Origin of the sequence: Peribacillus sp. AS_2, assembly GCF_026891895.1 — a bacterium.
Lineage (GTDB): Bacteria > Bacillota > Bacilli > Bacillales > DSM-1321 > Peribacillus > Peribacillus frigoritolerans.
The window spans coordinates 1-230,686 of the sequence record NZ_JAPTGA010000008.1 but is presented as its reverse complement, the minus strand read 5'-3'; the positions used below and the strand labels follow the sequence as shown (position 1 = coordinate 230,686).

Sequence of the window (230,686 nt, the reverse complement as noted above, 5' to 3'; positions counted from 1 at the left end):
GGAACACTTAAACCGACAACGTTAAAGAATGAGCCTAAAATCAAGCCCAATACGAAGAGATAGATATGGATAGCCATCATTTATGCAACGTGCATGAGGATTCGATTGCATTTCTTTGAAATCCTGATATAAAAGTCCCTTCCGCTATGTAATTAACCATTGGGTTCTTCATGCTCATCCCTCCCGTCATTTTATTAAGCAGATCCTACTATTCAACATTCATATGGAATGCAATATATAATCATATTTTAACAAATAAACTGGGTGATTTGTTATCAATCACTCTATTGGAGTTTTTTCTTTTCAAGAGGCTCTTTAACAAGAGAAAAGGACCTTTGAATACATATCTTTCACCAAATCATAAATGAAAGTGAAGTCAATGACAGCCTCAATTTTACGAAAATAATAAAGACTTTTGGCAAAGGGGTTTTATATAAAAGTTAAAACAAAGTTGATTGGAACGGAAGGTACGAGACTCCTGCGGGAAAAGCGAGTCCAGAGGAGACCCCGCAGGCGCAAGGCGCCGAGGAGGCTCCCGGACCGCCCGCGGAAAGCGAGTGCCTGGAGTGGAAATCAACGTTTAAATTGCACCCCTCCCTAAAAAACTGTAGGCAAACCCGCTTTGCTTTGGTTTCCATGATAAAGTGCCTCATTGCGGTAATGCACATCCTTTAGGCATCTTCTCTGATGAGGAACTCCCTCACAAGTGAAAGGAAATGAAGGGACCCTGTAATGACAAGAATCTCTTTATCCCCCGTTTTCCTTCTGCCTTCAGTTATTGCCGCCTGCCAATCCTTATTTATACTTTTATTTGGATGATTGCATTTTTCATAAAGCGTTTTCGCATCCGTCGCCCGTTCATGGTCGAATTCGGTAATGATGATTTCCATTGCCCCCGTTTCCAGTCCATGAAGCATCTCGGAATAGTTTTTATCTTTAAATGAGCTGAATACGAATCGGTACTTATAGTCGGGGTAATGCACTTTTAGCGTTTCCTTCAGTACGTCGATGCCAGCAGGATTATGTGCACCATCAATGATCACCAACGGCTCATCCGATATTTTTTCAAAGCGCCCATCCCATTTTGCTGCCCCTATTCCTTTAAGGATGCTTTTTTCATCGATATTTTCCATCCCTACTGTGACAGCAGCAATGGCCAGTGCCGCATTCTCCATTTGATGACGGCCCAGCATCCGCATTTCCACATTTTCGATTGACCTATCGGCAAGCGCAAATGAGAAACTTTGTCCACGTTCACTTCGCTTCATATCGCTAACACGAAAGTCTTTGCCCAATTGGTAATAAGGTACGCCTAAAGCTGACGCTTTTTCTTCAATTACTTTTGCTGGTTCCCCGGCTGTGACTCCGCTGATGACCGGCGCCCCGCTTTTTATGATACCTGCCTTCTCAAAAGCAATTTCCCCAAGTGTGTTACCCAGGATGTTCGTATGTTCCAAAGAGATCGAGGTAATGATCGAAAGAAACGGCTGGATGACATTCGTTGTGTCAAGCCTACCTCCCAAACCGGTTTCCATCAAAACCAAATCGACTTCCTTTTTGCTAAAATAAGAGAATGCCATTGCAGTCAAAATTTCGAACTGGGTGGGACCATTCCCCTTGCTGTCCATCTCATGGATGATCGGCCAAAGCTTCCGGAAGACATCGATGAATTCCTGATCACTGATTTCATCCTCATTCACCTTCAGCTGTTCATTCATCCGGATTAAATAAGGAGAAGTGAAGGAAGCGGCCCGAATCCCTTGGGCAAGCAGAATTTCTTTAATATATTGCAGTGTCGATCCTTTCCCGTTGGATCCCGCAATGTGAATATACTTTAGCTCCTTGTGCGGGTCGCCTAATTTAGTTAACAATGTTTCCATCCGTGACAGGCCAAAATTCATGCCCAATCGAACTTGGCGCCGTTCAAAAAATTGATTGATTTCTTTCATGGTTGTAACCATTATCGTGGAGCCTCCTCTTTCTTTATACCGCTCTTATGCGTTAAGATTATTTTATCAATATATGTACGATTAACCTAGATGAAAGGTAGTGTTTTACCATGAAAACTTCAGATTTCCACTGCTGGATTGTCGTCAACGGCTATTTACAGCATGATAAGTTTTCCAGTTTAGCTTTGTTCATTAAAGAGGCGGCTGAAAGGAAAGATATCACGGCAACCCTTATCCGCAATTCAGATCTCATGCCCATAATCGAAAAAGGAGTGCCGCTGCTTAAAGGAAACTTTGATAAGCTGCCGGATTTTGTTCTGTTCATGGATAAAGACATTCATTTGGCGCGCCATTTGGAATTGCTCGGCATCCCCGTATATAACAGCAGTGCAGCAATCGATATATGCGACAGCAAAGCAAAAACACATCAAGCCTTAACAGGGCATGGCATACCGATGCCGAAAACCATATTTCCCCCTTTTACGTACGAAGGGATTGAAAGGGTCAATATGGATGCTTTCATCCAAATCGGCAATGAACTCGGTTATCCTCTTATCGTTAAGGAAGCATACGGTTCTTTTGGGGAACAAGTATATTTAATCCAATCAGAGGATGAGTTACTGAAGACAGTCCGTGATCTTGGCCACAAACCATTTATCATCCAGGAATTCATCGAGCACAGTAAAGGTCGGGATATTCGCGTGAATGTCGTGGGCAATCAAGTCATAGCAGCGATGCAACGTCATTCCGAGCAGGACTTCCGAGCTAATATGACTGCCGGGGGGCAGGCTACACCATATATCCCCACCAGTGAAGAAGCACAACTTGCCATTCGATGTGCGCAAATTCTGGGTGCCGACTTCGCTGGCGTCGATTTGCTGTTTGGTGAAGAAGGTCCGCTTCTGTGCGAAGTGAATTCGAATTCGCATTTATTGAACATTTATGAATGTACTGGCATCAACATCGCCGATAGCATGTTCGATTATATCTTGAAAGAATTAGGAAAAGGAAGTGCATCTGATGAAAAAACAAGCAGGCTGGTTGATTTATAACCGTGAGGATGCCTTGAAAAATAAAGGATACATAGATTGGATGCTTGACGAAGCCAGTAAACTTGAACTTGATTTACACTTTCACTTTCGGGAAGACCTTAGTATCGGACATCGCTTCAACAATTTGTATGTGGAACATGAGATGCAGCCAATTTCATTGCCGGACTTTGCCATCGTCCGGACCATCGATCCTTTTTTCACTAAGCAACTTGAGCAATTGGGGATTGCTTGCTTTAACTCCTCCTTCGTATCGGAAATCGCGAATGACAAAGCAAAGACGCATCAATATTTGTCCTCGCTGGGGATTCCAATGGCCGATACCGTATATTGTAACGGAAGGCCGAGTGCCGATGACATGGAGCTCCCTTTCATTGCTAAAGAAACAAGCGGCCGCGGCGGGAAACAAGTATTTCTAATCGAGCATGCCGATGATCTTGCCCAGCTGAATGATGGGAATTGGATAGTTCAAAAACCTGGCTTATTCGGTAGGGATATCCGCGTTTTTGTGGTTGGTAATAAAGTGAAGGCTGCTGTACTCAGGGAATCCGCTTCCAGTTTCAAGGCAAATTATACGCTGGGCGGATCGGCTTCGCTATATGAGCTGACTGCATCTGAATTAGCCCTTGTTGAAAGAGTAATGGGTTCATTTGATTTCGGCCTGGTCGGTATCGATTTCATATTTGCCGAAGATGGCAGCCTCATGCTGAACGAAATTGAGGATGTCGTCGGGAGCCGGACATTAAGTGCACTAAGTGATATGAATATCGTATGGGAGTACCTTACATTCATAAAAGAAAGCATATCCTCTTCTTAAATAGCATCTAAACAGAAAAAGGATGAACCGGCTTCAAGCTGGTTCATCCTTTTGTTTTACAGTTGTTTCAGTTCGCTGATCCTGTGGATTACAGAGTCGCGTTTTTCGCTATAGTCTTTTTCCTTGGCACGTTCTTCTTCGATGACGCTTGCCGGCGCCTTTTTAACGAAGCCCTCGTTGCCTAATTTTTTCTGTACACGCTCAACTTCTTTATTAAGTTTGTCGAGTTCTTTTTCAAGACGTTTCACTTCTTCGTCAATATTGATCAGTCCTGTAAGCGGAAGGATTAGTTCTACGCCAGTTACGACAGCTGTCATGGCTTGAGCAGGCTCTTCGACTTCGATTCCGATCGTCAATTGTTCAGGATTACAGAAACGCTCGATATAGCTGCTGTTTTTCTGTAATGTCACTAAGATGGCCTCATCTTTCGCTTTTAAAATCAAATTGATTTTTTTGCTTAACGGTGTGTTCACCTCAGCACGGATATTACGGACGGAGCGGATGATTTCAACAAGCAGCTTCATTTCCTCGGCTGCAGCTGTATCAGTCAACTCTTCATTCACTTCCGGCCAAGCGGCAACAGTGATGGACTCACCTTGATGCGGTAGGTTCTGCCAGATTTCTTCGGTAATGAATGGCATGAACGGGTGTAACAATCTCATTGTGTTATCCAGTACATACGCCAAGATCGAGCGCGTCGTTTTCTTAGCCGCTTCGTCTTCTCCATATAGCGGAAGCTTCGCCATTTCAATATACCAGTCACAGAAGTCATCCCAAATGAAGTTGTATAGCACACGGCCCACTTCACCAAACTCATAACGGTCCGCAAGTCTGGTTACGTTGGAAATCGTTTCATTCAAACGCGTCAAGATCCATTTATCGGCTACAGACTTCTCACCGCTTAAATCGATTTCTTCATACGTCATGCCATTCATATTCATCAAAGCAAAACGTGATGCGTTCCAAATCTTATTGGAGAAATTCCAAACTGCTTCGACTTTTTCCGTACTATAACGAAGGTCCTGGCCTGGCGAGCTGCCCGTAGATAAGAAGTAACGCAGGGAATCGGCACCGTATTGATCGATGACATCCATCGGATCGACACCATTGCCTAGCGATTTACTCATCTTGCGCCCCTGTTCGTCACGAACCAGTCCGTGGATCAGCACATCTTCAAATGGTCGTTCACCTGTGAACTCAAGAGCTTGGAAAATCATCCGCGATACCCAGAAGAAAATGATATCATAGCCTGTTACAAGTGCCCCGGTTGGATAGTAACGTTGGAAATCGACACTGTCCTTGTCAGGCCAGCCCATAGTCGAGAATGGCCATAATGCCGAGCTGAACCATGTATCAAGGACATCTGTATCTTGTTCCCAGTTTTCAGCGTCCGCCGGCTCCTCATGACCTACATACACTTCACCTGTTTCTTTATGGTACCAGGCGGGAATGCGGTGACCCCACCAAAGCTGACGGGAAATGCACCAGTCGCGGATATTTTCCATCCAATGCAGGTACGTTTTCTCGAAACGGTCCGGTACAAAATGAACTTTTTCCTCATCGGTTCCTTTTTGAAGCTCAACGGATGCATCAGCCAGCGGCTGCATCTTAACGAACCATTGCGTCGAAAGATATGGTTCAACAACAGCACCGCTTCTCTCTGAATGGCCTACTGAGTGAAGGTGATCTTCGATTTTGAAGAGTACTCCTTCTTCCTGAAGGTCCTTGACGATTTGCTTACGGCATTCAAAACGGTCCATGCCTTCATATTTACCGGCCTTTTCATTCATCGAGCCATCTTCATGCATGACAAGGATGCGCTCCAAGTCGTGACGGTTCCCGATTTCGAAGTCATTCGGATCATGAGCAGGAGTAATTTTGACCGCGCCTGAACCGAATTCCATATCGACATAATCATCACCGACAATCGGGATTTCCCTGCCTGTAATTGGCAAGCGGACCTTTTTGCCGATCAAGTGTTTATAACGGTCATCTTCAGGGTGTACAGCAACAGCAGTATCGCCAAGCATCGTTTCTGGACGGGTGGTGGCAATTTCAATTTCACCCGATCCGTCAACCAATGGATATTTCATATGGTAAAATGCGCCCTGCACATCTTTGTAAATGACCTCGATATCGGATAACGCCGTTTTCGTTGATGGATCCCAGTTGATGATGTATTCGCCGCGATAAATCAAGCCCTTGTTATAAAGCGAAACGAACACTTCGCGCACTGCTTTTGAAAGACCTTCATCCAGGGTGAAGCGTTCACGGGTATAATCAAGTCCAAGACCTAGCTTTGACCATTGTTCACGGATATGGCTCGCATATTCCTCTTTCCATTTCCATGTCTCTTCCACGAATTTTTCACGCCCAAGGTCATAACGGCTCACGCCATCCGCACGAAGTTTCTGTTCTACTTTCGCTTGAGTGGCAATACCGGCATGGTCCATGCCTGGTAACCATAAAACATCATAGCCTTGCATCCTTTTCATGCGTGTCAATATATCTTGAAGTGTCGTATCCCAAGCGTGGCCAAGATGCAGCTTACCTGTAACGTTAGGCGGCGGGATGACAATCGTGTATGGTTCTTTTTTATCGTCACCCGTCGTTTCGAAAAACTTTCCATCAAGCCACCATTTGTAGCGGCCTTTCTCTATCGTCTGCGGATCATATTTAGTCGGCATTGAAATTTGGTTCTCTTCCATATAATTTCCTCCTTTTGGGCATAAAAAAAACTTCCATCATCTCAAAAGGACGAAGGAAGTTGTTCGCGGTGCCACCTTTTTTCCGAAAAAGAAAAGAATCCCTTTCGGCTCTCAAATCGGATAACGGCTCTTCACCGGCCTTCGCTACTAAGAAGTTCACGAAGACTGCTCGCGGACGACTTCGGATGCTGCTGCCTGGAAACCTCGCACCAATTTGGTTTCCTCTCTGAAAAGTGCATTTCATCTTACTATTTCCGGTCTTTGCATTGATTTATATTCATATGTAAAAACATTGAATGCATATAGTATATAGTACAAAAAACATGGGGCTCCAGTCAATCATCTTTTCGCTTACTTTCTCAGGAATCATCCCATTTGATGCATTCATGTTCATTTTCTTTATTTTATCCTCCAGAAACAGTGAATGTGACGGCTGTTTCACCTTTTTCACTGCCCACCCATAGAATATAAGAAGTCCTAAAAAGGAAGGTAATAATATGAAGCGAAGATATACTCCCTATACTTTACCGCCTTGGGTGAAAAAATTCCGCGGTGTCTGCCAGCAGTTCATCGTCCCCTTTATCGTATTCCAAGGATTACGTACACTGATTTTCCCGACTTTTTTCGATATGCTCCTGCTTATCGCGTTTATTTTCCTGGCCATGTCTTTGTATTTCGAATGGATTTAATTATTCCCTTACAGCAAAAAAATATACATGACTGGAGATGATCCAATCATGTATATTTAGCTTGGGGGTGATTGTTCTTCTTTGGCAGCCTCGGCAGCCGCCTTTTTCTTCTGTTCGATTTCTTCGATTCTCATCACCATATATTCAATATTTTTCAATAGCCAAAATTGCCGCTGAAGTTGCGTGACATTATCAAGCTCTGAACGATGGCCCCTGCCATCGGAATAACCCTTCACTAATTCCAAAGCTGATCCAGGGAATGCCAGATAACTTTGCATGAGCAATAATTCTTCTTCTTTTAACGGAAAATAACGAAAATAGTTATATAGCCAGTCAACACAGTCATCGCATTGGACAGGATAGGTCCTGGCCGCTTTAACGAGAAATGGCAGTAAATCGAAATGCGGCGGAGCCGTATTCGAATTCTCAAAATTGATGAAGTAGCCATATCCCCGCTCATCATAAACGAAATGCTTCAAAGAAACCTTTCCGTGCGTTACCACGGTTCGAACCTTTTCACTATCCTTCGTTTTTTCATACCAGGTTTCAAACTTCTTGATCGAGTACTTCAGCGCCTGTGAAATATCAGTGTAGAAAGAACAAACCGTCAGTTCGAAAGGAGACATATACCACTTCTTTTCACAGCTGACAATATACTCTTCTATAAATTCCTTTTCGTTATTCCAGGCATCAAGCGTCCGCTCATAATGTGCTTCCCGTTCCTCAATATCCACTTGTATTTCCTTAACGGAAAGTGTATGCATCCGAGCAAGCTCCCTGAACAATTGCTTATGCTTTTCATCGCGCTCCCCGTCCCTTTCATCATTGAGCCAGGGCATCAGGTAATACAAACGTCCATTATGAAGAACGGCGTAACGCTGATCCATTGTTTGATAAATGGGAACGATTCGATTATAGCCGCGATGGTACAGTTTTTGAACATTTTTGATAAAATCAATGCCGTTATGCGGTGACATGGATTTCAAGGCAAAAGTACCGCGATCACTGTATACTTTTTTTACACGCCCGAAGTCCTCAATATATTGTACATACATGGCATATTCCTTCAATACGGTCTCCGTGTCCCGATCCCGATTGGCAGGCTGCTGATTCTCGTTTTCCCTCACGAGACTCACTCACTTTCTCTAAAAAAACTAAAAAATCCGCTTCCTCTAGCATTTAAAAAACAGGAGCAGAGCATATGCCCTGCTCTCTGTCCCGGTCAATTCTTATACGCAACCGCCTTCGGTATATAAATGACTTGCCCTTCATGAACGTTCTGATTCGACTCCAATTCATTGCTGAAAAGGATCGATTGAACCGTAACATCATATCGTTGAGCCAAGTCATCAAGCGTTTCCCCTTGCTGAACAATGCAAACCTTCATCCTTACCAGTTCTTCTTCTTGTTTCCGTCCGAATAAATCCATGATGGAAAGCTGCTTTTCATCATGATCGGCCGTTTCTTTTTCATCACGTTCCGCTGCTTGTTTCCTGCCTTTGAAACTCTTAACCTCCTTAGCCGGAGGCGCAGGTCTTTCCCTCTTTTTGAATAGATCGCTTATGGACGAATTGGATTCCTCTTCCTGCTCCACCTTCACATTCTCATTAAGGATAGGACCCGCTGTAACGGCATCGTCTTCCTGCCGGATGACATCCTCGGTTTCTACATTTAAAACTGGGCTACTTTCATGATTGGTTGCTTGACTTGGCTCTTCTTCTACTTCTTCTATAAATGTCACTCTAGGAATCTCCAAGGAATCCTGCCTGCTTGGTTCTTCCTCCAATTTTGCCTCTCCCATGGAAGGTACCTTTTCCGGGGAGTCAGGCGGATCACCAATTACTTCTTCCTCTACAGCTTGAGCTTCTTCCTGTCTATGCACTTCCGTTTCCCATTCCTCCTCTTCAGGATATGGTGAAACAGGAATTTCAAAAACGGGAGCATTATGCTGATCGCTTAAATAAATCGGTTCCTCTTCTTCTTCTTCATTTGCTTCAGAAACCCGTTTTGACTCTGCAGAAAAAGGCGCGTATAACTCTTCTTCCTCCTCATCACGGAAAACGGGCTGAAAATCCGGGATTGGCGGCACTGCGGCTGCATAAGGAATATATGACTCATTTTCCCCATCCGTTTCTTCCTGATCCTCCGTTTCCCCAACTTCCTGCTCAGTATCAAACCGTTCTTCCACATATGAATCATTATAGATTCCGGTTATCAAAAGGTCCGCCTGCAATTTCAAGCAGTTATGCTCTGGCATGGCATAATCAAAGCTTTGAATCGAGACATCAACCTCATCCAAAGAGGCAATCCGATTATTCGGAATCGTTATATCAACCGGAAAACGGTGTGTGAACTCATTAAGTCCATTGGGATGCCTCTCGACCTTTTGAACCGCTTTTGGCAAAAAGGTCTGCGAAAACTCCTCTTCTTCACCATTTTGCGAGTCTTTGTATTCACCGCTTAAATCCAACGAGCCTCGTATAAAAACATATTGATCACTTTCTTGAATCGACACATTTGGATCAAGGGAAATAGAGTATAGCTCAGCCACTTCCTGTCCCTTCTGGAACCAAACGGATTCCTCTAAAGAAAATCGTAAATACGATTCATTTTCTTGCGACAAGACAACTCCTCCTTTCAGCTTCATGAAACGGTACCTATACCAATATCAATCTATGAAGGGAGGAAGCTGTTTATTCCTTAATTCATTTGCAGCTCTCCTTAGATATTCCCTGAATTAAAAGAAAGAGGTTCAATTTTCAGGCTAAATCAAGCGGGAATAACAATCAGCTTGAAAAACCCGCTCGGCATACCGCCATATTAATTCCCAACAGCCTATTAATTCTGCTTTCTACCAATTATTTAGACCATCTCCAATTAATTCGGCCGTGACGTTTAATTCGGTTCTTACAAATACGGATTGAATTCAAAAAAACTGGCTGCATTTCTCCAAAAGTTTTTGGAAAAATGGCAGCCAGTTCAAATTTATCATTATCGAATATCGCGGTAGCTCCTGAAGCTTTGAATCATTTTTTTAATTTGGCAAAAGCCTGTTCTGCGGCAGAAATGGTTTTTTCGATATCTTCATCACTATGTGCAGTGGAAAGGAATAACCCTTCAAACTGTGACGGCGGCAAGTAGATGCCTTGATTCGCCATTTCCCTATAGTAGGAAGCAAAGAACTCTAAATCGGATGTTTTTGCTGTATCATAGTTTACGACATCTTCATTAGTAAAGAAAAGTCCAATCATGGAGCCGGCACGGTTGAATGTATGGGGAACACCGTACTTATCCGCTGCCGCTCCAATTCCTTTTTCGAGCATATCCCCTTTTCGGGTGAACTCAACATAAGATTCTGGAGTCAATTGGCTCAGCGTTTCAAGGCCGGCCGTCATGGCAAGAGGATTACCGGACAATGTTCCCGCTTGATAGATTGTCCCACTCGGGGCTATTTGTTCCATGAATTCGCGCTTGCCTCCGAATGCTCCGACAGGCAAGCCGCCGCCAATTACTTTCCCAAGGCAAGTCAGGTCAGGTGCGATGCCAAAATAGCCTTGTGCACAATTATAGCCGACACGGAACCCTGTCATGACTTCGTCAAAGATCAATAAAGCCCCGTATTGGGTCGTCACTTCACGTAAGCCTTCGAGGAAACCAGGTTGTGGCGGGACCACACCCATATTCCCTGCAACAGGTTCTACAATGATACAGGCGATGTCTTCGCCAAATTGTTCAAACGCATATTTGGTTGCAGCAAGATCATTATATGCTACGGTAATCGTATTTTTTGCAATGCCTTCCGGTACACCTGGGCTATCCGGTAAACCTAATGTTGCAACGCCGGAACCCGCTTTGATCAGCAATGAATCGCCATGGCCATGATAGGAACCTTCGAATTTCAGGATTTTATCACGGCCTGTAATGCCTCGTGCCAGCCTTAGCGCACTCATCGTCGCTTCGGTTCCTGATGATACCATCCGGATCATTTCAATCGAAGGCACCCGTTCCATGACCAGCTTGGCCAGTTCATTCTCAACCAATGTAGAGGTTCCAAAGCTTGTACCTGACTCCGCTACTTTTTTCAATGATTCCACGACACGGTCATTCGTGTGACCCAGGATGAGCGGTCCCCATGAAAGAACATAGTCGATATATTCATTTCCATCGATATCATACATTTTCGAGCCTTTTCCACGCTCCATGAAAATGGGATCCATGTCCACAGATTTGAAGGCACGTACCGGGCTGTTCACGCCGCCTGGCATCAAATTTTTTGCTTCGGCAAAAGCTTTTTTCGATTTTTCATATGACCGCATGATTCAATCCCCTTTTTCCATTACAGGTTATATTTTTTTATCATTGATTATCTTCGTTAATCCAGCGTGCTACCTCTTTTGAAAAATACGTGATGATCAAGTCGGAACCTGCGCGTTTCAAGCCTGTCAGCATTTCCATCACTATCGCTTTTTCATCAATCCAGCCGTTTTGGGCAGCAGCTTTGACCATTGAATATTCACCGCTGACATTATAGGAAACGATCGGAAGATTAAAGTTATTCTTAACGTCCCTGATGATGTCCATGTAGGAAAGGGCCGGTTTCACGATTAGGAAGTCCGCACCTTCAGCAACATCGCTTTCAGCTTCACGAAACGCTTCAAGGCGATTGGCGGGATCCATTTGGTAAGTTTTCCTGTCGCCAAATTGCGGCGCACCATTCGCGGCATCACGGAATGGGCCGTAAAAAGCCGAAGCATATTTCACCGCATAGGACATGATCGGAATATCTTCATAACCCGCTTCATCCAGACCTGCACGGATGGCCGCAACGAAACCGTCCATCATATTGGAAGGCGCAATGATGTCCGCGCCGGCCTCAGCCTGGCTGATTGCCGTTTTGGCAAGAAGGTCAAGAGAAGCGTCATTAAGGATTTTTTCCCCTTCAACGACCCCGCAATGGCCATGGCTTGTATACTCGCAAAGGCAGGTATCCGCTATGACAATAACTTCAGGATATTGTTTTTTAATAAAGCGGGTTGCTTCTTGCACAAGTCCGTTGTGATGAAATGCCCCTGTTCCCTGTTCGTCTTTATCATGATCAAAAGGGACACCGAATAAAATGACTGATTTAATGCCCAGACTCACGACTTCATCCATTTCGGCACCCAGATTATCCATGGATAGCTGATAGATACCTGGCATGGAGTTGATTTCATTTTTCACATTTTTCCCGTCGATGACGAAGATCGGATAAATCAAATCCTCTTTATGCAATTGTGTTTCACGGACTAAAGCCCTCATGCCAGCACTTGCACGTAAGCGGCGGTGGCGATTGAATGGAATGTTTTTCATTTGAAAGTTCCTCCCTGTTTATTTCTTTTCAAGATAAAGCGTATTAACTCCGCAACCATGGCATCCGTCGTATAAACATCTGGACAGACATCGACGGATAGCCCATGTTTTTCAGCCGTTTTAGCGGCAATCGGCCCGATTGCTGCGATGATGATCCGGTCTATGTATGTATCCAATTCATGGCTTTTCATGATCTGTAAAAAATGATTGACCGTCGATGAACTCGTAAAGGTCATGATGTCGATTTCATGGTTCTTTATAAGCTGCACCAGTTTTTTTTCACTGCTTCGAGGAAGCACTGTATGATAAATTATCACTTCATCACAGATTGCTCCAGCTTCATTGATCGCCTCCGCTATAACCGCCCTTGCGAGATTTCCTTTTGCCAGCAACACTCGGGCACCCGGATCTAGCAGGGTATTGAACTCCGCCACGAACCCTTCGGCAACAAACTGAGCTGGAACGAAATCCGCCTTATAACCATGCCGTTTCAGGGCCGCTTCTGTTTTGGAGCCGATTACGGCTATTTTCGGAAGCTTCAAAGGCTGGTTTCCAAGAAGCCTAAAGAAGAAATCCACCCCATTTTGACTGGTCAGAATGATCCAGTCATATGTATGCAACTCTTCAAACCGCTGATGCACATCTTCCATATGATCTGGAAGGGTGAACTCAAGCAATGGAACAAGAAGCGGCGTTCCGCCATTTTTTTCGATCGACTCTTTTAAACCATCTGCCTGTCCTTTCCCTCTGGTGATCAATACCTGATAATCCTTAAGAGGTTGAACTGGGTTCATTACTGATCAAGCTCTTCTTTTACGCGATCGATCAATTCTTTACCGCCCATTTCGCTAATCTGTTTGGCAGCAGCATGCCCAACCGCCTCTGGATCAGCACCTTCAACCATTTCTTTATATATCACCTTTCCATCCGGGGCAGCGACCAAAGCCGTCAAGGAAACGGATCCATTATCTTTTGCCACCGCAAATCCGGCAATCGGCACCTGGCATCCGCCTTCCATTTTATCCAAAAAGGCACGTTCCGCTTCAACCGTCCTTTTCGTTTTTTCACAGGTCAATTTCGCAAGTTCCGCCAGCAGTTCTTTGTCGTCTTCACGGCATTCAATGGAAAGAGCTCCTTGTCCAACTGCCGGAATGCAAATATCTTCATCTAAAAACTCCGTTACGATGTCCTGCTCCCAACCCATTCTTGATAGTCCGGCTGCCGCTAAAATGATAGCATCATAATCTTCCGTTTTCAGCTTATTCAGACGGGTATCGATATTTCCGCGAATCCATTTAATTTCAAGGTCCGGCCTTCTAGCCAAAATTTGCGCGCCACGCCGCAAGCTGCTTGTACCTATGATGGAACCGGGCTTCAGTTCGGAAAGGGTTTCATGGTTCTTTGATATCAAAGCATCCCGATGATCCTCCCTCGGTGGTATGCAGCCGATCGTCAAACCTTGAGGCAGCACTGCCGGCATATCCTTCATACTATGTACGGCCATATCAATTTCTTTATCCAGCATCGCTTGTTCGATTTCTTTAACGAATAAGCCCTTTCCGCCAACCTTGGAAAGTGTTACATCAAGGATTTGGTCACCCTTTGTGACAATTTCCTTCACCTCGAACTCGTATGGGACCCCAAGTCCTTTAAGTTGATCGATCACCCAGTTCGTTTGGGTGATCGCTAATTTACTACGTCTTGAACCGACAATTATTTTTCTCATAGTTTCCTCCTATGTATTCCAAAAGTGGAATGTTGAAAGGCTTCCGAAAAGGAAAAAGTTAATTAACACAATCATGAAAGATCCAATATTCAGAAAGGCTAGCGTCCTTCCATACATTTGTTTCCGAATTTTCAAGTATAAAAACACACTGTAAGCAATAAGCAAAATAAATGAGCCGATGATCTTCATGTCCAGCCAGGATACCCCAGGGACTTTTATATAAGCCCATTGAATCCCGAGGATGAGGGAGACCACCAATAATGGAACACCTATAACTGCGAGGACATAGGACATATGCTCGAGCTTTGTTAAATCGCCGAGTCGAAGCAGGCGTTTTCCCCACTTCTTCCGTTTCAATAAATCATATTGAATTAAGTATAAAACTGAAAAAACGAAAGAAAGCGTGAATGCCCCATATGATAGGATCGCAAAAGTGATATGTATGAGCAATAGCTCTGAAACCAGGCGCTGTGCAAGCACTTGAGATTCTATCTGAACAGGTGCAAAGGTATGGATGGCCATAACCATGAAACCTAATACATTCGTAAAAAAGACCGTAAAATCGACTCTTAGCAATCGGTTAATGATCAATGATAGCGATATGAGGACCCATGCATAAAAATATAAGCCTTCAAAAATCGTCAATACCGGGAACCTTCCCGTTTTCAACACATACAGAAACAAAAAAATTGTTTGCAGCACCCAAACAATAGAAAGCAACCAGAAGGCGACCCTGTTCGCCTTCTGGTTATTATTAAGGAAATCAATAAAGTATAAAAGCATACTGATGGCATACAGTAAAACAGTGGCTTCATGCAATCTTGTCATTAGTAATTCCATATCTACCTCATTACTGGACAGGAACTGGATTCAATAGGGATGACTTGGAGCTGTTCCGTTCTTTTTCATCCCCAACCAGCTGGTCTTCAATCAATTCCTCTAAATGGAAGATTTTCACGAAATTATTTAATTGCTCTTTTGCATTCGGCTCATCTGCCAGCTCTTTTGCATAAAGTATCGGATCTTTCAGCATTTGGTTGATGATGCTTTTCGTATGCTTGTTCAGGACTTTTTTGTCACGTTCGCTCAAATGCGGAAGCTTTCTTTCGATGCTTTCCATCGTTTCCCTTTGTATCGATAGGGATTTTTCCCGTAAAGAAGAAATGACGGGAACCACACCAAGTAAATTAATCCACTGGTTGAAGTCCACGATTTCTGATTCGATCATCATTTCTATTTTCTCGGCAGCTTTTTTACGTTCTTCGATATTGGCTTGCACGATCCCTTCCAGATCGTCAATGTCATACAAGAAGACATTTTCCAGCTCGGCCAATGTTGGATCGAGGTCACGCGGCACTGCGATATCGACCATGAAAATAGGACGGCCCTTACGAAGCTTATTGACGAATGACATCATTTCTTTTGTTACAAGAAGATCTTTTGCACCAGTGGAAGTAATCAGGATATCGGTATCCACTAAAGCGCATTGAAGCTCTTGCAGCTGTTTGGCCGTACCATTGAATCTCTCAGCCAGGTCGACCGCTTTCTGAAAGGTGCGGTTAATGACCGTAATGTTGTCGGCGCCATTGCTATGCAGATTTTGAATGGCCAGCTCACCCATCTTACCGGCCCCAAGAATCAAGACATTCTTGCCATTCAGGCCTCCAAAGATTTTTTTTGCAAGCTCGACTGCCGCATAGCTGACGGAAACGGCATTGGTATTGATTTCGGTTTCCGAATGAGCTTTTTTAGCTAATGTAAGGGCTTGCTTGAAGAGATGGTTAAAAACGGTACCGATCGTATCTTCCTTCTGCCCTAACAAATAGCTTGAACGTACTTGTCCCAAAATCTGAGTTTCTCCCAGTATCATGGAATTCAAACCGCAGGTAACTGAAAATAAATGCTCGACAGCCCCATCGCCTTCATAAATGAACAGATATTTAGAAAATTCTTCTTTATCGATGTTAAACCATTCCGAAAGAAATTCCTTGATATAATACCTGCTTGTATGGAGCTGGTCCCCGACCGCATAGATTTCCGTCCTGTTACATGTTGAAATAATAATATTTTCCAAGATGCTTTTTTTATTTTTAAGAGCTTTCATTGCCTCGGCAAGTTCGGCTTCGTTAAACGATAGTTTTTCCCGAATTTCTACAGGGGCAGTTTTGTAATTTATACCAACCGCTAGAATATGCATCCTTTTGTTTTGCACCCCCAAAATTTTTCATGTAAATTAATTATACCATGTACTAAAATGGATTCACGCAAATAATATGAACAGTTTATGAAAACATATGCTACCATGAAAAGACAGCCAAAACGCCTCAATGCTACAAAAGGTGTCTAAGCGGGATTTGTAAAGTTACATACATATTTCGACATTGTGTACAAAAGTACCATATCAAAAATGGCAAAAAACTTCAAGTAATCGAATTGCATAGGAGGATAAAATGAAAACGCAACGTATTTTCCCAGGAATCGTTTTAATCGGTTTCGGGCTCTATTTTTTTCTTGAACATTCCCAAATCGAAATCTTTCCGGGCTTTTTCAGCTGGCCCACTTTATTATGTATTGTCGGTGCCGCCTTCCTGATTCAGGCATATAGCGGTAATGAATATGAGTCCATCCTGCCAGGCGTCATCTTACTTGGGTTCGGTGCCCACTTCCACATCGCCGAGAACCTGGAGATTTGGCCGGATGATATAGGTATCTTTATTTTAATCATCTCACTGGGATTTATTCTCCGGGCACGTAAAACAAATTCTGGAATGTTTCACGGGATGGTCATATTCATCGTCTCGATCACATTCTTATTCTACGATAAAATCACAACGTCTTTCGGGATTGTTGAAACAACCACCGCGAACATCGAAAGGTTTTGGCCCTTTGCCTTGATGGCGATCGGCATTTATTTTTTGGTTCGAAAAAAGTGAAGATTTTCGATTACATAATGAAAAAGGGTATTCCAGATGCGGAATACCCTTTTCTTTTACATATATTTCTTAAGGACGCCCCATGCTTGTTCCTTACCTTCGCCTGTTTCACCAGAGAATAGAAGCAATTCATCTTCTTTTTCCATATTTAGCGTTTGGCGCGTGATTTTCAAGTGTTTCTGCCATTTGCCTTTTGGAATTTTATCCGCTTTGGTGGCAATGACGATCCGGGGCAGGTCATAATGCTTCAGGAATTCATACATTGCGATATCATCCTTTGTCGGCGGATGACGCAAATCGACGATCAGAAGCGCAGCGCGGAGCTGGTCACGGGAAGTGAAGTACGTTTCGATCATCTTCCCCCAAGCATCACGCTCCGTCTTGGATACTTTTGCATAACCATAACCCGGTACATCCACAAAATGGAGTGCTTCATTTATGATATAAAAATTCAAGGTCTGCGTCTTACCCGGTTTAGAGGATGTGCGCGCCAAGTTTTTTCGATTGATCATTTTGTTGATGAAACTGGACTTCCCAACGTTGGAACGGCCTGCCAAGGCAAATTCCGGTATTGGAGTATTGGGATATTGTTCAGGCTTCACAGCACTGATGACAATATCTGAACTTGTTACTTTCATTCGTTCACACCTACCAATGCATGCTCAAGGACTTCATCGACGTGTGAAACTGGAACAAATGTTAATGCTTTACGGACACTTTCCGGGATATCATCAATATCCTTTTCGTTATTTTGCGGGATGATGATTTTCGTAAGTCCTGCGCGATGGGCCGCTAAAGATTTTTCTTTAAGCCCGCCGATCGGAAGAACCCGTCCGCGTAATGTAATTTCGCCTGTCATGCCTACCTCTTTTCTGATCGGCCTATTTGTAAGGGCCGATATTAACGCTGTTGCAATCGTGATGCCTGCAGAAGGGCCATCTTTTGGAACCGCACCTTCGGGGACATGAATATGAATATCATATTTTTCATGGAAGTTCGCATCAATCTGAAGTTTCTCGGTTTTTGATCGGACATAACTGAAAGCAGCCTGGGCTGACTCTTTCATTACATCGCCAAGCTTCCCTGTCAGGATCAGCTTCCCTTTACCTGGTGATAAGGAAACCTCGATTTGCAGCGTATCTCCACCTACCGACGTGTATGCTAAACCATTAGCTACACCAACTTGGTTCTCGACCTCCGCCTGTCCATAATGGAACATGGTTTTCCCTAAAAACTCCTCGACATTCTTTTCAGCAATGACGACCCGCTTTTTATCTCCGGACACGATGATTTTTGCAGTCTTCCGACAGATGCCTGCAAGCTGTCGTTCCAGACTCCGAACACCGGCTTCCCGAGTATAGTAACGGATGATTTTTGTAAGTGCTTCCTCACGGACTTGCAATTGTGTCTTCAATAAACCATGGTTTTCAAGCTGTCTAGGCAGCAAGTGATCCTTGGCTATATGAAGTTTCTCTATCTCAGTATAACCTGCAATCGAAATGATTTCCATACGATCACGAAGCGGACCAGGAATCGATCCCAAATTATTTGCCGTTGCGACGAACATGACTTTGGAAAGATCGTAGGTTTCTTCAATATAATGATCACTGAAATTATGATTTTGCTCTGGATCGAGCACCTCAAGCATCGCTGCAGATGGATCTCCCCTAAAGTCATTGGACATTTTATCCACTTCGTCCAGTAAAAAGACCGGATTTATCGTTCCAGCTTTTTTCATGCCTTGAATGATCCGTCCCGGCATTGCCCCTACATATGTGCGGCGATGTCCGCGGATTTCTGATTCATCGCGCACCCCACCTAAAGATATACGGACGAAATTCCTATTCAGGGATGAAGCGATCGATTTAGCCAAGCTCGTTTTCCCGACTCCTGGCGGTCCCACCAAGCAAAGGATCGGTCCCTTCAATGATTTGGTCAATTGCTGTACGGCCAAATACTCAAGCACCCGCTCCTTCACCTTTTCCAAACCATGGTGGTCCTGGTTCAGGATTTTTTCGGCTTTATGAATATTCAAGTCATCTTTGGTCGCTTTGGTCCAAGGAAGAGAGATCAGCCATTCGATATAATTGCGGATCACAGAGCTTTCGGCTGAGCTCGAAGGAACTTTTTCATAACGGTCCAATTCCTTTAATGCCGTTTCTTTGATATGCTCAGGCATATCCGCTTCTTCTATCTTTTCGTTCAGGACTTCAATTTCCCCTGTTTTTCCTTCTTTATCGCCCAATTCCTTTTGGATCGCTTTCATTTGCTCTCGTAAATAATATTCCTTTTGAGTCCGTTCCATCGAACGTTTAACACGCTGGCCGATCTTTTTCTCGAGAAAAAGAACTTCTTTTTCGTTATTGATGATCTCGATTACACGGCTAAGACGCTCTTTCATATCAATGGTCTCAAGCACTTCTTGCTTCTCCTTCAATTTCAAAGGCAAATGGGAAGCGATTATATCCGCTAATCGCCCAGGCTCTTCAATATCCGAAGTGGACGAAAACGTTTCACCGGTTATTTTCTTGGACATTTTTATGTATTGTTCAAAATAATCCAGTAGTGTGCGCATTAATGCTTGATGTTCAGCATCCTTTTCATCACTGTCTTCATATATTTTAATCTTGGCACCATAATGTGTCTCATAATCGTAAAATTCCATGACTTCTGCGCGGTTCAACCCTTCCACCAACACCCGGATTGTACCATTCGGAAGCTTCAACATCTGTTTTACCTTTGTTAAAGTTCCCATTGTAAATAAATCTTCTTCACCTGGTTCGTCCAACGAAACATCTTGTTGTGTCGTCAAAAATATAAGATGGTCTTCCACCATTGCTTTCTCAAGGGCTTGTACCGATTTATCTCGGCCTACATCTAAATGAAGTACCATCGTTGGATATACAAGCAGTCCTCTAAGCGGCAGGAGGGGGACGATGATTTCTTTATCAGTCATTTCCTGACACCTCCATCTAATTAGTATCGTCGTTGTAAACTATTTACCCATGTTCTCAACCTTTTAACAATTCTATCCTATTTATATAGAAGTGTCTATTCGTTTACCTTAACACGTTTCGACTGCTATTATTATCTCCAATATTAGATAAAAAAGCACGCCTGAATGCGTGTTTATTTTTTACGGCAGGGTGGCCGGGAACGCCAATTTTGTCCTTAAAATGCCCCGGTTCTATTTTTAGCCGGGGCATATCCTTTATACACTTTCTTTTTTTGATAGGTCCAAGGTTGTGAGGATTTGTTCCGACATCAATTCTTTCTTCAGTGCCTGATCCAGCACTTCTTTCACATTCGAAACAGGAATGATCTCTATATCCTTGATTTCAGATAGAAGCGGCTGCATGTTTTCGGCTGGGATGATTACCTTTTTTGCCCCGGCAAGTTTAGCCGCCTTGATTTTCGGAATGACACCGCCGATCGGTTTAACGCCGGCATGAATGCTTATTTCCCCAGTCATCGCCACAGTGTGGTCAACAGGGATTTTATATATGGCCGAGTATATGCCTGTGGCCATTGCAATTCCTGCAGAAGGGCCATCCACTGGACTTCCGCCCGGAAAGTTCACATGGATATCGAATTGATTGGCAGGCACTCCCATCGAACGTAATACCGTAATGACATTTTCGATCGAACCTTTCGCCATGCTCTTGCGTCGAACCGATTTGCCACTCCCGCCGCCGATACTTTCTTCCTCAACGATACCGGTAATGTTTATCGAACCTTTTTCATCAGTGGCAGCCATTACCGTAACTTCTATTTCCAGCAATGCCCCGCTGTTTGGGCCATAGACTGCAAGACCGTTGACAAGGCCTATTTTGGATTTCGATTCTATTTTCCTGTCCATTCTTTGAGTCAGCTGGCTGCTATGGGCCATCCAATCTATATCTTCTTCCCTGATGAAAGTCCTGTTTTCATTAATTGAGATTCCTGCAAGAGTCTGAATCATGTTGACAGCTTCCCTGCCATTTCGGGCATAATCCGAAATCGATTCCAAGCCTTTATCACTGATGGTGATCCCCACTTTATCTGAGGCATTCTTGGCCACGGCGATTATTTCTTCCCGGTCCAGTTCACGGAAAAACACTTCTATGCATCTTGAACGTATCGCAGGCGCGATTTCATTTGGCGTTCTTGTTGTGGCACCAATCAATCGAAAGTCAGCCGGCAGTCCATTTTTAAAAATATCATGGATGTGAGTGGGAATATTTTGATTTTCCTCTTGATAATAGGCACTTTCCAGAAAAACCTTACGATCTTCCAATACCTTTAAAAGTTTATTCATCTGTATCGGATGAAGCTCCCCAATTTCATCTATGAACAGTACGCCTCCATGTGCATTGCTGACTGCACCCTGCTTTGGCTGCGGAATTCCTGCCTGTCCCATTGCCCCGGCTCCTTGGTAGATTGGATCGTGCACAGAACCGATGAGCGGATCGGCAATCCCTCGTTCATCGAACCTGGCTGTGGTGGCGTCCAATTCAACAAAAACGGCAGAATTCTTAAAAGGGGACTTGCCATTTTTCTTCGCCTCTTCCAAAACAAGTCTGGCAGCTGCCGTTTTCCCTACCCCCGGAGGACCGTAAATTATCACATGCTGGGGATTCGGCCCACATAAAGCAGCTTTTAAAGATTTAATCCCATCTGCTTGACCGATGATTTCATTAAATGTGCTTGGTCTAACCTTTTCTGCCAATGGTTCTGTTAACGAAATCGATCTCATCTTCCGTAATTGGTCCATCTCCTTACGTGAATCACGGTCAATGGAAACTTTTTGTGTCCGCTGGCCTTTCAATAAGTTCAAAAAATACAATCCAATAATAATCCCAAAAAACAGCTGGATAAACAACGCCAATCCTGTCCAATTCATCTTATTCCCTCCTGCACTCTCCTAGTTTGTCATTTCTGTTAGTATCTCCTTTGGAAGGGCGAAATTATCCAAGAAATTCGTGTTGAAAAATTGGCGTTTTTATCCTAAATACAACAATTTAGAAAAAAGGGAAAAGAAAAAGACTGCCAGCATTAACTGGCAGTCTCAGACTGTAAACAACTCGAAATTATCTGGTTTTACCCTACTGTTTTGAGGTTTTAACGTTGATTTCCACTGCAGGCACTCGCTTTTTGCGGGCGGTCTGCGCCTGCGGGGTCTCCCTCGGATGCGTATTCCCGCAGGAGTCCCGCACCTTCCGTTACAATCAACTTTGGTTTAAAAACAAGGCTGTTTTCGCATACTTTGTTGCTATTTACGAAGTAGTGCAGTGTGGTTGATTTCCCCTCCAGGTGCTCGCTTTCCTTGGTGCGGGCGGTGAGCCTCCTCGGCGTAAACGCCTGTGGAGTCTCACCTGTCCCGCAGCTCCCGCAGGAGTCTCGCACTTCCGCTCCGCTCCAATCAAACCTAAAATAGTTTCGTTTTAAAAACAACAATCTTTACGAAAAGAGCCAAAAACAAAAAGACTGCCAGCATTAACTGGCAGTCTTTCTTTTCCTTATAAATCAAGCAGATGTTTTCTTTTCTTGTCCTTTTATGGTTGTACCGTCTTTAAGGACGAGCTTTGGAGATTCATTTTTCGAAATCGTGCTGCCTGTAATTACACATTTTGCAACATCATCACGTGAAGGCAGATCGAACATCACTTCAAGGATGATGCCTTCGATGATGGAGCGCAGACCACGTGCACCAGTTTTGCGTTCAATTGCCTTTTTAGCAATTTCACTTAGCGCTTCTTGTTCGAATTCCAATTCAACATCGTCAAGCTCAAGTAATTTTTGATATTGTTTAACAAGGGCATTTTTCGGCTGTGTAAGGATCTCAATCAAAGCCGCTTCATCCAATTGCTCAAGAGTCGCAATTACCGGAAGACGTCCGATGAATTCCGGAATTAATCCGAAACGAAGCAAGTCTTCAGGAAGAACTTTGGAAAGCAATTCTTTTTCTGCAACATCATCCTTTTTCACGTCAGAGCCAAAACCAATGACTTTTTGCCCAAGACGGCGTTTGATGATCGGTTCGATGCCGTCAAAGGCACCGCCGCAGATGAACAAAATATTGGTCGTATCGATTTGGATGAATTCCTGATGTGGATGTTTACGTCCACCTTGAGGCGGAACGCTTGCAACCGTTCCTTCAAGAATTTTCAATAAAGCTTGTTGCACACCTTCACCAGACACGTCACGTGTAATGGAAGGATTTTCCGATTTACGGGCAACTTTATCGATTTCATCAATATAAATGATGCCTTTTTCAGCTTTTTCCACATCATAATCAGCTGCTTGGATTAATTTGAGAAGGATGTTTTCAACATCTTCCCCAACATATCCAGCTTCCGTCAAGGAAGTGGCATCAGCAATGGCAAAAGGAACATTGAGTAAACGTGCCAATGTTTGCGCAAGAAGGGTTTTCCCGCTTCCCGTCGGTCCGATTAGGGCGATGTTACTTTTAGAAAGCTCAACATCGTCGACTTTGCTATTGGAATTGATACGTTTATAATGGTTATAAACAGCTACAGCCAAAGATTTCTTTGCCTGTTCTTGTCCAATCACATATTCGTCAAGAATTTCGCGGATTTCCATAGGTTTAGGAACATCTCTGAATTCTACTTCTTCATCAGTTCCCAGCTCTTCCTCGACGATCTCCGTACAAAGTTCTATACACTCGTCACAAATATAGACACCTGGACCAGCAACCAGTTTACGGACTTGTTCTTGTGTTTTACCGCAAAAAGAACATTTTAACTGTCCTTTTTCATCATTAAATTTAAACATGTACGTTCACCCCTTTAAATACTCTTCCAACTCTATTACATAGCGGTACCTAATCGTAAAGAAAAAAACTAGGCACACATCTGCTTAAACATTCCAAAATCCCTAGTATGTTTTGCATTTTATCATGTTCTTGGAAGTTTAGTAACAAAAATGCTCACGGTCCGAGTTGTTAAATAAGTACAATAATCAATCAATATGTATTTGCCCTTTACCAGCATGCCCAAAACTTCGGATTTTTAAAAGCAGGATTTGCTGTATAAATATGTATATGCGGTATTAGAACTAATCTACACCGAAATCCAAAAAAAATCAATCAGGAATTAACCGATATTTAAAATTTACACTAATTCTCAATATGTATAAAACAAGGCACGATTACTCGCGCCTTGTTTTTTTAAAGGAAATATTTAAATCTACTTATTTATAAAAATTATTTAGCGTCAACTGTTTTGCTGTTTTCTACCAAGAAGTCAATTGCTTTCTTAATTTTAAGATCGCCTTTGATTCCATCTAAGTTTCCAAGAGCTTGTTTGATCGCGTCAACTTCCATATTGTACATAGTAGCCATTTGTGCAAGTTCAGCTTCTACATCTTCGTCAGTCGCTTCAAGTTTTTCAACTTCTGCGATTGCTTCAAGAGTAAGGCTCGTACGAACTTGTCCTTCAGCTTCTTCTTTCATTTGCGCTTTTAAAGCTTCTTCGTCTTGACCTGAGAATTGGTAGTAAAGTTCTAAATTAAGACCTTGAGATTGGATGCGTTGAGAGAACTCATTCATCATGCGGTCAACTTCGTTTGAAATCATTGCTTCAGGAACGTCGATTTCTGCACCTTCAACAGCTTTACCAATTACAGTGTTTTGGATGAAGTTTTCTTCTTCATGTTTTTTGTCATGCTCTAATTTATGTTTTGTTTTTTCTTTAAGTTCAACCAAAGTTTCCACTTCGTCGTCGACATCTTTCGCGAACTCATCATCCAACTCAGGAAGTTGTTTTGTTTTGATTTCGTGAATTTTCACTTTGAATACTGCTGGTTTACCTGCAAGTTCAGCAGCATGGTATTCTTCAGGGAATGTAACTTCGATATCTTTTTCAGCGCCAGTTTCAAGACCGACAAGTTGCTCTTCGAATCCTGGAATGAAAGAGTTTGAACCGATTTCCAATGAATGGTTTTCTGAAGCTCCGCCTTCGAATGCTTCACCGTCAACGAATCCTTCAAAGTCAAGAACAACCGTATCGCCTTCAGCGACTTGTCCTTCTTCTTTAACGACAAGTTCAGCTTGACGCTCTTGTAAAGTTTTCAATTCGTTTTCAACATCTTCGTCAGTTACTTCAGTATTGAATTTTTCAACTTCAACACCTTTGTAATCTCCCAATTTAACTTCAGGCTTAACTGTTACAGTTGCAGTGAAGATCAGGTTTTCGCCTTTTTCCATTTTCTCGATGTCGATTTCTGGACGATCTACAGGCTGAATTCCAGCTTCTTCGACAGCATTTGCGTAAGCATCTGGAAGAATGATATCAAGCGCATCTTGGTAAAGTGATTCTACGCCGAATTTTTTTTCGAACATTTGACGTGGCATTTTACCTTTACGGAAGCCAGGTACATTTACTTGTTTCACTACTTTTTTGAAAGCTGCGTCTAAACCTTCGTTTACTTTTGCAGCGTCAACTTCAATTGTTAGTACGCCTTGATTACCTTCTTGTTTTTCCCATTTTACAGACATGTGTTTCCCTCCAAAAATCTATATACTTCAATAATAAGCATTGGATGATTATGCTTTGCAAGTGTTAACAAGTCATCCTTCAAATATACCCCCAAAATAATGGGGAAATCGTCAAAATTAGACGAATTATACATTACAACCACTACATTATACCACAGGATTAATCTGTTACAACAGCAATAGCTTAAATAATAGGATAAGAAATTTCTTCAATTTCTTTTATATAGGAAAGAATATCCGCAACGCTTTCCTCATCTGCCTTGTAAAGATCCGCTAAGGCCCTCACGGAAACTTCCCCGGTCATGTACTCTTCCGCCAAGGCATGGTAGGCAGCTGCCCATGCAGGCAAGCTTTCAGGTCCTGGTTCAAAAGGAAACAATAAAAAAGAATGACGTTCAATCAAACTATGGACCATTTCATATAAGCTCGGATTATCCTGACTGATTTCCTCTTCGGCCAGTCCGGTCACCATCTTATAGAAGTCCGTCTCCTTCAAACTTTTCAATTCCCTTGGGATGACCGACTTCGATTGATTGAATTTCCTCACCGTCATTTCCTCGTTATACTCCTGGTCGATAAGGATGTTAAGGAGCATCGTTTTGAAGAAAGGATGTCCCTCATCTTTTTGTAGAAATTCTTCGATTTGAGGGATAAATGGTCGAATATTGATATTCGTGAGTTTTGAAATGACCATAAGCATTTCATTATCCGTTTTCCCTTCAAAAAGTTCATCCTCCTGCATTTCCTCTGAAAGCTGTTGATTTTGCCTTTCTTTCTCTTCTTTTTTATCCTCAAGGGCCCTTTTACTGAACTGAAGCATCTTTTCGAAATGTTCCTCTTTATCAAAGGGAATTTGGTTTTCTTCAAATAGCAGTTCGATCGTCGTGACCATTTCCTGATGCTCGCCTAATTGCAGCAGTACCATCAAATAAATATTGATCAGTTGAAAATAGTCGCCGATGCCTTTATTCAGCATCTCTATACACAACTCTTTTGCCTCCTGATAATACTCAAGTTCAACTAGTGAAACCACCAGGCCCATGCAAACTTCATCATTTTCGGGCTCATACTCCCTAGCTTGGCTGAAAAGCTGTGCAGCCGCTTTAAAGTTCCTGTTACCAAGCTCATCCAGTCCTTTTACAATCAGCCTCTCACCGAGATTTGGAAAGGCGATAATCTTTGTTTCTCCGGCCTTCTTTTGGTTGTTCTCATCATCCATCCTATTTTCCGCCTCACCGTTCGCTTTTTGAGAAACAGTTTAGCATGTAATAGCTGGAAACACAAAAATTTATATGGGCGGATACCTTCTTTCCCGATAAAAAAAATCCCGTATCCTTTTCAATAAGAAAGGATAACGGGAAATGACTTTTTTCTATTAAATACTCGATACAGCCTTTTTTTGAGATTCATAGGCAGAAATCTCTTTATCATATTGAAGCGTTATCGAAATTTCATCCCAGCCTTTGACGAGCATTTCTTTCCAATATGGATGAATTTCAAAGCTCGTTTCAAACCCTTGACCATCTTTCAATGTCTGATTGGGAAGGTCGATAGTCAGCTCATAATCAGGTGCTGACACTCTCTCCATTAAATAGTTTACTTCAGTCTGGGTCAAAGCGATGGGGACCATGCCATTTTTCATGCAATTACTTTTAAAGATATCAGCATAAGACGGAGCGATGATGATATCGAACCCGTAGTCTTTCAAAGACCAAGGGGCATGCTCACGGGACGAACCGCAGCCAAAATTTTCACCTGCTATTAAAATGGACGTGTTTTGATTATGGGGCTGATTCAATTCAAAATCAGGACGTTTCTTCCCGGTTTCATCAAAACGCCAGTTATAGAATAAAAATTCGCCAAATCCGCTTCGCTCAATCCTTTTTAAAAATTGCTTTGGAATGATTTGGTCCGTATCCACGTTTTTACGGTCAAGTGCCGCCGCTCTTCCTTTATATATAGTAATGGGTTCCATTTTCTGCACCTCCGGTTAATTCGTATTCTTATTGGACTTGTTCAGTTCTTTTCAAATTCCTAATATCGACAAATTTCCCATGAATGGCAGCCGCGGCAGCCATAGCTGGACTAACCAGGTGTGTTCTTGCCCCAGCTCCTTGCCTGCCTTCGAAGTTCCGATTGCTTGTGGAGGCACAATGCTCGCCGGCCGGAACCACGTCAGGGTTCATGCTCAGGCACATGCTGCAGCCCGATTCGCGCCATTCGAAGCCAGCAGATTTGAAAATTTCATCCAACCCTTCATCTTCCGCTTGCCTTTTGACGCTTTGTGAACCGGGAACGACCATCGCCCGAACCCCTTTTTGAACAGTTTGGCCATCGATCATTCCTGCGGCTTGCCGTAAGTCCTCAATGCGTGAATTGGTACACGATCCTATGAATACATGTTGTACGGGAATTTCCGTGATCGGCATCCCTTCCTCAAGGCCCATATACTCAATGGCTCGATTCAGTTCCTTAGGATCCATGATATCCTCTGCGAGGGTAGGTACTTTTCCGTCCACGCCACTAGCCATTCCAGGATTTGTCCCCCAGCTGACCATTGGTGAAATCAGGCTGCCATCAAGAATGATTTCTTGGTCATAAACAGCATCCTCGTCACTGGAAAGTGACTTCCAGTCCTGAACACATTGCTCGAACTCTTCTCCTTTCGGCAAATATTTACGGCCTTTCAAATAAGAGAACGTTGTTTCATCAGGAGCTACCAGTCCTGCTCTTGCCCCGCCTTCAATCGACATATTGCAGACCGTCATTCTTTCTTCCATTGACATATCCCGGAAAACTTCCCCGCAATACTCAATGATATGTCCCGTACCGAAATCGACGCCGAATTTGGAAATTACATATAAAATGACATCTTTCGCCATCACGCCATGACCAAGCTTGCCATTGACCTCAAGCTTCAATGTTTTGGGTTTTGTTTGCCATAGGGTTTGTGTGGCCAAAACATGCTCGACCTCACTCGTACCGATTCCAAATGCAATCGAGCCAAACGCACCATGCGTGGAAGTATGACTGTCTCCGCAGACAATCGTCATCCCTGGCTGTGTAAGCCCTAATTCAGGCCCGATAACGTGAACGATACCTTGATCCGGACTGTCTAAATCAGCAAGGCGGATACCGAACTCCTTACAGTTTTGCTCAAGCGCCTCTAGTTGTTTCCTTGCAATATCATCCTCGATGAAATAGCGATTAACGGTTGGCACATTATGATCCATTGTCGCGAAAGTACGATCGGGTCTCCTGACTTTCCGTCCTTTTAATCTCAATCCTTCAAATGCTTGCGGAGAGGTCACTTCATGAATATATTGTAGGTCTATATAAATTAAATCCGGTTTATTCTCCTCTTCATTTACAATATGGCGATCCCATATTTTCTCTATTATCGACTTACCCATCACTATCCCACCTCGATCAATCTTGTATTTTTTTTAAAAAACACGGCCTAATGTTAGGCCGTGAAAGAAGTTTATGCGTAAGCTCCCATGATGTTGGAAATGGCTTCCTGGTCTAAAAGGTTTGCTTTTATTTCTGCAATCATCTCAGAGGTAGACGTAATTGTCGGTTGGCCATTTGCGATATCACCTGTTCTCAAGCCATATTCAAGGACCGTTTCCACCGCCTGTTCAACTGCTTTCGCCTCATCTTCCAAACCAAAGGATAGACGCAGCATGGAAGCCGCCGATAAAATCGTCCCAATCGGATTAGCCAGGTTTTTGCCTGCGATATCCGGGGCAGAGCCATGAATCGGTTCATATAGATTAGGACCATTAGTTGATATGGAGGCGGAAGGAAGCATTCCAAGCGAGCCAGTCAATACCGACGCTTCATCGCTTAAAATATCGCCGAACATATTCTCCGTCACGATAATATCAAATTGTTTCGGGTTTTTGATCAATTGCATGGCTGCATTATCAACAAGCATATGTTCAAGGATTACATCCGGATAGTCCTTGGCAATTTCTTCAGCCGTCTCACGCCACATCCTGCTGGATTCAAGAACATTCGCTTTATCCACGGAAGTTACTTTTTTCTTGCGCTCCGATGCTAATGAAAAAGCAAGTTCGATGATGCGCTTCATTTCGCTTTTCTGATAGAAAAGTGTATCGACGACCGCTTCTTTCCCTTCTTTTTCAACGCGCTCACTTGGCTTTCCGAAATAAAGGCCGCCAGTTAGTTCCCTGACAATCACGAAATCCACATCTTCAATGAATTCCTTCTTAAGAGGAGAAGATTCCGACAAGCTGGAATAATAGCTGATTGGACGGATGTTAGCATAAAGATTCAAATCTTTTCGGATTTTCAACAAACCTCGTTCCGGTCTTAGGTGCGCAGGCTGGTCATCCCACTTAGGTCCTCCAACGGCCCCTAATAATACCGCATCGCTGTTTTTACAAATCTCCACTGTTTCATCCGGCAGGGGTGAACCTGTGCTATCGATGGCCCCTCCGCCAATCTCACCATATTGAAATTCAAAATCGTGTCCATATCTTTGGGCAACGGCTTCGAGGATTTCTACAGCGCCTCTTGTTACTTCTTTCCCGATGCCATCTCCTTGAAGCACCGCAATATTCCTTTTCATCGAAATCTCCCCTTCCTATTGTAATACTGCTTTTTCTTCCAGTTCCTTCATGATGATCACACGGTTAACAGCGTTCAAATACGCTTTGGCGGATGCTTCCAAGACGTCCTGATCAAGACCCCTGCCGCTTGTTTCCACACCGTTATAATCAATTTTCACAAAAACCTGTGCGAGGGCATCCATTCCGCCCCCCACCGATTGAATTCGATAGTCCAGCAAGTTGATCTCTTTGCCCAAACATCTTTCAAGCGTGTTATATAGGGCTTCTACACTTCCTGCACCTGTAGCCGCTTCCTGAATCTCTTCATTATCGCCTTTTTTCAGTGTGACCGTTGCAGTCGCCGTCTGATGGGTGCCATGTGATATCTGCAAGGAAATCATGTCATAGAAACTGATATCCGTCGCTTTCTCTTCAAGCACCAGCGCAACGATATCTTCATCCGTCATGGTCTTTTTATTATCAGCCAATTCCTTGAACTGGACGAATAATGAGTTCATTTCCTCATCCGTCACCGTAAAATTCAACTCTTGTAATCTTTCTTTGAAAGCATGGCGTCCTGAATGCTTTCCTAAAACGAGTGAATTGGACGAAACCCCGACGAGTTCAGGTGATATGATTTCATATGTCGTTTTTTCTTTTAACACGCCATCCTGGTGAATGCCTGATTCATGTGCGTAAGCATTGGCACCAATAATGGCTTTATTAGCAGGAACTTGCATTCCCGTAAGGCGGCTGACCAAATCACTGGTCCTTTTAATTTCATTCAATACAAGACCCGTTTCCGCATGATAGAAATCTTTACGGATGTAAAGTGCCATGGCCACTTCTTCAAGTGCCACGTTTCCGGCACGTTCACCAATTCCGTTGATTGTGCCTTCGACTTGCGTAGCCCCGCCTTCGATGGCCGCCAATGAATTGGCCGTCGCCATTCCAAGATCGTCATGACAGTGTGCAGATAAACTAACTTTTTCAATAGAAGGAACATGTTCACGAAGGTATCTGAAAATGTTGCCATATTCGATTGGAGCTGCATACCCTACTGTATCCGGGATGTTAATGACCTTGGCACCAGCCTGAATGACCGCTTCAACGATTTCAGCCAAATAGTCAAGTTCCGTGCGGCTTGCATCTTCTGCAGACCATTGTACGATCGGAAAACGCGCTGCTCCGTACTTAACCATTTCAACCGACCTTTCAATCACTTGCTGCTTAGACATTTTCAACTTATATTCACGATGAATGGGCGAAGTGGCGATGAACGTATGCAATCTTGGTTCTGCGCCGCCCCTTAATGAATCCCAAGCTGCATCGATATCTCCTTTTACAGCACGCGCCAGCCCTGTGACAGAGCTGTTTTTGATTTTGCGCGCGATTTCCTGTACGGAGTTGAAATCCCCTTTGGATGCTGCCGGAAAACCGGCTTCGATTATATCAACACCCAATCTTTCAAGCTGATAAGCAATTTCAAGTTTTTCGGTAAAATTTAAATTTACACCGGCGGATTGCTCCCCATCACGAAGTGTGGTTTCAAATATATTAATTTTTCGCAACGGCTACCACTTCTTTCTCTTTTTGTTGAGGTTTTACGAATGGCATCATTTTTCTTAATTCACGGCCAACCACTTCGATTTGATGTTGGTTTTCACGATTATTGATCGCATTGAAGACTGGACGATTCGCTTGGTTTTCCAAGATCCATCCTTTAGCGAACTCACCGTCTTGGATGTCTTTCAAGATCGCTTTCATTGCCTCTTTCGTAGTTTCCGTCACAACGCGTGGTCCAGAAACGAAATCTCCCCATTGAGCTGTGTCAGAGATGGAATAGCGCATGTTTTCCATACCGCCTTCATACATAAGGTCGATGATTAACTTAAGTTCATGCAAACACTCGAAATATGCTACTTCCGGTTGATATCCAGCTTCTGTCAAGGTTTCGAATCCAGCTTTCACAAGGGCAGTCAATCCGCCGCAAAGTACAGCTTGCTCTCCAAATAGATCCGTTTCCGTTTCTTCCTGGAAAGTGGTTTCCAAACCGCCAGCTCTTAAAGAACCGATTCCCCGAGCGTACGCAAGTGCCAATTCTCTTGCTTCACCCGTAACATTTTGATAGATGGCGAACAATGCCGGCACCCCTGCCCCTTGTTCATATGTACGGCGAACAAGATGTCCAGGACCTTTTGGAGCGACTAATAAAACATCTACGTCTGCCGGAGGAACGATTTGATTGAAATGTACGTTGAATCCGTGTGCGAACATTAACGCTTGACCTGCACGCAATACCGGTTTGATTTCTTCTTGGTATACTTTCGGCTGAGTTTCATCCGGTAATAGGTTCATGATCACGTCTGCCTGTTCAGCTGCTTCCTTCACTGTGTAAACATTAAAGCCGTCTTCCACCGCTTTATCAAAGGATTTACCTTTCCTGATTCCGATGATTACATCTACACCGCTGTCACGTAGGTTTTGAGCGTGTGCGTGTCCTTGTGAACCATATCCGATTACCGCTACCTTTTTATTGTTGAAGAAATTCTCGTTTGCTTCTGCGTTATAATATACTTTTGCCATAATAATTACATCTCCCTTTTCATCATTGTTTTTGTTTTTGTTTTTGTTTTTGTTTTTGTTTTTGTTTTATACGATTGTCGCACTCTTAGCGTGTGCAATTTGCATTCCACGCGGGATGGCGGCAGTCCCTGTCCTTGCCAATTCCTTGATGCCATATGGCTTGATCAGTTCAATGAAAGCTTCGATTTTATCCGATTCCCCTGTAATTTGGACGGTCACGCTATCTTTACTGACATCAATAACTGAAGCTCGGAAGGGTTCGATGACTGAATAAATCTCGGCTCGGGTTTGTGTAGTCACCAATATTTTAATGAGTGCAAGTTCCCTCGCCACAATCGATTGATTCGTAATATCATATACTTTCAAAACATCGATCTGCTTATTCAGCTGCTTGGTGATCTGTTCAATGACAGTTTCGTCATCGACATCGACCACAAAGGTCATCCTTGAAATGCCATCCTGTTCGGAAGGTCCGACAGTCATGCCTTCAATGTTATAATTTCTTTTCGTGAACAGGTTCGTAATCCGATTAAGGACGCCTGGCCGGTTGTTCACGGTGAGGCTAAGAATTCCCTTCATTGATTAAACTCCTTCCATTTCATCTAGCCCTTTTCCTTGTGCTACCATCGGAAAGACATTTTCGTTTTGTTTGACCCGGAAATCAATCAACACTGGACCATCAGTCTTTAACGCTACATCCAGGCAGTTGCTTGCTTCTTCCTCCGTCGTCACCTTATATCCCGGAATTCCATAGGCATCGGCCAATTTCACGAAATCCGGATGCGATTGAAAAATACTGTGTGAAAAACGGTTATCATGAAAGAGTTCCTGCCACTGTCTTACCATCCCTAGTGCACCGTTATTGACGATGATGATTTTGATTGGCAGATTCATTTCGGCAATGACCGAGAGTTCCTGCAGGCACATCTGGAATCCACCATCCCCCGATATGGAAAGCACCGTCGCTTTCGGATTCGCCAGCTGCGCTCCGAGAGCCGAAGGTAAGCCAAAGCCCATCGTCCCCAATCCACCGGAAGTGACCCATGAATTCGGTTTGTTAAATGGATAGTACTGTGCTGCCCACATTTGATGCTGTCCAACATCGGTCGTAACAATGGCCTCCCCATTCGTTTTTTCATGAAGCATCTGGATGACCCGCTGAGGTTTCAATACGCCTTCTTCATGGGTATAGCGCAATGGGAACTCTTCATTCCATGCAGTAAGCTGTGTTGTCCATTCATCAATTTCCGATTTCTTGCCATTTTGCGCAATCAATTCCGATAGTGCTTCTTTAGCACTTCCGACAACTGGAATTTTTGTCGGAACATTTTTACCGATTTCGGCTGGATCAATATCGATATGGGCAACCGTTGCGTGCTGTGCGAATTTCGCTAGATTCCCAGTCAATCGATCATCGAACCTTGCACCGATATTGATTAATAGATCACATTTCGCTAACGCCATGTTTGCTGCATAGCAGCCATGCATACCACCCATTCCGATAAAGAGTGGATGTTCCGCCGGAAAGCCCCCAAGACCCAATAAAGTGTGGACGACTGGGATGCCTTGCTGCTCGACATATTCCTTTAATAGATGGGAGGCCTTTGCATGCAGGACACCTGCCCCTGCAAGAATGACCGGTCTTTTCGCCCCGCTTACGGCTTCAACAAGCTTTCTGATCTGTAAGTAATTCGGCTTGGTCGTCGGCTGATAGCCAGGGAGATTCATTTCTGGCTCCTCATCCGTCGATACACCTTCCAAAATGGCCATGTCCTTAGGTATATCGATCAATACTGGACCGGGCCGGCCGCTGGAAGCGATATAAAACGCTTCTTTTATGATGCGCGGAAGGTCTTCCGGCTTCCTTACCTGATAGTTATGTTTTGTGATCGGGGTAGTAATCCCCAGTACATCCGCTTCCTGGAAAGCATCCGAGCCGATTACACTGGTAGCTACCTGACCTGAAATTACAACTAGCGGTAAAGAGTCGATCATTGCATCTGCCAAACCAGTGACGATGTTCGTTGCCCCTGGACCGGATGTGACGATGACCACCCCCGGCTTGCCGGTAATCCTGGCGTATCCTTCCGCTGCATGAATCGCACCTTGTTCGTGCCTTGTCAAAATATGAAAAAGTTCTGAACTGTAAAGTTTGTCATAAATCGGCAATACAGAACCTCCTGGATAACCAAAGATGACATCAACATTTTCCTTTTTCAATGCTTCCAGCAGAAATTCGGCACCACTATAATGTGTCTTTCCACTTTTCCGATCAGCAACAACTGACTTTTGTGTCATTTCGTAAAAAACCTCCTTCGCTTTCCTAATTAATTTTTTCTCAAAATTCAGAATTTTCAGCTTTTTAAGCATACAAAAAAGCCTTTTCACCCCAAATGTACTTGCACTCGGCAAGATAAAGGGGTGAAAAGGCTTGATGAGCCACTCCACGGTACCACCCTTTTTCGCATGAAACTCCATGCGCACTTTGAATAGACTACACTATTCTCTGTTTTGGTAACGGGTACTGGTACGCACCCGTTCAGCTCTACTAGTCAGACGTTCAAGCTGAAACTCCAAGGTGAGTTCATCTTTCGGGACAATACCGGCTCTCAGCTACCCGGCTCTCTGTGACTGCCTTTTTAAAAGACTACTTATCCTCTTCAATGCTTTTCGCATTATTCATATTTTTCGAAACGCTTATGTTTGATGTCTTGTATTTGTGATTATCTTACGTGTATTTCAGGTAGTAGTCAACAGGTTTTTTGAAATTTTTTGATAATTCTAAATTGAAAGATTTGTTGTATCCGCTTACATACCTATCATGGCCACATTTTATAAAAAAAGTTTTTTCAATTTTTAATTTTTAAAAACACCGGATATCCCCATTAAATGATTCATGTCACGCATCATCCACATGATGGCAGTCACAAGTATCGGCTCCCTAAAAAAAGAATCATCCATTTTTCCTTTCAGCCTCATTTTCACTGATTGCGGACGCCACTCTTGATATAAGATAAGGCCGCCATCCCTTTTGAAGATCTCTCGTTGATAAACCGCCTGACATTCCAAGGTGAGGAAAATCACGGAACAATTCAAAATCCCCTACCCAAACAAATCCAAGGGATTTTGCTATGGCTGCCACCCTTGTCCGCTTCTCGCCCTCTGTCCACAGTGCCCGCTTGCCGTCACCACTAAGGATGACAAAATCGACTGCAAGGCCATAGTTATGCAAGGATTGCCCCCCTCTGGCATAAGTCACGATTGGCTTGGATTTATTCGTTCTGCCTCGTTCATACAGTTCATGTTGTTCCCGGAAACTTCGATAACCAGCCGTTATTTGAACAAATATCCCCGCTTTCACCACTTCGAGTATCGTCTCGTTCACGACCGGGTTCATACCGCTTCCCATGTTTTCCTTTGCGTGATTCAATAGGGTTTGTAATTTGATGGCCATCCTAGCACCTCCCCTATATTAAATGCAAACATAACTGCATGAGGAAAGGCTTTACCATTATTTTATTGGGAGTGTAAAGATTATCTGAAAAATGAAAAAAAGGCTGAACATAGGAGATATTAATCATCCCCTAAGTCAGCCCTCCGGTTCATTTAGCCAATACATCCTCGTATTCTGCATTTTTTTCAAATTGTTTTTGAACGAACGAACATACCGGAACAATTTTCAGGTTTTCCTCCCTTGCGAATCCTATGATCTTTTCAACAAGGGCATTTCCTACCTTTTGCCCGCGAAGCTTGTCAGAAACAACGGTATGATCGACCGTGATCTCATCATCACCTGATTTAAAGAATGTAATTTCCGCTAGTTTCTCACCAGATTCTTCGACAAAAAAAGAACTTTCACCTTTTTTGATATCCACCATCACGATGACCTCCTTTTCATTCCTCTTTATCATATCTCACAAAAATGAAATTAAACAAATATTTAAAACGTGATTGAAATTGAATAAAGCAAGTACTTTCAAGGATTATAAAGTTAGGAATTACCCATGTGAAGTTTATTCACAAACCGATGATGGTTTAACTATTTCAATTTGTCTACAGAAGGGGTTCAAAAACGTATCTTTCATCAAATGATGCTCACGAAACCGACGGACCTAAAGTACCCAATACCTTTAACTCCTATAGTATCATTTCTATCTGATTTTCATAACGATGTTGATTGTTGAGGAAGGTGCGAGACTCCGCAGGCTCACCTAGGCCGCCCGTCTAAAGCGAGTGCCTGGATCGGAAATCCACGCCCAAATTGTAACCGCCATAACATTAAAACAAACTCGTTTTCTTCGAATTAGTCTAAGTCTGAATGATTCTTTCATAACCTGAAATACAGTGTTTTTAACGCTTTCGTTTTTTGGTGGCATTAAATTGATGGAAGAAATCTTCCCGTAATGATGTAAGAATAAGTATATAATAGCAGAAACTGAAAAAACTGCCCTATTCAGGTTAGGACAGTTTTAAATGAAAACAAAATATAAAATGATCATCGATAACAATATGACCATAAAAACAGCGATTAGAATTACGTGCGCACTTGAAGACTGGAACGTCCCTTCATTGATTTGCCGTTTCTTCTGAAGATAACCGATTGTCGCCAGAACGGTAATCACAAGTCCCAATGCACACGCAAACATCCCCAGCACGATACTGATCAAGTCAATCCGGGCATCCCGATGCACACCAATCGTAAAATGCAGGCTTGTCGCAAGAAAGCCAACTCCCACTATTGCAATCACCGTTCTTATCCATGCCAAGAAGGTGCGTTCATTAGCCAGATGCTGCTGGGCATATTTCAATTGGTTTTTCTCCATGTCATCACCTTAATCGAGCGTTATTATCAAATGGTAAAATCAGTCATCTTTTCAGGAGCGAAAAGGCCCTGAACATTGACCCGGCAAACATTAGCCCTGCACCGCCGAGCAATAAATATATACATAGAGTTTTATCAATAACATTCAAAGGATAAAGCAAGGCCCCCAGCGCCATGATTGCCCCTATTCCCGTTATGGTCCATCCTATTTTTTTCATTCGCAACTCCTAAGATTAATTATTTATTTAGTGAAGGTCCTCCACGGGTTTCCCCCTTTTTTATAGACAGGTCCCTCATTACTAGCTTAAACCATTTAAAAACTTACAACAAGTGAGATCCACCGATTATTTTTCCCACAAAAAAAAGAGCCACAAATGACCCCCTGTTTTGAACACGCCCAAATTCAGCCGTTCTTTTTATCCTTTTCCATATATTCTTTTATTTTTCTTTCTTCCCACTCAGACCCGAAGTTTCCTTGTGCAAGAATGGTAATTCCATGTATCAGAACACCAATCCCCCACCCACCGAGGGGATAAAGGAACCACCAATAACCGGGATCCGTCAAAAGGTTAATCGCAATCAACATGACGTTCACCAATACATACACCATTATATGAATGTAGAATGCCTTAAGGTTTTCAACCCGTTTTTTCGCCCGTAGATATCCATCTCCATTTTCCATCTCAGCACCCCCTAATCATAAACACTTAAATATATTACCATCCGCTTCCATAATACCTTATTTTTCATAAAGAAATAAGAATGAAATGCATCAAAGAGGTAAATCGGGAGCCGAGAATCAAGGAGAATCCCTAAAGGCCACTTATAAGTCAGCGGGTTTCATTCTATTGTATCCCCGTTCTTCGTAAGGCTCTATTTTTTCCATCCACTTTTCTTCAAGTTTTTTCAATTCCCGTTTAGCATCAAAAAAACCTGTTTCTTTTGGCTTCAAGACCTCCAGTACCTCAAAAGAAAAAGCATCTTTCCCATACTGTTTCCACTCACTTTGCAGCACTTTATTGGTGTTTGTCCCGACTTCCAATTCAAATTGTTTCCCCTTCAACGTCTTTAAATTCCTGGTGCTTCCGATAAAGACTTTATTATTTACCGTATTTCTGATTTGGTATACCCCTGCTTCAACCTTCGTTTCTTTATATAATTGCTTCAATTCTTTTTTACGATCCATCTTTCTTGCCCCCAGTCATCATTTCTTCAGCCAATATTGGCTCCCATCAGGCTTTCTATCCAAGAATCCATATTCTATTAAGTATCTTCTCAAAAGAACATGATCATGATAAATCGCACCCAATATTTGATTGATTTCCTTTTCTTCGTATTTCCGCTCATTTTCAAAACGGTTCATAATTTCTTGGAGAATGATCAGCCTTTGTTTTTCCTTTGGCGGAAAAGACTTTAATGCATCCTGACTGCCTTTAGGGAAGTATTTTTTCAGTACAGTCACCTTTTCATCCTCAGTAACGTTATAACGATCATCGACCATCCTTGCTTTTTGATGAAGCGGGATAAATGCCGGCGCGTGTTCATCTTTATCTTTCAAAAGTTCCATCAGGGCTAAAAACAACTTAGCCTGACGCTCTTTCTCTTTCAACACAAAGCGATGGTTCCGAATCGTGGAAGGACTGCCAATTCCCATTTCCTCCTGAACCTCAGCATCATTTTTCCCTTGGTAAAAAAGGCGAAGGAGACGGTTTTGATGGTCGGTGAGACCTGTAAGTTTTTTATCGAGATCAATCAAGTATTCAAAAACCGAGCTGTGCGCATGTTCAATATGAATGCGCATATACCTCTTCGCTTCATAAAGAACTCCATCTTTCGGGTATACGATCCCCTTTTCAACTGCATTTCCACACAGCAAACAAACATATTGATTCTCACCTTCGATGTATCCTTGTTTAAGCTCATCCTGAGATGCGCTCCAAAACATTTCCGCGTCCTTCATTAAACAAACACTTCCCTATAAAGTTTATAATATAATAAACATAATATTGACTTGTTTGTATTATGTCAATGTTTTTTCTGGTTTTTTATAACTCCAGCAAATTATGGCCTTCTTAGTCAGAGGGGCTTCATAACATAAAGCTGATAAGGGATTCACCTTCCATTTTACGGTTCCCATGGCACTATGCCGATATAGTATCATGAGTAATAAGCGGAATTTCCCCAATAATATGCTTTATAAACGTGAATAATCTTTAGAGGAGGATATCTTATCGAAAGAGGAAAACGAGGCGATTCCATCGATCCATAACACCGATTTACACATGGCATTACAAAAAAATGTATCCGAACAATTCAAGGTCACACGATTGAATCACTTATTCAAAAACAATCGATGCAGCTGAGTGAAGCTGATGAAAAAAGTTCACCCGTCGAAGAATTGAATACGGCAATAATCAAAAACCGTGAAAATCTCCAAACCTTAAATAGAATTTGATATCAAAAAAAAGACATCCAAGTATGGATGCCTCAGCTGCTGACAAAATTCGATGTAAGTCGATTTTACCTACAGTTCTTTTAGCTTGTACAAATTGAACGTTGCCCCAGGCACTGCTATTCCCGCAGGAGTCTCGCACACCCAACACAGTCAACTATGTTTAAAAATTCAGATAGAAATCTTTTTGCCTACAGTTTTTTATTGGAGAAAGTTGGAGTTGATTTCGGAAATTCGCTCCCTTTCCGCCGATTGTCTGCCAAGTCGCATTAAAGCAAGCACTTTTGGTGTCTCGGCTGCCAGTTATTCGGCAGTAGCGCTGTGCAAATTTCTTAAATCCAGTGAGGATTACAGTTAAGAACATAAAGACCTGAGCAAACCACACAATATTCGACCGTTCATGGATTTTTTTAACCCTCACCTCACTGTTCGGTCTCCGATTCCCATTTTGTCGGCGAAGGATGTTTTATGAAATTCCTAATAAAAATCCTTCGCAGAGCTCATTAAGTATTAGCTAGGCACAAATTTAAGTATTCCTTCCAGATAAACACCTTTTTCTTTTCGTTTACATTCCCTCAACTTGATTCTTCCTTCTTTTTCCAACTCTTTGGCTAATTGGACCACTTCTGTTCCATCTTCGGTTATTTCGACTGAGAAGAAATTGCCCCGAGTGGAAGTTTGAATGAACTTGAATAATCTATCTTTATTCATTTAAACATCTCCTTATTTATTACAAGTTCGACATAAATGGTCATCCACCTGCGATAAATATAAATAAAAAATTTCATGGTTAAAAGGATGCAAATCAAAATGACCCTCGTTAGCTTAAACACCGAAAAAAGTAAAAAAGCCAAAACCTTTAGAAGGTTTTGGCTTTTTAAGTTAGTGTCCCAGGAGAGATTCGAACTCCCGACCGACGCCTTAGAAGGGCGTTGCTCTATCCAGCTGAGCTACTGAGACGTTTATGATATAAGTTGCGGTAAAACTTATGTATTACCTTAACTGTTCCCTTAGGACACTTCTTATTATAGTAGGATATCAAAAGGAAGTCAACGGTTTTTCAAAAAAAGTTTTTTTCTTTTTTTAAGAACCAGGAAGCGGGGAAAAACGCTTCCTGTTCATTATACATGAAGTCATTCCATTTGATAAGCATTTCTTAGATCCTCAACGATTTTTCCTTCAAGGTCATAATAGATGATTTCAAGTTGGTCATTTCCAATCTCCAAAATGGCATAGGTTTTCTCTTTTCGTCCCCGCGGCTGCCGTATGCTTCCCGGGTTGATGAAGAGCTTGCCGTCAATCCACTCTGAACCTGGAGCATGGGAGTGACCAAAGCAAATAATATCCGCCCCTGTCTCCTCACTTTTATAAGATAGGTTCATCAAGGTCATATTTATGTTATAGAGGTGTCCATGCGTAACGAAGAAACGCTTGCCTGAGATATTCTCCACAATATCATCCGGATATGCCGAATCATAGTCGCAATTCCCGCCAACAGCCAAAAACTCCGCCATGTGAGGATCATTTCTTTCCAACTCTGAATCACCGCAATGGATCATGGCGGCGACCTCTTGTTTATGACGCTCGGCAATCATGCTGATTTCATGAGTTAAGCCATGACTGTCACTCATTATTAGCACTTTCATCGTCACATTCCTTCTTCCCTTTTTAGAAATAGATCAAGTTTTTCATCTAGAGCCCTCAATGCGTTGGCACGGTGGCTGATTTGGTTTTTTTCCTCTTTTGTCAATTCAGCGTTTGTTTTGCCCTGTTCCTCTACAAAAAAGATGGGATCATAACCAAATCCATTCGTTCCTGAGGGCTGTTCCGTGATCAAGCCTTCCATCGTTCCCGATACCGTAATCGTTTCCTGGTTGGGTGACGCTAGTGCCAAGGCGCAATAAAATCTCGCCGTCCTAGCCTCTTTTGGCACGCCTTCCAGTTCGCGGAGGACTTTTTCCGTGTTTGCTTCATCACTCTTGGCCTCTCCAGCATAGCGGGCAGAATAAACGCCTGGACGGCCCTCCAATGCATCTACAATCAATCCGGAGTCATCAGCAATGACAAAGTGGCCTAGCTGATGGGCAATGGCCTCTGCCTTCAGGATCGCATTTTCTTCAAAGGTCGTGCCTGTTTCCTCCACATCCGGGGCATCCGGTACATCGAGAAGTGTTTTGACTTCATAACCTTTAGCAGAAAATAAGCTTTCGAACTCCTTGGCTTTCCCTTTATTTTTCGTTGCAATGATTACTGTCTTCATTTTCATTTCACCCTTTTTCATTTTATCGGCACCGGAGCTCTTTTGGGGCTGAGAAAGAATTTGCTGTCATTCGTCATATGTAAAAGCCGCTTCTTCTCCAGTGCCAACGGACGGATTCAACTCTGCCTATCATGATCAACAACAGCCGCTGAATTTTCCAGATAAGTTAAGTCTAACACAACTCCCTCACCTGCAATAACCTGAAACTTATAAACTAACGTTTGTAATTTTCACTATGTTCAATATGGATATTAACTTTTATATCATTTATTGAAGTCTTATCAAAGGAATTAATAATTTTATTATCCCACTTATTGACATGGTATCTGTATGCCTTTTCACTTATGTTAAAAAGGTCTGTATTGATTTTCTCCCCCGTCTCCAATGTCTTCAAAATATCTTGCTTAATTTTTATTTCTACCTTTTTTTCGATTTTTTCCAGATCCAAGTTGTCTATATTCTGTTTCAATATCCCATTTGCTTTAACTTCTAAATCATATAAGGGTTTCTTTTGTTGTTCCAATACTTTGATGTTTGTTTTGGGGTCCATGATTTCAACACTTACCTTTTGTTTATTCAGGGAAAAAAACATGACTGTCGCCTTATTTTCAACCCACTTCATACCAATCAAATCTTGTTTACTTACGAACCCTTTATACTGTTGTTTTGATAAAACATAGCCGCCATTCAACGTTGGTATCTTTTTTTCTTTCCCTCTGTCTGTGTAATGATGCTCATTTATTACCATTGAGGGAATTAAAATGGAACCAACCGGTTGATAAAATTTCGACACCAGTTCACTGAATTTTAACGGGGAAATGAAATAGTTTTCATTAATAACGGTCTCTGGCCTTTGAATGATCGTGAATAAGTTAGGAAGATTAAAGAAACTATCACCGTTAAACACCTTTTTAATATCCTCGTTTGTAACAAACAGCCATGAATTGTATCGCAATAAGGGCTCTTTCCCTACATATTCAATGAAATCCTTCATTTTCTTATTGATTACATCCTCACTTAAAATGAAGGAGTTAACATGCCCGATATAAAGTGGCAATGCTGCATTTTGTTCCAATTCAGTAAATGCTTCTTCGATACTTTCCCCTTTACCTTTCCCAATGACAACACCAGTTTTTTCTTGTAATGCTGTGGCCCCCTCTTGTTTTGCTATATCCGCAAAATTCAATGCTTGAAAGTATAAGATGAATTCACCCTCTTTATAATCGATCCCTAGAGCGGATCCATATGTTTGAGCTTGAATTTCCTTCATTCCCCAGCAGCCTGTCGTCAATAAAAGTTGACAGCCAATTACCATGACTGCAATTAGCTTTCTCATTTGTCCGACTCCTTTTGCGATTCATTATCACTGGATTGTAGAGCTTGATTCCGCTGCCTTAACATCCCATATGGAAGCTTGAATAAGACTTTTAACATGTCCGATTTATTTGGTTTGGAAAATGGATTCACAAAAGGCTGTCCGAAACTTTCCAAGGAAACCACAACAATCAAGATAAGAAATATTCCCATGAAGAATCCAAACAAGCCTAGAAATGCTGAACATGCAAATATGAATAACCTTATAAGAACGATATTCCCAGCGATATTCTGATTGATTAAGGTATAGCTTGAGAGAACTGTAACAGCAATTACTACGAGCATGGAGGGTGAAGTCAGCCCTGCCCGAATCGCTGCATCACCTATAATCAATCCACCCAATACAGAAACCGTCGGACCAACAGCTTTTGGCAGGCGAAGACCGGCTTCTTTAAATAGTTCAAACATTATGATCATTACGAATGCCTCCAAAGAAGCAGGTATGGGTAATCCCTGTCTCGTGATTGAAATCGTCGCAAGAAGCGAAAAGGGAATTTGATCGAATTGATAGGTAACCAACGCTATAAAAAATCCCGGTAACGTAACCGTTACAAATAATGAGACTACACGTATGATGCGCATAAAACTAATGTAAAAAAAGCTTGCATGTGCGTCATCCGCAGCATAAAGTAACTGATTAATACTCGTTGGTCCGATCAAGCTTGTGGGATTCCCGTCTACCAGGATGGCAAAGCGCCCTTGATTCAAGGATTCAACAACATAGTCCGGTCGACCGATATACTCCATTAAGGGGAAAATGGAAAATTGAGTATCATATAAGAGTTCTTCAACTTGGTAACTGCTGACTATGATATCAGCCTTTAATGAATCCAATCGTTTTTTAACATCCAAAAGAATTGAGGGATTGATAATGTCATCAATATATAGCAGCAATATTTTAGTTTTACTTCTTTTCCCGATTGTATATTCTATACATTTAAGTGATGCCGTTTTTAACCTCTGGCGAATTAAAGACATGTTATCCGCTATATTCTCAACGAATCCATCCCTAGGTCCCCGAATGGAAGATTCTATATTGGATTCTTCCGGACTGCGCTTAGGGGAATTGGCTAATGGGGTATGGTAAATTTCGTTGGAAGATTCATTAATAATGATCAGGTCTCCTGAAAAAAGAATGCTTTCTACTCCGTCTTTTAAATCAGAGCCCTTTTTAAGCGTACTGATCTCCATGATATTGCTTAATTGATCAATTGTTAATTCGCCATTTTCTTGAACCGCTTTAGATATTGTAGGCAGAATCACTTCATTGATGAATGGCATATCCACTAAGTTTGGCGCATATAAAAATCCCAACAAATAACGACCTTCATTATCAAAAGTTTTTGTCCTTAAAACAACATCGGAAGAATGTTCGAACCATTTTCGGATTTGGTCAATGCAAGAAGGAGTACCATTCAAATTTCCCTTCTTCATAATGTTTCACCTTTTCCTTTTCCTTTTCCCTTTTTAAAAATAATAAATAACAGTATAATTGCAGCACTAAAAAGAAACAGACTGCTTATCGGAAAGAAATATTTGTATAAAAGATTAAAAAATGAAGTAGCATCCCAATGGATTAGCGTTCCAATAACAATTAACAAATATAGTGTAAACAGTATCCACTTCTGATGTTTTGAATTCGAGATTAACTTATAGCCTATAAATAAACATAAACTAATTCGGATCATGGCACCTGAAAGCCATTGGAAAATGGAAAGGAAATCAAGTCGAGTAATATAATAGCCAAATCTTAGCAACTTCCACTGTTCGTATGCCGGATTCCTCATTTTCACCGCTTCCACAGAACCAAATTCCGCCATCGCTCCCATGAGGGGGCCTAACGTCAGCATGATGAGGATAATACCAACCAGTAAAAGCCACTTGGCTTTTAGCTTGTTTTTCAAGTAAGGAGTTAAAAATAAAAAAACGATAATTTCTAAATATCCTGCACTCGTATACAGCATTCCATTTAGTGTATGGCGATACCCGCTTTCAAATATCGGGAACAATAATTCGTAATTCTTATTACTCGTGTTCCCCAGCCCCACAAATATCCCCAAAATAGTGACGACCGGAAGAAATAGGAGAGCCAAAGTACTTATGGTGCGTATTCCTTTATAACTTGCAAAAATACAAATAAAAGTGAATAGGCTGACGACTACGATGTTTGGAATGTCATGAGTATAATTAGCTTTTGCCCAAATCAATGTAAATTTGACGGTTATGAAGGCGTTAATTATAAAGTACAAGGCAAATGCTATCGTGAAAATATATGTAACAAAAGGTGTAGACCATTTTTTCAGAAAAGAGATTATATCTTCTTTATCTAGTTTTTTATAAATATAAAAAATAAATAGTGTCCAAACGATACATGGAACAACACTTATTATGACACTTATCCATCCGTCGCGTTGAGATGCGGATAAGATATTGGGGAGGAGCAGGACATGCACCATGAATCCTGTATTCATGATGATTAAAACATAGATGTGTAAAGCCTGAATGATCTTTTGATCCATAATATCCCCCCATCCATTACATGATTAAAAGTAATTTCCCCTTTTTAAAATTTATTTATGTAAAAACTTTCCCACAACACGGGAAATTGCCTTGGGGCGATATTAGCTTTCACTCTTTAACAGCGTGGTCATTCAATGGCGGAGGCAAAAAAAATAAGAGGCAGCTATATGCTGCCTCACAGACTGTACAAATTTGGACGTTGATTGGAACGTAGGCACTCGCTTTCCGCGGGCGGTCCGGGAGCCTCCTCGGCGCAATTGCGCCTGTGGGGTCTCCCTTAGACTCGCTATTCCCGCAGGAGTCTCGCACACCCGCTCCAATCAACTATGTTTTAAATTTTAGATGGAAACTCCTTTTGCCTACAGTCTTTTTTGTTTTAAAATAGAACTATTAAAACTTGAGGTGATGAGGATGCTTTCGAAACATATTCTATTCAGCGAGATCAACTTGAAATGATTACTTTAGATCAACTGGTGCCGGCGAATCATTTGGTTCGTAAAATGGAAATTTCAAAAGGGGTTCGGAATTTTTTAATTCCGAACCCCTTTTGTCTACAAACTGAGAGGCAGCTGTAAGCTGCCTCATTGTTTTATTTCTACATATATTTAAAAACTGCCTGTGTTGACTTTCTCTGGACGGACGACTGGTTCGGATAATTTCTTACCTTCTTCATTAAGAACATCTGCGCTGCCCTGCACTTGCACTTCAACGCTTTCAATTCCTTTCTGTTCCGTCAAGGAAAGGACCAAGGCATCAAGGACCTCTTGTGATACCTTTTTTTCTTTAAAGCTTCCAAGGATATTTTCGTTAAAATTCAGGCTGACCTTACCTTCTGCCACTTTTGGCTCGTCAAGTAAAGCTACATCACTCATGAACCCTGTTTGCAGGCTAGAGCCCGAAGGACTCTTCGTTAATTCCTGAATGACTGCTGTTACATTATCAGTCACCGTTTCGCTGATCCTGCGCGTCACGGGAACATAATAAGTGTACTCCTCATCACCGCCTACATAATAAACGGTGAGTGCTTTGGTATTGGAAATGTCGACTACATCACTCGTATCGATATTGATTCCTGAAGACCTTGAGATATTTTCATCTATCGGTGTGCCATTGACCGGCATTTCGGAAATATCTTCCCCATTGATTCTCATTTGGATTTTATCGACCGAGTCGAATTGTGTCAGGGTCCATGTGATGGCTTGAAGGATTTTAAGTTCATCCTCTTTCTGATAGTTTTTGAATTCCGGCGAAAAGTCCGCCACAGCCACCCCGTCTTTAATGTTCACGCTTATTTGGGTATCGGCAGGAATGACGGCCCTGAACCCATTTGGAAGTTTATCCGTGACTGGTCCGTTATTGACAAGGTAATCAAGGGCTTGTTTAGCGACAGCTTCCGATTTAGGAAGTTCCAATGTCTGTGGAACCACATACCCGCTTTTATCAATTAAATATAACTCCGTCTTCACCGTTTTCGATTCTACCGCGCCTTCTTCCCCCTCAGTCGCTGGCTTTTCCTCACCATTCGTTTCTGTTTCTTTTAATGAAGATTCATCCTCGACTAATGAAACATCCTTCGGGGGATCAATTTCCTTTTTCTCTTCACCGCCAAATAATCCGCAGCCTGAAAGCCAAAAAGAAGATGCCAGAATGGTCACAGCCATTGTTACTTTTGATTTATTGGACATAAAATCACTCCTAGGACAGTTTGTACTCCTATTTATACGAGCCCTAGGGGAAAATAGACCAATTATTTTCCCTCCGATAATGGAGCTGGGCAATTTGCCCGTATTGATGCATCTTTTTTAGCTTCATTAGGATTTGGGAGACTTCCTTGGAACAATCGACTCCTATCCCCAAGTATAATCTGAATGCTGGATAGGATCCTTTCATGCACCTGCAGGGAAAGCGAGTCCCTCACGTTCCAATCAACGGCCACATGTACAAACCATAAAAAAACTGCAGACAAACTCCATTTTCATTAAGTTTGTCTGCAGTCTGAAACTTCCAAATGGAAGTCTTATAAGTGATCGATTTTAATTGTTTCGATGGTATTGGCATGAATACCGAGCCAGCTCGACGCGATGGAACCAAACATATCTCTTGAACCGGTTGTATAAAAGCGATGAACTGGACGGAGCTTGCTTTTATTGATTAATTTATAGTAATCCAAAATGACACTTGCCTCCCGGGCCGTCTCTTCTCCGGAGGAAATGACTTGTACTTTATCCCCCATATAGGAAGATATTACAGGCCCCAGCAGTGGATAATGGGTACAGCCAAGGATCAGTGTATCGATTTTCGTTTTCTTCAACGGGTTCAAGGTTTGTGCCACGACCCGATTGACGATCCCCCCTTGAAACTCCCCGCTTTCTACGATTGGGACAAATTTCGGGCATGCTAAACTATCTACTTTCACATCGGAATTGATGGAAGCAAGTGCATCGTCATAAGCTTTGCTTTTTACCGTGCCTTCCGTACCGATAACTCCAATATGCAAGGAATCAGAAACTTTCAATGCCGCCCTTGCCCCTGGGTGTATGACACCCAACACAGGAATCGGAAGTATAGCCCTGATTTCATCCAATACAGCTGCAGTCGCTGTATTGCAAGCGATGATCAGCATTTTTATATCCTTCTTCATCAAAAATCTCGTCATTTGCCATGTGAAGGTTTGGACATCTTTTTTTGTCCTCGGCCCATATGGGCATCTTGCTGTATCACCTAAGTAAATTATATTTTCATTTGGAAGCTGACGCATGACTTCTTTAGCTACTGTCAAGCCGCCTACTCCTGAATCAATGATACCTATCGGTTGTTTCAAAAAACTCGCCTCATTTTTCTTTCATTTCTTGATGTAGTTTTACTAGAATCCCTTTGAGGGACATGATGTCAGATTCGTTAAAATTGACTAACACGCCACTCAAGTACTGCCTCCGTTTATTAATCACTTCTTCGATTATCCGTTCGCCTTCTTCAAGAAGGTGAATTCGAACCACACGCCGATCCTTTTCATCCCTGACACGCTGGACAAGCTGATGTTTCTCCATGCGGTCAATCAGGTCCGTCGTTGTACTGAAAGCGAGAAACATCTTCGTGGACAATTCGCCAATCGTCATGTCCCCTGATTCAAAAAGCCATTGCAAAGCCACGAATTGAGGAATGGTAATTTTATAATCATGGAGAATTTCTCTTCCCCTTTGCTTAAGCCATGACGATACATAGCGCAATTCCTTCTCGATATCGGCTACATATGCCGCCTGCTTCTCTTCATCCATAAACACAGCTCCCCACTTCATGAAACTTATCATACTACCATTTTGGATGAAAGTGAAATGATTTTCAAGATTGATTGACTGGAATCATAATGAAACCCCGCCATAAAAATAAGCAGCATCCAAAGAAGTCAAAACAACCAAATTGTTTTGCCCTTCCTTATATGCTGCCAATGAACGGGAGAGAAATTATTTATAAGGCTTACGTAGAGTTAACACATTAAAGCTTAAGTTCTCCCATACGAAGGAGTTCTATGACTGCCTGCGAACGTCCTTTAACTCCAAGCTTCTGCATCGCATTCGAAATATGGTTTCGAACTGTTTTTTCGCTAATAAACAATTCACCTGCGATTTCTTTTGTTGTTTTGTCTTGTACTAGTAACTCAAATACTTCTTTTTCTCTTTTGGTGAGTAATGGCTTATGAGTGAATTCGTTCTCCTTCAAGTAATGTTACCCTCCTTGCCTTCACCAGCATAAAACCCGGAGTGGGTGTCTATTTAGTCAAGATATAGTATGTCGGCTGGGGCAATGGAGTGACTCTTTTACTTGTCTAAATGGAAATATTTTTAGGAATGTTCCAGCACAGTATACAGCATCGAACGCTTCATGTCTTCCGTCCAAGGTACCGGCTTCCCGGTGGCCTTGGACACTTGTACAATCGTCCCCCTGCCCGTTAAACAAATTGAACCATCTTGTTTAGTCCCCATATAGTGTAGGTCCACTGAAGAATTTCCGATATGGTCAGCTTTCACATGGATTGTCAATTGATCATTGAAAAACATCTGCTTAAGGTAATCACACTGTAAATTGGCAACAACCGGCATCTCACCGCATTCAGCCGAGGTCCAATCCTTCATGAACCCCATACTGTTGAAATACTCAATCCGAGCTTCCTCAAAATAAGTAAAAGGAATCGTGTTATTCAAGTGCCCAAACATATCAGTTTCCGAAAAGCGGATCTTAATCTCATGTTTAAAAGAAAAATCATTGATCCACTCCGTTATATTATCGATATATGATATTTTGCCCAACTTGTGCACACCCTTTCTGAATTGAATGACTATTCACTCATTTTATAAGAAAACAACGATAATGAAAAGGATTTTCTATTGAAAGCAGGGTAAATTATCAAGCTCACTTCACAAATCCTTCACAGTTGGCCTGGTGCCGGATTTACACTTCAACCCCAGTTATCAATCGTTTATGATTCTCTCGATTCCCAACCAAGCCTGTGTATGTAAAAAAATGAAAAAAAGAACCCATATCATAAGATACAGGTTCTTTCATGTTCATGATTAAACTTCATCACTGCCGAAGAAGTTACGGAATTGTTGGATCGTAGTATCACGGTTCAACGCAGCAATCGAAGTCGTTAATGGAATGCCTTTAGGGCAAGACTGCACGCAGTTTTGTGAGTTACCGCAGTTTGCAAGTCCTCCATCACCCATGATCGTATTTAAACGTTCAGCTTTGTTCATTGCACCAGTTGGATGTGCATTGAATAAACGAACTTGTGATAATGGTTGTGGCCCAATGAAGTCTGAATTGCTGTTTACGTTCGGACAAGCTTCCAAACATACACCGCAAGTCATACATTTAGATAACTCGTAAGCCCATTGACGTTTCTTTTCTGGCATACGCGGTCCTGGTCCAAGGTTGTACGTTCCATCGATTGGAATCCATGCTTTTACCTTTTTCAATGAGTCGAACATACGGCTGCGATCGACTTGCAGGTCACGAACAACAGGGAATGTACGCATTGGTGCTAGACGAACCGGCTGCTCCAATTGATCGATAAGAGCTGTACATGATTGTCTTGGTTTACCATTGATAACCATTGAACAAGCACCACATACCTCTTCAAGACAGTTCATGTCCCATGCGATTGCTGTAGTGTGCTTGCCTTGTACCGTTACTGGATTACGACGAATTTCCATTAGGGCGGAAATTACGTTCATATTCGGACGGTACGCTAATTCGAATTCCTCATCATAAGGAGCTGAATCCGGTGTATCTTGACGAGTGATTATAAAACGGACTGTTTTAGTCTCAGATTTAGTTTCAACCATTTTTTTGCTCCCCCTCTTTAGTGTTTCGTAGTGTAGTCACGTTTACGCGGTGCGATCAGTGATACATCAATATCTTCATAATGGAATTCAGGTGCTTGATCCAAGCCTTTGAATGTTGCCATAGTAGTTTTCATGAATTCCTCATCATTACGTTCTGGGAAATCAGGTTTGTAATGCGCTCCGCGGCTTTCATCACGGTTTAACGCACCAATTGTGATTACACGGGCCAATTGCATCATGTTTTGCAGCTGTCTAGTGAATGCAGCTCCTTGGTTACTCCATTTTGCCGTGTCATTGATGTTAATTTTCTTGTAACGTTCCATCAGCTCAAGAATCTTGTTATCCGTTTCTTTCAGCTTGTCATTGTAACGAACTACAGTAACATGCTGAGTCATCCACTCACCAAGTTCTTTGTGAAGGATGTACGCATTTTCGTTACCATCAAGAGACATGACTTCATTCCATTTCTCTTGTTCTTGTTTTTCGTACCCTTCATACAATGAAGAAGGAATGGATTCTGAAGTTTTAGCAAGGCCTTCAATATATTTAACGGCATTCGGTCCAGCGACTGAACCACCATAGATTGCAGAAAGAAGTGAGTTGGCACCAAGACGGTTACCGCCATGTTGTGAATAATCGCACTCACCTGCAGCGAATAAACCTTTGATGTTAGTCATTTGGTCATAATCAACCCAAAGTCCGCCCATGGAATAGTGAACGGCAGGGAAAATTTTCATTGGAACTTTACGAGGATCTTCACCCATGAATTTCTCGTAGATTTCAATGATTCCGCCAAGTTTAATATCAAGTAATTTAGGATCTTTATGTGATAGATCCAGGTAAACCATGTTTTCACCATTAATGCCAAGCTTCATGTTCATACATACGTCGAAGATTTCACGAGTCGCGATATCACGAGGTACCAGATTACCATAAGCAGGGTATTTTTCTTCAAGGAAATACCAAGGTTTCCCGTCTTTATATGTCCAGATACGGCCACCTTCACCACGAGCGGATTCACTCATTAGACGAAGTTTGTCATCGCCAGGGATTGCTGTCGGGTGAATTTGAATGAACTCACCATTAGCATAATTAACACCTTGCTGATAAACGATGGAAGCTGCTGAACCTGTATTGATCATTGAGTTCGTTGATTTACCGAAAATGATTCCAGGGCCGCCGCTCGCCATGATGACTGCGTCTCCAGGGAATGATTTGATTTCCATTGAAGTCAGGTTTTGTGCTACGATACCGCGTGCTGTTTGCTCATCATCGATAACAGCTCCAAGGAATTCCCAGCCTTCATATTTCGTTACAAGGCCTTCAACTTCATAACGGCGAACCTGCTCGTCCAATGCGTAAAGTAATTGCTGACCAGTTGTTGCACCGGCGAATGCTGTACGGCTATGTTGAGTGCCACCGAAACGACGGAAATCAAGAAGACCTTCCGGAGTACGGTTGAACATAACACCCATACGGTCAAACATATGAATGATTGATGGTGCTGCTTCGCACATCGCTTTAACCGGCGGTTGGTTAGCCAAGAAATCTCCGCCATAAACTGTATCGTCGAAGTGGATATATGGAGAATCCCCTTCACCTTTTGTATTTACTGCCCCGTTGATTCCGCCTTGGGCACAAACTGAGTGAGAGCGTTTAACAGGCACTAAAGAAAATAAATCAACCTGTTGTCCCAGCTCTGCTGCTTTGATCGTAGCCATTAATCCAGCTAGACCTCCACCAACGATAACTATTTTACCTTTACCCAATTCTGTCACTCCCTTATTTCCATTAGCCAAGCTATGTTTTTCCTAATTCTTATAAATGAACTCTATCTTCTTATACGAATGCGAAAATTGCGCTGATTCCGATATAAGAAAGAAGAACGAAAACGATCAATGTAAAGTAAGTCATGATTCTTTGCGATCTTGGTGAAACTGTAAGACCCCAGCTCACAGCAAATGACCATAATCCATTAGCAAAGTGGAAGATTGCCGAGATAATACCAACAATATAGAACACAATCATGAATGGACTAGAGAAAATCTCTGCCATCATGTCAAAGTTAACTTCAGCACCCATAGCTGCTTGGATTCTCGTTGCCCATATATGCCAAACAAGGAAAATCAACGTTATGATTCCAGTTAGGCGTTGTAGCATGAACATCCAGTTACGGAAGAAACTAAATCTGCCTAAATTGTTTTTTGCTGTAAAGGCAATATAGATTCCGTACACAGCATGGAAAATGAGCGGTAGATAGATGACGACCCATTCCACCAAAATCTTCACGGGCGTAAACTCAATTAAATGAACTGCCCCATTAAAAGTCTCTTCTCCTTTTGTTGCCATAAAGTTTACAGATAAATGAAAAATTAGGAATAGACCAATTGGAATTACTCCTAGAAGTGAATGAAGCCTGCGATTCCCAAACTCACGATTTTTTGCCACTAAGTGCCCCCCCTTAATTTGTGAAAAATCATGCAAAGATAAACTGGTGGCTACCTTTTATCTCCGCGTGAAAATACAGTATAGAGTCAAAAAACTCCTCTATACTTCCTTTACAATTATGTGACATGTCCATTTTACTCCTGACTTCTATGTGCGTCAAGAAAACGGATACAAGAAATCTCTTTTTCAGAATAGATTTTATTGGATTATATTGGGTATTTTTTGTTTGTCAAGATGATATTTTGAATAAATTTGTAATTTAACTATTAATATCTCGGTATAATTTATCATTTTTTTCCAATTGCTATTTAAATAAATAAAAAACAGTATAATTTGCAAAAGAAATACGTTTATAATAGATTTACAGAAAGAGGCGATAAACTATGAAAAAAAATATTGCTGCTGCGATAGAAGAAGAGATTCAAACGGAAGAAATTCAAACTGAAGAATTCAAAGTTCCAGCTTTCGGGTACGAATTAATCAGAGAAGTTCTATTGAACGATATTCTCGGAAAAGACTCTAATCAAATCCTCTATTGGGCAGGTAAACAATTAGCAAGAAAATTCCCATTGAAGGGCGATCAGGAAGTGATTGAATTTTTCCAAAGCGCTGGATGGGGTAATCTGGAAATCTTGAAGTATACGAAACACCAAATGGAATTATCCCTCACGGGTGAAATAATCAGCCGCCGCCTGGATTTACACCCTGATTGTCACTTCCAGCTTGAAGCCGGTTTCCTTGCCGAGCAGTTTTCACTGCAAAAAAAATTCCTCAGCGAATCAACGGAAGAAATCAAACGCCGCGCAAAAAAAGTGATATTCACCATCCAATGGGATCCCAGAGATCCAATCTAATGAGCCCTGAAAACAGACTTACCCTTTTTACCGGAAGTCTGTTTTTTATTGGACTCCTGACACTTAGGCTAGCACATTTGCATGCTGACCAAGTTTAAATGCTTCATGAAGGGATTCAACTGCCTTCACCATTTCCTTTTCATTGACGACGGTCGAAACTTTAATTTCCGATGTGCTGACCATTTTCACCTGGATGCCTGTATTGGCCATCACTTCAAACATTTCGGCAGCCACTCCCGGATTGGATACCATACCAGAACCGACGATGGACACTTTGGCCAATCCGCTCTCCGTTTCGACCCGGTCGAATCCCAATTGATCTTTATTATTTTCCAGCACGATCAAGGCCGCTTCCGTATCTTCACTTTTTGTGGAAAAAGATAGATTCGTCGTATCCTCGGCAGTCATGCTTTGAATGATGATGTCCACATTGATCCGGTTTTTCGCAAGCGTCGTGAAGATCGTGGATAATGCACCAAGTGATTGGGGCAAACCATATATTGTGACCCTCGTAATACTGTCTTCAAAAGCAATGCCGCGTACAATTAAGTTTTCTTCCATAGTTGCTTCCTCCTCTATGATCGTACCTGATTCTCTCTCCATGCTTGAACGGACTTCAAGCGGAATTTGATAATTCTTTGCATATTCGACAGCCCTTGGGTGAAGGACGCCCGCCCCCAGGTTGGCAAGTTCCAGCATTTCATCGTAAGAAATGGATTGGAGTTTTCGCGCGCCTTTTATGTAGCGTGGGTCCGTTGTGAAAACACCCGTTACATCTGTATAAATATCGCATCTATCCGCATTAAGCGCTGCTGCGATGGCAACTGCCGTCGTATCGGAACCGCCTCGCCCTAAGGTAGTGATTTCCCCATTTGCATCGTTACCCTGGAAACCGGCTACGACCACTATTTTCTTCTCCTGAAGCTGGGCTTGGATCCTCGTGGCATCGATGTTTAAAATCCGGGCATTCCCATGAACGGATTCCGTTTGCATGCCAGCCTGCCAGCCGGTATATGAAATGGCTTCATGTCCTTCTTCAATCAATGCCATCGTTAACAGGGAAATCGTTACCTGTTCCCCAGTCGTCAATAGCATATCCATTTCCCTCTTGCTTGGGGATCCGGAAATATCACGCGCCATGGAAACCAATTGGTCCGTTGTTTTCCCCATAGCTGAAACAACGACGACAACCTCATTTCCTTTCTCCGCTTCCTCGATTACCCGATTGGCAACATTTTTGATTTTTTCTACGCTACCGACGGATGTTCCGCCGAATTTTTGAACGATTAATGCCATCCTCATGCACCCTCTCTACTTTTTAGGCAATAAAAAAAGCAATGAGAAATATCTCATTGCTGTGGTCACATATCTTAATACTGTAATCACAGTGAGATAGCTCTCCAGGGTATAAACCCTGACAATCCGCCATTTCTTAAATGTCGGACCAGGAGGACAAGGTATGAGTCTTGTCTTCCTTCGGCGGCGTCCCCTTTCAAAACCTTTCATGGAAGCTCATACTTCTCCAGGTTTTTACTCTTGAATTCCGCACCTCTATCAGCACTTTTAAGTTGTCTAGTTAAAAATTCCTTTTAATCATAGCATAGAGATTTATCGGTAGCAAGATTATTCTTGTAATTTTCTAACGATTCCCTCGGCTACCCCTTTTGGCATACCAGCTTCAATGATTTCCTCGGCCGTCGCCTCTTTGATTTTCTTCAATGATCCAAAATGCCTTAATAATTGCTTCCTTCGCTTTTCCCCGACTCCTGGAATATCATCAAGCTGGGAGTGAACCGCATTTTTCCCGCGTAGCTGGCGATGAAACGTAATCGCGAACCGATGCACTTCATCCTGAATTCTTTGCAATAGGTAAAATTCCTGGCTCCTTGAATCAAGAGGTACAAGTTCAAGCGGATTTCCGATCATCAATTGCGAGGTCCTATGCTTTTCATCCTTAATGAGGCCTGAAAGTGGAATATCCAAGCCTAATTCATTTTCCAGAATATCCCGTACCGCTTCGACATGTCCCTTTCCGCCATCAATGATGATCAAGTCCGGAAGCGGCAGCCCTTCTTTCAATACTCGTGAATACCTTCTTCTGACCACTTCACGCATCGATTCATAATCATCAGGTCCCTGGACCGTCTTGATCTTATATTTTCGGTACTCTCTTTTTTCCGGCTTCCCATCAATGAACACGACTAAAGCGGAAACGGGGTCACTTCCCTGGATATTGGAGTTATCGAAAGCTTCAATTCGATGCGGGGTGTAGATACCCAGTTGTTTCCCGAGGTTTTCCACCGCATTGATCGTTCTTTCTTCATCCCTCTCAATCAAAGAGAATTTTTCCTGAAGGGCGATGGAGGCATTTTTATTCGCCAATTTAAGCATGTCTTTTTTCGCTCCCCGTTTCGGGTGAATCGTTTTGACACCAAGCAGCCCTTCGGCCATTTCGGCATCCACAGATTCAGGCAGCAAGATTTCCTTTGGTTTAAAGTGGTTCGTAATCTCGTAAAACTGACCGAGGAATGTAAGAAGTTCCTGTTCGGGTTCATCGTAGACCGGAAAAAGCGAAACATCCCTTTCTATCAATTTACCCTGCCGGACAAAAAATACCTGAACGCACATCCAGCCTTTATCATAGGCAAAGCCAAAAACATCCCTGTCGATGAAATCGGTCGTCATCATTTTCTGCTTCTCCATCGTAATATCGATGTGGGCAATCTTGTCACGGAACTCCTTGGCCCTCTCGAAATCGAGTTCTTCCGATGCCTCCAGCATTTTTTCAGTCAGTTCTTTTTTTATTTCAGTATGCCCGCCGTTCAAGAACCGGTTGATATCATCGACCATTTTTTTATATTCCTGTTCCTCTACATCATATACACATGGGGCCAGGCACTGACCAAGGTGATAGTAGAGACAAACGCGATCCGGTAACGTATTGCATTTTCTTAGGGGATAGATGCGGTCGAGCAATTTTTTCGTTTCGTTAGCTGCAAATGCATTCGGATAAGGACCGAAATATTTCCCTTTGTCTTTTTTGACTTTTCGCGTAATGATTAGACGCGGGTGGCGTTCCGCAGTCAGCTTGATGAAAGGATACGTCTTATCATCCTTTAGCATGACATTATATTTTGGGTCATGTTTTTTGATTAAGTTCAACTCTAAAATAAGAGCCTCGATATTGGAAGAGGTGACAATGTATTCGAAATCCTCAATCTCGTTCACGAGTCGAAATGTTTTACCGTCGTGAGATCCCGTAAAATAAGAGCGGACACGATTTTTCAACACTTTCGCTTTGCCTACATATATGATCGTTCCCTGACGATCTTTCATTAAATAACAACCAGGTTGATCGGGAAGAAGGGCAAGTTTATTCTTTATTTGTTGATTCATGCATTCAGCCTCCTGTTCTCCCTTTTTTACAATCATTATATATCAAGATAGCGAAAAAAGCTTCAAGTCCGCAGACTTGAAGCTTTTATTAGCTATCTTACTATTACGCGTGTTTTGCAATAAGTTCAGCAAGTGCTTCTTTAGGTTGGAAACCAACAACCTTATCGACCACTTCACCGTCTTTAAGGACGATTAATGTCGGGATGCTCATCACACCGAATTTTCCAGCTGTTTCTTGGTTTTCATCTACATCCACTTTTACGATTTTTGCTGTATCGCCAATTTCAGTATCAAGCTCTTGAAGAACAGGAGCGATCATTTTACAAGGTCCACACCATGGAGCCCAAAAGTCTACAAGAACGACACCTTCGCTAGTATCTGTTGTGAAAGTTTGGTCAGTTGCATTTACAATAGCCATATATATTTCCTCCTCAAATTTACTCAAATAACTAAAAACAGTATACCACTGTTGCTCAAATCGATGCTAATATTTTGCTTCAGTGGTAGGATGTCCAAAAAAAGAGTAACTATGCAGGCCAAAAACCCTCCCCATTAGCGCAAACAAAGGGGCAAGACATGTATCGGCTTATGCCGAATGTCTTGCCCCTCATCTGTATTATTTCTATTACGCGTTAACTTTAAGTTTTTTGAATTCTTCCGTAAGTAATGGAACGACTTCGAAAAGATCTCCGACAATTCCATAATCAGCCACATTGAATATGTTAGCTTCCGGGTCTTTATTGATGGCAACGATAACCTTGGAATTGGACATTCCCGCTAAATGCTGGATCGCACCGGAAATTCCGCAGGCGATATAAAGATCAGGTGTTACGACTTTACCCGTTTGCCCGATTTGTAATGAGTAATCGCAATAGTCTGCATCACATGCTCCCCGGGAAGCTCCTACCGCTCCGCCAAGAACCTGTGCCAGTTCCTTTAATGGTTCAAAACCATCTTCACTTTTCACGCCACGGCCACCCGCGATGATTACTTTCGCTTCTGAAAGGTCCACCCCTTCACTGGCTTTTCTAACAACATCCTTAATGATTGTCCGTAAGTCCTTAATATCCACACTTAATGTAGAAACATCACCAGAGCGGGACTCATCTTTCGCTAATGGTTCGATATTGTTCGGACGGATTGTCGCGAAAATCACGCCAGCTGTAACAATTTTCTTTTCAAATGCTTTACCAGAATATATCGGGCGGGTGAAAACGATATTTCCGCCTTCTTCTTCAATGGATGTAACGTCGGAAATCAATCCTGATTCAAGTTTTCCAGCCAATTTAGGTGCAAGGTCTTTTCCTAAGGCTGTATGCCCAAAGAAAATTCCTTCCGGCTTTTCCTGCTCGATGACGGCAAGCAAGCTTTGCGCATATCCATCTGAAGTATATTGTTTCAATTGATCATTTTCGACTGCAATAACCCGGTCTGCACCATACTGGATCATTTCATTACCGAAATTCTGAACACTGTCACCAACTAAAACACCAACGATTTCCCCGCCATCCGCTGCAAGCTTAGCCGCACCGATAGCTTCAAATGATACATTTCTTAGTGAACCATCACGAACTTCGCCCAATACAAGAAACTTTCTAGCCATTTATAAAAACCTCCTGTGCTCTATTTTTCTTTTTGTCGTGTGTTGTTGTTTTGAGATGTACCGTATCGATTAAATCACTTTTGCTTCACTGCGTAATAACTGAACAAGCTCGGTAACTTGAGCACTGATTTCCCCGTCCAAAACTTTTCCAGCTTCTTTTTTAGCAGGAAGGTAAATTTCAATCGTTTTTGTTTTGGCCTCAACATCGTCCTCTTCCAAATCCAGGTCATCCAATTCCAATTCTTCAAGCGGTTTTTTCTTTGCCTTCATGATTCCTGGCAATGAAGGATAACGTGGCTCATTTAGCCCTTGTTGCGCTGTCACCAATAATGGAAGAGAGGCTTCGATCGTTTCAGAGTCCCCTTCGACATCACGGATAACGCTTACATTTCCATTTTCTATGTCCAATTTAGTAATGGTTGTAATATAAGGAATTCCCAAAATTTCGGCAACGCGTGGTCCCACTTGACCAGAGCCGCCATCGATTGCAACGTTCCCTGCAATGATTAGATCCGCATTTTTATCTTTTAAGTATTCGCCAATAATTTTGGCAGTCGTGAATTGGTCACCATTTTCTATGTCGTCTTCTATATTTATCAATACAGCTTTGTCAGCACCCATTGCCAACGCTGTGCGTAATTGCTTTTCAGCCTCTTCTGTTCCGACAGAAATAACCGTTACTTCGCCGCCTTGTGCATCACGCACCTGGATTGCTTCTTCAACTGCATACTCATCGTATGGATTAATGATGAATTCTGCCCCATCCTCATTGATTTTCCCGTTGGATAGTGTAATTTTTTCTTCTGTATCAAATGTTCTTTTCAGCAGTACATAAATGTTCACGATAATACCTCCCGAATAATTTGAGTTTTGAAGATTATGAATTTTATTGATATATAGTAATGTTCTACAGATTTCACCATAATCCTGCATGATATATAAAAATAGTTATTTAAACCGAAACATCATTTCCCTTTGAATACAGCTTCCCTTTTTTCAATGAAAGCGGCGATTCCTTCTTGTGCATCGGCAGTATCGAAAGCCTGACCAAAGAGGGCAGCTTCCCTTTCCACACCTGTATGGTAAGAATCATGCTTGGAATAATTCAATAACTCAATGGCCGCCTTTAATGCCAGTGGGCTCTTCTTGGCAATTTTATTGGCTAGATCCTTAGCTTTTGGAATCAGTTCTTCATCCGTGAAGGCATGATTCGCCAATCCGCATTGCACAGCTTCGGTGCCTGAAATCGGTTCGCTTGTAAACAGCATTTCAGCTGCCTTTGCCATGCCTACGTAACGAGGAAGACGTTGGGTCCCAGCAAATCCGGGGATTAAGCCCAACTGCAGCTCAGGCAAACCAAGTTTAGCCCTTTCGGTGACCAAACGGATGTGGCAGGCCATAGCCAGCTCCAATCCTCCGCCAAGCGCCGCACCATGGATGGCTGCAATGACCGGTTTGGGAAAAGATTCGATTTTCTCAAATACAGATTGACCATTCTTGGTCAGCTTCTCGAAAGCTTTCCCGTTTTTCACTTCCGTAAACTCTTTAATGTCCGCTCCTGCAGAGAAGAATCTTCCTTCACCATGAAGAAGGACAACCCGTACGGCTTCGTCTTTCCCAATTTGATCGAATGCCTGTGAAAGCTCTCCGATGATAGCCGAAGAAAGTGCATTTGCTGGTGCATGATCAATCGTTATAAAAGCCACATGATTTTCGACAGAAAGCTTAAGATATTCCATATCAATCCCTCCAGGCATGATAGTCAAACTTTTTTGATAATTCTCTATGTATCACTTCCAGTTAAAGCTGGAAGTTGAATTAACCGATTCTTTCGAGGATGGCTAGCCATCCTCTATTTAAATCGTTAACTTTTCAGGCCACAGCCGCCAATCAGCAGGCGGTGAACGTCTGGTGCAAGGTCAGGAAGCGAATACTTTTGCTCATTCATGACCCAAGTCGTCACAGTTTCATCAATCGTTCCAAAAATCATCTGCCTGGCAAGTAAATTATTTAAATCAGGCAGGAATTCGCCGTTCTCTTTTCCTTCTATAATGATCTGATCGATTAAATTTAAATACCCTCTTAACACATCATTGATCCTATGGCGCAATTCTTTATTCGACTGTCTTAATTCCAACTGAGTGACAATTGCTAAATTCACGTCTTCTGAAAGGTTTTGAAAATGTTTTTGGATGAGCACATGCAGTTTTTCCGAAGCAGTGGTCTTTCCTTTTATCTCTTCCTCGATCTGTTCCACAAAATACCCCATCTTTTCATGGAATAATGATATTAAGATATCTTCTTTATTTTTAAAATAAAGATAAATGGTGCCATCCGCTACGCCTGCCTGTTTGGCAATTTTGGATACTTGGGCTTGATAGTAACCGTTTTGGGCAATGACAATAACGGCCGCATCAATAATTTGATTATACTTTGGTCTGTTGCTTTTCACTGGATGTCCCCTTTCAGAAAAATGAATGAACCATCATTCATATTTCTATCATAAAATGATGACCCTTTACTGTCAAGCAAAACCTTATATAAGGCTCCTGACATTTCACTTCTGTTCATTGTACAGCCACCATCCATAGCTTGTCCAGCTGTTCTGCAAAACGGAGCCCTCTTCCGCTGCTCCGTTAAAAGGGGGTGCTTGTTTAAGCTTCTTTTCTTTCCTCGGATATTTTTTTCTTTTCTTCCTCGATAAGGACTCTTCTCAGGATCTTCCCTATCGTCGTTTTAGGAAGTTCATCCCTGAATTCATAGCTTCGCGGCACCTTATACGAAGCCAGGTTCTTTCTGGCAAATTCATTCAATTCCTCTTCAGTGACCCTGGCATTTTTTTTCAGGACGACATAGGCCTTGACGGTCTCTCCTCGATAAGGGTCAGGGATGCCTGCCACGACTACTTCCTGTATGGCCTCATGCTCGTATAGCACCTCTTCCACCTCACGTGGATATATATTGAAACCACCTGCAATGATTGTATCCTTTTTCCTCTCGACGACATAAAAGAACCCCTGCTCATCCATATAACCCAGATCGCCAGTAAGCAGCCAGCCATTTTTAAAGGTTTTTTCCGTTTCATCCGGACGGTTCCAATAACCTTTCATTACCTGTGGTCCTTTTATGGCAATCTCGCCTATTTCATTCGGAGGAAGCTCTTCATTGGATTCCAGGGACAGAATCGCCGAGTCAGTGTCCGGCCACGGCAGTCCAACGCTTCCTTTTACACGCGGCTGATCCCAAATGAAATTAGCATGTGTCACAGGTGAGGTTTCTGAAAGTCCATAGCCTTCAACTAGCTTCCCGCCGGTAATTTTCTCAAACTGCTCTTGAACCTCTAAGGGCAAAGATGCAGAACCGCTAATACAGGCATTGATGGAAGAAAGATCATATTTAGCGATATCCGGATGGTTCAAGAGGCCGATATACATCGTTGGCGCTCCTGGAAACATGGTCGGTTTCTGTTTTTGGATGGTTTTAAGCGTCGCTTCGACATCAAACTTCGGCATGATGATCATGGTGTTCCCTTCCATGACGGAAAGAACCAAGACCGTAGTCATACCGTACACATGGAAGAAAGGCAGAATCGCAAGGATCCTTTCCTCACCGCGCTTATTTTTGTAAAGCCATGCATTGCACATTTTCGTATTTGCCAGCAAGTTCTTATGAGTAAGCATGACCCCTTTGGGAAAGCCAGTTGTCCCACCTGTATATTGCAAAAGGGCAAGATCATTATTGACATCGATCGGCACAGTGTCGACTTCTTCAGTGATCTTTCGTTTCATGATTTCGGAAAATAAATGATGATTCCCTTCATGCTCCACATTGATGACAATGCCGTATTGCTTTTTTTGAATAAAAGGATAGATAAGATTTTTCGGGAAAGGTAAATATTCCTTGATAGCGGTTACAATTATATGTTCAATATCCGTTCTTGATGCCACTGCAGAAACACGGGGAAATAAAATATCCATCACTAAAATCATTTTCGCTCCGGAATCTTTCATTTGATATTCTAATTCACGTTCAGTATAGGTTGGGTTCGTTTGAACCACGACTCCTCCGGCCATCAATATCCCAAAAAAGCTTATGACACCCTGAGGGCAGTTAGGTAGCATGACGGCAACGCGTTCGCCTTTTTGAAGTCCGATACTTTTTAAATAGTCTGCAAACTTTAAAGCAGATTCATGCACTTCCCGGAAAGTTAATTCTTTTCCCTGGAAATGAATCGATACTTTATCAGGGAATTCCTCGGCTGATTCCTTTAAAAAAGAATAAAGAGGTTTATCTTCGTACGACAAAACAGCGGGTATCTGTTCCGGATAAATAGCTTGCCACGGCTTATTGCTCATTTGCCCCCTCCTTCTGAATATTCTCAATACTCTTAATCATTATAATACAATCGGGATTTTCTTACAATTGCCGAATTTCAGAGTATAAAGACCTTACGATGAAAGGCTGGATAGTATATATGTCCTATTCCAACTACAGGGAATGTTGGAATGGGACATATAAAAAGGGAAACAAAAAAAGGAGTGGCTATACTCCTTTCAGAATGTAGACAACCCTTTTACCCTCATTTTTTTCTTTTAAAAAAGTTCCAGTGATTGGAACGGAAGGTACAAGACTCCTGCGGGAAAAGCGTGCCTAGGGGAGACCACGCAGGCGCAAGCCGAGGAGGCTCCCCGACCGCCCGCGGAAAGCGAGTGCCTGGAGTGGAAATCAACGTTCCCATTTTACAAACGCAATTTGTAGACAAAAGGGTTCTATCTAAATAAAACAAAGTTGATTGGAACGTAAGGTACGAGACTCCTGCAGAAAAGCGTGGCATGGGAGACCCGGAAGGCGTGCCGAGGAGGCTCCCCGACCGCCCGCGGAAAGCGAGTGCCTGGAGTGGAAATCAACGTTCCCATTTTACAAACCCAGAAAAAAACTGCCGGCAAACAATTACTAGTTTTAAACAAAAGGGTTCTATCTAAATAAAACAAAGTTGATTGGAACGTAAGGTACGAGACTCCTGCGGGAAAAGCGTGTCTAGGGGAGACCCCGCAGGTGCAAGCCGAGGAGGCTCCCCGACCGCCCGCGGAAAGCGAGTGCCTGGAGTGGAAATCAACGATCAAATTTCACAACCCCTCAAGAAAAAAAAATAAAGGATATTCAAATTTTCTTTAAGATCACAGATCGGGGAGAACATTCCGATCCTCTTTTGTCGTCTACTGTAAAGAGGCATTCTACTTCTTGGTTTTAATTCTATACCAATACTTATATTTTTCTTCAAACCCCAATTTTCCGTATAAGCTTAAAGCAGGTGCGTTCGTTTCTATCACCTGAAGATAAGCATTTTTTGCTCCATTTTCTTTACCCCAATGCAATAGATTACGAACGAGTATTGCACCATTGCCTTGGTTTCGAAAGTTTTCATGGGTAATGATATTGTACAGGCCTATGTATTCGTCTTCCAAAACACCCAGTCCACTTGCTGTAACGGTTCCACCTTCATCAGTCAACAACATAAAGCATGTTTTTGGAATGATATTCCCTAACATCTTTTTCAGGATGGTTTGATCATGATCATCAATATTACTAAGCTGGCAGAAATCGTGAAACCATTCATCATGTAAATGATCATACTTTATGACATTGGTTTCATTCGGTGACTCTGTATCTGCCAAATTCAATACCTGGACACTTGTTGTTCCTTCAAGGGCATACCCAGACTCTTCCAGCACACGATCCAAGTTGATAGGGTTTGCCTGCGGAGTCACTTTGTACACGGCCTTATCATTCCTTGCAAAATATAATTGTTCACAATTCGAAATTTTCTTTTTCACATTTTCATTCGATGGATAGATGGGGTTGATGGAATTCGCCCTTTTCGTATATCCATCCGCAAATCGGATAACCCATCCATCATAGATTTGCGTTTGCATGGCGGGTAAAGCATTCAGCGATAATTCTTCAATCTTCTGTATCCATTTGGACTGATCCATATTCCTCCTCCTCTTCAAAAGTCTATTTGACCATAATTATTATACATGGCCCCCCATTTTTTTTAATAGAACCAAATAAAAGAAGCGGCACACTGGCCGCTTCAGTTGAACAATGTCATATAAATGATTCCAAACAGAAAAAAGATTCCGCAACAAACAATTAAGACTTTTGCAAGTTTCTCCACAGCTTACTCCCTCTCATGAAGGGCATTAAGAAATTCCGGCGCCGATGACAAAAGATAATGCGATTGATATGATCATCGATAGGAATCCAACTGCCCGATTATCTTTTTGTATTTCTTCATCTATTTTAAATCCAGGAGTCATAAATTCAAAAATGAAATAACCGATCAGCAGCAGGACAAAACCGTAGACGCCCCAGCCAATCATGGTAAGAAGCGAATTCTGATGGAGAATGGACTGTTGGAATACATAGGCGATCCCAAAAATTTTACCACCTGTTGCCAACGCGACAGAAAGGTTTCCCTGTTTGATCTCCTCCCAGTTCTTGTACTTTGTGACAAGTTCAAAAATGGCTAAAAAAACAATCATGCACAGAATAACGACACTGTAACGAGCAGCTATATATACATATTCATTTTCCCACATATTCTCCATGGTCCAACTCCCGAATGGTAACTAGCCACCCGGCTTGGCTGAATTGCCGGAATGACCGCTTTCCTTTATTTAAATTCCACCACCGTAACACCCGTTCCGCCTTCACCGGCTTCGCCGAAGCGAATCCTTTTGACAGAGCGGTGATTTTTCAAGTATTCCTGGACCCCGGACCGAAGAGCACCCGTCCCTTTACCATGAATGATGGAGACACTCGAATAACCGGCCAAAAGAGCATCATCAACGTATTTTTCCACTCTTGATATGGCATTTTCAAAGCGTTCTCCACGAAGGTCAAGTTCGACGCTAACGTGATAATCGCGGCCTTTGATCGTGGTAAGCGGCTTTGTTTCTTTTACTTTTGTGCTCTTGATGAATTCCAGGTCAGACTCCTTCACTTTCATTTTCATGATGCCGATCTGAACCTGCCATTCATTATTTGAGACCTTCTCAATCAAGTGACCTTTTTGACCAAAGCTTACGACCTTTACTTCATCTCCAGGTTTCAAGCTTTTATCCAGCGGCCTCGCAGCTTTATTTGTTGTTTTTTTCACTTTAGGCGCTGCTTCTTCAAGCCGTTTTTTTGCATCGATCAGTTCATGCTCTTTAACATCGGCATGCTTTTCAAGTCGCAGTTTACGTAGGTCGGCAATGATCGCTTCCGCTTCCCTTTGTGCATTTTCAACGATTGCCGCTGCCTCTTTTGCTGCCTTTTCAACCATCGCATCCCGTTCTTGATGGTACTCATCAATTTGCTTTTGAAGGTCTTTATGAAGAATTTCCGCCTGTTTCAGGTGATTCTTGGCTTCCAATTCCTCTTCTTCAGCCTTCTTGCGGCTGTCTTCAAGGGACGCTATCATATTTTCAACTTTATTCGTATCCTCACCGATATGGCCGCGGGCGTTGCTGATCACGTTTTCTTCCAAACCAAGGCGCTTGGAAATTTCAAACGCATTACTCCGCCCTGGTACACCAATTAAAAGTTTATAGGTGGGGCTCAAGGTTTCCACATTAAATTCGACGCTTGCATTTATGACGCCTTCCCGATCATATCCATACGCTTTTAATTCCGGGTAATGTGTCGTTGCAATCACACGTGCTCCGCGCTTATACACTTCATCCAAAATGGAAATGGCCAAAGCTGCACCTTCCTGTGGGTCAGTTCCCGCTCCAAGCTCATCGAATAAAACAAGACTGTCATAATCGACATGCTTAAGGATATCGACAATATTGACCATATGCGAAGAAAATGTACTTAAGCTTTGTTCAATCGACTGTTCATCGCCTATATCGGCATAAACAGAGGAAAACACAGCCGTTTCGGAACCATCAAGCGCAGGAATCTGCAGACCGGACTGGGCCATTAACGTACAGAGGCCAATCGTTTTCAGGGTAACCGTCTTACCACCTGTATTCGGACCGGTGATGACAATTGTCGTAAATTCATCACCAAGAAAAATATCATTGGCCACGACGACATCATTCGGAATGAGCGGGTGTTTCGCTTTGAATAATTTCACGCGCCCCTCATTATTCAGAATCGGCTTGGATCCTTTTATCGCTTTTGCATATTTTGCCTTGGCGACAAGGAAATCGATTTGTGCCAGCACTTTGACATTATGAAGCAATTCAGGGGTGAACGCACCGACTTTTTCCGATAGTTCGACCAATATCCGTTCTATTTCCTGAGTTTCCTTCACTCGGGTTTCCTGCAGGACATTATTCAGCTGAACGATTGCTTGCGGTTCAATGAACAACGTCTGCCCTGATGATGATTGATCATGAATGATCCCGCCATACACACTGCGGTATTCCTGTTTTACCGGGATTACGAATCGGTCATTCCGGATGGTTATGATGGCATCGGATAACATGGTTGATGCATTGGAAGAACGGATCATACTTTCCAGTTTTTCCCTTACGCGACTTTCATTCGTCCGAATTTGGTTTCTTAGGGTACGAAGCTTGTCGCTGGCAGAATCCATCACTTCGCCATGTTCGCTTACTGCATACGTAATTTCCTGCTGCAAATCAATCAATGGATGTAGGGAATCGATATATTCGGCTAAAAGCGGAACATCGATCTCCTGCTCTGCCAGTTCTTCGAAGAAACGGCTTAAGATCCTGCCGGCACGAATCGTACTCGCAAGTTCCATCAGTTCCATCGGTGAGAGCATACCGCCAATCTGTGCCCTTTTTGCATGCGGACGGATATCGAAAATCCCGCCCAATGGCAAGTTACCTTTCAACCTTACGATTTTGGCAGCCTCATCTGTTTCCTCCTGCCATCTCGACACTTCTTCAAAATCCGTGGAAGGCATCAATTGCTCCGCCTTTTCTTTTCCTATGGATGAGGATGCGTGTGAGATTAATTGTTCTTTTATTTTATGAAATTCCAATGTCTTTAAAGCTTTATTATGCATGGAGTTAAAGCTCCTCCTTATTTATGGGCAAATAGTTAATCATTTCTCTTTAAAAACGCCAATAAGCCATCCGTATCCCTTGCATTAAGAACCGTGGATTCTTTAATCCAGCCCTTTTTGGCTGATGAGACCCCCACAGGCATATGTTCAAGCATGTCGATGCTGTGGGCATCCGTATTGATCACGATCGGAACGCCTGCTTCCTGAGCCTTGCGCAGATGCGGAGGTGCCAAATCCAATCGATTCGGATTCGCATTCAATTCCAAGGCCGTATTCGTTTCACGGGCCAGTTCGATCAGCATTTCTATATCCACATCATATCCGGTGCGTCTGCCGATGATCCTTCCCGTTGGATGTGCAATGATATCTACATGCGGATTATTCAGAGCCGTTTTTAAGCGCTCCATGATCGTTTCCCGAGGCTGTGAAAAGCTTGAGTGAATCGATGCAATGACCAAATCCATCTCTGCAAGCAGCTCATCGTCATAATCAAGTGTCCCATCAGGAAGTATATCCATCTCTATCCCGGAAAGAACGGTAAAGTCAGTGTATTTTTCATTAAGTTCATGGATGATCCGTTTTTGTTCACGTAAACGTTCAGCGGTCAAGCCGTTCGCCACTTTCAGATATTGCGAATGATCGGTGATGGCCATATATCGATACCCTTTTGCACGGCATGCTTCAATCATTTCTTCAATCGTATGAGCACCATCACTCCATGTGGTATGCATATGCAGATCACCTTTAATGGCCTCTAAAGATATGAGAGGTTCATTAGCATCATAATGCTCCACTTCCGTTCCGTCTTCACGCAGTTCTGGGGGAATGAAAGGAAGGCCAAAATGATTATAAAATTGTTCTTCCGTTTCAAACGTCAATACATCACCGGTTTCAGTCACTTCCACCCCGTATTCGCTGATTTTCTCTCCGCGATCTTTAGCAAGCTGGCGCATCCGCACATTGTGATCCTTCGAACCTGTAAAATGATGAAGTGTCGTGATGAATTCCTTATCCTTAACGATTCGGAAATCGACAGAAATGTCATATTCATAATCAAGCACGACCGATACTTTTGTATCACCGGCCGCAATCACCTGTTTTATCCCTTTTATTGCAAGCAGTTGATTCTTCACCTCTTCGGGATGATCTGTCGAAATGATGAAATCGAGGTCCTTGATTGTTTCCCTCATACGCCGGATGCTGCCCGCCCTGGAAGAACGGATAATGTAATCCATGTTAGCAAGGGCCATTTCAATATCAGCCGCAATCGGTCTCATGAAGGCTAGGGGCAGCCGATCTGGCCTTGAACCCGCCTCGGCAATTGCAGACAGGATCTTCTCTTCCGTTTTTTTGCCGAAACCGGCAAGCGCCGCGACCCTGCCTTCCTCACAGGCGATTTTAAGATCATTCACATCTTTGACATGCAGCTCTTTATGAAGCTTGGCAATTTTCTTACCGCCCAAACCTTGAAGCTGCAGAAGCGGAATCAATCCTTTTGGCACCTGCTCCTGAAGCTCTTCAAGTACAGTCGATTTCCCTTCATTTATATACTCTTCGATGACGGATGCCGTTCCTTTCCCGATTCCATTCAAAGCGGTAAAATCTTCGATCTCCGTCAGGCTCCGGTCATCCGTTTCCAAGGCGCCCGCTGCCTTTCGGAAAGCTGAAACCTTAAACGGGTTCTCTCCTTTTAGTTCCATATATATTGCAATTTTTTCTAATAGTTTAATGATATCTTTTTTATTAATTGTCATTTAATTCACCGCCGAAAAAATTAGTAGGGTGTCCCATGTTCACTTTCTTAAAGATACCTTTCTTGGAGGTAAAGTACAAGCAGTCAGGTTCTTAACCTTCGAATCAAATAGAATGAAGTTACATGCCGCTACATAAAAAGGGGCCTCCCCCGTGTTCAAAGTATAGGAATCCAGGACTTTGAACACGGGAGGCAGGCCCTCTTATACTGACATTAAGATTGTTTTACATCATGAAACCAAAGTTCCTTCACTTGCTCGGAAAGGAACGGCGTATGTTTCACGATCGATTCTGCCAGAAATGAGCCAGTTAATGGTTTCTGGATGGAATCCATTGGCAGCATGGCAGCTATATATAATATAATAAACATGATAAGATAGACTTCGAGAAAACCCAATATCCCTCCGCCCCAGCGATTCAGTTGCTTTAATATCGGTAGATGGGTAATGAAATTGAGCATGGATCCTATCATTTGCCAAAGAATCTTGGCAGCAAAGAAAATGATTGCAAAGGCAATTGCATTGTAATACGCCGTATCAAGCCCGACTGTATTGAAAAACATATTAAGGGTCGAGGAATCACCCATCGTTGGGAACGGAATCCATAATTTCAAATTGGGAGCAAGATCTCCGTAAAATACATAGGCGACGATGAAGGCTACAATGAACCCAGTCATATGAACGGTTTGTAAAATGAAGCCACGCTTTAAACCGATTAATAAACCGATTAAAAGAATGGCCAGAATTGCTAAATCAAGCATGTACTCAGTCCTTCTCTCTCTTTAATTCCAGTTGAAGCTGGTCTAGTTCATCTTTTAATTTAATATATTCATGGATGGTATTCACGGCCGTTAGCACCGCTAGCTTGCTTGTATCCAAGTGTGGATTTTTCATCCTGATCTCTCTCATTTTTTCGTCAACCATCGAAGCGACCAGGCGCATATGACTTGCGCTTTCTGTGCCGACGATTGTATATGGCTGTCCGTATATATCAACTGTTGTTTTATTTCGTTTATCGTCTGACAAAATGATGCCCCCAATCTAAACAATCCTAATTCTATCATATCATGAAGTTTTTCGTCATGAAAGAGAGTACATCGTCATTTCTCGCATTAAAATTTCAATAATTTGTCATACGATATCGAATTTAGGAAGAAGATTACCTAATAAACAAAATGAAGTTAGGAGCTAACCCATTATGTCCCATGTTGTTTTACTTATCAGTCCTGAACAAATAAAGGCGATGAAGTCCCATTATTCTTCATCCTTGGCCGCCAAGCAGCCGCCAGGGAGCATTTTTTCCGCCAAACCGCCGCTATGTACGGTGACGGCCTATAAATCCGGGAAGGTCCTTTTTCAAGGTAAGAATGCCGAAATAGAAGCGGTAAAATGGCAAAAGGGTACCACTGCTGCGGCTCCAAAGAAAAAAACGGCTTCCTCTGCATCGGTCAACGTCCATCGATATTCGCCGCCAGCAAATATCGGAACCATGTCAGTGATTGGTTCAGACGAGGTCGGAACAGGAGACTATTTCGGCCCGATGACCGTCGTAGCCGTATATGCCAAGAAGGAGCAACTCGCTCTATTAAAGGAGCTAGGTGTCCAGGATTCCAAAAATCTGAAAGACCCACAGATCATCGACATTGCCAAACAGATTAAGGATGTAGTGCCCTTCAGCCTGCTCACATGCGACAACCCGAAATATAATGCGCTGCAGGCAAAGGGAATGTCACAAGGAAAAATGAAGGCACTCCTCCATAACCAAGCAATCAAGAACCTCATGCAAAAAATCCAGCCAGAACAAGCGGAAGCCGTCCTTATTGATCAATTCGCTCAACCAGAGGTATTTTTCAATTACCTAAAAGGCCAAGAACTATTCCAAGCTAATGCTACCTATCTATGCACAAAAGCGGAAGGCATTCACCTTGGAGTGGCAGCCGCATCCATCCTGGCCCGATATGCATTCGTCAAACGCTTTGACTTGCTGAGTGAAAAAGCGGGATTCAAAATCCCTAAAGGTGCCGGATTTGCAGTAGATGAAGCGGCCGCAAGATTGATTCACGAAAAAGGAATCGATTCATTACACGAATTCACGAAAACCCATTTTGCCAACACAGAAAAAGCGAAGCGACTCTATCAACAGAAATATCATAAATAGAAGAAAGCGGCTGATCTTCCTGAACAGCCGCCTTTTTCTCGTGAAATTGCGCGGTTTACTCATGAGTTTGCTCCATTTACTCGTGAGTTTGCTCCATTTACTCGTGAATTCACGCCATTTACTCGTGAGTTTGCTCCATTTACTCGTGAATTCACTATTTACTTGTGAATTTGCTCCATTTACTCGTGAGTTTGCTCCATTTACTCGTGAGTTTACGCCATTTACTCGTGAATTCGCTCCATTTACTCGTGAAAATGCGCGGTTTACTCGTGAGTTCACCATTTACTCGTGAATTTGCGCCATTTACTGGTGAGTTTGCTCCATTTACTCGTAAAATAAAAAGGACAGCTCCCCATGATTCAGGGAGCTGTCTTTTTGGTTTTATCCTCTTAGCTCTGCGCCGGCTTTTTCTTTAACGGCTTCAAGCACTTTATCATGTGCTTTTGTAATGTCCTCGTCCGTCAGGGTACGTTCCGGGTCGTAGTATTTCAGTGAGTAGGCAATGGATTTCTTGCCTTCCTCCATTCTTTCACCTTCGTATAAGTCGAAGATGCTTACTTCTTTCAGCAGTTTGCCGCCGGCTTCTTCAATAATATCCTGAATGTCCCCGGCTTTCGTGGCTTGATCCACAACGAGCGCGATATCGCGTGTGGTTGATGGATAGCGCGGAATCGTTTGGTACGCTATCGGCGCGACTTCTGCTTCGGCCAATGCTTTTAAGGAAAGTTCGAAAATGTATGTTTCTTTAATATCCAAGTCTTTTTGGACAGTTGGGTGCACTTGGCCGATAAAGCCAATTACTTCACCATTCAATAGTACTTCCGCTGTCCGTCCTGGGTGCATATCGTTGATTTCCGCTTGGCGGTAACTGATTTGATCAGCTAATCCAAGTGTGTCGAATAATGCTTCGATCACGCCTTTGGCTACAAAGAAATCCACTGGTTTCTTTTCACCCTGCCATAGATGTGACTCCCATAGACCGGTGATTGCTCCAGCAACATGTTCTTTTTCTTCAGGCAGTTCTTGTTCGTCACGCTTAAAGAATACCGAACCGATTTCATACAGTGCCAGTGAATCAATTTGGCGGGCATTGTTATATTTCACGACTTCCAGCAATTGAGGCACGATACTTAAACGCAGCTGGCTTCTTTCTTCACTTATTGGCATTGCCAATCGAATGGATTCTCTTGCTTCCAATGCGAATTGGGACGCTTTTTCCTGGCTTGTCAGTGAATAGGTCACTGCTTGATAAAGGCCTGCGCCTTCAAGTGTACGGCGTGCCTTCCGCCGTTTAATTTGATAGTCTGTCAATTGTCCTGGATTAGCAGAACCGATCGGCAGTGTTACGGGGATGTTATCATATCCATATAAACGTGCAGCCTCTTCGACTAAATCGGCTTCAATCGTAATATCACCACGGCGCGTCGGGACAGTGATCGTGAATGTTTCATTGTCAAGTTCCACGCCGAATTGCAGACGTTTGAAGATTGACTCCACAACTGATACGGTCATGCTTGTTCCAAGGAGTGTGTTGATTTTTTCAAGCGTAATGCTAATGACCGCAGGTTCCATTGACAATTCGTCAACTTCTGCTGCTCCTTGTAAGACTGTTCCGCCTGCATATTGTGCAATCAATTGTGCAGCACGTTCCCCTGCTTCACGAACACGTGCCGGGTCGACGCCTTTTTCAAAGCGGGCACTAGCTTCACTGCGTAATCCATGGTCCTTTGAAGCTTTGCGAACTACTGTACCAGCAAAATATGCACTTTCAATAATGATGTTCGTCGTATCATTTTTGACTTCGGAATCCGCTCCGCCCATCACACCAGCAATCGCAACAGGCTCACTGCCATTCGTGATCACTAAATGGTCAGGTGTCAAAGTGCGTTCCGCTTCATCCAATGTTACGATTTTTTCAGCATCCTTCGCTCTGCGGATGACGATTTCCTTTGAACCAAAGCGGTCATAATCAAAGGCATGGAGCGGTTGGCCGTATTCAAGTAAAATGTAGTTCGTGATATCCACCACATTATTATGAGGTCGGATACCTGCAGACATCAACCTAGTCTGCATCCAAAGCGGTGAGGGTCCGATCTTAACATCCTTGATGATTTTAGCCATGTATATCGGGTTATCTTCTTTCGCTTCCACTTTGACACTGATATAATCAGTTGCTTTTTCAGCTGCCTCTTCTTTCTCGACTACCGGCCATTTCACTTCCCGGCCTAGAATGGCTCCCACTTCGTATGCAACACCAAGCATGCTTAGCGCGTCGGAGCGGTTTGGTGTCAGCCCAAGTTCCAGCACTTCATCACTTAAACCAAGTTCCTCCAATGCATCTTTCCCTACTTCCACATCATTAGGGAAGACGAAGATTCCTGTAGCATAATCCTTGGAAACAAGCTTGGATTCGAAGCCCAATTCTTGAAGCGAGCAAATCATTCCGTGCGATTCTTCTCCGCGAAGTTTCGCTTTCTTGATTTTGAAATTACCTGGAAGGACTGCGCCAACAGTAGCGACTGCGACTTTTTGGCCTTTATCGACATTCGGTGCCCCACAGATGATCTGAACGGGATTTTCGGCCCCGATATCAACTTGGCATTTATTCAATTTATCCGCATTTGGATGTTGTTCACGTTCTAAGACATGCCCGATGACGACCCCTTTTAGCCCTTCACTTTTCTTTTCCACCCCTTCAACCTCAATGCCGCTTTTCGTGATTTTGTCAGCAAGCTCCGTCGCATTGATGCCTGAAAGGTCAACATAATCTTGTAACCATTTATATGACACAAACATGGTAGGTCCTCCTTTTTAAAATAAAAATTTATGCTTCGTGATGGTTGAATTGTTTTAAGAATCGAACATCATTCGTATAGAAATGACGGATATCGTCCACACCGTACTTCAACATGGCAATCCGTTCCACGCCCATTCCAAATGCGAATCCAGAGTATTTCTTGGAATCGAAGCCAGCCATCTCAAGGACGTTCGGATGAACGATCCCAGCGCCAAGCACTTCGATCCAGCCTGTTTTTTTACATACGCTGCAGCCTTTACCGCTGCAGATTTTACAAGAAATATCCACTTCGACGGAAGGCTCAGTAAATGGGAAGAAACTTGGACGAAGACGGATTTCACGGTCTTGCCCGAATACTTTTTTCGCAAATACGTCTAGCGTTCCTTTCAGGTCGCTCATGCTGATGTTCTCATCGATGACCAAGCCTTCAATTTGCTGGAATTGATGGGAGTGTGTCGCATCATCGTTATCCCGGCGATATACTTTTCCTGGGCAAATGATTTTAACAGGGCCTTGACCTTTATGTTTTTCCATCGTTCTGGCTTGAACAGGTGAAGTGTGCGTCCGCATCAGGATTTCATCCGTGATGTAGAAGGAGTCCTGCATATCACGTGCCGGATGGCTTTTTGGCAAGTTAAGTGCCTCGAAGTTGTAGTAGTCGCTCTCGACTTCAGGACCTTCCGCAACCGTATAACCCATCCCGATGAATAAGTCTTCGATTTCTTCCACGATTCGTGTTAATGGGTGAAGATTCCCCTTGTTTACCGGACGTCCTGGAAGTGTGACGTCAATCGTTTCAGTTGCTAGCTTTGCATTGACTGCCGCGGTTTCAAGCGCTTTTTGTTTCTCCTCGATCTTTGTTGCGATCGCTTCACGTACTTCATTGGCTAGTGCCCCGATTTTCGGGCGCTCTTCGGCAGATAATTTACCCATGCCGCGCAATACCTCCGTGATTGGCCCTTTTTTCCCTAAATAAGCAACACGGACTTCATTCAGTTCTTTTAATTCGGAAGCGGCGGCAACTTTTTGCAACGCTTCTTCCTGCAGTTCTAGTAAACGTTCCTGCATCATGTCTTCCTCCTTTATTTTCCTATTGTAAAAATGAACACAAAAAAACCCCGATCCCTAAAGGGACGAGGTTTATGTATCGCGGTACCACCCTTATTAGTGCATAAACAAAAAAACTTCTGCACTCACTTCATTAAAAATAACGGCTCTTCACCGGAGCATTTTTCGGACATTCTGTCTTCCCAATGCCAACTCGAAAGGTGAATTCACTTAAACAGTGCCATAAAAATGCTTTCAGTCAAGGCATTTTCTCCCTGGATATGGTTAACTTTAAGCTACTACTCTTTGTCATCGTTGTTTTCATTATAAAATTCTGTTTTATTATATTATAATTCTTCGGCCGTTTCAAATCGATTTTCGTAAATGGTACATTAAAATCCCGGCAGCGATCCCCACATTCAAAGATTCACTTTTTCCGTAGATGGGAATATAGAGGTTTTTAGTCGTTTTCTCCAGTAATTCCTTCGATACCCCTTGACCTTCATTACCGACCAGCAGGGCAAATCGGGAAGACTTTTCCACTTCTTCAAATGGCGATGCCCCTTCTAATGCCGTGCCATAAACCGGTATGCCGCTTTGCTTAAGCTCATCGATGATTTCGGATAGGTTCCCTTTAATGACAGGCATATGGAAGAGGCTCCCTTGCGTCGAACGGACCACTTTGGGATTATACAAGTCAGCACACCCTTCCCCAAGGATGACCGCATCGATTCCCGCTGCATCCGCTGTCCTGATCATCGTTCCAATATTCCCAGGATCTTGGACGGCATCGATCAACAATAATTTCTCCGGATTGATGGACGCCATGCTCGTTGATTTCTGTTCACAAACCGCAGCAATTCCCTGCGGTGCTTCGGTATCGCAAATCGCCTTCATAATATCATTTTTCACATAAATGAGTTCTGTGCCTTCCACCTTAAAATGGGCAGGCATTTCAGTTTCTTCATTGATGATCACTTCCAAGACGATTTCCTCTTTTAAGGCTTCTTCAACTAGGTGAAAACCCTCGACTAAATATTTACCTGTTTTATCTCGTTCTTTTTTCGTCAAAAGTTTTTTCCATTGCTTAACTTGCGGGTTTTTTACGGATTCGATATATTTCAAGGGTAAACGCTCCTTTAACTTCACACTGATTTTCCTATTATAACGCAATTCACATACATATTGCATGCGAGTTTGTGAAATGCTATTAATGTCAGTCATTATGTGTTAGAGGAGGAATAATTATGAATTTAAACTTACGTAATGCGATCATCCAAAATGTATCTGGAAATACGCAAGAGCAGCTGGAAGACACGATTGTCGATGCCATACAAAATGGCGAGGAAAAAATGCTTCCTGGATTGGGAGTATTATTCGAGGTCATCTGGCAAAATTCATCCGAGCAGGAAAAACAGGAAATGATCACTGCCCTCGAAGCAGGATTAAAAAAATAACAGCCTTCAAAGGCTGTTATTTTTTTAATCTCGCCTCGCCAGCCTTCAGTTCTTCGATGGAGACTTCTTCATCAAGCAGCAAGATGAATTTCTTTGCTTTCACTTCTTCAAGCATCGCTTTTGTCTCAGCAAAAGAGTAGCCGTATTTCGTGAAAAAGCTGCGTAAATCTCCAGATCCTTCATCTGTGAAGTAATGGAAGATTTTCAAAAAAAGAGTGTCCTCCTTATCCTGATTGGCGATGATCAGTATATCCGTATGTTCATTTCCAAGCTGCACATAATTTTTTATATCAGCTGCCACTGTCATTTGGGTGCCAGATATGCCTTTTGCTTTTAAGTCTGAAATTGCAGCAAGTAGTTCCGGATTAGAGTCAAAAACACCATATACGTTTTTTTCCATGTTTCTCCCCCTCCTTATTACTCTACTTAAAATAAAATTCCTTTGTCATTATACCTTGCAGCTTTATCAATAAACAAGCAAATAGTCTATGGAGACGAACAAGGGAACCCTCTGCCTAAAGTTTTTTTTAAAATAACAGCCTGTAGCAAACTCTAAGAAAATCGAGGTTGCTTGCGGTCCTATTAAAAAGGCTGTTTTCACATACTTTGTTGCTATTTACCAGGTAGTGAGTTGTGGTTGATTTCCCCTCCAGATGCTCGCTTTCCGCGGGAGTCTCGCACTTCCGCTCCAATCAACCTTAAAAGTTTCGTTTTAAAAACACCAATCTTTACGAAAAGAGCCATTAAAAAAAGTTCCACTCCCTTTCCGTCGACTGTCTCACAAGCCAAAGCAAACGGCTGCGTGTCTCGGCTAGACAGTGATTTCGGCAGGAGTGTCGCAAATTTCTTCAATCGAAGAAAACAAACAAAAACAGCCTTATGCAGGCTGCTCTTGTTGCGGTATTACAGATTGTCGGTATTGATTCGATTTTTGATGTATTCATCTTGTAAGCCTTCCTCTTGCTGTCCGCTGGCTGTCGGTCCCGCGGTCCGATCCAATGATCCTTGAGCGCCCAGGTTTTTGTCAGCATCGTCTGCAAACGGGTCGCTTGCCAGTGTTCCTTCATGAATCCCTGGTTTTTGCTTCTTGAATTTTTCTGTGGAATTCCCCCAGATTTCCCTTTCTTGAGCTCGCTTCATATCCAGCTCTTCATTTTCATAGATATTGGCGGAATTTCCGTGAAGCTCTTCGCTTCTTCCTGGCTGTGCTTCCATTTCCCTTGTTTGAAAGGCATTCGCGGTTGTTTCCGGAAAAAGGTTCGGGTCCGGATTGTTCACCACCCCTGTTTTAAGCGGATTCTCTGCAGGTGCGTCCGTATCCTCGATGCGATTGGAAGTTATGTTCCCACGTGCTGTTACGGTTTCCGATTCATCTAAAAGAATGAGGAATTTTCCAGCCTCCACTTCATTTATATAAGCGGTTGCTTCTCTATCGGCAAGCCCTAGCTCACCTAGACGGTTCCTTATATCTTCGGAACCCTCGTTCAGGAAAAAGTGTTTCATCTTATCAATGAAGGATTCCTCGTTAGAGTTAGTAACGACTTCGACATCCGGATCATACTTTTCATTAACGAAATCCAAATCTTCTTTCTTATCAGCCATTACCGTTATTTCCCCTTCATGAACCCCCTTTTCCTTGAGGGATTGTATAGCCTGGATCATTTCTCTTTCCGTATTAAAAACACCATATAACGTTTTTCCCATGCATATTCCTCCTCCTTTTTCCGATATTTCTTCTTATGTGTATTTATACCCTGATGGGTGCCAATTAAACAAAAAGGTTTGCCTTCCCTAAGCTCGGACCTTTAATCGGTCTAAAAACCAAAAGGAAACCTGCAGTTTTAAAACTGCAGGCCATTTCCTTCACTCTTAGAAGCGGTCAGTTCTACGTTCAGTTGCCTTTTTCTCATTCACGATCGATTCATCTGTACTATCAAGCTGGATATCTTCCTTTTTAAGAGTATCCTGAACTTGTTCCGTTTCTTGTACAGCATGTTTCTTGATGACAATTTCATCGGTGACAACCGGTTTTTTCGAAACTTCCAGTTTTTCTTCAACAACCGGGATTCGTAATGTTTCCCCATCTTCAATGGTTCCGGTTTCCCGATCCGCTTCACGTCCTGAAACCGATCTATGCTCAACTGTCACTTCTTCGTGTTCAACAGGGACATTGATCGTTTTATGCTGTTCATTGACTTCTTTATTAATGACGACTTCTCCTGTCTGAACTCTTTCTTTGTCAATGTTCAGCTGTTCTTCCCGAAGTGTAAGTGTCCTTTCATCTTCTGGCAATTCACGGCCTTGTCCGTTGACTCCATAAACATCTTCTTTATTTAATGCATCAGTTTTTTCCGTGCCATTATATAATGGGTTGGTGGAGTTAGTATCAAGCCTTGTACCGGCAGTGTCCATTGTTCCAGTCGTGAATTTATCTCTTGCCGTTCCAAGATGGCCTTCACCTTCTTCAACCAGAACCAGGACTTTTCCATTTTCTACATCAAAGACATGTTCAGCCGCATCGCTATTCGAAAGGCCTGCATTCGCCAATCTTGTTGAAAGGTCTGCCGTATCTTCCGGCATGAAGAAACGTGCCACCTTGTCCATAAACGATTCGTCGTTAGGAACATTCGTCATTGTGTGAACATCCGTTTCCCGTTGATGGTTCGTGAAATCCAATGTTTCTTCCTTATCTGCGACGACCGTAATATCGTCCCCTTCAAAACCCTTTGCCTTAAGTGCATTAATTGCTTGGATCACTTCTGCATTTGATTCATATACTCCATATACTGTTTTATTCATTTTACATTCCTCCTTAGGTTTTGTTGTTTCGTTTAGTGGATGCTATATATAAACAATACCCGCCATGTTCCTAAGTAAACGAGGAATCCATATTTCATTTTTGTTATATCATTTACAATTCGTTCTCAGCACAGAACGCATTTTTAATTGAAATCCATGCTTTACAAGGGTTTCCCCCTTTATAAAAATGTAATGTTTAACCAAATCATGCCATTTCGTTTTTTCAAATAATGCTTGTGATCTTTTTTCTTCTATTATAACGCCACAGCATTTATTAGCAGGTCCGCAATATGCACCGCTTTTGTGCATTCCCCCAAGTTTTCCCGCTCGATCCCCAATTGCATTTGCAACAGGCAGCCAGGGTTTGCCGTGACAACAATATCGGCCTGTGTCGATTTCGTGTGCTCCATTTTAGAGTCAAGAATGTTCATGGACATCTCTGATTCAACAATATTATATATCCCAGCTGAGCCGCAGCAGCGATCGGCATCCTTCATTTCCCTGAAATCGATTCCTTCTATTGATTGAAGGAGAATTCGCGGAGCCGAGGAGGTGTTCATCACATTCCGTAAGTGACAGGAATCCTGGAAAGTTACGGATTGTGCTGGCAGTTTCAGGCGAACTTTTTCCTGAAAACGCAAATCAACAAGGATCTGGCTGATATCTTTCAACTTATTTTTAAATGAGATTGCACGGTCATGCCATTCCTGTTCATCTTGGAGCAGATGATCATAATCTATGAGAAAAGCGCCGCAGCCACCGGCATTCGTAATGATATAATCAACTTCCTCCGTTTCAAAGGCTTCAATATTACGCTTGGCCAGTTGCTTTGCACCTGCTTTTTCACCACTGTGACCATGCAGCGCACCGCAACAGGCCTGGGATTTCGGTATCACGATTTCACATCCGGCCAGCTGAAGAAGCTTTAGTGTGGCCTTGTTCGTTTCCAAAAACATCGTATCCATCAAGCAGCCGGAAAAGAAAGCCACCTTTTTGAGCGGCGTTCCGATTGCAGGCAGCTCGGTTGGCCTATTTTTCATTTCTGCTTTTTTCGGGACTTTCGGCAGCACTTTTTCCATGGCTGCCAAATTATCCGGAAGCATGTTGAGGACTCCCGTTTTACGGGCCATGTATTGCAGGCCTGATTTCTGATAGAAGCCAAGCAAACTTGTCATGGTCTGCATTCGCTCCTGGTGCGGGAATAGTCCACTAAAAACGGCCTTGCGGATCGTTTTTACAGGGAAGCTGTGTTTTTTATTCTGATGGATGATATCCCTTGCTTCTTCAAGAAGGTGTCCGTATTTCACACCTGAAGGGCACACAGGTTCACAAGCCCTGCAGCCGAGGCAAAGACTCAACGAACGTTCTACATCCCTATCTGGCTCAATCACGCCATCCGCCACCGCTTTCATAAGTGCAATCCGGCCCCTTGGTGAGTGGGATTCCTTCAGCCCCGATTCTATGTATGTCGGGCAATGGGGTAAGCAAAAACCGCAGCGCATACAATTCAACAATTCATCTTCATTCATTTTTTCCGCGAATTGAATGGCAATGGTTTCCCTTTCCTTAACTGTCGTCATGAAGAAACCACCACCCTTTTCCTGGTTTCCTTGGCAAATACTTTGCCGGGATTCATGATGTTATTGGGATCGAAAGCCTGTTTAATCGCCCTCATGGCATCAATCCCTTCTTTCTTCAGCTTCCATTCAAGATACGGGGCCTTCATCGCTCCTACACCATGTTCACCGGTAATCGTCCCGCCAAGATCGATAGCCGCGGCAAAAATGTCGGCAAAAGCGAGCTCCACCCTCTCCATTTCCTCATGATTACGAGCGTCGGTAATGCATGTCGGATGGAGGTTCCCATCCCCAGCATGACCGAACGTGCAAATGTCCACGTTATGCTTGTCAGCGATCTCATTAATCGCTCTAACCATTTTGGCAATTTCCGAGCGAGGAACGGTGGCATCTTCCAAAATGGTCGTCGGCTTGAGGCGTGCCAATGCGGAAAGTGCTGTCCGTCTTGCCGTTTTCAAGGCGACAGCGTCAGATTCCGTTTCGGCAATTTCCACGGAAACCGCCTTTTCCTCTAGACAGATATCGGCCATCCTTTTCATATCACGTTCTACCACTTCAGGCGGTCCATCCTGTTCAATCAGCAGGACGGCTTCCACATTGGTAGGCAAACCGATTTTCGCGAAGTCCTCAACAACGATCAACGTCGGCCGATCCAGAAATTCCAATGTCACAGGAATGATCTTATTTGAAATGATCTTGGCCACTGACTGGGCTGCAGCATCCAAATCTTGATATAAGGCAAGCATCGTCTTAGTCGTTTCCGGCATTGGAATCAGCTTTAAGGTCGCTTCCGTAACGATGCCCAAGGTCCCTTCCGATCCGACAAAAAGTTTCGTTAAATCATATCCGGCTACATCTTTGGCAAGCTTGCCCCCTGTTCGAATGATGTCCCCATTCGGAAGGACGACTTCAAGCCCGATGACATAATCACGGGTGACTCCATACTTTAAGCCTCGCAGTCCACCAGAATTCTCATTAATGTTACCGCCAATCGTGGAGATTTTCATCGAACTTGGATCCGGCGGATAAAACAATCCCTTCTCTTCAACTGCTGAAATCAAGTCCAAAGTGATGAGCCCAGGCTGTACGGTCGCCGTTAAGTTCTCCTCATCTATTTCAAGTAATGAATTCATTCGATTGAATAAAAGGACAAGCCCTCCCTCTGTCGGGCATGTGCCTCCGCTTAAATTCGTCCCAGACCCGCGCGGAACGATCGGAACATTGTATTCGTTGCAAACTTTGACGATGGCTGCGACTTCAGCTGTGCTGCCCGGTTTGATGACAGCATCCGGCAACGCTTGAAATCCAGGCGTTGCATCATATGAATAGACTAGACATTCCACTTTCGAGTCATCGTAATTCTCCTGACCGACGATGGCAAGAAGTAGCTGCTTAACCTGCTTTGTTAACATGTACATCCTCCTCATATAAACATAGGAAATTCTAGATTATTTATATGATGTAAGTATAAGAAAAAAAACACTCGGCCTTCTATGTATGAACATATAAAGTTTTGAGCTTTTCATAGAATTAATTTGTATGTTTATCCAATACACTTAAAGCTAGATACATCATGACTAAATCGGCTGGCTTCCTAGGGTTCAGCCGGGTCAAATCCTCAATGCGCTTGAGCCTGTAATGGAGGGTATTGATATGGATATGCAGGGCTCTAGCCGTCTCTTTTAAAGATAGATCACATGCAAAATACATGGAAAGGGTTTTAAGCAGCTCCTCATTAGGTAGCAACTCCTGAATCGTCCGGGATAAATATTCCTGTCTAGTTTCAGCGGTAACTTCATCAAGCAGGACCTCAAGTTTCAAGTCCTCGTCAAATATGATACCTGATGAAGAAGACGCGATTTTCAAGGAACGTTCCGCTTTAAAAAACGCTGGCCTGAAAGCGGATCCTGATGCACGCGAACTAACTCCTGCACACACTTTATAACCCGAACTCTCTTCCAGCTTTTTTTGCAGTTTACTTAGTTTCATATATTGCTGGTTTTTTGAACCGATGAAATCGGCCATTGAAAGAATGACGAATCGGTTCCTCCCCCAACGTACTGCGATGTCATTGGGATGCTGCTGTCTTATGAATATCTGAAGCGTTCTCCATACATGAGGTTCAATGATTTCCTCAGTCTTGAATTCACCAAGGGTGATGATCCGGTCCGCATGAACATCGACCCCAAGTAACTTGGCCTTCTGAAGGAAGTGCTCATTGAACGTCTGCAGCTGATGCCATTCAAATACAAAGAATTCCATCAGACGTGATTGGGATTCTGCTTGTTCAATATGATAGCTTTCCTGAATGAACATCTCCGTCATCTTTTTTAATAGTTCCGCATAAGGGGAAACATGTTTGGGGTCACCTGTAATTCCAATGACACAAACTGCTTCCTGATTAAAGAAAATAGGCAGGTTTATCCCTGCCTTCACTCCTTTCCAACTTCGTTCATCCTGTTTATTGATGATCAATTTCTCACGATTGTTGAAAGCGTGGATGGCTCCTTCATGAAAAGATCCAATACGGCTGCCATCGGTGCTGGCGATAATCATGCCAGCATGGTCAATAATGATGATCTCCTCATCAATCAGTTTTCGAACCTCATGCACCAATTTTCCTGCAACAGCTGCCAATTGCATGATATGTCCTCCTTTTGTGAATGGACTTGAAAATATTTCGAGGCTCCCCGATGAAAAGGGAGCCTCATTCTACTTATGGAATCATCCAGGAAAGGACGCCATTTTGCAAGAAGGTAATCACACAAACAAGCAGCAATAAAAATAAGCTATGTTTAAGCGTGAATCTCAATAATTCCGATTCCCTGCCCGCCAATCCCACGGCAGCACAAGCTATCGCTATCGATTGGGGGGAAATCATCTTTCCGGTGACCCCTCCAGAAGAGTTCGCCGCCAGAGCCAGAACCGGTTCCATCCCCACTTTAAGCGCAGTCACTTTCTGCAGACTGCCAAATAAGAGGTTGGCTGATGTATCCGATCCGGTAATGAACACACCTAGCCAGCCGAGAACAGGTGCGAAGAACGGAAATAAATCACCCGATTTTGCCAGGGTCATCCCTAATGTTGTCGACATGCCTGAAGCATTCGTCACATAAGCAAAAGCAACCACGGTAGAAATCATCAAGATTGGTTTGGCCAACTCTTTCATCGCTTCAACAAAGGTGCCATAAAAGTCTTTTGAAGACATGTGTGCGATGAACTTCGTTACGATGGCAGCCAGTAAAATGGCCGTCCCGGCTGCTCCGAGCAGTTCTATTTTATAAAAAGCCGCAATCGGCAATCCATTACTTCCGATTATCTCATTATGCAGACCTGGAACTTCGATTTGGAAGGTTAATAGTTTCCCGATTTCATTGATTCCGCCAAGCAGCACATTGTTGCCTTTATAATGTCCGGATAGTGCCGGCTTTATTGGGTTCATCCCCCATATTGTGATGAAAAGCGTTAACAGAAGGAATGGTGACCAAGCATGGAATATCTGCCATTTCGTGTATTTTGTTTCCGCTTCGGCTGTATATAATGGCTCGACAGCAGCTGCCGTTTCCTCTGATGCAAAGCGAAAGATCGTCTTAGGTTTCCAGAATTTAAGGAAAATCGCCAATGCAAACAGTGACACTAACGCGGATAGGATGTCGGGTAATTCGGGCCCAAGAAAATTCGAACTTAAGTATTGTGTGATGGCAAAGGAAATTCCGGAAACCAAAATTGCCGGCAAAACCTCAAGCGACCTTTTCCACCCAGTCATGATTAAAATGAGATAAAGCGGAATGAAAGCAGAAAGGAATGGCAATTGGCGGCCGACCATTTTGGAAATCTCCATGGCCGCTATGCCAGTAGGGCCTTCCATGGCGATGATCGGTATTCCGACCGCCCCGAACGCTACCGGAGCGGTATTCGCGATCAAACAAATCCCGGCTGCATATAGCGGATTAAAGCCGAGGCCGACTAAAAGTGCGGCTGAAATGGCGACCGGTGCTCCAAATCCCGCAGCACCTTCTAAAAAGGCCCCGAAAGAAAATGCCACCAATAATGCCTGGAGGCGCCGGTCTTCCGTAAGCGAAAGCACAGAAGAACGAATGATATTGAATTGCCCGCTTTTAACAGTCATCTTGTACAAAAATACGGAAGTGATGATTATCCATCCGATTGGGAGCAGCCCATATACGCCTCCTTGTGAAGCGGACATCACTGCTTTTCCTGCAGGCATCCCATATATCAATACAGCCACTGCAAGAGCTACAAGCAACGTCGTTATACCTGCCATGTAACCTTTCATGCGTTTGATGGTAAGCGCCCAGAAAAAGTAAAGAATTGGAATGATTGCAGCAAGAGATGATAAAACTAAATTATCGGTGATCGGCGTAAAGTTTTGTGTCCATGTCATTCATTTCGACTCCTTTTACTATTGATTTTTTTAAAAAATTCAGAAATCAAACGCTAATTGAAACCCCTTACATATTCAAATATTCAAGGTCATCAGATGACTTGATGAGTACTCATATAAATTAAATGATTGAAAATATAAAAGCAAGATTTTTTTTATTTTTTGTTGATTTTTTAACTCTTCTGGAAGTGTCAAAGATCATTTGTGTTATATAATATTAACTAGAGAAACTCATAGAAAATAGAGGTGCTACTACTTGGTATATAAAAAAATAAAGCCGAAAAAAATTTATGAAGAAGTCAGCGATGAACTTTATGAAATGATTCGGTCAGGCAGCCTGAAACCAGGTGAACAATTGGATTCCATTCAGCAGCTTGCGGAAAATTTCCAAGTCGGGCGCCCGGCCATCCGCGAAGCATTAAGTGCATTGAGTTCAATGGGTCTTATTGAAATAAAACAAGGTGAAGGAACATTCGTCAAAACCTTCGACCCCGCCATCATGAACCACCCCTTGTCTGCCGCCCTTTTGATGGATCAAGACAATATCAAGCATTTACTGGAAGTCCGGAAAATCCTTGAGTCCGGTACGGCGGAAGTGGCAGCGAAGAAGAGAACGGAAGAAAACCTTATCGAACTTAAGGACATGCTTTTTAATATGGAAAAGGTCTCGGATGATGAAGAACTTAGTGATAAAGCGGATATCTCCTTCCATGTTGCCGTGGCAAATGCATCACAAAATGAGCTGCTGATTACATTGATGAATCATGTTTCAGAATTAATGACGGAAAAGATGCGTGATATCCGTCGGGCTGCGCTTTATTCCGAAGAGATGACACTCAAGCAGCTTTACCAGCAGCATGTCAGGATATATGATGCAATCGTGGCACAGGATGAGGACGGAGCCCGCAGTGCCATGCTGTTTCATCTTCAAAGCGTCGAGGAATCGCTGGACCGGGTCATCGAAAAAAATCAGCAAAAGAATCATTGACATTCCTTTAAATTTCAAAAATACCCTATACAAAAAAGGATTAAATTGATATATTATTTTGAAAACGATTACTTCATTTAAAAAATCTTGGAAATTGGTATTTTCTCTTAGCCATTTCCTTTTTCCATTTTCTAGTCATCAGATGACCTGTTAACCTATTTTGAAAAAGGAGGAGTTCAGATTGAAAGTTACTCTCTTTGCAACATGTTTAGTGGATTTGTTTCAATCCAATGTCGGCAAAGCGACAGTGGAGCTACTCGAGAGATTAGGCTGTGAGATCGATTTCCCGGAGTCCCAGATATGCTGCGGACAGCCGGCATATAATAGCGGGTATACGAAGGAATCGAAGGAAGCCATGAAAAAGATGATTAAAACGTTCGCGGATGCTGAATACGTCGTAACCCCTTCCGGTTCCTGTGCAGCGATGTTCAAGGAATATCCGGTACTTTTCAAAGGTGATGCCGTATGGGAAAAGAAAGCGGCATCATTAGCGGCTAAAACATATGAATTGTCCCAATTCATCGTGGATGTCTTAAAAGTTACCGACGTCGGGGCTACCCTCAAGGGAAAGGCCACTTATCATACTTCATGCCATATGACACGGCTGCTTAAGGTGAAGGAAGCACCTGCCATTTTATTAAGCCATGTCAGGGGGCTGGAAATGACACCACTTCCGGATGCCCAAAACTGCTGCGGGTTCGGGGGGACCTTTTCGGTTAAGATGGGTGACATTTCCGGACAAATGGTCGAGGAGAAGGTATGCAATATTGAAGAAACCGGTGCCGACTTTTTAATCGGCGGGGATGCAGGATGTTTGATGAATATCGGCGGACGGATCCAAAGGAAGGGGCAACCGGTGAAGGTCCTTCACATTGCGGAAGTCCTGAATAGCATTTAAAGAAAGCGAGGAGGGAAAAACTTATGGCTATGAAAACCAGCTTTGCCAAATTTAAAGACCGGGTGGATGAAGGAATACATAATGACTTTATGCGATTGGCCGTATCCAGTGCCCAAGAACGATTACACGGACGGCGGCTGACTGCCGTTGATGAATTAGGAAGCTGGGAGGATTGGCGTTCTCTTGGGGAAGAAATTCGGCAGCATGTGCTCAGTAACCTTGATTTCTATTTGCACCAGCTTGCCGAAAACGTTTCGAAAAGGGGCGGTCATGTCTTCTTCGCTGAAACCGCTGAACAAGCAAGCGGCTACATTAAGGATGTCATTGTAAAAAATAATGCCAAAAAGGTCGTTAAATCCAAATCGATGGTCACGGAAGAGATCAATTTGAATGCAACTCTTGAGGCGGTTGGCCTCGATGTCGTTGAAACGGACCTTGGAGAATACATTTTACAAGTGGATGATCATGATCCCCCTTCCCATATCGTCGCACCTGCGCTCCATAAAAATAAAGAACAGATCAGGGATGTTTTTAAAGAAAAGCTTGCCTATACGCAAACCGAAAAACCGGAAGAGCTTACCGCCCATGTACGAGGCATTCTGCGGAAAGATTTCTTAAGCGCCGATGTGGGCATTACCGGCTGTAATTTTGCGATTGCGGAAACGGGCTCGATCGGATTGGTGACGAATGAAGGAAATGCCGATTTGGTCACTGCCCTCCCAAAAACGCAAATCACCGTGATGGGAATGGAACGGCTTGTGCCTACATTCGATGAATTCGAAGTCCTTGTCAGTTTATTGACAAGAAGCGCTGTCGGCCAAAGATTGACCAGTTACATCACCGCACTTACCGGTCCGCGTGATGAAGGTGATGTAGACGGACCCGAGGAGTTTCACCTTGTGATCGTGGATAATGGACGCTCCTCCATCTTAGGAACTGAGTTTCAATCCGTTCTTCAATGTATTCGCTGTGCTGCCTGTATAAATGTCTGCCCGGTCTATCGCCAGGTTGGCGGTCATTCATATGGTTCAATTTACCCCGGACCAATCGGCGCTGTGCTTTCACCCTTACTCGGAGGATATGATGATTTCAAGGAACTGCCGTATGCCTCCACTCTTTGTGCAGCCTGTACAGATGCCTGTCCGGTAAAGATCCCTCTCCACGATTTACTGAGGAAACATCGTGAAGTCATCGTTGAAAAGGAAAAAATGGCGCCGTTTTCAGAAAAGATGGCCATGAAGGCCTTTGGGATTGGTGCGGCATCGCCTATGCTTTATAAATTCGGCTCCAAAATGGCCCCATCAGCGATGTCACCTTTTAAAACGGGGGATATCATCTCGAAAGGCCCGGGACCGCTCAAAACTTGGACAGAAAGCCGCGAGTTCCCTGCTCCAGGGAAAGAGAGCTTTCGGGACTGGTTCAAAAATCGGGAAAAAGGAGGGAAACCATCATGAATGGAACCATCCATAATGAAGGGACATTTTTAAACAATATAGCCAAAAACCTGGGAAGGGCTCCTATTACGGAAGGCATCTCCGTTCCGGAATGGAAGCATGCCCCCCAAAAAGAAGTTTTGAAACATGCGACACAAAATGATCTTGTCGCGGAATTGAAGGAGCAATGTAAACGGGTGCATACTCAATTTCACCTTACCGACTCCAAGCAAGTGGTGAATAGCTTAACAAAGGTGATCGAGGGACTTGGAAACGGACCTGTGATCATCCCTAAGGACGATCGATTTACCGAGTATGGGTTAGAGGGCATCTTAAAGGAAAATGATGTCCATATATGGGATCACCAAGCCGGGAATGAGAATATCGAAAAAGCAGAATGTGCTAACATCGGAATCACATTCAGTGAGATGACACTAGCAGAATCAGCGACCGTCGTCTTGTTCAGCGACAAGGATCACGGCCGTTCCATCAGCTTCCTTCCTTCCTGCCATGTTTCCATCATTCCGAAAAGCACCATCGTTCCGCGAATGACCCAGGCTGCTGCGGCCATCCGTTCAAAAGTTACCCGGGGCGAAGTCGTTCCTTCCTGCATCAATTTCATAACAGGGCCGAGCAATTCGGCTGATATTGAAATGGACCTTGTCGTCGGCGTCCATGGACCCATCAAAGCCGTCTATATAATTGTCGAAGACAAGTAAAAATAAGAAAAAGAAAATGGAGAGGACCTATATTAGGCCTCTCCATTTTTAACTTACTATATTACTCGTAAATGATCCGATCAACCGCTTCGCGATCGAGGCGTTTAATCACTTCGACAATGAGCTTGACTGCATTCTCATAATCATCCCTGTGAAGCATTGCTGCGTGTGAATGAATGTAGCGTGTGGCAATTGTGATCGCCAGGGCGGGAACACCATTTGCCGTTAAATGGATGGAGCCGGCATCCGTCCCGCCGCCAGGAATCGATTCATATTGATAAGGAATATTCATTTCATCAGCCGTGTCGGTGACGAAATCTCGTAATCCCTTATGTGCCACCATCGATGAATCATAGATGACGATTTGCGGGCCTTCCCCCATCTTGCTCATCGCTTCTTTTTCGGAAACCCCCGGTGTATCACCAGCAATGCCGACATCGACGGCAAAACCGATATCCGGCTGAATTTTGAATGTGGATGTTTTGGAGCCACGCAGGCCGACCTCTTCTTGCACTGCGCCAATTCCATAAACTACGTTAGGATGGTCGCTGTCTTTCAGCTGTTTAAGCACATCAATGGCGATTGCACAGCCAATTCGATTGTCCCAGGCTTTGGCGAGCAGCATCTTTTCATTATTCATAACCGTGAATTCAAAATATGGCACAACCATATCCCCCGGCTTGACGCCCCATTCCTTAACCTCTTCTTTGCTGGATGCACCAATATCAATGAACATATCTTTAATATCAATCGGCTTCTTCCGCGCTTCCGCTGACAGGATATGTGGCGGCTTGGAACCGATAATGCCCGTTATATCACCTTTACCCGTAACGATCGTCACACGCTGGGCCAGCATTACCTGTGACCACCAGCCTCCTACCGGCTGAAAACGCAAAAATCCCTTATCATCAATTTGGGTGATCATGAAACCGACTTCGTCCATATGCCCGGTAACGACGATTTTCGGTCCGTTTTCATCTCCCGTTTTCTTGGCGATCAAACTTCCCAGCCCATCTGTCGATATTTCATCCGCAAATGGTGTTATGTATTCGGTCATCACTTTTCTTACTTCACTTTCATTTCCTGCAATGCCTTTAGCATCCGTTAAGTCAGCAAGCATCTTTAACGTTTCATCCAATTGAGCCATTCCCTTACCTCCTTATAACTTACATTACAAGAATAATTATACAGACAAACGATTTCATAAACAATCAGTAGCCTTGCTTTTGCCTTTCGTAATTGACTTCATTTTTGCTTACATATGCTTTTTCCACATCCGCTGCCGAAAATCCGAGCAACTCCCCTAAATGTAAATACGCAGTAAAAACCTTTTGGTAAGATGAATCTGTCAACTGTGTGCGAAATTCACTGATGTAGCCGTAAATGGCAGTAAATTGAACCGTCAAATCCTCCTGATGCATCTTTAGGGCAGATGGAACTTCCGGTACAAAACCCCGTTCGATCCCGAGTGACAAAATGAAATGAATGCCATCTACATATTCAGCCAAAATCGTTTCTTTATCAGAGGGTCCTTTAAGACTCCAGAATTTAAAACATCTTGTTTCATTGGCAAGCTCTCCAAGCTCCACTAAAAGAGCAAGTATCTTCCGTTCCACCAAGTCTTCCGCACCCAAATCATGCTTGGATTGTATATGCTCATCCAAAGCCGCCTGCATTTCCATTAATTTACTTATGTTCATTTTCATCACTTCTTTCCTTCGTCTTCCCCTAAATTATATCAAATAAATGAAACTTATTAAAAACCCATACGTAAATGAAAGGGAATCACTCTGTTTAAGGAGGTATCTCCATGGTATTGATCATGCGGTTCATTCTTTTGGCTCTCATCATTTTCTTAATCTATACAGTCATTAAATACCTATTTAATCCGAAAAGAAAATTAGAGCTGGCACATGAACAGAAAAAATTCTTTCTGCTCGACGATACAGCCAATATACGAAAGAATTTTTTATTGACGTACAACGGGGTGATGTTTGAAGGGGAAAAGTATTTAGGGACGACGGAACGCTCCTTCGAGGTCATCTCCATCTTCATTTGGCCTAAAAAAGTGGCAGGACTGAAAGGCTTGAAGCGAAATGATTTCTTGAAAATTGAGGCAGCCATAAAAAAACAATACCCGGATGCCGTTATTGATTGGAAGAGCCCGGTCAAGGAGTTCTTACAAAATTGAAAAAATCACGCATAATGAAGAGCCTTGAGGAAAATGGACTCAAGGCTCTATATTAATCATCTGAACGAAAAAATTCCTTCCAGGGGACGACCGTCTGCTTCTCTCTCAATAAATAGATCAATAAGGTTAAGGATAATAAAATGATGACGATCAGCGTGGGACTGAAATCTGCAATATAGTGGCCAAAAACAGTGTATACGAATGCTACAGGAAGATTGGTCATGAAGGATAGGTAAAAATAATTTTTCAGCCCTTTATTGGATTCCAATAAACAAAGCGACAATAAATAAAAGTGTATGAATGGTATTAGCCTGAGTACTGCAATTTGCCGGCTGTTCAGTTTTCGGTTACCAAACAGCTTATTCTTAAGCCGCAGCAGCCTATCCTTTGTTTTCGGAAATTTGCCTATCACGAAATAAAAGGCCATGCTGGAAAGCGTCAAACCGATTACCGAATAGATGGTTCCAAAAGCTGCCCCGAATAATACTCCTCCAGACATGCAAACCACAATGACGGGAATGAATAAAAATTGCCTTAATAAATGAAAAGTGATAAAAATCAACGGTGCAAACACGCTTCCAGATTGAACGTAGCTCATCACAAGTGTCAGTTTATCATTCATGCTCTCCCTCCAGCTACTCTTTGCTGCTTCTACAAGCATATACACTATACGGGCTACTTATTACAATTGAATGAATACCTTAATCAATAAGCCTATCTGCAGAATCATCAATATAGGCAGACCCCACTTAAAAGCGGCATGCTTCGTCTTATGGCGGAATTGCTTCATCCCCAAAAAGGACCCAGTCCCTCCTCCTATGACAGCCCAAAACCAAAGTGTCTTTTCGCTGATCCGGTACTCCCCATTACGCGCTTTCCTTTTGTCGATTCCCATTAAGGCAAAACCGATGATGTTCGTGATGATCATATAAGCAGCAATGAACCATACTCCTTGCATTCCCTTTCCCTCCTTTAAATATGTAAAAAGCCACCCTCTTGAAAAGAGAGTGGCGGTATCAGTCAGACTTATTTGTCTAATTGTTGTTTAGCAGCAGTTGCTAATTGAGCAAAAGCTTGTTCGTCAGCAACAGCAAGATCAGCAAGCATTTTGCGGTTCACTTCGATACCAGCAAGCTTTAGGCCATGCATTAAACGGCTGTAAGAAAGACCGTTGATGCGTGCTGCAGCGTTGATACGAGTGATCCAAAGTTTGCGGAAATCACGTTTCTTTTGACGACGGTCACGGAAAGCATAGTTTCCTGACTTCATTACTTGTTGGTTAGCTACTTTGAAAAGAATATGTTTCGCGCCATAGTAACCTTTAGCTAATTTTATTACCTTTTTACGACGTTTGCGAGTAACAGTACCGCCTTTTACACGTGGCATGTTATTTCCCTCCTATTTAACTCGATAAATCGAACTTATTTAATGTTGTCTAGCATATGACGAATACGTTTGAAGTCACCTTTGCTTACAAGGCTAGCTTTGCGAAGCTTACGCTTTTGCTTAGTAGATTTGTTAGCAAATAAATGGCTTGTGTAAGCGTTAGAACGCTTAAGTTTGCCGGATCCAGTCTTTTTGAAACGTTTAGCAGATCCGCGGTGAGTTTTCATTTTAGGCATAAGGTATTCCTCCTCATTACAAATTACTTTACAATTACTTTTCGTTTTTCGGTGCTAAGATAATGAACATGCTGCGCCCGTCCATTTTTGGGTGTTGCTCGATTGTAGCCACTTCTTTACATGCTTCAGAAAAACGAACGAGTACACGTTGACCAATTTCCTTATGCGTAATGGCACGTCCTTTGAATCGGATAGAAGCTTTTACTTTATCGCCTTTTTCAAGGAATTTAATACCGTTGCGAAGCTTCGTATTGAAATCATGCTCTTCAATCGTCGGGCTCAAACGAACCTCTTTCAGACTGATGACTTTTTGATTTTTACGTGCTTCCTTGTCTTTCTTTTGCTGCTCGAAGCGGTGTTTTCCGTAGTCCATGATCCGGGCTACCGGAGGCTTTGCATTTGCAGCAACTAAAACTAGATCAAGATTTACACGAGCGGCAATTTCCAATGCTTCGAATTTCGTTTTAATTCCAAGTTGTTCTCCGTTTTGGTCAATAAGACGAACTTCACGGGCTCGGATGCCCTCGTTTACCATCGCGTCTTTACTAATAGTTAGCCACCTCCAAAGATATTGGCGAATACGAATATTTGAATAAATTCGGTCACGCTCACAACTCGCTTACAGGATATAATCATAATAAAAAAGTGTGGATGCATGCTGCACCCACACTTGATAGACTCATTCAGAAAGATCCAAATAATCAAATCATGACCTGTTAACTGCATTGTTTGCGTCAACCAGGTGAGAAGCGGGTGCTTCTTCTTTTCATCAAACACGTATTCAATTCACTTTAGAAATATATCATAAACACTGATGACTTGTCAAATGCTAAATTTTATTCGTTTTTCACAACAAAATTAATATTATCAGACATTCAGTTATTTGACAATACGTTTTTTAAAGTAATTTGGACAAAAAATATTCATCATGATACTTTCCATCAAAAAACAGTGATTCCCGCTTTATTCCTTCCTTTTCGAACCCCATCTTATGATACAAGGAAAGCGCAGGGGCGTTGTTTGCAATCACGGACAATTCCAGGCGCCGTATTTCGTTAGTCCGTGCATGCTCCTCCATTTTCTGAAATAGCTTCGTACCGATACCTTTTCCTCTAACCTGTTCATGGATGCCGATGACGATTTTGGCGGAATGCCTCGTTCGGCCCATTTGATTGCCCAATAAGATTAGGTAACCAGTCAACTCATTTCCGCTAGCGGAAACGAGGACAATGGAAGGGGGATTTTTTTCGATTTGCTCCAATTGCTTTTCCATTTGTTTCGCCGTAGCTTTTCTTTCCCCAGGGTTAAACAGCATATACCCGGAATCTTCTACATGCTTGAACAGAGCAGCCAAGTTACCCGCGTCTTTCCTTGAAGCCCTTCTAATCTCCATTTATCCCCATTCCCCCTTTAGTTACAGTCCATACTGGCCGAAGCCATCACATGTTAAGAGTCTTCTTTCGCCTTTTTCTTTTTCTCAATGGTGTCCCAAGAAAATAGGACTATCCAAAAAAGCAGGACCGGGACGATGGCATATTGTCGATAATCATCCAATAACAATAAGATGATGATGACAAGGAATGTCGGTCCGAATAGATAAGTAAATTTCTTTTTCATGCTGCCCCTCCTTTTCATTGCTGTACATATTTTCACATGATGGTTTCATTTTATCATGCCATGATTAAAAAGAGGGACACAACTATATGTGCCCCTCTTTTTGCTATTAACGGCTCACTTCCGCCTTAATCGCTGAAACGAAATCTTCAAATGCGATCGTTTCGGATTTTTGTTCACCGTATTTACGTACATTCACGCTGCCTTCTTTGGCTTCATTGTCTCCAACGACCAGCATATACGGGATTTTTTGCATTTGCGCTTCACGAATTTTGTAACCGATTTTCTCGTCACGTGTATCCAGGTCGACACGAATGCCTTGCGCTTTAAGTTTTTCCTGTACTTCTTTCGCATAATCCAAGTGCACTTCAGGTGAAACCGGGATCACCTGTGCTTGGATAGGTGCAAGCCAAGTAGGGAATGCCCCCTTGTATTCTTCAATCAAGTAAGCGACAAAACGTTCCATTGTGGAAACGACGCCGCGGTGGATAACAACCGGACGGTGCTGCTTGCCGTCCTCACCGACGTAATTAAGGTCAAAACGTTCAGGAAGCAAGAAATCAAGCTGAACAGTGGAAAGCGTTTCATCTTTCCCTAAGGCAGTACGCACCTGAACATCAAGCTTAGGACCGTAGAATGCCGCTTCACCTTCCGCTTCAAAGTAATCAAGACCAAGCTCATCCATGGCGCCTTTTAACATGCTTTGCGCTTTTTCCCACATGTCATCATCATCGAAGTATTTTTCTGTATCCTGAGGATCGCGATAAGACAGACGGAATGAATAATCCTTGATATCGAAGTCTTTATAAACTTCCAGAACAAGGTTCACAACACGCTTGAACTCTTCTTTGATTTGGTCGGGGCGAACGAAAATGTGCGCATCATTCAATGTCATCCCACGTACACGCTGAAGGCCTGAAAGGGCACCTGACATTTCATAGCGGTGCATCAAGCCTAGCTCGGCAATCCGGATTGGCAGTTCGCGATAGCTGTGGATGCTGTTTTTATAGACCATCATGTGATGCGGACAGTTCATCGGACGCAGGACAAGCTGTTCGTTTTCCATCTCCATGACCGGGAACATGCCGTCCTGGTAATGATCCCAGTGTCCGGATGTTTTATAAAGGTCCACGCTTCCCATTACAGGTGTGTAGACATGGTCATAGCCTAAACGTTCTTCCTTATCCACGATATATCTTTCGATTGTACGGCGAATTGTCGCGCCTTTTGGCAACCACATCGGCAGCCCTTGCCCCACTTTCTGTGAGCTCATGAACAAGTTCAATTCTTTGCCGATTTTACGATGGTCACGTTCCTTGGCTTCTTCAAGGAGACGCAGGTGTTCGGCCAAATCTTCTTTTTTATAGAAAGCCGTACCGTAAATGCGTTGAAGCATTTTGTTTTTGCTATCGCCTCTCCAGTATGCTCCAGCGATGCTCAATAGCTTGAATTCTTTGATTTTCCCAGTTGATGGAACATGAATTCCACGACAAAGGTCAAAGAATTCCCCTTGCTCATACAGTGTTACCTGCTGATCGGCAGGAATCGCATCGATCAATTCCAATTTATATTCGTCGCCGATTTCTTTAAAACGGGAAATCGCTTCATCACGACTCACTTCGATGCGGGAGATTGCCAAGTTTTCGTTGACGATTTTTTTCATTTCTTTTTCAATCAATGGAAGGTCTTCGGGAGTCAATGATTCCTCTAGATCCATATCATAATAAAAGCCGCCTTCAATGACTGGCCCTACGCCGAATTTAGCATTTTTGAACAAACGTTTGATCGCTTGTGCCATCAAGTGCGCTGTACTGTGACGCAATACTTCAAGAGCATCCGCTGCGTCCTGTGTGACGATTTCGATTGTACCATCTTGTTCAATCGGACGTTTTAAATCATATAATTCACCATTGAATTTTCCGGCAATGGATTTTTTCCTTAAACCAGGACTGATGGATGCAGCGATGTCTTCAGTTGTTGTGCCTTTAGCAAACTCCTTGACCGCTCCGTCAGGAAAAGATATTTTCAGTAGTTCTGACATTCAGTTTCACTCCTTCTTATTTGTTCGAACAAATTACAGGTTTTTGATTCCATTACAACACAAAAAAAGCCCGCCCCTGTATAAAACAGGGACGAGCTTAGTAATAAATATCATTAACCCGCGGTTCCACCCTCGTTCCAGCTTGCTTTTCACGGCAAAATGGCACTTGTAACTTGGTAACGGCAGCTTCCCGTCAGCTCATATTCGCAGAATGCCTGCTTTCCGAGCCGAAGTTTAAAGGTGGTAAGTGTTCCATGCGAATAGGAAGCTTACAGCCTGTTGGCTTCCCTCTCTGATAATCGGCGACTAGAATACCCTTGTCCTCATCATAACTTTTAGTTTTTTAATAGTATGTAGGAAATTATAATTTGTTATACGTTGAAAATCAAGGTTAATTTTCTTTTTTCCACGAAAGTTCATTCAACTGCATAGAAAATGATGAAAGTGGCAAGATAGTCGCCCGTTCTTCGAAAATCCTTGAAATGGTCTGGATGAGCCCCTCTTCCTTGTCATCGGTATAGATGCACAAGTTTTCAGGAGCAATCGATAAAAGCGGGGCAAGTATCACCGTATCGAGAAAAAGTGAGCTTTTGGCAAGAAGCCTCCTGTCAATCATACTATTGATTTTTGGACGGTCGAGTTTGCTGAATTTCTGATCATAGAAGTGAAAACCGTCCCGGTTGACAAGGTGAAGCTTTCTTAATTTCGTCTCCTGCCCTTGAAGGCAATCACGGAGCGTAGCAATGAAATTTTGATAGTCCTGTTCCAGCTTATATTCATCAATCGCCTTGACGACATACTTTTCCAAAGTGTGCTGAAACGATTTTAAACGGAAGGTCGTAAAAGAATCGAATGAAAAAGATACCTTTCCAGCCAAGATGCTTTGAAGTCCTTCCTCAATCAATCGTTTCTCCGTACTGAATGCTCCATCTTGATTCCTGGCTCTTTCCGCCTCGATGATGGATGATGCAATTTCAATGATGGCTTCAATTTCTTCCCGTTCCCTATAAAAAAATTTACCGACTATAATTTGCTCCAGAACAGGAAGCGTCTTTTCTTCCAATAAAAAAGAATGGAATGCATCACGAAGCAGAATTAGCCATTCATCACCTGAAGATTCCGTTATATCCACGTGCATGCCTTGTTGCGGAATAAATCGAATATATGCTTGAAATTCTGCCCCCAGTGGATGGACAGAAACGAAATTCAGTAATTTCATTGCCTCTGAATCGTTTTGAAACAAAATTTGCACTACGACATCCCCCCTTCCCCCTTGCTTCTTTTTTCATGTATATGGGGATGGGGACGTGTTTAGAAGTAGGATGGGCCTTGTAAGAAGAAAAAAGTGACCTCCATTAAGAGACCACTTTTCTTCATCTTCTCCGATTCACGCCATCAAGCTTGACCGGCTCAGCTAAATATTGAATTCTTTCCAGTACCCGGGCCGCCTTCACTTCTTCTTTCTCACCGCGCTGTGAAAAGGTCAGGTGGTTCTCCAGGCCATTCATATCAAAATTCGAAGTGAAAAATGTCGGCAGGTTTTCCAGCATCCTAAATTGCAAAATCGGACCAAAAACCTCATCGCGTCCCCAGCTCGTCATGGATTCCGCTCCAATATCATCAAGCATGAGGATAGGTGCCGTTTTCACCATTTCAATTTTTTCATTGACCGTATTATCACCTATCGATCCCTTAAGTTCCCTCAAATAGTCAGGTACATAGACTATAAGGGAGGAAATTTGCCTTTTTGCAAGTTCATTGGCGATAGCACCTAATAAGTACGTTTTCCCAACACCGAATTTCCCATATATATACAAGCCTTTTTGCCTTTTACCCGGCTCATATTCCATAATGAACGACATCGCTTTACTTAGGACAGACAAGCGTTTGTTTTCATTATCCGTTTGGGTAAAATCTTCAATGCTGGCCTTTAAAATATCCTTCGGTACATACAGGCTGCGGATCAGCTTTTCTCGTTTCCGCTTTTCATCCTCTGCCAATTTCCTCGGGCAGACTTCATAATGCAGGTTCAGGGCTTTTCCTTGCACCACCAATTTAGGATAATACCCTTGCATCATATTGATGCAGCCATCCAAGCTCGGACATTTATCACACTTATTGCTCTGTGAAGTGAACTCATAAAGCTTCCCCAAGTTTTTATCAATCATTTCCTTCGTGACCGTCGAGCTGTTGGCATTCATGAATAACCGCACTTGTTCGTTTTCAAAAATCTCCTGTTTCAGCTTTTCATAACGCTGTTGAAATTGATTTGTATTGGCCAATTTATTAAGGGACCTATTAATCTTTTCCATCGTTCATTTCACCTCCCGCTTTCCACAGCTTCCATTTCTCCAGAAGTTCGCGTTTTTGGGCATCCAATTCAGGCTGATCCTCATTCTGCTCCTGCTGTGCTTCTTCTTTTTTCCCAAGCCACTCAGGAACCACTTCTTCCCGTATCGCCTTTTTCCGGCTGCCCTTCGCAGCATTCCTGCTTCCTTGAGCCCAGTCCTGATATTTCCTATGTTCATTTTTGGCCAGTTCCATCGCCTCGACGACTGTTGAGACCTTTAGCCGTGCCCAATGGCCTGCCAGCTTTTCCACATAACCTTTCGTGAACTTCATATCCGTTTTGAGCATGACATATTCAATCAAGACATTGACGACACCCGGATTCAGCTTTTGGTTGATCATCACGCCCTCAACCACTTTCAAATCACCGCTTGACGGCTCTGCACCGCCAGACAATTGCATCAGCCGCTCCCTCGGGGAAATCGTCTCCAAATGACGGATTAACTCTTGTTCCTTTGTTTTCGGTTCTTCTTTTTGTGTCCGTTCACGAATTGGCTGCACCCGATTGACAAGGGAAGGCATATCGGCCTGCCGTTCGATCTGGTACCAGTCCCTTGCCGCCTTTCTAAGCAATTCCTCATCAATCTCATCATCCAATGAAACGGCATCCATTACTAGTTTTTGCATTTCCAGCGGATCAATGCCATATAAAAAAGCGAGTTTGGCAATCGTACTTTTTATTTTAGGAGTAAAAGCCTTTTTCGGCACGATCGAGGATTTCATCCCGGCAAATAAAAGGTCAAAATCGAATAAGTCATCAAACCCCGACGGCTCAACGCCTTCCGCCCGATCGATGTATTGCTGTTCAGGCACCGGTTTCCATTCGTTTTTCGCTTCATCCGTTACATATAAAGAGTCCAAATGGTCTGATGAGAATACTTCCGCAAAAGATTTAGTCACACCTTCATATTGATCGGTTAAGATATGGTCATCACAAAAGAACCTCTTTAACCGGTTGAATTGAGCTTTACCGATTTTTTTGTATAAGTAGATATTCAGCATTCCATCCGTGAAAAACTGCTGGGGTGAAAGCGGCGGGTTTAACTCATAAATGAATTCCTTCGTTTCATTTTTCGATTTCTTATATACATTCAACAGGCCGATTCCTTCAAGTAAAAGGCGTGCTTCGTAAATATCACCTAACTTAAGGCCGATGGTATTCATTAATTGATAATGCGAGGAGGTTTCCGACCATAGCCTGTTTTCCTCCAACTCACTCCATAACGTCATATATAGGCTAATGCAGATAGGTCCAATAAGAGGTTGATATAGTCGGGTAAGTATTTTCCGATCATAATCATGAAGCAGCCCCGCAGATGAGACCAAATATGAATCAGCTGGGAGCAATTCTTGCCAATGCATTGACATCTCCATTCAAACCTTTCAAAAGATGTAGTGAAAAAAGAGCCAAAGTGAATCTTCAGCTCTGCTTTCTTTCTTTATTTATTAAATCTTTCAGTTCATCAATAAAGACATTGATATCTTTAAATTGTCGATAGACGGATGCGAACCTTACATAGGCAACCTCATCGACTTCTGCCAGCTTGTCCATTACCATTTCGCCGACACTGTCGCTTTTCACTTCCGATATGCCCTGGTTGCGTAGTTCTTTTTCTACATAACTGGTAATTTGCTCTAGTTCTTTCAAGGGAACCGGACGTTTTTCGCAAGCCCTGATTAAGCCACGCAGGATTTTATCACGACTGAACTCTTCACGTGTCCCGCCCTTTTTCACTACAATAAGCGGTGTTTCCTCCACCTTTTCAAATGTCGTGAATCGAAAACCACATGCCTCACATTCACGGCGTCGTCGAATCGATTTACTTTCATCGACTGGCCTGGAATCGAGCACTCTTGTTCCGTTATATTGACATGATGGGCATTTCATCATTATCAGCTCCGTATTTTATGTAGGACTCCCCTATCTAAATGTTCCCCAAGGAATTACTTCTCTATCTTAATCTTATATTAAAAGGAACGGACAGTACAAGTAAAAAGTGTAACTTCCGGCAGCAGGCACTTTTTGTTCTGCCGTTGAAGCACCGTTGCCAAGGGCATTGTGCTTCAAGGCAATCCTCTCCAATAAAGTGAATCAGACTGCCGATTCATTGCATTAAAAAAGAGATGCACCCATGGCATCTCTGTGTATACATTTTTTTATAGGGCACTTATATTGGCTTTTTTCATTTGTACAGGACCTAATCCACGTGGTAATTCTATGTTTTCACGTGTTTGCGCATTCAAAGCTTCTGCAATATAATCTGCCGCAATATTCGGATCCAAGTTACCGCATGTATAGACATCAATGCTCGCATAGCCGTGTTCTGGAAAACTGTGAATCGTTAAGTGTGATTCAGAAATGATGACAACCCCGCTGACTCCTTGTGGAGCAAATTTGTGAAAGGCAACTTCTCGTACCTCTGCACCTGATTTCAAAGCAGCGTCAACAAAAATCTTTTCAATTAAATCGATATTGTTCAGTTTTTCAAAGTCACAACCCCAAAGTTCAGAAATGACATGTCTACCCATTGTTTCCATAGTGTAAGCTGTTTCCATATTAAGCTTCCCCCTTACCATGATTTAAAAATAAGTTCTGATAACTACCACGGGGGAAAGTTAGTCCAAAGAGGTCCTAACCCTTTAAGTAGCCATCATGCAAACCGTTTTGAAGAAGTTCACGATTCATAGTATATATGGTTTGAATTTTTTTTGCAACTCCAAATTGAATTTTTGGAAAGATAAACTTTATATGTAATGGGGATATAGCGAAGGTTCCAATGTGGAGCAAATTCCGTCTTTTGTTTATTCAGTGCCATAAAGCAGCCGGGAATTCATGGATCACTGCATGAAAAATAGCCCGCTAAAAAATTTTAGCAGGCTCGGGTTTTTCATTTTATTTTACTGATAATTCGACTTCGGACATTTTTTTCAACTCGGAGCCAACCAATTTTACAAGGTCCACTACACGGTTGGAGTAACCCCACTCATTATCATACCAAGCAAGGACCTTCACTTTCCTGTCACCGATCATCATCGTAGTCAATCCATCGATGATTGCAGAGTGTGGATTCGTTTTGAAATCACTGGAAACTAAAGGTTCCATCGTGAATTCCATGATTCCTTTGAGTTCATTTTCTGAAGCATCGATGAAGGCTTGGTTCACTTCTTCAATCGTGACATCACGGTTCAAATCCACAACAAGATCGACTAAAGATACGTTTGGTGTCGGTACGCGTATCGCCATTCCATGAAGTTTGCCTTTTAATTGCGGCAACACTAGTGAGATGGCTTTTGCAGCTCCTGTAGTCGTAGGAATCATGCTTTCCGCAGCGGCACGGGCACGTCTTAAGTCTTTGTGCGGGTTATCGATATTATTTTGATCATTTGTATAAGAATGTATCGTTGTCATTAAACCGTTGTTTATGCCGAATTTTTCATCAAGCACTTTTGCAACAGGTCCAAGGCAGTTCGTTGTACAAGATGCATTGGATATGACGAAATGCTTGTCAATTTCCAGCACCTCCTGATTCACTCCCATTACAATGGTAACGTCTTCATTTTTACCCGGGGCTGATAATATTACTCTTTTTGCTCCTGCGTCTAAATGAAGAGCCGCTTTAGAACGATCATTGAATTTGCCAGTGGCTTCAATTACAATATCTATGTTCATCTCTTTCCAAGGCAATAGCTTTGGATCGCGGTTATTTATTAGTTTTACTTGGCGGCCATTCACTACTAGTGAATCATCTTCAGCTATAATGATACCGTCGAATTTACCATGTATCGTATCATATTTTAGTAAGTGTGCTAAAGTTTCAGCTGGATAGCTTGCATTTATTGCAACAATGTCCAAACTCTCGTCTAATATGGCTTTTCGGAAAACCATTCTTCCAATTCTCCCAAATCCGTTAATCGCTATTCTTGAATTCATTGTTCGGACCCTCCAGAAATATTAGTGTTATACTTATTACCTTTCACATGTAATTAGTATAACATAATTCAGAGGAAATGTGCTAATAAAAATGCGGATTGTTTTATTTTTTCAACATAAAAAGAAGAAACCGGGCGGTTTCTTCTTTTTATCATGATTATATGACATACCATTCGCTAAGTATGGCCTTAACTTGCCGCTTCGTTTCATTAATGTCACCATTATTATCGATGACAGCATCCGCTAAGGCCTTTTTATCGGCCAAGGGCATTTGCGAATTGATCCTGGCAAGTGCCTCCGCCTCCGAAAGACCATTCCTATTCATTAATCGCTTCAATTGTACTTGCTCATCCACATAGATCAAAAGCGTCTTATCCACCATGAATGTCAGCTTGCTTTCGAATAGGAGCGGAATATCCATGAACACCGTTTCTTCTCCTGATGATAGTGCCGCTTCCGTTTTCAGCCGCATCCAATTCCTGACGGCAGGATGCACGATGCCATTCAACAGCAATCTCTTTTCTTGATCATTAAATATGATCGACCCAAGCTTTACGCGATCTATATTCCCATCCGTCAATAAGATATCTTCTCCAAATGCTTTCACAACTTGGTGATAGGCTTCTTCACCTGGCTCAACGACAGCACGGGAAGCCAGATCTGCATCGACAATCGTGAATCCGAGTTCCTGTAAATAGAGGCTGACGGTGCTTTTCCCACTGGCAATGCCTCCGGTGATTCCGATGATTTGTCCCATAAGCTCCCCCCTTTTAACCTTATCATAACTTGAATAAACCGATGATGATCAATAATACACCTGGGAGAAAGGTCAAATGCTGAACAACTTTATTATTTGAAAGCAATTTTCCGCTTTGAATTCCGCTCCAAATGAAAATCGAACTCATAACAGCGATGCACCCTGCGAGGATGATCGGTGAAATCCCGATCATAGCCGCTCCAACTCCTGCCCCGAACGCATCCAGCGAAAGTGCAAACCCCAGAACAAGCGCTTCAACACCTGTTATCGTACCTGATTTATCAAAATCGGCATTCAATGGTTTTTGTAAAATATTAATGACTACCCCAAGTGATTTAATTTCAAAATTAAAGATGATCTTTTCATGATATCTATCATCTTTCAAATCCTTTTCAGGCTTAAAATACTGGTATACCATCCAGGCACCAAGAAAAATGAGGATGATGCCGCCTGTTTTTTCAGCCGCCCCGATAGATATGAGCTGACTGATGAATTGTCCGATGACCATCGCTATACCTAAACTCAATGCAGAACAAAATGAGATGACCGCTATTGACCTTAAGGGGATTTTCATCTTCCGCATACCGAATGTCAAACCGACGCCAAATCCGTCAATACTAACTGCAAAAGCGAGAAAAATAATTTGTAGCCACATCGGAATATTACTCCTTCCCTACTCGTTGCTACCCTAGTATATGGAAGGAGCCCATCCGATGTGTTTGAATAAACATGACCTATTTTAGCGGCTGGCATGACGGGCAAATATGTGTGCCGCGTCCTGCAACAACCAGTTTTTCAAGTGGCGTGCCGCATGTTTTGCAGTTCTCGCCTTTTCTTCCATAAACATTCAGTTCCAACTGAAACATGCCGATTTGCCCTTGGGAATTAATGTATGAACGAATCGTGCTTCCGCCTTTTTCCACAGCTTCACCTAACGTCGCAATGATTTCAGCATGCAACGTTTCGATTTCCTGCAACGAGAGTGAAGATGCCACTCTCTCCGGATGGATACCGGAACGGAATAACGACTCGTCCACATATATATTCCCAATCCCGACGACAACGGTTTGATCAAGGAGAACGGGCTTGATTTTCCTGTTGGTTCTTGCCAACTTCGCACGAAGACCTTCGACAGTAAAATCTTCGGATAACGGTTCAGGCCCTAAGTGCAGCAGGGGCAACTGTTCAAATTCTTCCCCTTTGGCAAATAGATGCATCGTTCCGAATTTCCGGACATCCCTGTACCGAAGTTCACTGCCATCAGTGAAAGTGAAGATCACATGGGTATGCTTATCATACGGCTCTTCTTTTGGATGAACGCCGTATTTCCCTTCCATTCTTAAATGCGAAACCAGCGAATAATCATCCAAGGTGAAAATGAGGAACTTGCCCCGACGGCCTATTGCAGAAATCGTCTGCCCCCTTAAGGCATCCTGAAACTGTTCGACAGGCTCAGGCGCTTTAATGATCTTTGGCCAGAAAACGGACACTTCCTTGATCTCTTTTCCGAGTACGAGCTGCTCTAACGTTCTTCTGACTGTTTCCACTTCTGGAAGTTCTGGCATTGCAATCACCTATCTTTTATTATTTGGCATCAAACCATGTTGGCCCGAAAGCATAATCCACTTTAAGGGGCACGTTCAATTCAATGGCATTTTCCATTTCCTCCGGAACGATCACTTTAAGGATTTCGAGTTCCTCAGGAGGGGTTTCAAAAATCAATTCATCATGAACCTGTAGAAGCATTCTCGTTTTGAGCCCCTCCTTTTTCAGGCGTTTATTCATGTTGATCATGGCAAGCTTGATGATATCAGCGGCACTGCCTTGAATCGGCGTGTTCATCGCTGTCCGTTCGGCAAAACTCCTGATGTTGAAATTCCTGCTTGTTATCTCAGGTATATATCGCCTTCTTTGCATCAGAGTCGTGCTATATCCTTTTTGACGGGCCTCATGTATGCTTTCTTCCATATATTCCTGAACACCTGGAAAGCTTCGTAAATACTTCTCGATGAACTCTCCAGCTTCTTTTCTCGTGATTCCAAGACTTTGCGATAGTCCGTAATCACTTATACCATAAACGATTCCGAAGTTGACCGCTTTGGCATGGCGCCTCATGTTCGAGGTGACTTGATCTGCCGATACATGGAATACGTCCATGGCTGTCCTTGTATGGATGTCCATCCCGGCCTGGAATGCTTCCACCAATCCGCTGTCATTGGCGATATGCGCCAGGACACGTAATTCGATCTGGGAGTAGTCGGCAGCAAAAATGATCCAATCCTTTTCGGAAGGAATGAAGGCCTGCCTGATTTTCCTTCCTTCTTCCAGTCTGATCGGGATATTCTGGAGATTGGGATCTGTAGAACTTAACCGGCCGGTCTGGGTCAATGCTTGGTTGAACCGGGTGTGAACCTTGTCCGTTTTGCCATTGACCACTTTAAGCAATCCTTCAATGTAAGTAGATTGCAGCTTACCAAGCTGGCGATACAACAGTATTTCCTTAACGATATCATGCTTGCTCTCCAGTTTTTCCAATACATCGGCTGAAGTCGAATAACCTGTTTTGGTTTTCTTCATGACCGGAAGCTCCAACTTTTCAAACAGGATGGCCCCAAGCTGTTTAGGTGAATTGATATTGAATGCCTCTCCAGCCAATTCGAAAATTCGCGCTTCGATATTTCTTAAGCGAATGGCTAATTCCTGTCCCATGTTTTTCAGTCGGCCTATGTCCACCTTGATTCCCTGCCATTCCATATTTGCCAGGATGATCGACAAGGGCAGCTCCAGTTCCGTAAATAGGTGATACTGCTCGAACTCTTGCAGCTTATCTATCATCGGTTCTTTCAGTGAAAAGATCGCCTTCGATTTTCTGGCGATATGCTCCCTCAATTCCGCTTCCTCAGGTATTTTGCGTTTTGCACCTTTTCCATAAAAAACGTCATCTGTTTCAAGCCGGATAGTACCTTGGGTTTTCGTGATTTCTGCGACTTCGTCCACTGACTCTGCCGGATCAAGGATGTAGGATGCCAAAAACACATCAAAATCGATGCCTTTTATTTCGACTCCCCGATGACGCAGTGCCACGACCGTACGCTTCGCATCGAAAACCGTTTTCTTTTTTGTTTCATCCTCTGCCCAGGATTTAAATGCATCGGAACTCAGAGCATCCTCTCCATTGAAGTAAAAATGACCTTGTTCATTACTGATGGCGATCCCTATTATGTCGGCTCGATGATAATTATCTTCTAAAATTTCAACATACAAGGCACTTTCATCTGCAAACATTCCTTCTGTCATTTCAGCAGTGTGTACCTCTATCTTCTCCTGTTCAATCGGTGCGCTTTCCGTTACATCCAATTTATCGAGTAAAGTCGAAAAACCAAGCTCCTTATAGAATGAGATGACCCGATCCTGATCCATGCCCGTGTACTCGGTCTCGTTAACGGAAACTTCAAGCGGCGCTTCCCTCGTTATCGTAGCCAGCTCTTTGCTTAATAAGGCCAGGTCTTTATGTTCTTCAATTTTCTCTTTCAATTTTTGTCCGCTTACCTCATCAATCGACTGCAGAAGGTTTTCAACCGTTTCAAATTGATGCAATAATTTAAGGGCAGTCTTTTCACCAACACCCGGAATACCGGGGATATTGTCGGAGGCATCTCCCATCAGCCCTTTTAAATCAATGATTTGCAAAGGGGATAGACCGTATTTTTCATGTATATGCTTTGGAGTGTATTCCTCAATTTCAGTAATCCCCTTTTTCGTGATGGAAACTGTCGTACTAGGGGAGGATAATTGCGTTAAGTCCTTATCACCGGAAATGACCTTCACTTCAAAACCATCTTTTTCCGCTTGTAAAGACAGCGTACCGATAATATCATCGGCTTCGTAGTTCTCCAGTTCATACCTTTTTATTTGAAAACAATCAAGCAGCTCCCGAATGAAAGGGAATTGCTCGGATAATTCTGGCGGCGTTTTTTGGCGCCCCCCCTTATATTCTTTAAATGATGCATGCCTGAATGTCGTTTTACCCGCATCGAATGCCACAAGTATGTGCGTTGGCTTTTCTTCTTCAAGAATGCGGTTGAGCATCATGGTGAATCCGTACACGGAATTCGTATGGACCCCCTTATCATTATTCAAGAGCGGAAGCGCAAAAAACGCACGGTATGCAATGCTGTTTCCATCTATGAGCACTAGCTTTTTATCCAAATCCGTCTTCCTCCAGTCATACAGGTTTATGTAGTTATAGCTCCTATATAAAAACGCAAAAAGCCGTTCATTTTCCTTCTCTATTCTACCATGAGTAGAAGCGGAAAGAAAAATGACGGCATCAAGGTTATTTTGTATTTCCCATCAACAAGCTGGCATAAGGGGAATCAGAAGGCAGAACGATGACCGTTTGATCTCCAATCGTTTTCTTGTAGGATTCAAGAGTCCGGTATAGTTTATAGAATTCGGGGTCTTTGGAAAACGATTTATTATAGATTTTCGCTGCTTCCCCTTCCCCTTCTGCCCTGATCACTTCTGCATCAGCCTCCGCAGTAGAAAGCAGTTCCTTCACTTTCCGATCGGTATCCGCAATGATACGGTTTTTCTTCGCATCACCTTTGGACAGGTATTCTTGCGCTTTCGATTCCCGCTCGGAAATCATCCTCTTGAAGACGGATGCTTCGTTTTCGGAAGGCAGGTCAGTCCGCTTGATCCGGACATCCGTCAAGCTGATTCCATAACTGTCCTTTTGCAGCAAATCGTTGACTTTTTCGGTTATGCGGTCGTTTAAACTTCCCCTGGATGACTTCTCATCGTTGATGATTTCATCATAATTCAGCTGGCCCAGCTCTGAACGAACTGCCGAATAGATGAACTCTTCCATTTTCGTTTCGGCATTCTCAAGTGTCCTTGCATTTGTAATCAATTTCTTCGGATCTTCTATTCTCCAAACTGCATAGTTATCGATCAGCATCCTTTTTTTATCTTTCGTATTGATTTCCGCTTCGGAAACATCGGAAGTCATCTGATACTTCGGTAAGGTCATGATACTCTGAATGAATGGCACCTTCGCCTTCAATCCCGGAGTCTTATCGATCCTTACCACCTCACCGAATTGGCGGACGACCTTGTATTCGCCCTCTTTGACGATATAGACATTGGTGAAGATGATTAGCAGCAGCGCGATGAAAATAATCAGGAAAATGCCGATTCTCACATAGCCCCTCCAATGAAAATCCCCTTTTTTCAACTCAGAGAAATCTATTATTTTTCCACTCATTGTTTAGTGCCCCCTTCCCCTGTCGCTTTTTCTTCCGATGCATTCCCTTTTTTCGTTTCTTCACCAGGTATGGCGGCTTCATCAGTGGCAGGAGTTTTTTTCGTTTCCTCCTTTTCAAGCGAGCGAAGCGGCAAGTACTTCATTGTGTTTCCATCATCATTCATAATATAAATCTCAGCATTCGGCAATACTTCCTCAAGGGTCTCAATAATTAGACGGTCCTTCGTAATCCCCTTATTGCCTTTATACTCACTGAGTAATTTTTCAAAGACCGCTACATCCCCGCGGGCAGCTTCCGTACGGGCAGCTTTATCCCCATTGGCCTGTGAAATGATGGCATCTTTTTCCCCTTCCGCTTCATTCATCCGCTTATTTTCATATTTATCCGCTTCGTTAATTTTCGTATTCGCCGTTTCACGGGCATCCGTTACATTGGTAAATGCTTTCCGCACTTCTTCATTCGGTAACTCCACGTCCTGGAGTTTAACCGCAGATATGGAAATCCCAACATCATACTTCTCCATTAGCTGTGACAATAAATCGCGTACATCCGCTTCGATTTGCGCTTTACCAGATGTAAGGGCATCATCGATTTTCGTGCTGCCGATTATGCTCCGTAATGCAGCTGAAGTCGTATCGTATAATATTTTTTCTGGATCTTCTGCATTGTATAGATAGTTTGGAGGGTCGGTGATTTTCCACTGAACGACTAGGTCGGCCAGCACAATATTTTCATCACCCGTAATCATTTTGGTCTCACTCGGGTAATCCTTCACCTCTCCATCCTCTTCCTTATATCCAAATTTAAGACTGAATGTTTCTTTGGATAATTTCTCGACCGATTGAATCGGCCAAGGCAGTTTAAAGTGAAGTCCTGGTTCCGTTATCGTCTCCTCCACTTTACCAAACGTCATTATGACAGCTTGATCGGATTCATCAACCGTGTACCAGGTCGATATCGCCACTACACCCAAAATTAAAATAAGAAAGACAAGTCCTGTAATTGTATATATCCTTTTTAAGCTAACGATATGTATCACCCCTTCTTTGCAGTTATATCTTATTTACGCAAGAAAGGGCCTAAAGTTTCATAAAAATCAAATATTTTCCCAGAAAAATAGGATAGAGGAATGGTTCCAGGTGATTATAGCCAAAATTAAAAGACAGAGACCATGTCTCTGCCTACAGTTTATTAAGGGGTTTAGTACGAGTTGAATGTTGATCAACTTAGACGCTATTCCTACAGGAGTTTTCTACCTGTTCCAATCATCTTGTTTTAAAATTTTGGTTGAACTTCTAAATAATCAAACAGAGACTATGTCTCTGTCAATGTTTAACTCCTTGGATGAGGGGTTGTACAACCATTGTACCCCTGCATTATGAAGTCCGTTTTAAGGAATTGTAAAGGACATGTAAATAAAATGCCCGCTACATTTCCCCTTTTAAGCTTTTATTTAAAGTGACTGTAAAAGTCGTCCCTGTTCCAGGTGTGCTTTCCACGTTGATTTTACCTTTATGGACTTCTATTATATGCTTGACGATTGCCAGTCCAATGCCCGTTCCTCCTGAATCGCGGCTCCTCGCCTTATCGATCCGGTAGAACCGTTCAAAGATCCTTGGCAGTTCTTTTTCTTCGATGCCGATCCCGTTGTCTTGAACTGTAATATCGACGGTCTGTTCATTTTCAATGATGTCAACGGTGACCCTGCCGCCATTTGGTGTATAGGTCAATGCGTTCGTAATCAAATTGATGAAAACCTGTTTGATCCTGTCAGATTCCCCTTCAATGAAAACTGGTTCCGGGGATGTTTTAATTTCAAGGGATACTTCTTTTTCCCTCAGCTTGCCTATAAGCATCTCTTGTATTTCGCCAAGCACTTTCGTAATATCCACGACCCCTGCGTTTAAAACGAATTCCTGCTGCTCCATTTTGGATAAATTCAGCAGCTCCTGAATGAGTTCTTGCAGCCGGTCACTTTCTTTCAAGATAATCGATAAAAAGTGCTTTAAGGTCTTTTCATCTTTTAAGGCTCCATCTAACAATGTTTCAGAGAAGCCTTTAATTGAAGTGATCGGAGTCCTCAATTCATGGGACACATTGGCCACGAAATCCTTCCGCATCTGCTCGAGCCTTTTCAATTCGGTGATATCATGGAAAATGAGGAGGATCCCCTTCCATTCGTCATGATTCCCGATTATTGGAGCGCCGTAAATCTCAAAATGCTTTCGTTCTATTGCAAGCGGTATCTTCACCTGCCGTTTTATCGTTTTTTCCGTTCGAAAGATTTCTTCGATGATGGCTATCACTTCCTGGTCTTTAATGACCGAATAATATTCCTGAAACAAAAACGTGGCGGCGTTCACACGGAAGCTTTTCTTGAATTCCCGGTTGATCAAGGTCGTATACCCTTTACTGTCTATCAGCAAGACCCCGCTACCGATATTCTCAACAAGAGTTTCCAAACGATCCTGATTCATTTCCCTCGCTATCTCTGTTTCCTGAAGATTCCTCGCCAATATGTTCAAGGAAGTTGTCAGCATTCCCGTTTCATCGGAATGCCTCCCGAATGTCCGGGTTCCGTAATTCCCTTTTGCCAGTTCAATGGCTGCCATCGTCGCCTCTTCGATCGGACGGGTATAATATGAAGTGATTTTACTCGCAAGCATCAGGATGATGATCAAGGCAACCCCTAAACAAATGATCAATATTTGCCACATTTGTTTATTCACTTGATGGATGGCCTCTATTTCATTGCTATGGACGACAAAGCCTTCGATCTCGCCGTCCTTTTCAACCGTCTTCCAATAATAATGGAGGTCCGATTCGCCTTCGACCACTTCATACCCTTCCCCATTCTTAAGCCCTTTTTCCAAAGTTATTTTGCGAAGGACATTGGCATGGCTTTTAAGTATTTCATTGGATGATGTCGAATCGTATAATATTTCCCCACTCGCGGAAAGAATGGTTAAATTAGAATCTAAAAGGGGTGTCAGTTTTGCCGTCTTCCCTTTTTCCAAAAAGGACTCGATCCCGCCATGCTCCTTAATATATGTAGAAATGAAAAATGTTTCGTTCTGTATACGCTCATTGAACGTTTTAATATAATAACTTTTGAACAAGTGCCCTAATAAAAAGCCCACGGCCATCAGGACGACCATCACCAATGTGATGAGGGTATATAAGAGCTTTTTACGATAGGTCGTCATTCTTTTTTAGGCTCCTCAAGCTTATACCCCAAGCCCCTTATCGTTTTAATATAGAGTGGTTTTTTTGTATCTTTCTCTATTTTTTCACGAAGATGGCTTATATGGACATCGACGATCCGTGAATCTCCCGCGAAATCATAATTCCATACCGCACTGAGAAGTTGATCCCTGGTCAGCACTCTTCCTTTATTCTTCGCCAAATATAAAAGTAATTCAAATTCCTTTGGAGTCAATTCTAATTGCTGTTCATCAAAGAATGCTTCGTATCGTTCCGGGAACACTTTCAATTCCCCCAATTTCAGGAGACCCTCTTCTTGATCCTGATTTGACTCACTTCCGTTCGATTGCAACTGGGATCTTCTTAAAATGGCTTTAATCCGGGCCACTACCTCCCTGGGACTAAATGGCTTGGTCAAGTAATCATCCGCCCCCAGTTCCAGTCCCAGCACCTTGTCAAATTCATCGTCCTTAGCTGTCAGCATCAAGATCGGTATATTGATTTTTTGCTGGCGAAGCTGCTTACATACTTCAAGCCCGTCCATTTTAGGCAGCATCAAATCCAATACCACTAAATCGGGTCGTATATCCACGGCAGCCTCCAGCCCTTGTTCTCCATCCAAAGCTGTGATCACCGTATAACCTGATTGTTCTAAATTGTACTGAAGTAAGGTAACTATTGATTGCTCATCATCCACTACGAGAATTTTCTTTGACATTAGATCCTCCTGAATTATGTATTACCCAAAAGACCAATTTATTGGTCTACTCATCCAATTCCATTATAAAGAATATTATATGAAATTTACACATAAAAAAAACGGAAATAAAGTTATTCCTATCTTCAGCAGGCAGATTATCCGTTCCAGGGTTCTTTTGAACGGATTAAAAAACTGCCCGGAGTCGGAATAAGGCGCCTTGGCCTTTTCTTCCAATATCCGGGCAGTCCGATTATGATCTTTTATTGAAGGACTTGCATGACTGCTTTAACTGATTCAACAGATTTTGAAAGTGCCGCTTTTTCGCCTTCAGTCAAATCAAGTTCGATGATTTGTTCAATACCGTTTGCACCAAGCACAGTCGGCACTCCAAGGTAGATACCTTCAAATCCGTATTCACCTTCGAGATAAGCGATTGACGGAAGAACGCGACGTTGATCTTTAAGGATCGCTTCAGCCATTTCCACCAGGGATGCAGCCGGTGCATAATAGGCGCTTCCGTTTCCTAGAAGGTTTACGATTTCCCCGCCGCCTGTGCGGGTACGAGCCACTATTGCTTCTAAACGATCTTGAGGGATCAATTTTTCCAAAGGAATTCCGCCTGCATAAGAGTAACGCACTAGAGGAACCATATCGTCTCCGTGTCCGCCAAGTACGAATCCAGTTACATCTTTAACGGATAAGTTTAATTCTTGAGCCACGAAAGTGCGGAAACGAGCTGTATCAAGAACACCTGATTGTCCGATAACGCGTTCTTTAGGGAAACCGGATTCTTTGTATACAGTATAAGTCATTGCATCTACAGGGTTAGTCAAAACGATGATTGTTGAATTAGGGGAATATTTAACGACTTCTTTAGTTACTGATTTCATAACTTTTTGGTTAGTTTGAACTAAGTCGTCACGGCTCATGCCGGGCTTACGGGCAATACCGGCAGTGATGATCACCACGTCGGAATCAGCTGTTTCTGCATAGTCGGATGTACCGATGATGTTAGCATCGAAACCTAGAACAGGTCCTGCTTCCGCCATATCAAGGGCTTTACCTTTTGTAGGGTTTTCAGCTTGCGGAATATCAACTAAAACGATATCACCAAGCTCTTTTTGAGCTGCCAGGAATGCTGCTGTAGCGCCAGTGAATCCAGCACCTACAACTGTGATTTTTTTACGTTTAGACATGTTATTTCCTCCTTAAAATATATAAATACTTTTGGAATACTTTTAACATCCTCTGAAAATATATATAAGCCTCCTGGAAAAGCAGCCCGTTCAGGCACTTTTCCAGAAAGCATATAATGAATTATTTAAGGTTTTTGATAAGCTCGTCAGCGAACTCAGAACATTTAACTTCCGTTGCACCATCCATTAGGCGGGCAAAGTCGTATGTAACAACTTTAGAAGCGATTGTTTGTTCCACTGATTTAGTGATGCTGTTTGCAGCTTCGTTCCAACCAAGGTGCTCAAGTAAAAGAACGCCTGAAAGAAGAACTGAAGATGGGTTAACTTTATCAAGACCAGCATATTTAGGAGCCGTTCCGTGAGTTGCTTCGAAGATGGCATGTCCAGTTTCGTAGTTGATGTTTGCTCCTGGAGCGATACCGATTCCGCCAACTTGTGCAGCTAATGCATCAGAAATGTAATCTCCGTTCAAGTTCATTGTTGCAACAACATCAAACTCTTTAGGACGAGTCAGGATTTGTTGTAAGAAGATATCGGCAATGGAATCTTTAACGATGATTTTGCCTTCAGCTTCAGCAGCAGATTGTGCTTTGTTAGCAGCTTCAGTGCCTTCAGCATCTTTAATTTTGTCATATTGGTTCCATGTGAACACTTTATCGGCGAATTCTTGTTCAGCAACTTCATAACCCCAAGTTTTGAATGCACCTTCTGTGAATTTCATGATGTTACCTTTATGAACAAGCGTTAATGATTTACGGCCTTCTTTGATCGCATAGTTAAGTGCAGCGCGAACAAGACGTTTTGTACCTTCTTCGGAAATCGGTTTAATTCCGATACCTGAAGTTTCAGGGAAACGAATTTTTTGAACACCGAATTCATTTTGAAGGAATTCGATTAATTTCTTAGCTTCGTCAGAACCTTTTGCATATTCGATACCAGCATAGATGTCTTCAGTGTTTTCACGGAAGATGACCATGTCAGTGTCTTCTGGACGTTTAACTGGTGAAGGTACACCATCAAAGTAACGTACTGGACGAAGACATACGAATAAGTCCAATACTTGACGCAATGCAACGTTCAATGAGCGGATACCGCCACCGATTGGAGTTGTAAGAGGTCCTTTAATAGCGATTAGATATTCGTTAATGACATCAAGAGTTTCTTGTGGAAGCCATTCGCCCGTTTGGTCAAATGCTTTTTGTCCAGCTAAAACTTCTTTCCATTCGATTTTCTTTTCGCCATTGTAAGCTTTTTCAACTGCTGCGTCTAAAACGCGGGATGCTGCAGCCCAGATATCAGGACCGATTCCGTCTCCCTCAATATAAGGAACGATTGGGTTGTTTGGTACGTTAAGAACACCGTTAGTAACTGTGATTTTTTGGCTTTGTGTCATGTCTCTTACCTCCGATTCAAATTCAAAGGTTAGATGGCCTGCCATTAAATAAAGCAGAACCACTAACCTTTTTTACTCACATCTATTAATTTACTACAAATTCGATGAAATAAAAAATGATTTTCGAAAAAACTTTTAATTAGCGGTTTTCAATCGGTACATATTTTTGCATACCTGGTCCAACATACTCTGCACGCGGACGGATAAGGCGGTTGTTTGAATATTGCTCAAGGATATGAGCGATCCAGCCTGAAGCACGGCTTACAGCAAAGATTGGTGTGAATAGGTCATGCTCGATGCCTAAACTGTGGTATACGGAAGCAGAATAGAAATCCACGTTCGGCGGAAGATTCTTTTGACCGGTTACGATTTCATGAATTTTGATGGACATATCATAATATTGCGGTTGTCCAGTAAGTTCAGTCAGTTTTTGTGACATTTCTTTAAGGTGTTTAGCACGAGGATCACCTTTACGGTATACACGGTGGCCAAAGCCCATGATTTTTTCTTTATTGGCTAATTTTTCGTTGATATATGGCTCAACGTTATCAACTGAACCAATTTCCGTTAGCATTTTCATGACTTGTTCGTTAGCCCCGCCGTGAAGTGGGCCTTTTAAAGCGCCGATGGCAGCAGTTACACCAGAATAGATATCAGCTAATGTAGCCACACAAACGCGTGCAGTGAATGTAGAAGCGTTTAATTCATGGTCAGCATGAAGAACCAATGCTTTGTTGAATGCTTCTTCTTCGATTGCCGTTGGTTCATTACCGCTTAACATATATAAGAAGTTAGCAGCAAAGCTTAAATCTGTACGTGGAGCAACAGCTTCTTTCCCTTGACGGACGCGAGCGAAAGTTGTTACCAATGTAGGGATTTTTGCTTGGATGCGGATTGCTTTACGATAGTTAGCTTCGTCACTCATTACATCTGCTTCTTCATCATAAAGACCAAGAAGGGATACTGCGGTGCGAAGAGCTCCCATTGGATGTACTTTATCAATTGGGTATGTTTTGAAGTGATTAACCACTTCAGCTGGAATTTCAGCATTTTCAGCAAGTTGTTTAGTTAATTCTTCTAGTTGGCTTTTGTTCGGAAGAGCTCCGTGCCATAAAAGATAGATTACTTCCTCGAATGTTGCGTTCGAAGCCAAATCATCGATGTCATAACCTACATACGTTAATGTGTCATCGATAATGGAGCTTACTGATGAAGTTGTTGCTACCACACCTTCAAGACCTTTTGTTGCTGTCATACTAAATCTCTCCTTTTCCTAGATATTCCCCTATGCCCTTGCTATTAGCGTATAAATGTAGCGCTTCCAAGAAATTAGCTATTGTAAACAACCATCTATTTTTTAGCAGAAGACATACATCTTGTATTGGAAGCGTTCACAGAATATGACCCCAACAATAGTAAAATGTACGATAATCTTTAATAAGAAATTCTAAAAATAATGCTTGTAGCTATTCCTAGTGAGCGCTTGCTCAATAACTACATCTTTTTTTAAGATTCCTCAAAAATATCAATGATATTCTGAATCCCAATTTTAATAAATCAGAGCAGTTACATGATTATTATAAACAATAAACACTTTTTTGGGAATGAAAAGCACTTAAAATGTGAAAAAATTATTATTTTATTAGAAAAATTAGCTCCATATTCTCTTGCTTTATTCATGCGTTTAAAATCGTTTTTTTCAAAAAAAATGTCCCAAAGCAGAATAAACGAAACATTAAATAGAAAATTTGCATTTCCAGTACTGACGGGCTTTTCTCCCCTTAGCCTCTCGCTTCATTTAAAAAAATTGAAGATCTGCATGCATAAATAAGCAATTCCTGCCCCGATTAACGGGCCGACAGCCACACCTTTGAATAAGGCGACCGCAAGAATCGTCCCAAATACAAGAGCGGTGGTAATGTGCGGATCATGCGACAGCAGTGTAATCCCATTTTTTGCTATGAGTGCAACGGCTATTCCGGATGCAAGTGCAATCCAGGCATAAGGGGATTTTATCGCGTCTCCTAGTTCCTTGAAACCAATCGCCCCGTTTGCTATGGGAATGAGAACGGAGATCGTGATGATCGTGACACCCAGGTTGATTCCTTTCGCTTCCAGGTATGGAAACACTTTAGCGTCAAGGCCAATCAGTTTCATGCTTAAAAGAAAACCCGCAGCCATGATCAGTGAGGTATTTTTCCCAAACCAACCGATTGCAGCAAGCAGAATTAAAAATACGACAGGACCGTTGATCATTATCCCTTCACCTTCTTCCTTCTGTTTTTTGTTATTTTAACATAACAAACTCCCTTGTTCATGGGAGAAAAATGATTTAAGGAACGATGCACCTGGAGAAAAAATTCAAAACGAAAGATGAAAGAATCTTTCCTTTCTTTTCCATCATCGTTACAATTATAATACAAACTTAATGGTTGAAGGAGGATATGACTTGAATCCGGTATATATGTATCGTTTCATTCGTTCTTTACTGGTCGTCGGAGGGATAATATTAGGTGGAATTGCCTTGTTTTATTTATCTAAATATACATATCCATTCATCATTGCCATGATCATCGCTTTCTTGATGAATCCCCTGGTCATTTTTTTCGAAAGGAAAGGGCGGCTGCCACGGGGGTTGGCTGTATTCGTTTCCCTTTTACTCATTTTCCTTTTATTTGCGGGTCTTATCACCTTACTGGTCACCGAGATCATTTCAGGGACCAATTACCTTGCCGGAGTCATCCCGAAACACATTGAAACCATCGTGGATTATATAGAAACATACATCGCTACCACCGTCATCCCTTTATATAATCAAATAGCTGCCATGTTCAATAATTTGGATACCGAACAGCAAGACACAATCCTCAAGAATATCCAAAATATCGGTGAATCCATCACGACGGGAGTAAGCGGCTTCATTCAAGCCTTCTTGAAGAACATCCCCACAATCATCGGATGGTTTCCAACTACAGCAACGGCACTCCTTTTTACTTTGCTTGGCACATTCTTCATCAGCAAAGATTGGGATACCTTCGGCCGCATGACCGGAAAAGTGTTGCCTGATAAGATTTTTGCGGGAGCAAAGCGGTTATTCAGGGATTTAAAACGGGCTTTATTCGGGTTCATCCGGGCACAATTCACTCTTGTTTCATTGACGACTGTCACGATTTTAATCGGATTTCTCATTTTAGGGGTGAATTATTCAATTACCATTGCCCTGATATGCGGACTGGTCGATATCATTCCCTATTTGGGGACAGGTACGATTTTCATTCCTTGGATCATCTTTGAATTCATTGCCGGGAATACAAGTCTCGCAATCGGTTTGTCCGTCCTTTACATAATCGTCGTTGTCCAGCGTCAGCTAATAGAGCCAAAAGTACTTTCATCCAGTATTGGTTTGGATCCGCTTGCCACTCTCATCGCCTTGTTCATCGGATTCAAATTGATCGGTTTCCTAGGTTTGATTGCAGGACCTGTCGTACTTGTCATATTCAATACACTTCAGCGTGCCCATGTCTTCAAGGCCATATGGACCTTCATCATCGGGGATACAAAGAAAACCACTTAAGGGAATCCAGACATCTATTAGCATTCACTCTTTTCCACTTAAAAATCCGCCTCGGGTACAAGGCGGATTTTTGGTTTTAAACTAGAATTATTTCGACGTCTCGAATTGTTCTGTTTCAGTAGAACCTGCAAGTGCTGTTGTGGATGATGTTCCACCAGAAACGACTTGTGCCACTTCATCAAAGTAACCCGTTCCCACTTCACGCTGATGACGTGTTGCTGTATAGCCATCCGGCTCACTAGCGAATTCCGCTTGTTGAAGCTCAGAGTATGCAGCCATGCCGCGTTCTTTATAACCAAGAGCAAGGTTGAACATGCTATGATTCAATGAATGGAAGCCTGCAAGTGTAACGAATTGGAATTTATAACCCAATTTACCCAATTCCACTTGATAATTGGCAATCTCTTCATCACTTAATTTCGCTTTCCAGTTAAATGATGGGGAACAATTGTAAGCAAGCAATTTTCCCGGGAACTCTGCATGGATGGCCTCTGCAAAGCGGCGAGCATCCGCTAGATTAGGTTCAGAAGTCTCACACCAGATAAGGTCGGCATATGGCGCATAAGCAAGGCCTCTTGCAATTGCTTGGTCAAGACCTGCATTCGTGCGGTAGAATCCTTCTGGAGTCCTTTCACCAGTGATGAATGGTGCATCGACCGGATCAATATCATCCGTGATCAAATCTGCAGCATCAGCATCCGTACGGGCAATCAAGATGGTCGGTGTACCCATTACATCTGCTGCCAATCGGGCGGAAACTAAATTACGTACTGCCGTTTGAGTAGGAAGAAGGACTTTACCGCCTAGGTGACCGCATTTTTTCTCGGAAGAAAGCTGGTCTTCGAAGTGAACGCCAGCCGCTCCAGCTTCGATCATGCCTTTCATTAATTCAAAGACGTTAAGGGAACCGCCAAAACCTGCTTCAGCATCCGCCACGATTGGAGCGAACCAATCGATATCATTTTTCCCTTCAGCAAAGCTGATTTGGTCTGCACGCTGAAGTGTCTGATTAATGCGTTTAACGACTTGCGGCACGGAGTTGGCTGGATATAAACTTTGGTCAGGGTACATTTGCCCTGCGATGTTAGCATCTGCCGCCACTTGCCAGCCGCTTAAGTAGATTGCTTTTAAACCAGCTTTCACCTGCTGCATGGCTTGGTTACCGGTCAATGCTCCTAATGCATTGATGAAATCCTCTGTTTTTAATAGATTCCATAGTTTTTCGGAACCGCGGCGTGCCAATGTTTGTTCAATATCGATGGAACCTCTTAGTTTAATGACTTCCTCGGCCGTATAAGGACGTTTAATACCAGTCCACCGTGAGTCATTTTCCCAGCTTTGTTGTAATTTTTGCGCTCTCTCATTCATCATCATTATTTCCTCCTATTTCATAATATATATTTTGAATATTAAGATAATTTTTCGTATGCCGCGTTAGTTAAGAAATCTGCAAAGTCATCCGCTTCAATCAATTGTTCAAATAGTTTAGTAGACTCTTCAAACTTTCCTGATTTGAAAGTTTCTTCCCCTACTTCCGATTTAATGACCGCCAATTCTTCTTCTTTGATTTGATGGAATAATTCCTCGGTTATTTTCCTGCCATCTTCGAGAATGCCTTTTGGATGACGGATCCATTGCCAGACTTGAGCCCTTGAAATTTCAGCGGTTGCAGCATCTTCCATTAAGTTATTGATAGGTGCCGCGCCTCTGCCGCTTAACCATGAGGCGATATATTGGATGCCTACATTAATATTCGTCCTTAAGCCTGCCTCTGTGATCGTTCCTTCCGGTACAGCCAGCAACTCCTGTGCTGTTACATGGACATCTTCCCGTTTCCGGAAAATTTGATTCGGTTTTGGGACGAGCAGGTCAAAAACCTCTTTTGCCGTGCTTACCATACCTGGGTGGGCAACCCATGTTCCATCATGACCGTCTCTTGCTTCGCGTTCTTTATCTGCCTTAACTTTCGAAAAAGCCTCATCGTTCTTAACCGGGTCATTTTTAACGGGAATTTGTGCCGCCATCCCGCCAATTGCAGGAGCATTACGGCTGTGACACGTTTTGATCGCCAGTAAGGAATACGCCCTCATGTTCGGGACAGTCATCGTGACCTGCTGCCGATCCGGGAAAATGACATCATCCGAGTTACGGAATTTTTTCAGGAAACTAAAGATATAATCCCAGCGGCCACAGTTCAGGCCTGCCGAATGTTCTTTCAGCTCGTACAGAATTTCGTCCATTTCGAATGCAGCAAGAATTGTTTCTATCAAGACCGTTGCCTTGATGGTTCCTTGCGGGATTCTCAAATCGTTCTGTGCATATACGAATATTTCATTCCATAATCTTGCTTCGAGATGGCTTTCCATTTTCGGTAAGTAAAAGTATGGACCGCTTTGTTTTTCGACCAATGCTTTTGCGTTGTGGTAAAAGTACAGTCCAAAGTCAAAAATGCTGGCTGATATAGGCTGTCCATCCAAAAGGACATGTTTTTCCTCCAAATGCCAGCCGCGTGGCCTTACCTTTAGCACAGCTGTTCTTTCATTTAATTCATACACTTTGCCATTTGGATTTTTAAATGAAATGGTTCCTCGGATTGCATCGCGCAGATTCAATTGGCCATCGATGCAATTCTCCCAAGTGGGTGAATTGGCATCTTCAAAGTCCGCCATGAATACATTGGCACCTGAGTTCATGGCATTTATGATCATTTTACGATCAACAGGTCCAGTGATTTCAACCCTGCGATCCTGCAAATCATTCGGGAGGGGCGCAATCGTCCAATCACTTTCACGAATATGCTTCGTTTCTTCAAGGAAATCAGGAAGCATGCCTTGATTCAGTTCTTCCTGAACGCTTTTCCGCCGTTCTAGAAGTTCTGCCCTTCTTCCACTGAAATGCCGTTCCATTCTTTCGATGAATTGAAGAGCTTCCGCTGTAAGTATTTGTTCATATCCTGGCTTAATGTTGCCTGTAATCTGTAAGCCTTTTGCTTCCGTAATCATGTTGCCTCTCCACACCCTTTCCAACTCTTTTTATGTTATAATACAGATGTTTTATTTCCTGTTTGTATTATATAACACGTTGTATAAATTTGTCACCAGTTTTTTCTAAAAAATCTAAAAAAAGATTTTTTAGCATGGAAAATCCTTATTTACCAATGTTTCCAAGAGTTAAACATTTAACAATCCTGTTATGATACACATTTCATTCTCGTGGATATCATCATTCAATGGTGAAACAGGGAGCCATTTGTAAAGCAAAAAAGCACCCCATAAAAAACCGGGATGTTGTTGCGGACCTTTTTCAAAGACCAAAAAGGCTGCCTAAAAGCTTACGCCTTTAGACAGCCTTATATTATTTATGCCGAATGATGGTAACTTTCCCTTTATTCATCCTGTTCATGATAAACCGGATAACAATCGGTTTGAGGAGATTCCGGGTTGGCGGAAACACAAGGATCAATCCCATGATATCCGAGATGAGCCCAGGGGACAGCAACAGTGCAGCTCCGATAAAGATACAGATTCCATCAATGATTTCATTTCCTGGCATCATTCCGTAACGAATCTGTTCCTGTGCCTTTTTCCACGTCTCCATCCCTTGCCGTTTAGCCAAATAAGCTCCGATCAAACCTGTGGCTACAATCAGGAACAGCGTTGGCCAAAAACCAATCAGATTACCTGACAGCAAAAGGACAATAATTTCAACGACCGGCATCGCAATGATAAACATTAAAAAATATTTCATCTTCATTCCTCCTGCACAGCCCATTTCTGGTGCGGTACATCCATCTTACCTCATTGGCAAGGAATCAGCCAAAATTTCGTTTTACAGAACGTTTGCATGTCCATCATAAATGACTCCACGACCTGCATCGACCGTTATTCTTTGACCATCCGTGAAAACCTTGGTCGCGTCCTCCGCCCCAACGATTACCGGTATGCCCAATGTGACTCCCACAACAGCTGCATGGCTTGTCAAACCGCCTTCTTCCGTAATCAATGCCGCACACTTTTCAATTGCCGGCATCATATCGCGGTCAGAACCGATCGTAACCAATACAGAGCCTTCCTTCACTTTTTCCAAAGCTTCCTTGGCATTCTTAGCGATAACCACTTCACCTTTAGCTGATTTCCTGCCGATTCCTTGAGCCTTCAAAAGAACCTCTCCTAACACATGAATTTTCATCAAGTTAGTCGTACCTGTTTCACCTACAGGCACACCGGCTGTAATGACGACTAAATCCCCATGGGAAACTAAGCCGGAATGCAGGCTTTCATCTATTGCTGTTTGAAGCATTTCATCGGTAGTCGTTGCTTTTGGACCAATCTGCGGATAGACTCCCCAAACCAATGCAAGCCCTCTTGTAACATGATCATTGGATGTAACCGCAATGATCGGTGCTTTAGGGCGGTATTTGGAAATCATCCTTGCCGTATGACCGCTTTCTGTAGGGGTGATGATTGCCCCTGCATTAAGATTAAGCGCGGTGTGGGCAACGGATTGACCAATGGCATCCGTGACATTATGACGGTTCACTTTGCTTCTGACTGATAATATATCCCGATAATCAAGGGCAGTTTCAGCACGCGAAGCAATGTTATGCATCGTTTGCACCGCTTCGACAGGATAGGTTCCAGCAGCTGTTTCGCCAGAAAGCATGATTGCATCCGTTCCATCAAATATGGCATTGGCCACGTCACTTGCTTCTGCACGGGTCGGCCTTGGATTACGCTGCATCGAATCGAGCATTTGTGTAGCCGTTATGACTGGTTTCCCGGCATTATTACATTTTTTGATCATTTGTTTTTGGACTAATGGCACTTCTTCTGCAGGAATTTCCACTCCCAAGTCTCCACGTGCCACCATCAAGCCATCTGAAACTTCCAAGATCTCATCAAGACGGTCCACGCCCTCTTGATTTTCGATTTTAGGGATGATTTGAATATGTTCCGCACCATTTTGCTGCAATAATTCACTTACTTCAAGCACGTCGGAAGCCCTGCGTACAAATGAGGCAGCAATGAAGTCGATACCCTGTTCGATCCCAAAAAGGATATCCTGTTCGTCTTTCTCCGTTATGCCAGGCAGGTTAACCGAAACTCCTGGAACATTGACGCCTTTTTTGTTCTTAAGTGTACCGCTATTCAAGATTTTCGTATGGATTTCTTTTCTGACCTCATCAATCTTCAACACTTCAAGCCCGATCAATCCATCATCCAAAAGGATTTTAGATCCTGGGTGGACATCATGCAGAAGCCCTTCATAGGTAATGGAGAATTTTTCAGGTGTTCCCAGGACTTCATTCATGGAAATAATGACTTCATTGCCGGCTACAAGCTCCATAGAATCATTTTCCATATTATTTGTCCGTATTTCAGGTCCTTTTGTGTCCAACAGGATGGCAACCTGTTTACCCGTTTTTTCGCTCGCTTCTCTTATATTGCGGATTCTAGCTGCGTGTTCTTCATGATTTCCATGAGAAAAGTTAAGCCGTGCTACATTCATTCCCGCCTCTATTAATTGAACCAGCTTTTCTATACTTTCACTTGCGGGGCCAATCGTACAAACAATCTTGGTTTTACGCATATTGTCATCCTCCTTTAAGGAAAACTACTCGCCGCCTGTCCACTTCTTGAAGACAGGGGGCGCAGTGTTTTATGTCTTCTTTTAAATACCCATTACTAATAAGCGATTCCTATCGGTCAATAAAAATGATTAAATGGATAGCTCAGCGGATAATTCATACATTTTCTTGTCAATTGTATGCGGTTTAGCAAGAGCTTCGATGATATCATAATCAACAAGTTGATTTTGTTCGATTCCGACTGCCCTGCCCCCTTTTCCTTCTAGAAGCAATTCAACGGCTCTTGCCCCAAGACGGCTTGCCAATACCCGGTCATTTGCAGAGGGAGATCCCCCGCGCTGAACATGGCCCAGGACCGTTACACGAGTTTCAATTCCTGCTTTCGCCTCAATACTCCTGGAGATATCAACGGCACTTCCAACACCTTCGGCTACAATGATGATACTGTGCTTTTTCCCTCGGTCATGTCCGCGGTTCAGCTTTCCAATTAAATCATCTATTTCATATTCATATTCAGGACAAAGAATCGTTTCAGCTCCGCCAGCCAATCCAGCCCAAAGCGCAATATCGCCGGCATCTCTTCCCATCACTTCAACCACATAAGTCCTCTCATGAGAAGTGGCCGTATCCCGAATTTTATCGATAGCATCGATGACTGTATTCAGGGCCGTATCGAAACCAATCGTAAAGTCCGTGCCCGGTATGTCATTATCAATCGTTCCAGGAACCCCGATACAAGGGAAACCCCTTTCCGTTAAAGCTCTCGCCCCGCGGTAAGAACCATCGCCACCAATTATGACAATGCCCTCGATACCATGTTTATTCAATTGTTCAATCGCTTTAAGCTGGCCTTCCTCCGTCTTAAATTCCGGACAGCGAGCCGTATGTAACATCGTGCCGCCTCTATGAATGATATCCCCGACCGACCCAAGTTCAAGCTTTTTTATATTGCCATTTATCAGACCCTGATAGCCATGATAAATACCGAAGACCTCCATTTCATGAAAAATTGCTTTCCGGACAACTGCTCGGACTGCCGCATTCATTCCTGGAGAATCTCCTCCACTTGTCAATACACCTATTCTTTTCATAAATGTCACCTCTCTACAGCACTAATCAATTTTAAGCTTCGCTATATCATTGTACCCTTTTTCAAGCTTCAATAAGCAGTAACTGTTTCACTTATGCATACTTGATGTTATAAGCCTAACCGATTCTCTTCAGAAATTGAAGTAAAATGGTGTGAAACTTTACATTCTACACACAAACCATATTCTTTACTCGTTTCGGTAATGAATACATATGCACGAATGAAAGGATGAAAAAACGTGTTGCCCCAGGCAGCACGTTTTTCCTTTTCCAAAATGTGTTTATGAATGCTGTTCCACTTCCTTAGGTTCGCCCTCAGGTTGTTGTTTTGCAAATTCATATTCACCGATTTTCTTGAATTTCATATAACGCTGGTTGATTAGATCATCACTATTCAATGGCAACAGTTCATTGAATGAACGTTTCAGGATTTCCTTGATGGCTTCTGCCTGCAAATTCGAATCCCGATGGGCGCCGCCCCTCACTTCAGGAATGATCTCATCGATGACTCCTAAGCGGTTTAAGTCGGGAGCCGTGATTTTCATCGTTTCCGCAGCCCTCTTAGCCTGAGAGGCATCCTTCCACAGCAAGGCTGCAGCCCCTTCAGGGGAAATCACGGAATATGTTGAGTTTTCAAGCATGAAAATTCGGTCTCCGACGCCAAGCGCCAATGCACCGCCGCTTCCGCCTTCACCAATGACAATACTGATGACCGGCACCTTCAGCCCTGCCATTTCGAAAAGGTTTTTCGCAATGGCTTCACTTTGCCCGCGCTCTTCAGCAGCTTTACCAGGGAAAGCTCCCTTCGTATCAATGAAACAAATAATCGGCCTGTTGAATTTTTCAGCCTGTTTCATCAGACGCAAAGCTTTTCGATAGCCTTCAGGATGGGGCATGCCGAAGTTACGACGGATGTTTTCCTTCGTATCCTTCCCGCGTTGATGACCGATGACAGTCACGGCAAGTCCATTGAATTCTGCGATTCCAGAAACAATCGCTTCATCATCCCCATAATAACGATCTCCATGAAACTCGATGAAGTCATTGAATAACAGCGGAATGTAATCAAGCGTCGTCGGACGGGCTGGATGCCGGGCAATCTGAACACGATCCCACGGTTTAAGATGGTTGTAGATATCCACTTCCAGCTTCTCTAAACGCTTTTCCAATGTTTCGATTTCTGCTGTAAGGTCTACATCAGCATCCTTCGAGATTGCCTTTAGCTCTTTAATTTTATTTCTCAGGTCCGTAATGGGACGCTCGAACTCTAATTCGTAAATCATAACCACTCACCGCCCGGGGCATGGATTTTAAGGATCGTCGTCAAGGTTTCCTTCATTTCCGTACGTTTGACGACCGCATCCAATTGACCGTGCTTCAACAAGAATTCAGCCGTTTGGAAATCTTCAGGAAGCTCTTCACGAATCGTCTGCTCAATGATTCTTCGTCCCGCAAAACCAATAAGTGCTCCAGGTTCGGCTAGATTAATATCGCCAAGTGACGCGAAACTTGCCGAAACCCCGCCTGTGGTAGGATGGGTCATCATTGATATGATCAGTCCGCCTTCATTGCTGAATATCTTGAGTGCTGCACTTGTCTTTGCCATCTGCATCAAGCTCAAAACACCCTCCTGCATCCGGGCGCCGCCTGATGCCGTAAATATGATGAACGGAATCTTCAATTCACCAGCACGTTCAATGGCACGGGTAATTTTTTCGCCAACAACGGATCCCATGCTTCCCATCCGGAAATTCGAATCCATGATGGCAGTTGAAACTTGGTAGCCATTGATGCTTCCGACTCCTGTGACAACCGCCTCATTAATCTTGGCTTTCTTTCTATCTTTTTCCAGCTTTTCTAAGTAATCCGGAAAATCAAGCGGGTTAACGGAAATCATTTCTTTATCAAATTCATTAAAAGTGCCTGCGTCGAATAAAAATTCGATGCGCTCATGGGAAGACATCGGATGATGGTACCCGCAATGCAGACAGACTTTCTTGTTTTTCACCAATTCTTTTGTATACATGATTTTTTTACAGCCGGTGCACTTTGTCATGATTCCTTCTGGTACATCTTGTTTCTCCCGATCTAAAGGAACCGTTGCATATTTCTTCTTAGACTTCGCAAATAGCTCTTTAAGCAAGCTTAATCCTCCCTTTACCACCAATTATCTATTTTATGATACTTGGTACAAACTATATCAGAAATAAAATTAGTATCGTGTAAAAAGGTGTCATTCGCCCTTCGACATATTTCTAATTCTAATAAGATACGTTTCGATGGCTTTTTCTTCATCACGTTCGAGCAAATATGTAAGAAGTGCCAGATAGTCTTCTTTTTTCACATTACCCTGTACCATCTCTGATGTTCTAGCATAGCTGTTGACAATGCGCCAAATTCTTTCCAGCAATCGATTGCGATTCAAAATGGCAATTCTTAAAAAGAAATCATCATCATGAAACATATCCGCTTTGACCCAGGCCATTAATCTTTTGATGTCCTCAGCCGTAGCGAAAAAGGCGACGATCCGCAAACAGTCTATTTCAATCAGCCTTTTCGTCTCAGACAAATCTTCTTGTACTTTTTTATCTTGCAAAAAAAAGGTTCCCAGAAGCTCGACTAGCTTATGCTCCTGGAAATCCCTGATAAACGTCCCTTCACCACGCCTTGTTTCTATTAAGCCTAATAGCTCTAAGGCACGCAATGCTTCACGGACAGAGGAACGCCCAACATTAAAACGATCCGATAACTCCCGTTCTGATGGGATTTTATCTCCCGGCAGGAGGCTGTCCGCTTCAATCATGCTACGTAGGCTCTCAACGACATCGAGATATATTTTGGATGAAGAAGTACGACCTGCCAAATTAATTATTCCTCACTTTTTCCAATGATCGCTAATTTCTTTGTTTTTTCTTTAATTTCCTCTGGATCTACATTGATTCTAGCTACTCCGGTTTCCATCGCTGCCTTGGCAACAGCAGCCGCAACGGCAGGTGCCACCCTCGCATCAAATGGAGCAGGGATCACGTAGTCTTCGTTCAACTCATGCTCCTGTATTAATCCAGCAATGGCTTTTACTGCAGCAACCTTCATTTTTTCATTGATATGAGTCGCACGTACATCCAATGCCCCACGGAAAATCCCTGGGAAAGCAAGGACGTTATTGACCTGATTCGGGAAATCCGAACGGCCAGTTCCAACAACCTTGGCACCCGCTGCTTTTGCATCTTCCGGCATGATTTCCGGATCTGGATTAGCCATCGCGAAAATGATTGCATCCCGATTCATCGAAGAAACCATTTCTTTTGTCAATGCACCTGCGGCAGAAACTCCTATAAATACATCAGCGTTTTCGATGACAGATTCCAAAGGTCCTGAAACCTTATTTCGATTGGTCACTTTCGCCACTTGTTCTTTTGTATCATTCATACCTGTCGAACGGCCCTCATAAATGGCACCCTTCGTATCACACATGATGATGTCGCGAACTCCATAGCTATAAAGCAATTTAATGATGGCAATGCCCGCAGCGCCTGCGCCATTCGCTACCACTTTAATTTCTGACATTGATTTATTCACCAGTCGTAACGCGTTCACAAGACCGGCAACAGTAACAATGGCTGTTCCGTGCTGATCATCATGGAAAACAGGAATATTCATTTCTTTTTTGAGTCGTTCTTCAATTTCAAAACAATTTGGTGCGGCTATGTCTTCTAAGTTCACTCCACCGAAAGTCGGTTCGAGTAATTTAACGGTCTCTACAATTTTGTCCACATCCGTCGTTTTTAAACAAATCGGGAAAGCGTCCACTCCGGCGAAACTTTTAAATAAAACGGCTTTTCCTTCCATGACCGGCATAGCAGCTTCCGGACCGATGTTTCCAAGTCCCAAAACAGCCGTTCCATCAGAAATGACGGCAACCGTATTCCCCTTCATTGTATAGTCATAAACGGTTTCCGGCTTATCGTAAATATCTTTACACGGTTCTGCGACACCAGGAGAATAAGCCAGGCTTAAATCTACTGCGTTCCTAACCGGCACTTTCGAAACTGTTTCTAATTTTCCTTGATTCAAGCGGTGCATATGTAATGCTTCTTCTCTTAATGTCATAGTTTCACTCCTAAAACAAATTGGGTAACCCATTATCTTATATGCTGAAATTATGCTGAAATCTAGTGGTCAGACCACAGCGGCCTGTTTTCAATATAACATAACTATTAAAGTTGTAAAACAGTTATTCTTTCTTGTAAACCACATTCCCTTTTCCCACCAAGTCAAATAATGCCTGCATCAGTCTATCTGTAGGATTGACCCAATCCCAATAAGATAGCTGTACATAGCGGTTTTCCCTCTCGTAAAAAAGCATGACCTTGGTTTCACCGCTATGCTGCATTAAAATTTTTTTTATTTTTTGCAGTGTATCCTTCGTTTGCTTGCCAGCCTCAATTTTCAGGAATATCGTTCCGTTTTTTTCCTCTTTCATCTGCTTCACTTTATCAAGCGGGTATACGTTCCGGATCAGCAGCTGTGTTTTTCCATCCCGCTCTTCCAATGTCCCTTGCAGCATAACGAGTTGTCCATGATTCAAGTCGGCAGAGTGGTTTTTATAAACATTTGGAAAAACGACCGCTTCAATATCCCCCTCTTCATCACTGACGCTCAAGAAAGCCATCACATCGCCCTTTTTTGTCCTTATGGTTTTAACCGACGTAATGTAAGCGCCAAGTAAGACTTTCGATTCCTTTTTATTAATAGCTTCATCTATAGTCAAACAGCCGAAGTGCTGAAAAAGTTCTCTGTAGCTTGTCACAGGATGATTCGATAGATAAAGCCCCAATGCGCTTTTTTCAAACGAGAGTTTGTCCTCGATTGGGATAGGATCGACCCGGTGGTATTTCGGTTTGAGTGAAAACTCGCCATCCGAAAACATATCGAATAGGTCATCATCCGGATTAACCAATTCCGTATGATTGATCGCTACGTCCAAGCTCGCCAACAATGTTGCCCGGTCTTCACCGAATTCATCAAATGCACCTGAATGGACAAGCGCCTCCAACACTTTTCTATTTACGATTTTCCCCGAAACTCGCAAACAGAAATCGAATAAATCTGCGAACTTCTTCTGACGCCTTGCAGCGAAGATATCTTTTAGGACCGTCCCGCCTATCCCTTTTATGGCTCCAAGGCTATAACGGATCCCTTCCTTTTCCGGTAAAAACGGGTAACCGCTCCGGTTAATCGAGGGAGGCAGAACCGCTATCCCTTTCTTTTTTGCTTCTCGGATATATTGCGAAATCTTTTCATCATTCCCGACAACCGATGTCAAAAGTGCTGCCATGAAATATTCCGGATAGTGGGTTTTCAAGTAACCCAGCTGATAAGCGATGAAGCTATACGCCACCGCATGACTTCGGTTGAATCCATAGTTAGCGAAGCGGACAATCAAGGAATAAATCTCATCTGCCGTTTTTTCGGAGTATCCTTGTTTCAATGCGCCGCTCACGAAATGCTGCCGCTCTTGATCCAGAACTTCCTTCTTCTTCTTCGAAACGGCACGTCGGAGCAGGTCAGCCTCCCCTAATGAAAACCCGGCTAAACGGGAGGCGATTTGCATGATTTGTTCTTGATATACGATGACCCCATATGTAGGCTCGAGGATATCCTTCAAATCCTCGTGAAGGTAATCAATCGAAGCAAGTCCATGTTTTCGCTCGATGAACAGCGGTATATTTTCCATCGGACCTGGACGATATAGGGCATTGACCGCAACGATATCCTCGAATCGGTTCGGTTTCAGCTTGATCAAAACCTTTCGGATGCCATCCGATTCAAATTGGAACACCCCGGTTGTTTCGCCTCTGCCTAAAGTGGCCAGCGTCTCGGGATCATCCATCGGAATATGGGACAAGTCGAGCTTTTTCCCCGTTCCTTTTTTAATGTTATTTAAAATATTATCGATGAGCGTTAAATTGCGGAGTCCAAGAAAATCCATTTTAAGAAGTCCCAGTTCTTCGAGAAGGTCCATTGGATATTGAGTCAGGTGGATGCCGTCATGCCCTCCCTGAATCGGGATATGCCCGGTCAGTGCCTGGTCACTGATGACGACGCCGGCGGCATGTGTCGAAGCATGGCGAGGCAGCCCTTCAAGCAATAACGCGGTTTGAAATAGTTTTTGATTCAGGTCACTCTCATTAACGAATTCCCTAAGTCTTTTCGATTCCTTGAAAGCCTCGGGAAGCGTGATGCCCAGACGGCCTGGAATCATTTTCGATACCGCTTCCTGTTCCTTTGAATTCAGGCCGAAAACACGTCCTGTATCCCTTAACGCAGCCTTGGCAGCCAATGTCCCGAATGTAATGATTTGTGCTACATGAAGTTCCCCGTATTTCTTCGCGACATAGGCAATCACTTCTTCACGGCGGTTATCCGGAAAGTCAATGTCGATATCCGGCATCGAGACACGTTCCGGATTCAGGAAACGCTCGAACAGCAAGGAATGTTCGATTGGATCGACATCCGTGATCGACAGCACATAAGCGACCATCGATCCTGCAGCCGACCCCCTTCCTGGACCAGTCAGGATTTGGTGGTCCTTAGCGAATTTCATGAAGTCCCAAACGATTAAAAAGTAATCGCTGAATTTCATCTTGGTGATGATATCCAATTCATATCTTAGTCGCTCTTCATATTGAATGGATGGCTCCGGCACTCTTTTCTTCAGCCCTTGGAAGCAGATGGCTTCGAGCATTTCTTCGGCTGTGGCTCCATCTTCAGTAGGGTACTTAGGAAGAAGTGAACGATGAAATGGAATTTCCAGATTGCATTGCGCGGCAATATGCAGTGTATTTTCGAGTGCATCCGGTCTGTCATGGAATAGTTCTGCCATCTGAGACCGGCTTTTCAAATAAAATTGATCGGATTCAAGAACCGTATGCGTCTCATCCGCCAGCTTGTCGCCATTTCCGATTGCCAATAAGACTTCATGAGCGAGTGCATCGCTTTCGTTCAAATAATAAACTGGATTTGTCGCGACAATCTTTATCTCTAAATCTCTCGCCAACTGACTTATGGCTTCGTTACTTTTTTCCTCATCCGCAATCGACAGTCTCTGTATGGATACATAAAAGTTATCATGACCAAAAATTTGCAGAAATCGCCCTGCTGCCTGTTTGGCTTCTTCAGGGTTTTCTTCTCTCAATAGCGTTTCTATTTGCCCCTCTGCACCTGGTGTGACTGCAATCAAGCCCCCGGAATAGGCTTTAAGCCAATTCATTGGAATGCCTGACGGGGATTTCGTTTTTATGGCACTGCTTATTTTAAGCAGGTTTTGATATCCTTGCAGACTCTTTGCCAATAAAAGAAGTCCATGTGGCGCTTCCCGTTCATCAAGGACATCCGCAAGTATGCCGATGATCGGCTTTATGCCCTGCTTTTTGCATTCTTTATAAAAATAGACCGAACCGTACATAACATTTCGATCGGTTAAGGCAAGACTTGTACAGCCATCCGCTTTCGCTTTGGCCACAAGTTCAGTGATCTTCACCGTACTTGTCAGCAGGCTGTATCCGCTCTGAATATGGAGATGAGTATACACGTTTTTTTCTCCCACCTTTGTAAGGCATGTTTCTTTTCATTATAGTGTTTATTTCAAAAAAAGAAAATATGTTCTCATTACCAATGCAATTTAACCTCCTGATTTCCGGCGACTATCATAATACCTCTGAACATCCCATATAAATGGAATAGAAGAATATCAAGCAAAAAAGGATGATGATATATGAATGAAGCCTTTGTTCCAGCCTTCCTCAACAGCTTTTTCATATCGCTTGGCGTATTGCTTGGCGGCTCGATAATCGGGGGCCTCGCCGCGTTTTTTACTGGACAAGCCCCGATGACGACTGTATTCCGGCTGTCGGACAGCCTTCGTATTTGGGCGATTGTCGCTGCGATCGGGGGAACTTTTGATATGGTCTATAATTTTGAACGCGGTATTTTCCACGGGGAAACGAAGGATATAGTCAAGCAGGTCCTATTGATACTCTCTGCACTTGGAGGGGCACAGACAGGAGCACTGATCATCAACTGGTTCACGCAGGAGCATATTTCACCATGAGGATTCCTCCCTATCACCGGACTCCCACCTGGCAGCGTTTTTTTGCCGGGGCCGCACTTGGCGGATTGATCAGCTGGGTGATTTTCTTTTATATGCATGGCGTCCAGCAGGAGAAGCAGATCCGGTCCCTTCACGAACAAAGAGAAGAAATCAAGGATTTAAACGGGAAAATTGCAATTTGGGAGCAGGATTATAAAAAATTGAACGAGAAAAACGAGGAAATCCTGACGATTCAGGAAGTGGAAGTAACGATCACGAATGAAAAATACAGTCTGGATCAGTTGAGTATTGCAGAAGCGGAGGATGTGATTGAGGATGACCTATCCTCTCTTCTCGCCAAAGATGTCGCCAGTGTCTATGACGGAAAAGTGCTGTTGAAAAAGTCGATAGAAAATAAGATCATGACCATCAATAAAAAGCGCTATCGACTTGAAGTCGTTGAAATCATGTTTTATACGAAAATGAATATAGAAATCAAACTAAAAAGGACTACTTCTTAAGGATGGGTGAATATCCACCGAATTTAAAAGACCAAATCATTTGTGATTTGGTCTTTTAATTTGGCTGTTTTCACATACTTTGTTGCTATTTACCAGGTAGTGAGTTGTGGTTGATTTCCCCTCCAGATGCTCGCTTTCCGCGGGGCGGGCGGTGAGCCTCCTCGGCGTATACGCCTGTGGGGTCTCACCTGTCCCGCTGCTCCCGCAGGAGTCTCGCACTTCCGCTCCAATCAACCTTAAATAGTTTGGTTTAAAAACAACAATCTTTACGAAAAGAGCCTTTAAATTTTATCATTCCGCTTTATTCAGCTCTTCCATGTCGGCAAGGATATTATCCACTTCATCCCAAGAATAGATCGAAGCCCCTGCTGCAAACGGGTGGCCTCCGCCGTTATATTTACGGGCAATCGTATTGATGACCGGTCCTTTAGAACGGAAACGAACCCTGATTTCTTGATCCTCTTCAATGAAAAAGACCCATGACTTAACATTTTTAATCGAACCTAGCGAGGAAACGAGCTGCGATGCCTCAGATGTGGAAGCATTGAATTTTTCAAGTATATCTTTCGTGATGATCATTTTCCCCGTTCCATATGGAAGGATTTCAAAATGCTGCAGCACATATCCATTCAACCGGACTATGCTTTCCTCGACGTCATACATCTCCTGATATAACTGCGGGCGGGAGAACGAATAGTGAATCAATTCACTGGCATAGGCAAATGTCTTTTCAGTAGTGCTTTGGAATAGGAAACGACCTGTATCCCCAACAATGCCTGCATATAGAAGGCGTGCCGCTTCATCACTCATCTTCAAGCCCTGCTCTTTACCGAACTGGTAAAAATCGTAAATCATTTCACTTGTGGAACTTGCCGATGTATCGACCCAGCGCATATCCCCATATGGATCTTCATTAGGATGATGATCGATTTTAATCAGTTTATCCCCCGTCGTGTAACGTGCATCACAAATCCGGTCCGTATTTGCGGTATCACAAACGATGACCAAGGCACCTTGATATGTTTCATCCGAAATCACATCGAGCCTTCTTAAATAATTCAATGACGGTTCCTCTTTCCCGACCGTATAAATTCGCTTTTCGGGGAAAGATGCTTTCAGGATTTCCGCCAATCCCCCCTGTGAACCATAAGCGTCCGGATCTGGACGGACATGACGATGGAGAATGATAGTATCATAACGCTTTATATCTGCTAATATTTCAGCTTTCATATTGATCCCCCCTTAACATATGTATTATCGAGCCTTATAAAGATGATATATTTCATTTAATCAAAAAATTGCGGAAATAGGAAGTCTCATCTTGTTTACTGTGGCATTCTCTTTCATTTCCCGCTACAATAAAAAGGTACATATGTTAAATTGGGGGAATTTCAAACGATGCCTATTCTTGTCACCTTGATCGTTCTTTCACTAGGGGTCTATCTGTTTTATAAAATCAAATCGGTCCGAACCAGAATGCCGATGGAGAAAAAGTGGATTTCAGGGAAGTCTTCCATTGCCCTCGGTGCGTTTGTCGCACTATTCGGAATCAATCAGCTTTTTCTATTCCACACGACCATCACTTATATCATTGCCGCCGTTTTCATCTTCGTTGGCTTATTCAGTATTTGGGGCGGCTATAAAATGTATAAATTTTATTTGCCGCATGCAATCGAAGAAGCTGCAAATCAAAAAGGATAATCGAATTTCGATTATCCTTTTTATTTTTCATGATCGGTCCAGCAATTGACAAGTCAACATCGCCTTGCCGACAAGTTTGCCTTGGTTAAACACCTCGACATCGACTTTTCCGAATTTACGTCCTACATCAAGGACACGCGGATGGATTTCAAGCGTACTGTCGATCTGGACTGGCTTGATGAAGTAGATCGTCATGTTTTCCACGACCAAGTCACCGCGCTTATAGCTTCTAAGTGCTCGATTTGCCGAGTCGGTGACCAATGTCGTGAATACACCGCTTGAAATGGTACCAAGGTAATTGGTCATCTGCGGGGTGACTCCATAGTTATACACTTCCTCGCCCTTGCCGCGATTCGAAGTCATCACAAGCTGGCTGGTAATCGTATCGTCGATCGTTTCGCCGACCTGAGGCTGCCTTTGACTCATTTGCAATGCCTTCAGCACATCCTGCCTGCTCACGATACCCTTTAGGATATGACTGTCATTCACGACCGGGATTAACTCGATCCCTTCCCAAACCATCATATGTGCAGAAGATGCCACACTCATTTTATCGCCTACGGTCATCGGGTTTTTCGTCATCACCTTATCGATGAGAGTCATCTCTTCCTGTCCGATGATATCTTTTGATGTGACCATTCCTTGAACCTTCATATTGTCATCGACAACAGGGAAACGGCTATGCCCCGATTCCTGATTCAGTTCATGCCAGGTCTGAACCCGGTCACCCACGGTCAAAAAGGTCGTTTCCTGTACGGGTGTCAAAATATCCTCCACCAGCAAGATTTCCTTTTTGATCAATTGGTCATAAATCGCCCGATTGATCATCGTTGCGACGGTAAATGTATCGTAACTCGTTGAGATGACTGGCATCTCCAATTCATCGGCTAACCTTTTAACGGGCTCTTCGGTATCGAATCCCCCGGTGATCAGCACCGCTGCACCCGCTTTTAACGCGTGCTCATGGGCCTGTGTACGGTTCCCGACGATCAGCAGGTTTCCTGCCCCTGTATATCTCATCATGGCATCCAGCTTCATCGCCCCGATGACGAATTTATTTAATGTCTTATGAAGTCCCGTTTTCCCTCCAAGAACTTGTCCGTCAACAATATTGACTACCTCTGCAAAAGTGAGCTTTTCAATATTCTCTTTTTTCTTTTTCTCAATGCGGATCGTGCCTACCCGCTCAATCGAGCTCACGTAGCCCTGGTTCTCCGCCTCTTTAATTGCCCGGTATGCCGTACCTTCACTAACATTCAATGCTTTCGCAATTTGACGGACGGAAATCTTCTCGCCGACAGGGAGCCCATCGATATGTTTCAATATTTGTTCATGCTTTGTAGCCAAGCGCTTCACCCTTTTCACGGTATTCCTATTACCCATTATAAGGTCAAAGAGCCCAGTTTATCAAACAACTACTAGTATTGGCGCAACCTTTTGTATTCCGGCTGGCGCTTTACCTTTTGTTTCTTAGGAGAATATAGTATGCCCGTCAAGTTTCCAGCTACCGCCAACAATGCAAACAACAGCCAGGAGCCGGCAAACAGACCCTCCAGACCGCCACTTTCCAACGACAAGCGCGGCACAGCATAATACAGCATCACACCGCATAAAAGCAAACACAGTAATAACCTCTGTTTCATCCAATCCCCCCTTTTTTTCATCTATTCATTTTATGCCTGCGAAAGGAAAAAAGACTTGGCTGCTGAGCGAGAGTTTACTTTCAGATAGATTCACTTTGTATGGATTCTTTTTTCATAAAAGAGGAGTGAATTTACTCGATATACATAAGGAGGAGTTTTGTTAAACATATCCTTTCAATAATAGTTGCTTTGAGCGCCCTAACTATAGATGGATGTTCCGAAGCAGGTACTAAAGTGGCAGTCAATGTCGAGGAAAATGATTCTAAACAGACAGATAATAAAGAAGTGTCAGAAATAAAAATGAAGTTTAGAAAAGAAACTCACTGTACGAGGTAGTTTGCAAGGAAAACAGGAAGCAGTAGTATTGGTAAAACACCAATCATCACTTGGTCCACAGCGGTGCAGACAAACGCACCAACAACCACGACTTTCCCATGCATTAGATTTTGGAAACTGGACGCTATCTCGATATGAGATATACGGAAGTGTATATGTAAAATAATGAACTTGACTTATTTTCCTAAAGTTCTCCTTTTCTAATAAAAACAAAATTTCTTTAGTAAAGGCGAATATAAATTGTTAAGTCTTAATGGAGAAAGAAACAGTCAACTTACAAACCTTCCAAAACTGAGGGCAATTGGGTTTCTCTCTTAGTATTAATGCAGAGTTGATTGGAGCGGGTGTGCGAGACTCCTGCGGGAATGCGAGTCCAGGGAGACCCCGCAGGAGTCTCCCGGACCGCCCGCGGAAAGCGAGTGCCTGCAGTAGAAAAAAACGGTCAAATTTTACAAACCTAAAAAAACTGTCGACACACTCCATTATCATCGAGCTTATCTATAGTCTGACGGAAGCACCTGCAGGCTCCCGCTCCTTTTAAAAGTCTATTTCATCCCCGGCTTCCATGATCAGTCCATTTTCCTCTTCAAGCAGGTCGAGGAATTTTTCAGGATCCTGTTTGATGACAGGGAAAGTATTGTAATGAATCGGCACGACTTGTTTGGCTTGAAGGAATTTCGCTGCAAGTGCTGCATCTTCCGGGCCCATGGTGTAATTGTCGCCGATAGGCAAGAATGCCAAGTCAATCGGATGTCGTTCCCCGATCAGTTTCATATCGGAAAATACAGCTGTATCCCCTGCATGATAGATCGTTTTCCCTTCTATCGTAAGCAATATTCCAGCAGGCATTCCTAAATAAATGATTTGCCCCTCTCCATTATTGAATCCCGTTCCATGGAAAGCTGGCGTCAGTTTCACTTTTCCAAAGTCGAACTCGAAAGCTCCGCCGATGCTCATCCCGTGGGTCCTGACCCCTTGATCACCCAGGTAATCGGCAATCTCAGCAATGCCGATGACAAGCGCATCATGCCTTTTGGCCAATTCAACCGTATCACCGACGTGGTCATTATGGCCATGTGTTAAGATGATCACATCCGGTTTCACATCTTCCACCTTCAAATCGGTCAATTCGTTTCCAGTAATGAATGGATCGATTAAAATCGTTTTACCATTCGTTTCGACTTTTACAACTGCATGTCCATGAAAAGATACTTTCATTTTTGATGCTCCCTTCCCATACCAACAATTTTTTAATGTAGCTTTCTTAGGCCTTTCCCATTTACTATACTTTTAAATATTGCTAAGGTAATTATATCTTATTAATGGAGGTACCGTCATGAATGAACGTTTGAAAGAACTACAAACTTGGCTACAGGCGAATGAGGCTGAAGCCGCTTTACTTACATCTACAGAGAGCATCTTCTATTTGAGCGGGTTTTTTAGTGATCCTCATGAAAGACTGCTGGCACTTGCCATTTTTGCAAATGCCGAACCTTTCCTTGTCTGCCCGCAGATGGAAGTTCCGGATGCTAAACAAGCTGGATGGAATGGAGATATCATCGGTTACACCGACATTGAAAACCCTTGGGAAAAAGTTAAACAGGCAGTCAAGGATCGCGGTTTAACCATTCATACAATGGCCATTGAAAAAGAGCATATGAATGTGGAACGTTATGAAAAGGTCCAACAACACTTCGGAGCACCGAAGCTTGTTTCCGCAGAAGAAAAACTTCAAAAGATGCGAATGATCAAATCGGAAGATGAAATGGTCAAAATCCGTGAAGCATGCCGCCTTGCCGACTTTGCGATTGAAGTGGGTGTCAGCGAAATTCATGAAGGTAAAACGGAAATGGAAATCCTTGCAGCGATTGAATACGAATTGAAAAAGGCCGGAGTGAGCCAAATGTCTTTCTCCACCATGGTCCTGACTGGTAAAAATGGCGCTTCCCCGCATGGCACACCTGGGAATACGAAGGTTCAGCGCGGCGACCTTGTCCTCTTTGACCTTGGCGTCGTTCATGAAGGGTACTGCTCTGACATTACTAGAACGGTTGCTTACGGAGATATCAATGATAAACAGGCAGAAATATATGAAACTGTACGTAGAGCACAAGAAGCTGCCGTTGCAGCCAGTAAACCTGGTGTATCCTGTTCCGAGATAGACTTGACGGCCAGAAACATCATCAGGGATAAAGGATACGGTGAATTTTTTCCGCACAGGCTCGGCCACGGACTTGGGATCAGTGTCCATGAGTATCCATCCTTGACTGAAACGAATTCACTCAAACTTCAATCCGGAATGGTTTATACCATCGAACCTGGCATATATGTTCCAAATGTTGCAGGTGTCAGGATTGAAGATGATCTATTGATCACCGATGCCGGCTGTGAGATTTTGACCAAATTCCCGAAGAGCCTGCAAATCATAAAGTGATAATGCATGAACCATTTAATATAACGACCCCCGCCTTCATTTATGACGGGGGTATTTATTCAACATATCAACTAATCGGTCCGCAGTTCATACTTCATTGCTTTATCACTGCCGTCAAACCAAATGACCAGCCATTCACTATCTATTCTTATGATTCCCCTCTCGTCACCGAGATAATAAACAACATTATCTTCCTCTTTAAAATATTCCGTTTCTGTTGGAGACCCTAAAAGCGTGAACACTTCATCTTTTGTCATGCCTATCAATTCATGTTCATTGATTAAGTCATCTACCAGGTAGACTCTCCCTTCAACATCATTTAACCATCTTTCAGTGGTGAACCTTGATTCAGATTCATTTACCCCTAACATAACCACACAAAAAATCAGAAGGGCAAAGCCAAGGCTTGATATGACTATAAATCTAATTTTGGGTTTCCTTTTATTATGCTTATTGGTATATTTCCATGAAATCCTTTGAAAAAATAGTAATAGAATAAATGGAAGCAACAGTGCTGATATACTCATTAAACTGATCGTAGCATGTACAAAATTGATGTAAGAAATAAAAATGTAATAGATCAAAGCATACAAAAGCACGTATAAATATAATGCATAGTTTACTATTTTTGAAACACTCAAAGAAAAAAACTCCCCTCTCACATTAGAGGTTACCATAAATAAACAAATAAGGTAAAAAGAATAGATATTCGTCATGCAATGATTCATCACATCATAATAAGGTTGGAATCATATAATTTACAGATTATTGGCATAAACATTCGCTAATTTGTTACAATTGAAATCAGATCCATAAGGTAAATCATTGTATAATAGGAATGAAATAGAAGGAGGAGATTCACTTGAATAGTATAGATTATAAAAATATTCTTGTAGCAGTGGACGGCTCGGAAGAAGCAGAGTGGGCCTTAAAAAAGGCCATCTACTTAGCAAAACTCAGTGACGCTACCCTTGTGCTCACACACATCGTGGATACAAGGAATTTCCCTACTGTCGAAGCTTATGATATGACTATCCGTGATCACTCTGAAACCTTTGCCAATGAGCTATTGGACAAGTATAAAACGGAAGCCATTGCCTCCGGGATTACAAAGGTCCAAACAGAAGTTGCCTATGGTTCTCCTAAAGTTCAAATTCCAAGGGATTTAGCGAAAAAGCATTCGATCGATTTAATTGTCTGCGGTGCAACAGGCCTTAATGCAGTCGAACGTTTCCTTATCGGCAGCGTGTCGGAAGGCATCGTTCGCCATTCAAACTGTGATGTAATGGTCGTGCGTACGAATCAATAAGAGAAAATGATAAAAAGCTCGTTCGCCAAATTGGTGAACGAGCTTTTTCCTGTTATTCACTTACCAGTTTTTCCGCTTTTTCAATCGCCAGCAGGACTTGGGCAAAACCTGTACCACCCGCACTGTTACGGCGTTTAACTGCCTCATAAGGATTTAATGCATCATAAATATCCTGATCAAACAACTCGGAAGCTTCCTGGAATTGTTCAATGGTCAGGTCGACTAAATAGCAGCCATTCTGGACACAGAACAATACGAGCTTCCCGACCACTTCGTGCGCCTCACGGAAAGGCATTCCCTTTGAAGCCAGGTAATCAGCTAATTCCGTCGCATTCGAGAAGTCATTTTTTGTTGCTTTTTCCATTACGTCCGTTTTCACTTTCATCGTTGAAATCATGCCGGCAAATATTTTAAGTGAACCAACAATGGTCTTAACCGTATCAAAAACGCCTTCTTTATCTTCTTGCATATCTTTGTTATAAGCAAGCGGCAGTCCTTTCAAAACAGTCAATAACCCCGTTAGGTTCCCATAAACCCGTCCTGTTTTACCACGGATCAATTCCGCCATATCAGGGTTTTTCTTTTGCGGCATGATGCTGCTTCCAGTGGAAAACGCATCATCCAATTCAATGAATTGGAATTCCTGGCTTGACCAGAGAATGATTTCTTCGCTGAAACGGGATAAATGCATCATCATTGTCGCGCTGTTGCTCATGAATTCAATGGCAAAATCACGATCACTTACCGCATCAAGGCTGTTTTCGTATATTCCCTCAAACCCCAATAGCTCCGCACTGAGGGCACGGTCAATCGGAAAAGTCGTCCCAGCTAATGCCCCAGCACCCAATGGAGAAATGTTGATTCTTTTGAAACTCTCGGTGAAGCGCTGCTTGTCACGCTCAAGCATCCAAAAATAGGCCATTAAATGGTGGGCAAACGAAATGGGCTGTGCACGCTGTAAATGTGTATAACCTGGAATAAGTGTTTCCACATTTTTCTTGGATTGTCCCAAAATCGCTATTTGCAAATCATTGATGAGTTCCAGAATCACTTTCGTTTGGTTCCGCATATACAGATGAAGGTCGGTTGCAACTTGGTCATTACGGCTTCTTCCTGTATGAAGCTTTCCGCCAACTGGACCGATTTCGCTTATTAGCATACTTTCCAGGTTGAGGTGGATATCTTCCATCTCAACCTTAAAAGTCAATTCACCCTTCTCAGCTTTTCCCTGTAAACTTTTCAGACCCGCAATGATCTGATCCGCATCTTCTTCAGGTAAAATGCTGCATTGCTTTAACATGGTTACATGAGCTAAACTGCCTTGAATATCTTCAAGGACAAGTTCCTGGTCAAAGGAAATGGAAGCTCCGAACTCATCTACCCATTCTTCGGCAGATTTCGTAAATCTTCCTCCCCAAAGCTTGCTGCTCACACGGTCACCTTCTTGCTATTGACCATGCTGTTCACTTTCGTTGGAAGTCCCCATAGCTTAATGAATCCAACTGCTGCATCATGATCGAATTCGTCCGCTTTTGTATAGGTAGCCAATTTTTCGTCATATAGGGAGTACTCGGATTTTCTTCCTTCAACAATCGCATGACCTTTGAATAGTTTCACACGTACCGTACCCGTTACATTCACTTGTGTTTCTTTCAGGAATGCAGCCAAAGCTTTTTGAAGCGGAGAGAACCAAAGTCCCTCATAAATCAATTCAGTCATTTTCTTCTCGATCACCGGTTTGAAGTGAGCCAGTTCTTTAACAAGCGTGATATCTTCAAGTTCTTTGTGTGCAGCTATCAATGTCATCGCACCAGGAGCTTCATAGACTTCACGTGATTTGATCCCTACTAATCTATTTTCAACGTGATCGATACGTCCGACTCCGTGTTTGCCGGCAATTTGATTCAACTCGACGATCAGGTCAGCCAATTTATAGTTTTTATCATTCAATGTAACCGGCACACCTTGTTCAAAACCAATTTCAATGATATCTGCAGTATCTGGCGTACATTCAAGGCTTGTAGTCAAATCATAGGCCTCTTCCGGCGGAGCTGCCCAAGGATCTTCCAGGATTCCGCATTCGTTACTTCTTCCCCAAAGGTTTTGGTCAATCGAGAACGGGCTCGCCATGCCAATCGGAACGGGAATGCCATTTTTCGCTGCATATTCAATCTCCTCTTCACGAGACCATTTCCAGTCACGAACAGGTGCAAGAACTTGCAAATTAGGGTTCAATGCTGAGATTGATACTTCGAAACGCACTTGGTCATTTCCTTTTCCCGTACAACCGTGCGCAACGGCAACCGCGTTTTCCGCTTCAGCCACTTCCACTAATTTCTTCGCGATCAGCGGACGTGATAAAGCTGATACCAATGGATATTTCCCTTCATACAAAGTATGTGCCTGAAGAGCCGTCAATGCGAATTCATCAGCGAATTCGTCCTTCGCATCAATGACATATGAACTTACCGCACCAACAGTGATCGCTTTTTCCTTAATGAAGTCCAAATCTTTTCCTTCTCCGACATCCAAGCAGCATGCCACAACTTCGTACCCTTGATCTTGTAACCATTTAATTGCAACGGAAGTATCCAAACCTCCGGAATATGCTAAAACAACTTTTTGATTTTCCATTTCCATCGTCCTTTCGTGTGAATAAAAATTCATCGTTTGTTATTTTTATTCATTCTATGATTAGTACTTTATCATCTTTATTAATGAAATACAAGGGGTATTTTAAAGATTTCGCTAAATAATCCCCTATTATTTTCAGGGAATTTACACATTGGATGCTTCCGCGAGAATATAGTAAACTAGGAGTATGATAAATCGAAAAGCGGAGGGCATATGAGAGAACTATTTATCTATGATGAAAGGCTCGGCATCTCCATTCCTGATTTGAATTTGGAGTGGGATGAATATACAAAAGGCGAGCAGCAGCAAATACTCGTACATTGGGAGAATATCAGGGGAAGCATTCCGGACCGCATCAAGGAACTGGAATCCACGATAAACCGAAAGCAGTTTCGGCTCTCCGATGAGAGTAATTTCGCCAAATCATGCCAGCTCAATTCCGAAATTGCGGAACTTGCTTCCATCATCAATGATTTATGGCTTTGGTATCGTGCCAATCAAGCCGTGACGGAAAAGATGCATAATTAAGGCCTATTCCATGCAAAAAAAGCCACAGTTTAAAACTGTGGCTTTTTTTGCATCCCTCTTATAAATCCTTGCGAAGTTCACCGACGACATGTCCCAATTCCGGAAGTATCAATTTATTCATTGCAAGCCGAACCGCCCCTGATGAACCTGGGGTGGAAAAAACCGCTTTGTTGTTCACGACTCCGGCAATTGCCCTGGATAGAATGGCAGCCGCCCCGATATCCTCTTGATAGCTGAGCATACGGAAAATCTCGCCAAAACCGGGTATTTCCTTGGTCATCAATTCTTTGACCGCCTCGATCGTTACATCCCTTTTGGCGATGCCAGTGCCCCCATTTGTTAATATGACATCAACCATGCCGCTTTGACTGCCAGAAGTGACCGCATCCTGAATCGCCTTCCGCTCATCCTTAACGATTACATATTCCGTCACTTCATGACCACTCGATTTCAATAATTCCTTCATCAGTGCCCCGCTTTTATCCGTTTCTTCATCGCGCGTATCGCTGACGGTTATCACCATGCAGCGAACTGCCTCCGTGACGGCCTTTTTATGATTCTTGACACTCATTCTCCATCAGCCTTCTTTTCCAGTAAATAACGATATTGATAGAACTTCTGGGCAAATTCACTGACATTCCGGGTCATTTGATAATTGGATCCAGCCCCGATGGCCATGCTGATGAACGGTATGCCCCGAACCAGTTTTTTGCGGAAAACGGCAATGGATAATGCTTTCAACAGCTGCTTGAGCGGCTGTTCCATCCAGGTAGGGTTTGTCAATTCTTCGATTCCTAAATAAAAATAGTCATCTTCTGCTGTCTGTACCTCACGGATCAATTCTTCCCAGGCTATTCCTTGGAGCCTCTTTGGCATCGCTCCTGCATTGAATACCTTAAGGGCCAGCATCATTTCAAACGGTGTATTCACCTCGACACCATAAGACATCGCAATCAGCTGTACGATCCTGACATTGATGACGGTCATGGCCGGAATATCGCTCCCCAGCAAAAGCAGGCCTCCCGATCCGCTCATCCCGCCTTGTGCAAAAGAATATAAGCGATGCTTAGCGATATGCTGATTGGCTATGTAATTCAACTGGTCGATCGATAAGTGATTCAAATCACTCAACGTTTCGATTTCTTCATTAAACACGCGCGCAGATGCTAAAATCCGCTCTCTTGCATCTATTTGAACTTGTGAGCTCTGAACCATGGCATGCAAATGAAAAAGCCAAGTATCAAGCTTTTCAAAAAACTGTTGTTGGACGTTTTCCGGTAGCAGGGCAAACCCCTGCTCCAACCATTTATCATACAATGCAGCAAGATCCGTTGGCTCATATTGATAGAGTTTTTCCTGCCATTCACTAATTTCATTCCAAACTTTCATTTCCCGGTTCGTGAATTCCATGCATCATGCCTCCTATGTACAGAATTGGTGGATTCTCCCTTAAGTATACCATAGAAAGAAGCATTTCTCAGAATGGATGAGGGCGATCCGGCGCTCAAGGATATGGATTGCCAATACATTATATCAACAAGAAGTCGAATTCCGCTGATGAAAATTGATAAACTTCATTCACTGGAAAGACCTCCTTACCTAAGAGATAAGGAGATCATTATAAAAAACAGGAAGTCATGCTTTCCAGGTTTCTTTCAAAGCTATTTTCACGGTATCCCTGACAATCATGATTTCTTCATTGGTTGGGATGACCATGACTTTGACAGGTGAATAAGGTGTATTGATGAACGCTTCCTTGCCCTTGGTGCGATTGAGATCCTTATCCCAATATACCCCCATGAATTCAAGTCCCTCCAAGATACGCCCTCTAATTGTTTGACTGTTTTCACCGATGCCCGCTGTAAAAATGATGCCGTCCACACCTCCCATTTTAGCTGAATAGGAGCCAATGTACTTGTGAATCCGATCTGCAAATACTTTAAGTGCGAGTTCAGCCCGCTCATTTCCTTTATCCGCTTCAACTTGAATATCGCGGAGGTCGCTGGAAAATCCGGAAAGGGCTAGCATGCCGCTTTCCTTATTCAGGACATCCAGCACTTCATCTGCAGTTTTTCCCGTCTTCTCCATGATATAAGGAATCAGTGCAGGGTCGATGTTCCCTGACCGCGTTCCCATGGTAACACCGGCCAAGGGAGTAAACCCCATTGATGTATCAATCGATTTGCCTCCCTTTATGGCCGTAATGCTTGCACCATTCCCTAAATGGCAGGATATCAATCGAAGCTGTTCAATTGGGCGGCCAATCATTTCGGCGGCACGCTGCGATACATATTTATGTGAAGTACCATGAAACCCATACTTCCTAATTCCGTACTTTTCATAATATTCAAGAGGTAAGCTGTACAAATAGGAACCTGCTGCCATCGTTTGATGGAAGGCCGTATCGAATACCGCAACCGCTGGCACATCATCAAGTATTCGCCTGAAGGCTTGGATTCCGGTGATATTGGCTGGATTATGAAGGGGCGCCAACTCGGAAAGCTTTTCGATTTCCTCTATTACATCCTCCGTGATCAAGACCGAGTCACTGAATACCTCGCCGCCATGCACCACCCGATGCCCTACGCCATCTATCTCTTCAAAGGAGTCAATGATGCGATGGTCAATGAGCTTTTTCAATAAAAGCCCTACAGCCACTTCATGATTGGGTATATCCACCGTTTCAGAAACATTTTCGCCTTCGACGCTTAAAGTGAATGCGGAATTTTTCAAGCCGATTCTTTCTACAATACCTTTTGTAATTACTTTTTCACTAGGCATCTCAAAAAGCTGAAACTTCAATGAAGAGCTGCCCGCATTAATAGCCATGACTTTTGACATCGCTCCTGCTCCTTTACTCTAAGTTAGTTCTTCCATGTTCATCTCAATGAAACGTGCTGTGTATAGTACAATCTTATCATGGCATGCGATTACAACCAAATGATAACGAAGAATTGCAATAATCATTCCTTCAAAAAAAAATGAAAGCCAATGCCTGCGGCATCAGCTTTCATTGATTATTTTTCCTCTTTAAACCAATCATCCATCTGTTGCATGACAGACCTTGTCGCTTCGAAATCCGACAACTTCGGAAGCTGTACAAGCAATGCCTTCTTCGGAGCTTCGATCCCCTCTTTTTTCTTTTGAAGGATCAGGATGCTTTTGGCAGCCGCTTCATTCTTGAACATGGAAAGCGGCAGTTGCACCATCCCTTGGATATGTGTATGCTTCTTCAGGAAATCATTGAGTTTCGGAGCTTCCTCCGAGACGAACAGGTTATTCGGGACAATGAAGAATAGGTGTCCGCCATCCTTCGCGTGTTTAACACCTTGTTCAATAAACAAATGATGTGCATACGAATGTCCCTTGTCGGCCTTCAATTCATATTCAGCTGCACGCACATCATTCGGGTAATAACCAATCGGCAAATCACTGACAACAACATCTGAAGGATCGATGAAAAGTGGCTCCAAGCTGTCCTGATTGAAAAATTCCAGTGGATGTTCTTGCAGGTTGGCACCAGCATAAGCAAGCCTGATCAAGGTTTCATCAATCTCGACACCATATGAAGCGATGTTCTTATCAGTAAGCTGATTCATGATCGCAAATAGTAAGTTCCCCGTCCCAATGGCTGGATCGAGCATGACTATCTCTTTTTGGTCCTTGGTGAATTTACCGACTAAATAGCTGACGAACATGCCGACTGCATCAGGAGTCATATGATGATTCGGCTGAACACTCTGCTGCATGCCTTTTAAAATAGCAAGCTGATATGCTTTACGGATTGCTTCCTTCTCATATTTCTCTGGTGAAAAATCCGCATAATGCTTCGCTAACCTTTTCTTCGATACTTCACTGATTTCATCCTGCAGGACTTTCCCTTGGAAGAAATTCTCGCCCGTTTCGCCCAAGGCGTCCAGATACGTACATGATAGTTCACTTTGCAATATTTGAGCTGTTTCATCAAATTCATAAAATAATTGTTCAACTGGGGTAGACTTCACTTATTAATTCCTCCTGTTTGCTTCTGTCCCTATTTTAAAGGTAAGAAGAAAGAGATACAAGCCGTACGTCCTGCTCATCATTCTTCGTTTGTTTAACTTACCGTTTTCCGTTTGATAAGGAATCTCTCGCCCACTCCCTTTTCAAAATTTTAACGATGAGTAAGTAAAAGGTAATTTAATTTGATTTTCACTTCAGGCACTCGCTTTCCGCGGGCGGTCGGGAAGCCTCCTCGGCTTGCGCCTGCGGAGTCTACCCTAGACACGCTTTTCCCGCAGGAGTCTCGTTCCTTACGTTCCAATCAACTTTGTTTTGAAATTTAGATAGAAATCTTTTGTCTAACAAAGTGGCTTGGACTGGTCACCATGAAATGTTATTCGGGGACTTGATTTCCGTTCCAGGCACTTCACTTTCCGCGGGCGGTCCGGGGAGCCTCCTCGGCTTGCGCCTGCGGGATCTACCCTAGACACGTTTTTCCCGCAGGAGTCTCGTACCTTACGTTCCAAGCAAATTTGTTTTGAAATTAGATAGAAAACCTTTTGTCTAAAAAAGTGGCTTGGATTGTCACAACCCGAACCATGAAATGTTATTGGGGGACTTGATTTCCGCTCCAGGCACTCGCTTTCCGCGGGCGGTCTGCCCTCGGCTTGCGCCTGCGGGGTTCCCCTGGACACGCTTTTCCCAGCAGGAGTCTCGTACCTTACGTTCCAAGCAAATTTGTTTTGAAATTTAGATAGAAATCTTTTGTCTAAAAAAGTGGCTTGGATTGTCACAACCCGAACCATGAAATGTTATTGGGGGACTTCATTTCCGTTCCAGGCACTCGCTTTCCGCGGGCGGTCTGCCCTCGGCTTGCGCCTGCGGCGTCTACCCTAGACACGCTTTTCCCAGCAGAAGTCTCGTACCTTACGTTCCAAGCAAATTTGTTTTGAAATTCAGATAGAAATCTTTTGTCTAAAACGGGTTGTTTTGTTGCCCTGTAATTTTTTATTACTTGGATAGGCTCAATGAAGGCCCAAACAGAATACCATGCATGAGGTGGTGATTATATATGGATAATCAATATCAAAACTATCATGGGCAGGTTAATCCGGTAAATCAGCAACATGATATTCAGTCAGCAGATGAATTTAACAGGCAACAACAGGGGTTTCAACAAGGTTTTCGTCAAGGATTTCGTCAGGGGTATCGACAAGGATATCGAGAAGGATTTCGAGCAGGGCAACAAGCGGGGTTTTTCCCAGGACCAAGACAAATGCCATCGTGGCCTAATGAAATTGACATAAGAGTTGGAACACCTAATGGTCAGGAATGGTCTGGCAAGGTTGTTTTACCACAAAATGGTCCGACATTCGAGCCTTAACTGAATCCAGATATAATAAATGATACCCTTCAAATGAAATGTATCGATCGACACAACTTTCCAATGAACATTAAATCCTAAAAAGGACCTGTCCACTTCAACGTCATGGTTTTTATCACCAAGAAAATCAATATTATAACAAAAAACCGGGCACATTGTGCCCGGTTTCTTAAATTCGCATCTTATTTTGCCGCTTTCGCCGCTTCGATTGCACCTTCGTAATTTGGATGGTTCGTACCTTCACTCACATATTCTACATATGTGATTTCATCAGAGCTGTTCACAACGAATACAGAGCGAGCCAATAGACGAAGTTCTTGCATGACGACACCATATGCTTCACCGAATGAAAGGTCACGGTGATCGGAAAGAACTTGAACATTGTCCAAGCCGCTGGCAGCACACCAGCGTTTTTGCGCGAAAGGAAGGTCGTTACTGATCGTCAGTACTTTCACATTATCCAATTTTGCCGCTTCTTCGTTGAATTTACGTGTCTGTGCATCACATACGCCTGTATCCACGGATGGAACAACGCTGATAATGCGGACCGAACCTTTGGAGTCGTTTAAAGTAACCGGTGATAAGTCATTAGCCAATACTGTAAAATCAGGTGCTTTGTCCCCAACTTTTAGTTCTTGTCCCACTAAAGTGATCGGGTTGTTCTTAAATGTAACTGAAGCCATTAATAATTCCTCCCTTTTCTGCTATATGTACAAGCATAATAATATTTGTTTTGCCGGAATTTTGCAATTAATTGAATCAGGAAATGTGAATGATGCATGCACAAGTTCGCCATCCGAGCTTTTTTCGGCGCAAAGGAAGAATGCAGCAAAAAGAAAAACTCGGCGGATGCCGAGTCGCAATTAGAAGTCTATATCCTGTTTAGGTTCTTGGTACCTGTTTACAGCTGGTTGACTGCCGCCTTGGTATTGATTATTTCCTTGGTTTTGATTATTGCCTTGCTTTTGATAATTGTCTTTCTTGGATAGCATGGACTGAATCTTATCGACGACTTGAGGAGCTAAATCCATCATTTTTTCTAGAAGGTGCGTCCCTTCATCGAGATGAATCATTTTCACTCCATGGGAACCGACAATCAAAAAGGCAATTGGTGTTATGGAGACCCCACCGCCGCTACCGCCGCCAAAAGGCTGCTTGGAACCGCCTTGCTGTCCTTGATGGTTTCCATCCATCACAAATTCGCTGCCACCGGCTGCAAAACCAAACCCCACTTTGGATACAGTTAAAATGACACTTCCATCCGGAGTTTCTACCGGATCCCCAATGATCGTGTTCACATCGACCATTTCTTTAAGATTTTCCATCGCTTCTTTCATTAAACCTTGGATCGGATGATCTGACATTTAAATTCCCTCCACTCTATAACGATTGTTTATTGGAATCACCTGATAGCTTCGCTAATTTACTCGACTTGAAATGTGGCTTTCCGCCTTTCCAATAACGAAGCAGTTTTATTCCAGTCACCATAGCCTGCCCGATTCTGAATTGTAATATGCAGGAAATCGACGTATTTGCCTGCCATCTCTGAAAGTCGGGTGTAATGGAATAGGAGGGCATGATCCGAAAGTTGAAATAGGTTGTCAGCAAACCGATGATTGAACCTTTAAGTGCCCAGCATGCACCAGTTAAAACACCGGTGTGTGCAGCGTTTTTAGTACCGACCTTACTATGCCAGGTGAATTTTTTGACTTGGATTTCCCCAGCGAATTTACGGACGATCTTATGGAATCCGATTATATGCTGAAGCGTTTCCAGAATGTCTGCGAATCCGTCCCGCAAATCTTCGGCTGTGATTTTTTTCTTTTCTTCCTTATTTGTTTTTCCGTTCATTTCTTGCTCTTTCTTTACTACTGCAGTTCCCGAGTCATCTTCCATTTTTATGACCGGAACCTTGAATGTATAGTGAAAAAGCCCATACCAAGCTGATAATTTAATATGTATTAGGTCATTCGCTTGGACACGCTTGTAGTCGATGGACACTCTTACTTTAGTAAAAATAACAATAAGCAGCACCAAAATGAGGATACCCATAATCATCAAAAGCCACTTCATGCACCTACACCCCTTCAGCCTATCATTATCGGCATATACAAAAAAAAATAAACCTGCAAAAGCGAAAATCACGCTCTTACAGATTTATGAATGGAAGAAATCATCTTCTGATCAACACAACGCCCGTGTCTGCAAAGACATCATGCAAAGCCTGTTTCTTCGGTAATAGGCCTGCCAAGAGATATCCAATCCAGGTTACTTTTGAAATATAGCGGCCAATCAGCTCCCTGAACAATATCGTGCTCCATGAAATGGTTTTTTTCCCTTCCTTCAAGGCAACCACTTTCAGTCCAAAAATCATCTTGCCAAGGGTTTGATTCAAGAATTTGGTCATCAATACAAAGTATAAGAAAAATACGATCCCCGTTAAGAAGCCCTCTGCGGAGAACCAGAGGTCATCAGTTCCTTCATAAAATTTAAAGATGGGATGAATCAAAATCCGATTCAAGCTTCCGATAACCAATAGATCGGCTAAATAGGCCCAAAACCTCATCCAAAAACCAGCAAAATGCACTTTTTTGACTTCATCATCACCCACAGCCTTTTTGGCTGATGTAAATTCCTGCTGAACGGGAACCTCTTGATCTGCCATTAGATTGGATGAAGCGATTTGTTCATTGTTTTCATTTCTTTCCGTCATCCTTCAGCCCCCCTATTCCGCATACAAATACATTAAGCGTGGAGAATTTGAAGAGGAAAGGATTTTTGTCAAGACTGCCGTTTCCACATCATTTCCCAACATTTTTTGCGCACCCATACTGAATAATGAACCGAAACCTGCCTCATCTGTATAACGGATAACTTGAGCATCCTTTTTACCGATATCCGTTTTCATTGCGGCAATTACATCATCCAAATGGCCGAAATCATCGATTAGATGGTTTTCTTTAGCCTGACGTCCATCATAAATGCGTCCATCGGCAATTTCCCTTACTTCCTTCTCTGTCATTCCGCGTCCGTCAGCAATGACTTTTACAAATTGATCATAAGAATTATTAATCATATTCTGCAGTATTTCACGTTCTTCCCCAGTCATTTCCCGGGTTGGACTCATAATATCTTTGTGTGGTCCGCTTTTGATGGTTTCGAACTCGACACCATACTTCTTGGCCAGCTTCTCGTAATTATACCCATGCATGATGACTCCAAGTGAACCTGTCATCGTTTCTGGGCTGGCATAAATCTTGTCGGCTGGTGCAGAAATATAATATCCGCCTGAAGCAGCCATAGACCCCATTGATACATAAACAGGTTTTTTCACTTTCTTGATATCAAGGATCTTTTCATGAATCTCTGCACTTTCGACGACACCGCCGCCTGGAGAATTTACTCGAAGGATAATCCCTTTGATATCATCATTTTCCTCTGCCATCTTCAGCTTATCCATGAAGGCACGGTGATTATATGTTGCTGAACTAAGTAATGAGGCTTCTCCTGTATCTTGAATCGTGCCCTCTACATCAAATACGGCAATAACATTTGTGTAATCATCGCCTTCTATGACTTCCTCGTAAAATGCACTTTCGGAAGCAAATAATTCATCAATGATATTTTCCGTATCCGCTGTAAATAGAGTAGTGGCCGCCCCTACAGCAATAGATACAAAAAATAAAACGGCTGCGATTCCAAGTGCAGCCCAACGCTTTCCATTCATCTGTTTTCCCCCTTAAATATATGTATCCTTCTTACCATACGAACTAATACCAAAAATGTTTCATTCCATGATAAACTAAGACATATAAAATTGTAGCAAATAATCCTCAAATTGGAAATGCATTGGTCCATTTTGCACAAATTTCATTTATTGTAAACAGGGTTTAGAAAGCCCTTTCATCACCATACATACTAGGGGGGATACGATGGATACTCGAAGGAATATTTATTTTTTCCATGCACCGAATGAAGAGATGCTCAGCAAGGTTGAATACTTATCAGACTTGGCGAAGCAACATTCGTATGAAGTCATCCAGGATTTCACAAAAGCGAACATCATCGTAAGCATCGGTGATGACGGCACATTCCTGCAGGCAGCCCGTAAAACCGGGTTCAGGGATGACTGTTTATATGCGGGCATTTCCACGACAGGTAACTTGAATATGTATTGCGATTTCCACTTGGAAGACAGTGATAAAATGATTGAAGCCATGACAAGGGAGCAAATCGAGGTGCGTAAATATCCAACCATCTCTATCCAATTGGACGATCAGCCCTCCTTCTATGCCCTTAATGAACTCAGTATCCGCTCTTCGATCACCAAAACGTTCATCATGGATATTTTCATTGATCAACTCCATTTTGAAACTTTTCGCGGGGACGGGATCATCATTGCGACTCCGACCGGAAGCACCGCCTATAATAAATCGGTCAATGGGGCCGTTGTCGATCCCCTTCTCCCTTGCTTCCAAGTGAGCGAGCTTGCTTCCGTCAATAATAATACCTATCGGACCCTAGGCTCCTCATTCATCTTAAGCGGTGCTAAGACGTTGACCGTCCACCTTGAACAAAACGGACCAAGCTATCCGATCGTCGGAATGGACAATGAAGCGTTAAGCATCAATCATGTCGAAAAGGTAAAGGTCCGTTTAAGCGGTAAGGTCATCAAGACCGTTAAGCTAAAAGACAATTCCTTTTGGGAAAAGGTTAAAAGGACCTTTCTTTAAACGAAAGGCTGTTTTCACATAATTTGTTGCTATTTACCAGGTAGTGAGTTGTGGTTGCTTTCCTTGGTGCGGGCGGTGAGCCTCCTCGGCGTAAACGCCTGTGGGGTCTCACCTGTCCCGCTGCTCCCGCAGGAGTCTCGCACTTCCGCTCCAATCAACCTTAAATAGTTTCGTTTTAAAAACAACAATCTTTACGAAATGAGCCAAACGAAAAAAGGTACCGGATATGATAACCGGTACCTTTATATATGATAAAAATCTTTCGTATTTTGATAAAGGGCTTCATAAACATCCTCAATCGGCAATCCTTTAATCGAAGCAATTTGACGCACACTTTCATGCATCATGCCGGGATGGGTCCATTCCCCATTGAAAACCCCTTCAAACGGCCATGGTCCATCCGTTTCTATCATCATCAGCTTAAGTGGATAGGCCGAAACTAATTCCTGTATTTCCCTCTCATAACAAACATCAGGTGTAATCGAAATGCGGTAGCCCTTTTCGGCCATTCTTTCAACTGTCCGGATATCGCCTTTAAACCAATGAAAGTGTGCCCTTGTAATTTGATGCTTATCCAAAAGGTCGCAAACGATAGGTGCATCGTCATGAACGGCATGAAGGATAACCGGCTTTTCAATCTCTTTAGCTAAGGTCAGGAACCTCTCCAGTATCACTATATATGCTGTGTTATCAATATTGGGGTTTTCCTGCCTTAGGTAATAGGGCAGCCCAACCTCGCCTATGGCAACCATATCGTGACGATGTTCCCGCATCCAGCTCAATAATTCATACACTTCTTCATCACTCGGGAGGGGCTGCTCTGGATGAAAACCAAAGGCAGGCTTAATTCGTGAATCTTTAAGTGAAAGCTGATAATGTTTAATCGAAGAAGCCAAATTCATGGAAACAGTGAGCAAGGATTCCAACTGAACCTTTTCCATATCTTTCAGGATCTGCTTTCGCTTAACAATATCATACTTATCCAAATGGATATGGCTGTCGATGATTCTCAAATGATATCGCCTCCTTACTTAAGTAGTGAAAGTTGGCTTGAGTGCTGCATATAATTCTCTCTTCAAATGAATAAATTCATCACTAAGAAGCTGTTCTTCTCTTCTTGGCCTTGAAAATGGAACTTTCACTTCTTTGATGACAGCAGCCGGTTTTGCTGATAACACATAAATTCTATCTGATAGGAAAACCGCTTCATCTATGCTGTGAGTGACAAAAAGCACCGACCTCCGATTTTCTTCCCAAACAGACAACAGCCATTGTTGCATTTGCAATCTAGTCAGTTCATCCAAGGCAGAAAAGGGTTCGTCCAGGCACATCAAGTCCTGTGGACTTAAGATACTCCGAATGAATGCCGCCCTTTGCTTCATGCCTCCAGATAATTCATGGGGATATGCTTTATCGTATTCTTCTAAACCAGCTTTCATCAAAAGGTTTTTTGCCTTTTCTTTATCTCTGGTCCCAGCAAGTTCACTTCCAAGCAAAACATTTTCCAATACCGTTCTCCAAGGTAAAAGGGAAGGCTGCTGAGGCATATAGCTGATATGTCCCTTTAAGCCATTTATCTTTTTACCATCCAATGAAATGATGCCATGATCAGGCTTCAAAATCCCGCCGATCAAGTGGAACAATGTACTTTTACCGCTTCCCGATGGCCCAAGGATCGTAACGAATTCCCCATCATTCACTTGGAAATTCATATTCTCCAATATATTCTGCTTACCATCGAAAGAATAGGAGACGTCTTTAATTTCCAGCTTCACCCTTTTCGCCCTCCTTTCTCTTCCAAGAAACCAAGTATTTCTCCAGGAAAGTGATGATTCCAAAAAAAATCAGGCTCATTCCCATAATGATGAAAATGGCTACAAACACCCGATCTGTCCTGAACGCTGAAGAAGCGAGAGTCATATAAACACCAATCCCCGATTTTGCCCCAAGCCATTCCGAAATAACCGCACCCATTACACTATAGGAAGCCGAAATTTTCAGGCCGGAGAAAATGAACGGGATCGAGTGAGGAAGTTCCAGCTTCCAAAATAACTGGTTTTTCCCCGCTCCCATCATCTTGAAATAATGCTTAAGCTCGTATGGTGTCTGGCGAAAACCGTCCAATGATGCGACCGCAACCGGAAAAAAACATACAAGTGAAATCACGATTAACTTAGGCAGCATGCCAAAGCCAAACCAGATCACCAAAAGCGGCGCCAAAACAATTATAGGTATATTTTGTGATAGTATGAGCAGAGGATAAACCGCGTCCTTCACACCTGGAAATAGGTGCAGGATTGCCGCGATCAATAAGCCGATGCAGCTTCCAATAAAAAAACCTGACAACGCAAGCTCGGTTGTGGATATAAGGTGTCCGTAAAGATTGCGGGACGACTCAATTCCTTCAATGAAAATGGCCGATGGAGCGGGAAGCAGCCATTCTTCAACTTTCAATAAGACTGTCACTGACTCCCATACTATCAGCAACAATAATAAAAGAAAGAAGGGAGCCCCCTTCTTCCAAATTCCCCTTCCGATCATGCCCGATATTTCTCCGTTAACGTATCCATCGTAATCCCGCTTGGCTGATATAATATTTTCACTTGGGAAATGACATTCGGTGATCCTATTTCAATCATTCTTACATTCATTTTTTCTATCACGGCAAAAAGCTCGGAAAGCTCCCCCTCCATTGTCGTTTCAAGCGGGTGAACCTCATACTTGACACCTGATTCTTCAATGATCTTGATTGCTTCATCGACCATAGGGATGACATTTTCCCCTTTAGGAATAATTTGTATACTAATTAATGAATTGGCCATTGTATTTCCTCCTATTTTGGTAAAAATTCATTGGTAAATGCCTTTTCAGGATCGAAATCACCTTCAAGAAGCTTATTTTCAGTCATCCACTCACTGTAATTCTTCCAAATTTCAAGCTTTTGTTCACCCCATCGCGGAGCATCATCCTGATACTTGGCTGCAAGCCACTCCTGGCTTTTCTTCACTAGTTTTGGATCAAGATCCGGTGCAGACTCAATTAACATATCTGCTGCATCATCAGGATTCTTAATCGCAAACTGGTATCCTTTCGAAGCTGCATGGACGAATGCTTTAACAGTCTCGGGATCTTCTTTTATCATCTTTTCATTTGTAGTCAAAACAGGCGTATAGTAATCAAGCTTATCAGAGTATTCCGTTAAGTACACCATATTAAGCTTATCATTTCGCAACTCAGCCTCAATGCCTGTCCAACCATAATAAATCCAGGCAAAATCTATATCCCTTTTAACCGAAGTGAAAAAATCCATGTCTCCTGTATTGACTATGTCCACTTTATTTACATCCGCATTTTCCTTTTTCATGAGTGAATCAATAATGGCCTTTTCAACCGGAGATCCCCAGCCACCATACGTTTTCCCTTCAAAATCCTTGGGAGTCGTAATGTCCTTAGCCTCAGGGGAAGCGAATCCCGAAGTATTATGCTGGATGACGGCAGCTACCGAAACAATCGGCACACCCTGTACGCGGGCCTGTGTTATGCCCTCTTGATAGCTCACGCCAAATTCAGATTTCCCTGAAGCGACAAGCTTATCAGCTCCAGCTTCACCTGGCATGATAATTTCCACATCAAGACCTTGTTCTTTAAAATAACCTTTTTCCTTGGCTACATACAATCCTGTATGGTTTGTATTCGGTGTCCAATCGAGCACGACCGATACCTTCTTTAATTTTTCATTTTTAGATGCTTCTTCTTTTTCATTAGTTCCGCCTGCTCCGCATCCAGCTAAAAGGAAGAACGAAGTTAACAGTGGTAAGAATTTATTCAAGTCATTATCCTCCTACACATCTTATAAGATTCATATGCCGGAACCATAATAGGGCTCCAGGGCTATTCAAATACTGGATAAAAAAGCAAAAAACGCCCGAAGATGAATTCGGACGTTAACATACAAAACAGAAAATCAGTCATAATATGTTCCCTCCGCTGGCATCACCCAGATCAGGTTCAAAGAGTCAGCATCTAATGGATGCAATCTCAGCCAGCAGTACTGGCCCCCCTACATTTCTCGCACATATGAACTTTTCTCTCTCATTATATCAATTCATGGGGAAAAAGGAATACTAATTTGCTTCTTCTCTCTAATTGGAAAGGTATTCCTGGCACTTCAGGATATCTTGCAAATATCTTTTGGAACGAAAATCATTGAAAGCAAAATAATTCTGCCTCTTTCCGTTCCAATCATTCTTGGCTGCAACGGCGGCGGACACGTTCCAAATAGTCATTTCTTTTCAAGCATTCATATAATGAGCATTACATGTAGACATTTTTGTTTACTTGTTTTATTAAACCCTTAATTTCATAAGCAAAAGGTGGATATGTCATGATAAAGATTAATCACAAATGGTTAGATGTCAGTCAAATCCAACCAGGTACAGCCTCTGCCAAATCGCTTGAAACTCTTCAATGCTTGGCGGAAGATTCTAACGTTTTTGAATACCGGAACTTTGGGGATTTTAATTTCGAGATACAGCTGAGGAACCGAGTCATAGAGGCAGCTATTGCGTTGGATAAAAGCGGTCCGGATTTTTCCACACTTGAGGAGTCTCAATCCAATCAACGTTATTGGCACCTTTCAAAGGATGGCACCTTTACCCTTCAGCCAGGGATTCTCCCTCATGCTGCGCTCGTTGACATTTTCATGAATGGAGGGCTTTATGCCTTCGAATGCGGTACAGCAATGGTCGTCACTTTTTTAAAGGCGATTTTGGATTTGATCGGCCCTAGGAATTTCGACCATCTTTTTTCAGACCTATTTTTATATGACTTTCGCCCTCCACAGAATATGGCTCTCATTATTCATCAAGGAAGGGATTATTTACCAGGTGATTGCGTTTACTTCAAAAACCCTGATCACGACTTGGCAACCCCTGAATGGCAAGGTGAAAATGCCATATTATTAGGGAATAACCTCTTTTATGGCCACGGGATCGGGATTACCACTGCACAGGGAATCATCGATGAATTAAATAGCAATAGAAAGCCATTCGCCACCATATCAGCATTTCTGACAACGCATATCATTTCCCTGGATAGTTCCTTCTATAGACAATTCCAACTAAATAACCCCCGTGCCAAGCCCGATAACAGTCCTGCCAGCCTTTCCAATTGTATTGTTTCTGAAATAGGTTCGAAGATATACCTTTCATGACCCTGGCATTTCGCCTATGCCATAAATCCGTTTTATTGAATATCGACATAAAAAAATGCTTGGGCAGAAAATTCCCCAAGCATTTTTTCTATTCAAGCACCAATATTCCCTTTGCCTTTGAACCTGCGGGCACTTGCCTGCCCCCATTTCGTTATGGATAGTGTATAAACAGCCAAGGCCGACCATATGAACAAAAAGGCTAAAAGATGTGCTTTGGTGAAACTTTCATGATAGACGAATACCCCGATCAATAAAGATAAGGTCGGAGCGATATACTGAAAAATGCCTAGCATCGATAACGGGATCTTCTCGGCCCCTTTTGCAAAATATAAAAGAGGCAATGCCGTGGCAATCCCGCCGCCCACCAACAGCAAGCTTGTGCTCCCGTCTGTAAAGAATTGCATTTCCGACCTGTTCATCAAGTAAATCAGGTAACCTAGGGCCAGAGGCGTTACCATCATCGTTTCGAGCGTCAGCCCGATTGCCGATTCGGCCTTGATCATTTTTTTTGCCAGACCGTATAATCCAAAGGTCATGGCCAAAACAAGAGAGATCCACGGGATCGTGCCGAAATGAATGCCAAGGATCAAGACTCCGATTCCTGCAAGCAGGAATGAAATGATTTGGGCCCCGCTCAATTTTTCTTTTAAGACTATCACTCCCAATAGTACACTGACGAGCGGATTGATATAATATCCAAGGCTCGTGTCGAGGATCCGTCCTGAGTTAACGGCCCATATGAACACTCCCCAATTAGCTGTAACAAGCAGTGACGCCGTTAGTAATGCCGTAAAGAGTTTCGGATTGCCCATTATGTTTTTGACATAATCTAGAAACGCCTGCCATTTTTTCATGAACATCAATAAAACCAGCATGAACACGAAAGACCATAATACCCTCTGAGCTAAAATTTCTATTGCACCGACTCCCTGAAGGAACTTCCAGTAAACCGGCACAACTCCCCACATCATGTAAGAAAGGGCTGCATAAATCGCCCCTTCTTTTTGTTGATCCACTTTCATAACAAGCCTTCTTTCCATTTACATTCCTTTATCTAACTCCATCTAACAATTTTGTATTTCCATTTCTTTTTTTGCAACTGTTAATTTTTATCATACATGATTTTGTCATCGATGACCGTCATGACCGCCTCAGCTTTCAGGAGATCATCCGGTGCAACAGCAAAGACATCCAGATTAAACACGGTAAAATCGGCATCGTACCCTTTATTGATCACACCGCGGCGTTTTTCCTGGCCGATTGCTACAGCACTCCCTTTGGTATACAATGCGAAAGCCTCGAAAACGGAAAGCCTTTCAGACAAACCATATACGGTGCGGTCCTCACTGTTGATTTTCATCCTTGTGACAGCGGCATGAATGCCCAAAATCGGATTTAATGGTTCAATGGGTGCATCCGACCCTCCCGCACAAATGATGCCCATGTTCAAATAGGTTCTCCAGGCATAGGAGGATTCCAATAGATCGGCTGATACCTTTTCTTCCACCCACGGAAAATCGGACGGAACGAACCCCGGTTGAATATCAAAGATTACCGGCAGCTTTGCCGCACGCTCCAAAAGCTCCGGCCGTACAATCTGCGCATGGATGAGCCGGTCCCTCTGTCCCTTTTTCGGGGGGAGGGCTTCAATTGCATTCAATACGTATTCAAAAGCGAGATCGCCAATCGCATGGACAGCAATCGGCATTCCGGCAGCCCTTGCTTTTTTCACCCATTCCTGAAGCTCGTTTTCAGTGAATATCGCGACTCCATTCGTATTCTTTTGATCTACATAAGGTTCGCTCAACAGGGCTGTGCGTCCGCCTAAGGAGCCGTCGGTAAAGATCTTCATGCTGTCGAATTTGATATATCGCGTACCTTTCTGATAGCCGCCGCCTGCTGCCAGCATTTCTTCTAACGCTTCGTGATGGACGAGCAAGTTGGCGCGAAAGGCCATTTCCCGGTCCTCGATTACCGATTTAAACGCCTGATATGTCGGTATGAAGCCATTGTAGTAATGGAGGTCCTCGGTATGACCGCCAGTCAAACCTAGCTTATATGCGTCTTCTATGGCCTCTGTGAGCGCGTTTTCGATATACTCTTGATCAATGCCGGGAAGGCTGTCTAAAATAAGGTTCTGCGCCTGGCTTTCTTTAAATAATCCATTTAAACGTCCGTCAGGATAACGGCAGATCACCCCGCCTGAAGGTTCTTTTATATCTTCTTTAATATCCGCTTCCAAAAGGGCCCGGGAATTGACCACCAAGGCATGACGGCAGACCCTTTTCAATACGATGGGATGATCTGCCGATATCGCGTCAAGCTCATCCCGTAATATCAATTCAGGCCTCGGCCATTCATTTTCATTCCACCCTTCGGCAACGATCCACTTTCCGGCCGGGGTCTTTAAGCACTTTTCCTTCAAGGATTTCATGATCGACTCCCTGCTATCCATCAAAGAGAGGTCTAGACGAAGCAGTCTTTCACCATGTCCGACCAAATGAAGGTGACTATCCACTAATCCCGGCAGCATCGTTTGTCCTTTTAAGTCGATTTCCCTGGAAATATTGCCGGCATGTTCATTTTTCAAATGGTCCAGGCTGCCGGTATCAACAATTACCCCCTTTTCAGTGAAGACTGCCTCCACTTGATCATTTTCTTTAATCATCGTATAAATCGACCCATTGAACCATAACGTTCCCATTCCGGCTTTACACTCCTTATTAAATGATTGTTACTGTGCAGATATGCAGTAAGTGTACCATCTCATAACACGAATTCCCATATTTATGCTTTTACCCAAGTCCCTGTCAATAAAAAAAACGCCAGCCTTGAAGGCTGACGTTCATGCATTTCAATCAATTGTTAAGGAGTGCTTCTTCCCTTTTCCGTAAATCCACCCGTTTGATTTTACCTGATGTCGTTTTGGGAAGCTCTTCTAAAAATTCGATTTTCCTTGGATATTTATATGGAGCAGTCAATTCTTTCACGTGCGATTGAAGCGTCTTGATCAAGTCCTGGCTGTTCGGATCGATATCATCCATCAAGACGACATACGCCTTGACCACATTTCCCCTTATTTCATCAGGACTTGCTATAACGGCACACTCTTTAACATATGGATGCTTAACGAGTGCATCTTCCACTTCAAACGGTCCGATCGTATATCCCGAACTGATGATGATATCATCAGAACGACCCTCAAACCAGAAATAACCATCCTCATCCTTTTTCGCTTGATCGCCGGTGATATAATAGTCCCCGCGGAATTGCTGCGATGTCCGCTCGGGATCTTTAAAATATTCTTTAAAAAGAGCAGGTGTATCGACATGTACGGCAATATCCCCCACTACGCCAGGCGAACAAGGTTTACCGGAGTCATCGATGATTTCCACATGGTTGCCCGGAGTCGGTTTGCCCATGGAGCCCAATTTAATTTCCATGCCTTTTGTTACACCAACCAACAAGGTATTTTCGGTCTGTCCATACCCATCACGCACTTCAATCTGGAAATGGTTCTTAAAGACCTCGAACACTTTTTGATTTAAAGGCTCTCCGGCTGATACGGCACTATGAAGATGGGATAAATCATAATCATCAAGGTTATCCACCTTTGCAATCAATCGATACTCGGTTGGTGTACAGCATAATGCATTCACTTTGTAGTCCTGAAGCAGCTGAAGATATTTTTTCGCCTCGAACTTTCCATGATAGGCAAGGCCTGTCGCTCCAGTCCCCAGAACCGCCAGGAAAGGACTCCAGATCCACTTTTGCCACCCTGGGCCTGCAGTTGCCCAAACGACATCCGTTTCGCTGATTCCTAGCCAGTTTGCAGCGGACGTTTTCAAATGGGCATAAGCCCATCCATGTGTATGGACGACCCCTTTTGGATTTCCTGTCGTTCCGGAAGTATACGATAAGAATGCCATATCCTCACTCTTCGTGTCAGCCATGGTCAGCTGATCGGATTCCTCATCGGCGAGCTCATTCAAATCCAGCCAATTTTCGATTCGTTTTCCGATTGAAAACTTCAGGAGGCTTTCCGCTCCTTCTATTTCATTCAATTCGTCAGTATATTCATGATAACTGATGATTCCTTTGACATCACCATGGTTGACTCGGTACTGCAAGTCCTTCGCACGAAGCATTTCAGAACAAGGGATGACAATCATGCCAATTTTCAATGCTGCTAAATACACTTGATAAGCTTCCACCAAACGGGGGATTATGATGAGGACCGTATCACCTTTACCCAGTCCTTTTTTCTTGAAGGCATTTCCAATTTTATTTGCACTTTTTAATAAATTCTCATATGTAAGTTGTTTTTTATCTCCGGTTTCGTTCTCCCAAAGTACGGCAACTTTACCTGGATCTTTTGCATAACGTTCCATTTCACTCACTAAGTTGTAATGTTCCGGAGCCAATAAGTCTTCACGCTTCATATTCTTCCCCTCCAATTATGAACTCTTAGTACCTACTCATTATACAAGATACTTCTCTAAAATTTCTATTTATTTTTACAAATTAAAAAAGAGAGCGGGTGTAGGAATCCGCTCCCTTAAGCCTGTAGACAATTCCTAAAGTGAGTTTGCCTGCAGTTTTTCTTTTTAAAAATTCCGCTGATTTTCGAAACCCTATCCCTCTCCACCGCCTGCCTGCCAAGCCTCATCAAAGCATGCGGCTGTGGGGTCTCGGCTAGCAGGAATGTCGCATATCTCTTCATTCCTTTAAAGGATTTCAGAAAAAAACTTAAAGGATTAACTAGTCTTAAACATATTCGGGATGAGACCAGCCTTCAGTTTTTTCAATAAAACATTCCAGTTGATTTCAGAGTTCCGCTCCCTTTCCGCCGACTGTCTGCCAGGCCTCCTCGACGCAAGCGTCTGTGGGGTCTCGGCTAGCCAGTTTTTCGGCAGGAGTGTCGCACATCTCTTCCATCCAATAAGGATTTCAGAAAAAAACTTAAAGGATTAACTAGTCTTAAACATATTCGGGATGAGACCAGCCTTCAGTTTTTTCAATAAAACATTCCAGTTGATTTCAGAGATCCGCTCCCCTCTCCGCCGACTGTCTGCCAAGCCTCCTCGACGCAAGCGTCTGTGGGGTCTCGGCTAGCCAGTTTTTCGGCAGGAGTGTCGCACATCTCTTCCATCCTTTAAGGATTACAGAAAAAAACTTAAAGGATTATCAAGTCTTAAACATAATTTTGGATGAGACTAGCCTGCAGTTTTTTCAAAAAAACATTTCAGATTATTTCAGAAACCCGTTCCCCTTCGACCGACCGACTGTCTGCCAAGCTCATCAAAGCATGCGCCTGTGGGGTCTTGGCTACCCAGTTATTCGGCAGGAGTGTCGCACATCTCTTCCATCCTTTAAGGAATACTGAAAAAAACTATGAAGAGTTATCTAGTTTACCTTTAAAATTTTGGTTCGGGGCGAGAGCAATTCGGAACTCCTTTTGCCGGGAAATTGATGGAACTGCCAGACTAAAGACGAATTGGAGATGAGGAGCCAGTAGTGATTGGAACGTAAGGTACGAGACTCCTGCGGGAAAAGCGTGGCCAAGGGAGACACCGCAGGCGAGCGCCGAGGAGGCTCACGGACCGCCCGCGGAAAGCGAGTGCCTGGAGTGGAAATCATTACACATACCCACTTTCAGAAACCCGTTTCCTTTCCACTGATTGTCTGCCAAGCTCATCAAAGCAGCACTTGTGGGGGCTTGGCTAGCCAGTTTTTCGGCAGGAGTGTCGCACATCTCTTCAACCCTTTAAGGAATACTGAAAAAAACTATGAAGAGTAATCTAGTCTACCTTTAAAATTTTGGTTCGAGGCGAGAGCAATTCGGAACTCCTTTTGCCGAAAAATTGATGAAACCGCCCAACTGTAGACGAATTGGAGATGAGGAGCCAGTTTCCCTACAATATTTCTTGAAAAAGAAGTTCCAGTGATTGGAACGTAAGGTACGAGACTCCTGCGGGAAAAGCGTGGCCAGGGGAGACCCCGCAGGCGAGCGCCGAGGAGGCTCACGGACCGCCCGCGGAAAGCGAGTGCCTGGAGTGGAAATCATTACACATACCCACTTTCAGAAACCCGTTCCCTTTCCACCGCCTGCCTGCCAAGCCTCATCAAAGCATGCGCCTGTGGGGTCTCGGCTAGCAGGAATGTCGCACTTTCCTTCATTCCAATAATGTTTCATATTATATAAAACAGTAAAAAATTATGTAGTAAAACTAAGGAATTTATTAAATCGGCTTCCACGAATTAATTTTGCAAACGTAAAGAGAGCGGGTGTTAAAACCCGCTCTCTGTAGCCATATTTATGAAATTATCTGTTGAAGCCTCCGCCTAATTGTTGTTCAGCCATTTGAACAAGACGTTTTGTGATTTCTCCACCAACTGAACCGTTAGCGCGAGATGTTGTGTCGGCACCAAGTTGTACGCCGAATTCTGTAGCGATTTCATATTTCATTTGTTGTAGAGCTTGTTCAACTCCAGGTACCAATAATTCGTTTGAGCTGTTGTTGTTTGCCATGTGTGTTTCACCTCCTTGTGATTATAGAGTGTGTTAAAACACATGGCTTCATTCGCACATTTTTATTGGTAATTATAGGATACTAGAATAAGTCTTCCATCGCTTCTTCCTTATCGAAAGTCTGACCCGGTTTAACCGTTAATATTTCTGTTTCGGAGACCGCTTTTTCAATCAAGGATTCAAAGTCGACGAAGCTTTCATAGTAATTGACTTTTTCACGTTTGGGTTTCGTTTTTGGGCTTGCCGGCGTAAAGACCGTACAGCAATCCTCGTACGGCAGATTGGATATTTCAAAAGTATCGAGTTCTCTTGCTATTTTGATGATTTCTGTCTTATCCATGGTAATCAGCGGACGCAGGATCGGTGTATTCGTCACCTCATTGATGGCAAACATGCTGCTCATCGTCTGGCTTGCAACCTGCCCAAGGCTTTCACCGGTGATAAGTGCCATGGCTTCTTCCTTTTCGCGGATGCGATCGGCGACCCGCATCATTAAACGACGGGTTGTAGTCATTGAGTAGTTTTCCGGGATTTGTTTTTGAATCAATAATTGGATTTCCGTAAATGGAACGATGTGCACTTTCATGCTTCCATTAATTTCTGCCAGCTTACCTGCCAAATCAATGACCTTTTGACGTGAACGCTCGCTTGTGAACGGCGGGCTGTAAAAATGGATCGCCTCCACGTCCAATCCCCGTTTCATCGAAAGGAAGCCTGCAACAGGGCTATCAATCCCGCCTGAAAGCATCAGCATCGCCTTCCCGCTTGAACCGAATGGAAGACCGCCTGCACCCTGGATGATTTCACCTGTCAAATACACGGCTTCGCGTCTCACTTCCACCAGCAGGTTCAAATCAGGGTTCTTTACATCGACTTTTAAATCTTCTGTATTTCGGAGCAAATGCCCGCCGATTGCCCTGTTAATTTCATCGGTATTATATGGAAAATCCTTATCGGCGCGTTTTGTCGTGATTTTGAACGTGTTTACCTCTTCAAGGGTATGATTAAGGTAATACAATGCGGCCGTTTTCATCACTTCCAGATCACGCTCTATTTTTATTGCAGGGCTTAATGACTGTATTCCAAAAATGCCTTTCAATCGATCAATGACCGGCACATGGTCAGCACCGTTCAGGAGAACGTACATCCGCTCCCGGTTGGCTGTCAGCACTACGCCTTCTATATCTTTTAAACTCCAGCGGATATGTGCCTTCATTTTGTCTACAAAGCCTTTACGGTTTCTTTTCTTAGTGGAGATTTCTCCATAACGGATAATTATATGATCAAATTTCATTTAGCAACCCTCATTATTTTTTCTAAATTAGCGACTATTTTCTGTATCGCCGCCAGAACTTGCTTTGCTTCTTCCATTTCATTTCCATAGGTAGTGCTGATACGGATGACGCTTTCGGAACGAGCCGAATGATGGTACATCGCGTCCACCGTTTTGCTTACCGTCCTTTTTTTCGAAGAACAGGCACTAGTCGTCGAAACATATATTCCTTCCGATTCAAGTGCATGCAGCAATACCTCGGATTTAAGTCCCGGAACTGAAAAATTCACAATATGGGGTGCGCCCTCTTCGGGACTGTTAACCAACACCCCGTCCATTTCCTTCAAACCTTTATATAAATAAGTTTTGATTTGCTGAAGCTTATCATGATACAGCAATTGATTGTTCATACTAATACGCAAAGCCTTCGAAAGGGCGACGATTCCCGCAACATTTTCAGTGCCGCTCCTGATTTTCGTTTCCTGATTGCCACCATGGAAAAGCGGGTCGACCCGAACGCCTTCACGAACATACAGGATGCCCGTCCCCTTCAAACCGTGAACCTTGTGGCCGGAAATTGTACATAAATCCACATTGGCTTCACGCAATGATAACGAAACCTTGCCTGCTCCCTGTACATTATCGACATGAAAGAGCACGTTTGGGTATTGTTTTAACAATTTGCCCACTTCAGCAATCGGCTGTATCGAGCCAACTTCATTATTAACATGCATGACGGAAACCAAAATGGTATCTTCCCTCAATGCATCCTTAAGATCGGTTATATCAATGTGTCCAAATTCGTTAACGGGAAGATATGTGATCTCATATCCCATTCTCGTCAATGATTGGCATGCGTCTTCTACAGAAGGATGTTCAATCGCTGTCGTGATTATGTGTTTGCCGCGATTTCCCTGAGCGTGGGCTGCCCCTTTAATGGCAAGATTATTTCCTTCCGTTCCGCCGGAAGTGAAATAAATTTCCGAACTCTTCACCTTTAATAAATCAGCAATCTGCTTTCTCGCAGCGGAAAGCAGTTTTTCGGATTGCACCCCAAGTCCATGAAGCGAAGAGGGGTTCCCGAAATAGTCCGAAGTAACCTTCATGAATGATTCGATTACTTCGGGATATGGTTTTGTTGTTGCACTATTGTCAAAATAAATCATGGGTTCACCTTCCATGTTTTTATATCTATGATGGTCACTCTTCTAAATATAAGTTTCAATGTTGCTGTTGCAACTTCTAATATTAACATAATTGAATTTGAAAGAGAATGTAAAACACTGATCCAAGAATGATAGGATACCCGCTTCTTTTTATTCCAGAGAATGATTTAACTTTCCACCTAATCTACAAAAAGAAAAAAACCCGCCATGGCGGGTTTTCAGGAAAGGACTTCTTCTATGTTCGCACCGATTTTTTGTAAACTGCCTGGGTCGACCTTTTCTATGGCAGTGGCTGCCGTTTCCAATGCGGCTTGATATTCATAGCTTCGGAATTTCGCTTCGGCTTCCCTTAGGCTCTCGGCTACCATATCGTGGCTGCTTCGGTAACGATTTCCGAATTGGATCACCTTTTCGGCCAAATACATATGCTCGATCAATTCTTGGGCTTTTTCGTGGACCTTATCCACCTGTTGAACCGCTTTTTCCAAATAAATATAAACAGCGGCCATCTCAAGCGGCTTTTCTTCAAGTTTACCCTGAACGTCATCCATGCTTTCTTTGGCATCCTGAAGCACCACTTTATACTCTTCTGGAAGACCTGGAATATTGCTTTTTGAAATTAAACGTCCAGTATCGACCATTTTGCGCTTCAATTCTGCCAGTGAATCCCTGGCATCCATTTCATCTTTCCGTAAAGCCTGTAATTTAACGGTAAAGTCTTTCTGATTTTCCTGTAATTCCTTCAACTGTACTGCAAGCCCCTGCATCTCTTCGCTGATAAGCGAGCTTGCCATCACATTATCCTCCATTTTCAAGACGAGCAATTGATGGCGTTTTGAAATCTGGGCAATCTGCTTTTCCATTTTCCGTTGGGCATCGAGCTCATTTTCCGTCAAATGATACGTGTGTTGAACATGTATGGTTTCAACTTTAAGTTTATCGTTTTCATATTCAAGGTCACTAATCGTTTTCCTGAGAATTTCATCATTTTTCAAGATATACTGTTTTGAAAGTACTTCTTTTTCCAAAAGGTCATAAAGAACCTCGATGCTTTCGCGCATTTCTTTAATGCCTTTTTCCACTGCTTCCGTTTCGGCATTTTCCAATTGTGTTTTATATAGATCCAGTTCTTCCTCAAGCCGTGATATCTCCTGCTCGAATTGGATATGGCTCAACAGGTACCCCTGTCCCGACATCTCCTCATAACCATCCTTCAATTCATTAAGCTGGGAATGCAGCTCGGATTGGCTATCAACCAATAATTTTGGGAGCATTTCCATTTTAACTGACAGAACCGCCAATTTGTCCTTAATGGTGAGAACAAGCTCCCTCGCATTCAAATAATTGCCGTTCACGGTCTCTTCTTCATATTTCTGAAGGATCTGCAACACTTCATCCAAGGAGCTTTCCAGCTTATCAGCCGCTTTCCCATAATTATGCCTGTGTGCAAGCAGGGATTTCTTCAATTGACGGTAAGAATCTTTGATATCCTCAATTTCCAATCGATTCTTTTCCTCACTGCCTACGAGTTCATTCAGTTCGTATAGGATCTTTTTGATCATTTCCTCTATTTCATTCAGCTTGACTGTAATTTTGCGCTGTATCTCTTTTGATCGGCTGAAACGGTATTTATCGACGAATTCCTCGGCATCGAATAAAAGCTCTTCGACTTCGGGCATATGATCCGTAATGATGGCATCCCATTCAATGCGCCAGTTTTCGAACATTTCCTCTGTTTCACCTGTCATGTTCAATTGTTTGACTTTAGAAAGCTCTTCCAGCACGGGGCGGTGCGTGATGCTTATTTTCCAGGATTCCAGTCGATCGATTTCTTTAAAATATCTCTTTTTGAAAAAATAACCCCAAATGATGAAAATCAAAATTAATACAATTACCCCAATTATGTAATCCATGGTAAGCCCCCTGTTCTAGTCCTTACAGTCTTGCTATTTATATATGAATTGTAAAAATGTTAAATTTAATGCTTTTATGATACCATGTTAGCAATAATTTTTGACGAGAAAAATGATTTTTTTGTAGAAAATTGCTACAAATACCTGTTTTTTGGGAGGGAAGGACCATGAAAGCTGACGGTCATGTGCACACTCCGTTTTGCCCTCACGGCTCTACGGATAAATTCGATGAATATATTACGCGGGGAATCGAGCTAGGATTAAAGGAAATCACATTTACGGAACATGCTCCATTGCCACGAAATTTTCAAGATCCTACGCCTGAAAAAGACAGCGGGATGGACGCTGCCCTGCTCCTGGATTACTTTCAAGAGCTCCGCGTACTGAAAGAACGCCATAAAGACAAAATCCTGATCAAAACAGGTCTGGAGGTTGACTTTATAGAGGGGTATGAAAAAGAAACAAAAGAATTCCTCGACGAAATCGGAGAATTCCTTGATGATAGTATACTTTCCGTTCACTTCATCAAGCATCAAAACAGCTGGCATTGCATCGATTTCAGCGAAAATGGGTTTGCTGAGATTGCCAATGAACTAGGTTCAGTGGAATCGGTGTATGCCAAATATTACGATACACTGGAAAAATCAATAGAAACTGATTTAGGCATTTATAAACCAAAACGAATCGGGCACATTACGCTTGTCCATAAATTCCAGCATCGATATCCGCCGGCAGCAAGTTTTGACGAGCGGGTTTACAAGGTTCTCGAAATGATCAAGGATCAAAGGTATGAACTGGATTATAATGGAGCTGGGCTTGTAAAGCCGCTATGCGGTGAACCCTACCCTCCTGAACGATTTGCAAAGCGTGCTTTAGAACTCGGCATTCCGCTCATTTATGGTTCCGATGCCCATCAGGCTAAAGATTTGGGTCAGGGCCATCAGGCACTGATTGCAGGGTATAATGGGTAACCATATTTACACCTCAGCCCCGGCCAGCTAACAGCGGCTGCAGGTCTTCGGCAATGAAAAGGGTATCTTGCAGAAAACGCCCGACTTCATTGGCATAAATATTCGTGTAATACGCTTCCTGCGGGAATACATGAAGCACTTCCATCGCATAATGGGTATGCAGGACAGGGGCCGTCAATAATCCCTTCAACTGCAGCATATACATGGGAACGGAGACCTGCTGGAAACTCCTGCTCTTGATTCCTTGTTCCAATATATATTGAAAATAAGACTTTTCCTTTGTAAAATATGTCGAATGAATTTCACGGTTTAAATTGGAATCGAGTGAAGATTCCCCATATATGAACCTTGCAGCAAGGAAGTTTTCCCTCTGGAAAGCGAGAATATCTTTTACAAGGTTCATCAAGCAATGCTGCGGGCCTTTAAGTTCAAGCAGCGTCATGTTCGTCTCAAGGACCAGGATATATTCTTCTAAATAGGAAGTGAAACAGAATTCCAGCAACCCCTGCTTATTCTTGAAATAGTAGGCAATATTGGCAGCGTTCACTTTCGCTTTATTCGCAATATCCCGTATGGATGTAGCATGATAGCCTTTTAAATGAAATAAATGCAATGCAGCATCCACAATGGCTTGTTTCGTTGGCGTCTGGCGATTCATTCAGGCAATCCCTCGCTTTCTTTGAGACAAGTCTTATGGACTACTTCTTCACGAAAGAGCCTGAATCCTTTAGTAAGTTCTCGACAATTTCCCAACAATGGAGCATCATGATTAGAAAGTGCTGTAAAAATATGAGGAAGACAGGTGAACGCTTTTGTTTAATGTCGAAATGTATCAAGGAAAAAAAGAAAAAAACTATGAACTGGTCCAAAAACAACTACTTGCCTTAATCGAAGATGAAACGAACAGGATAGCCAATTTAAGCAATGCGGCAGCTTTACTTAATCAGTTTCTCGATGAGATTAACTGGGTTGGCTTTTATTTATATGAAGAAGACCAATTAATACTGGGACCCTTCCAGGGGCTTCCGGCCTGTGTCCGCATTCCAATGGGCAAGGGCGTATGCGGGACTTCAGCGGCAACTGAAAAAACCCTGCGCATTGAGGATGTCCACCAATTCCCTGGACATATCGCCTGCGATGCGGCATCAAGATCTGAAATTGTCATCCCGCTCATGAAGGATGGCAAATTGCTTGGTGTCCTCGATATCGACAGCCCGATAACGGACCGTTTTGACGAAATGGATCAGCAAGGACTGGAGAAGTTCGCTGAAATCCTTTCCAATCATCTATAAAAATTAAAGGGAGCGGCAACCCATGCCTGCTCCCTTTTCCATTTCAGTACCCAGGTACAAACCCTTTCCTGAACCCTTCTCAATATATAACTTCCCACCGACCCTTTTGGCATTTCACTTTTAAATGATGCAAAGGCACCCGTGGCAAGGGCTTCCAAGCAATCCCGGAAACCATCCATAATTGTTGTATTCATTATCTCATGATAAAATTGTATTTTTCCTGCCGCCATTCTCTATTCTATAATTATCACAACTGTCCTTGACTCATTGAGCAGAATATTATACAATACTCTTTGTGTAAAATATTGCAGCCTATGTGATAGCCTTTATGTTCTCATTTTGTTCCTCAATCCAGAGGTGTATCTCGTAACCCTCTGCTGCTAGGGCGAAGGTACATGAAAACAAAATGGTCATGATCGACATTCACACGGTTTTTATTTTACCAAAATAAAAACATTTAAAGGAGGAGTCATCCTATGGCTCGTTATACTGGCCCAAGCTGGAAACTATCCCGTCGTTTAGGAATTTCCCTAACAGGTACTGGTAAAGAATTAGAAAAACGCCCTTATGCTCCAGGACAACATGGTCCTAACCAACGTAGAAAAATTTCTGAATACGGAATGCAACTACAAGAGAAACAAAAACTTCGTCACATGTACGGAATCACTGAGCGTCAATTCCGCACAATGTTCGACCGCGCTGGCAAACTTAAAGGTGTACATGGTGAAAACTTCATGATTCTTCTTGAATCACGTCTTGACAACCTAGTTTACCGTCTTGGTTTAGCTCGTACACGTCGTCAAGCACGTCAACTTGTTAACCACGGTCACATCACTGTAGACGGAAGCCGCGTAGACATTCCATCTTACAAAGTGTCTCTTGGACAAACAATCTCAGTTCGTGAAAAATCACGCAACTTCTCAATCATCAAAGAATCAGTTGAAGCAACTAACTTCGTTCCTGATTTCCTTACTTTCGATGCTGAGAAATTAGAAGGTACTTTCACTCGTTTACCAGAACGTTCTGAATTGCCTGCTGAAATTAACGAAGCTCTTATCGTTGAGTTCTACTCTCGTTAATAAAAACGCTTTGTTAACAGCAATTAGGAAAACCCTAAAAACATTGATACATCAGTGTTTCTAGGGTTTTTTCTTTTTCTCCTGATTTTTAGAATGGTGTATGATAACCTGTTTAATTAGGGGAGGTTTAGAAAACTCCAATAAAAAAATAGGTTGTGGACTGTTGCTTATTTTTACGTTCTCTTGAAATAGGAGGACGTTTTTAATATCAGAGAAGAATACTTTATAAAGTAGTATAATAAGTAAAAATATAGCGAAAGCCAAGTCACCACCACATTACTTGAATTATAAATGTAGGAGAAATACAGTAACGAAATAGGCTAAGACAATTATTGTAGATAATATATTCATTTAAAATAGAAACTGTATTTGATTTCTTACTTATATTTAACTTTTATATATGGAGCACCAACACCGTATGCAGTATTTGAATAATACGTATTTATAACCTTTCCAGTCGGGCTTTTTACTATGTGTTTAAATCTCTTGAAAGTAATGTCTGACCAAACACCTAATCTACTGTATTTTTTTGAATTAGCTGGGATTGTTGTAGAAACTGAGGTATTATGAGCTACGCTAACACCCACATTAAATCCATCATAACTATAAGAACCAGAAATAGTATATGATTACCCACGAGAAATAGTATAACTGCTAGCTTTAGCCCAAGCGTTTGTAAGAGGGTGGTAGTTTAACCATTTTTCTTTTGCTGTATTAGTTTTAATGGTTGTTGTTTTAGTTTTATTACACGTTGCGCATATAGGAACAATTTTTATAATTTGGCTATCTAAATAAGCATTATAGTCTTCTACTGTATCAAAAAATACTATGGTTCCATCGTCTTTTGTTAAACTGTAAGGAGCATCAACTGTTAATTCCACATTAGCTCCTTCAATTTCTACAATGGAATCGTCTCCCCCTTCTGCTGAGACCCTTGATAAATTCAGAGATCCTATTAATAGAATAAACAGGCTGAAAAGACTAAGAAGCTGAATGTAAAACTTTTGGTTATTAATTCTCATTTTTTACCCCTCTTTTTTCTAAATTTTCTGATAATTACAGCATACACTTTTTATTATATAATACAAATTAACTAAAGAGAGGTGATATTATGAAATTAATAGCCGGAACTATAGCATTATCTGTTTCTTTTATCCTATTTATTTATTTGTATGGCTTAAAAGTAGATTACTCTATTAAATACAACGGAAGCTTTTATACGTTTCCAGCAATACTATTATTGATAGCCTTGTTTTGTTTTGTTTTGTATCAATTATGAGGAAAAACAACAAAGACTAAACAAAATAAAATGTTGATTAGCTAAAAATCCTGACTCAAATTCGAGTAGACGTGATGGAGATTCCAGAAAATCATGATAATCTGTTACAGCATACATTCAATGAAAGTAATTCTTACCTCCTTCTTATCTGCAGAAATCTCTTGCCTATTGGAGCTTAGACAAAGCTGTTTCGGTACCTTTTCAAAGATAGCATCAAGTTCCAGGATCAAACCCTTCCATGTAAGATTGGCTTTTGCTCCCTTTTAAATGTGACTACTGCAGATTTAGACTTAGGTTTCCATTCTCCTCCCCCAATCAAAATCATAGCTTATCCTCCCGACGGTTGTGGGTAAAGCGACTCTAGGGGGTGCCCGCGGAAAGCGAGTGCCCACGTTCCAATCAACGTTTTTTTCACAAATTATTACAGAACAAAGCCCGGCTGGGATTCAGCCGGGCTTTGGACAATCATTTCACTAATGTGTATTTCTTCTTGCCGCGACGAATGAGGATGAACTCCCCTTCAATCTTGGCGGCTTCCGTCACTACATATTGCAGATCGGTCACTTTCTCCCCATTTATGGAGATTGCCCCGTTCTGAATATCTTCACGGGCTTGACGCTTAGATGGCGAAATTTTCGCTTCAACGATTAAATCGACCAAACCGATATCTTCCCTGCTTTCACGTTCGAAGCTAGGGACATCTTTAAAGCCCAATTTGATTTCCGCTGCACTTAAATTCTTCACCTCACCGCTGAATAGGGCGGCAGAGATTTTGATCGCTTGGTCAAGAGCTTCCTGACCATGAATCAAACGGGTCATTTCTTCCCCTAAAGCTTTTTGCGCTTTACGCAAATGCGGTTCGTTTTGTACGGATTGCTCTAACTCTTCAATCACCTCACGAGATAGGAATGTGAAGAATTTAAGGTATTTCACGACATCTGCATCTGCTGTATTGATCCAGAATTGGTAAAATTCATAAGGAGTCGTTTTTTCCGGGTCAAGCCATATCGCTCCGCCTTCCGTTTTACCGAATTTCGTTCCATCCGCTTTCGTTACGAGCGGGATCGTCATACCGAATGCTTTGGCATTCTCATCATTGGATTTCCTGATCATTTCAAGGCCGGTCGTAATGTTCCCCCATTGATCACTGCCGCCTATTTGCAATTTACAGTCGTAATTGCTGTATAAATGGCCGAAATCAATTCCTTGTAAAATCGTGTACGCAAATTCAGTGAAGGAAATTCCCGTATCCAAGCGGGAAGCAACCGTATCTTTTGCCAGCATGTAGTTAATGCCGATGTATTTCCCGTAATCACGAAGGAACGTAACCATATCGATTTTGCCTATCCAGTCATAGTTATTGACCATGACCGCACCATTTTCACCGTCGAATTCAAAGATGTGGGATAGCTGCCCTTTTATGCAGTCTGCATTATAAAGCACTTTTTCCAGCGTTTGCAGCTGACGTTCCTCTTTTTTACCGCTAGGATCACCGATGAGTCCTGTCGCACCGCCTACCAGCACAAGGGGACGATGACCGTGCTGCTGGAAACGGCGCAATGTCAAGAATGGCAATAGATGACCGATGTGCATGCTATCCGCAGTTGGATCGACACCACAGTATAAAGAAATTTTCTCTTTTTCCAAAAGGTTCTTAAAACCTTCTTCATCCGTTTGTTGATAAATAATTCCTCTCCACTCGAGGTCTTTAAGCAATTCCATTAAATATTCCTCCTCCATCTTAGAAAAAACCCGCAAAAAGCACACAAAAACGCCCCTTCATAAATATGAAGGGACGAATGAATTCGCGGTACCACCCAACTTGAGGACATAATACGCCCTCCGCTCAAGACGAATAACGGTCGTCAGCCGTTTCCTGCTACTAATCATTTCACAGCAAATGCTCCAGGAAGTAATTCATCATACCATTTGTACCGATTTCCACTAACCACCGGCTCTCTGAAACAGGGATAGTCTGACTACTGGGTCCTATCATCGCGATCATTTAATCATTTTATTGTTGTTAATAAACTTTTATCATACATAAGAATCCTTGTCAACTTCACCCTACAGATTATAGAAAAATAAGAAAGATGCCCTTTCCCCTACCGGTTGTATGCTATAATATATGTGATTTCAGGGGGTATGATACGATGAATAATAATCAAAAAGATAGATTTCAAACAGTCTGGAAGCAGCTGACCCGTTTTTTCCAAAGTGAAAAAACACATAAGAACGCGCGGGTTACATACCAAGTCATTTGGAATTTAACACTGATCCTCATTATTGTCGGGATCCTAGGATTCTCATTCGCCGGCGGCGTCGGAGCCGGCTATTTCGCTGCCCTCGTCAATGATGAGCCAGTACGCTCAAAAGAAGATTTGAAAAAAGACATTTACAATTATGAAGAGACCTCTGAAGTATACTTTGCAGATGAAGTATACTTGGGCAAGCTTAAGAGTGACCTTGAGCGTGAGGAAGTGTCCATCGATAAAGTTTCCAAGCATCTTAAAAATGCAGTCATCGCTACAGAAGATGAGTATTTTTATGAGCATGACGGGGTTGTCCCGAAAGCCATCCTGCGTGCGATTTACCAGGAATTTTCGAATGCAACCGTCCAATCGGGAGGAAGTACATTAACACAGCAGCTCATTAAAAACCAGATCCTGACCAACGAAGTATCATTTGACCGGAAGGCAAAAGAAATCCTTCTTGCGCTCCGGGTCGAAAAGTTCTTTGAAAAGGAAGAGATTTTGGAAACCTACCTAAACGTCTCCACGTTAGGTCGAAATTCTTCCGGTCGGAACATCGCTGGAGTCGAGTCGGCTGCTGAAGGTATTTTTGGCGTGGAGGCCAAAGATCTGACTCTGCCCCAATCAGCTTTTATTGCTGGATTGCCGCAAAGCCCTTTCGGTTATACACCATATACTCAGCAAGGAAAACTGAAAGAAAATCAAGAACCCGGCATCAACCGGATGAAAACCGTTTTAAAGCGGATGTATAGTAACGGATACATAACAAAAGAAGAATATGATAAATCGAGAACATACGACATAACAAAAGACTTTATCGGTAAAACGGAGATGCCATCCGAGAAATATCCGTGGCTCACCTATGAAATTGAAAAACGCTCCATTGAAATCCTCTCTGTCAGTCTCGCAAAAGACGATGGATATGAAGAGAAAGATTTAAAGAATGATGATTTAAAAGCTCAATATCTAGCACTTGCCGATCGTAAGCTGCGGCAAAATGGCTATAAGGTATATACGACCGTCAACAAAAAGATTTATGACAAGATGCAGGAAGTAACGAAAAACTATCCAAATTTCGGGTACGATAAACTGGCGCAAGTCCCCGACCCGGATACGAAAGAAATGAAGACCGTGAGCCAGCCCGTAGAGGCCGGAGCGATTCTTATCGAGAATAAAACAGGGAAAATCATCAGTTTCGTAGGCGGCCGCGATTTCAAGCGGGAACAGACGAACCACGCCACCGCATCATTGCGCTCGAACGGATCAACGATGAAGCCGCTGGTGATATATGGTCCAGGCATCGAGCTGGGCAAGATCTCGCCTGGCAGCGTATCGGCCAACGTGCCGATCTCCATTCCAACAGGAGGCAAACCGTGGAGTCCAGGAAACTATGGCGGCGGCAGCTATACGGGAGTATCGACTGCCCGCGAGGCCCTGAAGAATTCCTATAACATCCCGGCAGCGCTCTTTTACAAGAAAATCATCAACCTGAGCCCCGCTTCGTATTTGGAAAAAATGGGCTTCTCCACCGTGACGAAAGGGGATTACTCCAATCTTGCCTTGTCATTGGGTGCGATGGATAAAGGTGTAACCGTTGAAGAAAACGTCAATGCATATGGCACTTTTGCCAATTCAGGAGAATTCATCGATGCTTATATGATCGATAAAATCGTTTCGAAGGATGGCAAAGTCATCTATCAGCATAAAGTGAAACCAGTGGATGTTTTCTCTCCGCAAGCCGCTTACCTGACGCTCGATATGATGCGTGATGTCGTAAACAGCGGGACGGCGGCCTCGGTCAGGAACCGCCTTGCCTTCTCAAGCGATTGGGCAGGTAAAACCGGTACTTCACAAAACTATTGGGATGCCTGGTTTGTAGCCAGCAACCCGAATGTATCGTTCGGGACATGGCTCGGTTATGACAAGCCGAAATCCTTGCAAGGGACTTATAATGGACTTGAATATAATAAACGTAATTTATATTATTGGGCAGATCTGATCAATGCCGCATATAAAGTCGACCCTAAACTCATCGACCCCGATAAGCGATTCGAAATGCCTGGCGGAATTGTCAGCCGTTCCTTCTGTGGCGTTTCAGGACTGCTTCCTTCAAGCTCATGCCAAAAGGCCGGGCTTGTCAAATCGGATTTATTCATCGCCAAGTATGCTCCATCCAGGGCGGATGATAGTTTCATAGATGGACAATATGTATCAGTTGGCAGCAAACGCTACGCAGCCCTTCCGCAAACACCTGGCGAATTCAAAAGCGGCGGGTTCATGCTGAATCCAGATTCCTTTGCAGATATCGGGTTGAGATATGTCGTTGACCCGGGATCCGTGATTCCCGGAGCCGAAAAATCAGGAAATGTCGTCGGGGCGACAGCGAAATTGAATGATAATGGCAAAGCACCAGATCCCCTATCCATAGCGATCAGCAACGGTAAGATTACATGGGGCTTGCATCATGAAGGAGATGTCGTCGGTTATCGTGTCTATAAAGACGGCAAAAAAGTGGCGAGCATCAATGCTGGGGAGAATCTTGTTTACAAAGTCGGCTCTGGCGGATCTTATTACGTAACGGCTGTCGACATTGTCGGTAAAGAATCAGCCCCTTCCCAACATGTTGAAAGCGGCGCTAAAAAGACAAGTTCCAAAGAAGATTCCGCGAAAAATAAAGATGATCGCGGAAAAGATAAAATAGTTAACGAAGTTAAAAAAACAGACTCAAAAGAAGAGAACGGTCCAGACAAAAATACAGATACAAATAAACAACCGGAAAAAGATATACAACCAGAAAAAGAAACGGAAACGGATAAAGAAAAAGATCCAGTTCAAGACAAAGATCAAAACAAAGAGAATACAGATAAAGAAATTCAAGGGAACGACAAAGTTCAAGGCACAGTCAATGATCAAGAGCAAGAAACGGATAAAGCGGAAGATGAGGAAGAATGACACTCTTGAACTAAAACAGGCTGTCGGGTAACCCCGACAGCCTGTTTCCTTATAATCTCCCAAAAAGGCATCCATGAAAGTGACAATGGATGCCTTTTTCATTTTCAATGATCAGTATGACTCAGTTTCTCAATCCTCCATCGATGATAAATCACCGGTTGGCAAATCAAGTTCCCAAGCTTTCAAGACACGGCGCATGATTTTACCGCTTCTTGTTTTAGGAAGTTTATCCCTGAATTCAATTTCACGAGGTGCTGCATGTGCTGCTAAACCATGCTTCACAAATGTACGAATATCCTCAATCAACTCATCGTTCGCATCGTATCCGTCACGAAGGGCGATAAACGCTTTGATAATCTCCCCCCGAACCGGATCCGGCTTACCGATGACCCCCGCTTCAGCTACAGCTGGATGCTCGACCAACTTGCTTTCCACTTCGAAAGGTCCGACCCTCTCCCCTGCCGTCATGATGACATCATCAACACGTCCCTGGAACCAGAAATAACCATCTTCATCCATGTATGCGGAATCTCCGGAAACATACCAATCACCTGGCATAAAGTAAGATTCATATTTCGCTTCATTCTTCCAGACGGTCTTCATCATCGAAGGCCAGCCTTTCTTGATGGCAAGGTTCCCCATTCTATGCGGCGGAAGCTCGTTGCCTTGATCATCCACTATTGCCGCTTTTACGCCAGGAATCGGTTTACCCATCGAACCCGGTTTGATTTCCAGGCAAGGATAATTGCAGATGACCTGAGCCCCGGTCTCCGTCATCCACCATGTATCATGGATCCGATGATTGAATACCTTCATTCCCCAGCGCACCACTTCCGGGTTCAACGGTTCACCGACACTTAAAATATGGCGGAGAGTGCTTAAATCGAACCGCTTAACGATCTCGTCACCCGCGCCCATCAGCATCCTGAAGGCAGTCGGTGCACTATACCATACCGTGACACCAAAGTCCTCCAAGGTCTTGTACCAGGATTCAGGCTTGAAACGCCCGCCTACAATGACATTCGAGGTCCCTGTCAGCCAAGGTCCAAAAATCCCGTAAGACGTCCCTGTCACCCAACCAGGATCCGCTGTGCACCAATACACATCCTCATCCTGCAAATCAAGGACCCATCTTGCCGTTTGATAATGCTGGATCATCGCATTATGAACATGAAGCACCCCTTTTGGTTTTCCTGTGGAACCAGAGGTATAGTGAAGAATCAGACCATCATTCCGATCGACCCATTCAATGTCGAATTTTCTGTCGGCTTCTTTTAATTTCTTATTGAAGTGATGGTACTTTCCTTCTTCTTTTATATTTTCCCCCACCAGGAAAATATGCTTCAAATGGGGTAATTCATCCACTGGCACGCGTGGCAACAGTTCAGGTGTCGTCACAATCACACTTGCCTCACTATCTTCAAGACGATCCCTTATGGCGCCTTCCATGAAGGCTTCGAACAACGGCCCTACGACCGCCCCGGTTTTAATCGCACCCAACAATGCAAAATACAGCTCCGGGGAGCGAGGCATGAAAATGAAAACACGATCACCTTTTTCCACATTGGCAATGTTCTTGAATACATTGGCCGCTTGGTTCGTATAATCTTTCATTTCCTTGAATGTATACTTTTCATTTCTTTTATCGTCTTTGTAATAAAGGGCCACTTTATTCTTTTTGTATGTTTCGACATGGCGGTCAATGGCTTCATACGCAAGATTCACTTTACCGGTTTCAGACCAGGAGAATTCCTTTTCCGTCTCAGACCAGTCAAACTTATTGTATTTTTCATCATAATTCTTTAAATTAAAATTACCTTCCACTACTGGCAACGCTTTCACATTCATACGACAAACTCCCCCTTCATTCGGCTCTATATTTTTATTATAGTATAAGAATCGAATTATCTCAATTTTTAAAATATTGGTCGTTTCCATATTAGGGAAATCCCTTCTTGGTGAATATTGAGAGTTACTGGTATATGGTTAAGGTCAAGGTGCATCCATATGATAGCCGGGAAAGAAGGGGCACTGTAACAAAAGCGCCTTGAACTTTCTGAATTATGCCCCTTGTTTTCATGTATAATTTATGTAAGCTTTCCATTCCGTTTAAAAGCGATGCTTCGGAATGCGAGAGTGTAAGATTACTATATAACAAGGGTGGTGAAAGAATGGAATATAGTAAGACCTTTTACACTAAGGAACTGCAGACATTAAGCGGAACGCTCATCATCGAGGGACCGTTAAGCGGAGAAAAAATGTCCGCTTATGAGTTTCATGAAGACTTGGTCGCCTTTCGCCCCCCTGCATTGCAGCATAAAGCGTTAATAGAGATAGCAGACTTGCCTGAGGGCAGGATCTTCATCGCCCGTGAAAATGAAACAATCGTGGGGTATGTAACTTACTTATATCCCGATCCCTTGGAGCGCTGGTCTGAAATCAAGATGGAGGACCTGATTGAGCTTGGTGCAATCGAGGTCATCCCTAAATACCGTGGTGCCTCGGTCGGGAAGAACCTGATCCGCCTTTCAATGGAAGACGATTCGGTTGAAGACTTCATCATCATCACCACTGAATACTATTGGCATTGGGATTTGAAAGGGACAGGGCTGAATATTTGGGACTATCGCAAGGTCATGGAAAAAATGATGAGTGCAGGTGGCTTGGTCTACTTTGCAACAGATGATCCTGAAATCAGTTCCCACCCGGCCAACTGCCTGATGGCCCGAATTGGCAAAAGAGTCCCGTCGGAATCCATCCAGAAGTTCGACCAATTGCGTTTTATGAATCGGTTTATGTATTAAAGAGGAGAGGAAGAGGAGGAAGGAAAATGATTGTTGAAACAATAATGAATGAGGATATCATCACCCTCACTCCAACGGATACCATCCATAGCGCTGTCTTGATCATTAGGGAGAAACGAATTCGCCATATACCCATTGTCGATGACAGCTTTCAACTTGTGGGATTAGTCAGCGACCGTGATATTCGGGATGCTGCCCCTTCTATTTTCCGTACCGAAGAATACAAAAATGATTTACAAAAACCATTATCAAGCATCATGAAAACGGAAATAATCACGGGGCACCCGCTTGATTTCGTGGAAGAAATCGGGGCTGTTTTTTGTGATAACAATATCAGCTGCCTTCCAATCGTAAAGGGCAGGAAGTTAGTGGGCATCATAACCGGTACTGATTTACTTCATTCATACGTTGAGTTGACAGGAGTCAATCAGCCCGGTTCCCAAATCGAAATCAGAATCCCGGATAAGGCAGGTTCCCTTCATGATATTGCCCATATTTTCAAAAGGCGCAATACGAATATCCTGAGCACCCTTGTTTATCCTGAAAAAAATGGAACCGATTATAAAATTCTTGTAATTCGTGTACAGACGATGAATCCATTTATGGTGGTGGAGGATTTGAAGAAAGAAGGCTATACCGTTTTATGGCCTAGTCTACCGGGGATTTCACATGAATGATACATCCCTTTTCGTCTATTCGGATGAACTCCTTACCTACAAATTCAACGATGAGCATCCATTCAATCAAAAACGCCTTAAACTCACGCTCGATTTATTAAAAAAACACCATGCCATCAATGATGATCAAATTATCAAGCCCAGAATGGCTACAGATGCAGAATTGGAACTGATCCATGATCACCATTATGTAAACGCTGTCAGATTAGCGGGCCAGGGAAAGCTCCCTCCTGAAAAGGCAGAAAATTATGGACTGGGAACAGAGGATACCCCTATCTTCCCCAATATGCATGAAGCAAGCGCCTTGCTTGTAGGCGGTACCTTGACGGCTGTGGATGCCGTCATGACCGGTCAGTCCCTGCACGCACTTAATCTTGGCGGTGGCCTGCATCACGGTTTCCGCGGGAAAGCCTCGGGCTTTTGCATTTACAATGATAGTTCGGTCGCAATTAAATACCTGCAAAAGAAATATGATGCGCGTGTCTTGTATGTCGATACCGATGCACATCATGGTGACGGAGTCCAATGGTCATTTTATGATGATCCCGATGTATGCACCTTATCCATTCATGAAACGGGGCGCTACTTATTTCCCGGCACCGGCACGATTAACGAGCGGGGCCAGGGAAAAGGCTACGGCTATTCATTCAACATCCCGGTCGATGCGTTCACTGAAGACGAATCCTGGCTCGAATGCTATAGGGCTTCCTTTAAAGAAGTCATTGAATACTTCAAACCGGATGTCATATTAACGCAAAACGGAGCCGATTCCCATTATTACGATCCGCTCACCCATTTATCTGCCACCATGAAGATTTTTAGGGAAATACCAAAGTTGGCCCATGAAATGGCCCATAAGTATTGCGAAGGACGGTGGATTGCAGTAGGCGGCGGCGGATATGATATATGGCGCGTCGTACCGAGGGCATGGGCAAGGATCTGGCTTGAAATGACGGATAATGACATTTCAGGTCCCCTATCAAAGGAATGGCTCGATAGCTGGCAGCCTGAGTCCCCTGTTCCCCTACCGGCTGAATGGGATGACATGGAGGATATATACGAACCCATTCCGAGAAAGCCTGAAATTACCGAGAAGAATGCCCTGACGCTTGAAAAGGTCCTTTATCCCATCAGGTCTTCCAAGCAAACATCGAAAAGCAATGAACAAAGTTAACCAAAAGATCGTTGAAAAACGATCTTTTTTGTTCGGTCATCATTTGAGAAAAAAAAAGAGAGTGCCCTCGGGACACTCTCCAAACCAGTTTATTTCGTTGATTGACGGTTTTCAATCCGATGCGGCAGGATCACCTTTTCTAGACCTTCCTCCACTTGTTCTTTATTCATCAACTTTGTAAGAAGCCTCATCGCAACCGCACCAATATCATATAAAGGTTGAACGATTGTCGTGATTTGCGGACGCACCATCAATGTCAATCTCGTATTATCGAAGCTGATCACTTCAAAGTCTTCCGGCACATTATACCCTTTGTCCTGTGCGGCATGGACAATACCAAGCGCCATTTCATCAGCACCGGCGATGAATGCCGTCGGCCTGTCTTCAACTTCCAGGTACTTTTCAAAAGATTCAATTCCTGAATCATATGTATAATCACCTTCAACAATATACCTTTCATCAAATGAAAGACCAGCTTCTTTCAATCCTCGTTTATATCCAGTCAGTTTCATTTCATTAATCAGCGCGGAAGGGTTTCCGCTTACAAAAGCGATATGCTTGTGGCCTTTATTAGCAAAGAAGGTCACTGCGTCAAATGCCGCCGCCTCATAATCAATATTAACAGATGGAACTTGCCCGCTTTCATCTACCGAACCTGCCAGAACGATTGGAACCGGTGAATTCGTAAACTCTTTGACATGCTCATCAGAAATGTTGCCGCCCATGAATACGATGCCATCCACTTGTTTTCCAAGCATCGTATTCAGCAAATGGAATTCCTTATCTATATTTTCATCAGAACTGCTTAGAATGATATTGTATTTATACATGGTCGCTATATCTTCTATGCCCCGTGCCAATTCGGCAAAAAAGATGCTCGAGATATCCGGGATGATTACCCCGACAGTAGTCGTTTTCTTTGAGGCAAGTCCCCTTGCCACTGCATTCGGTCGGTACCCTAACTTTTCAATCACATCGGAAACTTTCTTCCTTGTTGCAGGCTTTACATTTGGATTCCCGTTAACTACGCGGGAAACGGTGGCCATGGAAACATTCGCCTCACGTGCCACATCATAAATGGTTATATTATTCATTCATCCATTCCTCCATTTCTTTCATTTTCCCCATAAAAGACCCGAATTATTTCGGAAAAAAATCTTTTATGCGTTTTTCTCTATAAGGAAGATTATTTTAGGAACGATCTGCCTAACAAAAAAACAGTCCTACTCTCTTCTCAGTCAAATATTCAATACCCTATTCAAGTATAAAATTCACATAGATATCACTTTATGTATGACTCAATCTTCCGAACAGTTCTCATTCTTGTTATTTATCATACGATAGTCGAATCTTTCCTGCAATCCAATAGTGCTTATTTCGAAGGTTTTTCTGTAAAAACTAGTATTTTACCATTAAAAAAAGCCCTTGCCAAGTTGGTAAGGGCCGTAAGTAGATCAATTCAAGACATTCTTAGCTTAAACAGTTACCCAGTTCAAACGTTTAATTTCATCGTAGAATTCATCAAATTGTTTGAAGTCCATTTGCTGTGCAGAATCCGATAGGGCAACGGAAGGATCCGGATGCACTTCAGCCATAACACCGTCAGCACCGATTGCAAGAGCCGCTTTAGCCGTAGGAAGCAATAGATCGCGACGTCCAGTTGAATGCGTTACATCAACCATGACCGGTAAATGTGTTTCTTGTTTTAAGATCGGTACAGCAGAGATATCAAGTGTATTTCTTGTTGCTTTTTCGTAAGTGCGAATACCGCGTTCACAAAGGATGATGTTGCCATTGCCCTGCGACATGATGTATTCCGCTGCATGAATGAACTCTTCAATCGTTGCAGCCAGTCCGCGTTTTAACAGAACTGGTTTATTTACTGCACCTGCCGCTTTTAGCAAGTCGAAATTCTGCATGTTCCGCGCCCCGATTTGGATGACATCGATATGATCGATCGCCGCTTCAATATCATTGGCACTCACGATTTCACTGATGACTGCCAAGCCGTATTCATCAGCAACGCGTTTAAGTATTTGTAAACCTTCCAAACCAAGCCCTTGGAAGTCATATGGAGATGTACGTGGCTTAAAGGCACCGCCGCGCATCAATTTCAAACCTTTAGCTTTAATGACTTCCGCCACCGCAGCTGTCTGCTCATAAGATTCAACGGCACATGGTCCGAAAACGAAGCTAGGGATCCCGTTACCTACCAATTCACCCTTGATGTCGATGATCGTGTCTTCAGCTTTTTGTTTTCTTGATACAAGAAGCGTCTTCTTCTGATCATCCTTTTGCAGCTCCAAGCCCAATTTAAAGATTTCTTTGAAAATATGTTTAATCGAACCAAGATCAAGCGGTCCTTGATTATTGGCTTCGATAAGATCCAGCATTGTTCTTTCACGGACCGGATCGTAACGGTTTACACCTTGTTTTTCTTTAACGCGACCAATTTCCTGTACAAGTTCAGCACGTTGATTAATAAGATGTAATAACTGAAGGTTCACATCATCCAGTTGATTACGAAGTCCATCAAGCTCTTTGTTGCTCATTACAAATCCATCCCTTCGTTTTTTAAAATAGAAATCGGTTCAGCGGATTCAAACTAAAAAATATCCCATCCGGATCCTCGAACATCCACCCCGATTGTTTTATCAATGAAAAATTTAGAATATTTCATGTATGATTAAATCAATTATAAATGAAGTGTCCATAAATGTCACTATATTTTTCTTTAATAATTAAACGCTTTTAAGCATTAAAGTTATAAATACTTAAAACTAGGTGCCGCTCATGCCAGAAAAACGATTACACAGAATATTGAAACACAATCCGTTGTAGGAATTATATTGGAAATAGAACAGGAAAGCTATCATTTAATTGATCATTTTTCACAAGAACATAGAAAAGTTTAAATTTTCTGCCACTCGTCCGAAGCCGAGAAATGTTTAAAGAGTCTTTACGGAAGGGCCTTCCTAGAAAAGGTTTCCCCAGGATTAACATCCTTAGGCCCGCCAATCAATGGAATAATAAAAGGCCGGACCCCTTACCAAAGGGATCCGGCCTTCCATTCATTCTGTAATGGCCTTGCTCAATGAATCATATGTAATCCGCCAATGAGATTCATTCCAGACAGGTTTTCCACCTTTAAAAAGGATGGCCTGAGGTGATTGATGTTTGACATCAAAGGTTTCTGCCACATAATTGGATAGTGGACGAGCTTCCTGGACGGCCAAATAGGCCGTTTTAAGCTGTTCGTTCCCTAAGATGTACCTCTCATATTGTTCAAATGCTTCAGCACTTACAGGGCATGTTACGCTATGCTTGAAAAGCAGGAATGTATCCTCTTTTAGAAGCTCATTGAATTGTTCTTCTGTTTCGATTTTGCTCATGACCATATAGCAGTCTCCTTTCCTTGTCATATAAATTTTACCATCAAAAAGGCGATGAAGCCATCGAAGCACTTCACCGCCTTATTCTTCGTCCCTTAATGACTCTTCATTCCCATTAAAGGAATCCAGGGAGTTTAATTCTTTAGTTTACTTTCCGTTTCATCGAATGCCTTTTTCGCTTCATCAAGTTTTAATTTTGCCGCATTCTTGTTTCCGCTTGTAGGATCTGCAGGATTATTTTCCGAATCATTGCTGTTAGCAAAGTTCGTTTCGACGGATACGATAGGTGCATCGGTAGTTCCGGTTACATCAATATCCTTATTGCTTGAATTGGTTGTATCATCCGCAGCGTCGCCGTTTTCTTTTCCTGTTTTCAGGCTCTTCACTTTGTTGACGATATTCGAAGATTTATTGGAAACGATTTCCGTGACGGAGTTTGTTTTTTCCTTTGCAGTATCAGCAAGGACTGTACCTTTTTCCATCGCCGTTTGTCTTAATCTTTCTGTTTTCTCGGAAATGTTTCTAGCTTGTTCGTTGAAGTCATTCCTTAATTCCTTGCCTGTTTTCGGAGCCATGAACAAAGCAGTAGCCGCTCCGATCATCCCGCCTATCAAGGCGCCAATCATAAAGTCCTTAGAATTGATCGAGTCGCGTTCGTCCTCATATGATTTCTGATAGTCCTTTGTCGGAAATTCTTTTTGAGTCATAATACATTCCCCTTTCAATTTTCGATTCATTTTTATTTAACTAGATTTTATGATCTAGAACGTAAAAACCTTTTTTTAGGTAAGTTATCTGTCTCCAGCGCTTCCCTTTCTAACTCTGCCCTTTCAGTCGGGGTCGGGGCTGCCTGTTTGCTTCTGGACTTCCATTTGTCCCTGATCTCCATGGCTACATTGCTCCATTGTACAATTTGTGAGATTCTTTCTTGATTATTATCAATCTCAGCCTGCACTTTATGGGAAACCTTTTGGATGGAAGAATTAAAGCTGGAGATGGATGTACCTACATCCTTCACCGCATCCACCACCGTGTTCAGGTTTTCTGACTTTTGCTGCAAATCTTCAGCCAACGTATTCGTTTTATGTAATAACTGAGTAGTTTCGAGCGTTATGCCCTGCATTTGGCTCTCTAGTCCTGTCAGCGTCCGGGCCACACTGTCCAGGGTAGTTTGAAGTGATGTCAGTACCTTCGTTAGAAAAATAACGAGTACCAAAAAAGCTATCGCTGCAACAGCAGCACTTACGTATAAAATAATCTCCATTGGAACACCTCCGAAAAAAATCGACTTATTTAATAGCTGTTAGATATTAATTACCCCTTCCCTATCATTATAAACTTATTTATTTTTTCAATATACCCTATCAAACCCTAATCTGGAAATATTGTTGTCTGCATCCAGTTCCTCCGTGAAATTCATGGGTGACACTTATGACAGGAAATCGGGTATGATAGAAAAGATAAGTCGAATTTAAACAATGGAGGTATTTTTTATGAAAGATCCCAGAATTGGTACATTGGCCAAAAACTTAATCAATTATTCCGTGAAGCTTCAAAAAGGTGAAAAAATCTTGATCGAAAACTTTGGATTGCAGCGTGAACTTGTTAACGCACTTGTGAATGAAGCCTATGCAGCAGGTGGTTACCCATTCGTCCTGTTAAAGGATCACCAAGTGGATCGTGCCTTGCTGATGGGTGCCAAAGAAGAACAGTACAAGATGATGGGTGAGTTTGAAGCCAACGTAATGAAGCAGATGGATGCTTATATCGGGCTTCGTGCCGGGGATAATATCAATGAACAATCCGATGTCCCTTCAGAGAAGATGGCGATTCATGGACAGACAGTCGGTAAAGTACATAGAAATATCCGCGTGCCAAAAACAAAATGGGTCGTACTTCGCTACCCGACAAATTCCATGGCCCAATTGGCCAAAATGAGCACAGAAGCATTCGAAGACTTTTATTTCGAAGTCTGCAACCTCGACTATGGCAAAATGAGCGCAGCAATGGACAACCTTGTTGAATTGATGGATAAAACGGATAAGGTCCGCTTAACTGGGCCCGGTACGGATCTAACCTTCTCCATCAAAGACATTAAAGCCATCAAATGTGCGGGTGAGCTGAACATTCCTGACGGTGAAGTATATACGGCTCCAGTTAAAGATTCCATCAATGGAGTGATTTCGTATAATACTCCTTCCCCATATCAGGGTTTTACTTTTGAAAACGTGAAGTTGACATTCAAGGATGGAAAAATCGTTGAAGCGGTTGCGAATGATACGGAACGCATCAACAAAATTTTTGATACTGATGAAGGCGCACGATATGTCGGTGAATTTGCAATTGGTGTAAATCCTTATATTCTACACCCGATGCAAGATATCCTCTTTGATGAAAAAATTGATGGAAGTTTTCATTTCACTCCAGGACAATGCTATGATGATGCCTTTAACGGAAACCATTCAGACATTCACTGGGACCTGGTCAATATCCAGCGGCCTGAATATGGCGGCGGGGAAATCCATTTTGATGACGTCTTGATACGTAAGGACGGACGCTTCGTTTTACCGGAACTGGAAAATTTAAATCCGGAAAATTTAAAATAACCCAATAAAAAAACGACCGATCCGCTACAACGGATGGTCGTTTTTTTTATTTTACCTGCAGTGAATGCTCATAGGCTGCTTGGAATTTTTGAATGTCCCCCGCACCCATGAATAACACGACACTGTTATCATGGTTTTGCAATATAGATGTTGTGTTCTCCGTAATCAGTTCGGCACCTGGAATCTTATCTTGAAGGTCTTCAATCGATAACTTTCCTTGATGTTCACGAGCAGATCCAAAAATTTCACATAAGTATACTTTGTCGGCCAAATTCAAGCTGTCGGCGAATTCATCCAGGAATGCCTGCGTTCTCGAGAAAGTATGCGGCTGGAATACAGCAACAACTTCACGCTCTGGATATTTCTGACGCGCCGAGTCCACAGTTGCAGAGATCTCGGTCGGATGGTGTGCATAATCATCAATTATGATCTGACTTCCGATTTCCTTTTCGGAGAACCGGCGTTTAACTCCGCCAAAAGTCCGCAATTGGGCTTTCACAGCTTCCGTATCCAAGTTTTCATATTTACAAAGTGCAATGACACCAAGTGCATTCAACACATTATGCTTTCCAAAAGTAGGAATAGTGAATGTATCATAGTAATTGTTCCTTACATGCACATCAAAAGTCGTGCCATCCGGAGTGACGGAAACATTTTTCGCTTGAAAATCATTTCCTTCTGCAAATCCGTAAAAAATAACCGGTACTTTCGCCTGAATATGTGGTAAATGCTCATCATCCCCGCACGCAATGATGCCTTTGTTGACTTGAAGGGCCATCGTTTGGAAAGCCTCGAACACGTCTTCGACATTAGCGTAATAATCTGGATGATCAAAATCGATATTCGTCATGATTGCATAATCCGGATAATAGGAAAGGAAATGACGGCGATATTCACATGCTTCGAATACGAAGTAATCAGAATTCACGATTCCTTTACCCGTTCCATCCCCAATCAGGAAGGATGTCGGTTTAGCGCCCCCCATTACATGGGCAAGTAAGCCGGTCGTCGATGTTTTACCATGCGCTCCCGTAACCGCCACGCTGATGAAGTTTTTCATGAAATCACCTAGGAAACGGTGATAACGGATAATCGGCAAATCAAGTTCTTTTGCCTTCAATATTTCCGGATGACTATCCGGAAACGCATTTCCTGCAATGATGGTCATTCCAGGTTGAATATTTTCCTCGTTGAAAGGAAGGATTTTAATCCCGGCTTTTTCTAATGCCAATTGTGTAAAAAATTCTTTTTCGTAATCGGAACCCTGCACTTCAATATTCATATCATGCAGTATTTGTGCAAGAGCACTCATACCCGACCCTTTAATTCCCACAAAATGGTAAGCAGTCATAAAGCGAACCTCCACCAATCGTCTACCTGTATGACAGTATATGACGTCATCTTTTATTTGTTTTTCCATTACGAGACTTGTTAGTAACGCAATTTCTTCATAGGTTTTCGAACTTTTATTTTCAATCATTCATCAACAAAAAACTATTATATCACTTTTTTATTCATTCATCCATGTCAGGGGGATGCCAATTTATCAAATCATTGGCTTTTCCCTCAATTAAGGTGATAAAAAAGGGTTTTCACCCTTTCACATTATATACAATTTCCTTTTATTAGGTTCTCTAATTAACATGTAAAAATTCCAGCTCTTCTTGCGTAATCAATACATCCCTGGGCCTTGAGCCCCTGGATTCGGAAACGACCCCCTGTTGCTCCATCATTTCTATTAGACGCGATGCACGGTTATATCCGACACGGAAACGCCGTTGGACGCTCGATGCAGATGCGGCCTGCTGACTCACGACAAATTCACATGCCTCGAAAAACAGTTCATCCGCTTCTTCCGTGACCTGGGCCCTGTTCAGCAAGTCTTCCTGTTCAAACAGGTATTTCGGCTGCTGCTCCCGTTTAACATGGTTGACCACTTGATCAATCTCTTCATCACTCACGAAAGTCCCTTGCAGGCGCACCGTTTTTGAAGAGCCGTTTTCAGCGAATAACATATCTCCTCTTCCCAAAAGTTTTTCTGCACCGCCGCTATCGATGATTGTACGGGAGTCCACTTGTGAAGAAACCGAAAAAGCGATCCTTGTCGGGATATTTGCCTTGATCAATCCAGTTATGACATCGACTGAAGGTCTTTGAGTGGCTACAATCAAATGGATGCCGCAGGCACGGGCCTTTTGAGCAATCCGGCAAATCGCTTCCTCTACATCAGCCGGGGACATCATCATTAGATCTGCAAGCTCATCGATGATCACCAGGATATACGGCAGCTTGCTTGAATATTGACCGGCTTTTTCCGCTTGTTCATTAAAGCGGGTGATATCACGTACACCGGCATGTACAAACAATTCATAACGCCGTTCCATCTCCTCTACAGCCCATTTCAACGCAGCCGTAGCGGCTTTTACATCGGTTATGACTGGACTGACCAAATGCGGGATCCGGTTATACGGGGCGAGCTCGACCATTTTCGGATCGATCAACAGTAATTTAAGCTCCTGCGGCGTCGCTTTATACAGCAAGCTGACCAGCATGGTGTTGATACAGACACTTTTCCCCGATCCCGTTTGCCCGGCTATCAAACCATGCGGCATCTTTCTCAAATCCGTGATGATCGGCTGACCGGATATATCGAGGCCTAAAGCCACGGCAAGCGGTGATTCATGCTCTTGAAACTCAGTACTTTCCAAAACCTCACGCAAAAATACCGGTTTGCTTTTCCTGTTCGGAATCTCGATGCCGATTGTATGTTTACCCGGAATGGGCGCTTCCATCCTCATATCCTGGGCAGCAAGGCTTAATTTGATGTCATCCATCAGGTTCGTCACTTTATTCACCTTCACTCCCGGCTCCGGATGCACCTCGAAACGAGTGACTGCCGGTCCTTGGGTGACATTGACGACCTTTGCACGGACATTGAAATTTTTCAATGTCTGATCAAGTAATACAGTCTGTTCCCCGAGCCACTCATCATCATGCACAGCATTAGTGGGAGGTGTCAGCAATTCGATATTCGGAAACACATAGTATGGATTATCATCCGCTTCCACGGAACCAAAAACTTCAAGGGCATTGCCCTGGCCACTTTCCGCTGTCTCTGTTAAAACTTCCTCTTGATACCCATCTCCAGAATTGGGGGATTCCTGTTCTAGAAGGGTCTTAGGGTCGGAACCAATAATAGATTCACCTGTATTTTCAGGCTCGCCGGCGGTTTCGGTGTCCAAAAAGGCAGGTGTAATGTCCCGAGTCTCCTCTTTCGGCATAACTCTGCCTGCCTCCGGTTCCCGCTCGGGAATGGCGGATGGTTCCGCTTGTCCTGCCTCCGTTTGGGCAGCATCATCCATTGCTCGTTTATCAGGTGAAACTACTGCCCTTTCCGGATTAAGGCTTTTTTTTTCCGGCATCATTTTATTCATGAAGCCATTTTTTTCCCGATCTTGCTTAAGCATCATCACATTAAATGGAATATGTTTTTTCGGACTTTTAGGCTGCACTTCAGGTATTGCCTCAGATGAGTCACTTTCAGGCATTGTCCCTTGACTTACGGATGATTGATTTGATTGTACAGCAGCCTCCCCATGAACCGATATCACTTCAGACCGTGTGTCGTCCGCCTGTTCCATGATGGATACGGCGACTTCGCGTCCAAAATCGACTTGGTCCTGTTCAATAGCCTCTTTTTCTACCTTAGGCTCCATTATGTTAGGCTCGCTTACCGTTTCTTCTGGCAATGACTCAATGGAATTTCTACGAAAGAAAGCGGGTATCTCCGTATCTTCCCTTTTTTTTTCCGCTTGTTCCGGTATAAGAATGGCGGGTTTTGCTGTCATTTCCTCATGTGACGCATCTTTTGAGATTTCAGGGATCGATACCGGAATCTCGATAGCCTGTTCTTCTTTTTTAAAGATGGGCATTTTGCTTTCCAATTCATATTCGACAATTTCTTCAGAAGGGACTATTTTTTTTTCCGGACGACGGAACCCGTAAATGGGTGATGGGATTTCCGTTGGGCGGAATGGAGTATTTGACGGGACTATTTTTGAATTTTCCTCCCGGTCAAGGCTTCTCCGTTTTGGTTCAGGATCCCTTACAGGCCTTCTCGTTGTTGTTTCTTTAGTCACATTCTTCCCCTGTTTGGGTTCGTTGTCTTCCCTGTTTCTTTCCTTAGGTTTTCTTTTATTCTGCTCCCGGTCTGGAATGAGCGGAAACTTGAACTGGCCTTTTGGATATTGAAACAGGATTTTCGTATCCGGGTCTGGCGTCTGGGACATTTTTTCCACTTTTTGATTGTAAACCTTTATTTCTTCTTTCTTTGACTTCGTAAGCTTCGAAAAATCCATTTTCCTCAATGTCTCTTCATCAAGCGGTTCATCTATAATAATCTCTTCGATTTCAATAATTTCCTCTGCTTGGAACCATTTTTTCATCTTATTTAGCCATTTCAAAACTATCACTCTTTCTACATCTGTAGTTATGTAACTAATTCTACCAGTTATTTTAAAAATATCGAGAAAATTTAAGCTAAATTGGGATTAGTATCTACTTTTTTATCGCATTCTTGCTACCTTAACGTATTTCGCAGAACTCCTACCCTATTAAACCCCTTCTGCAATGGGTTTAAACCTATCATCACCAAATAACATTAGCCCCTAGTCTACTATTTAAATAAAACACAGCTGTTAAATCGCGTTTACAAAGAGATTAAGTTTTCATGCTGACTTGAAAACAGACTGGCCAATTCATTGCATCATCCTTCATGAAACATCCGGCAGAATCCTATTGCCTGTCGCAACCCATAAAACACCGTTCGTTAATACCGAACGGTGTTTTGTGGGTTTCTCCGTTTTTTTTGCAAACGAAGACCAAAGGACTAGTTCCATTCATAAAAACGACAAACAACCTGGGCCACTGATTTGGAAGTGATCAAAAGGGCCTCTTCATCAATGTCGAATGTAGGATGGTGATTGAAATATGCCTTCTCCACCCCTTTCGGTTTACAGCCAATGTAAAAGAAGCAGCCTGGTATCTTTTCTGCATAATACGAAAAATCTTCTGAACCTGAAAAAACCGGAAATTCGACTACCTTCTTAATTTCTTTGTCATTCATGCTTTCCAGGCTATTTTTCACGAATTCAGTCAGTTCAGGGTCATTGTATAGCGGAGGATTATCGGGCACATATGTAGGTTCGCACTGAACATCGAATGTTTTATCCATATTTTTCAAAATATTTCAATTATATTATCACCGATTAAAATATAAATATCAACTACAAGAGAGTTATAAACTCTATCAAACTTTAAAAGGACCGCTGCCAGATGCTGACACGGTCCTTTTGTGATTCCCTATATTATTGTTCACGCTTTTTGTTTTTACCCATAATGAAGATGGGCTCCAACTCATTTTCTTCGTAAAGGAATGATAGAGCCGTAATCGGAACATGACCGCTGGCAAAGAAGCTCATCGCCATTTGCGCCAGAATATCATAGCCCGTATCATTCTTCACATCGGCAATGATGATGACATCCTGATGGGGAATGGCCACAGCCATGGTTCCCTCGACCTTGTCCTTCATTTCCCGAAGCCATGATTCATTCAGGATCCTGCTGGCATCATATCCATCATTCGTGTTCAAAAAATAAAATGCATTACCTGCAACGATATCCGACTTCATTTCAGTGGAGAGCGAACGGGCATTAAATAGGGCAATTTCACGGATCCTGTCACCCTGCCAGTTTTCCCGTTGAATCATCTTTTCATCTATAAGACGGTAGGTTTTACCTAAATCAAGGGCATAAAAAATCCGGGTTTCAGCTGTATGCTCATCGAATAAAAACGGATTTCCTTCTTCCGATTCCATTGGAAAGGAGGTCGAGCGGATGACTGGGAAAATGAATTTCTCCTTGCCTTCCATGCTGTGTTCTCCCCCCATCACATTCAGGGCCTCTTCCACGTAATAAATAATTTCATCGATGGCCTTTTCCTGTACGTTTTCATAGTTAGCAAGTACAGGAGGCAACTCGATGGTGATCCCTTTCCCGGTCTTCACATTTTCCACCCGTAACGTATCTTGCTTGCTATCGAATTTGAATGTCCGACCCTCATCTTTTAAACGTTCCTTCAAAATATTTTTCAGCTTCGTGCTGTCCATTTTCATGACTGACCCTCCTCTTCATTGAAAAATCCCCAGCGAGAAGGGGATTTTGATTATAGTGATTGAATGAATTCCTCAATTTGTTCTTGCGTTTTGCGATCCTTGCTCACGAATCTGCCTAGCTCTTTACCATTATCATAGGCGATGAAACTTGGTATGCCGAATACATCATTAGCAGCACACACATCGATGAATTCATCACGGTCCACATAAATGAATGTAAAATCAGGAAATTTCGTTTCTATCTCCGGCATTATCGGTTCGATTACACGGCAATCTCCACACCATGTAGCGGAAAAAAGAAAGATATGTTTGCCTTCATTTTTCAATGCATCATATTGCTCGACGGTTTGTAACTTTTCCATTTGAATATTCCTCCTGCTCTAAATGACACCTTAATTTTTTATAATCCCATCATACCAGACTCTCCCCGAATCAACCATTAATACGGATCGGTTGAAAGGCAGGGGTCAGCTTATCTCTGGGGCACGGATGAAACGATTTCCATCATTTGTTTTGCATCGGTTTTTAATTGGTCTTTATCCGTTTCCGTTGTCAGTTTCACCCCGCCGATCCCCACTGCAAGCTCATACTTTTCTTTCGGTATTTCTTTAATTGAAATAAAGCCGAATTTATCATCAGTTTGAAAAGAATGCAGCACTTCAAATTGATCCTCTTGTTCCTTAATCGCCAAATACAACACGGAACTGTCTTCTTTTTCATTTGGATTGACAAATAATATATAAATCTGATCACCTTTTTGTAAAATCAAGTTATTATCATGTTCTTCCACTACTTTAAAATCCTTGGGCAGATAGACCTGAATTAGCCCTGCCTCTTGATTGGGCTGTTTTTCATCGTCACGAAAAGCCACTTCAGCAGCCTTCATTGCCTTTTCGGTTTGTCTCTCGATCCCTGAGCAGCCTACGATCAAACTGCTTATCAACAGGATAACAAGGAAATTCTTATTCGATAAAGCCATCGTCATTCCTCCAGCCGTCTCTTTTACTATCTTATGGATAATATTATCCTTATTTATGGAATTCATCCATTTTCTTAAAAACATGGTACAATGAAAGCAATTTTAATATCGAGGAGGAAAACAATGAAGTTAACCGTTTATCTTGCTGGGGAAATCCATTCAAATTGGAGAAATGAGTTGAGAGATAAAGCCGCTGCACTGAAGCTTCCATTAGAATTCGTCGGCCCGATGGAAAATCATGAACGCTCCGATAATATCGGTGAAGATGTCCTCGGGGAACAGCCGAATCCTATCCTGAAGGATGCAGCCGCTTCCCAAATCAATAATTTGCGTACGGGTCTTTTGATGAAAAAAGCCGATCTTGTCGTCGCTCTGTTTGGCGAGAAATATAAGCAGTGGAATACTGCCATGGATGCAAGCACCGCCATTTCCCTGGGGAAACCGCTTATTTTGATTCGCCCGGAAACCCATCACCATGCCTTAAAGGAATTATCGGAAAAGGCGAGTGTCACGGTCGAATCCGTGAACCAAGCCATGAAGGTGCTTTCCTATATTTTTGAAGACGGGCTGTAAATCTCCCTGCCCTTAACCAGCACAAAAATGAAGGGCTGATCATTCATATTTACAAATAAAAAAGCTTGCAGGGGCAAATTAGATGCCTAACCCCCTGCAAGCGAATAACGAATGTTTTGATGGTTGAATACTATCCCTTTTTAATCGGAATCCAAATTTCGGAGTAATAGTCAGGGTTTGAAGCATCCGCATTGTCGTATACTTCCAATTCAGGAGTTCCGGCATGTTCATGACCGCTCGTAGGGAACCATTCGGAAAAAATCCGCTTCCAAGCTTGTTGCATGCTATCAGGCATAGGTCCGTGAACTTCAAATACAACCCACTTGGAAGCCGGTATCGTAAGGGTCGAAAACTCTTCAGGCACTTTCCCGGCATACTCTGCACCTATCCAATAATCCATCGTTTCACTTTTTCCCACCTTACGCTTATCGACACATACACCAAGCAAGCCATTTATTTGGCCATTGTTCAACTTCGCTAACCTATCTCCTGTTCCATTCGAATTGACTTTCTCCCACAACTTTGGAATCCCAATCAAATTCTCTTCATTAACCAAGGAAAACTCTTGCTTGATTCCTATCAATTGAAAGGAATCCCTTTCAAGGATATTGTATTTCATCGGTTTTGCCCCTTTCAGAATGACCTGTATCATCAGGCGTTCATAGAATTTCAGCTTCCCCATATACTTTCGCGCTTCGCTTGGAGATACCCCATGCTGCCTTCGAAAAGCTTTTGAGAATGCCTCGGGGGTGTCATAGCCGTACTTGTAGGCTAAATCAATGACCTTGCCATTTGTGGATGATATCTCCTGGGCAGCTAAAGTCAGTCTTCGGCGCCGGATATATTCACCAATGGAAATATCCGTTAAAATGGTGAAGGTCCGTTGAAAATGAAAAGCCGAAGCATTCGCCTGCCTGGAAATGCTCTCGATCGTAATGTCCTCCAATAAGTGCTCTTCGATATAGTCGATGGCCTTTTGGATTGACTCTACCCACCCCATATCCGCTCACCCCTTGTCACTATAGTACCAAGACCGCTCAATAAAACCCTGTCTTATTCTGCTCAGTTTTGGCAGTGTTCGTTTCCATTCGAAGACGCCTTTCCATGACAGTGATTCATAAATCGTGATTTCTCATTTTCAGCTTATATTCGTGTTGACCGGCTAGCATCCTCATGATATGAAGGAACATTTCTCCCCTCGTGATTCGCTCATTTGTAAATACGCCGATCGCCCCTTCCTTTTTGCTAATATTCTCTTGCTTTGTGAAGGCGTCCATCACCGGGCCCAACTCTTCACCGTCCAGCACCTTCCCGGCAACGATTCCCGGAACCGGGATTCTCGCTCCGGCAGCTACAAAAACCTCACCGCCCCTCGTGGCCATTGCACCCCAATTACACAGAAACAGGGCTTGTCCCATTTTCACGACACCGCCTTCAAGCCCGATACCCATATCGGCATCACTGTGAATCAAGCAATTCCGGGCACGTGTCATGGCCCCCTCCATCGTTTCCTCATCTGAAAAAGGCTGTTCCGGAACCCCGCTCTCCACTTGAAGCGAAATGATTTCAGCATCTTCATATACACCAAGCACGGCACTTACTTTCGCCGGATTCTTACTGCCTACTGCTATTTTCAATATAATTACCTTCCTTCTATGTAAAAAAAGCTGATGGAAAAGGATACATGACTGCATCCCTTTCCATTTCAGCTTTCTCCATCAAGCGTTTTTCATCAAGGTCTCGAATGTCGTTTTATCACAGGAACGAACCAATTTCCCTATCAGTTCACGGGCAGCGGCATAATCATCAATATGAATCATGGATGCATGTGTATGAATATAGCGGGAACAAATGCCGATCACCCCGCTTGGAATGCCTTCGTTTGCAATATGGACTTGCCCTGCATCCGTGCCGCCCTGGGAAACGAAATATTGATACGGAATCTCATTCGATTCGGCCGTATCAAGGATGAATTCCCTCATGCCGCGATGCGTAACCATCGAACGATCAAAAATGCGGAGCAGTGCCCCTTTTCCCAACTGGCCAAATTCACTTTTACTGCCGGACATATCGTTCGCCGGACTTGCATCCAAAGCAAAGAAAAGATCCGGTTTGATCATATGAGCTGCAGTTTGCGCACCCCGTAATCCCACTTCCTCCTGGACGGTTGCCCCGGAATATAAGACATTCGGCAGCGTTTCACCTTTTAAATCTTTTAACAATTCAATCGCAAGTCCGCAGCCATAACGATTATCCCACGCTTTTGCGAGGATTTTCTTCTCATTGGCCATCGGCGTGAATGGACAAATCGGTACAATCTGCTGACCGGGCTTAATACCGATTCTCTTCACATCTTCCTTATCATCCGCCCCAATATCAATCAGCATATTTTTGATATCCATTGGTTTTGAGCGTTGCGACTCATCAAGCAAATGGGGCGGAATCGAACCGATGACACCAATGACCGGACCGTTATCGGTTATGATCTCGACTCTTTGGGCCAAAAGCACTTGGCTCCACCAGCCTCCTAGGGTCTGAAAGCGAATCATTCCATTTTCTGTTACAGATGTGACCATGAATCCCACTTCATCCATGTGCCCGGCAACCAGGACGGTCGGCCCATCCTCATTGCCTCTTTTCACCCCAAATATTCCGCCGAGGCGATCTTGGACGATTTCGTCCGAATACTTTTGCAACTCACTCTTCATGAAACTCCGAACTGCATGTTCATTTCCCGAGGCTCCCGGTAATTCCGTCAATGTTTTAAAAAGCTCCAAAGTCTCATGATTCATTTTTCTACCCCTAACTATGTATTGTTTCTTTCTATTTTACAAAACTTAGCATCATGTTACACTAGAAAGTTCTAATTTATCAGTTTATGGGTAAAATTTCAAATTATTAGTCAAATAAAGCGTTCTTCTGTATACTAGAAGAAGTGATTTTATAAAATGCAATGGAGGAGAAATCAATGAATTGGAAAACGTTTTTACTAGGTACTGCAGCCGGGTTTGCTGCTGGCTATGCAGCAAAACAATTATTGGATCAATCAAGTAAACCTTCTCCCGATAGAGTCTTGGCCCAAGTGAAGGAAACAGTCAAAAAGGACGGAAATATATATGGCTCATGGATCTTGATGAAGCCGGAGAACTATACAAAAAATGATTTGGACTATGAAGTGTACAAAGGCGGGATCACCAGAAATACAGAAGGTAAACGCGAGCAATTCGAATTTGTTGCAGATGCTTCGACAGGAACGATATTGGAGCTTAATGCACAAAATGATTGAAACAAAAAAAGGAGGGCCGTCAGATGACGTCCTCCTTTCGCTTTCCTTTTAACGCTTCCGTTTCAATTCGGCTAGTATCTCCTTACCCGTTGCATCCCATTTGATGGCACAGTATTGGGCATCATGGTAAAAGCTATACCAGGACCCATTTTCCAGTCCGGATTTCATCCACTTTTCCTTCGCCTCGATGGAAGTCATGGGATAATCATCATAAGCGAGGACCCAGAGGACATTCGCATGCGCGTGCGTCGGCATTATATCTGCCATGTGGATCAATCTATCCCCGCCATCTTCTATGATGATGATCGCATGTCCATCACTATGCCCCCCGGTATGGATCATTTTAATGCCGGCCGCAATTTCCTGTTCCCCTTCAAAAGGACGTACAAGAGAAGCGACAGCCTCCCAGTTTTCTGACCAATATGTACTTTTTGAACGAATATTCGGGTTTTTCATTTCCGCCCATTCCGTTTTGGTCGTGATGATTTCTGCACGCTCGAAAACAGGCACCCAAGTTTCACCTTCACGTTTCGTCAACCCGCAGGCATGATCGAAATGCAGATGGGTCATTAAAATGTAATCGATATCATTTGGCTGAATCCCAAGTCTGCCAAGATCTTCGACAAGATTGGATTCCTCCGTCACCCCAAAATTCCGTTTCTGCTTGTCATTCATCTTTCCATTGCCAATGCCGGAATCTATAAGCATATTCAATCCATTAGCCTGGACCAAAATCGGATCCGTACGTAACTCGATTTGGTTATTTTCGTTAACGGGATACTTCTTGGACCAAAGCGGTTTCGGTACAACACCGAACATCGCACCGCCATCCAAGTGTGTCACACCGCCATTCAACCATGTTAATTTTATTTCCCCTATTTGCATCGTTTCCATTTTACCCCTCCTCTGCCTTTAGTTTAACACCCGCTTCCATATATTGAAATTGATAACAATCAAGTCATCCCCGTGAATCATAAACAAACAAAAAAACCAGATGCTGTGCACCTGGTTTCTGATCGTTGATTATTGGAACATTGCTTCCAATCGGTATATCCGATTGCCTTTACTCGAGAACTTTTCTTCATATTCAGTCATGATGTTGCCTTCAAAACTGCTGTTATGCAAATCAAGGCTTACAAATTTCAAGAGCATGCCGTATTCGGAAATACTTTTCAAGGAAGATTCGAATAACCCTTGATTATCCGTCTTGAAGTGAATCTCGCCTTTGTCTGGCAGGATGCCTTCATATACTTCGAGGAAGGTCTTATATGTTAACCGGCGTTTTGCATGACGTGATTTCGGCCATGGATCAGAGAAATTCAAGTAGACGCGATCCACGTCACCTTTTGCAAAATAGTCCCCTAAGTTCGCTGCGTCAACATTCAACAGCTTTAAATTTGGAACATCCGCTTCAATCAGCAAGTCCAATGCAGCGACAATGACGCTTCCATATACTTCAATTCCAATGAAATTCACATCAGGATGGGCCTTTGCCATTTCTGTGATGAAACGGCCTTTTCCCGTACCCACTTCAATATATAACGGATTATCGTTTCCGAAAACTTCATGCCATTTACCTTTATGGCTCACTGGCTGCTGAATTACATATTGTGGAAAATCATTCAAACGGTCTTCAGCCCAAGGTTTATTTCTTAAACGCATGATGACACCCCTATTTATAATATAATCGTTCAAACCATAACACGAGTGTATGGATTCCTGCAAGTTGATTTTTTCAGGAAACACCCACTGGTCAAATAAAAAAACTGCCGGCCATCCAGGCGACAGTCACTGTAGTTTTCATGTATAAAACTTTCAGCAAAACACACCATAAATAAGTGAAGGGCAGGCGGGCACCACCTGGGAATCCCTTGAATCCATGTTTAAGAAAGGAGAGGCATTATATGCCGCTTTCCCATGAACACCAAATGTCACTATTGAAAGATATATTGACCAACCATCAAACAGACTGCTGCGGATCCGTTTCTGAATGTGAACAGGTTGAAAGGCTCGTCAAATCCTTAATGATCAATATGGAAATTGACAGCAATGTGAAAACGATACTGACGGAGATTTACGAATACAGTCAGACGGGCATCGGTACCGCCGATTTAGATGCACATATTTCAACCCACCAGAACGACCTGTCCCAGTGGGTGGATGATATAGACCAATTCTGATCAGCTGACCATCAATAAAGCTTCCAGTTTTTGCAGTAATTCATTTCTTTCCTCGTACCGCGTCCTGCGATGATGCCATTGGATGGAAAGCACAAGTTGTGAAACCGTGTGCCATTTCATCCTCATCTCCAGGCCTGCGTCAAGCTTCTTGCCGTAACGGGCAAGCCATTGATTCCATTCTTCCCTCGGGACATATGAATAAAGGAGTATGCCGAGGTCAATGGCCGGATCGCCTATGACCGCTCCGTCCCAATCAATCAGGAACAATCCGTCCGTTTCTGTCATGAGCCAATTATTGTGGTTCACATCACAATGACAGACGACTTTTTCGTCGCATTCAATCAACAGGAGATTGTTCTGTAAAAAATGGATGGCCTGTTTGATAATCGGAATGTCCGTAACATCCGAAGATAACCCGGTTTCTATGTCTGTAAGTATACTTTCAGGTCGTAAAGGGGATTTCCCAAGCCTTTTGAGCATGCTTAACAAAGGATCGGATTGATGAATTTTTTGAAGCAGCTTTGCGACTCTTATATTGTTCATTTCCTGCTGAGATAGCTCCCTGCCTTCCATCCAATGCTGGGCCGTAATTACATCCCCATTTTCCAGGCGTTTTGTCCACATTAACTTTGGAACAATGCCCTCAGCTGAAAGAACAGCTAAAAATGGCGATGAATTTCGTTTAAGGAAGAGCTTCTGCCCCTCTTTCTCGGCAATAAAGGCTTCTCCCGTAGCTCCTCCAGCAGGGGATATATCCCACTCCTGACCTAATAAATGTTCCAACTGGTTCACCTTCGATTTCCTCGCTTAATCATACAAATGTGGGTACGTTTCACCTAGTGTATGTATTACCACTACTTTGAGTCCATGTTTTATAAAAAATCCGCCTGCTGGCGAAGCTGCATATATACTTGCATCGGGATGATACCCGCAATTAAAAACATCCTCATTTTAGAGAAATAAAAAAATAGCTATTGAGCAATTAAACAATAGCCATAAATTAAATTTTAGTTGAAAAACGGTTTCTTCGTCAAGTACTATAAAACGATTATACGCATAAAACAAAAACAAATAAATCATTTCATATTTTTGTATCGGTTATCCGCCTGTAACATGACGCGCAATTTCTCTTTCAGAACCACTGCAGCTACTTCGTTCCTACCAACAATTTCCCCATCAGACTGGATTTTCACTGACCCTTCATTCTTCATTTTTATCTTTTTACCGGAAAAAGAATCAACATTTTTAATGTTCAGGTGACCGCCCCATAAAACGGTGATGAAGACGGTCAATAATTTCAACAAAGGAATATCATGGACCGCAATCACGTTCAACCTGCCATCATCCAGCTTCGACATCGGTGAAATTTTCATCCCGCCGCCAAAATAGGACTGGTTCGCAATAACGATGAACCAAACCTTTTTCAAAAAATGCCGGTCACCATCAATGATCAATTCCATGCAGCCGGGCTTGTAAGTCACTATCTTTTTTATAAAAATGAACAGATAAATTAATTTACCCGCTCTGATAAAATTAAACCATTTTTTCAGAGGGGAACGGTCCGCTTCATCGGAAATTTCAGCATCAATGCCCATTCCCAGGCTGTTCACGAAATACCCCATCTTGCCATTCGTCTCGAATTGTCCAATATCAATGGCACTAAAGGCATTATCCTGAAATAAAGAAAGTGCTTCTTCCACACTCTCGGTTTTTTGAATGCCCCTTACATAATCATTGCCGGATCCAGCCGCAAGGGAGCCGATGATAGCGTGAGGGAAACCAATGGCGCCATTTATCATTTCATTGATCGTGCCATCTCCCCCGACAGCGATCATCCGGGTATCCTGCTTCGTCCCTGATAGGATCTCCTTCGTCATTCTTAGCGCATGCCCTTTTTCCCGTGTAAAAAACACCTCATGGGGAACAGCTTTTGATTGCAGTATTTTCTCGGCTTTTTTCCAAACCTTCAAACTCTCTCCATTTCCTGCCATTGGATTGACAATGAAATACACCGTTTCTTTAAGGTGCGGCATGCTGATTTCCATCCGTTTGGTTATACTCGGCTTCCCATTCAGGTCGCAGGCTGGATGTAGTTTGGCAATGTTCAAGCAAAGCCTGTGCCCCTTTAAACTGCTGTGCCTTGAGCGGAGACGATATGGCCCGCATCCTTTCGAACCATTCCGGGAAGGTCCGTTTATCCAATATCGTAATATCATAAGGGGCTTCGGGATAATCGACATATCCGTTCCGGGATAAAATCACCTTTTTAATCGGCATGTTCACTCCATATAGCTCAAATAACCGGGAGACGATGTTCGTCATCCGATTTGCACCAAGCAAAGGATTGAGCACCTTTTTATCAGGATGCTTATGATGCCTGCGGACCCAGAATCGTTCACTTGACCCGATGAAAGCAGCGTCTTCTTCCGCTTCCAGAAACGTGATGCACCAAGCATCAACTGGGGTCAATAAAATGACTTCGACCTCAACAGGCGCATTTTTCAAAAGAAAGATAGGTTTATATAATACGAGAAACGTATCCGGAAAACGCTGCAGAAAAAAGCGGAGCCTCTCATCCAAAAAGAATGATTGGTCCACAAATGACTTTTCACGAAGCGTCGAACTCCCCCATTTCATTTGAAAACGAAGCAATTGATTTAAAAAATTTTGCTTTAATTCATCGAGACTGGCCGGCCGGAACGGAAATCTCAATGAAAAAACATTAGGATCTTCAATCCGGTTCGGCATCGGCAGTTCTTCCGCCCCTGACTCCTGTTTACCTGTCCGGAGGAATATGCCTTTCACCCTTTTAAACAGGCGCTTCGAATCTTCCTGAGGAAGATCAAATTTGACCTGTGTTTCACTTTCAGTATGTTCACTATACAACCGATCTAGCTCGCCCGCATTATAAGCAGCCTTCAATTTATCCCATTGCTGTTTTTTCAACCGCGCAAATTGTGTAGGATAACGATAAATATCCTGCTCATACCGGGAAATATAATCTTGCATCTTTATGAGCTGTGCCATGCGACCACCACCCATTTCTCTATTTTTGGAGGTTTATCGTGAAAATCTTCTCGTATGAAGGGGAAGCTCCAAGATGTGTTTGATATAACGCAACCTGGTCTGCTTCAAAATGCTTATCCTGCACATTCGCCATCTGGCGAACGCCCTCCAGCGAAAAGGGATTATCCCCCTCGAATTTTCTTGCCAGTGTAATATGAGGCTTAAACGGCTTTTTATCAAGTTCAAAACCCGCCTCGATACAGGAATTATAGACTTTCCTTTGAATGGCAAAAAGCCTTTCTTGCTGCTTGACGCCTGCCCATAGAATCCTTGGACTATCACTCTTGCCGAAACCGCCGATATCGCCCAGTTCCAAGCCGAATGAGGCCTCATTGGCAAGCTCTCTTCCCACACGCCCCAAAGCATCTTCTTTCAATGTATCGGGAGCATTGCCCAAAAATGCCATCGTAATATGATAATCGGCTGGATGCAGCCATTTCTTAAATGGAAAGTCTGGCTTTAGTTGTTCCGTAACAGCATTTAAATAGGCCTTAATATCATCAGGCAATACTAAAGCAAAGAAAAAATGAGTATTCATGTTCATTTCCATTCCTTCCTGTTTTCCCTTTAATTTTACCATAATTCCCATTGCCTATACCTTTTCCTGGGCTTCCTAATACATACTCCCTCCACAGGAATATCCCTAATCTACCATCCTATGAACAAAGCCCCTGACGGATCATACTCAGGTCCGGAATGTATTTTTCAGGCTGTGTAGATTAACGAAAAAAACAGCAAAAAAGGACCAAAAATCGGTCCTGAATACTGGAGGCAAAAGGAGTACTATCCAATTGATTGGAGCGGGTGTTCGAGACTCCCGGACCGCCCGCGGAAAGCGAGTGCCTGGAGGGGAAATCAACGGTCAAATTTTAAAAACCTGACTCAATTATTATCGAGTTTCAATCTAAAGGACCAAAAATCGGTCCTTCCCTGCCATCCCATGTTAGCTGAACAGTGTTTCGTAAAGCAGGAACAAGTTCAGCCCAATGATAAGTACAGCTATAAGCCAAGCGATGCTCGAGGTGATTTTATGGTTGACCAGGCTGCCCATGATTTTTTTATTGCTTGTAAACATGATCAATGGCACTAAGGCAAACGCGATGCCAAACGAGAGTACAATTTGGCTCATCACAAGCGCTTTGGATGGATTAACTCCCCATAATATTATGAGCAGGGGCGGGACGGTAGTAATGACCCTTCTTACATAAATCGGAATATGTCTTTTAATGAACCCTTGCATGACAACATCACCTGTCATTACACCAACGGATGAGCTCGACAAACCGGCAAATAATAATCCTATTCCGAATAACATCGCGACAGATGGTCCAAGCATGGCCCCGAATTGTTGATAGGCAACATCCAAGTCCTCCACTAGTACTCCATTCTTATGAAATAGGGCAGCTGAAACGATGACCATGGCGGCATTGATCGCACCTGCAATCAACATGGCGATGACAATGTCAATTAGCTCAAAACGATAAATCCTTTTTCTTTCCATATCGTTCACTCCGACTATCCTTCTTTGAGTCAAAGAGGAATGAAGGTATATCGCATGTGGCATAACGGTGGCTCCAAGCATACCGGCCGATAGTAAAATGCTGTCCACTCCCTCGAATTTTGGAGTGAATAGTCCTAAAACAACGGCCGACGTGTCAGGTTTTGCATAAAAAACTTGAGCGCCAAAAGCTATCACAACGACAAATATCATGACCGTAATCAGGGCTTCGAATGTTCGATAACCCCTGCGCTGGATTTCCAGAATGGCAAAGGAACCAATCGCTGCAATGATTGCCGATGTGATTAACGGTAAGTCAAATAATAAATAAATCCCAAGTGCGGCTCCTATGAATTCAGCCAGGTCGGTTGCCATTATAACGGCTTCAGCCTGAATCCATAATAAGAAAGATGTTTTTTTCGAAAATTTTTCCCTGCATAGCTCCGGAAGGTTCTTTCCAGTGGCTATCCCCAACTTAGCTGATAGAGATTGGATTAGCACAGCCATTAAATTGGAGGCAAAGATAACCCATAATAACGTATAGCCATATTTAGATCCGGCTGTAATATTGGTCGCATAATTCCCTGGATCAATATAGGCAACAGCTGCTATGAAGGCAGGCCCTAGATAGGGAAGCAGTTTTTTTATTCCTCTCGAAGAAGATTGATGCAACACATCGGACATATCTATGTCAACTCCTTTTTATACGCAACTTAAATTGTTGCGACAGGTAAACTTTTTAGGTTATTAGCAAGTATATTCCTGGTTCTTGAAAATGTCAAAACAAAAAGGGAGGATTGCATATCGATGTAATTAACGTGATCGGGGATTCGGGGAAGGCCATCTCGCTTCCGGCTAACAGATAAAAAACCCCTTTGCCATTAGTGGCAAAGGGGCGTGCTCTATTTAATGGAACCGCATTGCTTCTCGATTTCCTCGGAAAACAGTTTCTGCAGTCTTTGAGTTATCGGACCGGGTTCCCCGGCTGCAATCGATTGGCCATCGATATTTATAATTGGTGTCACTTCGACGCTAGTGCTTGTATAAAGAACTTCATCGGCTGCCATCATGTCCTCGACCGTAAAGGCTTCTTCGACATAGGGAATCCCATGATCAGCGCAAAGCTTCAGCATCACCTGACGGGTAATTCCATTCAGGATCAAGTTTGTGGCCGGATGCGTTTTAAGTTGCCCATCCACCACGATTGATACATTTGACGAACTACCCTCCGTCACCGTACCATCACGATGCTGGATCGCTTCATCACAGCCGGCTTCCACCGCTTGCTGTTTAGCCATTATATTTCCCAGTAGATTTAAACTCTTGATATTACAGCGCAGCCAGCGTATATCTTCGGTGGTAACAGCATTGACCCCTGGCTTCATTTTGCCTGTATAAGGCATTTCCTTTGTATAGGCGACAAAGACCGGTTCCACCTCTGCAGTTGGAAAAGAGTGTGTACGCGCAGATACTCCCCTTGTCAGCTGCATATAGACGATACCGTCCTTCAGTTGATTTTCAGCGATCAGCTCTTTCATGCGGGTTTTGATTTCCGCTATGGCAAAGGGAACTTTCATCTGAATCAACTTCGCACTGTCCATCAGCCGGTTCAGATGCATATCCTCCGTAAATAATTCGCCATTATAAACCCGGATGACTTCATAGACACCATCACCGAATTGATATCCCCTGTCTTCTATATCTACCTTTACTTCGGACCTGCTTTTAAGGTCGCCGTTAAAAATGATTTTTCCCATGTCTTTCTCCCTCTTTGCCTCTTATTTAGCCAATTCATGAATGGCACGTGCATAAATGGACGTAGCCTTAAGCATATCCTCAATATCAATATATTCATCTTTCTGATGCGCAATGTCTTCGCTGCCAGGGAAAAGCGGGCCAAATGCAACGCCTTCTTTCAATGAACGGGCATATGTGCCGCCGCCAATCGAAAGAAGCTCGGCTTTATCACCTGTCTCCGCTTCATACACTTCCTGCAACGTCTTGATCAAGAAGCTTTCACTGTCCACATAATGGGGAGTTGAATGCGAATTGGTCTTCACTTTCAAATTATATGCCGCAAGCCTTTCTTCCAGCGCCGCCTTTTGCTGTTCCCACTCAAACGTGACCGGATAACGCATGCTGAAACCGATCGAGCTGTCGCCTTGTTTAGAATAATTGAAAACGCCGGCATTGATCGTCAATTCTCCTGTTTGCTCATCCGAATAAGCCACACCTAAATTATTTCCGCGGGAATCTTCGAACAAACGATCCTTGATGAAAGTGAAATAGGCTTTCGCATGCGGATCAAGAGTGAGATCAGCTAAAAATACGGCTAAATGCAGACCTGCATTTTTTCCGTTGTTCGGTTCCATCGCGTGTGCCGAGACACCATTCATTTCAAGCAGCACTTGATTTTTTTGCGGAACGGCTTGGCCCCCCAATGAGTACTTTTGCAAATAATCCTGATAGTTTGCCGCCACTTCAGCAGGTTTGTCCGTTTCCACAATAGCCGTCGCAAAATCCGGTACCATATTCGTCCTTCGGCCTGAAGAAAACTCGATGACATTCACGTCTGAGTTCGTGCCATTTCCTGCATCGGCAGGATGGATAACCGAGAAATCCCAGATTCCTTTTTCCGCACTGATGATCGGGAAGTCAGCATCTGGTGCGAAGCCGATCGAAGGCATTTCCTCCACTTCAAAGTACCGGTCAACGCAGCGCCAGTTCGATTCTTCATCGGTTCCAATGATCATCCTCACACGTTTGTTCAAAGGTTCTCCTAGCTCCCGGACCAGCTTCATCGCATGATAGGCAGCCATCGTCGGCCCTTTATCATCGATTGCCCCACGGGCATATATGCGGCCATTACGGATTTCAGCGCCAAACGGATCCGAACTCCAGCCATCTCCCTCAGGTACCACGTCGACATGGCATAATATCCCGATTAACTCCTCGCCTTCCCCCATTTCGATATGCCCAGCGACATTATCGACATTTTTCACGGTAAAACCGTCTTTTTCACCTAATTGAAGCATGAAATCAAGCGCTTCCTTCACCCCTTTACCGAGTGGGGCCTCCTCTGTCGGATGTTCTTCATCAAGTACACTTTTTATTTTCAATAAGTTTTGTGTGTCCAGCAATAAGTCCATTTTTCGTTTTTCAACTTCTTCTCGCCAATTCAATTCACTCAAAATATGACAACTCCTCTTTTATATATATTTTTCATTTTATCACTTTTACTACCACATTCGCCAAGCCTTGCTACCTATTCTTCGTATTCCCGCATTATTGCTAACATCAAACTACCGATAAAATCCTTACAAAAATAAAAAAAACACCCTCTTTTATTAAAAAGAGGATGATTTCATTAGACTATCGTCATTCATTAACTCTGTTACTTTTCTGTTCAGTCTTGGGATATATAATGCTAAAAACAAAGAACGTCCTAAACTGAAAGCCAGGAATGCAAGCCATAAACCATGATTGCCATGATTGCTTACTGCTGCGAATTGGACTATTAAAAAAGCCATCAGTGCCAGAAGCATCGAGTTCCTTACTGGAACGGCTTCAGTCGCACCGGTAAACACTCCATAAAAAATGAGTCCGATAAAGGCACTGAATGGGAATAGGACTATCCAAAGTCCATATTCATGGGCCAATTCGATGACGCCCGGAATGTCCGTGAATAAGAGAATGACCTCATCGCTGAAAAGATAGTAAGATGCGGCAAGTATGAACGAGGCATACAAGCCCCACCGCGCCGAGAGTGATAGTGTTTTTTTATAAAGGTTTATATCTCTCGAACCAATCGCCTTCCCGACCAGAAGACTTGACGCGTTCGCGAAGCCATCAAAGCAATAGGCCATCAGATAATGGATTTGAATGAGTACGGCATTGGCCGCCAGGGTCTCTGTCCCGAAAGTCGCTCCCTTGGCCGTAAAAAGATTGAAAACCGTGATCAGGCAAATGGTCCTGATGAATAAATCCCTGTTGACCACCATCATTTTTTTCAGGGAAGCCCGATCGAACCCCTCCCGGATTGAAAAAGAATCCGGTACGTTAACCGCTTTCCGGATGACCCACAAGCCCAGTAAAAAAGCGGAAATCTCTGATATCAGTGTAGCGGCAGCAACCCCTGATACAGACCATGAAAAAACATTAACGAAAACAAGACATAAGATTATATTCATCACGTTCATGAAAACTTGAATGAACAAAGACGTTTTTATCCTCGATTTCCCCATTAACCAGCCTAAGATGACATAATTCAATAGAGCAAATGGCGCGCCCCATATCCTGATGCCGAAATAATCTGCTGCAAAGGCGGAAACATCCGATTCCGGACCGATTGCGCCTAACGATACATTCAAAATGGGCTTTTGGATCACGATAAAAAGCAGACCGATGATCGCTGCAATGAAAAAAGGCCGAATCAAGGCCATCAGGGTTTGCTTTTCATCCCTTGCCCCTTCCGCTTGTGCAGCGAAAGCAGATGTACTGACCCGAAGAAAACCAAAAAGCCAATACATCGTATTAAAAATTATGGTTCCGACAGCCACCCCGCCAATATAAGCGGGATCACTCAACTTTCCAACCACAGCCGTATCGACCGCACCGAGCAAGGGCGTACTCATCGTCGAAATCGTAAGCGGGATGGCTAAGGAAAGATATACTCTGTTATTCATAAAATGATGACCTCCTATGTACATAAAAGTTCTGAAAAGTTAGAATTGGAATGTCGTTATAAAAATTTGTATTCAAAGTACAAAAATATTGCAGTATTTAATTTTAATCACTAGAATTGTTCATATGGTGCTCCCCAACATGCATGAGATGCCACTACAAGATTACTTGTGGAACGTTTCAAATAGAACGGGTAAAACCCATTTTAAAGCTGGATCATTTACGTATCAAAATTTGAAGATTGAAAGATTGATATCGCTTTCAACCCGCAGGGGTTATAGGAAGTACATTTTTATCCAGCAAGAAAAAGGCATTTCCCAAGCCGGAAAATAAAATGCTTGACGGATTCTTGAAGGAGTTAAAGTATTGCTCGTTGATAATATACCTTTTGAACTATGCTTGAATATATATTCATCGTTATAACAACTAATTAGGAGTGATCATGATGGGAAGATTGACTGATAAAGTAGCCATTATCACTGGCGGAGCATCTGGTATGGGCAGGGAAATGGTAGACCTATTCACAAAAGAAGGAGCACAAGTCATTGCTGCCGATATCAATGAAAAAGCTGTAGCTGCCGTGAATGAACTCGATAACGTCCATGGTACTGTACTTGATGTATCTTCTGACGAAAGCTGGAAAAAGGTGACCGATGAAGTTATCGCTAAATTTGGCCAAATCGACATTTTGGTAAACAATGCCGGTATCTCAACGGAAAAAGGCATTAACGATACGACATTGGCCGATTGGCAGCTAATGTTAGGCATCAATGGATTTGGACCATTCCTTGGAATGAAACACGTTGTTCCTCACATGGCTAAAGAAGGTAAAGGCGCAGTTGTAAACATTTCTTCCTTTACAGCTCAAATCGGAATGGGCTTAAACTCTTATTCAGCTTCAAAAGGTGCCGTCCGTGCTATTTCCAAGGCTGCTGCAACGCAATATGGCCGCATGGGCGTCCGTGTCAATGCCGTATTCCCTGGTATCATCGAAACACCGATGACTCAAAAATTAGAAGAATCAAAAGAGTTAGTGAACCAAATGATCAAGGCCACTCCATTACAACGTTTGGGTCAGCCGGCGGATATTGCAAATGCCGTGCTTTATCTAGCTTCCGATGAAGCTTCATACGTAACTGGTGCCGAGCTTGTCATCGACGGCGGATACTCCGCTCAATAATTAAAGCAGAAATGGAAAATCCCGTTTCTAATACTCAGAAACGGGATTTTCTGATTCAATAAAGAAATTTTGTAAGTTGTAATGAGTTAAGTTAACACACCGATGAAATAGCCAAAAGTCGTAAATACCAAACACCAGCTGAATGCCCCTGCTCCTGCAAAGATAAAATACTTTCGTTTCCCCATTCCATTCATACCGGAAATGTAACTGGCGAAGTGACGGACTCCTGGAATGAAATAGGCGATGATAATCGTCCATGGACCGTATTTATTGAACCATTTCTCCAATTTTTCCAACCTCGCGGGGGTCATTTTGATCCACTTACCATGCTTCCTCAAAAAAGGCTTCCCCACCTTTTTTCCGATGAAATAACTGACAAGCATCCCGGATATCGAGCCAAGGAAACTGACAAGGAAAGCTCCCTGGACATTCAAAACGGAAATGGATGACAAATAGCCGACAAAAGTCATCATGAACTCATCAGGTACCGGCAAGCCAATAATCCCAATCGCCAACAATCCATATATCGCAAAATAACCATAGTTTGATATTAAATCTTTTACTATATCCATCTAAAGTACTCCATCTCAGCACCCTTTATTAAAGTAATCCATTTTCTTATGCGGGCCTGGGTAACGTGATTACTTCTTTTTAATAGGATAACCTAATTTAACCCAGATGAGTTGATTTTCAAAAAAAAAATAGAAAAAAAAGAAGAATGAACACGTTTTTTGTTGAAATACCTGTATGGCAGTTTCCCCATTAATGATGAAAATCGGCAACAATAAAAGCGGACTCGATACCCGAGTCCGCTTCTTCTTATTTCACAATCTTTATTTCATTGATCGGCCAATACACTAGATTCGCCTTGCCCACGATTTCATCGACGGAAATCGTGCCAATTTCACGGCTATCCAAACTATTTTGGCGATTGTCCCCCATAAGGAACAACTGGCCTTCCGGCACTGTCATGCTGCCTGTAATATCTTCGAGCTTGAAGGATTCAGTCAGCGGCACTCCTGATGGCATCTGATTCTTATATTTGTCCAAGTATGGTTCTTCATAAGCTTTCCCATTAATATAAAGCGTATCGTCTTTATATTCAATATGGTCACCTGGCAGACCGATAACCCTTTTTATATAATCTTTATCTACCGTTGCATGAAAAACGACAATATCAAACCGGTCTATATTATCGATATTCGTTCCAAACTTGGTAAGAACAATTCTTTCGTGGTCTTGCAGAGTCGGCATCATTGACTCACCGTCCACGACAATCGGTGCAAAAATATACGTTCGAATTAAAAAAGCTAGAATGACTGCAATCAATATCGCTTTTATCCATGAAAAAACTTCTTTTCTTTTTTCCAATCGAAGTCCCTCTCTCTGTTTTTTATTCATGCCATTATAACATAATCCTTTCATGATCACGTCATACAAATACCCACATTTTACACATTGTCATTTACTTCCATTTTTCACGCTGAATTTCCATGCTTTCCAACTCTATTTCCCTGCGCTGCATTTTATTTGGACAAATCGCATTATATGTACGGACTTTCTCATTTTTCACCCATTCGTTTCATTAATTCGGATTCAGTTCCATTCATTTTTTTCAATCGAACCAATTCGGCTAGCTTTTCGCGAATTTCTTTTTGCCATTTTATCCAAAGCGGAAGGAAGCCGGCATCCTTGGCCTTCGTCAAGAAGTTGTCATATATATTTCCTGACAGTGCAGACTCCGGAAGCGGTTTACCAAAGCCAGGATTATTCTTCAGTCCGCCTTCTCTTTCATATTCCTTGAAATCTGATCCATCCAGTTCACATGCCCATGTTCTTTGCCCATAAACAATCCCCCTTCAGATCACTAATAATTACATGTTTTTACAATTATAACATTTTTATCAATATCCACTCCACCCTTGGGGGACACTTTCTACTATTATATATGCCTATCTTTCAGCCAAACACATTCAGTCATCAAAAAATAATGAAAGTGAAGTCCATGGAAGCCTCCATTTTACGAACAAATGATTCGCCGGCACGAGTTGATCTAAAGTAATCATTTCAAGTTGTTATCGCTGATTAGAATGATGTTTCGAAAACATCCTCATCACCTCAAGTTTTAATAGTTCTATATTAAAACAAAAAAGACTGTAGGCAAAAGGAGTCCTATCTGAAATATTAAACATAGTTGATTGGAGCGGGTGTGCGAGACTCCTGCGGGAATAGCGAGTCTAAGGGAGACCCCACAGGCGCAAGTGCGCCGAGGAGGCTCCCGGACCGCCCGCGGAAAGCGAGTGCCTACGTTCCAATCAACGTCCAAATTTGTACAAGCCAAAAAAAAATGTAGACAAACTCGATTTTCATCGAGTTTAGGATTCCCCTATTCAGGGAATCCTTTTTGGCCTTCTATTTAACGGTGATTTTCCTTTTTACTTCCGCCTTGTTCTTCGATTTATCCGTAACTGTGTAAGTCAATGTATAGGTGCCTTTTTTCTTCGTATTCACAGTCCCTGTTATTTTGATCTTACTTGTTAAGCTTCCATCAAGATTATCTTTTGCGGATACACCTGATTTAGGATTGAATGTCGAGTTATAGGCAATGGTTTTGCTCTTGGCACCGGAAATGACCGGCTTTGTGCTGTCTACCGTGATCTTTCTTGTGACTGTCGCAGTATTTTTCGATGAATCAGTGATTGTATACTTTAATGTATACGTACCTTTTTTCTTTGTATTCACCGTACCTGTCACCTTTATTTTACTCGTCATGTTGCCATCCAGGTTATCTTTCGCAGATACGCCCGATTCAGGGCTGAAAGTCGAATAATAGCCAACGGTTTTACTATTGGCTCCCGAGATGACTGGCTTGGTGCCATCTATCGTGATCTTTCTTGTGACCGTCGCCGCATTTTTCGATGAATCTGTGACCGTATACTTCAATGTATAGGTCCCCTTTTTCTTCGTATTGACTGTACCCGTCACTTTGATTTTACTAGTCAAATTTCCATCGGCATTATCCTTCGCACTCACGTTTGTTTTTGGATTGAATGAAGAATTAAGTTTGATGGTTTTGTTCCCGGCACCTGAAATCACAGGCTTGACTTGATCATAAACGGTTATTTTCCTTGTGACCTTGGAAACATTCCCAGCTTTGTCACCTACCGTATAAGTCAAATTATAGGTGCCCACTTTCTTGGTATCGACCTTGCCTTCAACTCGGATGACTTTCGTTAAGTCACCATCTTTATCATCCTTCGCCTTTACGCCGGTTTTAGGATTGAAAGTTGAGTTGAATGGAATTGATTTACCGGCAGTCCCCGAAATCACAGGCTTATTCGTATCCTTGACAATCGATGGCCGATTGGAGATGTAAGCTGATGAAACATACCCCTTAATACTCTTGTCTGCCGTTTGTACGGGGTAAAAGACAAATTTATTTCCCTTAGATTCGTGATAGTCAAAATTCCCTGTGATGATCAAGCTTGTATTTGGTGGAACAGATACTGCACCTGCCGTAGTGCTTATTTCTTTCCTGATATTCGCGCTTGATGTCGTCACCACTTTGTCTCCAGCCTTGAACCAATAAACAGAGTCATGTGTTTGCTCTGTCAGTGTGTATACAAGATTTGTAAAGATGATATTTTCCGTGCTGTCCCGATCATATTGAAAGTCAGAAGTTTTGAATGGATATTTTGCCAGTTTTGTATTATTCAAATAACTTTGGTTTTCTATCTCAGCAAAAACTTCCTCTTGGTAGGCATTCGTATTTCTTTGCCCGTTTTCCTGGTAAAGAGGACTGTTAACTGGTTTTGTCCCATTGTATGCCATGACAGGGAAATACCAGTTTTCGATGACCCTTCGTCCTGCATCTTTGATCTTGGGCAAATCCCTTCTTAAATACATGCCACTCAGGACCTCGACACCTGCCCCGATATTGTAGACTATATCATTTTCCAGCTTTTTCTGGTCATACCCACTTTTATTGGTAAGCTGCATTAGACCGATACCGCCATCGCCGGATATAATCGGTTTACCGCCCTCATTAAATTGCCTCCAATCCCCGTTTTCCTGTGTAGCCACCGCTTTTACCACTTCAGGGGGGATTTCAGCCTCTATTGCCGCATTCGTCATTAAGCAGTTAATCTGCTTATGGGAAGGATTTTCATTGGGTTGAATCTCACCGAATGATGAACACGCATTGGTTATACCAGACTCCGCAAAAGCCTGTCCATTGAACAAACCAAGCGTTAAACAGGTCAGTGCCCCAACCTTCAATAATGGTATTTTCATTGATCGAACTCCAGTCTATTTATATTTAAATCTATAATAATAGTAACATGATAGACTGGTGATTGCAGGTATAATAAGGTATTTCCCCCTTAAATATCCTTACAGTATAAAAGGAGCTTACCCGCATTATCGGGAAAGCTCCTTGTTTTCAAATCTCAAAACTATGTATGATGCCGGATCATTCGATCACTTCCACCGTTTCCCTTGGCTTCCTTACAAGGCACATGATACCCGGTATGATGAAGAAGATAAGCGGCCAAACATGAAAAATCGTCAGAATGCCCGTAATGATCAATAAGATTCCGGCTCCCTTCGCCTTGCCGCCCTTTAATAGAAAGATAGCGATCAAACCGCCTGCCAAGGCAATGAACAGAGATATGATCCCAGCCCATAATAAGCCCATGAAAAATTTGACTGACATATCTATCTCAGATGAGGAAAACTCCTGAGAATCTGTCATTAATGAGTAGTCCATCATTTCTTTCAAATCGATACTGTTGAGATAGACGGCCGCTATGATCGTCACGATTAAAAAAATCGCGGCGATACTCACGCCTATGATACTTAATGCGTATTCCCATGTCCGTTTCATTTACTTCGCCTCCCTGAAAAAGTCACGTATATATAATACCCAATCTGTGAAGGAATAAAAGACTTTTATTCCTTACTCCTCAAAATTGAGTGTAAATGTGGTGAATTCGTCCAAATCCTTTAACGCCCCCCTGCCTTGCCTTCATTCTCCTTCTTTTTCAATCGTTCATGTAATTCATCTCTTTTATTATCCTGGTTATTCATTTTTGTCATATGTTTTATAAAGAACGGACCGCCTTCACAACCATAACGAATAATAGAACAAGTAGGGCAAGGTAGAATAATTGCCATAAAACATCGCCATTATTAAACATGAAGTCACCTTCTGTCTTTGAATGAACCGGCCAATAAAAGCAGTAAGTGAGGGCTTTTCGTACTCCGTGATGTTCCGTAATTAAATGATAACACGATTGGCCCTAACACTGAACGCCAACAATATTAATAGAAGGCGAATAACGAAGCCCCCAAAGGAAATAGACTCTGTTTTTATCAGAGCCTAAAAAACATTCCTATTCACGATCAAATCCACCAATTGTTCGACAGACGGTTCTTTCGGCATCATATCAGATGTAAATCCATAGTCTTGAAGTCTATTGCCGGTACTTTCCCCGATCACCCCGATGGTGGCTTGTTTTAGCAGCGCTTTAACATCCACGTTTGCCTTGTCCCCATATTGCATCAGCATATCGACTGAATGCCGGTTTGAAAATAATACCGTTCCTACAGCTTTCCCATCAAGCATTCTCGGAAAGATTTCAAGGAATCTTTCATCGACAAATTTAGCGATTGATTGAATATAGTCTCCGTCCCCATGTGCCGGATCTCTAAGATCCCTTTTTCGATCTCCAACAACTAACAGTGTTCCGGCTTCCGGCATCCCGGATTTGAGCTCGGCCGTCAGACCCCGTTGCTGCAAAGCCTTTTTCGATTTCCTTGATAACACATATAGTTTAGAAGAAATCCGGCGAAAATCAATAGCTTGTTCAGTGAGTGAATCCAAGAATCCATGGACACTTTCAGGCGAAGTGAAGAGAATTCGATCATATGAAAGAAAAGTGAGCAACTGACTTTCTTCTATTTTCACTTTTTCCGCATTCCATTTAGGAAACTCGATGACTTCGCCGCCAAGTTCATACAGGGCTTCCGCCAAGGCACTCTTTGCCGTCCCAGTCCGGGCCACTAAAAACCGTTGTCCATAAAGCGGCTTCCTTTCGAACCATTGCAGTTTTCCCCTTAGTGAAATGATATCCCCGACCAAGGTGATTGCAGGATTGCCAAGCGACCTTTCACTTACCCGTTCGACGATATCATCCAAGGTCCCCTCGACACTTTCCTGTCTTCCATAAGTGCCCCATTGAATGACGAGTGCCGGTGTATTCCCCGGCTTTCCATGATTGATCAAATTTTTGCGGATAGACGGAAGGTTGGCCACACCCATATAAAAGGCAACCGTATCTATACTCACAAGCCCATTCCAATCTATATCCTTCTTCGTTTGGTCATGGCCCGTCACCATCGCAAAGGAACGTCCGTAATCCCGATGTGTGACGGGAACTCCTGCGTACATGGATGCAGCAATGCTGGACGTAACCCCCGGAATGACTTCGAATGGGATACCCTCATCTTTCAACGATTCCGCTTCCTCCCCAACTCTTCCAAAAACAGCAGGATCACCGCCTTTCAAACGGACGACCCGATGCCCTTCCAGTGCTTTGGAAACAAGCAGCTCATTGATTTCCCCTTGGCTGATGCCAGTAGTATAAGGTGTCTTGCCACAATATATCAATTCACAATCGAAGGCGGCAGCCTCCAACAGCTTGGGATTTAGCAATCTATCATATAAAATGACATCCGCTTTTTCAATCGCTTTTTGGCCTTTTACGGTAATCAGGCCTTCATCACCCGGACCTGCACCAACAAAATAAACCTTGCCCTTGGTCATGCCGCACTCACCCCTATCTGCTTGCCATTCCCTGATAATATTTCACCAGCTCCACCATTGCACTGCCCATCCGTTGATCTTCAGGATATATGACCCGCTCAATCCCTTCATCGATCACCACCTGCGCCGTTACCTTTCCGACCGCAAGAGCAATTACATCTGATGCAAACAGGCCGACTATCTTATCCTCCACGCCTTGTTCACGGACAAATCTCATTAAATTTCGCGGCTGGGGTGCACTCGTGAACACAACCGAATCGATTTTGCCTTCAAGGATTTCTTGGATCAGCTGCTGCATCGTTTCTTTTTCAGGCGCTATATGTTCATATGGCAGGATTTCTTTATGTTCCACTTTTTGTTCATCCAGCCAATTCATCAAAAGAGGTGCCGGATCGCCGTGAAGCTGCAAAGCGACCTTTACACCTCCAGGCAGATGGCCTTTCAGATTGCGAACAAGCCCTGCCGTACTGCCATCATCATCACGGATTAATGGCTGCAGGCCAAGCTTTTTCAGCATATTAACCGTTTTATAGCCCCTAGCTGCAATTTTCATAGACTGCAAAGAATCTATGAAACGATCTCCCGCTTCCATCTTCACTGCCGTTTTATATAATAATTCCGTCCCCACTCCCGTCGTGAGAATGATCCAATCGAACTCCCCTGCCATCAACCGGGTGACATCCTCTTCCAAATGGGAATCATCAAGGAAAACCGTCCCCTGTGCCGGGCGAACAAGCGGGACTCCCCCAAGATTTTGAACGATTTTACTAAGTTCTTCCGTCTTCCGCGCCCCCAATAAAGCAACGGTCCTGCCATTAAGCTTACTCATCCATGCCCCTCCTATATGTACATTCAATTAAATCCATCTCACCCATTATACAAATTTTCAGTCTATGAAACTATAAAAAACGAATTCCATATCAAAAACAACGCTTTTTCTTTCTTTCATCTTATATAAATTCAGTGGAAAGATGGATTAGCTGCATTTTGCTTTTCATAAGTCCCGCCCTCATGAGCTTGGAGCAAATACTCGTGAGTTTTGGGCTTTTACTCGTAAGTTTAGAGCAAATACTCGTGAGTTTTGGGCTTTTACTCGTAAGTTTGGAGCAAATACTCGTAAGTTTTGGGTTTTTACTCGTGAGTTTCCAAAAAAGCAAAACATGGCCTGCTTCAAATTCCTCATCTTATCTTTTCAGTCAATATAAAAAAGCTACCTTCAGGACAGCAATTTTCACGATTTAACCTTTTGTTAATTCTTATTTATCGCCCTTTGGGCAATATGCTCCAGTTCTTTTTTTACAAAAACATCATATTGAGTGGTTTCATGGCGATTCTGAAAGTTTTCAGTGCCTAAGTTCATAGGCGTTTTCGTTTTGAAGGGTATCCCTTCCCTTTCCAATTTCGCAACCGCCTTATAATAATTTTCATTCCCGAATGCTGTATAAATACATGTCCAATATTTATAGGAAATTAGTTTGACAATTACTATACACGCAATCACGAGGACTAGTATTCCAATCATTATATACATCTTTTAACTCCCTTTCATTTCGGACTTTTTTTGGAAAAGCCATCCTGTACACTATATTCTTTGCCATACCTGACATTTCCTTTTCAAGTAAAAAAAGGAGACCCCAGTTTGGGGTCTCCTTCTTCATCTTCTATTTTTCCTTTACGTTACAAGAACCGTCCGTACAAGCGTCGCCTGTTGCTGGATCATTCACGATCGTAAGCGGATTTTCCTCAGCCCATACTTTTTTTAGCGTATCGAGGAATGCTTCCGTTGGCTGGGCGCCGGAGATTCCATATTTGCGATTAATGACGAAGAATGGGACGCCTGTAATGCCAAGCAGGCTTCCTTCTTGCTCATTTCCCCTAACCTCTGCCGTGAATGCCGTTCCTGCCAGCATGGACTCCGTCTCGGACTTTTCAATGCCAACCTCTTCTGCCAAACTTGCCAATGTAGCGTGATCGCCAATATGTTTGCCTTCCGTAAAGTAAGCTTTAAATAGGCGTTCATTCATTTCTTTCTCTTTACCTTTTGATTCAGCAAAGTGCATCAAGCGGTGGGCATCGAACGAATTCGTTAAGACGACTTTGCCCAAGTGATAATCGAGTCCCAATTCTTTAGCCTGTTGAGTCAGGTTTTGGCTGTTCGCTTCCACCTGCGCTTGAGACATGCCGTATTTCTTGGCCAGCATTTCATTTTGAGTCATATTGATATCCCGCTCAGCCTCTGGGTTCAACTCAAAACTGCGAAATGAGACCTCTACCTGATCTTTATTTTCAAACTGCTTTAACGCCTCTTCGAACCGACGCTTACCTATATAACAGAACGGACATTGATAATCCGACCAAATTTCCACCTTCATGTAAATACCTCCTCGTTTTAAATGCAATCGCATTAAGCACATTATATAATCCTGGGTATCCTCTTGCAAGGATATTAGCCCAGACACTCATTTTCAAAATTGGTGAAGTCGACTTTTTTCATGAATTCTTCCAATGTATAGCCCTTTAGCAGGCGCAATGTTTCCTTTTCGGCTTCGTTCATGATTTCCTCCAAAGCCGTATCCAGCTGCTTCCCGACTTCACCGCATTCGCTCGTTTCCATACAAACAAGACATTCCGGCCGTACCGCTTGATACACATCCGCCAAAGTAAGCTGAGAGGCAGGCACCTTCAGACTATAACCGCCTTCCCTTCCTTCCTTTGTTTCGACGATCCCCTCAGCTGCAAGCTGTGCCATCACCTTTCTTAAAAAAGTGGCGTGTGATTTCACCTTTAAGGCGATTGCCGAACTTGTCAGGAGCTTTTCGCTTTGTGCGAGCCAAACCAAAGAGTGAATGGCAATGGCAAAGCGCGGCGGACCAATTTGATTGTTTCGATTACTTGAAGACAAGATTATCCCCCCTTACACTCTTATCCATGGTAAGGCCATTATACTATGTTACGTGCTCCCGAACAAATGGCGCCATTTCTCGATTTTCCGCCCGCAGCGCACGATTTTCCAGCCGTTTCCGGGTTCGGCAAAATAATATATCCTCTCGGCACCAAAACCCGGCAAAACATCCTTTTGCCGGGTTTTTCAATACTACTGAATGATTTGTACATTTTCATATAAATAAGCTTCTTCCGGTGCCTTTATTTTCTTCGATTCTTTTAAATCGATCACCGGTACGGGTTCCCCTTTATAGCTTCCTTTTTTTAATGTCCCTGTAATCGTATACCAATCATTCGTCTTCATTCCTTCCACATTCCCGTTGACCATATATCCATATAACGTCGCATCGACCACACAGCAGGACATGGAGAGGCGGGATATGGCCATTTGTTTTTTCGTGAATGTATCCTCACGGTATATGAACCCCGAAATCTCTATCTCCTTCCCTTTGATCGTATCGAGGTTGTTCAGCAAATCATCCAGCACTTCAAAATAATTATCATCGGTTACGGAGATTTTCTCCCCATTCGCATGTTTCCCGGAATCATATGAACTTACCATCTGTGCCTGCTGCTTTGCCATCCCCCTTTTCGCCAGCGCTTCCCCGCTTAAAGTAAAATCGGTCAGGATGAAGCCCAGAAGAATCGGAAGGAAGAACAAACCATATTTCAGGACTGAAGACTCCCCATTCAATCCGCAATCACAATGTTGTTCACTTTGTTTTTGTTTTTTCATTCGGAGAAGGCTGATCACTAAAAAAGCGAAAAGTGCCGCCAATGCATATGGAACCATTTTGGGTGCGATCAATTTCGTTAAATATCCTGAAACATACAATTTAAAGATCATGAGACCCAATCCCAGCAGCAGCAATCCTTCAAGTCTTTGGATAAAAAAACGTTTCATCAGAAGCCCCCCTTATTGATCAATCCTCCTGCAATCAGGCAGAGGCTGAAGACGACTGCGAAAATAAGCAGGACATACGTGACGACGAAGCTCCGTTTAAAACAAGACATCATGATCAAAACATTTTTCAGATCCAGCATGGGGCCAAATACAAGGAATCCCAGTATGGAGCCTGGCAGAAAACTATGGGAAAAGGAGGCCGCAACGAAGGCATCAGCTGATGAACAGAGTGAAAGCACAAACGCAATTCCCATCATCAACGCCGTGCCTTTTATTGGCGCCTGACCAATATCGGCCATTACGGACCGATCCATGAACACCTGAAATACACTGGCAAACAAGGCTCCGATGATAAAGTATCGGCCGACCATAAAAAACTCCTGCGAAGTATGATCAATGAAGCTTGTCCATTTACTGGACTGACTATCATGTACATGCCCTTGCACCAGTTCCAGCTTGTCCTCTTTCACCACATCTTTAGTGCTGAATATATGAATGAATAAACCTGCGATTATGGCCGTCAGGACACAGAGGATGATTCTTCCATATAAAATGGACGGATTATTTTGGAACGCATAATATGTTGAGCCGAACACGATGACATTCAATATCGGGGCTGTTACGAGCAAGACCACACCTGCATGGACCGGGACACCCTTTTGAATCAATCTCCGGACGACCGGGATGATTGCACATTCGCAAACCGGAATGATCAGCGCCGCCGCAATCGCAGCAAAAATGGCCGTCAGGGGTCTTTTGGGTATCATCCGCTGAATGATTTCTTCACTGATGAACAACTGGATGAATGATGAAGCAATGGCCCCCAGGAACAGGAAAGGAATCGATTCTAAAAACAATCCCAAAAACACGACGAGCACTGAGTGAAGCATCGGGTAGTCCGAGAAATCAATTGCTTTGGGAACGAACACATCGCCTAGAAAAAAGAATGCCAGCAGCAAAAACAGCAGAATCAATAACAGCAAATTTCCCGCGTAGCGTTTCAAAAGCATATTTAACCACCTCGCAAATCATAATTATTACGATTTAAGTTTGGATTCGGTCTAGTATATGCTTTTGATAGAGTGAAAAGAACAAGAAAAAAGAGAATGGAAGACTTCACCACCCTCATTTATTCCTTCGATATAGATCCCTGCTCTTATAACCTTCTCCTAAAATCGTTTTCATTTCCTGGCGCCGTTTCACTTGTGTCGCCTCTTGTTTTGCACTATACACATATCGGGCCCAATCCTTGCGATACCCTGGCGTAAGTGATTGATAGAACGCAAGCAAATCAGGGGAATCCTGCAAATCTTTCTCAATTTCAGAAATCATGCCGATATAATCATCTACCGATTGGCTTGCTTTGGCAGAGGGACGGTTTCTATTTTTTGAGTCTTCTTTAAGTCCGACTACCGTAAAGACATCATCCAACCCAACCATACGCGCAAACTTCAGGTCACTCGAGCCAACATACCCTTCATCATCCGCACCAAGGCCCTGCATAAGATCATCACGATGAATATATGTAGCATATTCTTTATTCCCCTTCTTGGGGTACGCCAAAAAAATATAGCCGTTTTTACTTAAATGATTTTTATCGATCACCTTATCCACGATTCTCTTTAAAGAATCCATATCCAATACAAAGGCAAATATAAGATCATAGGCACTTTCATTAAGCTTTGTATCGTAATCCGGCAGCTCTGCTAAATAATCCGCCCCGACTGGCTGATTCAGGACTGCCACCCGTTCATATTTATGTAAATTCAGTTTTTCAACTATTGTTTTAGCCATTGCATTCACCATCCAATCCTGGTTGATTTTTTCTACCTTCAGTTTATAAGCTTCCCATTGCGTTAGCAACTTTTCTCTAGATAGTATAAAAATCCAAAATTTGATGTGGAAACCTTCCGTATCTTTTCATATAATCATTTCTAGGAAAATATTAACTGTGCTATAATTCAGATATAATAATTTCCAATGTCCAGCATCTATAGATTCTTTTCCCTTTGAATGCCAGCTTCATTTTTCGGTTCATTAGCGGAGGCCCTAGGCGCAATATTCTAAGTAGGCATAAACTCAACTTTTTTGCATAGGCATGATAGGGTATCAAAGCTCCAGAAAAAATGCAGTCCCTGGAAATATAGACTTGACTCCAGATTTGCATTTCTACCCAAAATTATGAATACCAGTGAAACATGTCTTTTCGTTGTACTATAAGAGATATCTTTTAACACTCTTCATTAAATAGAAACCATGCTTCAAAACATAGTGCCGCACTCCTTCAATCATCATGAATCCACTTTAAATCAGGTGTTTTTCCCGTAGTTTTTATGCATTCTTTATGCAATCAGATATCCCTTTTTTTCCTATTTCAAAAAATTCAGTGATGCTTTCATATGTGAGTGTCACAAAAGGGGAGTTCTCATGAATTATATCGAGTATGATTTGCTATTTGAATCAAGAAAACAGTTAATTGAGGAAATTACGGAGTTGGATGAAAAAACGCTCCACCATAAGCCTGTGCCTGAAGTATGGAACATCGCCCAAATTTGCCATCATTTATATCTTACGGAACAGGTTTTTACAGAAGTTATAGCAAATGGCATTCGGGAAAGGGATTTTAATAATATCATTCAAAAAAACATTTACTTCGTTACTGATAGAACAAGGAAATTCTCATCCCCTGAGGCCATTTCACCCTCTTCAGCCCCATTTCAATTATCGAGCCTCATGGATTTGCTGGCAGAATCAAGGGATCGATTATTACAGGTTCTTTATGATATGGATTCAGATATCCTGTTAAATAGAAAGAAAGCCAAACATCCCCTGTTCGGGGACCTCTCATTGGATCAATGGATTGAGTTATTATCCTTACATGAACAAAGGCATATCAAACAGATTCAAGAAATAAAGACCGCCCTTATATAAGCCTTTCATGACAAATTAAATAATCAGCCGGAGACTTTTCAAACAAAGAGACCACGTCATTTGAA

213 protein-coding genes, 1 tRNA gene, 2 riboswitches and 5 other annotated features (1 of these 221 cut by a window edge) are annotated in these 230,686 nt (G+C 42.9%); of the genes, 36 read left to right on the top strand and 178 right to left on the bottom strand.

Annotated elements, in window-relative coordinates; translation table 11 throughout:
* Positions 1-80: the beginning of a prepilin peptidase gene (locus OTG27_RS16435; RefSeq protein ID WP_098936876.1), read on the bottom strand. 673 nt of this gene lie to the left of the window's left edge; 80 of the gene's 753 nt are visible here — the first part of the coding sequence; it begins with the start codon at positions 78-80; its stop codon lies beyond the left edge, outside the window.
* Positions 81-671: 591 nt separating this feature from the next.
* The gene (locus tag OTG27_RS16430; RefSeq protein ID WP_268937439.1) at positions 672-1,961 is read right to left on the bottom strand and encodes a bifunctional folylpolyglutamate synthase/dihydrofolate synthase; all 1,290 of its coding nucleotides are present in this window, start codon (positions 1,959-1,961) and stop codon (positions 672-674) included.
* A 98-nt stretch (positions 1,962-2,059) separates the two neighbouring features.
* Between OTG27_RS16430 and OTG27_RS16425 the strand changes: the two genes are divergently transcribed.
* Positions 2,060-3,001: an ATP-grasp domain-containing protein gene (locus OTG27_RS16425; protein WP_268937438.1), complete on the top strand. Its 942-nt coding sequence runs from the start codon at positions 2,060-2,062 to the stop codon at positions 2,999-3,001.
* On the top strand, positions 2,970-3,815 hold the full coding sequence (locus OTG27_RS16420; RefSeq protein WP_268937437.1) for an ATP-grasp domain-containing protein: 846 nt from the start codon (positions 2,970-2,972) through the stop codon (positions 3,813-3,815). Before OTG27_RS16425 ends, OTG27_RS16420 begins: the two co-directional genes overlap by 32 nt.
* Before the next feature lie 56 nt (positions 3,816-3,871).
* On the opposite strand, the gene OTG27_RS16415 is transcribed toward OTG27_RS16420, so the two are convergent.
* Positions 3,872-6,523, bottom strand: a complete 2,652-nt coding sequence (locus OTG27_RS16415) for a valine--tRNA ligase (protein WP_268937436.1) — start codon at positions 6,521-6,523, stop codon at positions 3,872-3,874.
* A gap of 42 nt (positions 6,524-6,565) precedes the next feature.
* Positions 6,566-6,794: a binding site (T-box leader), on the bottom strand.
* 226 nt (positions 6,795-7,020) lie between these two features.
* Here OTG27_RS16415 and OTG27_RS16410 point away from each other — a divergent pair.
* The gene (locus OTG27_RS16410) at positions 7,021-7,212 is read left to right on the top strand and encodes a hypothetical protein (protein ID WP_034308896.1); all 192 of its coding nucleotides are present in this window, start codon (positions 7,021-7,023) and stop codon (positions 7,210-7,212) included.
* A 56-nt stretch (positions 7,213-7,268) separates the two neighbouring features.
* Here OTG27_RS16410 and ysxE read toward each other — a convergent pair whose 3' ends face one another.
* From ysxE to hemA, 8 genes are all read right to left on the bottom strand, one after another.
* Positions 7,269-8,339 (bottom strand): spore coat protein YsxE, encoded by a 1,071-nt coding sequence (ysxE, locus tag OTG27_RS16405; protein WP_230135225.1) that lies wholly within the window; start codon positions 8,337-8,339, stop codon positions 7,269-7,271.
* A gap of 95 nt (positions 8,340-8,434) precedes the next feature.
* Positions 8,435-9,835, bottom strand: a complete 1,401-nt coding sequence (locus tag OTG27_RS16400; protein WP_268937435.1) for a LysM peptidoglycan-binding domain-containing protein — start codon at positions 9,833-9,835, stop codon at positions 8,435-8,437.
* A 403-nt stretch (positions 9,836-10,238) separates the two neighbouring features.
* Entirely contained in the window at positions 10,239-11,528 is a 1,290-nt protein-coding gene (gene hemL / locus OTG27_RS16395; protein WP_268937434.1) for a glutamate-1-semialdehyde 2,1-aminomutase, read from the bottom strand.
* 40 nt (positions 11,529-11,568) lie between these two features.
* On the bottom strand, positions 11,569-12,561 hold the full coding sequence (hemB, locus tag OTG27_RS16390; protein ID WP_048688903.1) for a porphobilinogen synthase: 993 nt from the start codon (positions 12,559-12,561) through the stop codon (positions 11,569-11,571).
* Complete coding sequence (locus OTG27_RS16385; RefSeq protein WP_268937433.1) at positions 12,558-13,355, bottom strand: uroporphyrinogen-III synthase; 798 nt, start codon at positions 13,353-13,355, stop codon at positions 12,558-12,560. Before OTG27_RS16385 ends, hemB begins: the two co-directional genes overlap by 4 nt.
* Positions 13,355-14,287, bottom strand: coding sequence for a hydroxymethylbilane synthase (gene hemC, locus OTG27_RS16380; protein ID WP_057276649.1), 933 nt, complete (start codon positions 14,285-14,287; stop codon positions 13,355-13,357). Before hemC ends, OTG27_RS16385 begins: the two co-directional genes overlap by 1 nt.
* A 9-nt stretch (positions 14,288-14,296) precedes the next feature.
* The gene (locus OTG27_RS16375; protein WP_034308913.1) at positions 14,297-15,127 is read right to left on the bottom strand and encodes a cytochrome C assembly family protein; all 831 of its coding nucleotides are present in this window, start codon (positions 15,125-15,127) and stop codon (positions 14,297-14,299) included.
* Between the two features lie 10 nt (positions 15,128-15,137).
* A complete protein-coding gene (gene hemA / locus OTG27_RS16370; RefSeq protein WP_268937432.1) occupies positions 15,138-16,484 on the bottom strand; it encodes a glutamyl-tRNA reductase in 1,347 nt (448 codons plus the stop codon).
* A 253-nt stretch (positions 16,485-16,737) separates the two neighbouring features.
* Here hemA and OTG27_RS16365 point away from each other — a divergent pair, with 253 nt between their 5' ends.
* Positions 16,738-17,220, top strand: a complete 483-nt coding sequence (locus tag OTG27_RS16365) for a LiaI-LiaF-like domain-containing protein (RefSeq protein ID WP_063575548.1) — start codon at positions 16,738-16,740, stop codon at positions 17,218-17,220.
* A 56-nt stretch (positions 17,221-17,276) separates the two neighbouring features.
* Here OTG27_RS16365 and yihA read toward each other — a convergent pair whose 3' ends face one another.
* The 35 genes from yihA to OTG27_RS16190 all read right to left on the bottom strand — a co-directional run bounded on the left by yihA (position 17,277) and on the right by OTG27_RS16190 (position 54,098).
* Positions 17,277-17,858, bottom strand: a complete 582-nt coding sequence (gene yihA, locus OTG27_RS16360; protein ID WP_034308918.1) for a ribosome biogenesis GTP-binding protein YihA/YsxC — start codon at positions 17,856-17,858, stop codon at positions 17,277-17,279.
* Positions 17,855-20,176, bottom strand: a complete 2,322-nt coding sequence (lon, locus tag OTG27_RS16355; protein ID WP_057276651.1) for an endopeptidase La — start codon at positions 20,174-20,176, stop codon at positions 17,855-17,857. The genes yihA and lon overlap by 4 nt, the downstream gene beginning before the upstream one ends.
* A gap of 255 nt (positions 20,177-20,431) precedes the next feature.
* Positions 20,432-22,102 carry an ATP-dependent protease LonB gene (gene lonB / locus OTG27_RS16350; protein ID WP_268937431.1) on the bottom strand — a complete coding sequence of 557 codons (1,671 nt, stop codon included), beginning with the start codon at positions 22,100-22,102 and terminating at the stop codon, positions 20,432-20,434.
* Positions 22,103-22,725: 623 nt separating this feature from the next.
* On the bottom strand, positions 22,726-23,994 hold the full coding sequence (gene clpX / locus OTG27_RS16345) for an ATP-dependent protease ATP-binding subunit ClpX (RefSeq protein ID WP_057276653.1): 1,269 nt from the start codon (positions 23,992-23,994) through the stop codon (positions 22,726-22,728).
* A gap of 430 nt (positions 23,995-24,424) precedes the next feature.
* Positions 24,425-25,717 carry a trigger factor gene (tig, locus tag OTG27_RS16340; RefSeq protein ID WP_268937430.1) on the bottom strand — a complete coding sequence of 431 codons (1,293 nt, stop codon included), beginning with the start codon at positions 25,715-25,717 and terminating at the stop codon, positions 24,425-24,427.
* A gap of 184 nt (positions 25,718-25,901) precedes the next feature.
* On the bottom strand, positions 25,902-26,936 hold the full coding sequence (locus tag OTG27_RS16335) for a tetratricopeptide repeat protein (RefSeq protein ID WP_268937429.1): 1,035 nt from the start codon (positions 26,934-26,936) through the stop codon (positions 25,902-25,904).
* A gap of 156 nt (positions 26,937-27,092) precedes the next feature.
* Complete coding sequence (gene leuD / locus OTG27_RS16330) at positions 27,093-27,692, bottom strand: 3-isopropylmalate dehydratase small subunit (RefSeq protein WP_034308930.1); 600 nt, start codon at positions 27,690-27,692, stop codon at positions 27,093-27,095.
* A gap of 28 nt (positions 27,693-27,720) precedes the next feature.
* On the bottom strand, positions 27,721-29,130 hold the full coding sequence (leuC, locus tag OTG27_RS16325; RefSeq protein WP_034308934.1) for a 3-isopropylmalate dehydratase large subunit: 1,410 nt from the start codon (positions 29,128-29,130) through the stop codon (positions 27,721-27,723).
* Positions 29,131-29,201: 71 nt separating this feature from the next.
* Positions 29,202-30,314, bottom strand: a complete 1,113-nt coding sequence (leuB, locus tag OTG27_RS16320) for a 3-isopropylmalate dehydrogenase (protein WP_034308935.1) — start codon at positions 30,312-30,314, stop codon at positions 29,202-29,204.
* Positions 30,315-30,329: 15 nt separating this feature from the next.
* Entirely contained in the window at positions 30,330-31,865 is a 1,536-nt protein-coding gene (locus OTG27_RS16315) for a 2-isopropylmalate synthase (RefSeq protein WP_268937428.1), read from the bottom strand.
* Positions 31,852-32,880 (bottom strand): ketol-acid reductoisomerase, encoded by a 1,029-nt coding sequence (gene ilvC / locus OTG27_RS16310; protein ID WP_048688871.1) that lies wholly within the window; start codon positions 32,878-32,880, stop codon positions 31,852-31,854. The genes OTG27_RS16315 and ilvC overlap by 14 nt, the downstream gene beginning before the upstream one ends.
* Positions 32,881-32,946: 66 nt before the next feature.
* Positions 32,947-33,459: an acetolactate synthase small subunit gene (gene ilvN / locus OTG27_RS16305; protein ID WP_034308941.1), complete on the bottom strand. Its 513-nt coding sequence runs from the start codon at positions 33,457-33,459 to the stop codon at positions 32,947-32,949.
* 3 nt (positions 33,460-33,462) lie between these two features.
* On the bottom strand, positions 33,463-35,178 hold the full coding sequence (gene ilvB / locus OTG27_RS16300) for an acetolactate synthase large subunit (protein ID WP_230135440.1): 1,716 nt from the start codon (positions 35,176-35,178) through the stop codon (positions 33,463-33,465).
* 116 nt (positions 35,179-35,294) lie between these two features.
* Positions 35,295-35,553 (bottom strand) — a binding site (T-box leader).
* 280 nt (positions 35,554-35,833) lie between these two features.
* Complete coding sequence (locus OTG27_RS16295) at positions 35,834-36,334, bottom strand: M15 family metallopeptidase (protein ID WP_268937427.1); 501 nt, start codon at positions 36,332-36,334, stop codon at positions 35,834-35,836.
* Positions 36,335-36,482: 148 nt separating this feature from the next.
* Positions 36,483-36,758 carry a GNAT family N-acetyltransferase gene (locus OTG27_RS16290; RefSeq protein ID WP_053535861.1) on the bottom strand — a complete coding sequence of 92 codons (276 nt, stop codon included), beginning with the start codon at positions 36,756-36,758 and terminating at the stop codon, positions 36,483-36,485.
* Between the two features lie 591 nt (positions 36,759-37,349).
* Entirely contained in the window at positions 37,350-37,703 is a 354-nt protein-coding gene (locus OTG27_RS16285; protein ID WP_034308949.1) for a YidH family protein, read from the bottom strand.
* Between the two features lie 43 nt (positions 37,704-37,746).
* Complete coding sequence (locus OTG27_RS16280; RefSeq protein ID WP_164468799.1) at positions 37,747-37,920, bottom strand: hypothetical protein; 174 nt, start codon at positions 37,918-37,920, stop codon at positions 37,747-37,749.
* Positions 37,921-38,105: 185 nt separating this feature from the next.
* Complete coding sequence (locus OTG27_RS16275; protein ID WP_057276659.1) at positions 38,106-38,384, bottom strand: 2TM domain-containing protein; 279 nt, start codon at positions 38,382-38,384, stop codon at positions 38,106-38,108.
* Positions 38,385-38,525: 141 nt separating this feature from the next.
* Complete coding sequence (locus OTG27_RS16270; RefSeq protein ID WP_268937426.1) at positions 38,526-38,888, bottom strand: GIY-YIG nuclease family protein; 363 nt, start codon at positions 38,886-38,888, stop codon at positions 38,526-38,528.
* Between the two features lie 18 nt (positions 38,889-38,906).
* A complete protein-coding gene (locus tag OTG27_RS16265) occupies positions 38,907-39,662 on the bottom strand; it encodes a DUF2087 domain-containing protein (protein WP_063590486.1) in 756 nt (251 codons plus the stop codon).
* Between the two features lie 1,002 nt (positions 39,663-40,664).
* Complete coding sequence (locus tag OTG27_RS16260; protein ID WP_034308956.1) at positions 40,665-40,865, bottom strand: hypothetical protein; 201 nt, start codon at positions 40,863-40,865, stop codon at positions 40,665-40,667.
* 175 nt (positions 40,866-41,040) lie between these two features.
* Positions 41,041-41,114: transfer RNA gene (locus OTG27_RS16255), tRNA-Arg, on the bottom strand.
* Positions 41,115-41,287: 173 nt separating this feature from the next.
* On the bottom strand, positions 41,288-41,800 hold the full coding sequence (locus OTG27_RS16250; RefSeq protein WP_057276662.1) for a metallophosphoesterase: 513 nt from the start codon (positions 41,798-41,800) through the stop codon (positions 41,288-41,290).
* 2 nt (positions 41,801-41,802) lie between these two features.
* On the bottom strand, positions 41,803-42,414 hold the full coding sequence (locus tag OTG27_RS16245; protein WP_048689045.1) for an XTP/dITP diphosphatase: 612 nt from the start codon (positions 42,412-42,414) through the stop codon (positions 41,803-41,805).
* A gap of 214 nt (positions 42,415-42,628) precedes the next feature.
* Positions 42,629-43,750, bottom strand: a complete 1,122-nt coding sequence (locus OTG27_RS16240; protein ID WP_268937425.1) for a Ger(x)C family spore germination protein — start codon at positions 43,748-43,750, stop codon at positions 42,629-42,631.
* Positions 43,747-45,222: a spore germination protein gene (locus OTG27_RS16235; RefSeq protein ID WP_268937424.1), complete on the bottom strand. Its 1,476-nt coding sequence runs from the start codon at positions 45,220-45,222 to the stop codon at positions 43,747-43,749. Before OTG27_RS16235 ends, OTG27_RS16240 begins: the two co-directional genes overlap by 4 nt.
* On the bottom strand, positions 45,219-46,307 hold the full coding sequence (locus OTG27_RS16230; protein WP_268937423.1) for a GerAB/ArcD/ProY family transporter: 1,089 nt from the start codon (positions 46,305-46,307) through the stop codon (positions 45,219-45,221). Before OTG27_RS16230 ends, OTG27_RS16235 begins: the two co-directional genes overlap by 4 nt.
* Positions 46,308-46,913: 606 nt before the next feature.
* Positions 46,914-47,993 carry a GerMN domain-containing protein gene (locus tag OTG27_RS16225; RefSeq protein WP_034308974.1) on the bottom strand — a complete coding sequence of 360 codons (1,080 nt, stop codon included), beginning with the start codon at positions 47,991-47,993 and terminating at the stop codon, positions 46,914-46,916.
* A gap of 332 nt (positions 47,994-48,325) precedes the next feature.
* Entirely contained in the window at positions 48,326-49,129 is an 804-nt protein-coding gene (racE, locus tag OTG27_RS16220) for a glutamate racemase (RefSeq protein WP_057276666.1), read from the bottom strand.
* 10 nt (positions 49,130-49,139) lie between these two features.
* Positions 49,140-49,583 (bottom strand): MarR family winged helix-turn-helix transcriptional regulator, encoded by a 444-nt coding sequence (locus OTG27_RS16215; protein ID WP_034308979.1) that lies wholly within the window; start codon positions 49,581-49,583, stop codon positions 49,140-49,142.
* A gap of 217 nt (positions 49,584-49,800) precedes the next feature.
* Positions 49,801-50,025, bottom strand: coding sequence for a helix-turn-helix domain-containing protein (locus OTG27_RS16210; protein ID WP_028392149.1), 225 nt, complete (start codon positions 50,023-50,025; stop codon positions 49,801-49,803).
* Positions 50,026-50,147: 122 nt separating this feature from the next.
* Positions 50,148-50,612, bottom strand: a complete 465-nt coding sequence (locus tag OTG27_RS16205) for an acyl-CoA thioesterase (RefSeq protein ID WP_057276667.1) — start codon at positions 50,610-50,612, stop codon at positions 50,148-50,150.
* A gap of 264 nt (positions 50,613-50,876) precedes the next feature.
* Positions 50,877-51,650, bottom strand: coding sequence for a succinate dehydrogenase iron-sulfur subunit (sdhB, locus tag OTG27_RS16200; protein ID WP_034308984.1), 774 nt, complete (start codon positions 51,648-51,650; stop codon positions 50,877-50,879).
* Between the two features lie 17 nt (positions 51,651-51,667).
* The gene (gene sdhA / locus OTG27_RS16195; protein ID WP_034311432.1) at positions 51,668-53,419 is read right to left on the bottom strand and encodes a succinate dehydrogenase flavoprotein subunit; all 1,752 of its coding nucleotides are present in this window, start codon (positions 53,417-53,419) and stop codon (positions 51,668-51,670) included.
* 70 nt (positions 53,420-53,489) lie between these two features.
* Complete coding sequence (locus OTG27_RS16190; protein WP_063575535.1) at positions 53,490-54,098, bottom strand: succinate dehydrogenase cytochrome b558 subunit; 609 nt, start codon at positions 54,096-54,098, stop codon at positions 53,490-53,492.
* Positions 54,099-54,481: 383 nt separating this feature from the next.
* Between OTG27_RS16190 and OTG27_RS16185 the strand changes: the two genes are divergently transcribed.
* Positions 54,482-54,952 carry a YslB family protein gene (locus OTG27_RS16185; protein WP_063575534.1) on the top strand — a complete coding sequence of 157 codons (471 nt, stop codon included), beginning with the start codon at positions 54,482-54,484 and terminating at the stop codon, positions 54,950-54,952.
* A gap of 63 nt (positions 54,953-55,015) precedes the next feature.
* Here OTG27_RS16185 and OTG27_RS16180 read toward each other — a convergent pair whose 3' ends face one another.
* From OTG27_RS16180 to zapA, 15 genes are all read right to left on the bottom strand, one after another.
* Complete coding sequence (locus tag OTG27_RS16180) at positions 55,016-56,248, bottom strand: aspartate kinase (protein ID WP_268937422.1); 1,233 nt, start codon at positions 56,246-56,248, stop codon at positions 55,016-55,018.
* An 89-nt stretch (positions 56,249-56,337) separates the two neighbouring features.
* Positions 56,338-56,514: riboswitch (Lysine riboswitch) on the bottom strand.
* Positions 56,515-56,575: 61 nt separating this feature from the next.
* The gene (gene uvrC / locus OTG27_RS16175) at positions 56,576-58,348 is read right to left on the bottom strand and encodes an excinuclease ABC subunit UvrC (protein ID WP_268937421.1); all 1,773 of its coding nucleotides are present in this window, start codon (positions 58,346-58,348) and stop codon (positions 56,576-56,578) included.
* A gap of 103 nt (positions 58,349-58,451) precedes the next feature.
* On the bottom strand, positions 58,452-58,772 hold the full coding sequence (gene trxA, locus OTG27_RS16170) for a thioredoxin (protein WP_328113193.1): 321 nt from the start codon (positions 58,770-58,772) through the stop codon (positions 58,452-58,454).
* Positions 58,773-58,973: 201 nt separating this feature from the next.
* A complete protein-coding gene (locus tag OTG27_RS16165; protein ID WP_063575532.1) occupies positions 58,974-59,951 on the bottom strand; it encodes an electron transfer flavoprotein subunit alpha/FixB family protein in 978 nt (325 codons plus the stop codon).
* Positions 59,952-60,020: 69 nt separating this feature from the next.
* Positions 60,021-60,794, bottom strand: coding sequence for an electron transfer flavoprotein subunit beta/FixA family protein (locus tag OTG27_RS16160; protein WP_057276670.1), 774 nt, complete (start codon positions 60,792-60,794; stop codon positions 60,021-60,023).
* 122 nt (positions 60,795-60,916) lie between these two features.
* Positions 60,917-61,690, bottom strand: a complete 774-nt coding sequence (locus tag OTG27_RS16155) for an enoyl-CoA hydratase (RefSeq protein WP_268937420.1) — start codon at positions 61,688-61,690, stop codon at positions 60,917-60,919.
* 125 nt (positions 61,691-61,815) lie between these two features.
* Positions 61,816-62,403, bottom strand: a complete 588-nt coding sequence (locus OTG27_RS16150; protein WP_268937419.1) for a fatty acid metabolism transcriptional regulator FadR — start codon at positions 62,401-62,403, stop codon at positions 61,816-61,818.
* The gene (locus OTG27_RS16145; RefSeq protein ID WP_262983582.1) at positions 62,400-62,522 is read right to left on the bottom strand and encodes a hypothetical protein; all 123 of its coding nucleotides are present in this window, start codon (positions 62,520-62,522) and stop codon (positions 62,400-62,402) included. The genes OTG27_RS16150 and OTG27_RS16145 overlap by 4 nt, the downstream gene beginning before the upstream one ends.
* An 83-nt stretch (positions 62,523-62,605) precedes the next feature.
* A complete protein-coding gene (locus OTG27_RS16140; protein WP_268937418.1) occupies positions 62,606-64,306 on the bottom strand; it encodes a long-chain-fatty-acid--CoA ligase in 1,701 nt (566 codons plus the stop codon).
* Between the two features lie 879 nt (positions 64,307-65,185).
* A complete protein-coding gene (locus OTG27_RS16135; RefSeq protein ID WP_268937417.1) occupies positions 65,186-65,944 on the bottom strand; it encodes a GNAT family N-acetyltransferase in 759 nt (252 codons plus the stop codon).
* A 210-nt stretch (positions 65,945-66,154) separates the two neighbouring features.
* Positions 66,155-66,562 (bottom strand): DUF350 domain-containing protein, encoded by a 408-nt coding sequence (locus tag OTG27_RS16130; RefSeq protein ID WP_034309012.1) that lies wholly within the window; start codon positions 66,560-66,562, stop codon positions 66,155-66,157.
* A gap of 65 nt (positions 66,563-66,627) precedes the next feature.
* The gene (locus OTG27_RS16125; protein WP_063575529.1) at positions 66,628-68,982 is read right to left on the bottom strand and encodes an endonuclease MutS2; all 2,355 of its coding nucleotides are present in this window, start codon (positions 68,980-68,982) and stop codon (positions 66,628-66,630) included.
* 35 nt (positions 68,983-69,017) lie between these two features.
* Complete coding sequence (gene polX, locus OTG27_RS16120) at positions 69,018-70,736, bottom strand: DNA polymerase/3'-5' exonuclease PolX (RefSeq protein ID WP_268937416.1); 1,719 nt, start codon at positions 70,734-70,736, stop codon at positions 69,018-69,020.
* A 212-nt stretch (positions 70,737-70,948) separates the two neighbouring features.
* Positions 70,949-71,494, bottom strand: a complete 546-nt coding sequence (locus tag OTG27_RS16115; RefSeq protein ID WP_034309018.1) for a CvpA family protein — start codon at positions 71,492-71,494, stop codon at positions 70,949-70,951.
* Positions 71,495-71,498: 4 nt separating this feature from the next.
* A complete protein-coding gene (zapA, locus tag OTG27_RS16110; RefSeq protein WP_034309021.1) occupies positions 71,499-71,759 on the bottom strand; it encodes a cell division protein ZapA in 261 nt (86 codons plus the stop codon).
* A 172-nt stretch (positions 71,760-71,931) separates the two neighbouring features.
* On the opposite strand from zapA, the gene rnhC reads away from it, so the two are divergent.
* The gene (rnhC, locus tag OTG27_RS16105) at positions 71,932-72,891 is read left to right on the top strand and encodes a ribonuclease HIII (protein ID WP_063575527.1); all 960 of its coding nucleotides are present in this window, start codon (positions 71,932-71,934) and stop codon (positions 72,889-72,891) included.
* A 61-nt stretch (positions 72,892-72,952) separates the two neighbouring features.
* Positions 72,953-73,183 carry a hypothetical protein gene (locus OTG27_RS16100; RefSeq protein WP_268937415.1) on the top strand — a complete coding sequence of 77 codons (231 nt, stop codon included), beginning with the start codon at positions 72,953-72,955 and terminating at the stop codon, positions 73,181-73,183.
* A gap of 89 nt (positions 73,184-73,272) precedes the next feature.
* On the opposite strand, the gene pheT is transcribed toward OTG27_RS16100, so the two are convergent.
* The 3 genes from pheT to OTG27_RS16085 form a co-directional block, all read right to left on the bottom strand.
* Complete coding sequence (gene pheT, locus OTG27_RS16095; protein WP_096337872.1) at positions 73,273-75,687, bottom strand: phenylalanine--tRNA ligase subunit beta; 2,415 nt, start codon at positions 75,685-75,687, stop codon at positions 73,273-73,275.
* A 28-nt stretch (positions 75,688-75,715) separates the two neighbouring features.
* A complete protein-coding gene (pheS, locus tag OTG27_RS16090; RefSeq protein WP_053535889.1) occupies positions 75,716-76,756 on the bottom strand; it encodes a phenylalanine--tRNA ligase subunit alpha in 1,041 nt (346 codons plus the stop codon).
* Between the two features lie 58 nt (positions 76,757-76,814).
* Positions 76,815-77,057 (bottom strand) — a binding site (T-box leader).
* Positions 77,058-77,101: 44 nt separating this feature from the next.
* Positions 77,102-77,860 carry a TrmH family RNA methyltransferase gene (locus OTG27_RS16085; RefSeq protein WP_063575524.1) on the bottom strand — a complete coding sequence of 253 codons (759 nt, stop codon included), beginning with the start codon at positions 77,858-77,860 and terminating at the stop codon, positions 77,102-77,104.
* Between the two features lie 122 nt (positions 77,861-77,982).
* On the opposite strand from OTG27_RS16085, the gene sspI reads away from it, so the two are divergent.
* Positions 77,983-78,192: a small acid-soluble spore protein SspI gene (sspI, locus tag OTG27_RS16080; protein ID WP_034309032.1), complete on the top strand. Its 210-nt coding sequence runs from the start codon at positions 77,983-77,985 to the stop codon at positions 78,190-78,192.
* A 16-nt stretch (positions 78,193-78,208) separates the two neighbouring features.
* Here sspI and OTG27_RS16075 read toward each other — a convergent pair whose 3' ends face one another.
* The 7 genes from OTG27_RS16075 to OTG27_RS16045 form a co-directional block, all read right to left on the bottom strand.
* Complete coding sequence (locus OTG27_RS16075) at positions 78,209-78,592, bottom strand: general stress protein (protein WP_249598647.1); 384 nt, start codon at positions 78,590-78,592, stop codon at positions 78,209-78,211.
* Between the two features lie 503 nt (positions 78,593-79,095).
* On the bottom strand, positions 79,096-79,896 hold the full coding sequence (locus tag OTG27_RS16070) for a YflT domain-containing protein (protein ID WP_268937414.1): 801 nt from the start codon (positions 79,894-79,896) through the stop codon (positions 79,096-79,098).
* Positions 79,897-80,061: 165 nt separating this feature from the next.
* Entirely contained in the window at positions 80,062-80,991 is a 930-nt protein-coding gene (locus OTG27_RS16065) for a YsnF/AvaK domain-containing protein (RefSeq protein WP_063575521.1), read from the bottom strand.
* A gap of 254 nt (positions 80,992-81,245) precedes the next feature.
* Positions 81,246-82,571: a (Fe-S)-binding protein gene (locus tag OTG27_RS16060; RefSeq protein ID WP_268937413.1), complete on the bottom strand. Its 1,326-nt coding sequence runs from the start codon at positions 82,569-82,571 to the stop codon at positions 81,246-81,248.
* A complete protein-coding gene (gene glcD, locus OTG27_RS16055; protein ID WP_057276683.1) occupies positions 82,568-83,980 on the bottom strand; it encodes a glycolate oxidase subunit GlcD in 1,413 nt (470 codons plus the stop codon). The genes OTG27_RS16060 and glcD overlap by 4 nt, the downstream gene beginning before the upstream one ends.
* A gap of 118 nt (positions 83,981-84,098) precedes the next feature.
* Positions 84,099-85,211 carry a PucR family transcriptional regulator gene (locus OTG27_RS16050; protein ID WP_063575518.1) on the bottom strand — a complete coding sequence of 371 codons (1,113 nt, stop codon included), beginning with the start codon at positions 85,209-85,211 and terminating at the stop codon, positions 84,099-84,101.
* A 73-nt stretch (positions 85,212-85,284) separates the two neighbouring features.
* A complete protein-coding gene (locus tag OTG27_RS16045; RefSeq protein ID WP_268937412.1) occupies positions 85,285-86,973 on the bottom strand; it encodes an L-lactate permease in 1,689 nt (562 codons plus the stop codon).
* A gap of 256 nt (positions 86,974-87,229) precedes the next feature.
* On the opposite strand from OTG27_RS16045, the gene OTG27_RS16040 reads away from it, so the two are divergent.
* The 4 genes from OTG27_RS16040 (at position 87,230) to OTG27_RS16025 (ending at position 91,011) form a co-directional block, all read left to right on the top strand.
* Complete coding sequence (locus tag OTG27_RS16040) at positions 87,230-87,961, top strand: FadR/GntR family transcriptional regulator (RefSeq protein ID WP_307730099.1); 732 nt, start codon at positions 87,230-87,232, stop codon at positions 87,959-87,961.
* 181 nt (positions 87,962-88,142) lie between these two features.
* A complete protein-coding gene (locus tag OTG27_RS16035; protein ID WP_057276687.1) occupies positions 88,143-88,859 on the top strand; it encodes a (Fe-S)-binding protein in 717 nt (238 codons plus the stop codon).
* 23 nt (positions 88,860-88,882) lie between these two features.
* Positions 88,883-90,313 carry a LutB/LldF family L-lactate oxidation iron-sulfur protein gene (locus tag OTG27_RS16030; protein WP_268937411.1) on the top strand — a complete coding sequence of 477 codons (1,431 nt, stop codon included), beginning with the start codon at positions 88,883-88,885 and terminating at the stop codon, positions 90,311-90,313.
* A complete protein-coding gene (locus OTG27_RS16025; protein ID WP_268937453.1) occupies positions 90,307-91,011 on the top strand; it encodes a LutC/YkgG family protein in 705 nt (234 codons plus the stop codon). Before OTG27_RS16030 ends, OTG27_RS16025 begins: the two co-directional genes overlap by 7 nt.
* 61 nt (positions 91,012-91,072) lie before the next feature.
* Here the strand turns inward: OTG27_RS16025 and OTG27_RS16020 are convergent, their stop codons facing one another.
* Entirely contained in the window at positions 91,073-92,158 is a 1,086-nt protein-coding gene (locus tag OTG27_RS16020) for a M42 family metallopeptidase (protein WP_095679817.1), read from the bottom strand.
* A 64-nt stretch (positions 92,159-92,222) separates the two neighbouring features.
* A complete protein-coding gene (locus OTG27_RS16015; RefSeq protein ID WP_063577659.1) occupies positions 92,223-92,711 on the bottom strand; it encodes a dUTP diphosphatase in 489 nt (162 codons plus the stop codon).
* 110 nt (positions 92,712-92,821) lie between these two features.
* On the opposite strand from OTG27_RS16015, the gene OTG27_RS16010 reads away from it, so the two are divergent.
* Entirely contained in the window at positions 92,822-93,202 is a 381-nt protein-coding gene (locus OTG27_RS16010; protein WP_048681192.1) for a hypothetical protein, read from the top strand.
* 52 nt (positions 93,203-93,254) lie between these two features.
* Here OTG27_RS16010 and OTG27_RS16005 read toward each other — a convergent pair whose 3' ends face one another.
* The 26 genes from OTG27_RS16005 to OTG27_RS15880 form a co-directional block, all read right to left on the bottom strand.
* Positions 93,255-93,824 carry a TVP38/TMEM64 family protein gene (locus OTG27_RS16005; protein ID WP_034309063.1) on the bottom strand — a complete coding sequence of 190 codons (570 nt, stop codon included), beginning with the start codon at positions 93,822-93,824 and terminating at the stop codon, positions 93,255-93,257.
* 60 nt (positions 93,825-93,884) lie between these two features.
* On the bottom strand, positions 93,885-94,160 hold the full coding sequence (locus OTG27_RS16000) for a DUF1294 domain-containing protein (protein WP_057276692.1): 276 nt from the start codon (positions 94,158-94,160) through the stop codon (positions 93,885-93,887).
* A 68-nt stretch (positions 94,161-94,228) separates the two neighbouring features.
* The gene (gene rplT / locus OTG27_RS15995; protein WP_034309067.1) at positions 94,229-94,588 is read right to left on the bottom strand and encodes a 50S ribosomal protein L20; all 360 of its coding nucleotides are present in this window, start codon (positions 94,586-94,588) and stop codon (positions 94,229-94,231) included.
* A 35-nt stretch (positions 94,589-94,623) separates the two neighbouring features.
* Positions 94,624-94,824 (bottom strand): 50S ribosomal protein L35, encoded by a 201-nt coding sequence (gene rpmI / locus OTG27_RS15990; RefSeq protein ID WP_034309070.1) that lies wholly within the window; start codon positions 94,822-94,824, stop codon positions 94,624-94,626.
* Between the two features lie 34 nt (positions 94,825-94,858).
* A complete protein-coding gene (gene infC, locus OTG27_RS15985) occupies positions 94,859-95,359 on the bottom strand; it encodes a translation initiation factor IF-3 (RefSeq protein ID WP_034309072.1) in 501 nt (166 codons plus the stop codon).
* 98 nt (positions 95,360-95,457) lie between these two features.
* Positions 95,458-95,595 (bottom strand) — a sequence feature (ribosomal protein L20 leader region).
* Positions 95,596-95,722: 127 nt separating this feature from the next.
* Entirely contained in the window at positions 95,723-96,217 is a 495-nt protein-coding gene (locus OTG27_RS15980) for a GNAT family N-acetyltransferase (RefSeq protein WP_268937410.1), read from the bottom strand.
* 53 nt (positions 96,218-96,270) lie between these two features.
* Positions 96,271-96,441 carry a hypothetical protein gene (locus tag OTG27_RS15975; RefSeq protein ID WP_156404335.1) on the bottom strand — a complete coding sequence of 57 codons (171 nt, stop codon included), beginning with the start codon at positions 96,439-96,441 and terminating at the stop codon, positions 96,271-96,273.
* A 106-nt stretch (positions 96,442-96,547) separates the two neighbouring features.
* Entirely contained in the window at positions 96,548-98,479 is a 1,932-nt protein-coding gene (thrS, locus tag OTG27_RS15970) for a threonine--tRNA ligase (protein ID WP_230137003.1), read from the bottom strand.
* Between the two features lie 391 nt (positions 98,480-98,870).
* A complete protein-coding gene (gene ytxC / locus OTG27_RS15965) occupies positions 98,871-99,731 on the bottom strand; it encodes a sporulation protein YtxC (protein WP_063575509.1) in 861 nt (286 codons plus the stop codon).
* Positions 99,732-99,852: 121 nt separating this feature from the next.
* Complete coding sequence (dnaI, locus tag OTG27_RS15960) at positions 99,853-100,791, bottom strand: primosomal protein DnaI (protein ID WP_063575508.1); 939 nt, start codon at positions 100,789-100,791, stop codon at positions 99,853-99,855.
* Positions 100,778-102,190, bottom strand: a complete 1,413-nt coding sequence (locus tag OTG27_RS15955; RefSeq protein WP_307730097.1) for a replication initiation and membrane attachment family protein — start codon at positions 102,188-102,190, stop codon at positions 100,778-100,780. The genes dnaI and OTG27_RS15955 overlap by 14 nt, the downstream gene beginning before the upstream one ends.
* Before the next feature lie 58 nt (positions 102,191-102,248).
* Positions 102,249-102,716 carry a transcriptional regulator NrdR gene (gene nrdR, locus OTG27_RS15950; RefSeq protein ID WP_268937408.1) on the bottom strand — a complete coding sequence of 156 codons (468 nt, stop codon included), beginning with the start codon at positions 102,714-102,716 and terminating at the stop codon, positions 102,249-102,251.
* Between the two features lie 269 nt (positions 102,717-102,985).
* The gene (gene speD / locus OTG27_RS15945; RefSeq protein WP_034311443.1) at positions 102,986-103,366 is read right to left on the bottom strand and encodes an adenosylmethionine decarboxylase; all 381 of its coding nucleotides are present in this window, start codon (positions 103,364-103,366) and stop codon (positions 102,986-102,988) included.
* Between the two features lie 355 nt (positions 103,367-103,721).
* Positions 103,722-104,759: a glyceraldehyde-3-phosphate dehydrogenase gene (locus OTG27_RS15940; RefSeq protein WP_057276696.1), complete on the bottom strand. Its 1,038-nt coding sequence runs from the start codon at positions 104,757-104,759 to the stop codon at positions 103,722-103,724.
* Positions 104,760-104,916: 157 nt separating this feature from the next.
* A complete protein-coding gene (gene coaE, locus OTG27_RS15935; protein ID WP_063575506.1) occupies positions 104,917-105,516 on the bottom strand; it encodes a dephospho-CoA kinase in 600 nt (199 codons plus the stop codon).
* Positions 105,517-105,538: 22 nt separating this feature from the next.
* Complete coding sequence (gene ytaF / locus OTG27_RS15930; protein ID WP_034309090.1) at positions 105,539-106,171, bottom strand: sporulation membrane protein YtaF; 633 nt, start codon at positions 106,169-106,171, stop codon at positions 105,539-105,541.
* Positions 106,172-106,250: 79 nt separating this feature from the next.
* A complete protein-coding gene (gene mutM / locus OTG27_RS15925; protein ID WP_268937407.1) occupies positions 106,251-107,081 on the bottom strand; it encodes a DNA-formamidopyrimidine glycosylase in 831 nt (276 codons plus the stop codon).
* Positions 107,082-107,100: 19 nt separating this feature from the next.
* Complete coding sequence (gene polA / locus OTG27_RS15920) at positions 107,101-109,725, bottom strand: DNA polymerase I (RefSeq protein ID WP_268937406.1); 2,625 nt, start codon at positions 109,723-109,725, stop codon at positions 107,101-107,103.
* 127 nt (positions 109,726-109,852) lie between these two features.
* A complete protein-coding gene (gene hflC / locus OTG27_RS15915; protein ID WP_034309097.1) occupies positions 109,853-110,785 on the bottom strand; it encodes a protease modulator HflC in 933 nt (310 codons plus the stop codon).
* The gene (hflK, locus tag OTG27_RS15910) at positions 110,782-111,816 is read right to left on the bottom strand and encodes an FtsH protease activity modulator HflK (RefSeq protein ID WP_268937452.1); all 1,035 of its coding nucleotides are present in this window, start codon (positions 111,814-111,816) and stop codon (positions 110,782-110,784) included. Before hflK ends, hflC begins: the two co-directional genes overlap by 4 nt.
* Before the next feature lie 397 nt (positions 111,817-112,213).
* Entirely contained in the window at positions 112,214-113,992 is a 1,779-nt protein-coding gene (gene pnpS / locus OTG27_RS15905) for a two-component system histidine kinase PnpS (RefSeq protein WP_268937405.1), read from the bottom strand.
* The gene (locus tag OTG27_RS15900; protein ID WP_034309100.1) at positions 113,989-114,708 is read right to left on the bottom strand and encodes a response regulator transcription factor; all 720 of its coding nucleotides are present in this window, start codon (positions 114,706-114,708) and stop codon (positions 113,989-113,991) included. Before OTG27_RS15900 ends, pnpS begins: the two co-directional genes overlap by 4 nt.
* 242 nt (positions 114,709-114,950) lie before the next feature.
* Positions 114,951-115,886, bottom strand: a complete 936-nt coding sequence (gene mdh, locus OTG27_RS15895) for a malate dehydrogenase (protein ID WP_268937404.1) — start codon at positions 115,884-115,886, stop codon at positions 114,951-114,953.
* A 121-nt stretch (positions 115,887-116,007) separates the two neighbouring features.
* Positions 116,008-117,324 carry an NADP-dependent isocitrate dehydrogenase gene (icd, locus tag OTG27_RS15890; RefSeq protein WP_255256669.1) on the bottom strand — a complete coding sequence of 439 codons (1,317 nt, stop codon included), beginning with the start codon at positions 117,322-117,324 and terminating at the stop codon, positions 116,008-116,010.
* Between the two features lie 94 nt (positions 117,325-117,418).
* Positions 117,419-118,534, bottom strand: coding sequence for a citrate synthase (gene citZ / locus OTG27_RS15885; RefSeq protein ID WP_145504581.1), 1,116 nt, complete (start codon positions 118,532-118,534; stop codon positions 117,419-117,421).
* Between the two features lie 539 nt (positions 118,535-119,073).
* Positions 119,074-119,535: a DUF441 domain-containing protein gene (locus OTG27_RS15880; RefSeq protein ID WP_034309113.1), complete on the bottom strand. Its 462-nt coding sequence runs from the start codon at positions 119,533-119,535 to the stop codon at positions 119,074-119,076.
* 193 nt (positions 119,536-119,728) lie between these two features.
* Between OTG27_RS15880 and ytvI the strand changes: the two genes are divergently transcribed.
* Positions 119,729-120,853 carry a sporulation integral membrane protein YtvI gene (gene ytvI / locus OTG27_RS15875; protein WP_063575499.1) on the top strand — a complete coding sequence of 375 codons (1,125 nt, stop codon included), beginning with the start codon at positions 119,729-119,731 and terminating at the stop codon, positions 120,851-120,853.
* 87 nt (positions 120,854-120,940) lie between these two features.
* On the opposite strand, the gene aceA is transcribed toward ytvI, so the two are convergent.
* From aceA to dnaE, 10 genes are all read right to left on the bottom strand, one after another.
* The gene (gene aceA, locus OTG27_RS15870) at positions 120,941-122,224 is read right to left on the bottom strand and encodes an isocitrate lyase (protein ID WP_034309118.1); all 1,284 of its coding nucleotides are present in this window, start codon (positions 122,222-122,224) and stop codon (positions 120,941-120,943) included.
* 38 nt (positions 122,225-122,262) lie between these two features.
* Positions 122,263-123,855: a malate synthase A gene (aceB, locus tag OTG27_RS15865; protein ID WP_268937403.1), complete on the bottom strand. Its 1,593-nt coding sequence runs from the start codon at positions 123,853-123,855 to the stop codon at positions 122,263-122,265.
* Positions 123,856-124,207: 352 nt separating this feature from the next.
* Positions 124,208-124,600, bottom strand: a complete 393-nt coding sequence (locus OTG27_RS15860; RefSeq protein ID WP_034309123.1) for an FxsA family protein — start codon at positions 124,598-124,600, stop codon at positions 124,208-124,210.
* A gap of 81 nt (positions 124,601-124,681) precedes the next feature.
* On the bottom strand, positions 124,682-126,442 hold the full coding sequence (pyk, locus tag OTG27_RS15855; protein ID WP_268937402.1) for a pyruvate kinase: 1,761 nt from the start codon (positions 126,440-126,442) through the stop codon (positions 124,682-124,684).
* A 129-nt stretch (positions 126,443-126,571) separates the two neighbouring features.
* On the bottom strand, positions 126,572-127,531 hold the full coding sequence (gene pfkA, locus OTG27_RS15850; protein ID WP_048681124.1) for a 6-phosphofructokinase: 960 nt from the start codon (positions 127,529-127,531) through the stop codon (positions 126,572-126,574).
* Positions 127,532-127,810: 279 nt separating this feature from the next.
* Positions 127,811-128,812, bottom strand: coding sequence for an acetyl-CoA carboxylase carboxyl transferase subunit alpha (accA, locus tag OTG27_RS15845; protein WP_034309128.1), 1,002 nt, complete (start codon positions 128,810-128,812; stop codon positions 127,811-127,813).
* Positions 128,809-129,672, bottom strand: a complete 864-nt coding sequence (accD, locus tag OTG27_RS15840; RefSeq protein WP_034309130.1) for an acetyl-CoA carboxylase, carboxyltransferase subunit beta — start codon at positions 129,670-129,672, stop codon at positions 128,809-128,811. Before accD ends, accA begins: the two co-directional genes overlap by 4 nt.
* A 90-nt stretch (positions 129,673-129,762) precedes the next feature.
* Entirely contained in the window at positions 129,763-130,392 is a 630-nt protein-coding gene (locus tag OTG27_RS15835) for a FadR/GntR family transcriptional regulator (RefSeq protein WP_095679822.1), read from the bottom strand.
* A 5-nt stretch (positions 130,393-130,397) separates the two neighbouring features.
* The gene (gene ystJ / locus OTG27_RS15830; protein ID WP_057276709.1) at positions 130,398-131,639 is read right to left on the bottom strand and encodes an NADP-dependent malic enzyme; all 1,242 of its coding nucleotides are present in this window, start codon (positions 131,637-131,639) and stop codon (positions 130,398-130,400) included.
* Between the two features lie 124 nt (positions 131,640-131,763).
* Positions 131,764-135,123, bottom strand: a complete 3,360-nt coding sequence (gene dnaE, locus OTG27_RS15825; protein ID WP_268937401.1) for a DNA polymerase III subunit alpha — start codon at positions 135,121-135,123, stop codon at positions 131,764-131,766.
* Positions 135,124-135,306: 183 nt separating this feature from the next.
* On the opposite strand from dnaE, the gene ytrH reads away from it, so the two are divergent.
* A complete protein-coding gene (gene ytrH, locus OTG27_RS15820; RefSeq protein ID WP_034309135.1) occupies positions 135,307-135,642 on the top strand; it encodes a sporulation membrane protein YtrH in 336 nt (111 codons plus the stop codon).
* Entirely contained in the window at positions 135,639-136,142 is a 504-nt protein-coding gene (ytrI, locus tag OTG27_RS15815) for a sporulation membrane protein YtrI (RefSeq protein WP_098863985.1), read from the top strand. Before ytrH ends, ytrI begins: the two co-directional genes overlap by 4 nt.
* Positions 136,143-136,433: 291 nt before the next feature.
* Here the strand turns inward: ytrI and OTG27_RS15810 are convergent, their stop codons facing one another.
* The gene (locus tag OTG27_RS15810; RefSeq protein WP_268564509.1) at positions 136,434-137,372 is read right to left on the bottom strand and encodes a DHH family phosphoesterase; all 939 of its coding nucleotides are present in this window, start codon (positions 137,370-137,372) and stop codon (positions 136,434-136,436) included.
* A 168-nt stretch (positions 137,373-137,540) separates the two neighbouring features.
* Between OTG27_RS15810 and OTG27_RS15805 the strand changes: the two genes are divergently transcribed.
* On the top strand, positions 137,541-137,843 hold the full coding sequence (locus OTG27_RS15805; RefSeq protein ID WP_034309143.1) for a YtpI family protein: 303 nt from the start codon (positions 137,541-137,543) through the stop codon (positions 137,841-137,843).
* Between the two features lie 27 nt (positions 137,844-137,870).
* On the opposite strand, the gene OTG27_RS15800 is transcribed toward OTG27_RS15805, so the two are convergent.
* The 3 genes from OTG27_RS15800 to OTG27_RS15790 form a co-directional block, all read right to left on the bottom strand.
* Complete coding sequence (locus OTG27_RS15800; RefSeq protein WP_034311452.1) at positions 137,871-139,190, bottom strand: DRTGG domain-containing protein; 1,320 nt, start codon at positions 139,188-139,190, stop codon at positions 137,871-137,873.
* Between the two features lie 71 nt (positions 139,191-139,261).
* On the bottom strand, positions 139,262-139,486 hold the full coding sequence (locus OTG27_RS15795; RefSeq protein ID WP_034309145.1) for a hypothetical protein: 225 nt from the start codon (positions 139,484-139,486) through the stop codon (positions 139,262-139,264).
* A gap of 873 nt (positions 139,487-140,359) precedes the next feature.
* Positions 140,360-141,040 (bottom strand): metal-dependent hydrolase, encoded by a 681-nt coding sequence (locus tag OTG27_RS15790; protein WP_048681095.1) that lies wholly within the window; start codon positions 141,038-141,040, stop codon positions 140,360-140,362.
* A gap of 118 nt (positions 141,041-141,158) precedes the next feature.
* On the opposite strand from OTG27_RS15790, the gene OTG27_RS15785 reads away from it, so the two are divergent.
* A complete protein-coding gene (locus OTG27_RS15785; protein ID WP_268937400.1) occupies positions 141,159-142,256 on the top strand; it encodes a M24 family metallopeptidase in 1,098 nt (365 codons plus the stop codon).
* 71 nt (positions 142,257-142,327) lie between these two features.
* On the opposite strand, the gene OTG27_RS15780 is transcribed toward OTG27_RS15785, so the two are convergent.
* Positions 142,328-142,897 carry an outer membrane protein assembly factor BamE gene (locus OTG27_RS15780; protein ID WP_268937399.1) on the bottom strand — a complete coding sequence of 190 codons (570 nt, stop codon included), beginning with the start codon at positions 142,895-142,897 and terminating at the stop codon, positions 142,328-142,330.
* Between the two features lie 230 nt (positions 142,898-143,127).
* Between OTG27_RS15780 and OTG27_RS15775 the strand changes: the two genes are divergently transcribed.
* Positions 143,128-143,565 (top strand): universal stress protein, encoded by a 438-nt coding sequence (locus OTG27_RS15775; protein WP_034311454.1) that lies wholly within the window; start codon positions 143,128-143,130, stop codon positions 143,563-143,565.
* Positions 143,566-143,617: 52 nt separating this feature from the next.
* Here the strand turns inward: OTG27_RS15775 and argH are convergent, their stop codons facing one another.
* Positions 143,618-144,997, bottom strand: coding sequence for an argininosuccinate lyase (argH, locus tag OTG27_RS15770; protein WP_268937398.1), 1,380 nt, complete (start codon positions 144,995-144,997; stop codon positions 143,618-143,620).
* A complete protein-coding gene (locus tag OTG27_RS15765) occupies positions 144,994-146,199 on the bottom strand; it encodes an argininosuccinate synthase (protein WP_034309158.1) in 1,206 nt (401 codons plus the stop codon). The genes argH and OTG27_RS15765 overlap by 4 nt, the downstream gene beginning before the upstream one ends.
* 213 nt (positions 146,200-146,412) lie before the next feature.
* Between OTG27_RS15765 and OTG27_RS15760 the strand changes: the two genes are divergently transcribed.
* Positions 146,413-146,727, top strand: a complete 315-nt coding sequence (locus OTG27_RS15760) for a hypothetical protein (RefSeq protein WP_034309161.1) — start codon at positions 146,413-146,415, stop codon at positions 146,725-146,727.
* 58 nt (positions 146,728-146,785) lie between these two features.
* Here OTG27_RS15760 and OTG27_RS15755 read toward each other — a convergent pair whose 3' ends face one another.
* The 4 genes from OTG27_RS15755 to OTG27_RS15740 form a co-directional block, all read right to left on the bottom strand.
* Positions 146,786-147,298, bottom strand: a complete 513-nt coding sequence (locus OTG27_RS15755; protein WP_034309163.1) for a MogA/MoaB family molybdenum cofactor biosynthesis protein — start codon at positions 147,296-147,298, stop codon at positions 146,786-146,788.
* On the bottom strand, positions 147,295-148,137 hold the full coding sequence (locus tag OTG27_RS15750) for an EcsC family protein (protein ID WP_048681081.1): 843 nt from the start codon (positions 148,135-148,137) through the stop codon (positions 147,295-147,297). Before OTG27_RS15750 ends, OTG27_RS15755 begins: the two co-directional genes overlap by 4 nt.
* 225 nt (positions 148,138-148,362) lie before the next feature.
* Positions 148,363-149,568, bottom strand: coding sequence for an acetate kinase (locus OTG27_RS15745; RefSeq protein WP_057276714.1), 1,206 nt, complete (start codon positions 149,566-149,568; stop codon positions 148,363-148,365).
* 176 nt (positions 149,569-149,744) lie between these two features.
* Complete coding sequence (locus OTG27_RS15740) at positions 149,745-150,731, bottom strand: class I SAM-dependent methyltransferase (RefSeq protein ID WP_268937397.1); 987 nt, start codon at positions 150,729-150,731, stop codon at positions 149,745-149,747.
* 1,049 nt (positions 150,732-151,780) lie between these two features.
* Here OTG27_RS15740 and OTG27_RS15735 point away from each other — a divergent pair.
* Positions 151,781-152,092, top strand: a complete 312-nt coding sequence (locus OTG27_RS15735) for a hypothetical protein (protein WP_098863997.1) — start codon at positions 151,781-151,783, stop codon at positions 152,090-152,092.
* Positions 152,093-152,274: 182 nt separating this feature from the next.
* Here the strand turns inward: OTG27_RS15735 and tpx are convergent, their stop codons facing one another.
* From tpx to sppA, 5 genes are all read right to left on the bottom strand, one after another.
* Entirely contained in the window at positions 152,275-152,775 is a 501-nt protein-coding gene (gene tpx, locus OTG27_RS15730) for a thiol peroxidase (protein WP_063575486.1), read from the bottom strand.
* A gap of 180 nt (positions 152,776-152,955) precedes the next feature.
* Complete coding sequence (gene ytfJ, locus OTG27_RS15725) at positions 152,956-153,456, bottom strand: GerW family sporulation protein (RefSeq protein WP_057276717.1); 501 nt, start codon at positions 153,454-153,456, stop codon at positions 152,956-152,958.
* A gap of 16 nt (positions 153,457-153,472) precedes the next feature.
* Complete coding sequence (locus OTG27_RS15720; protein ID WP_268937396.1) at positions 153,473-154,165, bottom strand: DUF2953 domain-containing protein; 693 nt, start codon at positions 154,163-154,165, stop codon at positions 153,473-153,475.
* A 100-nt stretch (positions 154,166-154,265) separates the two neighbouring features.
* Positions 154,266-154,805 carry an RDD family protein gene (locus OTG27_RS15715; protein WP_268937395.1) on the bottom strand — a complete coding sequence of 180 codons (540 nt, stop codon included), beginning with the start codon at positions 154,803-154,805 and terminating at the stop codon, positions 154,266-154,268.
* Between the two features lie 12 nt (positions 154,806-154,817).
* Positions 154,818-155,819 (bottom strand): signal peptide peptidase SppA, encoded by a 1,002-nt coding sequence (sppA, locus tag OTG27_RS15710; RefSeq protein WP_063575484.1) that lies wholly within the window; start codon positions 155,817-155,819, stop codon positions 154,818-154,820.
* A 205-nt stretch (positions 155,820-156,024) separates the two neighbouring features.
* On the opposite strand from sppA, the gene OTG27_RS15705 reads away from it, so the two are divergent.
* Positions 156,025-156,825, top strand: coding sequence for an NAD kinase (locus OTG27_RS15705; protein WP_063575483.1), 801 nt, complete (start codon positions 156,025-156,027; stop codon positions 156,823-156,825).
* A 242-nt stretch (positions 156,826-157,067) separates the two neighbouring features.
* On the opposite strand, the gene OTG27_RS15700 is transcribed toward OTG27_RS15705, so the two are convergent.
* From OTG27_RS15700 to OTG27_RS15680, 5 genes are read right to left on the bottom strand one after another with little or no spacing between them, the layout of a single operon-like run.
* Positions 157,068-157,838 (bottom strand): TatD family hydrolase, encoded by a 771-nt coding sequence (locus OTG27_RS15700; protein ID WP_268937394.1) that lies wholly within the window; start codon positions 157,836-157,838, stop codon positions 157,068-157,070.
* Between the two features lie 18 nt (positions 157,839-157,856).
* The gene (locus OTG27_RS15695; protein ID WP_057277072.1) at positions 157,857-158,594 is read right to left on the bottom strand and encodes an ABC transporter ATP-binding protein; all 738 of its coding nucleotides are present in this window, start codon (positions 158,592-158,594) and stop codon (positions 157,857-157,859) included.
* Positions 158,584-159,366: an ABC transporter permease gene (locus OTG27_RS15690; protein WP_268937393.1), complete on the bottom strand. Its 783-nt coding sequence runs from the start codon at positions 159,364-159,366 to the stop codon at positions 158,584-158,586. The genes OTG27_RS15695 and OTG27_RS15690 overlap by 11 nt, the downstream gene beginning before the upstream one ends.
* Entirely contained in the window at positions 159,363-159,647 is a 285-nt protein-coding gene (locus OTG27_RS15685) for a thiamine-binding protein (RefSeq protein ID WP_034309193.1), read from the bottom strand. The genes OTG27_RS15690 and OTG27_RS15685 overlap by 4 nt, the downstream gene beginning before the upstream one ends.
* Before the next feature lie 11 nt (positions 159,648-159,658).
* Positions 159,659-160,654, bottom strand: coding sequence for an ABC transporter substrate-binding protein (locus OTG27_RS15680; protein ID WP_268937392.1), 996 nt, complete (start codon positions 160,652-160,654; stop codon positions 159,659-159,661).
* Between the two features lie 133 nt (positions 160,655-160,787).
* A riboswitch (TPP riboswitch) is annotated at positions 160,788-160,897 on the bottom strand.
* Between the two features lie 312 nt (positions 160,898-161,209).
* On the opposite strand from OTG27_RS15680, the gene OTG27_RS15675 reads away from it, so the two are divergent.
* Positions 161,210-162,037, top strand: a complete 828-nt coding sequence (locus OTG27_RS15675; protein ID WP_221408427.1) for a protein-glutamine gamma-glutamyltransferase — start codon at positions 161,210-161,212, stop codon at positions 162,035-162,037.
* 92 nt (positions 162,038-162,129) lie between these two features.
* On the opposite strand, the gene rarD is transcribed toward OTG27_RS15675, so the two are convergent.
* The 7 genes from rarD to ezrA form a co-directional block, all read right to left on the bottom strand.
* Positions 162,130-163,059: an EamA family transporter RarD gene (gene rarD, locus OTG27_RS15670; protein ID WP_048677941.1), complete on the bottom strand. Its 930-nt coding sequence runs from the start codon at positions 163,057-163,059 to the stop codon at positions 162,130-162,132.
* Between the two features lie 80 nt (positions 163,060-163,139).
* Complete coding sequence (locus OTG27_RS15665; protein WP_268937391.1) at positions 163,140-164,741, bottom strand: amidohydrolase; 1,602 nt, start codon at positions 164,739-164,741, stop codon at positions 163,140-163,142.
* Between the two features lie 154 nt (positions 164,742-164,895).
* On the bottom strand, positions 164,896-166,479 hold the full coding sequence (gene mbcS / locus OTG27_RS15660) for an acyl-CoA synthetase MbcS (protein WP_048677943.1): 1,584 nt from the start codon (positions 166,477-166,479) through the stop codon (positions 164,896-164,898).
* A 1,883-nt stretch (positions 166,480-168,362) separates the two neighbouring features.
* Positions 168,363-168,569, bottom strand: coding sequence for an alpha/beta-type small acid-soluble spore protein (locus OTG27_RS15655; protein WP_034309203.1), 207 nt, complete (start codon positions 168,567-168,569; stop codon positions 168,363-168,365).
* Between the two features lie 82 nt (positions 168,570-168,651).
* Positions 168,652-169,863 carry a tRNA uracil 4-sulfurtransferase ThiI gene (thiI, locus tag OTG27_RS15650; RefSeq protein WP_034309205.1) on the bottom strand — a complete coding sequence of 404 codons (1,212 nt, stop codon included), beginning with the start codon at positions 169,861-169,863 and terminating at the stop codon, positions 168,652-168,654.
* Positions 169,860-171,008 carry a cysteine desulfurase family protein gene (locus OTG27_RS15645; RefSeq protein WP_268937390.1) on the bottom strand — a complete coding sequence of 383 codons (1,149 nt, stop codon included), beginning with the start codon at positions 171,006-171,008 and terminating at the stop codon, positions 169,860-169,862. Before OTG27_RS15645 ends, thiI begins: the two co-directional genes overlap by 4 nt.
* A 218-nt stretch (positions 171,009-171,226) precedes the next feature.
* A complete protein-coding gene (gene ezrA / locus OTG27_RS15640; RefSeq protein WP_057276728.1) occupies positions 171,227-172,921 on the bottom strand; it encodes a septation ring formation regulator EzrA in 1,695 nt (564 codons plus the stop codon).
* 167 nt (positions 172,922-173,088) lie between these two features.
* Between ezrA and hisJ the strand changes: the two genes are divergently transcribed.
* Positions 173,089-173,892 carry a histidinol-phosphatase HisJ gene (hisJ, locus tag OTG27_RS15635; protein WP_098864009.1) on the top strand — a complete coding sequence of 268 codons (804 nt, stop codon included), beginning with the start codon at positions 173,089-173,091 and terminating at the stop codon, positions 173,890-173,892.
* Positions 173,893-173,905: 13 nt separating this feature from the next.
* On the opposite strand, the gene refZ is transcribed toward hisJ, so the two are convergent.
* Entirely contained in the window at positions 173,906-174,550 is a 645-nt protein-coding gene (gene refZ / locus OTG27_RS15630) for a forespore capture DNA-binding protein RefZ (RefSeq protein ID WP_268937389.1), read from the bottom strand.
* Between the two features lie 154 nt (positions 174,551-174,704).
* Between refZ and OTG27_RS15625 the strand changes: the two genes are divergently transcribed.
* Both OTG27_RS15625 and rpsD read left to right on the top strand, forming a co-directional pair.
* Positions 174,705-175,184 carry a GAF domain-containing protein gene (locus OTG27_RS15625; RefSeq protein ID WP_034309218.1) on the top strand — a complete coding sequence of 160 codons (480 nt, stop codon included), beginning with the start codon at positions 174,705-174,707 and terminating at the stop codon, positions 175,182-175,184.
* A gap of 476 nt (positions 175,185-175,660) precedes the next feature.
* Complete coding sequence (rpsD, locus tag OTG27_RS15620; RefSeq protein WP_034309220.1) at positions 175,661-176,263, top strand: 30S ribosomal protein S4; 603 nt, start codon at positions 175,661-175,663, stop codon at positions 176,261-176,263.
* Positions 176,264-176,892: 629 nt separating this feature from the next.
* On the opposite strand, the gene OTG27_RS15615 is transcribed toward rpsD, so the two are convergent.
* Both OTG27_RS15615 and tyrS read right to left on the bottom strand, forming a co-directional pair.
* Positions 176,893-177,285: a hypothetical protein gene (locus tag OTG27_RS15615; protein ID WP_268937388.1), complete on the bottom strand. Its 393-nt coding sequence runs from the start codon at positions 177,283-177,285 to the stop codon at positions 176,893-176,895.
* A 722-nt stretch (positions 177,286-178,007) separates the two neighbouring features.
* Positions 178,008-179,264, bottom strand: coding sequence for a tyrosine--tRNA ligase (gene tyrS / locus OTG27_RS15610; protein WP_268937387.1), 1,257 nt, complete (start codon positions 179,262-179,264; stop codon positions 178,008-178,010).
* A gap of 66 nt (positions 179,265-179,330) precedes the next feature.
* Positions 179,331-179,547 (bottom strand) — a binding site (T-box leader).
* A gap of 148 nt (positions 179,548-179,695) precedes the next feature.
* On the opposite strand from tyrS, the gene OTG27_RS15605 reads away from it, so the two are divergent.
* Positions 179,696-182,746 (top strand): transglycosylase domain-containing protein, encoded by a 3,051-nt coding sequence (locus OTG27_RS15605; RefSeq protein WP_268937386.1) that lies wholly within the window; start codon positions 179,696-179,698, stop codon positions 182,744-182,746.
* A 129-nt stretch (positions 182,747-182,875) separates the two neighbouring features.
* Here the strand turns inward: OTG27_RS15605 and acsA are convergent, their stop codons facing one another.
* Complete coding sequence (acsA, locus tag OTG27_RS15600) at positions 182,876-184,594, bottom strand: acetate--CoA ligase (protein ID WP_268937385.1); 1,719 nt, start codon at positions 184,592-184,594, stop codon at positions 182,876-182,878.
* Positions 184,595-184,917: 323 nt separating this feature from the next.
* Between acsA and OTG27_RS15595 the strand changes: the two genes are divergently transcribed.
* From OTG27_RS15595 to OTG27_RS15585, 3 genes are read left to right on the top strand one after another with little or no spacing between them, the layout of a single operon-like run.
* Positions 184,918-185,550: a GNAT family N-acetyltransferase gene (locus tag OTG27_RS15595; protein ID WP_063575476.1), complete on the top strand. Its 633-nt coding sequence runs from the start codon at positions 184,918-184,920 to the stop codon at positions 185,548-185,550.
* Positions 185,551-185,576: 26 nt separating this feature from the next.
* Positions 185,577-186,227 (top strand): acetoin utilization AcuB family protein, encoded by a 651-nt coding sequence (locus OTG27_RS15590; RefSeq protein WP_063575475.1) that lies wholly within the window; start codon positions 185,577-185,579, stop codon positions 186,225-186,227.
* Positions 186,220-187,401 (top strand): acetoin utilization protein AcuC, encoded by a 1,182-nt coding sequence (locus OTG27_RS15585; protein WP_268937384.1) that lies wholly within the window; start codon positions 186,220-186,222, stop codon positions 187,399-187,401. Before OTG27_RS15590 ends, OTG27_RS15585 begins: the two co-directional genes overlap by 8 nt.
* Before the next feature lie 89 nt (positions 187,402-187,490).
* On the opposite strand, the gene ccpA is transcribed toward OTG27_RS15585, so the two are convergent.
* The 5 genes from ccpA to OTG27_RS15560 form a co-directional block, all read right to left on the bottom strand.
* Positions 187,491-188,495, bottom strand: coding sequence for a catabolite control protein A (gene ccpA / locus OTG27_RS15580; protein WP_048682265.1), 1,005 nt, complete (start codon positions 188,493-188,495; stop codon positions 187,491-187,493).
* 381 nt (positions 188,496-188,876) lie between these two features.
* Complete coding sequence (locus OTG27_RS15575; RefSeq protein ID WP_034309244.1) at positions 188,877-189,953, bottom strand: bifunctional 3-deoxy-7-phosphoheptulonate synthase/chorismate mutase; 1,077 nt, start codon at positions 189,951-189,953, stop codon at positions 188,877-188,879.
* A gap of 519 nt (positions 189,954-190,472) precedes the next feature.
* A complete protein-coding gene (ytxJ, locus tag OTG27_RS15570; RefSeq protein WP_057276733.1) occupies positions 190,473-190,799 on the bottom strand; it encodes a bacillithiol system redox-active protein YtxJ in 327 nt (108 codons plus the stop codon).
* A 128-nt stretch (positions 190,800-190,927) separates the two neighbouring features.
* Positions 190,928-191,500 carry a YtxH domain-containing protein gene (locus OTG27_RS15565; protein WP_034309249.1) on the bottom strand — a complete coding sequence of 191 codons (573 nt, stop codon included), beginning with the start codon at positions 191,498-191,500 and terminating at the stop codon, positions 190,928-190,930.
* Between the two features lie 47 nt (positions 191,501-191,547).
* Entirely contained in the window at positions 191,548-192,057 is a 510-nt protein-coding gene (locus OTG27_RS15560) for a DUF948 domain-containing protein (RefSeq protein ID WP_034309251.1), read from the bottom strand.
* 229 nt (positions 192,058-192,286) lie between these two features.
* On the opposite strand from OTG27_RS15560, the gene OTG27_RS15555 reads away from it, so the two are divergent.
* On the top strand, positions 192,287-193,399 hold the full coding sequence (locus OTG27_RS15555) for an aminopeptidase (protein ID WP_057276734.1): 1,113 nt from the start codon (positions 192,287-192,289) through the stop codon (positions 193,397-193,399).
* Between the two features lie 46 nt (positions 193,400-193,445).
* Here OTG27_RS15555 and murC read toward each other — a convergent pair whose 3' ends face one another.
* The 6 genes from murC to OTG27_RS15525 all read right to left on the bottom strand — a co-directional run bounded on the left by murC (position 193,446) and on the right by OTG27_RS15525 (position 200,551).
* Positions 193,446-194,750, bottom strand: coding sequence for a UDP-N-acetylmuramate--L-alanine ligase (murC, locus tag OTG27_RS15550; RefSeq protein ID WP_034309255.1), 1,305 nt, complete (start codon positions 194,748-194,750; stop codon positions 193,446-193,448).
* 283 nt (positions 194,751-195,033) lie between these two features.
* The gene (locus tag OTG27_RS15545) at positions 195,034-197,757 is read right to left on the bottom strand and encodes a DNA translocase FtsK (RefSeq protein ID WP_268937451.1); all 2,724 of its coding nucleotides are present in this window, start codon (positions 197,755-197,757) and stop codon (positions 195,034-195,036) included.
* Between the two features lie 530 nt (positions 197,758-198,287).
* Positions 198,288-198,632, bottom strand: coding sequence for a M20/M25/M40 family metallo-hydrolase (locus OTG27_RS15540; protein ID WP_268937450.1), 345 nt, complete (start codon positions 198,630-198,632; stop codon positions 198,288-198,290).
* 133 nt (positions 198,633-198,765) lie between these two features.
* Positions 198,766-199,572: a DUF1444 domain-containing protein gene (locus OTG27_RS15535; protein ID WP_268937383.1), complete on the bottom strand. Its 807-nt coding sequence runs from the start codon at positions 199,570-199,572 to the stop codon at positions 198,766-198,768.
* Positions 199,573-199,622: 50 nt separating this feature from the next.
* A complete protein-coding gene (locus tag OTG27_RS15530; protein WP_034309264.1) occupies positions 199,623-199,934 on the bottom strand; it encodes a thioredoxin family protein in 312 nt (103 codons plus the stop codon).
* Positions 199,935-200,044: 110 nt separating this feature from the next.
* Positions 200,045-200,551 carry a hypothetical protein gene (locus tag OTG27_RS15525; protein WP_034309266.1) on the bottom strand — a complete coding sequence of 169 codons (507 nt, stop codon included), beginning with the start codon at positions 200,549-200,551 and terminating at the stop codon, positions 200,045-200,047.
* 123 nt (positions 200,552-200,674) lie between these two features.
* Between OTG27_RS15525 and OTG27_RS15520 the strand changes: the two genes are divergently transcribed.
* Complete coding sequence (locus OTG27_RS15520; RefSeq protein ID WP_057276739.1) at positions 200,675-201,124, top strand: YtoQ family protein; 450 nt, start codon at positions 200,675-200,677, stop codon at positions 201,122-201,124.
* A 130-nt stretch (positions 201,125-201,254) separates the two neighbouring features.
* Here OTG27_RS15520 and OTG27_RS15515 read toward each other — a convergent pair whose 3' ends face one another.
* From OTG27_RS15515 to OTG27_RS15505, 3 genes are all read right to left on the bottom strand, one after another.
* The gene (locus OTG27_RS15515) at positions 201,255-202,124 is read right to left on the bottom strand and encodes an AraC family transcriptional regulator (protein WP_268937382.1); all 870 of its coding nucleotides are present in this window, start codon (positions 202,122-202,124) and stop codon (positions 201,255-201,257) included.
* Between the two features lie 115 nt (positions 202,125-202,239).
* Complete coding sequence (locus OTG27_RS15510) at positions 202,240-202,761, bottom strand: DUF84 family protein (protein WP_268937381.1); 522 nt, start codon at positions 202,759-202,761, stop codon at positions 202,240-202,242.
* An 81-nt stretch (positions 202,762-202,842) separates the two neighbouring features.
* A complete protein-coding gene (locus OTG27_RS15505) occupies positions 202,843-203,916 on the bottom strand; it encodes a M42 family metallopeptidase (RefSeq protein WP_268937380.1) in 1,074 nt (357 codons plus the stop codon).
* A gap of 176 nt (positions 203,917-204,092) precedes the next feature.
* On the opposite strand from OTG27_RS15505, the gene OTG27_RS15500 reads away from it, so the two are divergent.
* On the top strand, positions 204,093-204,410 hold the full coding sequence (locus OTG27_RS15500) for a PepSY domain-containing protein (protein ID WP_268937379.1): 318 nt from the start codon (positions 204,093-204,095) through the stop codon (positions 204,408-204,410).
* Positions 204,411-204,458: 48 nt separating this feature from the next.
* Here the strand turns inward: OTG27_RS15500 and OTG27_RS15495 are convergent, their stop codons facing one another.
* Complete coding sequence (locus OTG27_RS15495) at positions 204,459-205,304, bottom strand: YtnP family quorum-quenching lactonase (RefSeq protein WP_239858600.1); 846 nt, start codon at positions 205,302-205,304, stop codon at positions 204,459-204,461.
* A 129-nt stretch (positions 205,305-205,433) separates the two neighbouring features.
* Positions 205,434-206,072: a tRNA (guanosine(46)-N7)-methyltransferase TrmB gene (gene trmB / locus OTG27_RS15490; RefSeq protein ID WP_034309290.1), complete on the bottom strand. Its 639-nt coding sequence runs from the start codon at positions 206,070-206,072 to the stop codon at positions 205,434-205,436.
* A 242-nt stretch (positions 206,073-206,314) separates the two neighbouring features.
* Between trmB and OTG27_RS15485 the strand changes: the two genes are divergently transcribed.
* Positions 206,315-206,590, top strand: a complete 276-nt coding sequence (locus OTG27_RS15485; RefSeq protein ID WP_034309293.1) for a YtzH-like family protein — start codon at positions 206,315-206,317, stop codon at positions 206,588-206,590.
* Here the strand turns inward: OTG27_RS15485 and OTG27_RS15480 are convergent, their stop codons facing one another.
* The 8 genes from OTG27_RS15480 to OTG27_RS15445 form a co-directional block, all read right to left on the bottom strand.
* On the bottom strand, positions 206,591-207,373 hold the full coding sequence (locus OTG27_RS15480) for a phosphotransferase family protein (RefSeq protein WP_098185892.1): 783 nt from the start codon (positions 207,371-207,373) through the stop codon (positions 206,591-206,593). It abuts the gene before it with no gap.
* Positions 207,374-207,666: 293 nt separating this feature from the next.
* Positions 207,667-208,698 (bottom strand): diacylglycerol/lipid kinase family protein, encoded by a 1,032-nt coding sequence (locus tag OTG27_RS15475; RefSeq protein WP_268937378.1) that lies wholly within the window; start codon positions 208,696-208,698, stop codon positions 207,667-207,669.
* Entirely contained in the window at positions 208,610-209,617 is a 1,008-nt protein-coding gene (locus OTG27_RS15470) for an NERD domain-containing protein (RefSeq protein ID WP_268937377.1), read from the bottom strand. Before OTG27_RS15470 ends, OTG27_RS15475 begins: the two co-directional genes overlap by 89 nt.
* Before the next feature lie 19 nt (positions 209,618-209,636).
* A complete protein-coding gene (gene thpR / locus OTG27_RS15465) occupies positions 209,637-210,200 on the bottom strand; it encodes an RNA 2',3'-cyclic phosphodiesterase (protein WP_268937376.1) in 564 nt (187 codons plus the stop codon).
* 399 nt (positions 210,201-210,599) lie between these two features.
* Positions 210,600-211,838, bottom strand: coding sequence for an Nramp family divalent metal transporter (locus OTG27_RS15460; RefSeq protein WP_268937375.1), 1,239 nt, complete (start codon positions 211,836-211,838; stop codon positions 210,600-210,602).
* Between the two features lie 218 nt (positions 211,839-212,056).
* Complete coding sequence (dat, locus tag OTG27_RS15455) at positions 212,057-212,911, bottom strand: D-amino-acid transaminase (RefSeq protein WP_063575466.1); 855 nt, start codon at positions 212,909-212,911, stop codon at positions 212,057-212,059.
* A 21-nt stretch (positions 212,912-212,932) separates the two neighbouring features.
* Positions 212,933-214,345, bottom strand: a complete 1,413-nt coding sequence (gene pepV / locus OTG27_RS15450) for a dipeptidase PepV (RefSeq protein ID WP_063575465.1) — start codon at positions 214,343-214,345, stop codon at positions 212,933-212,935.
* Between the two features lie 156 nt (positions 214,346-214,501).
* Complete coding sequence (locus tag OTG27_RS15445; RefSeq protein WP_063575464.1) at positions 214,502-215,839, bottom strand: MATE family efflux transporter; 1,338 nt, start codon at positions 215,837-215,839, stop codon at positions 214,502-214,504.
* A gap of 443 nt (positions 215,840-216,282) precedes the next feature.
* On the opposite strand from OTG27_RS15445, the gene OTG27_RS15440 reads away from it, so the two are divergent.
* Positions 216,283-217,017 (top strand): SDR family NAD(P)-dependent oxidoreductase, encoded by a 735-nt coding sequence (locus tag OTG27_RS15440; protein WP_057276749.1) that lies wholly within the window; start codon positions 216,283-216,285, stop codon positions 217,015-217,017.
* A gap of 86 nt (positions 217,018-217,103) precedes the next feature.
* Here the strand turns inward: OTG27_RS15440 and OTG27_RS15435 are convergent, their stop codons facing one another.
* From OTG27_RS15435 to OTG27_RS15380, 13 genes are all read right to left on the bottom strand, one after another.
* Positions 217,104-217,589, bottom strand: a complete 486-nt coding sequence (locus OTG27_RS15435) for a DedA family protein (protein ID WP_034309313.1) — start codon at positions 217,587-217,589, stop codon at positions 217,104-217,106.
* 247 nt (positions 217,590-217,836) lie between these two features.
* Complete coding sequence (lepB, locus tag OTG27_RS15430; RefSeq protein ID WP_063577651.1) at positions 217,837-218,418, bottom strand: signal peptidase I; 582 nt, start codon at positions 218,416-218,418, stop codon at positions 217,837-217,839.
* A gap of 161 nt (positions 218,419-218,579) precedes the next feature.
* Positions 218,580-218,837 (bottom strand): DnaJ family domain-containing protein, encoded by a 258-nt coding sequence (locus OTG27_RS26715; protein ID WP_374941264.1) that lies wholly within the window; start codon positions 218,835-218,837, stop codon positions 218,580-218,582.
* Positions 218,838-219,429: 592 nt separating this feature from the next.
* Complete coding sequence (locus tag OTG27_RS15425; RefSeq protein ID WP_268937374.1) at positions 219,430-221,310, bottom strand: immunoglobulin-like domain-containing protein; 1,881 nt, start codon at positions 221,308-221,310, stop codon at positions 219,430-219,432.
* A 178-nt stretch (positions 221,311-221,488) separates the two neighbouring features.
* A complete protein-coding gene (locus OTG27_RS15420) occupies positions 221,489-221,902 on the bottom strand; it encodes a DUF4064 domain-containing protein (RefSeq protein WP_268937373.1) in 414 nt (137 codons plus the stop codon).
* A gap of 495 nt (positions 221,903-222,397) precedes the next feature.
* Complete coding sequence (gene cobA, locus OTG27_RS15415) at positions 222,398-223,843, bottom strand: uroporphyrinogen-III C-methyltransferase (RefSeq protein WP_268937372.1); 1,446 nt, start codon at positions 223,841-223,843, stop codon at positions 222,398-222,400.
* Positions 223,844-223,856: 13 nt separating this feature from the next.
* Complete coding sequence (locus OTG27_RS15410; protein ID WP_268937371.1) at positions 223,857-224,672, bottom strand: uroporphyrinogen-III synthase; 816 nt, start codon at positions 224,670-224,672, stop codon at positions 223,857-223,859.
* 420 nt (positions 224,673-225,092) lie between these two features.
* Positions 225,093-225,374 carry a hypothetical protein gene (locus OTG27_RS15405; RefSeq protein ID WP_095679582.1) on the bottom strand — a complete coding sequence of 94 codons (282 nt, stop codon included), beginning with the start codon at positions 225,372-225,374 and terminating at the stop codon, positions 225,093-225,095.
* Between the two features lie 130 nt (positions 225,375-225,504).
* Entirely contained in the window at positions 225,505-226,215 is a 711-nt protein-coding gene (locus OTG27_RS15400) for a DsbA family oxidoreductase (protein ID WP_268937370.1), read from the bottom strand.
* A gap of 74 nt (positions 226,216-226,289) precedes the next feature.
* On the bottom strand, positions 226,290-226,745 hold the full coding sequence (locus tag OTG27_RS15395; RefSeq protein ID WP_095679584.1) for an RrF2 family transcriptional regulator: 456 nt from the start codon (positions 226,743-226,745) through the stop codon (positions 226,290-226,292).
* 192 nt (positions 226,746-226,937) lie between these two features.
* Entirely contained in the window at positions 226,938-227,690 is a 753-nt protein-coding gene (locus OTG27_RS15390; protein WP_230135578.1) for a TIGR03943 family putative permease subunit, read from the bottom strand.
* A complete protein-coding gene (locus OTG27_RS15385) occupies positions 227,690-228,700 on the bottom strand; it encodes a permease (RefSeq protein ID WP_268937369.1) in 1,011 nt (336 codons plus the stop codon). The genes OTG27_RS15390 and OTG27_RS15385 overlap by 1 nt, the downstream gene beginning before the upstream one ends.
* A 115-nt stretch (positions 228,701-228,815) precedes the next feature.
* Positions 228,816-229,484: a YdeI/OmpD-associated family protein gene (locus OTG27_RS15380; protein WP_268937368.1), complete on the bottom strand. Its 669-nt coding sequence runs from the start codon at positions 229,482-229,484 to the stop codon at positions 228,816-228,818.
* A gap of 633 nt (positions 229,485-230,117) precedes the next feature.
* Here OTG27_RS15380 and OTG27_RS15375 point away from each other — a divergent pair.
* Entirely contained in the window at positions 230,118-230,621 is a 504-nt protein-coding gene (locus OTG27_RS15375) for a DinB family protein (protein ID WP_057276759.1), read from the top strand.
* Positions 230,622-230,686 lie beyond the last annotated feature (65 nt).

Coding starts and splice junctions, on each gene's coding strand:
- OTG27_RS16430 (WP_268937439.1), bottom strand. CDS start 1,961: ATGGTTACAACCATGAAAGAAATCAATCAATTTTTTGAACGGCGCCAA.
- OTG27_RS16425 (WP_268937438.1), top strand. CDS start 2,060: ATGAAAACTTCAGATTTCCACTGCTGGATTGTCGTCAACGGCTATTTA.
- OTG27_RS16420 (WP_268937437.1), top strand. CDS start 2,970: ATGAAAAAACAAGCAGGCTGGTTGATTTATAACCGTGAGGATGCCTTG.
- OTG27_RS16415 (WP_268937436.1), bottom strand. CDS start 6,523: ATGGAAGAGAACCAAATTTCAATGCCGACTAAATATGATCCGCAGACG.
- OTG27_RS16410 (WP_034308896.1), top strand. CDS start 7,021: ATGAAGCGAAGATATACTCCCTATACTTTACCGCCTTGGGTGAAAAAA.
- hemL (WP_268937434.1), bottom strand. CDS start 11,528: ATGCGGTCATATGAAAAATCGAAAAAAGCTTTTGCCGAAGCAAAAAAT.
- hemB (WP_048688903.1), bottom strand. CDS start 12,561: ATGAAAAACATTCCATTCAATCGCCACCGCCGCTTACGTGCAAGTGCT.
- OTG27_RS16385 (WP_268937433.1), bottom strand. CDS start 13,355: ATGAACCCAGTTCAACCTCTTAAGGATTATCAGGTATTGATCACCAGA.
- hemC (WP_057276649.1), bottom strand. CDS start 14,287: ATGAGAAAAATAATTGTCGGTTCAAGACGTAGTAAATTAGCGATCACC.
- OTG27_RS16375 (WP_034308913.1), bottom strand. CDS start 15,127: ATGGAATTACTAATGACAAGATTGCATGAAGCCACTGTTTTACTGTAT.
- hemA (WP_268937432.1), bottom strand. CDS start 16,484: ATGCATATTCTAGCGGTTGGTATAAATTACAAAACTGCCCCTGTAGAA.
- OTG27_RS16365 (WP_063575548.1), top strand. CDS start 16,738: ATGAAAACGCAACGTATTTTCCCAGGAATCGTTTTAATCGGTTTCGGG.
- yihA (WP_034308918.1), bottom strand. CDS start 17,858: ATGAAAGTAACAAGTTCAGATATTGTCATCAGTGCTGTGAAGCCTGAA.
- lon (WP_057276651.1), bottom strand. CDS start 20,176: ATGACTGATAAAGAAATCATCGTCCCCCTCCTGCCGCTTAGAGGACTG.
- lonB (WP_268937431.1), bottom strand. CDS start 22,102: ATGAATTGGACAGGATTGGCGTTGTTTATCCAGCTGTTTTTTGGGATT.
- clpX (WP_057276653.1), bottom strand. CDS start 23,994: ATGTTTAAATTTAATGATGAAAAAGGACAGTTAAAATGTTCTTTTTGC.
- tig (WP_268937430.1), bottom strand. CDS start 25,717: ATGTCTGTAAAATGGGAAAAACAAGAAGGTAATCAAGGCGTACTAACA.
- OTG27_RS16335 (WP_268937429.1), bottom strand. CDS start 26,936: ATGGATGATGAGAACAACCAAAAGAAGGCCGGAGAAACAAAGATTATC.
- leuD (WP_034308930.1), bottom strand. CDS start 27,692: ATGGAACCCATTACTATATATAAAGGAAGAGCGGCGGCACTTGACCGT.
- leuC (WP_034308934.1), bottom strand. CDS start 29,130: ATGGGTAAGTCGATAATAGAGAAAATATGGGATCGCCATATTGTAAAT.
- leuB (WP_034308935.1), bottom strand. CDS start 30,314: ATGAAAAGGAATATTGCGGTGCTTCAAGGAGATGGCATCGGGAAAGAA.
- ilvC (WP_048688871.1), bottom strand. CDS start 32,880: ATGGCAAAAGTATATTATAACGCAGAAGCAAACGAGAATTTCTTCAAC.
- ilvN (WP_034308941.1), bottom strand. CDS start 33,459: ATGAAGGGAATTCTTAGCCTCACCGTGAACAACCGGCCAGGCGTCCTT.
- ilvB (WP_230135440.1), bottom strand. CDS start 35,178: ATGACACAAAAGTCAGTTGTTGCTGATCGGAAAAGTGGAAAGACACAT.
- OTG27_RS16295 (WP_268937427.1), bottom strand. CDS start 36,334: ATGGCCATCAAATTACAAACCCTATTGAATCACGCAAAGGAAAACATG.
- OTG27_RS16290 (WP_053535861.1), bottom strand. CDS start 36,758: ATGGTGGATATCAAAAAAGGTGAAAGTTCTTTTTTTGTCGAAGAATCT.
- OTG27_RS16285 (WP_034308949.1), bottom strand. CDS start 37,703: ATGGAGAAAAACCAATTGAAATATGCCCAGCAGCATCTGGCTAATGAA.
- OTG27_RS16280 (WP_164468799.1), bottom strand. CDS start 37,920: ATGAAAAAAATAGGATGGACCATAACGGGAATAGGGGCAATCATGGCG.
- OTG27_RS16275 (WP_057276659.1), bottom strand. CDS start 38,384: ATGGAAAATGGAGATGGATATCTACGGGCGAAAAAACGGGTTGAAAAC.
- OTG27_RS16270 (WP_268937426.1), bottom strand. CDS start 38,888: ATGGATCGTAAAAAAGAATTGAAGCAATTATATAAAGAAACGAAGGTT.
- OTG27_RS16265 (WP_063590486.1), bottom strand. CDS start 39,662: ATGAAGGACGCGGAAATGTTTTGGAGCGCATCTCAGGATGAGCTTAAA.
- OTG27_RS16260 (WP_034308956.1), bottom strand. CDS start 40,865: ATGAATAAAGATAGATTATTCAAGTTCATTCAAACTTCCACTCGGGGC.
- OTG27_RS16250 (WP_057276662.1), bottom strand. CDS start 41,800: ATGAAAGTGCTAATAATGAGTGACAGTCATGGCTTAACTCATGAAATC.
- OTG27_RS16245 (WP_048689045.1), bottom strand. CDS start 42,414: ATGAAGACAGTAATCATTGCAACGAAAAATAAAGGGAAAGCCAAGGAG.
- OTG27_RS16240 (WP_268937425.1), bottom strand. CDS start 43,750: ATGAGAAAGCTAATTGCAGTCATGGTAATTGGCTGTCAACTTTTATTG.
- OTG27_RS16235 (WP_268937424.1), bottom strand. CDS start 45,222: ATGAAGAAGGGAAATTTGAATGGTACTCCTTCTTGCATTGACCAAATC.
- OTG27_RS16230 (WP_268937423.1), bottom strand. CDS start 46,307: ATGGATCAAAAGATCATTCAGGCTTTACACATCTATGTTTTAATCATC.
- OTG27_RS16225 (WP_034308974.1), bottom strand. CDS start 47,993: ATGTCCAATAAATCAAAAGTAACAATGGCTGTGACCATTCTGGCATCT.
- OTG27_RS16215 (WP_034308979.1), bottom strand. CDS start 49,583: ATGGATGAAGAGAAGCAGGCGGCATATGTAGCCGATATCGAGAAGGAA.
- sdhB (WP_034308984.1), bottom strand. CDS start 51,650: ATGGTTGAAACTAAATCTGAGACTAAAACAGTCCGTTTTATAATCACT.
- OTG27_RS16185 (WP_063575534.1), top strand. CDS start 54,482: ATGAAAAAAAATATTGCTGCTGCGATAGAAGAAGAGATTCAAACGGAA.
- OTG27_RS16180 (WP_268937422.1), bottom strand. CDS start 56,248: ATGGCATTAATCGTTCAAAAATTCGGCGGAACATCCGTCGGTAGCGTA.
- uvrC (WP_268937421.1), bottom strand. CDS start 58,348: ATGAATCAACAAATAAAGAATAAACTTGCCCTTCTTCCCGATCAACCT.
- OTG27_RS16165 (WP_063575532.1), bottom strand. CDS start 59,951: ATGGCTAGAAAGTTTCTTGTATTGGGCGAAGTTCGTGATGGTTCACTA.
- OTG27_RS16155 (WP_268937420.1), bottom strand. CDS start 61,690: ATGGAATATCTTAAGCTTTCTGTCGAAAATCATGTGGCTTTTATAACG.
- OTG27_RS16145 (WP_262983582.1), bottom strand. CDS start 62,522: ATGAACAGAAGTGAAATGTCAGGAGCCTTATATAAGGTTTTGCTTGAC.
- OTG27_RS16140 (WP_268937418.1), bottom strand. CDS start 64,306: ATGAGCAATAAGCCGTGGCAAGCTATTTATCCGGAACAGATACCCGCT.
- OTG27_RS16135 (WP_268937417.1), bottom strand. CDS start 65,944: ATGGATCAGTCCAAATGGATACAGAAGATTGAAGAATTATCGCTGAAT.
- OTG27_RS16130 (WP_034309012.1), bottom strand. CDS start 66,562: ATGGAGAATATGTGGGAAAATGAATATGTATATATAGCTGCTCGTTAC.
- OTG27_RS16125 (WP_063575529.1), bottom strand. CDS start 68,982: ATGCATAATAAAGCTTTAAAGACATTGGAATTTCATAAAATAAAAGAA.
- polX (WP_268937416.1), bottom strand. CDS start 70,736: ATGACAATTAATAAAAAAGATATCATTAAACTATTAGAAAAAATTGCA.
- OTG27_RS16115 (WP_034309018.1), bottom strand. CDS start 71,494: ATGCTTGATTTAGCAATTCTGGCCATTCTTTTAATCGGTTTATTAATC.
- rnhC (WP_063575527.1), top strand. CDS start 71,932: ATGTCCCATGTTGTTTTACTTATCAGTCCTGAACAAATAAAGGCGATG.
- OTG27_RS16100 (WP_268937415.1), top strand. CDS start 72,953: ATGAGTTTGCTCCATTTACTCGTGAGTTTGCTCCATTTACTCGTGAAT.
- pheT (WP_096337872.1), bottom strand. CDS start 75,687: ATGTTTGTGTCATATAAATGGTTACAAGATTATGTTGACCTTTCAGGC.
- pheS (WP_053535889.1), bottom strand. CDS start 76,756: ATGCAGGAACGTTTACTAGAACTGCAGGAAGAAGCGTTGCAAAAAGTT.
- sspI (WP_034309032.1), top strand. CDS start 77,983: ATGAATTTAAACTTACGTAATGCGATCATCCAAAATGTATCTGGAAAT.
- OTG27_RS16075 (WP_249598647.1), bottom strand. CDS start 78,592: ATGGAAAAAAACGTATATGGTGTTTTTGACTCTAATCCGGAACTACTT.
- OTG27_RS16070 (WP_268937414.1), bottom strand. CDS start 79,896: ATGGGAAAAACGTTATATGGTGTTTTTAATACGGAAAGAGAAATGATC.
- OTG27_RS16065 (WP_063575521.1), bottom strand. CDS start 80,991: ATGAATAAAACAGTATATGGAGTATATGAATCAAATGCAGAAGTGATC.
- OTG27_RS16060 (WP_268937413.1), bottom strand. CDS start 82,571: ATGACGACAGTTAAGGAAAGGGAAACCATTGCCATTCAATTCGCGGAA.
- glcD (WP_057276683.1), bottom strand. CDS start 83,980: ATGTTAACAAAGCAGGTTAAGCAGCTACTTCTTGCCATCGTCGGTCAG.
- OTG27_RS16050 (WP_063575518.1), bottom strand. CDS start 85,211: ATGCAATTGGCAGCTGTTGCAGGAAAATTGGTGCATGAGGTTCGAAAA.
- OTG27_RS16045 (WP_268937412.1), bottom strand. CDS start 86,973: ATGACATGGACACAAAACTTTACGCCGATCACCGATAATTTAGTTTTA.
- OTG27_RS16030 (WP_268937411.1), top strand. CDS start 88,883: ATGGCTATGAAAACCAGCTTTGCCAAATTTAAAGACCGGGTGGATGAA.
- OTG27_RS16020 (WP_095679817.1), bottom strand. CDS start 92,158: ATGGCTCAATTGGATGAAACGTTAAAGATGCTTGCTGACTTAACGGAT.
- OTG27_RS16015 (WP_063577659.1), bottom strand. CDS start 92,711: ATGAACATAAGTAAATTAATGGAAATGCAGGCGGCTTTGGATGAGCAT.
- OTG27_RS16010 (WP_048681192.1), top strand. CDS start 92,822: ATGGTATTGATCATGCGGTTCATTCTTTTGGCTCTCATCATTTTCTTA.
- OTG27_RS16005 (WP_034309063.1), bottom strand. CDS start 93,824: ATGAATGATAAACTGACACTTGTGATGAGCTACGTTCAATCTGGAAGC.
- OTG27_RS16000 (WP_057276692.1), bottom strand. CDS start 94,160: ATGCAAGGAGTATGGTTCATTGCTGCTTATATGATCATCACGAACATC.
- rplT (WP_034309067.1), bottom strand. CDS start 94,588: ATGCCACGTGTAAAAGGCGGTACTGTTACTCGCAAACGTCGTAAAAAG.
- rpmI (WP_034309070.1), bottom strand. CDS start 94,824: ATGCCTAAAATGAAAACTCACCGCGGATCTGCTAAACGTTTCAAAAAG.
- infC (WP_034309072.1), bottom strand. CDS start 95,359: ATGGTAAACGAGGGCATCCGAGCCCGTGAAGTTCGTCTTATTGACCAA.
- OTG27_RS15980 (WP_268937410.1), bottom strand. CDS start 96,217: ATGGAGATTAGAAGGGCTTCAAGGAAAGACGCGGGTAACTTGGCTGCT.
- OTG27_RS15975 (WP_156404335.1), bottom strand. CDS start 96,441: ATGAAAAAGAAATTTACTTATCTATTCGGACCGACATTCCTTGTCATC.
- thrS (WP_230137003.1), bottom strand. CDS start 98,479: ATGTCAGAACTACTGAAAATATCTTTTCCTGACGGAGCGGTCAAGGAG.
- dnaI (WP_063575508.1), bottom strand. CDS start 100,791: ATGGAAAAGATTAATAGGTCCCTTAATAAATTGGCCAATACAAATCAA.
- OTG27_RS15955 (WP_307730097.1), bottom strand. CDS start 102,190: ATGCATTGGCAAGAATTGCTCCCAGCTGATTCATATTTGGTCTCATCT.
- nrdR (WP_268937408.1), bottom strand. CDS start 102,716: ATGAAATGCCCATCATGTCAATATAACGGAACAAGAGTGCTCGATTCC.
- speD (WP_034311443.1), bottom strand. CDS start 103,366: ATGGAAACAATGGGTAGACATGTCATTTCTGAACTTTGGGGTTGTGAC.
- OTG27_RS15940 (WP_057276696.1), bottom strand. CDS start 104,759: ATGAATTCAAGAATAGCGATTAACGGATTTGGGAGAATTGGAAGAATG.
- coaE (WP_063575506.1), bottom strand. CDS start 105,516: ATGGGACAAATCATCGGAATCACCGGAGGCATTGCCAGTGGGAAAAGC.
- ytaF (WP_034309090.1), bottom strand. CDS start 106,171: ATGTGGCTACAAATTATTTTTCTCGCTTTTGCAGTTAGTATTGACGGA.
- mutM (WP_268937407.1), bottom strand. CDS start 107,081: ATGCCAGAACTTCCAGAAGTGGAAACAGTCAGAAGAACGTTAGAGCAG.
- hflC (WP_034309097.1), bottom strand. CDS start 110,785: ATGAGTGGAAAAATAATAGATTTCTCTGAGTTGAAAAAAGGGGATTTT.
- pnpS (WP_268937405.1), bottom strand. CDS start 113,992: ATGACGACCTATCGTAAAAAGCTCTTATATACCCTCATCACATTGGTG.
- OTG27_RS15900 (WP_034309100.1), bottom strand. CDS start 114,708: ATGTCAAAGAAAATTCTCGTAGTGGATGATGAGCAATCAATAGTTACC.
- mdh (WP_268937404.1), bottom strand. CDS start 115,886: ATGTCTAAACGTAAAAAAATCACAGTTGTAGGTGCTGGATTCACTGGC.
- icd (WP_255256669.1), bottom strand. CDS start 117,324: ATGGCAGGCCATCTAACCTTTGAATTTGAATCGGAGGTAAGAGACATG.
- citZ (WP_145504581.1), bottom strand. CDS start 118,534: ATGACAGCAACAAAAGGTCTTGAAGGTGTGGTAGCAACAACTTCATCA.
- OTG27_RS15880 (WP_034309113.1), bottom strand. CDS start 119,535: ATGATCAACGGTCCTGTCGTATTTTTAATTCTGCTTGCTGCAATCGGT.
- aceA (WP_034309118.1), bottom strand. CDS start 122,224: ATGATGAATGAGAGAGCGCAAAAATTACAACAAAGCTGGGAAAATGAC.
- aceB (WP_268937403.1), bottom strand. CDS start 123,855: ATGATTACGGAAGCAAAAGGCTTACAGATTACAGGCAACATTAAGCCA.
- OTG27_RS15860 (WP_034309123.1), bottom strand. CDS start 124,600: ATGAAATATTTTTTAATGTTTATCATTGCGATGCCGGTCGTTGAAATT.
- pyk (WP_268937402.1), bottom strand. CDS start 126,442: ATGCGTAAAACCAAGATTGTTTGTACGATTGGCCCCGCAAGTGAAAGT.
- pfkA (WP_048681124.1), bottom strand. CDS start 127,531: ATGAAAAGAATAGGTGTATTGACAAGTGGAGGAGATTCTCCAGGAATG.
- accA (WP_034309128.1), bottom strand. CDS start 128,812: ATGATTTACGAATTAGAGTTCGAGCGTCCCATTACGGACCTGAGAAAT.
- ystJ (WP_057276709.1), bottom strand. CDS start 131,639: ATGACATTAAGAGAAGAAGCATTACATATGCACCGCTTGAATCAAGGA.
- ytrH (WP_034309135.1), top strand. CDS start 135,307: ATGAATGAAGCCTTTGTTCCAGCCTTCCTCAACAGCTTTTTCATATCG.
- ytrI (WP_098863985.1), top strand. CDS start 135,639: ATGAGGATTCCTCCCTATCACCGGACTCCCACCTGGCAGCGTTTTTTT.
- OTG27_RS15810 (WP_268564509.1), bottom strand. CDS start 137,372: ATGAAAGCTGAAATATTAGCAGATATAAAGCGTTATGATACTATCATT.
- OTG27_RS15805 (WP_034309143.1), top strand. CDS start 137,541: ATGCCTATTCTTGTCACCTTGATCGTTCTTTCACTAGGGGTCTATCTG.
- OTG27_RS15795 (WP_034309145.1), bottom strand. CDS start 139,486: ATGAAACAGAGGTTATTACTGTGTTTGCTTTTATGCGGTGTGATGCTG.
- OTG27_RS15790 (WP_048681095.1), bottom strand. CDS start 141,040: ATGAAAGTATCTTTTCATGGACATGCAGTTGTAAAAGTCGAAACGAAT.
- OTG27_RS15785 (WP_268937400.1), top strand. CDS start 141,159: ATGAATGAACGTTTGAAAGAACTACAAACTTGGCTACAGGCGAATGAG.
- OTG27_RS15765 (WP_034309158.1), bottom strand. CDS start 146,199: ATGGAAAATCAAAAAGTTGTTTTAGCATATTCCGGAGGTTTGGATACT.
- OTG27_RS15760 (WP_034309161.1), top strand. CDS start 146,413: ATGAGAGAACTATTTATCTATGATGAAAGGCTCGGCATCTCCATTCCT.
- OTG27_RS15755 (WP_034309163.1), bottom strand. CDS start 147,298: ATGAGTGTCAAGAATCATAAAAAGGCCGTCACGGAGGCAGTTCGCTGC.
- OTG27_RS15750 (WP_048681081.1), bottom strand. CDS start 148,137: ATGGAATTCACGAACCGGGAAATGAAAGTTTGGAATGAAATTAGTGAA.
- OTG27_RS15745 (WP_057276714.1), bottom strand. CDS start 149,568: ATGTCAAAAGTCATGGCTATTAATGCGGGCAGCTCTTCATTGAAGTTT.
- OTG27_RS15735 (WP_098863997.1), top strand. CDS start 151,781: ATGGATAATCAATATCAAAACTATCATGGGCAGGTTAATCCGGTAAAT.
- tpx (WP_063575486.1), bottom strand. CDS start 152,775: ATGGCTTCAGTTACATTTAAGAACAACCCGATCACTTTAGTGGGACAA.
- ytfJ (WP_057276717.1), bottom strand. CDS start 153,456: ATGTCAGATCATCCGATCCAAGGTTTAATGAAAGAAGCGATGGAAAAT.
- OTG27_RS15720 (WP_268937396.1), bottom strand. CDS start 154,165: ATGAAGTGGCTTTTGATGATTATGGGTATCCTCATTTTGGTGCTGCTT.
- OTG27_RS15715 (WP_268937395.1), bottom strand. CDS start 154,805: ATGACGGAAAGAAATGAAAACAATGAACAAATCGCTTCATCCAATCTA.
- sppA (WP_063575484.1), bottom strand. CDS start 155,819: ATGAATGGAAAGCGTTGGGCTGCACTTGGAATCGCAGCCGTTTTATTT.
- OTG27_RS15705 (WP_063575483.1), top strand. CDS start 156,025: ATGGATACTCGAAGGAATATTTATTTTTTCCATGCACCGAATGAAGAG.
- OTG27_RS15690 (WP_268937393.1), bottom strand. CDS start 159,366: ATGATCGGAAGGGGAATTTGGAAGAAGGGGGCTCCCTTCTTTCTTTTA.
- OTG27_RS15685 (WP_034309193.1), bottom strand. CDS start 159,647: ATGGCCAATTCATTAATTAGTATACAAATTATTCCTAAAGGGGAAAAT.
- OTG27_RS15675 (WP_221408427.1), top strand. CDS start 161,210: ATGATAAAGATTAATCACAAATGGTTAGATGTCAGTCAAATCCAACCA.
- rarD (WP_048677941.1), bottom strand. CDS start 163,059: ATGAAAGTGGATCAACAAAAAGAAGGGGCGATTTATGCAGCCCTTTCT.
- OTG27_RS15665 (WP_268937391.1), bottom strand. CDS start 164,741: ATGGGAACGTTATGGTTCAATGGGTCGATTTATACGATGATTAAAGAA.
- mbcS (WP_048677943.1), bottom strand. CDS start 166,479: ATGAAGCGTGAAGACTTATTGGCTCCGGAACATTACAACTTAGTGAGT.
- OTG27_RS15655 (WP_034309203.1), bottom strand. CDS start 168,569: ATGGCAAACAACAACAGCTCAAACGAATTATTGGTACCTGGAGTTGAA.
- thiI (WP_034309205.1), bottom strand. CDS start 169,863: ATGAAATTTGATCATATAATTATCCGTTATGGAGAAATCTCCACTAAG.
- OTG27_RS15645 (WP_268937390.1), bottom strand. CDS start 171,008: ATGATTTATTTTGACAATAGTGCAACAACAAAACCATATCCCGAAGTA.
- ezrA (WP_057276728.1), bottom strand. CDS start 172,921: ATGGATTACATAATTGGGGTAATTGTATTAATTTTGATTTTCATCATT.
- hisJ (WP_098864009.1), top strand. CDS start 173,089: ATGAAAGCTGACGGTCATGTGCACACTCCGTTTTGCCCTCACGGCTCT.
- refZ (WP_268937389.1), bottom strand. CDS start 174,550: ATGAATCGCCAGACGCCAACGAAACAAGCCATTGTGGATGCTGCATTG.
- rpsD (WP_034309220.1), top strand. CDS start 175,661: ATGGCTCGTTATACTGGCCCAAGCTGGAAACTATCCCGTCGTTTAGGA.
- OTG27_RS15615 (WP_268937388.1), bottom strand. CDS start 177,285: ATGAGAATTAATAACCAAAAGTTTTACATTCAGCTTCTTAGTCTTTTC.
- tyrS (WP_268937387.1), bottom strand. CDS start 179,264: ATGGAATTGCTTAAAGACCTCGAGTGGAGAGGAATTATTTATCAACAA.
- OTG27_RS15605 (WP_268937386.1), top strand. CDS start 179,696: ATGAATAATAATCAAAAAGATAGATTTCAAACAGTCTGGAAGCAGCTG.
- acsA (WP_268937385.1), bottom strand. CDS start 184,594: ATGAATGTGAAAGCGTTGCCAGTAGTGGAAGGTAATTTTAATTTAAAG.
- OTG27_RS15595 (WP_063575476.1), top strand. CDS start 184,918: ATGGAATATAGTAAGACCTTTTACACTAAGGAACTGCAGACATTAAGC.
- OTG27_RS15590 (WP_063575475.1), top strand. CDS start 185,577: ATGATTGTTGAAACAATAATGAATGAGGATATCATCACCCTCACTCCA.
- OTG27_RS15585 (WP_268937384.1), top strand. CDS start 186,220: ATGAATGATACATCCCTTTTCGTCTATTCGGATGAACTCCTTACCTAC.
- ccpA (WP_048682265.1), bottom strand. CDS start 188,495: ATGAATAATATAACCATTTATGATGTGGCACGTGAGGCGAATGTTTCC.
- OTG27_RS15575 (WP_034309244.1), bottom strand. CDS start 189,953: ATGAGCAACAAAGAGCTTGATGGACTTCGTAATCAACTGGATGATGTG.
- ytxJ (WP_057276733.1), bottom strand. CDS start 190,799: ATGGTCATGAGCAAAATCGAAACAGAAGAACAATTCAATGAGCTTCTA.
- OTG27_RS15565 (WP_034309249.1), bottom strand. CDS start 191,500: ATGACTCAAAAAGAATTTCCGACAAAGGACTATCAGAAATCATATGAG.
- OTG27_RS15560 (WP_034309251.1), bottom strand. CDS start 192,057: ATGGAGATTATTTTATACGTAAGTGCTGCTGTTGCAGCGATAGCTTTT.
- OTG27_RS15555 (WP_057276734.1), top strand. CDS start 192,287: ATGAAAGATCCCAGAATTGGTACATTGGCCAAAAACTTAATCAATTAT.
- murC (WP_034309255.1), bottom strand. CDS start 194,750: ATGACTGCTTACCATTTTGTGGGAATTAAAGGGTCGGGTATGAGTGCT.
- OTG27_RS15545 (WP_268937451.1), bottom strand. CDS start 197,757: ATGGATTTTTCGAAGCTTACGAAGTCAAAGAAAGAAGAAATAAAGGTT.
- OTG27_RS15540 (WP_268937450.1), bottom strand. CDS start 198,632: ATGGATAAAACATTCGATGTTCAGTGCGAACCTACATATGTGCCCGAT.
- OTG27_RS15535 (WP_268937383.1), bottom strand. CDS start 199,572: ATGAAAATGGACAGCACGAAGCTGAAAAATATTTTGAAGGAACGTTTA.
- OTG27_RS15530 (WP_034309264.1), bottom strand. CDS start 199,934: ATGGAAAAGTTACAAACCGTCGAGCAATATGATGCATTGAAAAATGAA.
- OTG27_RS15525 (WP_034309266.1), bottom strand. CDS start 200,551: ATGGCTTTATCGAATAAGAATTTCCTTGTTATCCTGTTGATAAGCAGT.
- OTG27_RS15520 (WP_057276739.1), top strand. CDS start 200,675: ATGAAGTTAACCGTTTATCTTGCTGGGGAAATCCATTCAAATTGGAGA.
- OTG27_RS15515 (WP_268937382.1), bottom strand. CDS start 202,124: ATGGGGTGGGTAGAGTCAATCCAAAAGGCCATCGACTATATCGAAGAG.
- OTG27_RS15505 (WP_268937380.1), bottom strand. CDS start 203,916: ATGAATCATGAGACTTTGGAGCTTTTTAAAACATTGACGGAATTACCG.
- OTG27_RS15500 (WP_268937379.1), top strand. CDS start 204,093: ATGAATTGGAAAACGTTTTTACTAGGTACTGCAGCCGGGTTTGCTGCT.
- OTG27_RS15495 (WP_239858600.1), bottom strand. CDS start 205,304: ATGGAAACGATGCAAATAGGGGAAATAAAATTAACATGGTTGAATGGC.
- trmB (WP_034309290.1), bottom strand. CDS start 206,072: ATGCGTTTAAGAAATAAACCTTGGGCTGAAGACCGTTTGAATGATTTT.
- OTG27_RS15485 (WP_034309293.1), top strand. CDS start 206,315: ATGCCGCTTTCCCATGAACACCAAATGTCACTATTGAAAGATATATTG.
- OTG27_RS15470 (WP_268937377.1), bottom strand. CDS start 209,617: ATGGCACAGCTCATAAAGATGCAAGATTATATTTCCCGGTATGAGCAG.
- thpR (WP_268937376.1), bottom strand. CDS start 210,200: ATGAACATGAATACTCATTTTTTCTTTGCTTTAGTATTGCCTGATGAT.
- OTG27_RS15460 (WP_268937375.1), bottom strand. CDS start 211,838: ATGTCCGATGTGTTGCATCAATCTTCTTCGAGAGGAATAAAAAAACTG.
- dat (WP_063575466.1), bottom strand. CDS start 212,911: ATGGGAAAAATCATTTTTAACGGCGACCTTAAAAGCAGGTCCGAAGTA.
- OTG27_RS15445 (WP_063575464.1), bottom strand. CDS start 215,839: ATGAATAACAGAGTATATCTTTCCTTAGCCATCCCGCTTACGATTTCG.
- OTG27_RS15440 (WP_057276749.1), top strand. CDS start 216,283: ATGGGAAGATTGACTGATAAAGTAGCCATTATCACTGGCGGAGCATCT.
- OTG27_RS15435 (WP_034309313.1), bottom strand. CDS start 217,589: ATGGATATAGTAAAAGATTTAATATCAAACTATGGTTATTTTGCGATA.
- lepB (WP_063577651.1), bottom strand. CDS start 218,418: ATGAATAAAAAACAGAGAGAGGGACTTCGATTGGAAAAAAGAAAAGAA.
- OTG27_RS15425 (WP_268937374.1), bottom strand. CDS start 221,310: ATGAAAATACCATTATTGAAGGTTGGGGCACTGACCTGTTTAACGCTT.
- OTG27_RS15420 (WP_268937373.1), bottom strand. CDS start 221,902: ATGAAACGGACATGGGAATACGCATTAAGTATCATAGGCGTGAGTATC.
- cobA (WP_268937372.1), bottom strand. CDS start 223,843: ATGACCAAGGGCAAGGTTTATTTTGTTGGTGCAGGTCCGGGTGATGAA.
- OTG27_RS15410 (WP_268937371.1), bottom strand. CDS start 224,672: ATGAGTAAGCTTAATGGCAGGACCGTTGCTTTATTGGGGGCGCGGAAG.
- OTG27_RS15405 (WP_095679582.1), bottom strand. CDS start 225,374: ATGTATATAATGATTGGAATACTAGTCCTCGTGATTGCGTGTATAGTA.
- OTG27_RS15400 (WP_268937370.1), bottom strand. CDS start 226,215: ATGAAGGTGGAAATTTGGTCGGATTATCAATGTCCGTTCTGTTATATA.
- OTG27_RS15390 (WP_230135578.1), bottom strand. CDS start 227,690: ATGAAACGTTTTTTTATCCAAAGACTTGAAGGATTGCTGCTGCTGGGA.
- OTG27_RS15385 (WP_268937369.1), bottom strand. CDS start 228,700: ATGCTTTTGAAACGCTACGCGGGAAATTTGCTGTTATTGATTCTGCTG.
- OTG27_RS15380 (WP_268937368.1), bottom strand. CDS start 229,484: ATGGCTAAAACAATAGTTGAAAAACTGAATTTACATAAATATGAACGG.
- OTG27_RS15375 (WP_057276759.1), top strand. CDS start 230,118: ATGAATTATATCGAGTATGATTTGCTATTTGAATCAAGAAAACAGTTA.